193 protein-coding genes and 1 tRNA gene (1 of these 194 running past the window's edge) are annotated in these 230,686 nt (G+C 42.7%); 84 read left to right on the top strand and 110 right to left on the bottom strand.

The window, feature by feature from the left end:
- Positions 1-275 precede the first annotated feature (275 nt).
- Positions 276-1,433, bottom strand: a complete 1,158-nt coding sequence (locus tag ACSBL2_RS20325; protein ID WP_442588389.1) for a FecR family protein — start codon at positions 1,431-1,433, stop codon at positions 276-278.
- Positions 1,434-1,582: 149 nt separating this feature from the next.
- Here ACSBL2_RS20325 and ACSBL2_RS20330 point away from each other — a divergent pair, with 149 nt between their 5' ends.
- Positions 1,583-2,143 carry an RNA polymerase sigma-70 factor gene (locus tag ACSBL2_RS20330; RefSeq protein WP_442588390.1) on the top strand — a complete coding sequence of 187 codons (561 nt, stop codon included), beginning with the start codon at positions 1,583-1,585 and terminating at the stop codon, positions 2,141-2,143.
- A 73-nt stretch (positions 2,144-2,216) separates the two neighbouring features.
- Positions 2,217-2,444, top strand: coding sequence for a hypothetical protein (locus tag ACSBL2_RS20335; protein WP_442588391.1), 228 nt, complete (start codon positions 2,217-2,219; stop codon positions 2,442-2,444).
- A gap of 68 nt (positions 2,445-2,512) precedes the next feature.
- On the opposite strand, the gene ACSBL2_RS20340 is transcribed toward ACSBL2_RS20335, so the two are convergent.
- On the bottom strand, positions 2,513-3,499 hold the full coding sequence (locus tag ACSBL2_RS20340) for an MBL fold metallo-hydrolase (RefSeq protein ID WP_442588392.1): 987 nt from the start codon (positions 3,497-3,499) through the stop codon (positions 2,513-2,515).
- Positions 3,500-3,615: 116 nt separating this feature from the next.
- Between ACSBL2_RS20340 and ACSBL2_RS20345 the strand changes: the two genes are divergently transcribed.
- Positions 3,616-3,969 (top strand): winged helix-turn-helix transcriptional regulator, encoded by a 354-nt coding sequence (locus ACSBL2_RS20345; protein WP_442588393.1) that lies wholly within the window; start codon positions 3,616-3,618, stop codon positions 3,967-3,969.
- Between the two features lie 3 nt (positions 3,970-3,972).
- Here ACSBL2_RS20345 and ACSBL2_RS20350 read toward each other — a convergent pair whose 3' ends face one another.
- Positions 3,973-5,313: a sensor histidine kinase gene (locus ACSBL2_RS20350; protein WP_442588394.1), complete on the bottom strand. Its 1,341-nt coding sequence runs from the start codon at positions 5,311-5,313 to the stop codon at positions 3,973-3,975.
- A 526-nt stretch (positions 5,314-5,839) separates the two neighbouring features.
- Between ACSBL2_RS20350 and ACSBL2_RS20355 the strand changes: the two genes are divergently transcribed.
- Positions 5,840-6,661 (top strand): alpha/beta fold hydrolase, encoded by an 822-nt coding sequence (locus ACSBL2_RS20355; RefSeq protein WP_442588395.1) that lies wholly within the window; start codon positions 5,840-5,842, stop codon positions 6,659-6,661.
- A 42-nt stretch (positions 6,662-6,703) separates the two neighbouring features.
- On the opposite strand, the gene ACSBL2_RS20360 is transcribed toward ACSBL2_RS20355, so the two are convergent.
- The 4 genes from ACSBL2_RS20360 to ACSBL2_RS20375 form a co-directional block, all read right to left on the bottom strand.
- Positions 6,704-7,915, bottom strand: coding sequence for an AGE family epimerase/isomerase (locus ACSBL2_RS20360; protein ID WP_442588396.1), 1,212 nt, complete (start codon positions 7,913-7,915; stop codon positions 6,704-6,706).
- 8 nt (positions 7,916-7,923) lie between these two features.
- Positions 7,924-9,102, bottom strand: a complete 1,179-nt coding sequence (locus ACSBL2_RS20365; RefSeq protein ID WP_442588397.1) for a glycoside hydrolase family 130 protein — start codon at positions 9,100-9,102, stop codon at positions 7,924-7,926.
- A 72-nt stretch (positions 9,103-9,174) separates the two neighbouring features.
- Positions 9,175-11,001 carry a sodium:solute symporter family protein gene (locus tag ACSBL2_RS20370; RefSeq protein ID WP_442588398.1) on the bottom strand — a complete coding sequence of 609 codons (1,827 nt, stop codon included), beginning with the start codon at positions 10,999-11,001 and terminating at the stop codon, positions 9,175-9,177.
- Between the two features lie 125 nt (positions 11,002-11,126).
- Positions 11,127-12,251: a glycoside hydrolase family 26 protein gene (locus ACSBL2_RS20375; RefSeq protein ID WP_442588399.1), complete on the bottom strand. Its 1,125-nt coding sequence runs from the start codon at positions 12,249-12,251 to the stop codon at positions 11,127-11,129.
- A gap of 216 nt (positions 12,252-12,467) precedes the next feature.
- On the opposite strand from ACSBL2_RS20375, the gene ACSBL2_RS20380 reads away from it, so the two are divergent.
- On the top strand, positions 12,468-13,343 hold the full coding sequence (locus ACSBL2_RS20380; RefSeq protein WP_442588400.1) for a helix-turn-helix domain-containing protein: 876 nt from the start codon (positions 12,468-12,470) through the stop codon (positions 13,341-13,343).
- 20 nt (positions 13,344-13,363) lie between these two features.
- On the opposite strand, the gene ACSBL2_RS20385 is transcribed toward ACSBL2_RS20380, so the two are convergent.
- The 8 genes from ACSBL2_RS20385 to galA all read right to left on the bottom strand — a co-directional run bounded on the left by ACSBL2_RS20385 (position 13,364) and on the right by galA (position 28,605).
- Positions 13,364-14,608 carry a glycoside hydrolase family 27 protein gene (locus ACSBL2_RS20385; RefSeq protein ID WP_442588401.1) on the bottom strand — a complete coding sequence of 415 codons (1,245 nt, stop codon included), beginning with the start codon at positions 14,606-14,608 and terminating at the stop codon, positions 13,364-13,366.
- A gap of 2 nt (positions 14,609-14,610) precedes the next feature.
- Complete coding sequence (locus ACSBL2_RS20390; RefSeq protein ID WP_442588402.1) at positions 14,611-15,585, bottom strand: glycoside hydrolase family 5 protein; 975 nt, start codon at positions 15,583-15,585, stop codon at positions 14,611-14,613.
- A 63-nt stretch (positions 15,586-15,648) separates the two neighbouring features.
- A complete protein-coding gene (locus tag ACSBL2_RS20395; RefSeq protein ID WP_442588403.1) occupies positions 15,649-17,886 on the bottom strand; it encodes a glycoside hydrolase family 3 N-terminal domain-containing protein in 2,238 nt (745 codons plus the stop codon).
- A 32-nt stretch (positions 17,887-17,918) separates the two neighbouring features.
- Positions 17,919-19,202 carry a glycoside hydrolase 5 family protein gene (locus ACSBL2_RS20400; RefSeq protein WP_442588404.1) on the bottom strand — a complete coding sequence of 428 codons (1,284 nt, stop codon included), beginning with the start codon at positions 19,200-19,202 and terminating at the stop codon, positions 17,919-17,921.
- Positions 19,203-19,291: 89 nt separating this feature from the next.
- Positions 19,292-20,422 carry a hypothetical protein gene (locus ACSBL2_RS20405; protein WP_442588405.1) on the bottom strand — a complete coding sequence of 377 codons (1,131 nt, stop codon included), beginning with the start codon at positions 20,420-20,422 and terminating at the stop codon, positions 19,292-19,294.
- A gap of 6 nt (positions 20,423-20,428) precedes the next feature.
- The gene (locus tag ACSBL2_RS20410) at positions 20,429-22,081 is read right to left on the bottom strand and encodes a RagB/SusD family nutrient uptake outer membrane protein (RefSeq protein ID WP_442588406.1); all 1,653 of its coding nucleotides are present in this window, start codon (positions 22,079-22,081) and stop codon (positions 20,429-20,431) included.
- Positions 22,082-22,236: 155 nt separating this feature from the next.
- Complete coding sequence (locus ACSBL2_RS20415; RefSeq protein WP_442588407.1) at positions 22,237-25,398, bottom strand: SusC/RagA family TonB-linked outer membrane protein; 3,162 nt, start codon at positions 25,396-25,398, stop codon at positions 22,237-22,239.
- A gap of 357 nt (positions 25,399-25,755) precedes the next feature.
- The gene (gene galA, locus ACSBL2_RS20420) at positions 25,756-28,605 is read right to left on the bottom strand and encodes a beta-galactosidase GalA (protein ID WP_442588408.1); all 2,850 of its coding nucleotides are present in this window, start codon (positions 28,603-28,605) and stop codon (positions 25,756-25,758) included.
- A 279-nt stretch (positions 28,606-28,884) separates the two neighbouring features.
- Here galA and ACSBL2_RS20425 point away from each other — a divergent pair, with 279 nt between their 5' ends.
- The 3 genes from ACSBL2_RS20425 (at position 28,885) to ACSBL2_RS20435 (ending at position 30,795) form a co-directional block, all read left to right on the top strand.
- On the top strand, positions 28,885-29,667 hold the full coding sequence (locus ACSBL2_RS20425; protein ID WP_442588409.1) for an AraC family transcriptional regulator: 783 nt from the start codon (positions 28,885-28,887) through the stop codon (positions 29,665-29,667).
- Positions 29,668-29,734: 67 nt separating this feature from the next.
- On the top strand, positions 29,735-30,190 hold the full coding sequence (locus ACSBL2_RS20430; protein WP_442588410.1) for a VOC family protein: 456 nt from the start codon (positions 29,735-29,737) through the stop codon (positions 30,188-30,190).
- Positions 30,191-30,333: 143 nt separating this feature from the next.
- On the top strand, positions 30,334-30,795 hold the full coding sequence (locus ACSBL2_RS20435; protein WP_442588411.1) for an SRPBCC family protein: 462 nt from the start codon (positions 30,334-30,336) through the stop codon (positions 30,793-30,795).
- 92 nt (positions 30,796-30,887) lie between these two features.
- Here ACSBL2_RS20435 and ACSBL2_RS20440 read toward each other — a convergent pair whose 3' ends face one another.
- A complete protein-coding gene (locus ACSBL2_RS20440) occupies positions 30,888-31,244 on the bottom strand; it encodes a winged helix-turn-helix transcriptional regulator (RefSeq protein WP_442588412.1) in 357 nt (118 codons plus the stop codon).
- Positions 31,245-31,344: 100 nt separating this feature from the next.
- On the opposite strand from ACSBL2_RS20440, the gene ACSBL2_RS20445 reads away from it, so the two are divergent.
- Positions 31,345-31,875 (top strand): NAD(P)H-dependent oxidoreductase, encoded by a 531-nt coding sequence (locus ACSBL2_RS20445; RefSeq protein ID WP_442588413.1) that lies wholly within the window; start codon positions 31,345-31,347, stop codon positions 31,873-31,875.
- A gap of 100 nt (positions 31,876-31,975) precedes the next feature.
- On the opposite strand, the gene ACSBL2_RS20450 is transcribed toward ACSBL2_RS20445, so the two are convergent.
- Positions 31,976-32,389 (bottom strand): lysozyme inhibitor LprI family protein, encoded by a 414-nt coding sequence (locus tag ACSBL2_RS20450; RefSeq protein WP_442588414.1) that lies wholly within the window; start codon positions 32,387-32,389, stop codon positions 31,976-31,978.
- Positions 32,390-32,695: 306 nt separating this feature from the next.
- On the opposite strand from ACSBL2_RS20450, the gene ACSBL2_RS20455 reads away from it, so the two are divergent.
- The 6 genes from ACSBL2_RS20455 (at position 32,696) to ACSBL2_RS20480 (ending at position 47,136) form a co-directional block, all read left to right on the top strand.
- Positions 32,696-36,727 (top strand): hybrid sensor histidine kinase/response regulator transcription factor, encoded by a 4,032-nt coding sequence (locus ACSBL2_RS20455; RefSeq protein ID WP_442588415.1) that lies wholly within the window; start codon positions 32,696-32,698, stop codon positions 36,725-36,727.
- A gap of 249 nt (positions 36,728-36,976) precedes the next feature.
- Entirely contained in the window at positions 36,977-40,072 is a 3,096-nt protein-coding gene (locus ACSBL2_RS20460; RefSeq protein ID WP_442588416.1) for a SusC/RagA family TonB-linked outer membrane protein, read from the top strand.
- Between the two features lie 22 nt (positions 40,073-40,094).
- The gene (locus ACSBL2_RS20465; protein WP_442588417.1) at positions 40,095-41,927 is read left to right on the top strand and encodes a RagB/SusD family nutrient uptake outer membrane protein; all 1,833 of its coding nucleotides are present in this window, start codon (positions 40,095-40,097) and stop codon (positions 41,925-41,927) included.
- A gap of 11 nt (positions 41,928-41,938) precedes the next feature.
- Positions 41,939-42,616 carry a DUF3823 domain-containing protein gene (locus ACSBL2_RS20470; protein ID WP_442588418.1) on the top strand — a complete coding sequence of 226 codons (678 nt, stop codon included), beginning with the start codon at positions 41,939-41,941 and terminating at the stop codon, positions 42,614-42,616.
- A gap of 88 nt (positions 42,617-42,704) precedes the next feature.
- Positions 42,705-44,627: a family 43 glycosylhydrolase gene (locus ACSBL2_RS20475; protein ID WP_442588419.1), complete on the top strand. Its 1,923-nt coding sequence runs from the start codon at positions 42,705-42,707 to the stop codon at positions 44,625-44,627.
- Positions 44,628-44,637: 10 nt separating this feature from the next.
- On the top strand, positions 44,638-47,136 hold the full coding sequence (locus ACSBL2_RS20480) for a sugar-binding domain-containing protein (RefSeq protein ID WP_442588420.1): 2,499 nt from the start codon (positions 44,638-44,640) through the stop codon (positions 47,134-47,136).
- A gap of 63 nt (positions 47,137-47,199) precedes the next feature.
- Here ACSBL2_RS20480 and ACSBL2_RS20485 read toward each other — a convergent pair whose 3' ends face one another.
- The 8 genes from ACSBL2_RS20485 to ACSBL2_RS20520 all read right to left on the bottom strand — a co-directional run bounded on the left by ACSBL2_RS20485 (position 47,200) and on the right by ACSBL2_RS20520 (position 60,219).
- The gene (locus tag ACSBL2_RS20485) at positions 47,200-48,690 is read right to left on the bottom strand and encodes a peroxiredoxin family protein (RefSeq protein ID WP_442588421.1); all 1,491 of its coding nucleotides are present in this window, start codon (positions 48,688-48,690) and stop codon (positions 47,200-47,202) included.
- 47 nt (positions 48,691-48,737) lie between these two features.
- Positions 48,738-50,240, bottom strand: coding sequence for a PKD-like family lipoprotein (locus ACSBL2_RS20490; RefSeq protein ID WP_442588422.1), 1,503 nt, complete (start codon positions 50,238-50,240; stop codon positions 48,738-48,740).
- A 34-nt stretch (positions 50,241-50,274) separates the two neighbouring features.
- Positions 50,275-50,967: a DUF4843 domain-containing protein gene (locus tag ACSBL2_RS20495; RefSeq protein ID WP_442588423.1), complete on the bottom strand. Its 693-nt coding sequence runs from the start codon at positions 50,965-50,967 to the stop codon at positions 50,275-50,277.
- Positions 50,968-50,985: 18 nt separating this feature from the next.
- On the bottom strand, positions 50,986-52,458 hold the full coding sequence (locus tag ACSBL2_RS20500; protein ID WP_442588424.1) for a RagB/SusD family nutrient uptake outer membrane protein: 1,473 nt from the start codon (positions 52,456-52,458) through the stop codon (positions 50,986-50,988).
- Positions 52,459-52,478: 20 nt separating this feature from the next.
- Positions 52,479-55,892, bottom strand: a complete 3,414-nt coding sequence (locus tag ACSBL2_RS20505; protein ID WP_442588425.1) for a SusC/RagA family TonB-linked outer membrane protein — start codon at positions 55,890-55,892, stop codon at positions 52,479-52,481.
- 201 nt (positions 55,893-56,093) lie between these two features.
- Positions 56,094-57,236, bottom strand: coding sequence for a FecR family protein (locus tag ACSBL2_RS20510; RefSeq protein ID WP_442588426.1), 1,143 nt, complete (start codon positions 57,234-57,236; stop codon positions 56,094-56,096).
- 143 nt (positions 57,237-57,379) lie between these two features.
- Positions 57,380-57,958 carry an RNA polymerase sigma factor gene (locus tag ACSBL2_RS20515; RefSeq protein ID WP_442588427.1) on the bottom strand — a complete coding sequence of 193 codons (579 nt, stop codon included), beginning with the start codon at positions 57,956-57,958 and terminating at the stop codon, positions 57,380-57,382.
- Between the two features lie 368 nt (positions 57,959-58,326).
- Positions 58,327-60,219, bottom strand: a complete 1,893-nt coding sequence (locus tag ACSBL2_RS20520) for a TlpA family protein disulfide reductase (protein WP_442588428.1) — start codon at positions 60,217-60,219, stop codon at positions 58,327-58,329.
- Between the two features lie 424 nt (positions 60,220-60,643).
- Between ACSBL2_RS20520 and ACSBL2_RS20525 the strand changes: the two genes are divergently transcribed.
- From ACSBL2_RS20525 to arsB, 4 genes are all read left to right on the top strand, one after another.
- On the top strand, positions 60,644-60,973 hold the full coding sequence (locus ACSBL2_RS20525; RefSeq protein ID WP_442588429.1) for an ArsR/SmtB family transcription factor: 330 nt from the start codon (positions 60,644-60,646) through the stop codon (positions 60,971-60,973).
- A gap of 64 nt (positions 60,974-61,037) precedes the next feature.
- Positions 61,038-61,595: a DUF6428 family protein gene (locus ACSBL2_RS20530; RefSeq protein ID WP_442588430.1), complete on the top strand. Its 558-nt coding sequence runs from the start codon at positions 61,038-61,040 to the stop codon at positions 61,593-61,595.
- Between the two features lie 103 nt (positions 61,596-61,698).
- Entirely contained in the window at positions 61,699-62,112 is a 414-nt protein-coding gene (locus ACSBL2_RS20535) for an arsenate reductase ArsC (RefSeq protein WP_442588431.1), read from the top strand.
- A 15-nt stretch (positions 62,113-62,127) separates the two neighbouring features.
- Complete coding sequence (gene arsB, locus ACSBL2_RS20540) at positions 62,128-63,213, top strand: ACR3 family arsenite efflux transporter (protein ID WP_442588432.1); 1,086 nt, start codon at positions 62,128-62,130, stop codon at positions 63,211-63,213.
- A gap of 97 nt (positions 63,214-63,310) precedes the next feature.
- On the opposite strand, the gene ACSBL2_RS20545 is transcribed toward arsB, so the two are convergent.
- The 10 genes from ACSBL2_RS20545 to ACSBL2_RS20590 form a co-directional block, all read right to left on the bottom strand.
- Positions 63,311-64,651: an alkaline phosphatase family protein gene (locus tag ACSBL2_RS20545; protein WP_442588433.1), complete on the bottom strand. Its 1,341-nt coding sequence runs from the start codon at positions 64,649-64,651 to the stop codon at positions 63,311-63,313.
- 95 nt (positions 64,652-64,746) lie between these two features.
- Entirely contained in the window at positions 64,747-66,183 is a 1,437-nt protein-coding gene (locus ACSBL2_RS20550) for a hypothetical protein (protein ID WP_442588434.1), read from the bottom strand.
- A gap of 5 nt (positions 66,184-66,188) precedes the next feature.
- Complete coding sequence (locus tag ACSBL2_RS20555; protein WP_442588435.1) at positions 66,189-69,386, bottom strand: TonB-dependent receptor domain-containing protein; 3,198 nt, start codon at positions 69,384-69,386, stop codon at positions 66,189-66,191.
- Between the two features lie 126 nt (positions 69,387-69,512).
- Complete coding sequence (locus tag ACSBL2_RS20560; protein ID WP_442588436.1) at positions 69,513-70,421, bottom strand: FecR family protein; 909 nt, start codon at positions 70,419-70,421, stop codon at positions 69,513-69,515.
- A gap of 48 nt (positions 70,422-70,469) precedes the next feature.
- Complete coding sequence (locus ACSBL2_RS20565) at positions 70,470-71,093, bottom strand: RNA polymerase sigma factor (protein ID WP_442588437.1); 624 nt, start codon at positions 71,091-71,093, stop codon at positions 70,470-70,472.
- 205 nt (positions 71,094-71,298) lie between these two features.
- Positions 71,299-71,877: a TetR/AcrR family transcriptional regulator gene (locus ACSBL2_RS20570; protein WP_442588438.1), complete on the bottom strand. Its 579-nt coding sequence runs from the start codon at positions 71,875-71,877 to the stop codon at positions 71,299-71,301.
- A gap of 74 nt (positions 71,878-71,951) precedes the next feature.
- Complete coding sequence (locus ACSBL2_RS20575; RefSeq protein ID WP_442588439.1) at positions 71,952-72,701, bottom strand: SDR family NAD(P)-dependent oxidoreductase; 750 nt, start codon at positions 72,699-72,701, stop codon at positions 71,952-71,954.
- A 219-nt stretch (positions 72,702-72,920) separates the two neighbouring features.
- Complete coding sequence (locus ACSBL2_RS20580) at positions 72,921-74,381, bottom strand: S41 family peptidase (RefSeq protein ID WP_442588440.1); 1,461 nt, start codon at positions 74,379-74,381, stop codon at positions 72,921-72,923.
- Positions 74,382-74,417: 36 nt separating this feature from the next.
- Complete coding sequence (locus ACSBL2_RS20585; RefSeq protein WP_442588441.1) at positions 74,418-75,080, bottom strand: DUF6266 family protein; 663 nt, start codon at positions 75,078-75,080, stop codon at positions 74,418-74,420.
- Positions 75,081-75,087: 7 nt separating this feature from the next.
- The gene (locus tag ACSBL2_RS20590; protein WP_442588442.1) at positions 75,088-75,732 is read right to left on the bottom strand and encodes a DUF6266 family protein; all 645 of its coding nucleotides are present in this window, start codon (positions 75,730-75,732) and stop codon (positions 75,088-75,090) included.
- Between the two features lie 959 nt (positions 75,733-76,691).
- Here ACSBL2_RS20590 and ACSBL2_RS20595 point away from each other — a divergent pair.
- Positions 76,692-77,537, top strand: coding sequence for a hypothetical protein (locus ACSBL2_RS20595; RefSeq protein ID WP_442588443.1), 846 nt, complete (start codon positions 76,692-76,694; stop codon positions 77,535-77,537).
- Positions 77,538-77,540: 3 nt separating this feature from the next.
- On the top strand, positions 77,541-78,353 hold the full coding sequence (locus tag ACSBL2_RS20600) for a hypothetical protein (RefSeq protein ID WP_442588444.1): 813 nt from the start codon (positions 77,541-77,543) through the stop codon (positions 78,351-78,353).
- A gap of 101 nt (positions 78,354-78,454) precedes the next feature.
- Here ACSBL2_RS20600 and ACSBL2_RS20605 read toward each other — a convergent pair whose 3' ends face one another.
- Positions 78,455-79,645 carry an ATP-binding protein gene (locus tag ACSBL2_RS20605; RefSeq protein WP_442588445.1) on the bottom strand — a complete coding sequence of 397 codons (1,191 nt, stop codon included), beginning with the start codon at positions 79,643-79,645 and terminating at the stop codon, positions 78,455-78,457.
- A 623-nt stretch (positions 79,646-80,268) separates the two neighbouring features.
- Here ACSBL2_RS20605 and ACSBL2_RS20610 point away from each other — a divergent pair.
- Positions 80,269-80,481, top strand: a complete 213-nt coding sequence (locus ACSBL2_RS20610; protein ID WP_442588446.1) for a helix-turn-helix transcriptional regulator — start codon at positions 80,269-80,271, stop codon at positions 80,479-80,481.
- Positions 80,482-80,599: 118 nt separating this feature from the next.
- Here ACSBL2_RS20610 and ACSBL2_RS20615 read toward each other — a convergent pair whose 3' ends face one another.
- Together ACSBL2_RS20615 and ACSBL2_RS20620 are read right to left on the bottom strand one after the other, a co-directional pair.
- Complete coding sequence (locus tag ACSBL2_RS20615) at positions 80,600-80,965, bottom strand: helix-turn-helix domain-containing protein (RefSeq protein WP_442588447.1); 366 nt, start codon at positions 80,963-80,965, stop codon at positions 80,600-80,602.
- Positions 80,966-81,042: 77 nt separating this feature from the next.
- Positions 81,043-81,339, bottom strand: coding sequence for a type II toxin-antitoxin system HigB family toxin (locus ACSBL2_RS20620; protein ID WP_442588448.1), 297 nt, complete (start codon positions 81,337-81,339; stop codon positions 81,043-81,045).
- Between the two features lie 194 nt (positions 81,340-81,533).
- Here ACSBL2_RS20620 and ACSBL2_RS20625 point away from each other — a divergent pair, with 194 nt between their 5' ends.
- On the top strand, positions 81,534-81,674 hold the full coding sequence (locus ACSBL2_RS20625) for an AAA family ATPase (RefSeq protein WP_442588449.1): 141 nt from the start codon (positions 81,534-81,536) through the stop codon (positions 81,672-81,674).
- A gap of 136 nt (positions 81,675-81,810) precedes the next feature.
- Here ACSBL2_RS20625 and ACSBL2_RS20630 read toward each other — a convergent pair whose 3' ends face one another.
- Positions 81,811-82,356, bottom strand: a complete 546-nt coding sequence (locus ACSBL2_RS20630) for a hypothetical protein (protein ID WP_442588450.1) — start codon at positions 82,354-82,356, stop codon at positions 81,811-81,813.
- The gene (locus ACSBL2_RS20635) at positions 82,340-82,819 is read right to left on the bottom strand and encodes a hypothetical protein (RefSeq protein WP_442588451.1); all 480 of its coding nucleotides are present in this window, start codon (positions 82,817-82,819) and stop codon (positions 82,340-82,342) included. The genes ACSBL2_RS20630 and ACSBL2_RS20635 overlap by 17 nt, the downstream gene beginning before the upstream one ends.
- A 413-nt stretch (positions 82,820-83,232) precedes the next feature.
- Here ACSBL2_RS20635 and ACSBL2_RS20640 point away from each other — a divergent pair, with 413 nt between their 5' ends.
- From ACSBL2_RS20640 to rhuM, 10 genes are all read left to right on the top strand, one after another.
- Positions 83,233-83,811 (top strand): RNA polymerase sigma factor, encoded by a 579-nt coding sequence (locus ACSBL2_RS20640; RefSeq protein WP_442588452.1) that lies wholly within the window; start codon positions 83,233-83,235, stop codon positions 83,809-83,811.
- A 94-nt stretch (positions 83,812-83,905) separates the two neighbouring features.
- Positions 83,906-84,898 (top strand): FecR family protein, encoded by a 993-nt coding sequence (locus ACSBL2_RS20645; protein WP_442588453.1) that lies wholly within the window; start codon positions 83,906-83,908, stop codon positions 84,896-84,898.
- 266 nt (positions 84,899-85,164) lie between these two features.
- Positions 85,165-88,452 (top strand): TonB-dependent receptor domain-containing protein, encoded by a 3,288-nt coding sequence (locus tag ACSBL2_RS20650; protein WP_442588454.1) that lies wholly within the window; start codon positions 85,165-85,167, stop codon positions 88,450-88,452.
- A 10-nt stretch (positions 88,453-88,462) separates the two neighbouring features.
- Positions 88,463-89,278, top strand: a complete 816-nt coding sequence (locus tag ACSBL2_RS20655; RefSeq protein WP_442588455.1) for a hypothetical protein — start codon at positions 88,463-88,465, stop codon at positions 89,276-89,278.
- A gap of 316 nt (positions 89,279-89,594) precedes the next feature.
- Positions 89,595-90,173 (top strand): TetR/AcrR family transcriptional regulator, encoded by a 579-nt coding sequence (locus ACSBL2_RS20660; protein ID WP_442588456.1) that lies wholly within the window; start codon positions 89,595-89,597, stop codon positions 90,171-90,173.
- Between the two features lie 78 nt (positions 90,174-90,251).
- Entirely contained in the window at positions 90,252-90,992 is a 741-nt protein-coding gene (locus ACSBL2_RS20665) for an SDR family NAD(P)-dependent oxidoreductase (RefSeq protein WP_442588457.1), read from the top strand.
- 229 nt (positions 90,993-91,221) lie between these two features.
- Positions 91,222-92,409: a 4-hydroxybenzoate 3-monooxygenase gene (locus ACSBL2_RS20670; protein WP_442588458.1), complete on the top strand. Its 1,188-nt coding sequence runs from the start codon at positions 91,222-91,224 to the stop codon at positions 92,407-92,409.
- A 73-nt stretch (positions 92,410-92,482) separates the two neighbouring features.
- Positions 92,483-93,358, top strand: a complete 876-nt coding sequence (locus ACSBL2_RS20675) for an AraC family transcriptional regulator (protein WP_442588459.1) — start codon at positions 92,483-92,485, stop codon at positions 93,356-93,358.
- A 341-nt stretch (positions 93,359-93,699) separates the two neighbouring features.
- Positions 93,700-94,233, top strand: coding sequence for an ORF6N domain-containing protein (locus ACSBL2_RS20680; RefSeq protein WP_442588460.1), 534 nt, complete (start codon positions 93,700-93,702; stop codon positions 94,231-94,233).
- Positions 94,234-94,477: 244 nt separating this feature from the next.
- Positions 94,478-95,500 carry a RhuM family protein gene (gene rhuM, locus ACSBL2_RS20685; RefSeq protein WP_442588461.1) on the top strand — a complete coding sequence of 341 codons (1,023 nt, stop codon included), beginning with the start codon at positions 94,478-94,480 and terminating at the stop codon, positions 95,498-95,500.
- Here the strand turns inward: rhuM and ACSBL2_RS20690 are convergent.
- Positions 95,480-96,310 (bottom strand): ISAon1 family transposase, encoded by an 831-nt coding sequence (locus tag ACSBL2_RS20690; protein WP_442592246.1) that lies wholly within the window; start codon positions 96,308-96,310, stop codon positions 95,480-95,482. The genes rhuM and ACSBL2_RS20690 overlap by 21 nt on opposite strands.
- Here ACSBL2_RS20690 and ACSBL2_RS20695 point away from each other — a divergent pair.
- Positions 96,269-96,400 carry a hypothetical protein gene (locus tag ACSBL2_RS20695; protein ID WP_442588462.1) on the top strand — a complete coding sequence of 44 codons (132 nt, stop codon included), beginning with the start codon at positions 96,269-96,271 and terminating at the stop codon, positions 96,398-96,400. The genes ACSBL2_RS20690 and ACSBL2_RS20695 overlap by 42 nt on opposite strands.
- Before the next feature lie 43 nt (positions 96,401-96,443).
- On the opposite strand, the gene ACSBL2_RS20700 is transcribed toward ACSBL2_RS20695, so the two are convergent.
- The 4 genes from ACSBL2_RS20700 to ACSBL2_RS20715 form a co-directional block, all read right to left on the bottom strand.
- Positions 96,444-96,809: an ISAon1 family transposase N-terminal region protein gene (locus tag ACSBL2_RS20700; protein ID WP_442588463.1), complete on the bottom strand. Its 366-nt coding sequence runs from the start codon at positions 96,807-96,809 to the stop codon at positions 96,444-96,446.
- Between the two features lie 468 nt (positions 96,810-97,277).
- Positions 97,278-97,982: a hypothetical protein gene (locus tag ACSBL2_RS20705; RefSeq protein ID WP_442588464.1), complete on the bottom strand. Its 705-nt coding sequence runs from the start codon at positions 97,980-97,982 to the stop codon at positions 97,278-97,280.
- A 122-nt stretch (positions 97,983-98,104) separates the two neighbouring features.
- Positions 98,105-99,022 carry a hypothetical protein gene (locus ACSBL2_RS20710; protein WP_442588465.1) on the bottom strand — a complete coding sequence of 306 codons (918 nt, stop codon included), beginning with the start codon at positions 99,020-99,022 and terminating at the stop codon, positions 98,105-98,107.
- Positions 98,982-99,602 carry a hypothetical protein gene (locus ACSBL2_RS20715; protein WP_442588466.1) on the bottom strand — a complete coding sequence of 207 codons (621 nt, stop codon included), beginning with the start codon at positions 99,600-99,602 and terminating at the stop codon, positions 98,982-98,984. The genes ACSBL2_RS20710 and ACSBL2_RS20715 overlap by 41 nt, the downstream gene beginning before the upstream one ends.
- 656 nt (positions 99,603-100,258) lie before the next feature.
- Between ACSBL2_RS20715 and ACSBL2_RS20720 the strand changes: the two genes are divergently transcribed.
- The 6 genes from ACSBL2_RS20720 (at position 100,259) to ACSBL2_RS20745 (ending at position 110,582) form a co-directional block, all read left to right on the top strand.
- Positions 100,259-101,632, top strand: coding sequence for a TIR domain-containing protein (locus tag ACSBL2_RS20720; protein WP_442588467.1), 1,374 nt, complete (start codon positions 100,259-100,261; stop codon positions 101,630-101,632).
- A gap of 3 nt (positions 101,633-101,635) precedes the next feature.
- Positions 101,636-103,036, top strand: a complete 1,401-nt coding sequence (locus ACSBL2_RS20725; RefSeq protein WP_442588468.1) for a HEPN domain-containing protein — start codon at positions 101,636-101,638, stop codon at positions 103,034-103,036.
- 103 nt (positions 103,037-103,139) lie between these two features.
- On the top strand, positions 103,140-104,060 hold the full coding sequence (locus ACSBL2_RS20730; RefSeq protein WP_442588469.1) for a hypothetical protein: 921 nt from the start codon (positions 103,140-103,142) through the stop codon (positions 104,058-104,060).
- On the top strand, positions 104,053-107,775 hold the full coding sequence (locus ACSBL2_RS20735; RefSeq protein WP_442588470.1) for a hypothetical protein: 3,723 nt from the start codon (positions 104,053-104,055) through the stop codon (positions 107,773-107,775). Before ACSBL2_RS20730 ends, ACSBL2_RS20735 begins: the two co-directional genes overlap by 8 nt.
- A 408-nt stretch (positions 107,776-108,183) precedes the next feature.
- The gene (locus tag ACSBL2_RS20740) at positions 108,184-109,389 is read left to right on the top strand and encodes a restriction endonuclease (RefSeq protein WP_442588471.1); all 1,206 of its coding nucleotides are present in this window, start codon (positions 108,184-108,186) and stop codon (positions 109,387-109,389) included.
- Positions 109,390-109,496: 107 nt separating this feature from the next.
- Entirely contained in the window at positions 109,497-110,582 is a 1,086-nt protein-coding gene (locus tag ACSBL2_RS20745) for a DUF3800 domain-containing protein (RefSeq protein WP_442588472.1), read from the top strand.
- Between the two features lie 291 nt (positions 110,583-110,873).
- Here the strand turns inward: ACSBL2_RS20745 and ACSBL2_RS20750 are convergent.
- The 13 genes from ACSBL2_RS20750 to ACSBL2_RS20810 form a co-directional block, all read right to left on the bottom strand.
- Positions 110,874-110,953, bottom strand: a tRNA-Leu gene (locus ACSBL2_RS20750).
- Between the two features lie 90 nt (positions 110,954-111,043).
- Positions 111,044-111,346 carry a DUF3817 domain-containing protein gene (locus ACSBL2_RS20755; protein WP_442588473.1) on the bottom strand — a complete coding sequence of 101 codons (303 nt, stop codon included), beginning with the start codon at positions 111,344-111,346 and terminating at the stop codon, positions 111,044-111,046.
- Between the two features lie 181 nt (positions 111,347-111,527).
- Complete coding sequence (gene rseP / locus ACSBL2_RS20760; protein WP_442588474.1) at positions 111,528-112,856, bottom strand: RIP metalloprotease RseP; 1,329 nt, start codon at positions 112,854-112,856, stop codon at positions 111,528-111,530.
- 24 nt (positions 112,857-112,880) lie between these two features.
- Positions 112,881-114,047, bottom strand: a complete 1,167-nt coding sequence (locus tag ACSBL2_RS20765; RefSeq protein ID WP_442588475.1) for a 1-deoxy-D-xylulose-5-phosphate reductoisomerase — start codon at positions 114,045-114,047, stop codon at positions 112,881-112,883.
- Entirely contained in the window at positions 114,044-115,549 is a 1,506-nt protein-coding gene (locus tag ACSBL2_RS20770; RefSeq protein ID WP_442588476.1) for a GH3 auxin-responsive promoter family protein, read from the bottom strand. The genes ACSBL2_RS20765 and ACSBL2_RS20770 overlap by 4 nt, the downstream gene beginning before the upstream one ends.
- A gap of 9 nt (positions 115,550-115,558) precedes the next feature.
- Entirely contained in the window at positions 115,559-116,365 is an 807-nt protein-coding gene (locus tag ACSBL2_RS20775) for a hypothetical protein (protein WP_442588477.1), read from the bottom strand.
- 2 nt (positions 116,366-116,367) lie between these two features.
- The gene (locus tag ACSBL2_RS20780) at positions 116,368-117,330 is read right to left on the bottom strand and encodes a glycosyltransferase (RefSeq protein WP_442588478.1); all 963 of its coding nucleotides are present in this window, start codon (positions 117,328-117,330) and stop codon (positions 116,368-116,370) included.
- Positions 117,331-117,334: 4 nt separating this feature from the next.
- Complete coding sequence (locus ACSBL2_RS20785) at positions 117,335-118,288, bottom strand: glycosyltransferase family 2 protein (protein WP_442588479.1); 954 nt, start codon at positions 118,286-118,288, stop codon at positions 117,335-117,337.
- Positions 118,289-118,380: 92 nt separating this feature from the next.
- The gene (locus ACSBL2_RS20790) at positions 118,381-118,932 is read right to left on the bottom strand and encodes a DUF4199 domain-containing protein (protein WP_442588480.1); all 552 of its coding nucleotides are present in this window, start codon (positions 118,930-118,932) and stop codon (positions 118,381-118,383) included.
- Positions 118,933-118,950: 18 nt separating this feature from the next.
- Positions 118,951-119,625 (bottom strand): hypothetical protein, encoded by a 675-nt coding sequence (locus ACSBL2_RS20795; RefSeq protein WP_442588481.1) that lies wholly within the window; start codon positions 119,623-119,625, stop codon positions 118,951-118,953.
- A complete protein-coding gene (locus ACSBL2_RS20800) occupies positions 119,618-120,880 on the bottom strand; it encodes a dihydroorotase (protein ID WP_442588482.1) in 1,263 nt (420 codons plus the stop codon). The genes ACSBL2_RS20795 and ACSBL2_RS20800 overlap by 8 nt, the downstream gene beginning before the upstream one ends.
- Positions 120,877-122,922 carry a BatA domain-containing protein gene (locus ACSBL2_RS20805; RefSeq protein WP_442588483.1) on the bottom strand — a complete coding sequence of 682 codons (2,046 nt, stop codon included), beginning with the start codon at positions 122,920-122,922 and terminating at the stop codon, positions 120,877-120,879. Before ACSBL2_RS20805 ends, ACSBL2_RS20800 begins: the two co-directional genes overlap by 4 nt.
- A 74-nt stretch (positions 122,923-122,996) precedes the next feature.
- Positions 122,997-124,574, bottom strand: a complete 1,578-nt coding sequence (locus tag ACSBL2_RS20810) for a L,D-transpeptidase family protein (protein ID WP_442588484.1) — start codon at positions 124,572-124,574, stop codon at positions 122,997-122,999.
- A 284-nt stretch (positions 124,575-124,858) separates the two neighbouring features.
- On the opposite strand from ACSBL2_RS20810, the gene hisG reads away from it, so the two are divergent.
- From hisG to ACSBL2_RS20860, 10 genes are all read left to right on the top strand, one after another.
- Positions 124,859-125,710: an ATP phosphoribosyltransferase gene (hisG, locus tag ACSBL2_RS20815; RefSeq protein WP_442588485.1), complete on the top strand. Its 852-nt coding sequence runs from the start codon at positions 124,859-124,861 to the stop codon at positions 125,708-125,710.
- Between the two features lie 131 nt (positions 125,711-125,841).
- Complete coding sequence (gene hisD / locus ACSBL2_RS20820) at positions 125,842-127,140, top strand: histidinol dehydrogenase (protein WP_442588486.1); 1,299 nt, start codon at positions 125,842-125,844, stop codon at positions 127,138-127,140.
- Positions 127,130-128,179, top strand: coding sequence for a histidinol-phosphate transaminase (gene hisC / locus ACSBL2_RS20825; protein WP_442588487.1), 1,050 nt, complete (start codon positions 127,130-127,132; stop codon positions 128,177-128,179). Before hisD ends, hisC begins: the two co-directional genes overlap by 11 nt.
- Before the next feature lie 40 nt (positions 128,180-128,219).
- Positions 128,220-129,353 carry a bifunctional histidinol-phosphatase/imidazoleglycerol-phosphate dehydratase HisB gene (gene hisB / locus ACSBL2_RS20830; protein WP_442588488.1) on the top strand — a complete coding sequence of 378 codons (1,134 nt, stop codon included), beginning with the start codon at positions 128,220-128,222 and terminating at the stop codon, positions 129,351-129,353.
- Between the two features lie 2 nt (positions 129,354-129,355).
- Positions 129,356-129,946, top strand: a complete 591-nt coding sequence (gene hisH / locus ACSBL2_RS20835; RefSeq protein WP_442588489.1) for an imidazole glycerol phosphate synthase subunit HisH — start codon at positions 129,356-129,358, stop codon at positions 129,944-129,946.
- A 4-nt stretch (positions 129,947-129,950) separates the two neighbouring features.
- The gene (hisA, locus tag ACSBL2_RS20840; protein ID WP_442588490.1) at positions 129,951-130,700 is read left to right on the top strand and encodes a 1-(5-phosphoribosyl)-5-[(5-phosphoribosylamino)methylideneamino]imidazole-4-carboxamide isomerase; all 750 of its coding nucleotides are present in this window, start codon (positions 129,951-129,953) and stop codon (positions 130,698-130,700) included.
- A 3-nt stretch (positions 130,701-130,703) separates the two neighbouring features.
- Positions 130,704-131,459, top strand: coding sequence for an imidazole glycerol phosphate synthase subunit HisF (hisF, locus tag ACSBL2_RS20845; protein WP_442588491.1), 756 nt, complete (start codon positions 130,704-130,706; stop codon positions 131,457-131,459).
- Entirely contained in the window at positions 131,456-132,043 is a 588-nt protein-coding gene (hisIE, locus tag ACSBL2_RS20850) for a bifunctional phosphoribosyl-AMP cyclohydrolase/phosphoribosyl-ATP diphosphatase HisIE (RefSeq protein WP_442588492.1), read from the top strand. The genes hisF and hisIE overlap by 4 nt, the downstream gene beginning before the upstream one ends.
- Before the next feature lie 191 nt (positions 132,044-132,234).
- A complete protein-coding gene (locus tag ACSBL2_RS20855; RefSeq protein ID WP_442588493.1) occupies positions 132,235-133,131 on the top strand; it encodes a WD40 repeat domain-containing protein in 897 nt (298 codons plus the stop codon).
- On the top strand, positions 133,122-134,009 hold the full coding sequence (locus ACSBL2_RS20860; RefSeq protein ID WP_442588494.1) for a hypothetical protein: 888 nt from the start codon (positions 133,122-133,124) through the stop codon (positions 134,007-134,009). Before ACSBL2_RS20855 ends, ACSBL2_RS20860 begins: the two co-directional genes overlap by 10 nt.
- Before the next feature lie 77 nt (positions 134,010-134,086).
- On the opposite strand, the gene ACSBL2_RS20865 is transcribed toward ACSBL2_RS20860, so the two are convergent.
- A complete protein-coding gene (locus ACSBL2_RS20865) occupies positions 134,087-139,918 on the bottom strand; it encodes a carboxypeptidase-like regulatory domain-containing protein (RefSeq protein WP_442588495.1) in 5,832 nt (1,943 codons plus the stop codon).
- 95 nt (positions 139,919-140,013) lie between these two features.
- Entirely contained in the window at positions 140,014-140,796 is a 783-nt protein-coding gene (locus ACSBL2_RS20870) for a C40 family peptidase (protein WP_442588496.1), read from the bottom strand.
- A 261-nt stretch (positions 140,797-141,057) separates the two neighbouring features.
- Here ACSBL2_RS20870 and ACSBL2_RS20875 point away from each other — a divergent pair, with 261 nt between their 5' ends.
- Positions 141,058-141,507: a universal stress protein gene (locus ACSBL2_RS20875; protein ID WP_442588497.1), complete on the top strand. Its 450-nt coding sequence runs from the start codon at positions 141,058-141,060 to the stop codon at positions 141,505-141,507.
- Positions 141,508-141,593: 86 nt separating this feature from the next.
- Here the strand turns inward: ACSBL2_RS20875 and ACSBL2_RS20880 are convergent, their stop codons facing one another.
- Positions 141,594-141,944 (bottom strand): 4Fe-4S dicluster domain-containing protein, encoded by a 351-nt coding sequence (locus ACSBL2_RS20880; RefSeq protein ID WP_442588498.1) that lies wholly within the window; start codon positions 141,942-141,944, stop codon positions 141,594-141,596.
- A 76-nt stretch (positions 141,945-142,020) separates the two neighbouring features.
- On the opposite strand from ACSBL2_RS20880, the gene ACSBL2_RS20885 reads away from it, so the two are divergent.
- The 9 genes from ACSBL2_RS20885 (at position 142,021) to ACSBL2_RS20925 (ending at position 150,529) form a co-directional block, all read left to right on the top strand.
- A complete protein-coding gene (locus ACSBL2_RS20885; protein WP_442588499.1) occupies positions 142,021-143,043 on the top strand; it encodes an acyl-CoA reductase in 1,023 nt (340 codons plus the stop codon).
- 41 nt (positions 143,044-143,084) lie between these two features.
- On the top strand, positions 143,085-143,294 hold the full coding sequence (locus ACSBL2_RS20890; protein WP_442588500.1) for a fructose-6-phosphate aldolase: 210 nt from the start codon (positions 143,085-143,087) through the stop codon (positions 143,292-143,294).
- Positions 143,291-143,974 carry a cell division ATP-binding protein FtsE gene (locus ACSBL2_RS20895; protein WP_442588501.1) on the top strand — a complete coding sequence of 228 codons (684 nt, stop codon included), beginning with the start codon at positions 143,291-143,293 and terminating at the stop codon, positions 143,972-143,974. Before ACSBL2_RS20890 ends, ACSBL2_RS20895 begins: the two co-directional genes overlap by 4 nt.
- A gap of 122 nt (positions 143,975-144,096) precedes the next feature.
- On the top strand, positions 144,097-144,684 hold the full coding sequence (locus tag ACSBL2_RS20900; RefSeq protein ID WP_442588502.1) for a nucleotide exchange factor GrpE: 588 nt from the start codon (positions 144,097-144,099) through the stop codon (positions 144,682-144,684).
- Between the two features lie 2 nt (positions 144,685-144,686).
- On the top strand, positions 144,687-145,859 hold the full coding sequence (dnaJ, locus tag ACSBL2_RS20905) for a molecular chaperone DnaJ (protein WP_442588503.1): 1,173 nt from the start codon (positions 144,687-144,689) through the stop codon (positions 145,857-145,859).
- Between the two features lie 105 nt (positions 145,860-145,964).
- The gene (locus ACSBL2_RS20910) at positions 145,965-147,059 is read left to right on the top strand and encodes an AI-2E family transporter (protein ID WP_442588504.1); all 1,095 of its coding nucleotides are present in this window, start codon (positions 145,965-145,967) and stop codon (positions 147,057-147,059) included.
- Positions 147,060-147,251: 192 nt separating this feature from the next.
- Positions 147,252-148,157 carry an ABC transporter ATP-binding protein gene (locus ACSBL2_RS20915; protein WP_442588505.1) on the top strand — a complete coding sequence of 302 codons (906 nt, stop codon included), beginning with the start codon at positions 147,252-147,254 and terminating at the stop codon, positions 148,155-148,157.
- 4 nt (positions 148,158-148,161) lie between these two features.
- The gene (locus ACSBL2_RS20920; protein ID WP_442588506.1) at positions 148,162-149,535 is read left to right on the top strand and encodes an ABC transporter permease; all 1,374 of its coding nucleotides are present in this window, start codon (positions 148,162-148,164) and stop codon (positions 149,533-149,535) included.
- Positions 149,536-149,599: 64 nt separating this feature from the next.
- Positions 149,600-150,529, top strand: a complete 930-nt coding sequence (locus ACSBL2_RS20925) for a Ppx/GppA phosphatase family protein (RefSeq protein ID WP_442588507.1) — start codon at positions 149,600-149,602, stop codon at positions 150,527-150,529.
- On the opposite strand, the gene ACSBL2_RS20930 is transcribed toward ACSBL2_RS20925, so the two are convergent.
- The 15 genes from ACSBL2_RS20930 to ACSBL2_RS21000 form a co-directional block, all read right to left on the bottom strand.
- Positions 150,505-151,005, bottom strand: coding sequence for a Maf family protein (locus ACSBL2_RS20930; RefSeq protein ID WP_442588508.1), 501 nt, complete (start codon positions 151,003-151,005; stop codon positions 150,505-150,507). The two genes, ACSBL2_RS20925 and ACSBL2_RS20930, sit on opposite strands and share 25 nt — an antisense overlap.
- A gap of 152 nt (positions 151,006-151,157) precedes the next feature.
- Complete coding sequence (locus tag ACSBL2_RS20935; protein ID WP_442588509.1) at positions 151,158-151,553, bottom strand: DUF5969 family protein; 396 nt, start codon at positions 151,551-151,553, stop codon at positions 151,158-151,160.
- Between the two features lie 83 nt (positions 151,554-151,636).
- Positions 151,637-152,164: a KdsC family phosphatase gene (locus tag ACSBL2_RS20940; protein WP_442588510.1), complete on the bottom strand. Its 528-nt coding sequence runs from the start codon at positions 152,162-152,164 to the stop codon at positions 151,637-151,639.
- A 10-nt stretch (positions 152,165-152,174) separates the two neighbouring features.
- Positions 152,175-152,933: a Rossmann-like and DUF2520 domain-containing protein gene (locus tag ACSBL2_RS20945; RefSeq protein ID WP_442588511.1), complete on the bottom strand. Its 759-nt coding sequence runs from the start codon at positions 152,931-152,933 to the stop codon at positions 152,175-152,177.
- Complete coding sequence (locus ACSBL2_RS20950; RefSeq protein WP_442588512.1) at positions 152,934-155,405, bottom strand: heme lyase CcmF/NrfE family subunit; 2,472 nt, start codon at positions 155,403-155,405, stop codon at positions 152,934-152,936.
- Positions 155,406-155,410: 5 nt separating this feature from the next.
- A complete protein-coding gene (locus ACSBL2_RS20955) occupies positions 155,411-155,821 on the bottom strand; it encodes a cytochrome c maturation protein CcmE domain-containing protein (protein ID WP_442588513.1) in 411 nt (136 codons plus the stop codon).
- 168 nt (positions 155,822-155,989) lie between these two features.
- On the bottom strand, positions 155,990-156,736 hold the full coding sequence (gene msrA, locus ACSBL2_RS20960; RefSeq protein WP_442588514.1) for a peptide-methionine (S)-S-oxide reductase MsrA: 747 nt from the start codon (positions 156,734-156,736) through the stop codon (positions 155,990-155,992).
- A 64-nt stretch (positions 156,737-156,800) separates the two neighbouring features.
- Entirely contained in the window at positions 156,801-158,222 is a 1,422-nt protein-coding gene (locus tag ACSBL2_RS20965; protein ID WP_442588515.1) for a Glu/Leu/Phe/Val family dehydrogenase, read from the bottom strand.
- Positions 158,223-158,375: 153 nt separating this feature from the next.
- Entirely contained in the window at positions 158,376-158,594 is a 219-nt protein-coding gene (locus ACSBL2_RS20970; RefSeq protein WP_442588516.1) for a CcmD family protein, read from the bottom strand.
- Between the two features lie 42 nt (positions 158,595-158,636).
- Positions 158,637-159,290 (bottom strand): cytochrome c biogenesis protein CcsA, encoded by a 654-nt coding sequence (ccsA, locus tag ACSBL2_RS20975; protein WP_442588517.1) that lies wholly within the window; start codon positions 159,288-159,290, stop codon positions 158,637-158,639.
- 112 nt (positions 159,291-159,402) lie between these two features.
- A complete protein-coding gene (locus ACSBL2_RS20980) occupies positions 159,403-160,062 on the bottom strand; it encodes a heme exporter protein CcmB (protein ID WP_442588518.1) in 660 nt (219 codons plus the stop codon).
- Positions 160,063-160,074: 12 nt separating this feature from the next.
- Entirely contained in the window at positions 160,075-160,491 is a 417-nt protein-coding gene (locus tag ACSBL2_RS20985) for a hypothetical protein (RefSeq protein WP_442588519.1), read from the bottom strand.
- Positions 160,492-160,499: 8 nt separating this feature from the next.
- Positions 160,500-160,835: a gliding motility protein GldC gene (gene gldC / locus ACSBL2_RS20990; RefSeq protein WP_442588520.1), complete on the bottom strand. Its 336-nt coding sequence runs from the start codon at positions 160,833-160,835 to the stop codon at positions 160,500-160,502.
- Between the two features lie 100 nt (positions 160,836-160,935).
- Positions 160,936-161,253 (bottom strand): hypothetical protein, encoded by a 318-nt coding sequence (locus ACSBL2_RS20995; protein WP_442588521.1) that lies wholly within the window; start codon positions 161,251-161,253, stop codon positions 160,936-160,938.
- A gap of 59 nt (positions 161,254-161,312) precedes the next feature.
- On the bottom strand, positions 161,313-162,650 hold the full coding sequence (locus ACSBL2_RS21000) for a DEAD/DEAH box helicase (protein WP_442588522.1): 1,338 nt from the start codon (positions 162,648-162,650) through the stop codon (positions 161,313-161,315).
- Positions 162,651-162,707: 57 nt separating this feature from the next.
- On the opposite strand from ACSBL2_RS21000, the gene ACSBL2_RS21005 reads away from it, so the two are divergent.
- Genes ACSBL2_RS21005 through ACSBL2_RS21015 form a run of 3 tightly spaced genes read left to right on the top strand, consistent with a single transcriptional unit; the run spans position 162,708 to position 166,134 of the window.
- Entirely contained in the window at positions 162,708-164,042 is a 1,335-nt protein-coding gene (locus ACSBL2_RS21005) for a dihydroorotase (RefSeq protein ID WP_442588523.1), read from the top strand.
- Entirely contained in the window at positions 164,042-165,127 is a 1,086-nt protein-coding gene (locus ACSBL2_RS21010; RefSeq protein WP_442588524.1) for a DUF3810 domain-containing protein, read from the top strand. Before ACSBL2_RS21005 ends, ACSBL2_RS21010 begins: the two co-directional genes overlap by 1 nt.
- Before the next feature lie 38 nt (positions 165,128-165,165).
- Complete coding sequence (locus ACSBL2_RS21015) at positions 165,166-166,134, top strand: zinc dependent phospholipase C family protein (RefSeq protein ID WP_442588525.1); 969 nt, start codon at positions 165,166-165,168, stop codon at positions 166,132-166,134.
- On the opposite strand, the gene ACSBL2_RS21020 is transcribed toward ACSBL2_RS21015, so the two are convergent.
- The 7 genes from ACSBL2_RS21020 to ACSBL2_RS21050 form a co-directional block, all read right to left on the bottom strand.
- Complete coding sequence (locus tag ACSBL2_RS21020; RefSeq protein WP_442588526.1) at positions 166,131-166,811, bottom strand: VTT domain-containing protein; 681 nt, start codon at positions 166,809-166,811, stop codon at positions 166,131-166,133. The two genes, ACSBL2_RS21015 and ACSBL2_RS21020, sit on opposite strands and share 4 nt — an antisense overlap.
- Positions 166,812-166,890: 79 nt before the next feature.
- Positions 166,891-168,015 (bottom strand): DNA polymerase III subunit beta, encoded by a 1,125-nt coding sequence (dnaN, locus tag ACSBL2_RS21025; protein ID WP_442588527.1) that lies wholly within the window; start codon positions 168,013-168,015, stop codon positions 166,891-166,893.
- A gap of 34 nt (positions 168,016-168,049) precedes the next feature.
- Positions 168,050-169,732 carry a gliding motility-associated ABC transporter substrate-binding protein GldG gene (gldG, locus tag ACSBL2_RS21030; RefSeq protein ID WP_442588528.1) on the bottom strand — a complete coding sequence of 561 codons (1,683 nt, stop codon included), beginning with the start codon at positions 169,730-169,732 and terminating at the stop codon, positions 168,050-168,052.
- Positions 169,726-170,454, bottom strand: a complete 729-nt coding sequence (gene gldF / locus ACSBL2_RS21035; protein ID WP_442588529.1) for a gliding motility-associated ABC transporter permease subunit GldF — start codon at positions 170,452-170,454, stop codon at positions 169,726-169,728. Before gldF ends, gldG begins: the two co-directional genes overlap by 7 nt.
- 257 nt (positions 170,455-170,711) lie before the next feature.
- Positions 170,712-172,247: an IS1182 family transposase gene (locus tag ACSBL2_RS21040; protein WP_442587651.1), complete on the bottom strand. Its 1,536-nt coding sequence runs from the start codon at positions 172,245-172,247 to the stop codon at positions 170,712-170,714.
- A 162-nt stretch (positions 172,248-172,409) separates the two neighbouring features.
- Complete coding sequence (locus tag ACSBL2_RS21045; protein ID WP_442588530.1) at positions 172,410-172,928, bottom strand: outer membrane beta-barrel protein; 519 nt, start codon at positions 172,926-172,928, stop codon at positions 172,410-172,412.
- 97 nt (positions 172,929-173,025) lie between these two features.
- Entirely contained in the window at positions 173,026-173,733 is a 708-nt protein-coding gene (locus ACSBL2_RS21050; protein ID WP_442588531.1) for an ATP-binding cassette domain-containing protein, read from the bottom strand.
- Between the two features lie 84 nt (positions 173,734-173,817).
- On the opposite strand from ACSBL2_RS21050, the gene ACSBL2_RS21055 reads away from it, so the two are divergent.
- From ACSBL2_RS21055 to ACSBL2_RS21080, 6 genes are all read left to right on the top strand, one after another.
- Positions 173,818-175,299 (top strand): glycine--tRNA ligase, encoded by a 1,482-nt coding sequence (locus tag ACSBL2_RS21055; RefSeq protein WP_442588532.1) that lies wholly within the window; start codon positions 173,818-173,820, stop codon positions 175,297-175,299.
- 154 nt (positions 175,300-175,453) lie between these two features.
- A complete protein-coding gene (locus ACSBL2_RS21060; protein ID WP_442588533.1) occupies positions 175,454-176,146 on the top strand; it encodes a CAP domain-containing protein in 693 nt (230 codons plus the stop codon).
- 136 nt (positions 176,147-176,282) lie between these two features.
- On the top strand, positions 176,283-176,765 hold the full coding sequence (locus tag ACSBL2_RS21065) for a GtrA family protein (RefSeq protein ID WP_442588534.1): 483 nt from the start codon (positions 176,283-176,285) through the stop codon (positions 176,763-176,765).
- An 83-nt stretch (positions 176,766-176,848) separates the two neighbouring features.
- Positions 176,849-178,633: an aromatic amino acid hydroxylase gene (locus ACSBL2_RS21070; protein WP_442588535.1), complete on the top strand. Its 1,785-nt coding sequence runs from the start codon at positions 176,849-176,851 to the stop codon at positions 178,631-178,633.
- 2 nt (positions 178,634-178,635) lie between these two features.
- On the top strand, positions 178,636-179,337 hold the full coding sequence (locus ACSBL2_RS21075) for an SDR family NAD(P)-dependent oxidoreductase (protein WP_442588536.1): 702 nt from the start codon (positions 178,636-178,638) through the stop codon (positions 179,335-179,337).
- A gap of 51 nt (positions 179,338-179,388) precedes the next feature.
- Positions 179,389-179,904, top strand: a complete 516-nt coding sequence (locus ACSBL2_RS21080; RefSeq protein WP_442588537.1) for a C40 family peptidase — start codon at positions 179,389-179,391, stop codon at positions 179,902-179,904.
- A gap of 19 nt (positions 179,905-179,923) precedes the next feature.
- Here the strand turns inward: ACSBL2_RS21080 and ACSBL2_RS21085 are convergent, their stop codons facing one another.
- Both ACSBL2_RS21085 and ACSBL2_RS21090 read right to left on the bottom strand, forming a co-directional pair.
- Positions 179,924-180,820, bottom strand: coding sequence for a flavin reductase family protein (locus ACSBL2_RS21085; RefSeq protein WP_442588538.1), 897 nt, complete (start codon positions 180,818-180,820; stop codon positions 179,924-179,926).
- Positions 180,820-181,815 carry a fumarylacetoacetate hydrolase family protein gene (locus tag ACSBL2_RS21090; RefSeq protein ID WP_442588539.1) on the bottom strand — a complete coding sequence of 332 codons (996 nt, stop codon included), beginning with the start codon at positions 181,813-181,815 and terminating at the stop codon, positions 180,820-180,822. Before ACSBL2_RS21090 ends, ACSBL2_RS21085 begins: the two co-directional genes overlap by 1 nt.
- A 370-nt stretch (positions 181,816-182,185) precedes the next feature.
- On the opposite strand from ACSBL2_RS21090, the gene ACSBL2_RS21095 reads away from it, so the two are divergent.
- The 3 genes from ACSBL2_RS21095 to ACSBL2_RS21105 all read left to right on the top strand — a co-directional run bounded on the left by ACSBL2_RS21095 (position 182,186) and on the right by ACSBL2_RS21105 (position 185,631).
- Positions 182,186-183,352, top strand: coding sequence for a homogentisate 1,2-dioxygenase (locus ACSBL2_RS21095; protein WP_442588540.1), 1,167 nt, complete (start codon positions 182,186-182,188; stop codon positions 183,350-183,352).
- A gap of 106 nt (positions 183,353-183,458) precedes the next feature.
- Positions 183,459-184,586 (top strand): 4-hydroxyphenylpyruvate dioxygenase, encoded by a 1,128-nt coding sequence (hppD, locus tag ACSBL2_RS21100; protein WP_442588541.1) that lies wholly within the window; start codon positions 183,459-183,461, stop codon positions 184,584-184,586.
- A gap of 208 nt (positions 184,587-184,794) precedes the next feature.
- Positions 184,795-185,631, top strand: coding sequence for a YihY/virulence factor BrkB family protein (locus ACSBL2_RS21105; RefSeq protein ID WP_442588542.1), 837 nt, complete (start codon positions 184,795-184,797; stop codon positions 185,629-185,631).
- Positions 185,632-185,634: 3 nt separating this feature from the next.
- Here ACSBL2_RS21105 and ACSBL2_RS21110 read toward each other — a convergent pair whose 3' ends face one another.
- Positions 185,635-185,907, bottom strand: coding sequence for a hypothetical protein (locus ACSBL2_RS21110; protein WP_442588543.1), 273 nt, complete (start codon positions 185,905-185,907; stop codon positions 185,635-185,637).
- A gap of 110 nt (positions 185,908-186,017) precedes the next feature.
- The gene (locus ACSBL2_RS21115) at positions 186,018-186,605 is read right to left on the bottom strand and encodes a porin family protein (RefSeq protein WP_442588544.1); all 588 of its coding nucleotides are present in this window, start codon (positions 186,603-186,605) and stop codon (positions 186,018-186,020) included.
- A gap of 162 nt (positions 186,606-186,767) precedes the next feature.
- Between ACSBL2_RS21115 and ACSBL2_RS21120 the strand changes: the two genes are divergently transcribed.
- Positions 186,768-188,567: a histidine kinase N-terminal 7TM domain-containing protein gene (locus ACSBL2_RS21120; RefSeq protein WP_442588545.1), complete on the top strand. Its 1,800-nt coding sequence runs from the start codon at positions 186,768-186,770 to the stop codon at positions 188,565-188,567.
- Between the two features lie 4 nt (positions 188,568-188,571).
- Here the strand turns inward: ACSBL2_RS21120 and ACSBL2_RS21125 are convergent, their stop codons facing one another.
- From ACSBL2_RS21125 to ACSBL2_RS21135, 3 genes are all read right to left on the bottom strand, one after another.
- The gene (locus ACSBL2_RS21125; protein ID WP_442588546.1) at positions 188,572-188,871 is read right to left on the bottom strand and encodes a hypothetical protein; all 300 of its coding nucleotides are present in this window, start codon (positions 188,869-188,871) and stop codon (positions 188,572-188,574) included.
- 64 nt (positions 188,872-188,935) lie between these two features.
- On the bottom strand, positions 188,936-189,532 hold the full coding sequence (locus ACSBL2_RS21130; protein ID WP_442588547.1) for a riboflavin synthase: 597 nt from the start codon (positions 189,530-189,532) through the stop codon (positions 188,936-188,938).
- 105 nt (positions 189,533-189,637) lie between these two features.
- The gene (locus tag ACSBL2_RS21135) at positions 189,638-190,672 is read right to left on the bottom strand and encodes a threonine aldolase family protein (protein WP_442588548.1); all 1,035 of its coding nucleotides are present in this window, start codon (positions 190,670-190,672) and stop codon (positions 189,638-189,640) included.
- Between the two features lie 532 nt (positions 190,673-191,204).
- On the opposite strand from ACSBL2_RS21135, the gene ACSBL2_RS21140 reads away from it, so the two are divergent.
- Entirely contained in the window at positions 191,205-192,083 is an 879-nt protein-coding gene (locus ACSBL2_RS21140) for an N-acetylglucosamine kinase (RefSeq protein ID WP_442588549.1), read from the top strand.
- A gap of 152 nt (positions 192,084-192,235) precedes the next feature.
- Here the strand turns inward: ACSBL2_RS21140 and ACSBL2_RS21145 are convergent, their stop codons facing one another.
- The gene (locus ACSBL2_RS21145) at positions 192,236-192,925 is read right to left on the bottom strand and encodes an NUDIX hydrolase (RefSeq protein ID WP_442588550.1); all 690 of its coding nucleotides are present in this window, start codon (positions 192,923-192,925) and stop codon (positions 192,236-192,238) included.
- A 118-nt stretch (positions 192,926-193,043) separates the two neighbouring features.
- Here ACSBL2_RS21145 and pfkA point away from each other — a divergent pair, with 118 nt between their 5' ends.
- The 4 genes from pfkA to ACSBL2_RS21165 all read left to right on the top strand — a co-directional run bounded on the left by pfkA (position 193,044) and on the right by ACSBL2_RS21165 (position 196,599).
- Positions 193,044-194,030 (top strand): 6-phosphofructokinase, encoded by a 987-nt coding sequence (gene pfkA, locus ACSBL2_RS21150; RefSeq protein ID WP_442588551.1) that lies wholly within the window; start codon positions 193,044-193,046, stop codon positions 194,028-194,030.
- Positions 194,031-194,035: 5 nt separating this feature from the next.
- On the top strand, positions 194,036-194,878 hold the full coding sequence (locus tag ACSBL2_RS21155; protein ID WP_442588552.1) for a hypothetical protein: 843 nt from the start codon (positions 194,036-194,038) through the stop codon (positions 194,876-194,878).
- A 4-nt stretch (positions 194,879-194,882) separates the two neighbouring features.
- Positions 194,883-195,884 (top strand): type I glyceraldehyde-3-phosphate dehydrogenase, encoded by a 1,002-nt coding sequence (gene gap, locus ACSBL2_RS21160; protein WP_442588553.1) that lies wholly within the window; start codon positions 194,883-194,885, stop codon positions 195,882-195,884.
- Positions 195,885-196,014: 130 nt separating this feature from the next.
- Entirely contained in the window at positions 196,015-196,599 is a 585-nt protein-coding gene (locus ACSBL2_RS21165) for a Crp/Fnr family transcriptional regulator (RefSeq protein ID WP_442588554.1), read from the top strand.
- An 81-nt stretch (positions 196,600-196,680) separates the two neighbouring features.
- Here ACSBL2_RS21165 and ACSBL2_RS21170 read toward each other — a convergent pair whose 3' ends face one another.
- The 7 genes from ACSBL2_RS21170 to ACSBL2_RS21200 all read right to left on the bottom strand — a co-directional run bounded on the left by ACSBL2_RS21170 (position 196,681) and on the right by ACSBL2_RS21200 (position 207,475).
- Positions 196,681-197,511, bottom strand: coding sequence for a GNAT family N-acetyltransferase (locus ACSBL2_RS21170; RefSeq protein WP_442588555.1), 831 nt, complete (start codon positions 197,509-197,511; stop codon positions 196,681-196,683).
- A gap of 10 nt (positions 197,512-197,521) precedes the next feature.
- Positions 197,522-198,121 carry a hypothetical protein gene (locus ACSBL2_RS21175; protein WP_442588556.1) on the bottom strand — a complete coding sequence of 200 codons (600 nt, stop codon included), beginning with the start codon at positions 198,119-198,121 and terminating at the stop codon, positions 197,522-197,524.
- Positions 198,122-198,242: 121 nt separating this feature from the next.
- On the bottom strand, positions 198,243-199,238 hold the full coding sequence (locus ACSBL2_RS21180) for an alpha/beta hydrolase (RefSeq protein ID WP_442588557.1): 996 nt from the start codon (positions 199,236-199,238) through the stop codon (positions 198,243-198,245).
- A 3-nt stretch (positions 199,239-199,241) separates the two neighbouring features.
- The gene (locus ACSBL2_RS21185; RefSeq protein WP_442588558.1) at positions 199,242-200,102 is read right to left on the bottom strand and encodes a glycerophosphodiester phosphodiesterase; all 861 of its coding nucleotides are present in this window, start codon (positions 200,100-200,102) and stop codon (positions 199,242-199,244) included.
- A gap of 46 nt (positions 200,103-200,148) precedes the next feature.
- Complete coding sequence (locus ACSBL2_RS21190) at positions 200,149-202,782, bottom strand: TonB-dependent receptor (protein ID WP_442588559.1); 2,634 nt, start codon at positions 202,780-202,782, stop codon at positions 200,149-200,151.
- Positions 202,783-202,982: 200 nt separating this feature from the next.
- Positions 202,983-204,941, bottom strand: coding sequence for a 1,4-alpha-glucan branching protein GlgB (glgB, locus tag ACSBL2_RS21195; RefSeq protein WP_442588560.1), 1,959 nt, complete (start codon positions 204,939-204,941; stop codon positions 202,983-202,985).
- 62 nt (positions 204,942-205,003) lie between these two features.
- Entirely contained in the window at positions 205,004-207,475 is a 2,472-nt protein-coding gene (locus tag ACSBL2_RS21200) for a glycoside hydrolase family 31 protein (RefSeq protein WP_442588561.1), read from the bottom strand.
- Positions 207,476-207,829: 354 nt separating this feature from the next.
- On the opposite strand from ACSBL2_RS21200, the gene ACSBL2_RS21205 reads away from it, so the two are divergent.
- Genes ACSBL2_RS21205 through ACSBL2_RS21215 form a run of 3 tightly spaced genes read left to right on the top strand, consistent with a single transcriptional unit; the run spans position 207,830 to position 211,661 of the window.
- Entirely contained in the window at positions 207,830-210,295 is a 2,466-nt protein-coding gene (locus ACSBL2_RS21205; protein WP_442588562.1) for a penicillin acylase family protein, read from the top strand.
- 1 nt (position 210,296) lies between these two features.
- Positions 210,297-210,647, top strand: coding sequence for a hypothetical protein (locus ACSBL2_RS21210; protein ID WP_442588563.1), 351 nt, complete (start codon positions 210,297-210,299; stop codon positions 210,645-210,647).
- A gap of 30 nt (positions 210,648-210,677) precedes the next feature.
- On the top strand, positions 210,678-211,661 hold the full coding sequence (locus ACSBL2_RS21215; protein WP_442588564.1) for a LuxE/PaaK family acyltransferase: 984 nt from the start codon (positions 210,678-210,680) through the stop codon (positions 211,659-211,661).
- Positions 211,662-211,791: 130 nt separating this feature from the next.
- Here the strand turns inward: ACSBL2_RS21215 and tyrS are convergent, their stop codons facing one another.
- Entirely contained in the window at positions 211,792-213,078 is a 1,287-nt protein-coding gene (gene tyrS, locus ACSBL2_RS21220; RefSeq protein WP_442592247.1) for a tyrosine--tRNA ligase, read from the bottom strand.
- An 84-nt stretch (positions 213,079-213,162) separates the two neighbouring features.
- Here tyrS and ACSBL2_RS21225 point away from each other — a divergent pair, with 84 nt between their 5' ends.
- The 3 genes from ACSBL2_RS21225 to dapA are packed head-to-tail and all read left to right on the top strand — an operon-like array spanning position 213,163 to position 216,789.
- A complete protein-coding gene (locus ACSBL2_RS21225; RefSeq protein WP_442588565.1) occupies positions 213,163-213,861 on the top strand; it encodes an ACP phosphodiesterase in 699 nt (232 codons plus the stop codon).
- 25 nt (positions 213,862-213,886) lie between these two features.
- Positions 213,887-215,899 (top strand): NAD-dependent DNA ligase LigA, encoded by a 2,013-nt coding sequence (gene ligA, locus ACSBL2_RS21230; RefSeq protein WP_442588566.1) that lies wholly within the window; start codon positions 213,887-213,889, stop codon positions 215,897-215,899.
- A gap of 8 nt (positions 215,900-215,907) precedes the next feature.
- Positions 215,908-216,789 carry a 4-hydroxy-tetrahydrodipicolinate synthase gene (gene dapA / locus ACSBL2_RS21235; protein ID WP_442592248.1) on the top strand — a complete coding sequence of 294 codons (882 nt, stop codon included), beginning with the start codon at positions 215,908-215,910 and terminating at the stop codon, positions 216,787-216,789.
- Positions 216,790-217,026: 237 nt separating this feature from the next.
- Here the strand turns inward: dapA and ACSBL2_RS21240 are convergent, their stop codons facing one another.
- From ACSBL2_RS21240 to ACSBL2_RS21290, 11 genes are all read right to left on the bottom strand, one after another.
- Positions 217,027-217,206: a histone H1 gene (locus tag ACSBL2_RS21240; RefSeq protein ID WP_442588567.1), complete on the bottom strand. Its 180-nt coding sequence runs from the start codon at positions 217,204-217,206 to the stop codon at positions 217,027-217,029.
- A 262-nt stretch (positions 217,207-217,468) separates the two neighbouring features.
- Positions 217,469-218,710: an aminotransferase class I/II-fold pyridoxal phosphate-dependent enzyme gene (locus ACSBL2_RS21245; protein WP_442588568.1), complete on the bottom strand. Its 1,242-nt coding sequence runs from the start codon at positions 218,708-218,710 to the stop codon at positions 217,469-217,471.
- 131 nt (positions 218,711-218,841) lie between these two features.
- Positions 218,842-220,470 (bottom strand): cell division protein FtsZ, encoded by a 1,629-nt coding sequence (gene ftsZ / locus ACSBL2_RS21250; RefSeq protein ID WP_442588569.1) that lies wholly within the window; start codon positions 220,468-220,470, stop codon positions 218,842-218,844.
- A 128-nt stretch (positions 220,471-220,598) separates the two neighbouring features.
- A complete protein-coding gene (gene ftsA, locus ACSBL2_RS21255; RefSeq protein WP_442588570.1) occupies positions 220,599-221,960 on the bottom strand; it encodes a cell division protein FtsA in 1,362 nt (453 codons plus the stop codon).
- Positions 221,961-221,993: 33 nt separating this feature from the next.
- Positions 221,994-223,319, bottom strand: a complete 1,326-nt coding sequence (locus tag ACSBL2_RS21260) for a cell division protein FtsQ/DivIB (RefSeq protein WP_442588571.1) — start codon at positions 223,317-223,319, stop codon at positions 221,994-221,996.
- Positions 223,312-224,664, bottom strand: a complete 1,353-nt coding sequence (gene murC, locus ACSBL2_RS21265) for a UDP-N-acetylmuramate--L-alanine ligase (RefSeq protein WP_442588572.1) — start codon at positions 224,662-224,664, stop codon at positions 223,312-223,314. Before murC ends, ACSBL2_RS21260 begins: the two co-directional genes overlap by 8 nt.
- The gene (gene murG, locus ACSBL2_RS21270) at positions 224,665-225,774 is read right to left on the bottom strand and encodes an undecaprenyldiphospho-muramoylpentapeptide beta-N-acetylglucosaminyltransferase (protein ID WP_442588573.1); all 1,110 of its coding nucleotides are present in this window, start codon (positions 225,772-225,774) and stop codon (positions 224,665-224,667) included.
- 12 nt (positions 225,775-225,786) lie between these two features.
- The gene (locus ACSBL2_RS21275) at positions 225,787-226,980 is read right to left on the bottom strand and encodes an FtsW/RodA/SpoVE family cell cycle protein (RefSeq protein ID WP_442588575.1); all 1,194 of its coding nucleotides are present in this window, start codon (positions 226,978-226,980) and stop codon (positions 225,787-225,789) included.
- Positions 226,981-226,983: 3 nt separating this feature from the next.
- Entirely contained in the window at positions 226,984-228,327 is a 1,344-nt protein-coding gene (murD, locus tag ACSBL2_RS21280; protein WP_442588576.1) for a UDP-N-acetylmuramoyl-L-alanine--D-glutamate ligase, read from the bottom strand.
- Positions 228,327-229,574 (bottom strand): phospho-N-acetylmuramoyl-pentapeptide-transferase, encoded by a 1,248-nt coding sequence (gene mraY / locus ACSBL2_RS21285; RefSeq protein ID WP_442588577.1) that lies wholly within the window; start codon positions 229,572-229,574, stop codon positions 228,327-228,329. Before mraY ends, murD begins: the two co-directional genes overlap by 1 nt.
- A protein-coding gene (locus ACSBL2_RS21290; protein WP_442588578.1) for a UDP-N-acetylmuramoyl-L-alanyl-D-glutamate--2,6-diaminopimelate ligase crosses the window boundary here: on the bottom strand, positions 229,574-230,686 show its 3' portion. The gene runs 345 nt beyond the window's last position; only the last 1,113 of its 1,458 coding nucleotides appear in the window; its start codon lies beyond the right edge, outside the window; its stop codon occupies positions 229,574-229,576. The genes mraY and ACSBL2_RS21290 overlap by 1 nt, the downstream gene beginning before the upstream one ends.

Here is a 230,686-nt window from a genome sequence, read left to right on the forward strand (position 1 = left end):
AAATTTGAGCAATAGAGGGGCATTATCCCTGAAAATTAATTCAGAATATTTTTTATACATTTGGAAAAGGGTTTAATCAACGTTTATTGTTAGTTGCAATATTTGGTTCCCTAATTCAGTCCCCGGACTGACAAACAGGGAGCTGTGGGGGCTCCTTGTTTTTTTAAGGTTGTTTTTTTGATAAGATCTTACGCTACCCGTTCAGGCCTGCAGGATCAATACTGAAACCTGCTCAAGGCAATTTATATTTGGTTGTGTAAATTGGCAAAGTAAAATCAGTTCGAGACGGTTACCCTCCTTTCTTCTAGTTCAAAATGAATATCTCCTAACATTTCCATATTTTTCAGTAATTCCTTCAGGTTGGAAGAACGCGAAAAAGTACCTCCGAAACGTTCAGATTTTTTTAGGTGATAAATGACATCTACATCGTACCATCTGCTGACCAGTGTCATGATACTTTTGATATCCTGGTTATCGAAGATGAAATACCCATTTTTCCAGGCCATCACCTGATCAACATTGGCAGTGGACATACGGATTTCATCTGCAGAAAGATCAGCCTGTTTTCCGGGAACCAATAACATTGACTGATTGGAAAGGGTGTTTTTCACGGCTACACTCCCCTGAAGAAGTGTAGTAGAGATACGCTGATCTTCAGGATACCCTTTCACATTGAAATGTGTTCCCAGAACAGTTAAGGTTTGCCTGCCTGTGATTACCCTGAAAGGTGCTTTCCTGTTGTGGGCAACTTCAAAATACGCTTCCCCGGAAAGCTCTACCACACGTTCATTACCCGCAAATACTACCGGGTAACGTAAGGAAGAAGCAGCATTGAGCCATACCTTACTTCCATCTGGCAAAACGAGTTCGTATTTTCCTGCACGGGGGATTTCAATTTTATTAAAGGTTTTGGAGGCCTGGCCGGCATCTATTTTTGAACCATCTGCTTTTACGTAGATCAGCTTCCCTTCTGCAGTTTTACGGATACTGATACCGGCCTGGGTGGTCAAATTACCTTTCTGTGCCTCATCCAGGGGAATCTTCGATCCATCAGCCAGCGTAAGCATCGCAATATTTCTTGCCGGTTTAATGACCGGAACAGGTACCCTATTTTTAACCAGCTGCGGCACCTTCGGCCCGGCAGGCTTATGGATCAGCATCCCAACAGCAACAATGATTAAAATAGCGGCCGCCATCCGTAAAGTATTTTTTAACAATACTCTTCTTTTCTGCTGCTTAACTTTCTGAAGATAGGTGGTATACAAATGATCCGCAAGCTGACTTTCGCTCTCTGCTTCTGCCAGCCATGCCTGCATGTCCCCCTGGTCTTCATTTAACGAATGATACCAGTTGTCCAGTTCCGCAAGATCTCCCTCTGAATACTTGTTTTTATGCAAACGCTCGAATAAGGCTTTGATACGTTTATTATCCATACAGTTATTTGGTTAATTCAATCCCCTTCAGTACATCTCATGAATTTTAGAGGGCCGATTATTTATATGACGTTTAAGTCATGCCCAACCGTTATTCCTATGATATTTTTTTTTATCTTACCCCCAACCAAATATAAAACTGTATCTAAATGCCTGAACTACGTAGTGATTCCGAGTTGTTGTTGCTTTGGCAACAGGGTGACGAATCCGCATTTGAAGCATTATATAAGAAATACGCTGTCAAGCTTTTAGCTGTGGCCATGCAAAAAACTGGCGACCGTATTACAGCAGAAGAAATAGTACAGGATTCTTTTTTGTCCTTTTATAAAAATAAACAATCATTAACGGCTCTCAGCTCTGTATTGGCATTCCTGTATGTCATCCTGAAAAATAAAATTATGGACAAATACAGGCACGACTTTGTCCGTAGAAAGTATGAAGACCATCTTTTTGCCTATTACAATGAAGCAGATCATTCCACCACAGCTTTTATAGAAACCCGTGAACTGGAAAAATTACTCAATGAGGAAATTGAAAAACTGCCGCAGCAATGTCGCACGGTGTTTAATTTAAGCCGTAAACAATATTTCAGCAACAAAGAAATTGCGAATTCGTTGCAGATCTCTGAAAATACGGTGGAACAGCACATGAGGAAAGCTTTACGTATCCTGCGCGGTTCGATATTGAACCATATTAAAATGCTTTTCTGAAAAATGCCTTACCGGTATCTGCCACAAACCGGATCACTCAGGATGGGCATAGCTTTTGTATTTATCTTCAACTATGAAAACAAAAGATCTTTCAGCTAAACTTGTTGATTGTGCTATTCACGTTGCCCTGTACGCTGTTCCGGGAATGATGGAAAGCGATAAGGAGGTAAAAGAAGCCTATAAAGCTTTGGCAACAGACCTGCTATTGCTGAAACCCCGAAAATCACTACAACACCTGATCCCCTTCCGCATGCACCAGATCAGGTCGGAAAGACAAGCTGTCCAACCTGTTCAGGTGTAGCAAAACAGGATAAATGATAGCTGAATAGTATGGAAAAATATACAGTATCAGTTGATTACTTCCTCTTATCAATAAGGAAGTGCAAATGTTTTTTGTACCCACTCAAACCCAGATTTCTTTTTTCTGACATGCCCTAATCCCGGCCAGGGTAAATGATAAGAAAAAACCAGGGCTCTGCTTGCGGTGAGTTCTTCCAGCACCTTTCGGCGGGTGCTTACCGCGAGATTAAAGTCAGTATCCCCCTCAAAACCCCATTCCGGATGCTCAAATACCAGCACTTCCGAATGCACCAGATCAGCGACATGGTAAAGTTTCTCCGCTTCTGAAAATAGTTGTATAACCGTATGGCCAGGTGTATGTCCAGGGGCGAGCATTGTCTTTATACATCCCAATATTTCTTCCCCATCCCCAAAAAAATGCAGGCGTGACGAAGCGGCATCAATATTTTTTCTCGCCACATCCGTCACCATGCGCTTAAGGGCTTCATCTGTCAGTTTACTTTTTGAGAAATCAGGCGATGGGGACATCCAGAAATCATATTCAGTTTTTGAAAGATAGACCTCTGCATCAGGAAAAGCCAACTGCCCCCCGCCATCGGTTAAACCACCGATATGATCAGGATGGGCATGAGTGATCACTACATCGGTGACCTGTGCAGGAAGTATCCCGGCTTTGAGCAGGTTCTTTGTAAGCCATCCGGAATTTGTTCCGAAATGGGAACCGCATCCCGTATCGATTAGGATAACCCGCGCTTCAGATTTTATCACCAGAATATTAATGCCAAGGTCTACTGTAGATACAGATGCAAAATTGTCTTTGAGGACTTTTTCAACTTCCCGGCCGGGAACTCCTGGAGCAAAATTAGGTTGTACTGGGGTCATAAGAATATGTCCGTCACTGATCACAGTGATATCCAGTTTTCCAAGTTTAAATTGATGGAATCCATCGTTTTGATGTCTATCTGCAGCATTGACCTTCGCAAACAAACTTTTGATATCCACCAATCCCAACAATACAATACCTGCCGTCTGTTTCAATACCGTTCTTCTGTTCATGTTTTTTTCTTTCAAAACTAGGGTTATGGTATATTTGTATCAAGTATGTACTTTTAAGTAACCTACATACCTTTTATAATCTAATGCTGATTATCAGCAGATTAAATTTCAAATAAATGAAAACAGAAGAAGTTAAGGCCTATTGCGCAGTAGATTTTGTGTTCCAACGCATAGGCGGAAAGTACCGGGGACGAATATTATGGTATCTGAATGCACACCAGGTCCTGAGATATGGCGAACTGAAGCGCTTGCTGAAAGGCATTACAACAAAGATGCTTACACAAACACTCAGGGAACTCGAGCAGGATGGAATGGTGAACAGAAAAGTCTATCTGGAGGTTCCTCCCAAAGTAGAGTATTCACTTACCCCGGAATCAATGGAACTGATACCGCTCATCAATGGATTGAGGGAATGGGCCGACCGAAGAATAATTGAACTGCCGGGCGATCCTCAGAAGATTGACTGCTAATAATTAGGTGTCAAGGCTATTCTGCCGGTTCAATGGTACAAAAATGAAAAATCTGGATCCCAGTCCCAGGTCGCTTTCAAACCCTATAGTTCCACCCTGCCGCTCAATAAATTCCTTGCACAATACCAGTCCCAGACCAACACCTCTTTCGTTGTTCGTACCAAAGGATGGCTCTGCCTTCACGGAGAAAATATGTTGTTTCAGCTCCTGTGGAATACCGTTACCGGTATCACTAACCGTAATCTTACATTCTCCATGCAGCAGCTGTGCATCCACACTGATAGTTCCTCCATAGGGCGTAAACTTCACCGCATTGCTGATGAGATTACGTACGACCAACTGAAGCATATCAATATCTGCCCTCACCACCAATTCCGGCGGCACCTGGTAGTCAAGGTTAATTCCTTTCTTGGCGGCATGCAACTTTTCCATTTCCAATGTACTCAGCAGTACACTTAGTAGTTTTACTTCCATCAGATGCACTGAAGGGCCTTCCATTTGCGACTTCGACCAATGCAACAGGTTCGACAGTATCTCCATCGCATTATTGGTTGATTTCAGCAATGCCTTTTCCACCAAACGACGTTCCTTATCTTCTATATCCTGCTCATTCAGTAACTCCAGGTAATTCTGCACATTCTGTAGTGGTGTACGCAAATCATGCGAGATGATAGACATCAGCTTATTTTTTTCAATATTACTTTGTTCCAGCTGATCTTTTTGTAAGAGAATCTGCTCTTTACTTCGTTCTACGGCTATCGTCTTTTCTTCAGCGGCCTGCCTTTCTTTATCATAACTTTGCCTGATGAACCTGATGACGATAAAAATAGTCACCACCGGAATGGGAAATGCAGTCACACGGTCGATGAACTGTCCCCTTCCAGCGGTAAAAGGGTATTTTACCAGTAAAGGATATTGATATTCCAAAAGATGCAAGATCAAAAAGCCCAGCAAATACACCATCAGCCATTTAAAATGCTGATGATATGGGGAAATGGCAAAGACAAGCAACAGATAGGCAGGCCAGATCAGATCCGTAGAACCATTGATACCGGAGTTGGTAAAATAATTGACCCCGAAAATCAGGATTCCCATTACACCAAACATGGTACTGTTGTGTGGTATACCCAGGTACCTGGAATAATAATACCTGTTGCAAAAGAATAAACCCATCAGCAAAGCTGACAGAGAACCTACATATAGCCCTGCATAAAGGTTATAGGGTACGTATATGGCAGCAAGAACAATCAGCCCAACACTAATGGAATGAAATACCCTGCTCTCCAATGGAAATGCTGATGGGCTCCCTATTAGCTCAAACCAAAAATCGTATATTCTTTTCATTTATAAGTGTTGTTCTTTTTTGCCAGACTGCGCTCGTGGTAATTAAATAAGTAGCTTACCTACGAATAAATACTGTAGTTGAATTTCGGGATGAATAAATATAAAAAAGGATATTTGGCTTTGCAAAGAGACAAATAAATAACGATAACACCCAATAGATAAAACAATTTATCACATGCTGTGCGATCGGCACCTAAAATTAAATGATGCAGCCATGGATCTCCCCATCTTACACATAAATCTTTCTCCTTTATAGTGGAAGAATGTCTTCTATAAAAAACATCCTTTTCGTAAGCATGCCGTAAATTGACGATATAAAGCGAATCATCAACACAACATCTCAAGATTAAATTTTGATTTTCAGACACTTAAACTACCGGCATACTAATTGTAAGTTTTCAGAAGATAGGGATACATCAACAACAGTTCATCAAAATGAATCAACCTCGGTCTGAAGATCATCAACTGGGTATGATGTGGCCTCCATTTGTGTAACTAATTATTTTTTTATAAAAAGATCAACAGTATGAGTACGATTAAAGTAAAAGACGGAACTGAAATTTATTACAAAGACTGGGGAACGGGACAGCCTATTGTTTTTCATCATGGATGGCCATTATCCAGTGATGACTGGGATGCTCAGATGATGTTTTTCCTGCAACAGGGATACAGGGTGATTGCACATGACCGTCGTGGTCATGGAAGATCCAGCCAGACTTCAGAAGGCCATAACATGGACAATTATGTAGCTGACGTCGCAGAATTAACTGAAGCCCTCGACCTCAAAGACGCCATACATATTGGTCATTCCACAGGTGGTGGTGAGGTCATCCGTTATGTGGCAAAACATGGAAAAGGCAGGGTGGCAAAAGCAGTACTCATCAGTGCGGTGACGCCACTTATGGTACAAAATGACAGCAATCCTGAAGGGGTACCCTTGTCTGTTTTTGATGAGATACGGGAAGGTACAGGCTTTAACAGGCCACAATATTTTCACGATTTTACCACTGCATTTTACGGATATAACCGCGAAGGAGCGAAAGTAGCTGAGGGCATCAAAAATAACTGGTGGCGCCAGGGAATGATGGGATCTGTAAAAGCACATTATGAAGGGATCAAAGCCTTCTCAGAAACAGATTTCACAGAAGATCTTAAGAGTGTGGAAATTCCTGTACTGGTGATGCATGGTGAAGATGATCAGATTGTTCCCTATGCGATCACTGCACCTAAAGCGGCAGGCCTGTTGCCCAATGGTAAACTCATCTCTTACCCGGGTTTCCCGCATGGAATGCCAACTACTGAAGCAGCTACAATCAATAAAGACATTCTGGAATTCATCAGATCTTAACAACAGTCTGACCAGCGATCATTTAAAAAGGAGTCTGGTGTCCTAGCCGGCTCCTCTTTCAATGGAAGAGATCCTTTTGATGACTTCAATACAAGCCCTGCTGTTATGATAAGGACATTTCCAAATACCCACTTTATCCTCAGCCGACATGATTGCGCCGCTTTCTGTTAATCCCCAGAACCATTCTCCATGCTCCTTATTGAGGATATTTTTCTTTATGAAAGCCCAGTTCTCCAGGCTGGTATTTAAAAATGACTCTTTCCCCGATAGCTCCCAGGCATTAAAAAAACCAACCATAGCCTCTGCCTGTACCCACCAGTGTTTTTCTTTGACCACATGGTCTGTAGAAGGACTATACTCATACCGCAAACTTCCATCAGCATCCAGTCCCTCCAATGAACGTGTTGCCATTTTTACTGCCAATGATTTCATCTGTCCCAAAAGACGTTCATCACTAATCACCTCGGCAGCTTCAAGCAGCAGCCACGATGCTTCAATGTCATGACCATAGGAAATCATGTCCGATTTAGCCTTCCAGTTTTCATCAAAAAATAAAATCAGGTTTCCTGTTTCTTCAGCGATGATGTGGGCTGTAAAATCATGGATCAGTCCCTTAATCCTTTCTTTGAGCTGTTCATGCGGCCAGATTTTATAGAGTGTGGTAAAAGCCTCCAGCACATGCAAATGCGTATTCATGGTTTTCTTCTCATTTGCATCTTTATCACTGAGTCGTAAGTCAGCTAGAGTTTCCCATTCCCTGCTAAAAGCTTCAAAATAGCCACTGTTCCTGGAATCAAAACTATGGTCAATCAGACACCCGTATAATTCTATAGCTTTTTCTTTGGCCAGTTCATTATCACTGGCAAGATGGTATTCACTGAACGCATAAATGGTGAAGGCTATAGCGTATACCTGCTTCTTCGAATCCAGTGGATTTCCCTTTACATCCAGCAACCAGTATACCCCACCATATTGCTCATCTAAGAAATATCGGATGATATAATCAAATGCGCGATGGGCAAGATCCAGGTAATCTGCGTTGGGATGGTGGTTAAAGGCTGCTGAAAATGACCATAGGATCCTTGCATTTAACACACTTCCCTTGGCTGCAGAAAAATCGATATGGTTATCATTATCTACACGCCCAACAAAACCACCATTGACAGGATCGACAGTATAGTTCTTCCAATATTGAAGAATATTTTCCAGCTCCGAGCCCAGCTCTTCCCTGTATTTTAATAAATCTGCCCTCAAACCAATTTTTAGCTTATGGAGTTCACACTGTTCTTTTCAATATTATCCAGTATCGTCTGTACAGTTGCTGCAGAACGCATCCCATCTTCCGGGCTGTTCAGCACATAATCCATCAGTTTTTCCAGGGTACTGGTCGCCACATGCATCCGTGTATCTGATGAAGCATAATAGATAAATACGGTTCCGTCTTCATCCAGAATCCAGCCATTGCTGAAAACTACATTCGACACATCCCCTACGCGCTCCTCTCCTTCCGGTGCAAGGAAATAACCTGCAGGTTTATAAATTACTTTGGTCAGGTCGTTCAGGTCAGTCATAAACATATACAATACATACCGAAGGCCGGCAGCCGTATTCCTCACTCCATGCGCCAGAAACAACCAGCCTTTGTCCGTTTTGATCGGCTCCGGCCCCATTCCATTTTTGGCTTCATACACGGTATGGTATTGTTTAGGATCAACAATCAGTTCTTTCCCTATGACCGCATTTTCTATCGAAGCACTCAATCCGAAACCAATTCCACCACCGGTACCACTTTCAATGAAACTATCTTGCGGACGGGTATAAAAGGCATATTTTCCTTCCACAAATTCAGGATGCAATACCACATTTCTTTGCTGCGGGGAAGGCGTTTTTAAATCTGCCAGACGTTCCCAGGTTTTCAGGTCTCTGGTCCGTACAATTCCACATTGTGCTATGGCCATAGATTGATCATGGACAGGTGCTTTAGGATCTTTTCTTTCTGTACAGAATAACCCATACATCCAGCCATCCTCATGCGCCACAATACGCATATCATACACATTCACGTCTGGCTCCTCCGTTTCCGGAAGGGTAACCGGTTCATCCCAGAATTGAAAGTTATCTACTCCATTGTCACTCTCCGCGACAGCAAAAAAAGATTTGCGGTCTTTGCCTTCTACCCTGACTAGTAACACATACTTCCCCTTGTATTTTATGGCGCCGGCATTGAAGGTGGCATTAATTCCAATCCTTTCCAGCAAGAAAGGATTGGTCTTCTGATTAAAGTCGTACTTCCAGTTTAAGGGGGCATGGCCTGCCGTTAATACAGGATTTTCATACCTGTCGAAAATCCCGTTTCCCAGTAATACCTTTTTGTTTTTAAGAACAATCAGGTTGCTATGTGCTTCGCTTAGTTGTTGTTTTCGTTTTTCAAAATCTGTCATAAAATATACTATTGTCTGTTATTAGTTTCTGATCGCCGCTGCGTACTTTTATTCTCTTCTTCCGGTTCAATTTTAATCTTCCAGTTTATCCCACCAGGTCCTCTTCAGAATGAAAACAATCAAGACCAGAATAGCCATGGTGATGAATAAGGGACTATGCATACCCAGGATAAAATACATCGGCAAAATGGTGAGGCACAACTGGGCAATGATACCCAGCACCACATTAAACATATCGAGCCTGAATCTTTTGTTGGACTGAAAACCCGGATCCTCAGCAACAACCAGCTCATGGATTGGTCCCCAGAATCCCCATGGTCTCACTGTTTTGTAGAACGATTTTAGGGTAACTTCTTCAGTTGGGGGTACAGCATATGTTCCTGCAATGCATCCGATCAGCGAAAGCACAAATAGCAGGGGCCACCAGTACAGGGGCAAACCATGCGTCACATAAGGCATCACTAATGCAGCTGCAATTCCTACGGCCATTCCCCAGAAAAACCCGTTGGCATTAAAGCGCCACCAATACCATTTCAGGCAATTTGCAGCCACATATCCCCCATATAATCCACCCACAATCCATTGAAGGATGTCATTGACATTGTTTGCAAAAAGACCCAGGACAACACCTATGGTCACCACAGCAATTCCGACCAGGTAATTCATGTGCATGATCTTTTTCGTATTTGCCGCAGGATTGATATATTTCAGGTAAATATCATTTACAATATAGGCCTGGGCAGCATTTAATGTTCCACTAAAAGTTCCCATAAAGGCACCAAGAAGTCCCGTGAGCACTATCCCCAAAATACCCACAGGTAAAAAATTATTGATGGTAGCAGGCAGGATCCTTTCAAAATCTGTCACCCCATCCGGCCCTTTTAAATAAATCTGGTTGTAGTACAGGAGTGCCAGAACGGTGAGTCCAATGACCATTGAATAACGGATCGGCAATAAAATAATGCTGACAAAACCAGTCATTTTGCTGGCCTCTTTCGGACTGCGCGTGCTCAATACCTTTTGCATATCGTAATTTGGTGCAGGGCCGGCCAGGGAAGCAAACACACCTTTCAGCAACATCATCCCGAAGAAAATCCCAAATAAACTGAATCCGTCATCCGCAATCTTTCGGTTGGCATCCGCAGCAATCCTACTCCAGTCAAGATCGAGGTTCCAGCCGAAAAAAGGATTATCCCAGCCTTTGGGGACATTTAATTGCTGGCCCTGCAGGTGGGTCATCGCAATAATGGCAATCGCCACACAACCAACGGTCATGATCCCATATTTAATCATGTCCCCCAGCACAATACTGTGCATCCCTCCAAGAATGGAATAGAACATGGCAAAAAGTGTAAATACGATCCCATAGAAATGCGGAACATATTGAGCAGATATAGCAAAAGGCACTTTATCTTTAATCACTTCCCAGGGGATAAAAATTTCCATAAACTTCCCCAGGCCAATGAAACCATAGGCCAGGAATCCAAAGCAGCTGATCAGTGCAAAAGCAATAACGACAATATGTGAGCTGACAATTCCCTTTCCAACGGAACCAAAACGGGTCTGTAACCATTCGGCACCTGTATTGGCATTACTTCTGCGCAGCCATTTACTCAGGAACATCATCATGAACACCTGGTTGAATACGGGCCATAACCAGGGTATCCAAATGCTCTTCAGTCCATAAACGAAACATAAAGCCACCATCCACATCGTTCCGCTGATGTCAAACATGTCAGAGGCATCACTCAGGCCCAGTTTATACCAGGGGAGCGACTTCCCACCCATCATATAACTTTCTTTATTCTGCTTTGCTTTCTTCCGATACCAGAAGCCAATGAAAATCATGGTCGACAGGTATAGAATGATAATTGAAACATCAATTAATTGTAATTTCATCTATTGATTGCTTTTAATGGTTAGATGAAGCCTTTGATGATTAAAACAAGAATGATTGCCTTCTGCGTGCTTCATCCTTATTTTAATCCCATCAGGTTCATATTTGGTTATATTACTGTATAGGTTTATTTATAAATAAGCTGTTTCCTGATCCCCTGCTGAAGAAGAATAGTGTCATTCTTCAGCCAGTCCAGGAAATCAGGGGCAGAAGCATGACCCGGATACGGCGCATAGTAATGATTGTCCTTTTCTGTTTCACGGTAACCCGCATTGCGCCATAACAAAAGATAAGATGGCCTGTCCATTTTGATGGCCTCGGCAAGAACTTTGGTCCACCACTTGACATCCGGAATCTCCACAAAACCGGTTTCAGCAATAGCACTTAGCTTTTTGGTACGTATGGCAATTTTATGCTGAATAGCCAGGCTGCCGGCGATTTCCTTTTTAAATTGCTCTCCTTTTTCCGGTCCTGCCCCATACTGATAGGAATCGAAACTCAATATATCTGCATAGTCATCTCCAGGATACCTTTCCAGATACTGTTCTTCAGTTTTAAAATCGCAGGGATTAAACACATAAATCAGTTGATGCAATTGTTTACGGTCCCTTAGGTATTGTATTGTGAACACCCACAGCTCTTTGTATTCCTGCGGCGTACAGGAACCCGCACCCCACCAGAACCAGTGTCCTCCATTTTCATGGAAGGGTCTGAACAATATAGGAATACCTTTGCCATCACTCCCTTTCAGTGACCTGATGAAAACAGCAAATTTATCCAGCCAGCTCTTGTATAAGGTATGCTGGGTTCCCCCCGGAAGAATAGAGCGAACAGACAAAGCCGTCGTGTCCCAGGAATTCTTTCCATTCAGCGGGTTGTCCATATGCCAGCTCAGGGTATTCACTGCCCCCATGTCATAAGCATTCCTGATGTATTGCTTCATCTTTGAAAAGGGGATACCATCAATATTTTCCTTTTTATCCCCTTCCAAACCCGATACGTCCCAGCCAAAAACTGCCGGATATTCCCCCGTCAGGTCTTTGATATCGCTGCGCCCTTCCTTGTACTTCCACCCTACCCCATAAGCCATATCATCCTGGTGTCCGAAAAGGATTTCCTTACCCGAAATCCTGGTTAAATTTTTATACAAATTGACTGTTGCTGTTGTCGCCTTCTGGTCTGTCAGCTGTGCGGAGGCAGTACTGAAAAGCATGGAAAAACCCAGTGATATGGAAAATAACCGTGTAATCATTTGTTATATTTTGGCTAAAGGTTTGTCTCTTTTAAGAATGATCTAATGTAACCCTATTATGGAGGTACTTAGTAATACTATTTTAGCCAATCAACATAGAATATGTATATTTTTAACTTCCATAACCTCCACTCAAACATCAACAGACTAATATATTTTAATTACATTGCATCAATGATTTTTTATCTCAATTAGTCCATTCTGAACATCCAAGCCATGAATAACATTATCAAAGAAATCACCCCGCTTACTCCCAATGATTGTTTCACCATATTTTCAAGGGTAAAAAAAGACTTCGATTTCCCCTTGCATTTCCATGAAGAATTTGAGCTTAACTTAATCTTAAATGCTGAAGGGGCAAGACGGATTGTCGGGGATAGTATTGAAGAGATAACAGATATGGAACTGGTATTGATTGGTCCTAATCTTTCCCATGTATGGAGTACTCATAATTGCAAAAGCGAAAAGATTACAGAGGTGACCATCCAGTGGCATAAGGACCTCTTTGAAGATAAAATGTTAAAAAGAAACCAGCTGAGTTTTATCAGGAAATTGTTCGAGCGTTCCGGTCGCGGGATTTTATTCCCAAGGGAAACAATAACTGAGGTATACCAGAGGATCCTGGCGATTGACCAGTTACAGGGATTTGATTCTGTATTGGAACTGATGAGTATTTTGCATAAACTATCCACTTCTAAAAGTATGCGCATCTTATCGGATGCAACATTCGATAATGACCAGATATTAAACTACAACAGCCGCAGGATAGATAAGGCCTTCGAGTTTATGAATGCCAATTTTGATAAACAGATCAGCTTAAAAGACCTGTCCAAGCTGGTGAGCATGACAGAAGTATCATTCAGCCGCTTTATCAAAAAGCGGACAGGAAATACTTTCCTGGACAGCCTGAATGAAATCCGGCTCGGCCATGCTACCCGCATGCTGATTGAGACCACCCATTCTGTTGCAGAGATTTCCTACAACTGTGGTTTCAACAATATCTCCAATTTTAACCGCTTGTTCAAGAGAAAGAAACACTGTACCCCCAAGGAATTCAGACAAAACTTCTCCGGAACAAGGGTATTTATTTAATTGTGGCCATTACCATATGATTATTTTCCGCTTTTTTCCAGGATCAGGGTCAGTACATCATGTGGAGGGACTTCCGCTTTTAACACATTTTTTGTGCTGCCCAGCGATTTCCCTGTCCATGCATTTTTGATCCTGTACCATTGCTGAGCAGTATTCAGTTCCCTGTTAAAAATTTCATCCCTGACCTTCTCTCTTTGCCAGTTAAAGTTCAACGGCTTAGCTTCCGCTGAACGGTTCAAGAATGAAACAGCCCATTTTCCATCGCTCAAAGGTTTAAACCAGGTTTCAAAACCATCTTCTTTTGCATAGCAGAAGCCCTGGATTCCCAGTGAATCCTGATTAATGGCAATGATAGCCTGATGGGTTAAAATATCTTTTATTTCCTTATCCATAGTCCGCAAGTCATTTCCTGCAATCAAGGGGGCTGCCAGCATGGCCCACATGGCAAAATGGGCCCTGTCTTCTCCAGGCGTTAACTTTCCATTACCGATCTCCAGCATATCCGGATCATTCCAATGCCCGGGTCCCGCATACTGACGCAGTCCTTCCTGTTTGTCCAGAATCTGCATTACCCCAAAAGATTTCCAGGTTCCATGATCTTCCACACAGTCGAAACAATTATAAATGTCACCTGTACTGCGCCATAAATGCCCTACAGCCGGTCCCCAGACCCAGGGTTTGTCAGTTCCCCACTCACAAATACTTAACACCATGGGCCTGCCAGCTTTACGCAATGCAGCCGTAATTGTTTTATATGCCCCCTCTGCTTTCAATCCTTCCGTATTGCACCAATCATATTTCAGGTAGTCTACACCCCAGCCTGCATAAGTCATTGCATCCTGAAATTCATATCCCCTGCTTCCCGGCCTTCCACCACAGGTTTGAGATCCTGCATCGGAATATAAGCCCAGTTTCAATCCTTTACTGTGAATATAGTCCGCCAAGGCTTTCATTCCTGAAGGAAACCTTGTCGGATCAGGATGAATGAAGCCAAGGCTGTCACGGTCGCCATGCCAGCAATCGTCAATATTGATATACCTGTACCCGGCATCTTTCATTCCGGAGCTGACCATTGCATCTGCAATTTCCCGGATCAATTTTTCATCAACATTGCAGGCAAATTTATTCCAGCTGTTCCAACCCATTGGTGGAGTCAATGCCAGACCATCGAACTTGTTATAGTTTTGTTTATAATTATCTCCCTGCCCGAAAGACGTTAAGCTGATCAACAAGGTTATACATAGGATAGAGAATCTGAGTTTCATGGTTATTTGTTTAAAGTCCTGAGTTGGGTCCTGATATATTGACCTGCGGGAGAAAGCATCTCCAATGTCCATTTCCCATTTGTCGGGGCATTGGGTTCCAGCAAGGCTGTCGTTTCTTTTTTATCTGTCAGATTCCAGTTCGCCCAGCTCAGCTGATGTTTTTCCATCCAGGCCATCCATCGGGCCGTTTTTTCCCTGTCGAATTGGCCATCGCCATTTGCTTCACCTACTCCCCATTCCGTAACCATCACCGGAAGTCCCGCAGCAAGAGCCTCATCAGCCCTGCCCATCATGAACTCCTGATGCCCCGGATCAGACGCATAAAAATGAAAGGAGTAAGCAATATTGTCAAACCCCTGAATCGGGTCTTTCGCCACCACATCAATATCCTGGTCCCAATGTGGACTACCTACAATAATGATGTTGCTGGTATCGTACTTTCTGATGGCCCTAATCACAGCCACTGCATAATCTTTAACCGTTTTCCATGTGATCTGTTCAGGTTCATTAAATATTTCATAGATTACATTTGGCTTCCCTGCATAACGTTTCGCCATTTTGGAAAAGAAGGCAATAGCCTGTGCCTGGTGTTTATCGGCATGGTGGTCATGCCAGTCAATCAATACATAGATTCCTTTTTTTATGGCAGCATCTACCGTTTTCAGCACCAGCCGTTCCTGTTCATCGGGAAATTGCAGATAACCTCCATCAGGCTCTACACCCATGGAAACACGCAGCAGATTCATGTTAAAGTCGGTATACAGCCAATGAACTACATCAGGATTATAATACTTTTTTCCTTCCCAGATGCTCCAGGACAAGCTGATCCCGCGCAACTGCGGTGCTACACCATGGCTGTTCAGTATTTTTCCTCCGACAACCTTTAAAGCTCCGTTTCTCTCTACCCAGCTGGCCTGCTGGCCAAAACTGAAATTCCAGACCAGAACCATGATCAAGAATAAACCAAATCTTTTCATCTGTATAATTTTTATTTGTCTTCAAACTGCCGCTAAGGGCTTAGAAGGTGATGAAGCTTTTAATTATTTATATTGAAAATCTCCTGTTAAATCACCAACCATCACTTTAAAATCTCCAGCTTCTGTCACGGTTTTCAATTCATTGTTTACGAATGCCAGGTCGTTTTTATTCAGGCTGAAGCTGACAGTCTTACTTTCGCCCGCCTTCAGGTCAATTTTCTGGAATGCCCTTAATCTTCTCATATCCGGGCTCAGGCTTGCATACAGATCACGTGTATAAAGTTCCACGGTGTGTTTACCATCAACTTTACCCGTATTGGTTACCACGACAGACACCTGCATGGTACCATCCCCCTGCAGTACTCCAGTACTCAGTTTTAAATCACTGTAGCTGAATGTAGTGTAACTCAACCCTGCACCAAAAGCAAATAATGGATGATATCCGGTATGGATATCGTCATTAAAAACTTCCCTGATATCCTCTGCAGGCTTTCTGTCATACAACACTATCTCTCCACTGCTGCGCGGATAACTGAACGGAAGTCTGCCATTAGGGTTATAATCCCCAAACAACACATCGGCAATGGCTTCAGCTGATTTCCTGCCGCTCCAGTACGCCATTAGTATCCCATCCATTTTCGGTTCGATATTGGTGATAAACCTTGGCCTGCCTTCCGTTAAAACCAGAATAACAGGCTTACCTAAAGCAATTGCAGCCTTAGCAAGATCCTGTTGATTTTCATCCAATGCCAGGTCGCCAATATTTCCCGGACTTTCCGCATAGGCATTCTCCCCGAGGCAGAGGATCACCACATCAGCAGTTTTAGCTGCTGCAGCCAGTCCCCCGGTAGTAAAATTCTCCGGACTTTCAAAACCCTTAACCGTTGTCGTGGTCACATTTGCAGCTCCCACTTTATCGGTTATACATTGCAGGATCGTCTTGCTGTCTTTGGGATACCATTGCTCTTCCTTGCCCTGCCAGGTATAACTCCAGCAACCATTTAAGGTACTGATGCTTTGTGCTCCCGGGCCCAGGACCAGGTATTTTTTATGTTTATCCAATGGGAGGACACCATTCTGGTTTTTCAGCAGGGTCATGGCTTCACGTGCCGCATCGAGGGCAAGCACCTGATATTCCGCCTTGCCAAAATTTCCTTTTGCACTTTCTTCCGGATAAGGATTGTCAAAAAGGCCAAGGTTCATCTTCAGCAAAAGTATTCTTCTTGCCGCCTCATTAATCCTGGAAAGGGGAACTTCCTTCAGCTTAACCGCTTCAAGCAATAACTCATAAAAAGTAAAATCATATGGAACCATACTCATATCCACTCCAGCATTGACACACATGGCAACAGCTTCCCTTGGTGTAGCGGCCACATGATGCCAGGCGAAAACCCTCTTGATATCTTCCCAGTCGCTCACCGCAACCCCATTAAATCCCAATTCCTTACGCAGGATATCTGTCAGTAAATATTTGCTGGCATGTACAGGTACACCATTGATGATACTTGAATTGATCATGACGGAGGAGGCACCAGCCTTCACCGCTTCTTTAAACTGAGGAAGGTAATATTCCCTCATTTCAATTTCGGGAAGGTAGATCGGCGTCCTGTCTTTGCCATTCCTTGAGGCAGAATACCCCAGAAAATGCTTCATGCAACTGGCTACTGCAGTTGGCCGATCGAGTCCGTCTTCTTCATAGGCTTTTATAACTGCCGCACCCATGGTTTTACCCATATACACATCCTCACCATAAGTCTCCGGAAAACGGGACCACAATGGCTGACGGCCACAATCCAGTACCGTTGCGAAGTTCCAGCGTACTCCGCTCGCCCGTAATTCCTTCGCTGCTACTTTGGTAATTGCCTTTGCCAGTTCTATATTTCTGGTGGCAGCCATTCCTATATTCTGGGGAAAAAGGGTCGACTCCAGGGTATAGGTCTGCCCATGAATACCATCCAGCCCATACAGTACCGGGATTTTTAACCGTGTATTTTTGGCCTCATCGGCAATCTTAGTCAGCACCGAATGCCATTCTTCTACGGTCAGTGCATGGTTCGTCACATTCAATATAGACCCCACATTGTACTTCAGTACTGCATTCTTTAATGCTTCCGGATTAATCTCTCCATCCTTCTGTGTACCTACTACCCCTAACGTAATCTGGGTCATTTGCCCGACTTTCTCTTCCAGCGTCATTTTTGCCAGAAGTGCATCTACCTTCTTTTCATTGACGTTACCTTTTTGTGCTTTCAACCCTAGCGTAAGGCTGACCATAACGAACATTAATACATATTTCTTCATACTGATTGATATTTGTTCTTTCTCTTTTGCAGCTAATTCTTTAAAAAGGTCCTGATCATCTCCCAGGTAGATGTATCCGAATCGAAAATGGTATTCAGCCCTTGTTCCTCCTGCGGTGGATCTCCTGAGAAATCATCCCCGTCTTTCCAGAACAATTGCCCTTTCACTGGCCTGGCAAGCCCACCAAAAGCCCAGAAATTACAACCGGCAATTGCTCCTTTTGTAGTCCTGCTCTTTGCCCATATGGAAAAGATGCTCCTGAAATATTCGTCACGCAATGTTGTTGGGGCAGCAGGTTCAAAAGCATGGCCATCCCTTGGCAGGCCAAATTCTTCAATCACCAATGGTTTCTTTAGCTGTTGTGCAATAACTTCGTGTGCTGTAATGTAGGCAACAGTTTTTTCTATTACAGGTGGCAGGTTTTCTGCTGTCGGCACCTCCTCAAACCATCCCCAGTTTTTTGGCCAGATATGAATCGTCAGGTAGTCGATATGCTCATTACCATGTATCTCTTTGAATAAATCATAACTTTCCTCAGTTCCCATAAAGCCCTCCGTACCAATTGTGACCAGGTGATTTTTATCGACCGACTTAATATAAGCAGCAGTTAAAGATATCCAATTTTTGTAAGAATCAATAGCCTTAACCCGCATTGGCCGGGGTTCATTTGCAAGCTCCCAGGCCATAATTGCCGGTTCATGGGCATAGGTCTTTCCGGTATAGCTGCTTTTGTGGTTAAAAATATATTCCAGTTGTTTACGGTAATCGTTTTTACAGCTTTCACAACTGTAAAATCTGCTGGTATAATCGCGCTGTTCATCCCAGCTCAGTTTCCTTTTCAGCGTAGTATCGCTGATCTCTCCGTTCCAGTTCAGGTATTGAAGGAAACCTCCGCTCCATTCCCAGTTATTGCTGAGATAGAGGATAGCATACATCTGACGCTTAGACATTTCCATCAGCATGAAATCAAGTCCGTTAAGCACCTCCTCATTAAACACACCCTGTGCGGTTTGAAATGCAGGATCGACACGGTCTACCCCATTGATCTTCCCCGCTCCTTCTGCCCCTACCAACACCCTGAGATTGGTTACTCCCCTGGACTTCAGGAAATCCAGTTCTTTTTTCAAGCGCTCTTTACCATGAACAGGATCTGTTTTTAAAGCAAGCAAACTCCCATACCAGTAATTTGTACCGATATAGTAGTAAGGTTTTGCATCGACCATAAACTGCTGACCTTTCACTTTAACAAAAGACTGTTGCGCCTGCAGCAGGTAACTGCTCAGCAACAGCAAAAAGCACACTGGTATCTTCTTCATCAATATTGAATTATTCATTAGTTGAATTGAAACGATCATGATGTACTCCTTTGCTTATGCGTCCGTAGCCATCATGATCGTGTTGTTTTTTAAATAAACCCGATATCATCAACATAAATGGTCGTTGATACAGGAACACCTAAACTTTGCAATACAAATTCCGTAATGGTTGAAGGGGAGCCCAGTGCAGACAGGGGAACAGTGAAATCTGTATATTCTCCCTCTTTGAGTTCCAGCCGGACGGCATTGCCATAATTTCCATTGAGCAATAACTGAACAGCCTGCCCTGTTGTTCCGGGCCCACCATAAATAGAAAGCTTTACAGCAGTCAGTTTGGTTGCATCTATAGTTGCTCCGTTATAACCAATTTGAAGAGCACCCCAGGAATCTGTGAAAACAGTTTTTATCGCATACGTTCCGCGTTTCACCTGCTGGGTATTGGCATAATCGCGTGTACTGTTGTAGCCAAAATAAGAACCCCATCCATTGGCAAACTGGTCATCATAAAGCACTGCTCTAAACCCAAAAGATCCTGCCGACCTGCTGGTTCCACCCGGCGTTGTTACAAAAATATAGGCCTGTACAATACCTGCCGGAACCTTCACCTGTATCTGCGTTTTTGTAGGTATGCCCACAATTTCTGCAGGGGTATCATCAAAATTAACTGCTGTTACACCTTCAAAAATGGTTCCGGTAAGGGTTACAATTTCTCCTGCACCGGCTGCCACAGGAGAGAAACTGGTGATCGTTGCTGGGGGCTGCAAAATTGGGAAATCGAAACTCGCCGTACCGAATTTAGTCGTTACCATCAACTTGTCACTCTGCCCGGCACCATAAGGCACTTCTTCCGGAATGGAAATAATAATACTATGGTCGGTTAACAATGCCGGATTAAAATTCACCTTTACCCCGTTAAAAGACACCGATAAGGTCGTCATCAGATTTTCACCAATAATGGCATACTGATTATTTAGCCTGCCAGCAACTACGGTAGAGTCAAAGCTAACGACCCTGGTTTCATCATACACAAGATTAGAGTCCAGATCAATACGGTGATCCACATCTTTAATGGTGTCTGTCTTGCTGATGACCCTCACTTTACTGATGACCGGCATTCCACCGGCGCCTTCATTTTCTTTTTTGCATGAAGTATATCCCATCACCACCATGACAAGTAATACGAGCAGGGCGATTGTTGATTGTTTATTTATCTGTTTCATGGTCTTCTATTTAAAAACATAAGGTACCGGGGCCTGGATTAATTTAGGATTTGCAGCAACTTCGGTGGCCGGAAAAGGAAACAGGAACCTGCTGTTTGTCATCGTCACATATCCATTTCCATAACTATTTGGAGGAGTACTGTTATCTCCTGATCCACGGTCCTGCTGATTGATAATAATCGTGGCTTTTGGATGTGAAGTCACATTAAATCCATCCAGCCGACACAGATCAAACCAATAATCAAACTCGTAAGCAAATTCACGCCTGCGTTCTTCCAGGATATCGTCACGATAAAATTGTGCAGGAGCATTTGCTGGCTTGCCGGGAGTAGTATTCGGGGTGTAATACCCACGTTTAATTTCCACCAAGTTACCCAGACCAGCCCTGTTTCTAATTTTGTTGATCGCAGCCAGTGCCTGAGGATCGGAACTCGTTGTGGCATTTCCTACAATTGCTTCGGCAAGAATGAGGTATACTTCAGCATAACGCATCATGTAGGTGTTATTGGCAGCCGACTGGGCGGAACCGATTCCTCCGTTATCTGCTGGTGTTCCCACTACATATTTTTTCACAAAAGCACTTGTTCCCTGTCCCTGGTTTGCCGCATGGGTATAGCCACCTTTCGCCTGATTGATTTCAGGATAAAATGATCCGGTTACCATAATGGTAGGTTTAAACCTTTTGTCCTCCGTCTGGAAGGCATATAAGAGATCAAACGTCACTCCCAGAACGCCATATCCGTCTCCAGTCCCGGTAATGGTGGTATTGGCAGCCCATGAAGCCTGAAGGGGATTTCCTTTACCATAACCACCTGCTCCGGCCCATTGCAGGGCAATAACAGATTCTTCATTGTTATTATTCGCGGTCAGGAACAGGTCACTGAAAGTCTTACCGGCAACATCAACACCATACAGTTTAAATTCCCCGCTATTGATTACCTTCTGGGCATACGCCCTGGCATTTTCATAATCCTGCATGTATAAATATACTTTTGCCAGTAAGGCAGATGCAGATCCACTGGATACGCGGCCTTGCGCGACAGAATTACCATTTCTGACCTGGGCACTAAGGTTTGCCTCGGCAAACTTTAAATCATTCAGGATGAAGGTATATACATCTGTCACCGGATTCGTGTTGATCTGTACATTATCAATATGGTCTAAGGTATTTTCTATGATCGGCACATTTCCCAAAAGCCTTACCAGGTGAAAATAGGCAAGTGCCCTAAATAAATGGGCCTCCCCAAGTGCATGGTTGACGACCGCTTTATCTACCGTCTCCGGCACTTTAACCGGTAAATTGTTCAGGATACCATTTGCCTGTGCCACAACAATCCATAAAGAATTATAGGCATTCGCCAGTTCCGTATTTCCATCCGTCACGGAAAAGTTCCCGAAGTTGGCAACATCCGAAGAATAAGACCTCCCATTACCACTGGCCATCTCGGTGATTGCCCAACCTCCCTTTGCTACCCAGCCGAACCAGGCAGCACTATACAGGATATTGGTACTTGCCTTCACCTGATCTGCAGTCTTATAGAAATTGTCCAGCGTAATCGCACTTTGCGGCGGACGGTCAAAAAAATCTTTTTTACATCCTGTTACCGTACCAAGAGCGAGTACACCAAGTAAAAAGGAGAATTTAATATATGTTTTCATCAGTCTATCTTTTTTTAGGGTTTTGAAGCTATCATTGCTCTTTATAAGCGTTATGATTCCTTCATCTGATTTATTTTAAAGGTGATAAAACGAGCATGATTTAGGTATACAACTATATCTTTGAAAATCATGATAGTTTCATCATTTGGCTGCTTTTAAAATTCTGTATTGATACCAAAAGTGAGCGTACGCGGTGTAGGATACCTTCCACTGTCCACATTGGTTAAAAACACATTATAATTCTGGTTGCCGACTTCAGGATCCAATCCCTTATATTTTGTAAAGACGTATAAATTTTGTGCACTCACAAAAACTTTGAGCCTGGCGAGTTTCGCTTTCCTGATCAGACTTACCGGCAGATTGTAACTGAGGTTCACATTCTGGATACGCAGAAAAGATCCAGATTCCATAAATCGGTCAGAATTTTTAAGGTTTGGATTATCACCTCCTCTTGGGGCCGGGATATTTGAGCCAGGATTTGCAGGTGACCAGAAATCAATTGCTGAAGCCAGCTGATTCTGGTATAAGCCAGATAAGCCCTGCAATTGATAATTTAATGCATTCAAAACCTTCGCACCATAAGATCCATTCAGGAATACTGATAAGTCAAAAGATTTGTAAGAAAAGTTATTGGTAATACCATAGGTAAATTTCGGGTTTGGATTTCCAAGCGATGTCTGATCCAGTTCATCAATTTTGCCATCATTGTTTAAATCCTCATATTGAATATCACCCAGCCATGTTCCTGCACTGGTATTCTCGATATTGCGGCCAAACTGTACAGGTGCGTTCCGAAGCTGATCGTCCGTCCGGAAGATATCTTTAACCTTATAACCATAAAATTCACCAATCGCCCCCCCCTCTTTCGTTCTTGTTACCGTCATCTGTAAAAAGCTGACATTGATCTTTCCGTCAATAAAAGGCACACCATCGGCCAGGGAAATCACCTTATTTTTGTATTTAGAAAAGACAATAGTAGTATTCCATTTAAAGTCACCGGTGAGGTTTCTGGTATTGATGGAAAAATCAAAGCCCTTGTTACTTACTTTACCTCCGTTAATATAGGGAGGACTAATTACCCCTGTACCAGAATAAGCGGCAGTTTGTCCCACCAGATAAGCTGGTAATGGTTTTTGAAACAGGAAATCCTGCGATGTTTTATCAAAATAATCAAATGAAGCATTGATACGGTCTTTAAAAAGGGTAAAATCAACACCAATATTGGTTTGTACTGCAGTTTCCCAGGTTAAATTCGGATTTGAAACTTTATCAATTGCAAATCCTGTCCCTAAGCCTGTAACTACCGGATTCAGGGCTGAACCATACTGGTAATTGGGAACATTCTGATTCCCTACCTGTCCGTATCCCACACGCAGTTTGATATCGCTCGCCACATCCCTTAACCCCTCCATGAAGGCTTCGTCAGACAAACGCCATGATACGGCAAATGCAGGGAAATACCCGGTTTGCTTTCCCGCCGCGAATTTCGAAGAACGATCTGAACGTATGGTTGCCGTTAAGCTATACTTGTTGTTGAATGTGTAAATACCCCTGGCAAAATAAGATTCCAGAGCCTGACTATCTTTATACTCACCAATAATGGCAGTCTTTAAATCCCCAAGCCCTAAAGTCTGCAGGTCATTACTGAGAAAATTCTGGACTGAAGCATCTTTTCCTCCCCACTGTGATTCGTTCACTTCATACCCCAGCAAGGCCGTAACGTTATGCTTTTTATTAAAAGTATGCGTATAGGTCAGGTATTCCTTCCATCCCCAGTACGTGGTATTTGAATCATATTCCTGTAGTTTTGCCGTTTGATTGCCATAGATTCCATACTGATAAGTCGGTGTAAATATTCTGGCAGCAGAATAATTGAAATCACCATTCACTTCAGAACGCAGTGTCAGGTCTTTACTTAAAAGAATATCCGCATACAGGGCTCCATTTAAATTACTTCGGTTCAATGTATTGGTAATATCCAGTGCCTGGGCAACCGGGTTGATCTGGCCTCCCTGCTGATTGGAATTTGGAATAGGCCCTGCAAATGAACCATCCGGATTTCTTACGGCCTGGTCAGGAGCACTCAACAAGGCATTGTACACAACTCCCGTATTATTTGATAAGCCCTGATTTTCATTCGAACGGCTGCCTGACATAGACATTCCTACCTTCATCCAGGGTTTTACCTGGCTATTGACATTTGAACGGAAAGTATAACGCCGGTAATCACTTCCTAAAATTGTACCATCCTGTTTAAGGTATCCACCTGAAATATAATAATCAGTCCCCTCTTTACCCCCCGAAATTCCCAACTGGTGATTTTGCATCAATGCATTTCTGAACACTTCATCCTGCCAGTCGGTACCTTCACCAAGAAGGGCTGGGTCCGCGAATTCCGCACGACGTTGTACGCCGGTTACATCAGCAAGTGCATTTTGCAGAACCGCATACTGTTGTAAATTCATCACATCCAGAAACTTTCCCTGCTGCTGCATCGCTGCATAACCATCGTAGGTCACACGTGCCGAACCATTTTTACCACGTTTAGTGGTGATAATGATGACTCCATTTGAAGCCCGGCTACCATATATTGCAGTGGCGGAAGCATCTTTCAGAATATCTATAGATTCGATATCACTCGGGTTAATTGACGAAAGCGGACTCACTGCAGATTCTCCATTATTGGGTGACAAACCCACTGTACGGCCACTTGTCGACTGATTTGTGGCATCCCCGGAAATGGGTACCCCATCCACCACATACAGGGGTTCATTAGACAAACTCAATGACGTTATCCCACGAACCCGTACAGAAGTGGAACTTCCCGGAGCACCAGAATTCTGAGTGATGGTTAAACCTGAAGCCTTCCCCTGCAGCATCTGATCAAAACTTACCTGGGGAACATTCGCAATATCCGCCGCTTTCACGGAAGAAATCGCCCCGTTTACATCTCCTCTTTTCTGGTTACCATAACCGATAACCACTACATCTGACAGATCTGTTGCTGATGTTTTTAATACGACGTTGATGACGGCTCTGTTTCCTACGACAATCTCTTGTTTGGCGAGACCAATGAAAGTGAAAACCAGCACTGTAGGAGTTCCTGAAGGAACAGTGATGGTATATTTACCATCAGAATTCGTGGAAACCGCTGTTCTTGAATTTTTAACAGATACTCCTGCTCCCGGCAGGGTGACCCCTTTTTCATCTGAGACGGTTCCCGTAATTTGCCTGGTTGCAGTATTTTGAGCATAGGCCGAAAACAGCGAAGCCCAAAATAATACAAACAGCAAGGCTGCTCGTAAATTTGTACCCATAATAGTTTATATTTAGTTATTTGTTTATTAATTCAAATTTAATAGCATTGGTTAAGCTATTTGTAATATGATTTTAACTTAATATAAGCTAAAAAGCACAATGAAAATCAACAACAACACAATAAAGCAATCATTATCAATGCTTCCAGAAGAATCAGAATAATCAAAAACCTATACATTTTTAGCCCAACATATTCAATTAATGATATTTTTCAGCTAGAAATATTACGGCTGCCGAAATATAAGGCCAGATGAAATGAACTCAGCCGATTATTCTTTTGGTAGAGATGGAGTTGAAATAGGCCCCGGAAAACCTTGTCCAACCGGGGCATATGGAGCATTACTGGTATCTTTATATTAGAACTTTATTTTCAGTGCTGAAGTTTTTAAACCCGGAGATGAAGCCTTGAAAGTGATCTCCCCCGCCTCTCCTGTAGATTGAACAATAACCTGAGCCAAACCACTGAATAGCTTTCTTCTCCATTTTTCAGCAGGTTTTAACACCTGTACTGCTCCAGGATCAGCATTGACCACATCCCAGCTGTTTACTTTCAATAAGGGTGTAGCCAATATGGCTATGGAATTTTTACCCGGTTTGATGACAGACCTGTCCAGCACAAACACATGACCTGTTTTAGTGGCTGGCAGGTTGCCCGCAATTTTTTTTCCGTTGATATAAACCGACTGCTCCCTTCCCAGGCTCTTGTAAAAGAAGGTGATTTTTGTATCATTTGTCCAGTCCCTAAGATTGAAATCACCGCGGTAGATCAGGGCTTTCACCTTCTTCCCAAACTCCTGGTTCCGTTCAGTTTTGAAGGCATCATCCCAGTTGCCCGTTTCGGCAGAAAGTTCGCTAAGGTCATCAATAGCGGTGATCACCTTTTCTCTTAAATTTTCTATCTGCACCACATCGATCTGTTCAAGAAAACGGTCTGCTTCCAGGGAAGTAGGATTACCATTACCTACCCCAATAATTTTTGCAGGTCCGCTGACCTCAAAATTCAGTTCATTGGTAGCAGTAGGTATCCGCTGACCTGAGGCATCGCGCACATCAACGGTCAGCACCGCCACTTTTGATTTTTCCATAGGGACAGGTTCTTGTATTATGCCCAGCTTAACGGCCTCAGAAGTTGTTCTGACTACATCAGTCAGTATTTTCCTGCCATTCTTAAATCCGACAGCCTCCAAAGTTCCGGACACATAATTGACCTGCCAGCTCAGGTGTCCGTTCATTTCCATGCGCTTTTTACCCAAACTCTTTTTGTTCAGAAAAAGTTCCACCTCCTCACAATTGCTGTATGCCCTTACATCGATCGGCTGACCTTCCCTCCCCTCCCAGTTCCAATGCGGCAAAAGGTGTAATACCGGCTGATCGGTCCACCAGGATTTCAGGTACCATACATTGTCTTTCGGAAAACCGCACAAGTCCATCATTCCAAAATAGGAAAGTACCGAGGGCCAGCCAAATGGCGTAGGCTCGCCCCGGTAATCAAATCCTGTCCAGATAAACATTCCTGCCAAATATGGTCTTGCGGCATAATACTTCCAGCCATCTTCAAGGCTTAAAAAGTTTTCATTCTGCCGGATATCATAAGCAGCGAGCTCATTCTTCGCCCGGTTATCTACATATAACCCCCTGCTGGTTACAGTAGATCCTTCTTCTGTTCCCCAACTGAACTGCAGCGGATATTTTTTATGGTGTTCATCAGTATTCTTGTTCGCAATATAATTGTAGCCCAGCAAATCAATGGCAGTAGAAATCCCGTTTCCCACCCCACCGCTAATTGCAGCAGTGATAGCCCTGGTAGTGTCCAAAATTTTAGCGAAAGCCTGCATGGTACTGGCAATTCTTGCCCCGACAATATTGCCTTCGATCTGCCATTCCTCATTGCCTACCGACCAGCTGATGATACTGGGGTGGTTGCGGTCACGCAGGATCAACCTCCTGACCTCATTCAGGTGCTGATCTGTGATTCCCATCAGTCGGTTTTCATCGATCACCAGCATCCCCAACCGATCACAGGCATCCAGTAATTCCGGTGTAGGGGGATGATGTGAGCAACGGTAGGCATTGCTGCCCATTTCCTTTAGTTTAGCAATCCTGAAATACTGCATTTCATCGGGAAGTGCCACACCCAGTCCGGCATGGTCCTGGTGGTTATTGCTTCCTTTCAGCTCCACACGTTTACCATTTAAAAAGAATCCCTGCGCTGCATCAAAACGGATCGTCCTGACACCAAAAGTAGTCTTGTAGCTGTCGGTTATTTTTCCATTCCGGATAATGGTCGTGATCAGCTGATAGCAATATGGATTTTCCAGATCCCATAGAATGGGCTTGGAAAGTGGGATATCCAATGCAAATTCTTTCTCCTGTAATTGCATTAACCGGAGATTTTCGAGTATCCCGGAGGCTACAATCTCATTTTTTGAGTTCACAATGGTATGTTTGACCATGAACTGTCCTTGCGCTTCAGCATCATTTTTTAATGTTGCTTTGACATGAACCACTGCTTTTCCATCAGTAACTTCAGTCGTCACGAAAGTACCATTGGGAACAACATGAAGGGGATCAGTTTTATTGAGCCACACATGACGATATATCCCGGCGCCTTCGTAAAACCAGCCTTCTTCCATCGTCACGTCAACCCGCACAGCGATCACATTTTCAGCCCCATAGTTCAGGTAATCGGTAATATCGTAGTGAAAACTATCATATCCGCTAGGCTCTGTACCCAGATAGTGGCCGTTGATCCAGACGATAGAATTTCTGAACACACCATCAAAGGCAATACTGATTTTCCGACCCAGATCTCCTTCAGGTATAAAAACCGATTTCCGGTACCAGCCAACACTGCTTTCCGGAAACTGACGGCCCACAGCTTTGAAACCATGGCTGAAACTCGCTTTCTCATTGAAAGGCTGTTCCACGGCCCAATCGTGGGGCAGATTGAGTTTCCTCCAGGTACGATCGTCGAAACCTGCTTCCGCAGCCCCATCCCCATACCCCGTTTTTGCCAGGTAGGAGAAGTAACCCGTTCCATTGTTGAAATCCTTTTTTACCTCGTAAGGATGCCCAAAAGCAAACCGCCACCCCGTGTCTATTAAGATATGTTCACGTGCATTTCCAACAAAATCCTGGGCTGATAAAGAGAAAGGCTTACACAAGACGGCTAAGAAAAGCAGGGTGGCTAATTTGAAGGTTTTCATTCTATTTGGTTTTTCAATTCTGAATACTATTTTTTCGCATTACAAAACATAACAATATAAATACTTAAGTAAACATTTGCGAGATAAATACAGCAAAAAGACAAAATAGTATCAGTTTTTGATACGTTTGAAGAAGAAGAAGTAGTAGTAACAATGATAATTGTATATAGCTCAAGCTTATATATTCCAACTATACATCGTAACTTAGACCTCACACGATTTTCATACAGCTATCAAACTCAAATTTTGGACCTATCAGCTCACATCCGGCAATTATACATGCCTGTTCAACCAACAGTAAAGCAATCGGCTACTGGTGTGACCTATCATGAATTTCTGCCACATCCCGGTCTGCAAAATTTTATATATTGCTATTGGCAGCTGAAGACCACAGCGCCACTGGAACAACAATTCAATTATCAGGTGGTTGCTGATGGATGCATCGATATTTTTTTTGAGCTTGATCATCCATCGGAAAACTTTGTGATGGGCTTTTGTAAAAAATATACAGAATTCCCCCTGGACAATACCTTTAATTACGTTGGCCTCCGTTTCCTGCCCAGCATGTTTCCCAGTTTGTTCCAAATAGATGCCTCAACACTCAGTAACCGTTCCGAACAACTCCATGCGGTAATACCAGAAACAGCAGCTTTCATAACCGATAACTTCGGTCCCGGAATGAACATTTCACAGATCACTGCACTACTTGACACCTACTTTTTACAGGTCTTGTCAACAGCCAAAAATTCTACTGACGTCCGCCTCTATACTGCCATTTCCTTGATATTAAAGAATTATGGAGTGCTGAATGTAGAAAAGGATTTGGATACAGGTATCAGCTCAAGGCAGTTGAGGCGACTGTTTGAATTCTATATTGGTGATACCCCTAAAACGTTCAGTAAGATTGTACGCTTTCAAAATATCCTCAGGGCAAAGCCATCTGCTCAAAGCCTTCAACAAAATAAACTATTTTTTGATGCGGGATATTACGATCAGGCCCATTTCATAAAGGAATTTAAAAACTTTTATGGGGTAACGCCGGGTAAAGTATTTGGCAGGTGAATTTTGTCCGATTTTTACAATATCCGAATGGTTAAAATTGCCAGATTGCAGCACAAAACAACAAAGCATGAAAAAGCTATTGATAGTGTTCGTTATCCTTTGCAACATCATGGCGGTGAATGCACAAAAAACTAAAAAAGAAAATCCTATGAAATTAAACGCAGGCATTATTACGACTAAACTTGCAGAAAGCAAAACCTTTTACACCGGGATATTGGGCTTTGGGGTAACTTTTGAAAATGAGTTCTACCTTCTTCTGCATACCCCCGGTCACACTGCCGAGATCAGCTTTCTGCTCCCCGGTCATCCCTCGCAGCAACCGCTGTTTCATAAAGCATTTAAAGGGGAGGGCATGTATCTTACCCTTGAAGTTGATGACGTAGATACACTGTATCGGGAGATCAAAAAGAAAGGTATAGAAATAGCCATTGAACTGCGTGATGAACCCTGGGGCGACAGACATTTCGCCATTACAGATCCTAATGGTGTAGGCATTGACCTGGTCAAGTACCAAACCCCGTAAATATCACAGGATGCTTTATAAATTTAAGCATTCCCCTGCCAGATTGGAAGCTGAACCTTAAGTAAATCTACAGATAAATAAAGATTCATCATATTGATATTTACAGTGTAATCAAGTATTTTTAGTCATAAATTTTGGCGATAATGGCAACAGAAATTACCTCTACCATACCCGAATGCGAAATTGTATGCTCAAGAATTGTAAATGCGCCAAGGGAACTGGCGTACAAGGCCTGGGCCGATCCACTGTATCTTAAAAATTGGTGGGGACCTGCCGGCTTTACCAATACATTTAATGAGTTTGATTTCCGCGTAGGTGGGAAATGGAGTTTTGTCATGCACGGACCTGACAAAGGGCATTATCCCAATGAGTGCGAGTTCATAAAAATAGATAAACCAGCACTCATTGCCTGGAAACGTTATTCAAAACCACTGTTCCAGGTGCTTGTTACCTTTGATGAGGTCAATGCAGACCAGACTAAAATTGTTTTTAAACAACTGTTTGACTCGGAAAAGGAATGCAATAAGATAAAGCCATTTGTGCTGGATAAAAACGAGGAAAACTTCGACAGGCTTGAAAATGAACTCGCTAAAATGATGAAATAAAATAAGTTCCACTTTGGATCAGAAGATTTGTAGTTCCGTTAGACTTACAGTGGAGAATTATAGGAACACTAAATTTGATCCAATTCCTTCTTTTACTTTAAATGTTTATGTCGTTCTCCCCATTTTTCAAGTTGTTTGATGATCGGTTCCAGTTCATAACCGATGGGAGTCAATTCATATTCTACCCGCGGTGGCACTTCTGCATAAACCGTTCTTTTGACAATTTTATTGTCTTCCAGTTTCCGCAGCTGCAGGGTTAACATCCGTTCCGTTATATTCGGCAATAGCCTTTTCAATTCACCAAACCTGAGCTTTCCATTGATTAACCAGGAACAGATAACCAGCGCCCATTGTCCGCCAATAATAAAAGCTGCATACACTTCCGGACACTCATCGGCTAATGCTTGCCTGTTGGCAAAATTGGTTGATGTTTCTTTAACCTTAGACATTACTTACATTTTTTATAGTACATTACAATTGGTGGCTAATGTACAAAATCCCGGTTACGCCCTTTATTTTTGCAGCAGATAATTTTAAAATCCTGATAAAATGAAAACATTGATCATCGTTACCCATCCTGATATCGACCATTCGGTTGTGAACAAAAGATGGATTGAAGAGCTGAACAAATTTCCTGATAAATATGTAGTCCATCAATTGCATGAAGTTTATCCTGATGAGAAAATTGACGTACAGGCTGAACAAAAACTGATGGAGCAATATGATAAAATTGTATTTCAGTTTCCTTTTTACTGGTTCAGTAGTCCAGGATTCTTCAAGAAATGGCTGGACGAGGTGTTGACTCATGGATGGGCTTATGGAAGCAAAAGCGGATACAAGCTTTCAGGAAAGAAAGTAGCCCTGGCAATGTCAGTAGGCGTTGATGAAAAGGATTACCAATCTTCAGGAATTTATAAATACACCATGGAAGAATTAACCCGTCCATTTGAGCTTAGTTTTGACTATGTAAAAGTTGATTACAGGCCCTTTTTTGCCTATTATGGGATGGAATACAATTCTTCCCCCGAATGGATTGAAAAAAGTGTTCCCCTGTACCTGGATTTCCTGGATACTTTATAACGACTTCGTTTGATGTGGTAAAGAGAGATTACCGAAAAAAAGCAAAGAGAACTGGTTGATGAGACCAGTTCTTTGATTTGCATTAAGCCTACAACACTGACTACCGTTTTATTTTTACAGATCCGTTGCACACATCTCCCTCGGGAATACCATCAAGCCAAACCCGAAGTACCTTTGACCTCTCTTTTGTCAGGCTGGTCAACATACTTAAACGGCACATGGCCTCCGAAGTCCCGTAACTGCCCGCGTTGGGATATCTTGAGGCCACTTCCGCATCCCTGAACTGCATCCAGATCCGTTCAGCATTTTTGAATTTCTTGATGAAGACCTTTTGCGAAGCATATTGTTTGAGCACCTGATGATAAACTGTATTCAGCTCTTTATTGGCTACATTATATGCCTTTTGCGCCTGGACATTCATACTGCTTTGTGTCTGTCCGTACAATGCCGTGTTACCTAGTAAAACACAGCCCAACAGACATAGGATCATCCGAAACTTCATTAATTTTTTCATGGAACATAAATTAGTTTTTCTTCAACGTTATGCCGGACAAGGGCAAAAATAAAGCCAATCCCAGGATACGCCTTCATACCTTTCTCCTTAATCCTTTTTCTTTTTAACTACATTTACAGCGCCAATATGTACTATTTTTAAACGTCTTTCTTACATTTAAAAAATAATCTCTACCTTTTACCTGTCAAACAAAACCAAATTTATAAACAGCCAATTCCTACAGATAAGAATGAATTTTTCTACCACTCATGAACGGAAGGTGATCAGGTGATTTTTACCTCTTTAGTCGCTATTAAATACACCATAATGAGGTTAACGCTCTTCCTAATCTTATTTTTTTATACCGCATTGCTATTCGGACAACCGGACAAAGCAAGGTATCTCTCTTTGCAGGAAGGTTTATCCAGCCAGCAGGTGCTTGATGTTGCACATGATAAATATGGTTTTATCTGGGTGGCAACAGAATTGGGATTGAACCGATTCGCCAGCAATTCATTTAAACAGTACTATAAATCTGAAAAAGCAGATGGCCTTTCCGTCAACAGCAACGAGATCAATACACTTTTATACGACGATGATCAGCTCTATATCGGCACGCGTGCGAATGGACTGAATGTACTGGACATGAAAACCAACAAGTTTTCGTACTACCTGCATGATCCTGATGACCTGCACTCACTTGCAACAAATGACATTACAGATATCATCAAAAGTAAAGATGGCAGGTTATGGCTGTCCACCTATCATCAGGGAGTACAGCGCTTCGACCCGGTAAAGAAAAGGTTTGAACGGTTCAATAGAAAGCGTATTCCCTCTCTGCCCGAAAACAGTATATGGACACTATGTGAGGATCAGCAAGGACTGCTTTATATAGGACATGTCAATAAAGGACTTTCCATTTTCCATCCCGGAGACGGGAAAGTTGAACTGCTCGATGTACAGAACACGAAAGGAAGGTTACCTGATAATGAAGTGAAGGCACTCTTTCGCGACAGCAAAAACAATATCTGGATAGGGACGCGGAAAGGCCTGGCCGTTTACAACCCATTGAAGAAAAACATACAGCATATCAGCCTTGCCAGTAAGGCCAAGAACAAAGTTGAGCCCTTTGTGTATGCCATAAAGGAAATCGATGGTGCAATCTGGGTAGGCACCGAATCTTCGCAGTTATTCATCCTGGAACCAGATTATAACACAGATAGGGATATACAGCGGATCCGGACCATCGTTCCATATGAACTGAACAGAGGCAACAACTCCTCTGTGCAAAATATCGACCTGGATAACTTTGGCAACGTCTGGATGGCCATATATGGTGGAGGAATTGCTTTTTCCGGACATGAAAAGCCCTTTTTCTCCATTTTCCCCACTCCTGAAATGCTACCCGCTTTGGGTAAGCTGGCCACAGTAACAGCGATATTGCACGACAGGGACGAAAGTATGTGGCTGATTACCGCAGGAGATGGCATTTTGCAGGTACAACGGGATGGCAAAGTGATCAAAAGGACAACGCGCAACAGTGGTGTTGGTGATGACTTCCTGCTTTCTGGCTTCGAAGACAGCCAGAACAACAAATGGTTCGGCTTGCAAAATGGTGGGGTATCCATTTTTGAGGCAAAGACAAAAAGCTGGCGTAAGATAGATGCAGGTGAAAAAATGTCGGCCGTAAGAGCAATATTCGAAGATTCACAGCAAAATATATGGTTTGCAGCAGAGGAAGGCTTATTTATTCACCATCCCGGACGTCAAACATTTGAAAAAACAATCATTAATACCCCAATGCTTGGAGACTATGCACCACGTACACTCGTTGAAGACAGCCGGGGATTGATGTGGGTAGGAACTTATGGCCAGGGGCTTTACCTGTTCGACCGCAACCGGAAGCTGGTCCGGAAAATTTCCAAGGGCCAAGGGATTAACAGCAATACCATTAATCACCTGTTCCGCGACCGGAGAAATAATATCTGGATCGCTACAAACGAAGGTTTGGCACTCCAAAGTGTGAATAAGCCTATGGGCGAACTGGAACAGATCGTCCCCCCCGGATCAGGCACATCTTTAACCGTAAATGCAATCGCTGAAGACCGTAATGGAAACATTTGGTTTTCCACCAGATTGGGCTTACTGCGCTACCTGCCTGAAGAAAAACGGTTCCTGACTTACGACCATTCATTTGGTTTACCTTTAGGTGGCTTTACCAACAATAGTGTTGCCGCTGATGCAAAGGGACGTTTGTTTTTTGGAATGCCGGCCGGCATCTGCTATTTTGAACCCACTGAAATCCCGCTGAACCTCCCCGGATCACCCATCAGAATAAGCCGATTTATGGTTTTTAATACAGGCGAAACACATGCGTTAGCAGAGAAAAACCCCAATCCTTCCGAGGAGATCAGCCTCGAACATGACGAAAACAGTTTCCGCGTGGAACTTGCCGTGATGGATTATGCCCTGAACGACATGATCGAGTTGAGTTATCAATTGCATGGCCTGGATAATGACTGGATCTTTCTTGGCAATGAAAAGAGCCTGGATTTCCGGAATATTCCATATGGAAAGTACGAACTTCGGATACGCACCCGCCAGAAGAACCAGGACTGGCCTGGTGATTATAAGCAACTCTTTATCAACATCTCTCCACCATTCTACCTCAGTACCTATGCGCTGGCCCTGTATGTCATTCTGGTTGCAGCCATTGTCACCACCGTACTGTTCTTTTACATCAAAAAAATCAATGCCGAAGCAGAACTCCGTTTGAAGAAACTTCAGCTTGAGCAGGATGAACAGCTTCACCTGGAACGCCTGAATTTTTACACCAACATCACCCATGAACTCCGGACTCCTTTGACCCTTATTCTTGGGCCGCTGGAGGACTTACTCCAGGAAGAAAAGCTCTCTTCAAAGCATAAAGAATGGGTTACCAGAATCCAAAAGAATGCAAACCGGCTTTTTTCACTGGTCAATCAGCTCCTGGAATTCCGGAAAGTAGAGTCCCAGCATAAACCTCTGGTACTGGGAGAAGGTTATTTGGCTGAACTGGTACAGGAAACTGTCCTTAAATATGTAGAGGCCAACAACAGGAAAGAACTGAAGATCACCTGTCTGGTGGAAGAAAAAGATATCAAAACTACCTTCGATGCGGAGATTGTACAGCTGATCCTGGATAATTTACTGTCGAATGCCTGCAAATATACGTCCTCTGGTAGCGTGGATGTCCGTCTCAGCTACGAACAGGACAAAATGAGTACCTGTGCACTCATTTATGTAAAAGATACGGGTTGCGGTATTGCTCCTGAACACCTGAATAAGATATTTGATAAATTTTACCAGGTACCCCGTTCTACCGGTCAGGGTACAGGTGTTGGTCTGGCCCTGGTCAGGCAACTGGCAGCTATACATCATGGAAAAATTTCCGTAAAAAGTGAACTGGGAAAAGGCAGTGAATTTTGCGTTCGTCTGCTGACGAATGCTGTGGTATCTCCTGTGAAGGCAACAGACGTTAATCCGGATGCGGAGAGTGGGATGTCCTCTCCTGGTGACCAGCAGCGTCCGTTACTCTTACTGGTGGAAGACAACAGGGAGCTGCTGGATTACCTCAGCTCCCTCTTGTGCTTAAAGTACGATGTGATACAAGCCGAAAATGGGCAGGAAGGATTTGCACTTGCAAAGAGCCGCATTCCCGATATCATTTTAAGCGATATCATGATGCCCGATATGGACGGATTCCGTATGCTGCAAGAATTAAAACAGGAAAGGGAAACGAGCCATATCCCCATGATATTCTTAACAGCGAAGGACAGTGAGCGCGATAAAGAGCGTGGATATGAATTAGGGGTAGACTCCTACTTAACCAAGCCCATTAGTCCACAGCTCCTATACCGGCGAATTGAAAACCTGCTGCTCAAAAGAAAGGCCGTTTATGCTGAAGTATTGGGACAACTGTCCTCCCAAAATAAACCAGCCGCAGCTGAATCGGCAACAACGCCTACAGAATTATGGCGGGAGAATGCCTTCGTACAGGAATTTGTCAGCCTGGTGGAAGATTGTATACAGGATGAAGTGTTGGATGCCACGACACTGGCCGATAAGATGAACATGAGCCAGTCTACGCTCTATAGAAAACTGAAAGGCCTCACCGGTAAAAACATCAATCAGCTGGTCCGTAAAGTGAGGATTCAAAAGGCAGCACAGCTGTTACGCTCCGGTAAGTATAACGTCACGGAAGTATCGCTGATGGTGGGTATCAACAGCTCCATCTATTTCCGTCAGTGCTTTAAAGAAGAATTGGGACAGCTTCCCTCAGAATATCAAAAACAGGCCCTAAACAAAATAAAAGGCTGATTTGACGAAAAAACAAACCTTAATTGACGGATCTGTATATGTTCCTGCATAGCAGAATCTCCTAAGTTTGATTCCAGAAACCAATTATAAATCATGCGTAAGATGAGCGGCCCCTCCTCCCCGATAGGCTTTCTATTTGATGTCAAAAGCCGCTCAAATAACAAACGGAAATAATGCGTTTCATAGCTTCATTAAAACCAAAAACCAAATATTAACATGAAAATCCTGAAAATTTTTTTTCTCTACGTTATGATATGTGGAATACCCGCATTTTCATACGCTCAACGTAAGATCTCAGGGCGAGTACTTAACGAGAAAAGTGAACCTCTTGCCGGCGTCACCATTCAAGTCGAGGGCATGCCCAAAGAAATCACTAACACCAATGAAGAAGGTCGTTTCCAGATGCAGGCAACCAAGGGAATTTTACTGGTCCGCTACATTGGCTACAAAAATCAACGCGTCGAGATTGGCGACAAGACCGACATTAACATCTTCCTTGAAAGTGAGAAAAACGATCTGAACGAGGTTGTCGTTGTGGGGTATGGTAAACAAAACAAACGCAACATTACAGGTTCAGTAAGTAATATCAAGTCGGAAGATATCGTCCGCTCTTCCTCTACCACCGCTGCAGGCGCTCTGGCCGGAAAGGTACAGGGGGTTTCGGTAAGGGCTAAAGATGCCCGTCCGGGAAGAGGAGCAGACATACAAATCCGCAACATGGGAAATCCGCTGTATGTAATTGACGGCGTATCCTATGGGGGTGAAGGAGGAACGGACTGGGTGGGAACCCAAAATGCCTCCGGAGCTGATATTTTTAATGCGTTGAACCTGGAAGATATTGAAAGTATTTCCATCCTTAAAGATGCGGCAGCAGCAGTTTATGGTTTCCGGGCAGCCAAAGGCGTGGTACTGATTACGACGAAAAAAGGTAAACGTGACGGAACCGCGAAAGTAAATATCAATGGTTATCAGGGCTGGCAAAATCTGACACGCTTCCCTGAATTGGCCAATGCAGCACAATATACCAGGGGATTAGTCGAAGCTGCTCAAAATGAGAACCGGAATCCCCGTTCTGTATACACGCCAGAAGAACTCGCAAAATGGCAGGCAGGTACCGAACCTGGCTACCAGGGTTACGATTACTACGATATGATCATCAGGAAAAATATCCCTCAGAATTATCTCAATGCAAATGTAACAGGTGGGGCAAAAAACTCCAATTATTTCATTTCCGTGGGGCACCTGAACCAGGATGCCATGATTAAAGATTTCTCCTATGAACGTACCAACCTGCAGGCCAATATTGAGGCGACCATAACTGAAGGTTTCAATATCGGTGCACAAATCTCGGGCAGACAGGAAACAACTAAAGATGTAGGTTTACCTGGGGGAGATGGTTACTTTTCTTCTATTTTAGCTTTATTTAGGAACTGGCCGACAGTATCCCCTTATGCCAATAATAATCCGGAATATCCAAGTCGTGTCAATGATATGGCGTATAATCCAGCTTTGTTCAGCCGGGATATTGTGGGTTACAAGGACAATAAATACCTAAGTGGTAATGTAAACCTTTTTTCTTCTTATAAAACAAAATTTGGGTTATCCGCAAAGGCAACCGTATCTTATAACTATACCAACAACAAGTTCGACGGTTTCCAGTATACCTATGATGTTTACAGATATGAAAACGATATGTATGTACGTGATGGTGGCACAGAATCAGGATGGAGATATAAAACCAACCGTGAAGCCATATCCCGTTTCGGACAGTTTCAGTTAGATTATGCCAAACAACTTGGTGACCACAGTCTTTCAGCCATGGTAGGATATGAGCGATCTGACTGGGACAGGAACCTGACCGTACTTGGTTCCATTCCAACAAATAATTATATTCCCTTAATTAATGCTGTGGCAGATGTGAACGCTGTAGACGACATCTGGTCTTACGAAGCAAGGGCTGGTTATATTGGCCGTGTTAATTATAGTTTTAAAGGCAAATACCTTGTTGAGGTGCTGGGCCGTTATGACGGTTCTTATTTATACTATAAAGACAGTCGCTGGGGCTTTTTCCCAGGTGCATCCATAGGTTGGCGTATTTCAGATGAACCTTTTTTCAAACCACTTAAAGGTATCGTGAACGACTTAAAAATACGGGCTTCAATAGGGCAAACCGGATTAGAAGATGTTGTAAAAATGCATGATTACCTTGCAGGATATAACTTCGCACAAGGAAATGCAGTGCTGGATGGCAAGTATTATCCTGGTATTCAGCCAAGGCCTTTACCGATCAGGAACCTATCCTGGGTAAAGAATACAAATTACAATATCGGTATTGACCTGGCTATGCTGGACAACAAATTGACCCTGACAGCTGATGCCTTCAAGATTATACGTACCGGTGTACCTGCCGGACGTTATGATGTATTGCTGCCAAGTGAAGTAGGATATAATCTTCCCCTCGAAAATCTGAACAAAAACGGATACTATGGTGCAGAAGGTATTGTGACATATACCAGTAAGGTCGGCGATCTTAATTATGTAGTGAGCGGTAATATAACGTTCTCCCGATACAGAAGTTTAGAGTCCTATAAACCCCGTTTCGGCAATTCATGGAATGAATATAGAGACTCTGCAGAAGATCGCTGGGGTGGTGTTTGGTGGGGCTACCAGGTAGTTGGTCGTTTCCAGTCAGAAGAAGAGATACGTAACTATACCATCAATAATGATGGTTCTAACAATACCACTCAGTTGCCTGGTGATTTTATCTACAAGGATGTGAATGGTGACGGGATTATCAATGACATGGATCAGCGTCCTATTGGATACCCGACAGGATGGGCACCCATGATGAGTTTCGGTGGCCGTATCGGATTGAACTGGAAAGGTATAGATCTCAATATCGATTTAGCGGGCGGTGCAATGCAGTCCTGGAACCAGGATTATGAGTTAAGAAATGCATTTCACGCAGATGGGAATTCACCTGCTTACCTACTGGAAGACAGATGGCACCGGGCAGATCCATACGATTCAAACAGCGAATGGATCCCAGGTTATTATCCCGCAGTTCGTAAAGGTAACTCTGGGCCAAATCACAGGAATAGCGATTTCTGGCTGACCAACGTGAGGTATCTGAGAGTAAGAAACTTAGAACTGGCCTATAACCTGCCTAAGACCATCACACAAAAGTTTAAAACAGAAAAAATCCGCATTTATGCCAATGCATCCAATCTTATTTCCTTCGATAACGTAGGGAAATTCCAGATTGATCCTGAAATTGAGGCTGCAGCAGCGGTTGCATATCCTCAGCAGAAAGTTTTTATGTTAGGTTTCAATGTAACGTTTTAACCCCCCTTCAAAATTTAATACGATGAAAAAATTTTATATAGCTATCGCTTTGTTCACCTGCTTAAGCATGAACAGCTGTAAGCACGATGAATGGTTTGAACGTGATCCAAAATCAATGATCACCGATGATCAATTGTGGAATACACCAAACTTACTGAACTCATTACTGGCGAATTATTACAACAGGTTACCCACCTTACATGGCGTATTCAACACCGGCGGAATGACAGAGCTCGATGATGCGATGTGGTCCGGACACCGGGATCAGAACTGGAGAAATGATTATCAGTTTGCTGATGACTATGGACGCTTCTGGGATTACGGGTTTATCCGCGATCTTAATCTTTCCCTGGAAAATATCGAAAAACTGAGTGTACAGCTGACAGATGCTCAAAAAAGGTCATATATGGCTGAAATTCGCTTTATCCGTGCTTTCGTCTATTTCGAAATGGTGAAACGTATGGGTGGGGTACCGCTGGTCACCACACAATTGATTTACGACTTCAGTGGTGATCCAACCCCGCTTCAGACTCCCCGTTCGAAAGAATATGAAATCTATGATTTCATTTACCAGGAGTTAGAGGCCATTAAAGAAGACCTGGCACTTCATATCCAAAGTAAGACAAGAGCAAACAAATATGCTGTCCTCGCCCTGGAAAGCAGGGCCATGCTGTACGCTGCATCGATTGCCAAATACAATAACTTGATGTCGGCCCCTATTACAACCCCTGGTGCTGAAGTAGGCATTCCAGCTTCAATGGCCAATGATTACTACCAGAAATCCCTGGTGGCCTCGAAAGAGATTATCAGTGGTCCCTTTGCGCTTTACAATGAAAATCCTGATAAAGGCGCAAACTTCTACGACATGCTGAATAAGAAAACCGGAGCAGAAGTAATTTTTGCCAAAGACTTCGCCGCGAATGTAAAAACCCATGGTTTTACTTTCGACAATATCATCAGGAGCATGACGGAAGACAATCAGGGTACATCAATGGTATCACCTTCCCTGAGCTTTGTGGAGAGTTTTGACCATTTGGATGGAACCAAAGGAACGATTCGTGATAAAGATGCCTCCGGTAATTATATCGCCTATACCGGAATCGGAGATATTTTTGCCAATAGGGATGCGCGTTTATATGGTACGGTTATTTATCCGGGTACAACATTCAGAAACAATCCGGTAAGGATACAGGCGGGTGTAGCCGTATGGACGAACGGAAGTTACCAGCTGACCACAGCAGCAGAATTGGGGAAAAACTATGATGACAATCAGGTTTGGACTGGATTTGACGGCCCTCGAAATGATGCTACCGATGTCAGTAACACAGGATTCTATCTGCGAAAGTTTGTTAGTGATGCATCTGCAGCAAGTGCAAGGGGAACAGCTGCCGTAAATTGGTGGCCATGGTTCCGCCTTGGCGAGATCTACCTAAACGCCGCGGAGGCTTCCTATGAACTCGGACAGGGAGAAGGACTGGGATATATCAATTCGCTGCGTCAACGTGCAGGATTCCCTGCCAATAGCCTGCCTGCGCTGACCATGGATATCATCCGTAATGAACGTCGCGTTGAACTTGCTTTCGAGGACCACCGTTACTTCGATCTGAAGAGATGGCGTATAGCACACCTGGTATGGAATGGTTCAGAGAATGATGCCAATGCTGTAGTTGGTGGATTATTTGGGTACCGGGTAGTAAGACCAGGACATGCAGACAATGGCAAATTTATTTATGACCGCATGAGACCCACCCGATTCCGAAGGGCGCGTTTTTTCCGACTGGCGAACTATTATTCGTCTATTGAACAGAGAGTATTAGATAACAATCCTAAAATTGTTAGAAACCCATTCCATTAATCTTTTGTGCTATGAAATTTAATTTTTTAATGACACTTACCACAACTGCAGGCTTATTGCTTTCAGGTTGTGCTTATGATAATTTTGAAGCTCCTGAATCCACCCTGTCAGGCAGATTGGTCTATGAAGGAAATACTGTAGGCATGCGCAACAACGGCCCCCGCTTAGAATTGTGGCAGGATGGCTATGCCCTTAAATCTGTGATTCCATTATACCTTGATCAGGATGGAAAATTTTCGGCAAGCTTGTTCGACGGGCAGTATAAGTTGGTACGCAGGGGAGATTCCCCATGGCTGCAGCAAGCTGCTGATACGGTAATCGTAAATGTTAAAGGCAATACCGTGATTGATGTGCCGGTGACCCCCTATTTCACCATCACAAATGAGTCTTTCCAAAAATCCGGCAATACCATCACTGCACAATTTGTAGTCAATAAAGTGGTGCAATCGGCAAACGTAGATATTGTCCGTCTTTTCTTAGGAAAAACAATATTGCTTGATCACGTACAGAAGTTCACCGAGCAAAATGGCAACACAGGCAGTTTGGTACTGGGACAGTCCACTTCGATTGCAGCTGCCCTGCCCAATGAACTGAAAGACCTGGATTATGTATTTGCCCGGGTTGGCGTTAAGTCCAGCTCATCAAGTGAATACATCTACACTCCTGTACAAAAAATAGCTTTAAAGTAACCGAAAATAATTGTATGATTGTGCAGGTTTTCCAACCTGCACACCATTCTTAACGCTAAATAAACTTACCTAAAAAATCCAGAGCTTAATGATGAAAAAACTTCGATGTCAACGACTGGTCCTTCTGGCTATCTTAAAAATAGCTTTTATCGGAAATGTATTCAGCCAGGAATATAAATCAGGTCCCGCGAACAAGGATTTCGCAGGTTACCTGTTTACCTATTTTAAGGGGAATGCCATAAAAGATGAGGCTGTTTGTTATGCCATCAGCACCGATGGGTACAATTACCGCGCATTAAATCATAATGAGCCCGTTATCGATTCCAAAGTCATCAGTTCTACCGGTGGCATACGGGATCCGCATATTCTTCGTGGGGAAGATGGAAAGTCGTTCTACATGGTACTCACAGATATGACCTCCTCCAAAGGATGGGACTCAAACCGTGCCATGATTCTCCTGAAATCAGACGACCTGCTGACCTGGAAACATACGGTGATCAATATACAGCAACGTTTCAAGGGACATGATGACCTGAAACGTGTATGGGCACCGCAAACCATATTCGATCCGGCAAAAGGTAAGTATATGGTCTACTGGTCTATGCAACATGGCGCTGGCCCTGATATCATTTATTATGCTTACGCCAACAGTGATTTCACGGATTTTGAATCGGAGCCGGCAGTGCTGTTCCACCCAAAAAATGGCAAGTCCTGCATCGATGGCGACATCATCAATAAGAACGGATTATTTCACTTATTCTATAAAACCGAAGGCAATGGAAATGGTATCAGGTTAGCCATAACCGATTCCCTTACCTCTGGTAAATGGATTGAACAACCGGGGTATAAACAGCAGACCCGGGATGCCGTTGAGGGTTCAGGTGTATTTAAGCTGAACCAATCTGACAAGTATATACTCATGTATGATGTGTATGGCAAAGGAAAATACCAGTTTTGCGAAAGTTATGACCTGGATAAATTCAAAGTCATCGACCAGGATGTGAAAATGGATTTCCATCCGCGCCACGGAACCATTATCCCGGTTTCCCGTAAGGAGTTAAAAGACCTGACCGCCAAATGGGGCATACCCCAAGGTATGGAACTCCAATTAAAAACAAATCCTGTGCTCGACGGCTTTTATGCTGATCCGGATGTGTTGTACTCCAATAAAACCAAAAAATATTACATCTATCCAACCAGCGATGGTTTCGACGGTTGGGGCGGCTATTACTTTAAAACCTTCTCTTCGCCAGACCTGAAAAACTGGACCGATGAAGGCGTGATTTTAGACCTGAAAAAGGATGTTTCCTGGGCAGACCGCCATGCATGGGCACCTACCATCGCAGAGAAAAAGGTGAAGGGTGATTACAAATACTATTATTACTTTACAGCTGCACAAAAAATCGGGGTGGCAGTGTCAGACCTGCCGACTGGCCCATTCAAGGATTCGGGAAAACTACTGATTAATTTCAAACCCGAAGGGATAAACCGCGGACAGGAAATTGATCCTGCAGCATTCACGGATCCCAAAACAGGTAAAAGTTATCTGTACTGGGGAAATGGTTACCTCGCCGTAGCCGAACTGAATAAAGACATGGTCTCTCTGAAAAAGAACACCACAAAAGTCCTAAAGACCGATGAGACCTTCAGAGAGGGATGTTATGTATTTTACCGTAAGGGAACCTATTATTTCCTTTGGTCGGAAGACGATACGCGCAGTGAGAATTACCGCGTACGTTATGGAACCTCTACTTCGCCCCTTGGCCCGATAAAGATTTCCGAAAATAACCTTATCCTTCAGAAAGATCCTTCCCAGGGTATTTACGGTACAGGCCATAATTCTGTATTGCAGATTCCGGGAAAAGATGAATGGTATATCGTTTACCACAGGTTTAATGTTCCCGATGGCATCCACATGGGCGACGCAGCAGGCTTCAATCGTGAGGTTTGTATGGACCGCATGTATTTTGACGAAAATGGAAATATTATACCTGTAAAACCTACGCATTAATTACAATAGAATGATACGATTTATTAAATGCTCAATACTTGCTCTCGCTATTAACTTATTTAATCCCGCAGCTATTTTTGCCCAGCCCGGATTTGGTGAGGCAGAGAAAATTACAAGCGACTGGCGTTTCCACCTGGGTGAAGTTGATGGAAAAACAGCAGTAGACTATAACAACAGATCCTGGAGAAAAGTGCAGCTACCCCATGACTGGAGTGTGAAGCAAACTTATAGTCCGGGTTTTGCCAGTGCCACCGGATATCTACCTGGAGGAATAGGCTGGTACCATAAAAAACTTACCGTTCCCCAGGAAGACCAGGGAAAAAAAATATACCTCTATTTCGAAGGGGTGTATAACCGCAGTGAGGTTTTCGTGAATGGGCATTCCGTAGGCAAACGCCCCAACGGTTATATTTCCTTCAATTACGATATTACCCCTTACCTTAAATATGGACAGGAAAACCAGATCGCTGTGCGTGTAGACCATAGTCAGGATGCCGACTCCCGCTGGTATACCGGCTCAGGGATTTACCGTGATGTATGGCTGGTACGGGCAACCCCTGTCCACCTGGAGCAATGGGGAGTATATGCCTTTCCTGAAGTAAAAGGAAAGAAAGGAACCTTGCATATACAAACTGCATTAACGAATGAATCACTATCAGCTGCCAACCTTTCTGTACTCAGCGAACTTTTGGATAAAAACGGAGCAGTTGTGGCAAAGACAGTAAAAAAAGTTACGATAACGGCAGGCAGCAAGCAAGAGATCAAATCGGAACTGGCGGTCAGCAATCCAAAGTTATGGAGTGTAGAAACTCCTGTGACTTATACCCTGCGTACCACGGTGATGCAGGATAACAAAGTCATTGATAAATCTACTGTGGTAACGGGCTTCCGTACTTTTACCTTTAATGCTGACAAGGGTTTTGCATTGAACGGTAAGCAAATGAAAGTAAAGGGGGTATGTTTGCACCATGATTCAGGTGTACTGGGTGCCGAAATGTATCCTGCCGTATGGCGTCGTCGCCTGCTCACCCTGAAAGAATTGGGGGTCAATGCGATCAGAACCAGCCACAATCCTCAGGCTTCAGCTTTATATGAACTGTGTGATGAATTGGGGCTGCTGGTGATGGATGAAGCTTTTGACGAATGGGAGTTCCCTAAGCGCAAGTGGCTTCAGGGCTGGAATGTAGGTACCCCAGGATTCCAGGGTTCCTCTGATTTTTTCAAGGAATGGGGAGAAAAAGACCTTGGCGACATGGTTAAACGCGACCGTAACCACCTCTCTATATTCGCATGGAGCATAGGTAATGAAGTGGATTATCCAAATGACCCATACTCCCACCCTGTCCTTGCAGGTGCTAAGGAAAATGGCTTCACCCAGCCTATTTTTGGCGGTTATAAGAAAGATGCGCCTGATGCTATGCACCTGGGTGACATTGCAAAAAAACTGGCTGCGGTAGTGAGAAAATATGACACCAGCCGCCCGGTTACTGCGGGACTGGCAGGAGTTGCCATGTCTAATGAAACAGCCTATCCCGGTACATTGGATATCGCTGGATATAATTATACGGAGAGCCGTTATATGGAAGACCATAAACGCTATCCAAAGCGCGTAATTTTCGGCAGTGAAAACCGCCACGACTTTGATGCCTGGAAAGCAGTGACAGACCATGAACATATTTTCGGTCAGTTTCTCTGGACAGGAATAGATTATCTGGGCGAATCGGGCCGCTGGCCTTCACGCGGGTTCTATTCAGGATTGCTGGATTTCGCAGGATTTATCAAACCCCGCGGTTATTTCCGTCAGTCACTCTGGTCTGATCAGCCTATGGCCTATCTGGGGACCTACCCGCTTAAAGGTGGCGGTGCAGCAACAGATGTATGGTCGGTACTGGAAGCAGAACAGGGACAACAGGGAAATGATGCCCCTTCCATGGATGCCTGGCCAATCTGGAATTATCAGCAGGGTCAGTTGATCCGTGTAGTTTGTTATACAAATGCAGAAAAAGCAAGATTGGAATTGAACGGACAGGTGGTTGGACAAACCAAGGACTACGACCAGAAGCAAGGTATCATCTACTGGGACATCCCCTATGCTGAAGGTAAGTTAGAAGTTATCGGAACAGACAAAAATGGAAAAGAAACCACCCGGCACCAACTGCAATCCAGCAAACGTCAGCAGGCTATTGTAATTGCCCAGGGCGATCAGCTGCAGGTTGAAGCTAAGGGTGGCATTGCACAGATAGAACTGCAGATTGTTGACGAAAACGGTATTCCCGTACAGCTTGCTGATGATGAGATCACCTGCGACATTATCGGAAATGCAAGGTTACTGGGTATGGAAGCAGGAAACAATGCTGACAAGGGCGACTATACAGACAATGTACAACGTGTTTTCCACGGTAAGATGATCGTTTATATACAAACCAACGGTCAGCCTTCTGAGGAATTATCGGTCAGGTTTACCGCCCCCTGGTTAAAGACTGCATCAATAAAGATAAAGTTGTTGTAAGCTGAAATAAACAAAAAGAAGCCCTCTGATCATTGCTGGTCAGAGGGCTTCTTTTTGTGCTGTCTATTTGCCCAGTGGGGCTGTCTTTTTAGCCAGGTCGATCATTGCCGATATTTCTTCGACGGGATCATATTTACCACCATTTCCCATCAATTCGAAACGGATATTTCCTTGTTTATCTACTATAAATTTGGCCGGAATGCCTTTTACATTATAGTCAGTAACCACTGAATTGATTCCATTCTCATTTTTAAGATCCATCAATACTTCAAAAGGATAGTTATTCGACGTTATAAAATTCCTGGCACTGGCTGTTGCATTCTCCTCTTTTTCCCAGGTATGGATGAAAAGGAACTGCACCTCACCATCCTTTGCATATTTTTCGATAGCGCTTTTCATCCCTGGAAATGAGGCTTTGCAGGGTCCGCACCAGGTTGCCCAGAAGTCAAGCACCACCACCTTTCCCCTCAGGTCTTTTAAGGATACGGATTTCCCGTTTACGTCCTTTAATGTAAAAAGCGGGGCAGGTCTGCTGAGCGTCTTTGCCTTCAGTTCCTCCTGCATCTGGGCAATCAGGCCTTTATTTACTGAAGCAAGAAAGTCTCCATATCCGGCCTCAGCACCTTTCAGTTCCACCCATAATGTCTTAAAACGATCTTTCATCTCCTGGGAGGCCGTTCCTCCCTGAATGCTTTTTTGCAGTACATCAAAAGCCTCCGTTTTTTTACCCAGGCCCTGCAATACAGCTGCATACTGGCCAGCAAGTGAGGCTGCCATTGCAGGTACATGATCGTAGATCGGTTGAAGGTACTGCATGCTGCCCTGGTAGTCTTTTCTTTTCAGGTTCAGCTCAACCAGGCTACGCGTATAACCTGGCAAGCCCTGTGCAGTAAATCCCGCCCCATAATTATCCTTTTCAGTGGTTGCCGCGCGATAAGAAACGTCCCAGGCTTTCTTCAGCAAGTCTTCAGCTTCCTTTTCATGACCTGCTTTGAGTAAACGCATTGCCGGGCCGGCAAATCCTTCTCCCTTCCAGGCGGGGGTCTGTACCTGATTGGCATAATACACTGCTTTTTTTACATTGCCTGCTTCGGCGAAGGCTGTAGCAACGGAATTACTGGCATAATCATACTGGATACGGTCTGCCCCAAACTTCTCCGGCGCGAACTTTTTCAGCCAGACCAGATATTTTTGCTCTTTCTTTATCGGGTCTTTCTCCTCATAGATCGTTGTAATCGCTTCGTCTCTCACCCAGCGCCCCGCAGGGAATTTCTTCTTCCCCGCAGCAATGATAGAATCCTGGACCTTTGGTTTACCCAGCCGATTGAAGTACTGGGCTGCAGTTGCCCAATCTTCCTCTTTGCTGCTCTTCAGCAAAGTATATAACTCTGTTTGCAATTGCTCCTTTTCCGCAGGATTGGCTGACTGGGCCATTTTCCTGTAGCGCTGGGCAAGGGTATCCTGGGCAGCTCCGGCCGATTGGGCAAAAGAATGCTGTACGCCACAACCAAGAATGATTGCAGCTGCACAAAATGTGTGTGCTAATTTTTTCATGTTTTAATTTTTTAGGTATGCAGTTGGTAAATCCTGTATTTTTTGCTTTAGTATTTAATGGCCATATCGATAATTTTTCCAAAACCAGTCAGGCGATCGGTATACTCACCAATCACGCCGAAATTCCCGACGGTGAAAAAGTACAAGCGTCCTTCAGTCCCATCCCAGGTAGCCACGGCAAGTCGTGGGGCACGTTCAGTCCCCTGTAAAACCGACCTGTTAAATTTCATCGCGGTAATCTTTTCATTCGAAGGAAAACTAAAAGTTGCCTGGATATCATTGGTTCCAATAGCATAAGTGCGGAGCACATGGTCTACCCCATAATAAATATAATTGGCAGTAGTAGAATTGGCCGCTGCCGACATATTCAAGATATCCGGGGCGTTCATGGCCACCTTTTCCATAGAGAAATTCGGATTCGCAACGGATGTATTAATTGTTTTTACCTTCAGACGGTAAGGTAAATTATCTGCACTTTTCATAATGGCATTGTATTCATTTGGCGAACTGGCTGAATCCAGGTACAACATGGTCATCCCTACATTATCGAGGTCGAATGCCGCAGGATTGCTTGCCGATGCAGAGAAATTTTGCAGTTGCGTCCCACTGCTCGGCACCAGGTAAAATTTCCTGGCCATATTGTCATACACCATTGCACTTACATTCGGGCCACCGATGGCAAAAGGGGCAAGGTCATAATTTAAATTTCCCTCCGGACTCACCAGGCTTACTCCCCATTTCTTCTGACCGGGGAAGCCTCCGGAGAGATTGAGATGGACCTTACCATCACCAATAAAAATCCCTATAGAAGACAGCCATCGCATTACTGAAGGTTTTGCAGCATTTGGTGGCGTATAAAAAAGGGCATTATAATCCAGCTTTTTTATCAGATTGGTATACGTAATTTCCTGGCTGCCACTCTCCGCCAACAGATAAATTTTCTTTGATGCAGCCGTAATCCCGTCATCAATAGTTGAGGTCACAATTTCAAGTTTCCGGGGTTTGAGTACCGGGCTTGAATTGATGGAAGTATACACATTATGTTGCACCGTTTTATCCTGAAAGACATAAGACAAATCGCCTATCCCATTCTGGTCTACCAGTACCATTAAACCTGCACCGGAAAACCTGTTCCCGATCAGAATCCTATAATTAAAATAAGAGCTTACCCCCGATTCTTTGTCTTTTGCCTCAAACCTGATCATATAAGGCTCTCCAAGAATAAACAGTTCGGGTTTGAGCACATAGTCGAGCTCTTCTTCATTGGAGATCACAAACCTCAGGCTATTTCCACTCACTGAAGGATTGTTCTGATAGGCTATCCAGGTATATTCCAGGTCATTTCTTTTTTCCGGTAAACTTACCGTAATGTCTGGTTTGATATGAAGAACAGTATTTTGGAATACCGTCATGATTGCATCATCGCCATTGAGCTCAATCGTGTTGACCTGATGCGATGCTGCTGTGCTCTCATCTTTTTTACAGCCTGTAAACAGCAACACTGTCATAAAGCCTATCCACAGCGTGGTATGTATAAAGTTCAAATTCATTTCTTTAGTCGTTGAATATTTTGATAAATACCGATTATGGGAAGAAAACAAGGTTACCAAACTCATCCCTAAGCGGCAGGACATTGGATTCATTATATTGCAATAGTGCATATCTTGCCTGCCCATTCAGATAGGCCAGTTCGCCGGGAAGAGCGGATGAATTCCAGCTGGTTCTGCCCGTGGCCGAAATAAGGAACCGGAATTTAACTTCAGAATAGTCACCGAAATGATTCTTCCAGTAGGTCTCCCAATTGCTGGGCTTTCCAAGCTTGTCATCCAGAGTTATTTTATACCGCAACCTGTTCGGGTATCCTGCCTTTAGCTGATCATTGTCTTTAATGTCAAAGATCACTTGTAAAGTACTGTCCTTTAACCCTGCCCTGCGGTATACCACTACCGGTATTTCAGCAACAAAAGCATTGGCTTTAACTACTCCGGGAAGCAGTTTGTAATGGTAATTCGCTTTTGCTGTGGAGCTATCCCTGGCCACAAAGGTAATTGGACGGTCCTCTGCTGAAGAACTTCCCATAATGGTACAGGCTATCTTTACCGTATCGGCCATCAAGGAACTGGGACGTGTAGCGAAGGTATAGATTACACTGTCAGGTGAGCTCGTTACATAAACATTGGTAGCTGAATTGAAAAACAGTCCCTCATCTTCCTTACATGAAGCCATGAGGAAAAGGAGCCCCATGGCCAGGTATATTTTATTTATAGTCCATTTCATAATTTAGTGTGGTTAACGTTAATAATTGGTCGATCCGAATTCTATCTCAGCCTCTGGTAAAGGGAAGATATATTTGGCCTTCGTCATCGCAATAGTCCCTGTTCCGGAACCGCCGTTCCATATCGCAGCAAGGTTTTTTCTTTTATAATAGGACCATAACTGACCCTCCGCATAAAACTCCTTACGGTACTCGATCATCAATTCCGTGTCGAGCTGTGCGGTAGTGGTAAAGACAAGCGTCCCGGGAATTAACCTGGAATTTCGCACAAAATTAACATAGGTGCCGGCGGCAGTGAGGTCTGGTGCAGCTTCCGCAGCGATATAGTACATTTCTGCCAGTTTGATGACAGGAATCATTTTCTGGCGTACCCCTTTGCTTGCATCACTCCAGTACTTCTTCGAATAGACAATTGCCGTAGACACTTCATTCCACAAACTTTTCGGAGCCGAAGGGCAACGCACATCATCTGGAAATGCAGTAGGGTAAACAATCGCTAAAGCCGCTTTGGTCGACCATAAATCACTTGCTTCTCCCGTAGAGGAGGCATTCTTAAACACATCATCAGCAATGGTCTTTAAATTGGATTTGTACAGCGAAAAAACATGCTCGCTAAGGAAAGTAGGATCGGCATCCTCACTGGTTGGATCCACCACCAGTGAAGTTTGATTGACAAAATTGAATTTTGCGCTGCCAATCACTTCAGTTGCATACTTCAGCGCATTCACTTTATCCCCTTTTAACTGATATAATCTTGCCAGCGTAGCTTTCACTGCCCAGTAATTCATGCGGTTATGGCGGAATTGCAACAGCACATCAGGATTGGTGCCTGTACGGTCAAATACAGTACCTGCATCGACGGTTTGCGCCAACAATTGCTCCGCTGCCTTCAAATCGGCCTCACATAACTCCAATGCTTTACCCAGGTTCAGCCGGCCATTAACTCCTGTAGAAAATTCCTTCAGGTAAGCAATAGAAGGTGAAGAAGCATTAGCTCCGCCATCGTAGTTATCCGAAAAAAGACGGATAATATCCAGGTGCAAAAATCCACGTAAACCCAGGGCCTCCCCCTTTACGATTTTCTGGCTCGTTTCGTCGAGCACACCATTATCCACATGCTTCAGGACATAATTACTCTGGGCGATGGCCGCATAGGAATTACTGAACATACCATCCAGTACTGCCCTGACACTAACTTCTACATAATTATAGGTGGCTAACCTATTGTACAGCGTATTTGCGGTGGATTTATTCTCATACCGCTGGGCGAATATATCCATCGCCCCATAAGTGAATTCCCTGCCATATCCTGCAGGTCTGGCCATGACCTGGTAAACCCCTAACAATGCATCTACAAAACCTTGTCTGGTTTGAAACTGTACCGATTCTTCGACACTTGTTTTCGGTGTCACATCCAGGAATTTCTTGCAGGAGACAGTCAGCTGCGTGACAAAGCAAGCCACTGCTATAAAAATAATTTTATGGTGTTTCATATTTTCTGATTGGTCTTCGGTTAAAACGTAGTACTAAACTGTAAACTGACATTGTGGGCGAAAGGATAATCTAAACCACGTTCCCTTTTGATACTCGCGAAGCGGAAAGGCTGCATCACATTGAGCGTAATTTTTGTATTCTGCAGACTCAGTTTGCGGTTCAATTTATCGGTAAAACGGTAGTACAGCTGGGCACTCTGCGCCTCAATCCAGTTGTTCCGCTGGATGAACCTGGAAGTGGTATAGGTTATTGTGGTGGGCAGGATCACCAATTCCCCAAACTCATTTCTTGCATTGTTGGTGATTCCTGAATTGACAATAGCCCTGTAAAGTGAGATATCTCCCGGATTTCTCCAGCGTTCGGTCGCTACCCTCCTGTCCACATTGTACTGGTTCACATTTACATTTTCTACCCTGTCTACCAGTGTCTGGTTATAGGCCTGTCCGCCAACGCTAAAATTCACATAGATGTTGAAACCTATACCGTTAATCTCCACGTTGGTCCCGAAGCTGCCGGTAAGGTCGGGTGTCGAATCCCCAATGATCACCTGATCTGCCGGATTGTACACCGTGGTGTAAGTACCATCCCGTTTCACAAAGACTTCACTTCCGGTCGCGGGATCAATTCCCAGCGACTGTATACCCCATATTGCATTTCTGGATTGTCCTTCCGCATACCGGGGCAGTGGTGTGTTGGATAGTGTTGTGTTTCCCCGGTTATTCAGCGCCCTGATGGTAGAAGATATTTTTTCAATCTTATTGGTGACATGGAAGAAATTCGCATTCAATCTGATGAAATTCCTCCTCGCCGTATTTTTCAGCAAGGTAAACGAACTATAAATCTCATACCCCTTATTCACTACATCACCCATATTATCATAATATCCGCTAAAACCGCTGGATGGTGCTGTAGAAATAAAGGCATTGCTTCCCTTGGTCCGCTCCAGGAAATAACTGGCCTGCAGACTCAATCTGTCAAACAACAGGGTTTCGAAGGAAAGATTTTGCTTGAGGGTCTGGGACCAGGCCAGCAACGGATTTCCATATCCCAGGATATAGGTAGGAATAACCCCACGGTATTCCTGGTCTGTAAAATACTGGGAAGTCGTTAGTGCCTGTGAACTCGTAAAGCCCTGCGTACCTGTTGTTCCAACGGAATACTTCAGCACCAGCTGCTGAATATCCTTTGTGCCTTTCAGGAACTGCTCATTGTGCAAATTCCATCTTCCGCCTACCGACCAAAAGGGGGCAAAACGTTTATCGGAACCAATATTGGAAGCCCCGTCTACCCTCACCGTCGCATCTATAAAATATCTGTTATCGTAAGAATAGCTGCCAATTCCAACCGTTCCCAGAGACCTGATGATACTTTCTGTGCCGGAAGGCCGGCTATTTGGAAGAAAACCACTACCCAATGTCAGCTCATCCATGAACTGATTGGAAAATCCAACCACGGTAAAAGATTGAGAAGCCGTTGTCCTGTGGCTTCCGGTACCCCTTACCGTCAAATTTACCTGGTGTTTGTTAAAATTTTTGGCAAACCTGGCTGTAAGGTTCCCGATTATATTTTCACTCTGTCCATATCCTTTGGCATAAGAACCCCGCTGAAAGATAGGTAGGTTATTGAATGAGGTATGTGCTGAAGGCAGGAAGACATCTGATTCATCCTGCTGTGTCGTATAGGAAAAAGAGGTTTGAAACTGCAGCGCAGCTGAAGCATCATACGTAGCCTCAAAATTATTGGTGATGCTTCTGTAACTGGTCTGGTCCCTGAGGTTGAGCGTAGCATTGTACAGGGGGTTAGCCGCCCTGCCCACAGGGGTACCATTCAGGTTATCGTAGGCATCACCCACCGTAATCCTGTTCCCTGTTGCCGGATCGATAACGTTTTCAACGAAGGCCTTCACTTCTCCATTCTCATCATAGGGTGTCCAGTAGGGATTTAACCGAGAATACTGGCTGAACGTTCCATACGGTGAATTGTTCGCCTTATTGAAGGTCAGGGTAAGGTCATTCCTCACCCTCAGTCCCTTATAACGGTAACCGAGGTATGAATTTGCGGTGGTTGTATTGCGCCCGGACCCCTTCATGGCGGTTCCTTTCTGGTCATAGCTGAAGTTTATCCCATAATTGATAGCCTCTGCCCCACCTTCCACCAGCAGAGTATGTTTCTGTCCGAAACCATTTTGTAAAGGTTTGGCCAGCCAGTCGGTATTTACCCCTTCATTCACTGCCTTCAATCTTGCCGCACGCAACAGATTCAGTTCATTCTGCATTCCGTTCACCGGAAAAGTATATACGCCCGACCTGTCCTCCAGTTCAAACTTTTCGCGGGCATTCAGCAGGTCATATCCGCTGATATCCGGCGTTTCCAGGGAGGTCAGCAGGTTATAGGAAACGGTTAGCTTACCAGGTTTTGGCCTTTTCAATTCAATAACAATCACCCCATTGGCACCTTGGGAACCATACATGGCCGTGGCACTTGCATCCTTCAGGATCGTTACACTTTGGATACGGGTCATATCCAGATCATTCACACGTTGTAGTGTAGTCTCGAACCCATCTATAATAAACAGTGGTGCATTGGGAGAAGGCTCATAATTGAACCGGCTTTGTGCAGCTGCCTGCCGGGTATCCACCAAACTATTTCCACCACGGAGTACCACTTCAGGCAGGACATTCGGATTGGAACCCAGATTGATATTTTCCGGCAGCTGGAAAGAAGGATCCAGTGCGCGTAAGGCAGAAAGTACGTTATTATTGGTCACCTGCCCCAATTCCTGGTCGTTGAAACTCCGGGAGGTTCCGGTAAATGCTTTTTTATCGACATTCACGATCCCTGTAATTACCACGTCTTTCATTTCACTGACCGATTCCTGTAAAGAAATCGTGAGCACTGTGCCTGCCGATTTAATGGTAACCGACTTGCGCTCATAACCGAGATAGGAAAAACTGAGCAATGATCCCTTCTGGCCTTCTATCCGGAAGGTACCCTGCAGGTTGGTCTGAACCGAATTTTTGCCATTCCTGTTACTTACAGTCACACCGGATATCGGTTGTTTGGTCAGGGCGTCGATCACTTTCCCGGTAATTACAGAATCCTGTATCACCTCTGCCGGGTCGGCTGTAAAAGTGCCTGCTTTCCTTCTGATCACCACAATTCTGTTTTCAATACTGAAAGTCAGCGGTAAATTTCTGAAACAGGTTTCCAGTGCTTTTTCTACGGAAACGGCATTCAGGTTAAGATCAAGGTCATTAAATCCCTTCACGATATTCCTATTGTAGACCAGGTCATAATTGCTCTGGCTACTAATTTTGTTAAGGATAGTCTCCAGCGAAAGCCCCTTCTCTTTGATCGTGATGGTCTGTGCATTGCCTATACTTGCATTGGCTTGAAAAATGGTGGTCAGTAGAATAACAACGATTATCTTCATAATAATCAAAAATCTTAGGGCATAGCCGGGAGGCTTACCATAATCATTGGTAAAATTTTTATACATTTAGTTGTTGGTTTGACTGGAATATACTGTCCAGTTTTGGTTGATAATTTCCGCGAAAAGGTATTAGATAATCCTACCAATCTTCCGGGGGTGTTTGCACCACTCCCGGTTCATTCAGGATCACTTGAAAAGTATTTATTTAATCACGTGCACCCTCCTTCCCTCAATCTTAAAGTTCACATCCCCGGTTGCCTGAAGCACTTTCAGCACTTCAGTAATATTCCTTGAGCGTAACAAGGTTCCGCCGATTTCTAAATTAGCGGGCTCATAGTCATAAACGACCTCTATATCATACCATCTGGCGATGGCACGCATGGCACTTCTGAAATCCTGGCCGCCAAACACAAACCTTCCGTTTTTCCAGGCCACTTCCCTTTCCACGTCCACATCCAGCACTTTAATAGCGGTGCCATCGCAGGAACTTTGCTGGCCAGGTTTCAATAACAAAGATCCACCCTCTTTCGACTCTCGGTTAATCTTCACGCTGCCTTCCAGTAAAGTCGTTTTGACAAGAGGTTCTTCCTCATAGGCACTGACATTGAAATGTGTGCCCAGGACTTCAACTTCCTGTCCCCCGCCTGTCCGAACCACAAAAGGATGGGCTTTATCTTTGGCTATTTCAAAATAGGCCTCGCCAGATAAACTGACCACACGCTTCCCTCCCTCAGTCAATTTTGCAGAGTAGGTCAAACTTGAAGCGGCATTCAGCTGTACAAGGGAATTATCCGGCAAACGTACGTGGAATGTTTCCCCCCTTGCCGTACTTAAAGTATTCATCTGATCAAGGTCGGAAGCCGTACCCTTCACCTCATACACCAGCTCCCCGCTGGCTGTTTTTTTAATGGATACCCCAGCTTCAGTAGCCAGTTCACCCTGCCCCACATCATTCAGCCTGATTACCTTGCCATTGGCGAGTGTCAGCGTTGCGCCAGACTTCCCAGGCACAATTACGGCTGTCCTGCCAGCCGGGTTTGCCCCATCCTTTCTGGTAACCGAATTGAAATAAAAAAGCCCGGCCCCGAATACAATGACAGCGATAGCTGCAGCAGCCGAGATCAGGTATGCCGGCAGCTTTCTCGTCTTTTTAGGGCGACCGGTCTGCAGCACAATGCTTTTCCACATCTCCTCCTTCGCCTCGGCAAAGTCCGCCTCCTTCAGTCCGGAATCCCCTTCTTTATTAAAATCATGGATAAATGCACGAACATATTGCTCATCAGCCGCATTAAAGTCTCCCGATTGGAGTTTATCCAGTAATCTATCAATCTGCTTATTGTCCATTTTTGTAAATTGAGTACAATTATTGCCAATTATACCCCAAAGACGATTCAGAAAGGCGAATCAACCACAAGCGTTTTAAAAAAAATTGAAGAAAAGGAGAACAAAAAATGCAATACACTGAAATTCAGCAGGAAATAATTACATTATTTATTCAATACGTAGATAATAAAGACAATCAGTCCCAGTTTATTCTTAAGGTGTGCCGATGCACGCTGAAGTTGTGTGGCTACCGTATTTTCAGATATTCCTAAATCAGCTGCAATTTGTGTCGCGGAGTAAAAATGCCTGAATTTAAGCTCATAAACTTCGCGCATCCTGGGCGGCATTGCCGCAATTTCCTTCGTAATCAGGGCTGCGACTTCTTTTTCACGCACCAGAAAGTCAGTTTCCACCGAATCTACATCGATTTCCAGGGGCTGACTGAGCACATGTCTCCTCACTACTTTATTGTGTTTCCAGATGTCCAGAATTTTATTGAGCACCGATTTATATAAAAAACCAGCAAGATAGGTCTTGAGCACGAACACGGAACGTCTCTCCCAAAGATTAATAAAGACCTCCTGCACCACATCCTTTGCTTCTTCCTTTGATTGAAGCCGCCGGAATGCATAAGCATACAACAATTCATTGTACCGGTCATAAATCTCCCTGAAAGCGTCTTCATCGCCTTCCTGCATTCTTTTCAGCAGCACTAAATCGGTGTATATAATGGGTTCCTTCATGAGATCGGGTTCCGTAATTTAATCAAAACCAGAGCAATTCTGATCAAAAGCCTAAGGAACAACACGCAATGTTAAATAAGTTGGCGCTATAATTTTATAAAATCAAAATTCATGAGGGCTAATACCAAAATCCATATACAGATGAGCTGGTATTTCTCAATAATTGCAGATTCAATGGATAAATCTAATAAAAAATGGCAGATAATCTCAGGTCACTCAAAATTTTGATCAATATTTATCCACACCATCAGACAATGAAGCCCATAGGGGGAGAAATCCGGATGTGGCCATCCCGGTTGAGTGCAAAAAAAATGCAACGCATAGAGCTATGCGTTGCAACAACAATAAAAAGGAACTTAATACTTTTGTTAATTTTCTTTACGGGCCAATTCCACCATCATGCTGATTTCATCCAGCAGCTCAGAAGGACTTCCCATATAACCTACTTCTGAAAAACGCAATACACCATTTTTATCGATCACCATCTTATGCGGGATCGGGCCGACACCATAACTCTTTGAAATACTGGAACCGGTATCAAACAACACATTGAAATCGTAGTTATTATCTTTCAGGTATTTTTTAACATAGGCTTCATAGTCTTTTATTTTTTCCTGCGTATCCACAAAGAAAAATACCACATCCTTATCGTTCTTATATTTTTCCACTGCCATCTTCATTCCAGGGAATGCAGCTTTACAAGGCGCACACCAGGAAGCCCAGAAATCAAGTACCACAACTTTCCCCTTTTGGTCGCTCAGTTTCACCACTTTGCCACTATTATTTTTCACACTGAAATCAGGCACCTCTTTCTTTATCATCGCTTCCCTAACTTTATTCTCCAAAGCAGAGTCCAGTTTTACATCTTTCAGGGAAGCCAGATAAGCCGCATAACCATCCTCACTTTTCTGTAAGGAAACATATTGTTTCTTCAGCATGTTCATCATCAGCGGAGTCATCTGATTTTTTCTCATGCTCTGTTCCAGCACCTGTTTCAGTTCCGCCGTTTTGCCAGGGGTACGCTCAAGTAAGATCGCCTGTACCTCATTCAGGGTGGCAGTTCCATATGCATATTTTTGCTGTGCCGAAGTTGCAAAACCCAGTGCAGGTTCATCTTTCCCCAAATGCATCAGGATATTGGCATAAGTTGGGATGCTGCTGAAATAGACATCCATGAATCCCTCAGGTTTAACCTGGTTAAACTGCAGCAACCTGCTCATTACCGGCCGGGCGTACACATAGGCTTCCTGCGCGGTAAAGCTCTTTAAGGAAACATAAGGTACTTCCATGCATCTGTAGAAGATATCTGCCAAACTGCCGAAAGGTGCATTCGCTACATATTTTTTAAAGGTAACGGAATCTTTTTCCACCGAACTGACAATGGCGATACTGCTATAGAATTTTGAATAATTAATGAAGTTCTGCTGGTCAAAAGCACGGTCGGCCTTATCCATCGGAAAACGTTCAAGGAAATCGATCGTCATTGGCAGTAATTTTTTAATGTCGCGTTCATTTCTCAGTGCCTTTACTGCTTCGAGTTTCTCCGGGTTACGGCGCTTGATTGCGGCTGAATCTATTGAGGCAATCAGACGACCCACAGAATCTGCTGCCGCCGGACGCTCCAGAATTTCTGCGTAAACTTTTTTGATTGCCAGCAACTCCCGTTCGTTCACATTATCCAATAATTTCATATAGCTCAAATCCTCTTCCGCCTGCTTTCTGGCCTTCTCCGGATCCATTTTCTTCAGAACTTTCAGGGCCGGATAAAATATATGCCGCTTTGTAGATGGATTTTCCCTCACCTGAAGTTTCATCCAATAATCAACTACATCGTCACCGATCAGGAATTTATCCGTTGTAAAATCGGGAAATAATTCAGGCACAGATGCATTTCGCAGAAATGCCCAGCCTGCATAAGCACCCGGCAGTACTTTATCATCTTCTCCGCTGATTAGCCAACCGTAAGCCATTCCCTGGCCATTGTCTGTGATTTTTCCGCTTTTAAATTTGAAAGCCACTACAACAACATCTTCCGGTAATTTATAATCCAATACCCATGAGGTATCTTGCTGTACCAACTTTACCTCTACTTTGCGCCAGGTATAATCAGTAGTAAACTGATAGATCGTTGCGGTTACGTTCTTTTTGCCAAACAAAGGTGTTCCTTTGGGCTGGTAACTTGCTTTAATCACGTGTCCTGCTTTCGGACGAACCGGACTGATGGTAAAGTTTGACTGTGCATGAACCAAAAAGGTGTTCATGAACAATAGCATAAAGACGCTAACAATGAAGATTTTCTTAAACATATATTTATTTCAATAAAATTTTAGCAGAACAAGCATTGATTGGGATATTTCACAGACCGTTCTATGTATAAAAACAGTTGAATTACAGAAATCACCCCATTGAAAGCAGAATATTTTATTTTTATTTTCTTTTTATGCTCTTAAATGACACCAATAAAGGATAAAATTGAATATTGGGGTGTGGATGCCTGGGCAGGAACCCAACTGACGAAGATTCAGGTCAATTTAACAGAATTTCTTCCCCTCTTTGGAAATCATCGGAACCTCTACGGAGAGCAGATGATTTACGTTATACACCATGTGCAAATGCACCCTGGTAAAATAAGTACAAATTTATTTGGCATCCTACTTAATCAATCGTAATATTGCAATATATATTATGGGACTCACCAAAACAGAAATATTTACTGAAGAACAAAACAGATTAGCTGTTATGCTGAAGGCAATCGCCCATCCTGCGAGGATTGCGATTCTGCAACAGATCATCAAAACCAATGCTTGCATTTGCGGTGACTTAGTGGAAGAATTGGGATTGGCACAAGCTACAATTTCTCAACACCTGAAAGAACTCAAAACTGCAGGATTAATCCAGGGAACGATTGAAGGTGTTTCCGTTTGTTATTGCATCAATCCTATGGTATGGGACGACCTGCAAAAACAACTGTCAGGATTTTTCGGCACCTACAGTCTTAAAACTAATTGTTGTTAAAAAAAAATTTGAATCCAATCATCGTAATATTGCAATATACAATCTATCATAAACACATCAAATTATGAATAAACCAGAAGCGGTAAACTGGAAAAGTTTCAAAGAAACATTGGCCCAACATCCTGATCTGACCCTACAATTTCAATATGCGGAGAATCAATGGGTGGATCCTTCTTACCATATCACCGAAATCAAACAGGCACCTATTGTATCTGTAGATTGTGGCGGAGTGATGAACAGCTGGACGGAAATTATCGTTCAATTATGGGAACCTGAACCTGCAGAACAGGAAAGGGCGATGACAGTCAGTAAGGCCTTATCGATTGTAGACCTGGTAGAAAAGTCACTCCCTTTAAATCCCCTGGCAACCGTTAAGATTGAATTCGGAAATTCACAATTTGATACCCGGCAATTGTTTCCAAACGATTTTATCATTTCCGGAGGTAACCTGATTATTGATTTACGTCCAGGTGCTGTTCAATGTAAGGCAATGGAAAGGGGCGAAAGTTGTGGAACAAAAACTACCGGTGAAGAATGTTGCCCAGCAGAAAAACCGAAGGTGGAATTGATAAATTTTGCTGCAGGCGGGGATGTTTGTACTCCAGGTTCCGGCTGTTGCTGATAAAAAAGAAGGAGATGAACCCCTCATGTGCCTACCGCTTACTAACACCAATTAAACCGAGCTTGCGAGTTCTTGAATACAAATGAAAAACAATAAATAACTAATGAGAAATATATTAGTACTCTGTACAGGAAACAGCTGCCGCAGTCAGCTGGCAGAAGGATACCTTAAATCCTTTGCAGGAGATAAAGCAAAAATTTACAGTGCAGGAATAGAAACACATGGCGTAAATCCCAAGGCCATTCAGGTGATGGCAGAAGACCATATAGATATTTCCAGCCATACCTCAAACCACGTAGATGAATATTTATCTGTTCCATTCGATTACGTGATTACTGTTTGTGACCATGCAAATGAAGCCTGCCCGTTCATCCCCGGACAAGCAATCCGTTTCCACCAAAATTTCCCAGACCCGGCGAAAGCCTCAGGATCAGCAGAGGAGGTGATGGAAGAATTCAGGAGCGTACGGGATTTGATTAAAGTTTATGCAATGAATTTTGTTCAGGAACATCTTTAACACTAACCTCTTACCATGTCCATCAACAATTGCGCAGCAGCAAGTGAAAGAAAAAAACTGAGTTTTTTAGACCGTTACCTCACCCTATGGATTTTTATAGCCATGGGGGCAGGAATTGCCATAGGTTTCTTCATTCCCTCCTCAGCCGTTTATATCAATTCCTTTTCAAGCGGGACCACAAACATTCCACTCGCTATCGGTTTAATCCTCATGATGTATCCGCCCCTGCTGAAAGTAAAATATGAGAAAATGAGGGAAGTCTTTAAAGACATCAGGGTATTGTCTGTTTCCCTGATCCTGAACTGGGTTATCGGCCCGTTTCTCATGTTTTTCCTTGCCATTACCTTTCTCCGGGATTATCCTGACTATATGGTTGGCCTCATCCTAATTGGTCTTGCACGGTGTATTGCAATGGTAGTGGTATGGAATGAACTGGCAGAAGGGGACAGGGAGTATGCGGCCGGCCTTATCGCCTTAAATAGTATTTTCCAGGTACTATTCTACAGCCTATTTGCCTATGTCTTCATCACCGTACTTCCACCCTATTTTGGATTAAAGGGCTTAGCCGTCCACATTACCATTGGAGAAATTGCCAAAAGTGTTGGCCTGTATCTGGGGCTTCCTTTTGCCATGGGAATTGTAACCCGTTATAGCCTGATTGGCCTTAAAGGAGAAGAATGGTTCAAACGCCGGTTTATTCCCCTCATTTCACCCGTTACACTAATTGCCCTTTTATTTACCATTGTGGTAATGTTTAGTTTAAAAGGGGAACTGATTGTTCAAATTCCCTTTGATGTAATCAGAATTGCGATCCCGCTAATCATTTACTTTTCCATCATGTTTGTCTTCAGCTTTTTTGCAGGACGTTTTTTCGGCGCGGACTACTCCAAAAGTGCCTCTATAGCCTTTACTGCTACGGGAAACAATTTTGAACTGGCCATAGCAGTTGCTATAGGTGTATTTGGAATCCATTCAGGCCAGGCCTTTGCCGGGGTAATCGGTCCATTGGTAGAAGTCCCTGCACTGATTGCATTGGTAAATTTAGCTTTCTGGTTTCGAAAAAAGTACTTTAAAGCTATCCCAGGCAGCACTTCTTCATAAAAAGGTAAAGTCTTTTATTTTTAAAAACATCCTCACTACCCTAAGGATTCAAAGGGCAGTGAGGATGAATAATCAGTAGGGCATTTTTTTAATGCAGTTATTTCAGCAATGCCTTTATGGGCTTGCCGTCAGGTGCATTAAACTTAATGCCTAAAATCGCTGCAGCGGTTGGCGCAATATCTTCCAGGCCAATTCCTTCCACCAGCAATCCTTTATCTATCCCCGGACCAATGGCAATAAAACCCGTTTGAATTTCCGGAATATCAGGAAAAAATCCATGTGCACCACCTTTTTTAGGGGCAATTAGCGGTCCTGAATCACTGTCCTGGATGTATATGCCTTTAACCGGCGCCAGTGCAAAACTCGCATGCGGATCTGCCCCTATTTTATTCAGTTCTTCGCGCTCTACGATTCGGAAAAGCGATTTATACGTATCCGGAAGTTCAGCTAATTTTTTGCGCACCTTGGCCAGCAATTTCACATTCTTCTGATCTTTCAGGTGGAAAAAAGCGGCACCACCTGCAGATTGAAATTTAGCTACGGGTTCTTCTGCACCCACTTTACTGTCAATCCCCAGTTCTTTGAGCCATACATTCGGAGCAAGAACTTTATTGATATCCACAAAACCATGGTCACCGGTAACGATCACAGTAGTGCTGTCCTGGATGCCTGCTTTGATCAATGCATCCATGATGTTAGCTACCGCATGATCTGCCGAAGCCAGGGCTTTCAACACACCTTCACCAGAGCGTCCTTCTTTGTGCTGAGCACCATCTACACCAACAATGTGAATACTTAAAAATTCAGGCTTATACTTACGGATAATATAAGCTGCCATACGACTATTGTTCTCGTCCATGGTCAGGTACTGCAGATTCAGGTCATTGACCTCTGCTTTACCGATTGCATACTCCTCTATTTCTGAGAAAAATCCTTTTGGTGTAGCAAATTCAGCGATGGCAGATTTACGATCTGACATATTTGTAGCCGACCAGATTTCAGGGAGGTTGTAATCAATTTCAGCACCTACGGAAATCGGCCAGGAAACCGAAGCAGATTTCATTCCTGCTTTTCTGACTGCCTGCCATAACGTTTCTGATTTAATCTTACGGCTATCAGTCGTCCACTCGTACACCCGTTTGTCATTTGGCATCGTATTGTAAGTAATGCCATGGTGTGCAGGAAAAGCGCCTGTAATCAGCGTCGTGTGGGAAGGATAGGTAACACTTGGAAAAATACACCTCACTCCTTTTGCATGGGCTCCATTTTTAACCATTGCCTGTAAATTCGGTGCCGGCCAGCTTTTATCCAGGTAAAAATCTGGCCTGAAACCGTCAATACTGATCAGAATCACATGTTTCGAAGTCTGGGAAAATGCGGGTAAGCTCAGTGCAATGGTACCGACCAGCAGCAATTTTTTGATGATATTTGCTTTCATATAAATATTTTGTTTTAATCAGCTATCAGGCTATGATCAGTATTCTTCAAGGCGCTAATAGCTATATCTGAGTTTATATTTCGTATTTAATCCTCTTATTTCATAAATGGCATGATCCCGGTGGCAGTCTTGTTCTGTACCAGTACCTTGTTCATGTCATGTTTCATGGTAACCACACCTGTAGCCACATTCACCTCAAAATCATCCATTTCGCGATTTTTTGGAATAAAGGCAGGAAGGATGGCCTGGGTATGTTCAGGTTTTACATTGGTATTTCCAAGCTGTTCGCGTTGTGATACCGGGAATCGAATTCCCAGATCTGTCATGCGGCGGCCTTCGGCAATAAAAATTTCCTGTCTGAGCAGGTAGACCAGATATAAAAGACCATCCTGGGTATTCGCAGCGTCAATCTCCGCAGCTGTTACTTTAGTCCCTGAAACCAGATAAGCAGTAATGTTACCTGCCTGCCTGTTGTACACATATCCCGCTTTCTCGGGAGAAGTCGCATCAAATTTTACATTCACCGCTGTCAGTGGATAATCTTTTCTGTTACCACCATTACGCGTCTCTGCTTTATCGCTCAAACTTACCGTTGCCCTTTTCGAAACGCAGTCCGTTAACATGCTTTTCAATATTCCCTGAGCTGCGGTCAGCTCATTTGCTGAGACCATCGCCTCGGCAATAATCAGATAAGCTTCTTCTGCTTTCGCAATGGCGATTGGCTTTTGATCATTAGCCGCAACCTGATCAGTGTTAAAATATTTGGGATCCAGGAAATCTAGTCTTGGCAGCGGTGCAAAAGGATTGGTTCCGCTGGTCGTGAAGATATTCCCCTGGAAGTTATTGTTCAGACCGGAATTCTGGCCATACTTCACCTGTCTCAACAGCAGCGGGTTTTGCAGGGCAGTATTTGCCTCCGACCGGGCTTGCTGTGCATTTCCCAAACCATAATACGCACGGGCCCGCAATAACGCGCAAACCAAACGATCATCTGCTGCGGTAAACAATGGTTGCGCTTCGTTCAATAAGGCAATCGCTGCATTACGGTGAGCCTCCGGTGAAAGAACCTCTCCCAGGGGTGTAGCTGGCATACCCACAAAAAGATCAGCACTCAGCAAGTGTCCATAGGCCTTGTACATCATCACCTCTGCCTTTTGCAGTGGGGTAGATTGTGCATCAGCAGGAAAAACTTTCGTCAGTCCATATTCACACATCTCCATCAGCCGGTTAATACCTGCCTGTAAATTGGCTACATCCTGATCAAAATAATTGATTTGAGGAATATCGAATACTTTACTGCTGGAGGTATAATTATTAAAATAGTTATCAGATACTAACTCTGTAAACTCTGTGTTGGAACCTACCACCACACTCATCTGGCGACGCATTCCATCTGTCCACTCAACAGCTGAATTACCTGCACCCAGAAAACGATCTTCAATCAGGTTAGGATTTTCCACCTCAACCAACTCACAACTGCCCAGCATCAGCACCATTGCCAATGCAGGATAAATAATATATCTTTTTATCATAATGATTAGAAATTAACTTTAACAGAACCCAAAAATTGACGTGGTGCAGAATAGGTAGCATAAGAAATACCACCCGTTGTTGCTCCACCCTGCCCCTGTGCACTTCCACTTGTGGTGGCTTCAGGATCGAAAGAAGAGCTGGCAAAATTCAAAGGATTCACTACACTAAAACCGATAGTTAAATTTTTGATCGCTTTACCCAATTTAGGGCCGTGGAACAAATAGCTGGCCCCAATGGTCCTTACTTTGATAAAGTCTGTTTTTTCTACAAACATATTGCTAAAATTAAGCCAGTTGGTCCGTTTGTTCTTATCAATTTCCCCCTGTGGTATTCCCTCATTACTTACACCATAATTATAGCGGAACTGCTTATCCCAGTTGCTGGCATAGGCGCCTGATTGGTAATCTGCATTGGCAAAGAAATTAAAATCCTTATACTGGAAATTAATGCCCATGCTACCGAATAAATCGGGGATCGTTGATCCCAGGTATTGCAATGGTGTCGTAGAATTCATCACCCCATCTTCACCAAAGGTACCATAACCACCACGCAGAAAACCTACCGGATAACCTTCCTGTACCACTGTTTGTATGGTCCGTTCACTGAAGCCGTTCAGGTTAAAAGCTGCACTTCCATTGGAACTTACCACCCTGTTGTATGAAGTATTTGCGGAAACATTGACAGACAGGGAAACATCTGTAGTTTTAATCGGTGTGACATTGATACTGAACTCAAATCCCCTGTTCAGTAATTCGCCAACGTTTCTTACAGCCGCAACTTCACCAGTGGATGGTACTGAAGGGACATTAAACAAGGCATCATTCGTGGTTGCATGGTAATATACTGCTGTAAGCACAATACGGTCACTCAGTATCCCGAGATCCATTCCACCCTCAAAAGTAGTCGTCTTCTCAGGCCTCAAATCCACCTCCGGTGTACCAAAAGATGCGCCGAGCGTACCCAGGTAAGAGGCAAAACCAATTGTTTTACGGTTCCTGAATGCTGGTGGAAAATTTCCGGCCAGACCATAACTTGCCCTGATCTTGGCCGATGAAATTACAGGAACAGCATCTCTGAACCAGGATTCCGCAGTAGGAATATAAGCAAAACCTACCTTCGGATAATATTGAACGCCTATATCCTTACCAAAGGCACTGTTCCCATCACCACGTAAACCAAGATCAATGAAAAACTTATTTTTAAACCCAAGGTTTTCCTGTACATACACACCATAGTTAACCACCTCTGTAAATACTTCATTGGCGGTAGTTGCCCCAACCGTTCTGATATCTCTCATACCATCCCTTACGTTCGTTCCATTATACGCTACCTGACGGTCCTCATTCCTGAACAGCTGTCCGCCAAAAGTAGTTACAAAAGAAAAATCACCCAGTTCGGCTTTGTGCTGACCGTTCAGTTCCATGGTTAAGCCCCAGTACTTTCTGTCTGCATTGCTGATACTGCCACCCGCTGTACTTGGATTACCTGTAGTATGCGCAATGTATTCATTCGTCGTGATGACCTTATTTCTCATGTTACGGTAATCAATACCTCCTACAGCCTTGAAAACCAGGTTTTCTGTCGGACGGTAATTAAAAGTCTGTGAGGTCTGGAAGCGGTTGACCACAATCTCATTATCCTGCAGGCGTTCTGCTTCTCTCACATAAGCCTTCATTTTTTCGAAATCCTCCTCACTCAGCTCATCTATCTGTGGTTTAAAATTAGGCTTCGGACCGGTAACGGCAGAAGCACCGCTTTCTAAGAACCACAGACCAGTATAACCACCCTGGTTACCATTTCTACTACGTTTGTAACTATTATTTACAAAAGTAAAACTGCTTTCATAAGTAATTTTATCACCAATATTCGCTTTAAAACCAGAACGCATATCGATACGCTTATTCGAGTTCTGGTTCTCAATCTGCACCCCTGTACTGTTCAGGTAACCTCCTGTAAAACTATAGCCGATACCATTTTTACTTCCACTCACTGCGACATTGTATTTCTGGAAAGTTCCGGTTTCGAAAAGCATGTCTTTCGTTCTTTTAAAATTCAGGAAATCATTGGTAGAAACTTCCGGACCAGCTTCGACATTCAGTGTAATCGCTGTACGATCTCCACCGCCTTTCTTTGTAATGATCTGGATGACACCATTGGCTGCATCAGAACCATACAGGGTTGTCGCCGCACCACCATTGATATATTCGATTTTTTCGATATTGTCCATCGGGATATCTGCCAGGGAACTCACTGCAGCACCGGAAGCAGCACCTCCACCCAATGTTGAAGCTGTATTCAGGTTATCCATACGTACACCATCCACATAAATCACCGGGGAAGAATTCAGGTAAGCAGAAATCACCCCCCTTGCCCTGATAATAGAAGTGGCTCCTGCCTGCCCACCCGTCATACGGATCTGAGCATTTGGCAATTTAGCCTGTAAAAGCTGATCCAAACGTGTACCTGGTGTCTTCTCTATGTCTGCACCACTGATGCTCACCACATTGGTAGAAAGACGGCGTTTACTCACATCAATCCCCTGACCGGTGACCACCACTTCGTCAAGCCCAAGCAGGTCTTCTTCCAGCTGCACATTCTGGGTAACAAGTGCAGCAGAACGTGTGATGTTAAACTCCTGCGACTTATAGCCGATATAGGAAACCACCAGCGTAAAATTGGCTTTGTCTTCCCTAACAGAAAGCGTATAATTACCATTGATATCTGTTTGTGTACCTACAACGGTACCTTTCACCTTGATACTGACACCAGGAAGGGTCTGCCCTGTTCTTTTGTCCTTCACCACTCCTGAAATTACGGTGGGGGCAAGATTACTTTTTGGATTAATAATAATGTAGGTATCACTGATCTGGGTAATCTCCATACTGGATGGCGCCATAACCTCATTTAAGATGGCGGCAACAGATTTTCCCTGTGCGTGGATAGTCACTTTTTTATTTTTCAGGGCATCCATGTTTTTGTAGCCTATCACAAAGTGACTTTGTTTTTCAATCAGGCCGATGACTTCCTGAACCGGCATTTTGCTGGCCGACAGATTGATCTTTACCTCATACATCGACTGTCCGGCGATAGGACCTGCATAAATAAGCAGGTTAGAAAAAAAGAGAAGGGCTATCGTTAACTTCATTTTTAAATTAAATAATGACCATAGCGGGTATTTGCAACCCGGGTAAAATTTTTGCATATTTGTTTTGTTTTTAATGTTTTACGAACTCATTGGAAATAGCGGAGACCTGCTTCAGGACTCCGTCGGAAACCGGAAATGTTGGCGCATATCCGGTTTTTTTTATTCTTGCTTTTACATGGCTGGTTATTTAATGGTGATTTGATTATTCCTATACTCGAATTCCCTTTTTGTAAGTAGTGTCAATATCTCCAGCACCCCTTTTAAAGATTCCCTGTTAAAACGGATGGTATACCGGTCTGTCTGACTTGCCTTACTCAGGTCTTTTACGTCCAGGTGATAGAAACCTTTAAGCTGCGCTGCGATGTCAGCGATGGAGGCATTATCGATATAAAGTTTATTGTCTTTCCAAGACGTGATCATCAGGGCATCTTCAGTATTCATTTCAAATTCCCCGGTTTTCCTGAAGAAGCTGATCGTCTGGTTGGTGCTCATCTGACCGGCCAGTATCCGCTTGGATTTCCCTGTTGTCCGGGATACGCGTACGCGGCCAGTCAGCACAGAGATCTTAATCCTTTCCCTGTCAGGATAAGCATTGATATTAAAAGAAGTCCCCAGCACCCTCGTGCTCAGCTCCCCGGATTGAATGATAAAAGGCTTGTTACGATCTTTAGCCACTTTGAAGTAAGCTTCACCCTTCAGGATCACCCGCCGCTCTTCTTCTCCGAATTTACCGGAAACCAGCAATTCCGTTCCTGTGTTCAGCCATACGACAGATCCATCTGCCAGCTTAATTTCCTTACGTTCACTGGAAGCTGTAAGAATCAGCCTATCTGCTGGCCGGGTAGTTTCAGGCATGATGTAAAACCAGGCTGCGAAAGCTGCCACCAGGCAGAGACATGCAGCAGATGCCCAGAAATATAATGGTATTGATTTTGGCTTTTTATATTCGCTTAAAAGCTGCATTTCCGCATCGGAAACTTCGAGTGTATCGTACCAGTGATCAACAGCTTCCACTTCGGAGGGGGAAGCCTGATGACTGATATATTTTTTTAAGATTTCCTTGAGTTCTTCTTCTCTTTTATTTTCTGACATCCTATACTACACATCACAGAAGACGCCTGATAGTACTTTAAGATAAGATTAAGAAAACATTAATTCGTAATTACTCAACACTGAAAGCGATGCAATGATAAAAATGATGTTTGGATCGGAATTGTATTTCCCCAGCCTGAACCTGATCCTGTTCAGGACATCCGTGATATTGTTCTTTACGGTTTGTTCAGAAACAGAAAGACGGGCAGCGATTTCCCTGATCGATAAATGCTGTTCCCTGCTGAGTCTGTATGGCAATTGCAGGCGGTCTGGCAGCTCATTCAATTCAGCATCTACAATACGGTGTAATTCTTTGACCAGTAAATCCTGATCAGATTTTCCGGCAGCAGGATAGGCCAGCATCTCTTCCAGCACTTCAGCACCTCTGATGGCAACCCCCGGCCTGGTAAAATAATTGATTGATGCATACTTCGCCGATTTATACAGGTATGAAGATAAACGTCCCAGGTGATCACACTGGATGTCAGCGCGGTTCTTCCAGACGCCCAAAAAGATTTCCTGTACAATATCCTGTGCTTCTTCAGCATTTTTAATCTTTATACACACATGTTTAAAAAGATCCTGCCAGTATCTTCGGCTCAATTCTGCGAAAGCCCGGTGATCATCCAGGTGGAGCAGCGCAATTAAATCCCTATCGCTTAATTCTCTCATAATTGGTCACAAAAATACTTACCGATTATAAACTGCACATTAAGGACGTTTAATATTAAAATTACATGAGACGCTCCCTGTGTATTTCAATAGGCAGCAAATCCATTTTCCAAGTCATATACCTGAAAATAAGCCATTAAACAAAGAGAAGCTACGGCGTTATTGAAGGTAGCGCAACAGGTGATGCACTGGAGCTTCCATTTGGTTATGCGATGACGGACAGCGCGGTCTTTGAAATATCTTCGAAAAATTGACGTTCGATCCTGAATTTCGCATAGACCCGCATTCCGGTCACTGTGTTGCAGAAAAAGCGGGCAAGTGCCAAAGGATCTTTTGAAGAATTGATTTCACCATTTTGCTGCCCTTTTTTAAATGCGCTATGTAGCGCATCTTCTATCAGCAAATCATCACCATATACAAGCTTACGGATAATTTCATCCTGTGCTGCCACCTCCACTTCGGAATTGACTTTGAAGCAACCTTTCGGGCAGCTCTCATGGAGTACATCATTCACCACTGCACTCAACAATGATTCCAGGCCACTTTTTAGAGAAGGTGCATTGTCGATAATGCTGATGATTTTTGCCGTACCTTCTGATTGGTAAAGTTCAAGAGCTTTTACAAAAAGTTTATGTTTGTCCCCGAATGCATGATATATGCTTGAACGGCCAATCCCGAGTCCGTCAATCAGGTCATGTATCGATGTCGCATTGTAACCCTTTTCCCAGAAAATATGGATGGCTTTCCTCAGTATCTCTTCCTCATCAAAATCTTTACTTCTCATAATTACTCAATAGCTTTGCCCCTGAAGACAAAGCTATTGATTTTATTCGGGTTTCAGCCCCGAATGCTCAGTGACTAGCGGAGACCACCGCTTGCCGAGATGATTTCACCTGTTAACCAACGGGCCTCTTCTGAAGCCAGGAATGAAGCGATCAATGCAACATCTTCGGGTAGGCCTACCCGAAGTAGTGGCGTCATGCTGACAAACAATTTTTCTGTATCACTGCCAATAAATCCTCCTGCCCGAGATCCTTCGGTATCGACTATTCCCGGGTTGATAGAATTCACGCGGATGTTCTTAGGGCCAAGTTCTTTTGAAAGCACCCTTGTTATGGAATCAACGGCACTTTTTGTTGCGGTATAAAGCACACTCCCAGCGGGCTGGGCAGTTGACACCGAAGAGCCGATATTAATAATGTTTCCTCCATTGTCAGCAAAATAGCTTACAGCAGTCTGAGAAGCGAGAAGCAGGCCAAGCACATTGATATTGAACTGGCGGTGGAATCCTTCTTCAGTCACAGATTCCAGCGGTCCCCATTCATAAATACCTGCATTATTTACCAGAATATCAATTTTTCCATATTGCTGAACCGTTTCTGCCAGAATTCTTTTGACATCACCTTCAATGGCAACGTTTCCTTGTATAGCTGTTGCCCTGCCGCCACTTTGAAGAATCGACTCTACCACTTTTTCAGCATCTGCTGCTGAGGAAACATAATTGACAACTACTGCGGCACCATCTTCGGCTAGTTGTTTTGCGATAGCGGCACCTATGCCTTTGGAGGCACCTGTGACCAACGCGACTTTGTTTTCTAATTTTTTCATCAGTATATAATTGATTTTTAAAGGTGATGAAGCTCTCATACACCCATTGATTGCTGTTAGCAAGCGGTGGGCTTATGATAGCTCCCTATATTGTACCAATTGGTACACAAACATAACAACCTAATTAGAACGATCAGTACAATACTTTAAATTTGAATAAGCTGTGACAAATTGGGAGGGGATAAAATTGGCAGGCATCGCTACTAACGGATACCCCTATCACTTATTTTTCTTTTCTAGGATAAGCTTATTTGCCAGTTCCAGCCCGGGATCCAGCCCATCAATGAATCCATGGAACGTTTCTACCGGAGTATAATCGGGTATTACCCCATGTCCGAAGGGATAAGGGCTGCCAGGTACGTCGAGAACAAATTTAAGCAGGGGAATTTTCAGCTCCAATCCCGAAACCGGCAGGGTAAGTTTCATCCCGAAGCCGCTTGTATTTCCGTAAAGTCCTCCACCTGTTTCTTCACCAATAAAGACCGCTTTCCGGTGCACCCTGATCAGCGCTGCAAATTCGGAACCACCGGAATAGGTATCTCCGCTAATGAGTACATAAATATTTCCAGTGAAGGCGTCCTTCCGGGGCTTTTCCGGGGTTAAAATGCCGGGTTTTCTCAAAATTCGTCCATCAGACTCCAGTTGATGCTCCTCCTTCAGACTTTTTTCAAGGGCCTGCTGTTTTTCCGGTGTGCGGTAGTCACTGAAACGGTAGAAAGAATACGAAAATGCAGAGGCCTGTACATAACTATATTTTTTGTATGGCTTGGCCGAGAGGTGTGCGAATACATAGTCCTCATACCCCTCTGCCCCTCCGGTATTTCCGCGCAGATCGATAATAAGGTCTGTTACTTTCGCTTCTGCAATAGTCCTGAAATAGCCATCGGTAGTCTTTCTGAAGTCAGCATACTTATCTGCCCTAAAGGTATGATAGGCCAGCACGGCAGTTGTTCCTTTCAGCATCAGACCAGAGGCCTCCTTACGATTGTTGAAGTACTGGTTCCTGATGGCTATCCAGTTTTTTTCCAGCCACTGGCTATCTGCTGCATCTACCGTATATTTTTTCTTCTCTCCATTGGCAGGGTTCTTCAGTTCCAGTTCATATCGCTGGTTCTGGTCGAAGACATCGAGGTAGTAATAGGCGAAATCCTGGCCCTGCAGGGTCGCATATTTTTTGCTAAGATTGAATCCGTCTGAGGGAATTGTCGCAAATATAGAATCGCGTAATTTTTCCCAGGGTATCCCGTTAATGGCTGTTAGTTCCATTCCCGATGTACGGAGTCCCTGGATATCGTTGATCAATAAGGGTTTTCCTGAGATAAACTTTAGGAAAACAGGCGGATAGCGCCCATTGCGAGAAAGGAAATCATCTATTTCAGCAGAAAGTGCGATCTTACAGTGGCCTTCTCTGCCTGCGGAAATAACCGGAGCCAGTATGCGGTAGAACTGCTGGGCATTGAGTCCATCGGAGATCATCATTCTCCGGCTGCGGACAAGAGAATCCATCTGGGCGCGGGAAGTATACCAGTCAAACCCCGGATGGGCCTCCTTCAGGCTGGATACCGCCAGGTCAAAATCAGCCAGCATCCCATCCTTGTCTAGTGTGCTGAGGGATGGCTGTACCTGGGCTACAGACCGGAGCGTAAACACCAGTAGCAATAATAGGATATTCTTTTTCATGTATGATCTAATATACAAACATTAAGATCAAATGTGCTACGCCAAAAGAATACCACTACCCAGGTAATGGCTATCTGAAACCTCCTTGCCATCCGGTGAGACAAAAAATATCCAGCCATGGATGATTTGGCCAACTCCAGCTTTACGTGGAACAGTATATACATATTCCAAATCTGCCCGGATAGCCTTCCCCAGCACCCTATCAATCCAACCCGATTCTACCTGATAAATAATCATATAGGCCTGGTCATTGCCAAACAGTTTTTGGTCCACAGTATCCGGCATATCCCAGCTGATCCTGACTTTCCTGCCTTTTTCAAATGTGATATCCTCTGACCATGCCGGCTCCCTTTTCCCCTCACTCAATTTCACCTCAGCAAAATTAATTTCATATCCTCCCTCGGTTGTTTTCACTGCATGTTTCAGGTTAAACTTCATGGCGTACGAAATCGGTGCAGCCTTGGCCTTGGCCCGGGCGAAACCCATTTCGATCTCGCCCTTTAAACGCTTTAAAAAAGAAGACATCAGCGCCAGCTTTTCCTGCTGGGCAGAATTCCCTTTATTCTGGTACTTCTTATTGCCTTTCTTCCTCTTTTTAGGTTTGCTGGACATGATGTTCTTACCTTTTACATCCCTGCCTACTACCGTACCTACCTTTCCAGAAAAACCACCCAATATTCCAAATGGTGATATCGCCATAACCCTGTTATTTATCCCAGACCAGCTGGCCTATGTGAACTGAATCTGACACGGTCTCACGGTCATCACTGATAAAGGCGATGTATACTTCAATCACCCTTCTCTTTCTGAACCTCGGCAGTGTCATTACCTCTTTTTCTTCTGACCTCCTGGCGCCACTCAGCAATATGGAAGCCGTCATCGTTTCCGGAAAATAAGCCACCAGCATCACCTGGTCGCGCGAAAGGGTGCCTTCGCTTTCCAGGTCAGCATCCCAGGTAAATTCCAGTTTATTTTTATTCAGTACAACCTGTGCATTCAAAGGAGCGGGCATATCGCCGATGCTGAACTTTAGCTTCTCAAAATCGATTTCCTGGTTTGGATACCTCCCTTTTATTGCATTTTTCTTGTTGTAAGAACTGGCATAGTTATAATAATGCCAGTGTTTGCCCGCAGGCGGATGTTGAAACCCGACCTTTATGATCGGTTGTACAGGTTTCAAAACTTTGGTAATTAATGCTGTTGCATCTTGGTTCGCAAATTCCTCCCCTTTAGAGCCGTTCTTTATCCCTATTGTACGGACCACCAATGTACCCCATTTGTTGGTATAGTACACCAAATTCCGTATACGGCCTCTCGCCTTCCCATTGAACCCATCTGGTAATGTTGCCATAAGATCTTCAATATTAGTAAGTAAAACATTATGACCAAGATAGTACAATGATCGGAATAAAACAATAGTGAAATTAAAATATAGTCATAGTGAAACTATGTTTAAAAAGTGGCTGACAAGTTGCTGACAGGTAGTTGACAAGGACTAAAACCCTGTCAGCACCTTGCCAGCACCTTGTCAACACCTTGTCAGCACCTTGTCAACTATAGTAACACCATTGGTTCACAATAGCTTAGAGATGGCTTCATGACGAGCCTATCCATACGTTAACCCAACGTTGTTCCGCTGTGTGGTTCCCTATACCTATTTTTCCTGAATAGTTGGTAATTTCTTTTTGGAGTTTTAAAAATAATTATTAATAAAATATTTTACTTTTATGGGAATTTTAAAACGGTTTATGCTTATATTTACCATACGGTAACTGAGCTATGAGATTCAGTGCCGGATTAAATTGTAAACTGCATTTGATCAAAGAAACTTTGCCAATACAGACCTAGGAATCTATAAGGACGCAAAGTTACGGATGAAAAGAATGCCCGGTTTCTGTATCTTTGCTGGTACAGCAAACATGGGCGCTCTCCGTACTGCGTGCTTAGGGGAACTTGTTCCCTTCCCATCCTAGGGGGTGTATTGGCGTACGGGGAGCCTCCATGTTTTATAGACCCCTTCCCGGGTTTCCTTTGTTTTAATGCCTTAAAGATTAAAGCAATGGAAACCTTTTCAACACCCGTTTATTTCCTTCTCCTGCTTTCGGATTCCTGCAATGGGCATTCTGCATCCCTATTCGTTAGGTTATGTGGCCTGTCCCCACCTTTTCTTCTATTTTGTACTGATGGCTGACCTTGACCCCTGATCTTGACAGGCTTTAGCCTGATTGCCCAGCCTTTTTCCAATTAACTTCTACACTTAACATAAGGATTTGATCCCCATGGGATCGCTATGCCAAAAAAATTACGACAATGGATAAATATAAAAATGCAGAGATGGAGCTTGCCGCTACCATTATAAAGGAAAAAATGAATGCCGAGTCAGTTTTCTGCTTCGGCGAGGCCACAAACCATAAAACCTCCTGCTCATTCTTCAGCAGCCAGCAGCGGAGGTATTTCAGCTCCATGCACTATGATTTCCTGGTGGTTACCTCAGCTAAAACAGAGCTGAAGCCCGGGAAGAGGATTAAGATAAAGGAACTGATGGTGCAGGAAGAGGTGGCCTGCACACTGGTTGTGCACACCCTGGAGGAAGTAGAGCAGGGATTGAAGGATAACAACCGCTTTTTCCATACCGTGATCAATACCGTGGAACATGTACCTGGGCATGATAAATTATTGGCTGGGCTATTCACCATCCCCTTTGATAAGGAGGCAGACCAGGAAGATGTACTGCAACGCAGCCAGGCCTTTTATGCGGACATTGAAGCGTATGAACAGCTCCGCTATTCCAGCCAAAAACCCCATATCTGTGTTCCGCTGATCAGCCGGCAGCTGGAGAAAGTCTGCCTGTGGCTTATCTACGTGATGATGGGCTATGAACCACAGGGCTATACCCTGAAAGGGCTGGTCAACCTCTGCACCGGCATTGACCGCCGTTTCGAAAAGGTTATCCCCAGGATTACCGAGGCCGACTGTTACCATTATAAAGTGCTCATGCAGGGAGTATGGAAGGGAAAATATGGCCGGGACAGGGAGCCGATCATGGAATACCTGCATAAGGCGGTCGATGATTTCAGCAGCCTTGCCGAAGAAATATGTGGCGCCAGATTAATGGTGGTATCCAATCCTGTTAAAAAAACAATGCATAAAAATTAAATCATGAATATTCAAACTGAACTGATGGCCATGGCCATCAACTACATCACTGAAGTGATGGAAGCCGAACACATCTACTGTTTTGGCTCGAGGCACCTGCAGCAGCAAACCGAGTCTGTTTTTGGAGACCGGAAAGGATTGAAGAGGGCTGTCCACTTCGACCTGCTGGTGGTGACAGACAACCTTTGTCCACGCCCCGATTTTATTGGCAGGCTGGAAAATATTGAAGGAATGGAGGTTACCGTCTGCCTTATGGTGTGTACCCGGGCGGCACTGGATGGTGGCTTGCTGAACAATAACCGTTTTTACCATACGGTGATCAGCAAGGGCAGGCTGGTGTATGGCAAAATAGGAACCGCACCTCTCCTGCCTGTAGTTTTTGACGGAGAACGTGACCTTGGGGCCATAAGGGCTTACAGGGAGAATTGTGCGGCCAGGGGAGCAAAAAGTGTTTTTTCTACAATGAACTATAAAAACATCTTCAATTTTTCTGCCATCCCGCTGTATACAAAAAGCTTGGTGGAGGTTTGCAGGGAGGTGGTTTATGTGTGTATGGGTTATGAACCGGAGGGATATTCCCTGGAGCAGCTGCTGGATCTGTGTGACAGCATTGACCCAAGGTTCAATGAATTGATCCCAAGGTTTACCCAAAGGGATATTTTCCATTACAAGGTGCTGTTGAAGGGATCCTGGAGGAAAGGCAAAGTGAATATGATGGAGCCACGTATGTTGGATCTGTACGATTGCTGCGAGAGGTTTATTGGCCATGCAGAAGCAGTATGTGCCCGGAAACTAGAGCAGACGGTTGAAGGATGAGGCTGTTGATGGCAACCTGGAATAGGCGGCGTGGTGATGGCCGGCCTGTTCCAGGTTTGAGGTATGATGTCTTATAAATGAGGTATGGTGTCTTATGAATTTTAGTATAAGAATCCAAAAAGCCATAAGGGAATTTTATGCTGATGTCCAATTTCTATTTCATCTGCTGCAACAAAAGATTGCACCAGGTGCTTTACCTGCTTATTGGTTTTATTCTTTCCGCCTACTTCAAATGTAATTCCTTTAAATACAAAATCACCATCCTGAGCATAGGCGACAGGCCCAAGAGAGCCGATTTGGTTAATGAAAAAGCTTTCCCTGCTATTGCCTATATTGCTTTGCTCATGGGCAAGCGCATACTGTAAATTTGGATGATGCAAATATATCTTCTCTGGTTTCTGCAATAAGCCAAATCCCCTGGTATCGGAATATAGCCCTTTAATGATTCTCATTTCTTCTAAGTATTTTAGAAACATGATCAGATTGTTGCGGCTGATGCCGATGCGCTCGCTAAGTTTAGAGATGTTCGGTTTGAATGGCACAGATTCCGCAACAATTTGTAATAGCAAGCGAATTTTTTCAATGCTCCTGTAGTTAATTTCATGAAAGGCAGGAAGATCTATACTTAATGCAAGACCGATGGTTTCTGCCAGTTTCTGTGGGTATAACTTTGTGTTTTCTATAAAATAAGGGTAATGTCCATATTCCAGATAATTCCCAAAATATTCCAGGGGATGCATGGTTTGAACTATATCCATAGCAATTGTTGTATGGTGCTGAAGTAATTGCTCAAAGCCAACAGGCTCAAGTTCAATTTTTAACGTGAAATTCAAATATTCCCTGAATGAAAGACCGGAAAGTTCATACATCATTGCGCGTCGACTAAGGTCGCCCTTTGCCTGGTTAAGATGCATAATGGAAGATCCGGTAAAGATAATCTGAAGATCTGGCTGATCGTCATAAATGTTTTTAATCTCCTGAGGCCAATTCGCATATCGGTGTACCTCGTCCAGCAATAAATATTTTCCACCTTGTTTCACAAATTGATCGGCCACATCTACCAGCGCATTCGTTGTAAAATACAAACTATCCAAACTCGTATAAAGTGTTTCTTTCCCAGATGGAAGATTCAATTTTGCATGCTGTAGCATTAATGTAGTCTTCCCCACACCTCTGGCTCCTTTGATCCCTATAAGGCGACTGCTCCAGTCTATCTCCTGTGCAAGATATCGCTTAAATGATGTGGGTACCCGTATTAATTTTTGGTATGATTTCTCAAACAGTCCTTTCATTTTGCTTTCCCTATTTAACAAAAAAAGTAATTATTGCTCTTTACAAAAAGCAATTTATAGTAAAAATGCTTTTTGTAAAGAGCAATATGGGACGATCTTTTTTGACGTTTATGTGGTTGGGCCTTTGCCCGGGAATACTTTTATGCAAAATAAGGTGAACTTATTTATAAAGAAGAGGATTGGGATTGTGCAATAATCTTAAACTTTATGAATGTTTATTAATAATTTTTGCCTGTTTATCTATCACATATAGAACTTTAAGAGTTTAGTTCCCTCTAAAATTACCGTCTTCTTCATCAATAAATTTTTTCGGCATAAATATCATGGGGCAAATAATATAGATATTATGTACAATTAAATAGGTTTCTCTCCACATCTCATCATTATTCTGGTTAGTTGTGTTTCATTCAAGATCTTAAATATACCTCTATTGGAAACGCTTCGAAATACGGTTGATCTATATGCTTTCTCCTATCAACATCATCTCCATACTGCCTGAAAAGAATAAATAATACATCAAGTCGTACCCCATAGGGTATAAAAAATTCAGCCATATATAAAACATACCCTATCGGGTACTATTTAAAATAATTTCGTTAAATTAGTACCCTAAAGGGTATAAAATGACTCAAATTAAAACATTCATCAAAGAAAAAAGAAAAGCTTTAAAGCTTTCCCAAGCCGATCTTGCATTTAAATCTGGTGTGGGGCTTCGCTTCGTTCGTGAATTAGAACGAGGTAAAACCACACTTCGTTTAGATAAAGTCAATGAGGTATTGGCTCTTTTTGGCAAACAAGTAGGGATTGCTGATCTTGATTACGTAGAAGAGGAGTAAAAGTAATGATTAATAGAGCAAAGGTATAAGAAGATGTTGAAAAAGCACATTATTATTTGTCAGTTATATGTTGCCGCTCAATACCAATTGTTTAATCGACAAAGTTGTTAGTTTAAGTTTAGGCATGCTCCAAAATAAACTTCGCGTCAACATTGAGTTCGGAATGAACTGCTTTTAGGAAATCTACATCTGCCTTCTGCTTCCCATTTAGTATTAATGAAAGCTTTGCAGGGCTCACCCTAAGCTTTTTTGCCAAGTCAACTTGTCGAAGTTTCATCTCAAACATGCGCATCTCAATCATACCTAAGAGCGTTGAAGGTGCATCGACCACATAGAATTCCTGTTCATAGGCCTGCGCAGAAAGCGCCAGACGACGAATTTCAGCCAGTTCTTCGGCAGAAACGTTTTTGCTTCCTTTAGCCATCAGGTCATCGATCCTTGACATCACCGATTGGTAGTTAGCTTCAGTATTAATCTTGTTCATCCGTCCCATGCTGAAAAGATATTATTAGTAATAAAACGGCTATTTATACCCAAGCCTTAAAAGGGGTTAGACTGAGGCTAAACCGCTGAACAGTCCTTTAACTTATCATACTCCGCATGCGTTCCAACAAAGCGTACATAAACCGTCCTTACATCAAAAAATATCATGGCGATCAGTCTATAGCTATTCCCCCTGATATTAAAAACGTACCGGTCTTCGCCCACCGTGTCAACACTACCGAACATTCGCTTCATTTCATGAAAGTTTGACCAGTCAGCCATTTCAACTGCTCGATACCAGTTATTTAGCGAATCCTTTGCGCTCGCATGAACATCAAAAAACCTTTTAAGCTTTCCATAACTGATAACTACCATCGTAAGATAAATTACTAAAACAAATATACATATAATTTAGATTTCCTAAAGAATATTTAGAATAACATACCCAGTTAGCATTGTATTGTTGTATCAAACACTTTCTTATAATACCTCAGCATATTCTTAGTCAGATCATTCCGTCACAAAGCCAAAATATAGCTAATAAGAACCAAAGGCTAAAAAGAGATGCATTGAAATTATTACCATATCTAGCTTCTTATGCCCTTATTGTATCAGGCATAAGAAGATGTGGAAAAAGCACGTTATTATTTCAATTATTAAATAGCAGATATCCTAATGCACTATACCTCCATTTTGAAGATCCCAGATGATATGAATTTAAAAACAAGGATTTCCTGAGGTTAGATGAGTTGATCCGGGAACAAAAGCTCTTAATGTTTGATGAGATCCAAATTATACCAGAATGGGAAAGATATGTACGGCAGAAATTAGACGAAGGCTTAAAAATCAATATACCAACTCCAGACGATTTTTCACATGCTTACTTTCCTCCTGCCTCAAATGCAGATTAGTCATGATGTCATGTTCCTTGTCCTTTTGAATCAGTTTAAACCAGTAGATTGCAGGAATCATCCCATTGGAGTGAAGTTCCAGCCTAATTACAAATTGCTCTGTCGGTTTACGGTGATTATTAATATACTGGCTCAACACAGCAGGTTTGATATCTACTTCAAAGGCAAATTGCTTGTCTTTCTTCTCCTGCCGTGAAACATACTCATTCAGAAAATAGCCAAAATTCAAAGCCTCTTTGTACTGGTTTCCACCAATATAATCTTCCAGTTGAAATTTAAGTTGAAGCAATTTCGCAAATATCTTTTGCTCAGGCGTTCTATTGTGAAACTGTTTTCTCCGCTCTGTCCAAAAGTCTGCTTCATCTTGTTTGTCTTCAGGTGTGCTAACTGATGCTTTCGGAAAAACAAAAGCATCTGACAATTCCTGGTCACTAAACTTTGAAATATCGACTACCTGATAATTTTTATTTTTCTTCTCCATCTTGATAATATTCTTTAATTAAATCCAGTGAATTTTTGCCTTCGGAAACTAAAAATAGCTTCGTTGATTGCAAATTATATTTTTCTTTATAGTGATCACTGATCAACGTTTTAGGCTTTAAGCAGATATAGCCATCATAACCAGCTGCAAAAGCTTCCTTACATGCAAACGCAATCATGTTTCCCGCAATCCGCTCATATTTTCGTTGCTTACCTTTGTTGTCTCTTGAAACAGCAATCAAGTGAATTTCAATGGCGAAATCCTCCGGCCGTTCCACTAATGACATTAATCCTAAAGGTTCACTAACACCTTCAGCAATGAGCTGGTATACATTATTGAGTTTTTCTGCATTCCAATTGAAATCAAACCGCTTGGTTCTATTAATCGAAGCGATTTCTTTCGCATCAATCTTACTGATCTTTGCCTGGATTTTATCTTCTGTTGTCGTATCTTTTATATACATCGCCTATTCAAATATACAAAAAGTTTACCAAAAAAGTAAACTAAATCACTTCCATGATCAAGTTTCCCTCCCTCCCATCACCGAAAGAAAAAAAACTAATCCAATATAACAATAGAATGATCGATTCCCCATAAATCCAGCATTTCAACAGCATCAACTTCTTCAAATTCAGATCGAATGGTTATTCCAGACTAATCGAAAAACGGCTTTTAGGCAGTGTTACATGATGGTTATGACCCCATAGAGATTACCAATCATCACCATACATTCAAAAATTTCATTTGGTCTGGTGGTTCGGGTGAAATACACAAAACTATTTTCTTGTGCCTAACTCCGCCTAAGTACATCAACATCATTGAGCTTAATTTAATATAGGCATAACAAATTTGGATTACCTTTGCTTTCAGAAGGGCATGAATTTAGCAACGTTATCAGATACAGGTTTAATTGACAAGGTCAAAAATAACCATACCTCAGCTTTTGAGGAAATTTTTAAACGATACTGGGAACCCTTATATGTATTCGCATTCAAAAAACTTAAAGATGAAGACGATGCAAAAGATGTGGTTCAAAATGTCTTCATTAATTTTTGGCAAAGATCTGCCACGCTGGAAATTACAGATACCTTAGAAAAATACCTTTTTAGTGCTGTACGCTACGAGCTCCTTCATAAAATATCGCAATCGATTAAGCAGCAAAAAAAAATAACGCATTATTACAACGAAGTGATTCCAAATTTTATGGCTGCGTTAGATCCTTTGCAACAAAAAGAATTGATGGCCGCCATTGAACAGCAGATAGCCGCACTGCCCGATCGTTTAAAAGAAATTTATCGACTCAGTAAAGAAGAAAACCTAAGTATTAAAGAAATTGCAATGCGGCTAAATATTTCTGAGCAAACTGTTAAAAATCAGTTGAGCACGGCCTTAAAAAAGCTGCGTGTTGGTTTAAAAGAGGCTTTCATCCTTATCTTAATTTCATCGACAAGCTAAAAACCCTGAATTTACAATAGCTTAATATAAACATAACACACCGCCACTAGTACGATTTGCCTTTTCCGAACGCATATAGGTAAAAAGGCATACTATGGAGGTGATACAATTTAAGCGGCTGATAGATCGTTACCTTGCCGGTAAAGCAACGGCAATTGAAATTGCAGCAATTGACCAATGGTTAGATCAGGTTGAAGAACATGCTGATACCATACCCGCGCAGGACCGTATCCGTCTGCAGACAGAAATGTTAGCACAGATCAAACTCGCACAGCCAAGGCCATTACCTGATAAAAACACCCATATTCTATCGCTTTTTAAACCTTATTTGCAGGTAGCTGCGATATTAGGTATGGTAAGTGGCTTATGGGTATTGTACGGTAAATTTTATAACGTAGATCAACCAGTCGTTAATACCAATGCAGTGGTGTCTTATGAAAGTTATACTACTCCAAAAGGAAGAAAAGCCACACTTACTTTAGCAGATCAAACGGTTATCCAGCTTAATTCGGCCACAACCATCAGATATCCTAAACAATTTGCAGGACCACAACGGGAAGTGTTTTTAGATGAAGGTGAAGCTTTTTTTAAAGTTACTCCGGATGCAAAGCACGCTTTTGTTGTTCATTCGCCTAATGATATAGATACAAAAGTGCTGGGCACATCTTTTAATATCAAAAATTATAAAGCCATTGGAGAATTGGCACTATCTGTAAATACAGGTAAAGTTCAGGTAAATAATGGTAAAAAAACGCAGCAAAAAGTGTTGGGCATATTTACTTCCGGGCAGGGATTAACCTATCATACCAAAACCCAGGAAGCTATTTATACCCATGTAGACGCAACAGCTGCCGCAGCCTGGAAAGACAATGTGTTAGTTCTTAAAGATGCGGACTTTAAAGAATTGAAACACACGCTCGAAAACTGGTACGGTATAGAAATCAGCTTAAAGATGCCACAAGATCCATCGCAGCTATTTACAGGAAAATTTGAAAACCCATCCTTGCAGGAAGTCTTACGATCATTACAACAAATCAATCCATTTAATTACCAGCTAAAAGGAAATCAATTGTCAATCAGCAATTGATTTTCAAATTGACCACCAATCACCAGAAAGGAAGCCTATGTAAACATATCGCCAAAAAAACAGCAAAAAAAAACCGGAATTGTTGACAGCAATCCCGGCAATACTTCTTAACAAGCGTCTTAATCTTATTAAAAAACTATCCAAAAGTAGCGAAAACCTTTAAGGTTTTATCATCTGGTTGAATAAACTGGGGGTGGCTGCTATGGAACAAATTTGAACAAATGAAAAAAACATTAAATGGGTTGCTATTTAATTTATATCAAATAATGAAACTTTCGGTACTAACGTTTACGGTAATTGCTATTTTAGGTGGCAGTCTGTGGGCAAAACGTGGTCATACACAAAGCATCAGTGAGGTAAAAACTTCTTTAGAGCTGAAATCTGTAAGCTTAGATATGGCTTTGCAGGAACTTCAGAGGTCATCAGGATTTAGCCTGATGTACAATAATGTGGCCATAGGTGGCCACAAAATCATCAGTATCGATGTTAAAGACCAATCAGTAAAATCAATTTTAGATCGTCTTTTTGACCATAGCCATATTGGCTACAGGCAAGTCAATGAAAAGGTATACCTGTATCAAAAACCTGTTCCGCAGCAACCCGGCCGCATCAGTGGAAAAGTGGTGGATGACAGAGGAGAACCATTGCCCGGTGCTTCCATAAAAGTTGTACAAACGGGCCAGTTTGTACAGAGCAGCATAGATGGTACCTATAACGTCAGCCTCAAACCCGGGATTTATACCTTAGAGGTTAGCTTTATCTCTTTTCAAACTAAACAAATTACGTCAATAGAAGTAAAAGCCGCCCTAAGTACCACCTTAACGGTGGTGCTAAATCCCGCTACCAATGCCTTAAAACAAGTTGTCGTGACAGGAAGTTTCAAAAAAGAAAGCATCGCCGGATTATATGTAGAGCAGAAAAATAGGATTGCACTTTCTGATGGCATTAGTGCGGAACAAATTAGTGCTACACCAGACAAACATATTGGCGAAACATTGAAACGAATTACCGGGGTAAGTACAACGGATAATAGAAAAGTAGTGGTACGTGGTATTTCAGAACGCTATAATGTTTCGCTTTTAAATGGGAGTACCTTACCGAGTACAAATGTACAGGAACGCGATTTTGAGTTTAACCTGATTCCTACCAACCTGGTGGAGAATGTAGTGGTAGCCAAATCAATTACCGCAGATATGCCTTATGGCTTTGCCGGCGGATTGGTACAGATTACCACCAAATCGGTTCCAAGCAGTAATTTTTTATCTGTCAGTTTAGGTACTTCATATAACTCCCAAACTACTGGTAAAGATTTTATGGGTTATGGAAGGGGGAAATATGATTACTTAGGTTTTGATGATGGTGTAAGGGACCATTTCCCCGAAGGAATATTTAATCTGGGGGGATATAATCCCAGGCTAACAGATGCCCAAAATAAGATTAAAAATGCCGAAGTTGCTGAGCAGAACAAAAGAATTGGCGGAACTGAAAGGCTCGGTACAAGAATTTATGAGGCCAGGCCGTCGCAGAATTACCAGTTGAGCATAGGCAGAACATACAATTTAGATAGCAACAGCAGACGAAGAATTGGATTTGTAGGTTCGATAAGTTACCGTAACACGCAATCTAACGATTTGATTTCAAGTATGCGCAGAGGTAGCTGGAGCCAACAGCCCGCCAGGGGAAATGATCCCGATGATGTAAATACAGGTAATTTGTATGGCTTTAATACAACCTGGGGTGTGCTTTTAAACGGCGGTTTTAGAACCCAAAATCACCAGATTAATACCTACAACATATACACCCGCATCTTCGACAATAGGTTTAGCAGAATTTCGGGTTGGAGCCATGAAAATCCAAAGGATGAGGCAGAGCAAAAATTCCCGCGTATTGAAGAAGACGAACGTCCGAAATTTACAGACTTGCTGCAAAACAAACTAGCAGGTATGCACAAATTTGGAAATTTCACAGTAGAATGGAGTGCAGCCAGAACAGTGTTGAAATCTATAGAAAAAGATGCCGTATCTGCTCTTGCTGTGGGAAGAGAATTTGGAAATAAAGCGCCACTTTTTTACTACATGCCAAATAGTTCAACAGATCCTGGTTTTGGCTTTCTGCACCGTGATCAGTATACCTATAAAGAGGGAAATTTTGATGCAACGGTAAACGGGACCTATGATTTTAAACTTGGCAAAACAGCAAATGCACTTAAAATAGGTGTGAATTATCTGAAAAAACATGCCAACTATAACTGGGGGATATTGCCCATCAGTATCGGCCCCAACTCCACTATACCTATTGCCCAGATTGCTATACAAGATTGGGGTAATTATATGAGCATGGAAGGAAAAGGAAACAACATTTTCTACTTCCCAGCCAGCTATTCATTAAATGCATTTGAAGCCAAAAGCGTAAATAAAGGTGCTTTTGCCATGATGGACCATAAATTGTTCTCTAATTTGAGGGTGGTTTACGGTTTGAGGGCAGATTATTTCAGGTTGGACACCATACAAAATGCAGCCAGTTTATTGAGGGATAAAAATAGCAGGCTGATATTTGAAGAGAAGAAAGATTGGTATTTCATGCCTTCTGCCAATATCACCTATAGCCCAATTAAAGACCTTAATCTCAGGACATCCTATGCAAAATCTGCGGTAAGGCCTGGTTTAATGGAAAATTCAAGGTTCTCTCGTTTTGACCCTAACTACGGTTCGCAGGTAAAAAGCAGTGGTGTTTCCAGTACCATTATAGATAATTATGATGCTAAAATTGAGTTATTCCCAGGAGCAGGAGAATTGCTTTCTGTAGGTTATTTCTATAAATATTTTGATAAACCGGCAGAATTTTACAGGGTAGACAGGGAAAATAACGGCGTAGGGTACATCCTCATTACCAACTCAGATTGGGCTAAGGTAAAAGGCTGGGAGTTTGAGATGCGTAAGAACCTTAGTTTTGTCTCTGAGAAATTACCTTTTTTAGCCAATGTTTACCTGAGTGGGAATTTAACCTTGCAAAAATCAACCGTGAGGGCCAGAGAATTGCATGTTAAAGTATTGGCAGATAAAACAGACTCCCTGTATTATACTTACATGAAGCATCCCAGGGCGCTTTATGGCCAGGTGCCATTGCTCTACAATGCAGGGGTTCAATATGTGGGTAAAAAACTAGGACTAAACCTGACTTTTAATCATGCGGGATACAAAACCTTCATTACAGCCAGCGAGCCGAACCTGGTTGAATATGAAAGACCAAGGTCACAACTGGATGCCCAAATCAGCTTCAGGTTCCTAAAAGGTAAGATGGAATCCAAGCTGAATATGGGTAATCTACTCAATGCCCCATTCAGACATTTTATTAATGACGGAAGTACCTATGAAATCATTGAAGGTGGACAAGGTGAAGAGTGGCAAGACAGGTATAAATATAAAGATGGCTTTACAGAAAAATATGAGGAGGGTTATATAGATCCTACAACCAACAGACGTGTCGGGGACAGAGAAAGTTCTACACGGTATTTAGGCCGCACATTCAGTCTATCTTTCTCTTATAATTTTTAATCTATTCATCATGAAAACTTACAGCATATATTATATTATCATCCTCTTCTCTTTGCTATTATTAGGCAGTTGTAAAAAAGATGGAGAATTTGTCTTAAAACCAATCAAAGCCGTTAAACCTTTTGAGATGAGCGGATACGTAGTTGCCGATACTTTAGAACAGTACTTCGATGGCGTAAAAGTACGGGATCTTTATGGCCGGGTTTCGCTTGGTTATGTCACACCACAACTCGCTTTTGAAAACGACATTATTGTCATGCAGTTAAAGAAGAAGAGCACAGGCGGAATCATCTATGAGCAAAAATTCAATATTAATGATGATAACAATGTAATCCCCAAATTTTACTTTGATGGAACTCAGGTAACAAGCAGCTATCAGTATCCAAAACCGCAAGGACGTGAGTATTTAGTTAATTTTTATCTTGATGCACCCAAAGGAACACCACCAATTGATATTTCTCTGGAAGTGCTGGAATATTATATGGATAATGATAACAAGATCATTGTGGTGAATACGACGAGTTTTCCTATTACCACAAATCTGCAAATAGGAAAGTGGACGAATTATCTCACCATTGAACCTCCAACTGAAGTTGTTCCGACCCAGGAAGGTACAGAAATCTATCCGGTGGTCGCAATCAAAGACGCTAAAACAAAGAAATATCTAATTAATGGCGATGTTGTGGAAAGTTCGATCCAGGTGGAAATTCCTGACCAGTGGACTTCTCAAGGAAAAACACAAAGTATACATCTTGTGGCTAAGGTTGGGCCTACGGGTTCTTTATATTTTAGAGTTAACGACCTGGTTCAGTTTTTTCCACAATAATTTGATAGTGTCACTTAAAAAATGATATAAAAGCAGGGCATCAATAAAGCTAAACATGTGCGTCTGTTAAATGCACTGCTTCTTTAGAAAAAAGTATTGGAAGCTAATCCTTTCCCAATTCCACTAAGGCCTCTGATATAATGTCAGAGGCCTTTTTTATCTTGATTTAAGTTAGTAAATCTATGCTGTAAATGATAAAATATGTATTGGTAAGCATCAGATTTTTAAACCTTTTACCCATTCTTATACTTGAATAAGTATTCAGCTACCAGATATTTGATTTGGAACAATCGGTTTAATATAATACATTTGTTGCATGCCCCGCATTAAGGAATTTGATTATGACCAAAAACTAGAAATAGCCAGGAATCTTTTTTGGGAAAAAGGATACCATGCTACTTCTATGAATGACCTGGTAGATACCCTTAAATTAAATCGCAGCAGTATTTACGATACCTACGGAAACAAACACAGTCTTTTTATCAAATGTCTGAACAGCTACATCCTGAAAAAGGAAGAGGAGTATAAAGCAGCGGGTAGAAAAGGTAACTCTCCCCTTGAAGCGGTCAGGTTAATTATCAAAAGTGTGGTTAAAAATATGGTACTGGAAGCAAAGACCTGCATGTCTGTAAAAACAACTTTTGAATTGGGAAAAACAGATGAAGAAACCCAAGGATTACTCAACCAGCAGGCTAAGAATTCTGTTGATTTATTTTCGTCGCTGCTACAGCAGGCCCAAGAAAAGGGTGAGTTACCAGAAAATAAAGATCCAGAAATGATTGCCCATTTTATTGTGGCTTCTTTCAGCTCACTATGGAATGCAGATATCCTGTTCAAGGATAAAAAACTAACACAAAAACTGACAGATCATTTAATCAGCACCATCAGTACCTAATATTTTTTTACCCTATTCAAGAACGATCGGTTTAAATTAAAACACTCATTACAAACATAATAACTAATACAAATTAAAATGACAGGATTAACAAACAAAGTAGTATTCATTACCGGCGCAAGTCGTGGTATTGGCGCAGCCATAGCAAACAGGTTCGCAGCTGAAGGTGCAAATGTAATTTTCACCTACGCGAACTCGACCCTTCGTGCTAAAGAACAGGAAGAAAAATTAAAAGCTCTTGGAGTTAAGGCTATGGCTCTTCAGGTAGACAGTGCCGATGCAGTGGCATTGCAAGCTGCTATTTCAAACACGATCGATCAGTTTGGCCCCATAGACATTCTGGTTAATAATGCTGGAATCTGCCCGTCCGGAGATTTTTCGGATATTACCCTGACTGATTTTGAGGAGATTATGGACATCAATGTAAAAGCAGTGTTTGCCGCCAGCCATGCTGTGGTTAAACATATGGTGGAGGGCGGACGGATTATATCCATAGGAAGTAATCTGGCAGATATAGCCGTATCTGGTGATACCATACTTTATTCCATGAGTAAATCTGCATTGCAAGGTTTTACAAAAGGTTTAGCCAGGGCAATGGGTCCTAGAAAGATCACCGTTAACCTGGTGCAACCCGGCCCTATTGACACAGACATGAATCCTGCAGATGCACCATTAGCAGACTTTTTAAGAAGCAGGATGGCTTTGCCTGAGTATGGCACTGGTGATGATATTGCGGGTTTGGTTGCATTTTTAGCAACTAGCGAAGGAAAATATATTACGGGTTCTACCTTAACAATAGACGGAGGAATGAATGCATAACCCCTTTTTTTTATCAAATAACGGAACGAATGGTTTAATATAAATACAACTAATTGTGGAGAGGCACGCTAAAGAATAGGCTATTTCTTATCTAGTCTGACAAATACGCGATTAGTCCAATTAAAACCGTGAACAATCAACTAATTGCATATCATCTTCCACGAACTTTGTCATGTATTTATTAAAAGGCATAAGCAGTAGCTTAAGCAAACTTAAACATCAAAATTACATGAAAATAGCTCAAAATAATACTGAAGAAACTACAGTTGTCATTATTGGAGCCGGGGCATCAGGTTTGACCTTGGCAACTTTCTTGCAGATGGCTGGTATAGCCTGCATTGTATTGGAAAGACGCAATCGTTCTTACATCGAAATGCGGCAACGCGCCGGGGTTGTTGATGCACGTGCAGTTCGGATGTTTGAACAATGGGACCTGACAGACAAGCTTCTTGCTGGACCTGTGGCAACCACAATTGATTATCGCCTCAATGGTATTGGCCGAATTTTTAAAATTACAGAAGAAGATGGTATCTCCAGTCGTTTCTGCACGCAGCAGATGCTTGTAGGCAATCTGATGCGGGAACTTCTTGATAACATGTCTGGTGACGTACGTTTTGATGTTTCTGACATTGGCATCCACAATGAAGAAGGACATCGTCCTAAAGTAACCTATACGGATGCAAGCGGTTCGCATGAATTGGTTTGCGACTATATTGCTGGTTGCGATGCTGATCGTGGTATTACCAGGTCTTCAATTCCTGAGGGTGTATTAACCAAGTATACTCATGAATTTGGCTATGCATGGCTTGCAGCACTGGTTGAAGCACCGGTAACCGGAAATCCTATTATGGCGATAAGTGATCACGGCTGTGTTGCACAGCTTCCACGAGGACCACATAGAAGTCGGTATTATCTGCAATGCCCACTGAGAGATGGTGCGGAAGAATGGACAGATGATAGGGTTTGGAATGAGATCCGCTTACGACTAAACGATGAAAGCATCCAGAATGCCATTGTACATGACAAATTCTTCGTTCCTTTGCGATCAGTGGTTTATGCCCCAATGCAATATCGTAATCTTTTTCTAGTGGGTGATGCCGCACACCTTGTGCCACCTACCAGTGCCAAAGGAATGAATCTTGCACTTTATGATGTAGACATTCTGTCTCAGGCAATACTGAAAGCTGTGCGCGACAAAGATACCTCTGCCCTGGAAAACTATTCCGAGACTGTACTTCCTCACATCTGGAACTATCAGGATTTCGCAGTATGGATGACAGACATGATGCACGATGCCGGTGATCCTACTCAGAATGGAACATTTCGCCAACAGATTGCGCGTGCGCGACTCGACAATCTGTTCAATTCGGAAACGGCTGCACACCTGCACAGCGAATATCAGCGGGGAACGAATTGATAATTCACATAATCATTGCTTTTTGCTGATCTTTGTTAGTCAATTATAATTTATTTGAAATTAAATCATGCCGATGAGGAAAAAAGAAAAAATACCTGTTCATAGTATGGATGACTGGTTCTCTGGTATCTACATCAAGCCTTTCGGCACTGAGACGCTGCCCGGCCATACTTATGAGATTTCCAAGCCTCATCGACATGATTTCTACTATTGCGTATTATCTGCAAAAGGTGAAATGGAACTTGAGGTTGACTTCGAAAAAGTTGTACTAACTGACCAAACGTTATTTCTATCCTATCCCGGACAAATCCATCAGATCAATTCTGCCCGGACGGAAAAAGGTTGGTTTTTGGCTTTCGATCCAGCTATAATTGATGAGCAACTGAAAAACATTCTGGATCAATGCCTCTCGCAAGTGATTCTTGTAACGCTATCCTCTGAACAAATTTCAGTTTTTTCCTCATTTATAAAGCATTTATATGCAGTTTATACTAACCAGGAACAGTTGTTCCGCCAGACCATCACACAATCAATTGTTACTGCTTTAGTCTATCAACTTGCATCCGCGTACCTTTCTGCAGAGCAGTTGAATCTTGTAAAGAACTCCGCTCGCAGTATTGAAATTACAAAGACCTTCAAACAAATGCTTCGCCGTAATTTCAAATCAATGAAAAGGCCATCCGCTTTTGCTGCCAAAATGAATATTTCAGTTAGCCATTTGAATGATACAGTCAGATCTGTGACCGGATTTCCTGTAACCTATTACATTCAACAAGAAATAATGAGGGAGGCAAAACGGCTATTATGCTATTCAGCGCTTACAGTAAAAGAAATCGCTCATATTCTGGGTTTTGAAGACTCGCAATACTTCAATCGATTATTTAGCAAACTCATGGGCATTTCCCCGGGAGAATTTAGAAAAAAAAGTGAGACATCTTATCATTTATAATGTAATTAATTCATCTCTACTCAAAGCTTAATGAAGCAATTCAATACTTATTCACCTCCAAACTATTGTTCCTGAGTATTTCTAGAAATTCATAACACGTTGTTATCGAAGTATTATGTACCCCTTACCAGACAAGAGTCGAACCGTTTCAATAAATATTTGGATCAAATCGCTTTATTACAGCAAAATAGCACAGAATTTTGGAAGTCCTTCCAAAACAAATTTTACCACCATATGTAGTAATAGGTCTAATTTTGCGCTTGTTAAAAAATGAGAGAAGTTCAGGTTCAATTTATAGATTGACATTCCGTTAAATTAATATTGGTAAAATGGATGACTTAATGAAAGGCACACTAATACCCGAGGAAATAGTGATGAATAAAATATTCCTTATTCGAGGGATGAAAGTGATGATTGATAAAGATCTTGCAGAACTATATCAGGTACAAACACGTAATCTAAATCAAGCGGTGAATAGAAATTTAAAGCGATTTCCAGGGGAAGATTTTATGTTTCAGCTAACAGAAAATGAATCAAAAAACTTGAAGTTCCAAATTGGAACTTCAAGTTGGGGTGGAACGCGTAAACTACCGTACGTATTTACCGAACAAGGTGTAGCGATGTTGTCTGGTATTTTAAACAGCGACATAGCGATAGCAGTGAATGTGCAGATTATGCGAGTTTTTACGCGTATACGCCAAATGTTGGTAGAGACTACTGATTTAAGATTAGAAATTGAAAAAATAAAAGACAAGCTAAATAACCAGGATAAGAACATGGAAATTGTATTTAAATATCTTGACGAATTAGTTGAAAAACAAAATGCTCCGAATCCCCCTAGAACCAGAATAGGTTTTAAACCCGATGCCTACTAAATTACTGAAACTTGATATCACAAAATGTGATATCAAGTTTCAGTAAACCAAAAAAGCCTTAGATTTCTCTAAGGCTTTTAGGCGTACTCCTTACCGGACTAGAGTCGAACCGCTTCAAGCATGATTTGAATCAAATCGCTTTTTTACAGCAAAATAGCACAGAATTTTATAATTCCTTCCAAAACAAATTTTACCACCTTATGTAGAATTAGACATAAGTTTGCCTGTACTAAATATAGACAACATGCAGAATGATCAGATAATAATTTATGAAACCGAAAGCGGGGAGACGGCGATTGATGTTAGACTGGAAAATGAAACTATTTGGCTTACCCAAAAGCAAATCATTGAGCTTTTTCAGTCAAGTAAATCCAATATTAGCGAACATATCAAACACATATTTCAAGCTAACGAATTAACTCAGGAATCAACTGTTCGGAAATTCCGAACAGTTCAAAAGGAAGGAAAAAGAGAAGTAGAAAGAGATTTGGAGTATTATAACCTTGATATTATTATATCGATTGGCTATCGTGTAAATTCCTTGAGGGGGACACAATTCCGTATTTGGGCAAGCAATGTTCTAAAAGATCATCTTGTTAAAGGCTACTCTATCAATGAAACCCGTCTGAAAGAGCAAAATGAACAATTAAAATCCCTAAAAAACACAGTAACATTGTTAAGTAATGTGCTTGAAAACAAATCATTAAATAATGATGAAGCCACCGGATTATTGAAAGTAGTCACTGATTATGCGTATGCCCTGGAAATTCTTGATAAATATGACCATCAGGAACTAACCATTGAAGGAACAACTATTGATGAATTATTTGTTATAGATTATACAGAGGCCAAGCGGGCAATATATGATCTTAAAGAAAAATTCGGTGGCAGTTCATTATTTGGAAATGAAAAGGATGAATCTTTTAAGGGATCTATTGCCGCAATTTATCAAACATTTGGTGGTTTGGATCTTTATCCAAGCGTAGAAGAAAAAGCAGCTAACCTTTTATATTTTGTGGTCAAAAATCACTCATTCTCAGATGGAAATAAACGTATTGCCGCATATCTTTTCGTTTGGTTTATGGAGAAGAATGGAATTCTTTATCGGGGAGATGGTTCTAAACGAATCGCAGATAATGCATTAGTTGCATTAACACTAATGATTGCGGAAAGTAAATCTGATGAAAAAGAAATGATGGTCAAGGTAATGGGGATCAAGACCAAATGTTGTGGGGACAAGGTTTTATTAGGCATAAATTTGAGTTAGTCTGTATAAGAAGAATTCGATATTTCTGACCCCTCTAAATTGGCTTCTGAAAGCTTTGAGTTTGGCATTAAAAGATTCAGCCGAAGCATTTGTAGACCTGTTGTCGAAGTAGTTTAGGATGGTTGGATAGTGATTCTCGATGGTTCTGGATATGGTATTGAAAGCTTTGAACCCGGCTTGTCTTACCTTTTCATGCCACCTGGCCAGTCTGGCCAGACCGTAGATTTTATCAGTTGTTTTTTCAAAGATATTGCTTAAGCCTATGCTCAGTTCATAGGCTTGCTTTAAATCGGGGTACCGTTCGAATAACAGGTCTGCTCTTTGTTTTTGGTTTTCTGTCCAGTGCTCAGCCCGTTTATACAGTACATATCTGCTTCTTGCCAGCAATTGTTTGAGCGTGTCCCCATTCTCCAGGAAGCTGGACTGGAACACCTCATCTTGCTTTTTAGCCTTTTCTATCGCTTCATTCTCTTCATCCAAAGCTGCCCAGCGGTGTTTGATGCGAATCTCCTGCAGGGCCTCGGTAGCCAGCTGTTGCACATGGAACCTGTCTGTCACCCTAACGGCAAGGGGGAAAGATCTTTTTGCAATCAATTCCATGTTTCCAGCCATGTCAAGGGTGATCTCAGTTACTTTTCGCCGTTTCTTCTCTGGTATTTTCCGCAGGACCTCAATCACATTTTCTGCTTTTACCCCAGCAATAATGGCCACAATGGAACCCTTCCTGCCTTTGGCGGCTTTGTTGGTCACGATGGTATAAAGTTCGCCATGGGAAACACTGGTCTCATCGATGGAAAGCTGTGTGCCCAGATTTTACGGATAAAGCAGCCATTTACCGGCATGAGTTTTCTGATCCCAGCTCTTAAATCCACTCAGGAAATCCCGGTACTGACGACCTAGTTTTTTGCCCTTTACCCCATAGAAATTCCCAATGGTATGGATATCATTCGGGGCGGTACTGACTGATCTGTTTTAAAAAAGCCGCGAATTCCTCTGTCATTCGCGTTCCTTTGGCTACAAGGCTCCAGTCTCGGTACGCCACTTTTCCTGTGCTATGGTTCAGCCATCGGCGGCGTTTGATGTGAAAAAATACCTGATGTCCCCGGATAGGAAAATCCTGTACCGTAATGGTAGCAAAGAAGCCTTTGGACTCCAGTTTGTCATTCTCAAATACCTTGGGAACAGAATTCAGCTCTTCCAGATCGATGTGTAAAATATCCTCCTGTTTGCGGGCGGATTTCAACTCAAAATTTTCTAATATAAATTCAGGTAATAATAAACGTAAAAGGTCTTCGTAACTCGATAGCATCTAGGTAATTCAAAACCCAAATTTACAGAAATTTTTAAGCTTCCCCACAACATTTGGTCTTGATCCGGTAATGGTCAACCTGATCAATACAAATAATTAACAACCAAAAAAGCCTCCGATTTACATCGAAGGCTTTCAGGCGTACCCATGAGCGGGAATACTTTGAACATTTAGATCGCTTCTTAGGGCTCATAGAGCGTATTATTGATGATCTCAAAAGAAAGGGTTTTATAAAATGACATAAAATTCTCTGGATTTATAGACTATTTTTTCTATTAAAATTACCTTGACCGGTCTTGAATTGAACCGAAAACTTGACATTATCAGAAAAACAATTTTCTGATTTCCATTGACGACAAACCGAATTATAGAAGCTAGCCGGCAAAATAAAAACGGGATAATCCGTCTCCTTTCCATATATTCTAAAGTTTTCTAATTCAAATTATTCCAGTCAGCTTTGATGTTATTTCAGGCCCGGGCAAAAATAAACTTATCTTGGATTGCGGTGCTATCTACAAACGATTTTTGGATCTTTATGGTGAAATTGCGTTTAACATTTAGAGTGTCCATTTTCTTGGTGTTCAGTACAGGTTTATAATCATCAATTAAAACACTTTCAGCGTCATCTAAAATATCTTCGGCTAGCGCTTTGTCGCCTAAAAATTCCAAAGGGAGATACTCGTCACTAGTACAGTTCAGCATTATCTGACAGAGGTATATCCATTTTAGTTTTCCATCATACTTTGGGTCTAGCAGTTTGATTGCTGTAGTGTGTCCCCCCTTGAATCTGGAGTGGTTTGAAGACGATTTTCCTACATAAACGATTTCTTCTGATGTTCCGTCATCAACGGTAATGATATAAAGAGGATGAGATACATCAGGTGGGTCACCCAATGTATCGATAATTTCCAGGCCTTCTTCGTGGTCTAAGGCCATATAAGGTGAATATTCCACTACAAGATTAATTGCATTCCGGTAGTATTCCCGGCATTTTGTCCAAGCTTCGTCCAGTCCTAAAATTTTGTGGTGAAGTATTTTATGGAAGGGTATCTTGTGATTGACGGCAACCCAAATTAGAAAATCTAGGTCTGGCTGAAACGTTTTAAAGTCATCCAGATCAGGCATGCGGTATTTTCCTCTAAGCCACTGTTTAAAAAAAGCTGATTCTTCCATAAACAAATATAAAAGATAAAATTTGCTGGCATTTAAGAAACATATTCAAGCTGGGCTACTTCAGTGCAACACCTTTCGTTAATATCTGAATTTCAATGAAATATGGAAATTCAATATTTATTTTATACTTCCTCTGAATGATCATAATTTGCCTTGGCTAATTCGTAGTCAAAAACTCTCCTAAGTTCATAGATATTAATTTTTTTAGTTTCTTTAATATCCTTTTGCAGTTGTGTCTCCACATATCCTTTGAGCTGATAGTAGCCCGGATGTTCCTCAAGGTGTTTACTAAGCGTAGAAGTATATATCGCCGTAACCATCCAGTAAGGCTGGCTTTTGTCCTTCGGATCGTCAATGATAACCAGGTCACGACTATTCAAAGCCTGATATTTTCCGTCGACGCTATATAATGCAGGGACGGAATTTGACTGCTTATATTGCATCACTAAAGAAGGATCTAGTTCGATTTTAAGATCATTATGAATTCTTCCAAAAAGCAGTTTACCGAACGATTCAGGAAAGATTTTTATACGCTGATATTCCGACAGTCTAAAGAGTTCATGCTGTTGTTCACCAAAAAGGTGCTCATTATCAAAGGGCCCGTTTCTGCCGTTATAATCTAAAAATATATGTGGCATTTCATTATAGTTGTCGCCTTTTGGATCTACCAACAGAATATCCCTGAATCTTAAAAGTCCTTTGATTTTCACATAGCCCTGCTGATGTTTTGCCAAAAGCTCCCAGCGATTCCTGATTCGCATCTGTTGTCGATGCCGCTTATTTTCCTGGATGTAATCCAGAACTTTATTGAGTGCAAAATCATGAGCAGCTATAAAATCATAGTGCTTTTTGTCTTTGTCTATATAAGCAAAATATTCATGAATATCACAGACGATGCCCTTAGGGTGAGCTTCGCCAACCTTAACACGCTCCCAACTGGGTCTTAGTTCAAAACCAGGAATCTGATCGGAATTGGGGTATAATTCATCGTTAATATCTCTAACTAATATTTCTCCGGAAATTGAATTTACAGTCCCCAATAAGTTTATTTTTCACCGCTATAGTCGAACGTACTTCTGTGGTCTTTCTTTGACGCTTGTTAACTAAGGATATACCAAAGAAGGTAAATAAAATTCTGTCATTTTTTGGGAGAACCAATTGGTCTTCAAGTTCAGCCTTTCCCCATAAGTAAAATTCCATCACGCCCGCAGCCCTTAGTTCATCTCGGAATGTGTCGTAAGTTTTTTTTGAAATATTTGCAGATGCCGCTAAAATGTAGCCATAAGGTGGATCGGCAAGATTCACACCATCAGTAATGATCTTTTTCACTTTCGCTGAGGCAATTTCTTTTTCTCTTTTACACTGTATCATCCAGCGTCTACCGTCCATTGGAGGAACTGGCCCAGAAGTATCTTCGTCAGTTTCCTGTGATACAATTGCATTCTTCTCATAAGCCCGTATATCATAACCGTCATCTGCACCACCCCTCCCAGTAGCTTCAATTGACTGCCAGTCTTTATAATCATAAATCAACTGTCTAACAAGATCCTCAAACCTGTGAGGTTCCAGATCTTCAAAATGAATTTGTCCCAACGTGTGTGTAATTCTTGGTTTTTGCATGTCCAGTTGATTAAGGCGAGCAATAAAAGTAACCAAATCTGCAAGATATTAATACATAATTATTTCCCTTGCAATACAGACATTCCTTCTGGAATTTGCAAATGGAATCTGCTATTTACTGTTCCCGGATTTGATGGAAATTCCGTTGAATTACTTCTCCGTAATATGCACTCTGCTCGAGTAAGAGCGGAGAAACTTATTACACCGCCCCCCGCTTATCATTTTCAGAAATTTAACTAGTGCTTAGAAACAACCCTCGACGTACAGTATATTTGAGACAATGAGTTTACCACTTCCGATTACATTTGACACCAAAGACTACACCTATATCATACTGACAAGATTGATAAATAAGGACACCAACGAGATTAAAATTCGCCTGGATGATGAGGAGCCAATGCTTTTCAAAAATCACAAAAACGAATGGGATGCATTAGAACGAACTATAAGTGACGAGCTTGGTTTGCTCAAAGCTATAGCAAGAAACGTCGCATTACTTTACCGGATTTATCCCCCTATAATAAATCATTGATATGTCTTTCGTTTCCTAATTCGCTAAAGGAAGACTGTAGAAGAAGCTTAATATACTTCATCGATATTAAACCTCAGTTTAAATTGTGATTAAAAACTACCTTTAGAAACTATTTTTAATTAATATGGAATACGATGTTTTTATTTGCCATGCGAGCGAGGACAAGGATGATTTTGTCCGTCCATTGGCGAAGCTGTTGGAACAGCAACATCTGGCAGTTTGGTATGATGAGTTTTCGCTAAAGGTTGGCGACAGTCTTTCCAGCAAAATAGATGAAGGTCTTTCCAAATCTAAGTTCGGAATCGTTGTACTGAGCAAAAACTTTTTTGCTAAACCATGGACGCAAAGAGAACTCAGGGGGCTTGTCACCAGAGAAATGGTAGAACAGCAGGACATTATTCTTCCAATCTGGCACCGGGTAACAGTTAAGGAAGTTGCTGGTTTCTCCCTACCCCTTGCTGATAAACGAGCGATATTATCCGATAAAGGAATCAACGCGGTGTTGCGTGAGCTTACTGAAAAGATTGCTCCGGACCAAAGTCCACTCGTTGTTGCAATCGAATATCTGGATAAATTAGGGTTCAACCCACCGTCAATATCAGATGAGTGGTGGCTGGATATGGTTGAATATAAAGAATTTTTGAAATACCCTGACCTGAATGCCAATCAGACCTGGATTTTTCCCCTGCCCTATCCTAATGACCGCGGATTTGAAAGAGGGATGAATATCGCTTCGACCGCTCTTCAGGTAGACTGGTCTTTCGAGGGAGAGGAATTGGGCATCGGCCCAACAACTCATCCGGATCTTGTACATGAATATTTAAAAAGATGGCCAGGACTTTATGAGACAGCACTTGCTAACCCAAGTATCCTGGCACTTTATGTACCTCAGCTTACCATACCCGGGTTTGATAGCGGATTCGAAGAACAATTCGACAATTTGCTACAACAAGATGCCGAAAAGGGAAGCTTTTTTCATTCATACAGCTGGCTGAGCACAGAAGATGGTACATTGCCATTGTGCCCAGACATCATGGCATTACGCCATCCAACTTTTGGTAATTATAGTGATGAAGAATTAGCCTATAGATATTTTAATGGTCATGACACAAATTACTATAGGTACAATGGAAGCACCTTCGACGGTCTGATCTGGCTGTTAAGTGATGATTCAAGTTGGCTGCCTGAGAGACTCCGAAAGGTATTAATTAATGGTACAAAACAGCGGGACACCTGGATTCAACAGATAAAACCGAGGGACAATTCATTTTACACAGCAATATACCACGCTCATGAAAATGAGTTCCAGTTTTCAATCGAGGTACAAGAAGGGCTTTTTGAACTGATCGTAAAAGCTATTGAAAATCTGTCCATAAAAGATCGTCCGGAAAGGATCTTACAAAGGATACTGGAGGAAAAAATGATCGAAAGCTATCTTGCCTATCTTCAGGAAACAGAAGCACGCAGAATAAGCAGATCAAAGAAAAAGGAAAACTAACCCATGGAAGAAAGTTTAAAAGGTTACTTCTGGACGGCCGAGGATGAAAACCTCAAACATTTTGGTGAGATCGTCGTTTCAACCAAAGAAAAAAAACAACAAATAACGATATATGGTAGTTTTCCAGAATTTGAAAGGCAACACTTAGATATCAATTTCCATGATGACATTCCATGTCTCTACGGTTTTACCAAGGAAAGAAGATATATCACGCTGATCGGGCTACGGATAGAGTATGCCAGTGGCAGTTTTGGAAACGATACCGAGAAATCATCTTTCAAAGCTGAGTATAAACTCTCGTTCAGACAGCTGATAGCAGGCCCGGCAAAATTCGAAGCGGATAAAAAATTTAATAAGGTATCTATATCAGCTCAATTTCTTGGGGGATGGACAAAATCAAATCCCATTCGTCAAAAACCAATATCGACAAAACCTGCTAAGAAAATTCCTTCAGAGATCTATGAACTTCATCGTACAGATCCCATCTCGTTCTCCTTTGAAAGTGGTACTTGTTTGTTCTACGATTACATTTCCAGCCAGCATCGCTTTGACACCAATCATCTTGACATCCAACAAAAAACTTGCTTTGATTTCCAGTTCAATCAGGCAATATCCGTCGAAGAACTGTACCTCTTTCTGCAAAAATTCAGGGAATTCTATACTTTGCTGACCGGAGTGAATCTCGGTCTCGGCCCGATAACATTAAGGGATGGCATCGGTCTTGATTTTCATTACGAATATGACCGTAATATTTTCAACACCAACTATACGTCTATTAGTTCAGATATGCGGATCATGAGCCTGAAAACTTTAGCTGCTAGCGATTACCTTGATCGGTTTTTCTATTCTTACGATCACTTCAGACTTCCGTTGTCCCATCTGATGACTTACCTGAACAGTGACCGGTCGGACTATATCGGTTACATCCAACCTTTTGTCTCGGCTATGGAAACTATCTATAACAAGTCTTTCAGGAATATTGATGAAAATGCTAGGGCAATAAATCCAACACTTGTGGAAATTCTGGATAAATACCAGCTTTTGCCCAAGCACAGGCAATTCCTGACCAATGCAAAACTAGCCAAACCTTACCGCGACCTTCATCTCAAGGACAAGCTTGTCAGGATCATCAATCACAGTCCAAAACTCATCGAGTTAGTGGAAAATCCGGAAGTCTTCGTCCGAAAAATCCTTGATCTTCGTCACTATTTGGTACATGAAGTGGACAAAGCACATACCGACCTTTCTCTGCTTAACAACAGGATTTTGCTTGGCAAGCATATCGTTAAAATGAAAGTAGTCATCGAATACCATCTTCTTCTGCTCATGGGAATAGACCCGGTGATTGTTGAAGAAAAGATTGACCGTACCTTTCCAAATTTCGTCCACTTCAAAAGATTTTGAAAATATAATCGGCTTCAGCACCAATAAAAGAGTACTAATTCAAATCTGAAATGCGAGAATTGTTGCTTTAGCATTTTTAGGCTATTTTTACATTTTGTTGAATATGCTCGAAACCAAAACAGACCAATCCCAGCCAAACCTTGAAATAGTCATTGATAAATTTATTGACCTAATTCAGGCCATGCTGAACAGAACAAGCAACCGCCGGCAACTCTATAAGTTGATCTTGAAATCCTTTGAGCCAAATGACTCAGACCAGCTCATCGCCAGGGTACGTGAACTTTCTTACCATACCAAGGGCACACTTCAACTACACTGGTCATTTGGTGATCTTTATAATGCGGCAAGCCTCAGTGAAAACGAAAAACAAATATTTTTTGATCGTATCAAAGAAATTGTAAGCGTAAAAGATGATTTTCTGCCTAAGAATGGCTTAAGGGATTGGGAAACACTTGACAATGATGAAAAGACCATCGTCTATAACCTGCTTGTAGAAGAACAGAAGCATATTGCCAGAGTCTATATCGATGGCGAATGGGACATGTATGACCTTCAGTCTTTTTTATTGAAACTGGGCACTATTTACGGTCAGTTTCTCGAACTCCATATTCTAGAGCACTATCGCCTGACCTATGACAGTCCGCATCTACAGGTGATGATCGGAAATGAATATGATCTTGGCGATTTCAGCAATCTTCAGATCCTGCAAATGCAGTATGCCTCTCCCGGTTATTTCGATTTTCTGGGCATAGGTAAGATTTTTGAGCAGCTGATTGAAATCGTCAATAAAATTATCCACTGGAAACAGGAATATAACCTGGCTAAACTGCAACGGACAAAACAACAATTTGATCTGGTCAAAGAAATGAAGCTGGATCTGGATAAGCTGAATCTGGATGTTCAGACCAAGAGAGAACTTGAAGAAAAGCTTAATAAAACAGCTAGAGGAATCTTTAACTGGATAAAGCCTGAGCAAATCAGGAAAATTGGCTGGAGGCCAGAAGAAACAAACCGCAATGATTAAAGACCAGCAAATTGAGTCAGAAGTGTACCTGATGGAGCCAGGACGTTTCCAGACACTTAGTGGCAGATATTTAAAGCACGAATATGGCGGGGAACTCCATCAAACTGGAAGTACTGAAGGAAGCGGGAAATCAAGGAAGGGAAAACCAGACCTCTGGTTAGTACTGAAAAATGGCCAGTTTTTCCTTGCCGAGGTTACGACTAAGGATAGTGCTGACAGCAGGAAATTTTACAGGAAACTGGAAAAGGATTTAAAAGACCTTTTAAATTTTGAAAAATTAGGTATCAATCCATCCAAAGTGGACTATGTGGCCTTAATTTGTAACAGTTCAGTTGAACCGGAAATCAGGATAAAGCTAGACAAATTAGCACAAGATGCAGGCAAACTATTGATCATTGTCACGCTTGGAGACCTCGTGCATTTTTTGACAAATAATGGGAGATTATTAGCGCGAGATTTTTTGTCTATTCCCCTAGATACCGGTCAGATTCTGACAAAAACCGCTTTCCTGGAACGTTCAAGGAAAGGCCGGGGTTTAGCAACGCCCCTTGATAATGCGTTGATCGCCAGGGAACGGGAGCTTGGAGAACTCATTTCACTGATGCAGAAGCATCAAACCGTTCTGGTCGCTGGCAAAGCTGGCATTGGTAAATCAAGAATCGCACTTGAAGCGATCGACCAGTTCCTATTAGCCCAACCTGAGTATACCGCTTATTGTATTGTCAATAAAAGCGGCGAAGCGATTACCCACGATTTGAACTCCTATATATTACCCGGAGGCTATTATCTTGTTTTTATCGACGATGTGAACAGACAGCTCGAAAATCTCTCGTCAGTTCACTGCCGCCTGTTAGAACCGGGTGTCAATATTAAGATCATCGCCACGGTTCGCGATTATGCGCGGGCAGACGTCCAGCCGCTGATCCGTGACCTGGATTATGTCAGGTACCCCCTTCGGATTTTGGAAGACCAAATCATCCATAGAATAGTTTCAGGCATTCCCTGGGCACTAGCCAACCATCGGATCATCACCAGGATCGCTGAGGTTAGCAAAGGAAATCCCAGGCTGGCGATTATGGCCGCGGAGGTAGTTATGGACACTGAGGATATCGAATTACTCAGAGATGTAAGCGTTATTTACGATACCTATTTCGAATCAATTGCCGATGAAGCCCATATTTTCACGGACGAGGTTGCCTTGAAAGTTCTCGGACTGATTTCGTTTTTTCAAACTTTAGAGAAAGGAAACGGCTTTGACCTTACCATACTCAAAAATTTCGGAATCACCGAGGATCAGTTTGCAAAGGTAGCCGAAGAACTTGAAGCCATAGAGGTTGTAGAAATCTATGAAAAGATCGTAGTCCGGATTACTGAACAGACTTTAGGAGCCTATCTTTTTTACCAGGCATTTGTAGTCAAGCGCGTATTAGCGCTGGAATCATTGTTACGTTTCTATTTAGAGACACATCATTGGCGTTTTAAAGACACGCTGCTCACAGCGATTTCCACTTTTGGGCCTGAAATTTTCCTGAAATACAATTATTCATTTCTGATTTCATACTGGAAAGAAATTGAGCAGGTACCGGTGCTTAATATCCGTTTTCTAAATTTGATGGGTGAATTCGTGCCTGATCAGGTTCTGGAATTTGTCTATAGTTATATAATCGCCCTTCCGGAGAAAGAAAACATCGAAACGGCAATCATCCGCAAATTTAAAGGCAATTCACAGAACACCGACGGAACGATTGCATTGCTCACGACCTTCCTTGAAAAAGAAAATAAGTATTTTAAAGTGGCGGCTGAACTTCTGCTGCAATTCGCGATTAAACGTCCCCAGGCAACCGACATGGTGACCGACATATTTAAGAAAGCAACTTATCTTTCGATAGGCGATTTTGAAAGCCAGTTCAGAAAAATTGAAATCCTTTGGTCTATTTTTACTGAGCAAATGGACAATCAAACCACTAAGTATGTGTTTTACTATCAAATGGAACATACGCTTTTAGGTGGTATGCATCATGACACATACTACTTAAATTTAAACGAAAGGACTAAATTTGAAAATACCTATACAGAACTAAGAGTCAGATTTTGGAATTTTATCATAACGAACTTTACCCGTGACCAACACCTGGCCTACGACATTCTGATCAATCATATTGACAGACTGTATCACGTGGACCAATGGGAAGTTCAGCTCGATTCTCCGCTACTACAACATCTGATATCGAAGTTGTTTACTGCAAAGGACTTCGCTCAGAGTTATTTTGTTCATCGATACGCAAATACAGCGAAAAAGCGGGGATTTGTTTTGGACCCATCCTGGGAAGGACTTAAAGAAGAGTTCCGTACAGACATATTCAAACTATATCAAGTACTTACTGTTGACGAAGATCGGTACGAGCAAATTTTAGGTAGAGAACTTAGCTGGCATGAAGTTGCTGATCTTGCAACTGAAGAAATACGAAACTGTTATCCCATAAACGATCTGGCAGCTTTCAAGATTATTTACCAGAAGATAATACTATTTCACAGGTTTGCTTATTCATACCGGTTACACTTCTCAAATGGTGTAGGCCGTTTGCTTGAAAGTGTTTTCAACGATTTTGACCTGGGGTATGAAATCATCTGCTACTGCCTGAAAGAAAACAATGAACTTTTGCTCAATCCTTCAATCAGGATTTTTCAGAAGATTTACGAACAGGGTCTTGTGAAAACTCAACAGTTTTATAATTTCCTAGAAGAAAATAATTTTGAAAATAAGAACGCCTGGCTGCAGCGCTACTTTGAAAACTGGCCTACGGCATACATAACACCCCAAATTGTCAGCCAGCTACTCGCCTATTACAGTAAACTAAATTCCCGCACAGACTTCTACCCGCAACATTTTTTAAATTTTGAAACTGCTTTTCCAAATACAGTTGCTGAGATCATGGAGATCCTAACGTCGAAATACAGCAGGAAAAAGAAGAATGAATATAAAGTTGGTTACCATTTTTTCAAAGAAAGCCCGTTTTTGATAAGAAACAACTTCAAACTCTGCAAAAAGATTTATTACCAGCAAGAAAGAATTCAAGGACAATTTGACCATGATGGAGATGAACTCTTTATACTGTTTAGTCACGACAAAAAATTCTTCTTTGAATATTGCCGGCAATATTACCAAAAGACCAGTTTTCACCTTTCTTCAAAAATGCTTTCAAAAATCTGGGAATGGCCCGAAGGTGAGCAAATGGTACATCAGGCTATTGCTTTAATTTCCTCACTTGATGGCAAATACGTGAAAGAGCATATGTGTTCCTTTTTATTCTACAATATTACTGAGGAAACAAAAGTGATCGCCGCACAATTACTTACGCGAATCATTACCACATACCGTGGACATACTAGGATGCTAAACATTGCATTGGACATTGCAAGAAATCACCTCGCTGCTGAGCAGGTTGAAGAGCTGATCAAGCATTTGCTGAACGAAAATGACAGCTATGAATTGTTTGCTAAATTACATTTTTACAACCATCATTACAGTTATCAAAATGGTGTATTGTGGTCTGAGTTCAAATCCGCAAAGTTCAGCCAGATACTGAAACTGACATTGGAGTTGCCTCGTAGTTTTCGGTTTGCTAAACATCGGGTAGAATTAGCAAACACTATCGCTCAATACGACCGACATACAGAAGAGGAGCGAAAATGGTATTATAGGGGTATGAGGTAAGACCGGATTGAGACGAAGATATTGATGTGGCAAGTAAACAGTATCAAAAAAAAATAAGTCTCTTTAATCTTGATTAGCACCAAGATGAATAGTATTGATGAAACCTATACCTTGGCATATCTATCTAAAAGTCTTTTTTCTTAACAACTTTAATGTACAGCAAAGGTGTACCTATCTGCTTTCTCATGTTTATCCAGTACAACAAATCATCACCGAAGTCTATAAAAACCGGGGCATTGCTATTCAACCATGACCGGTGCTTATATTTCCAGTTGAAGAGATGGTATAGATCTCCTTAAAACAGAGCCTTCCCTTTTATCATGAATAAACACAGAAGGGAGGCAACCTCTTACTTATTCTTTCAGTAAATTTGATTATAATCAAATAATTAATTTTCAATTTAGCTAAATGATATACCTCTCAGACAGCCAACTCAAAAACAAGATCCATGATCTGGAAAATGGCATTCAGCAATGGGCAGAACAACGTGACCTTTGGACTGATAGCCGTTTCACTAGTTATTTAGAAAAGCACAATGATGAGCCAGATGAATTTACTGCGTGCATAACTGTGCTGTGCTCAGACGGCGGCATTTGGGGAATGTTTAGTGGGTTCTATGATTTAGATGATGAACTCACCGAATTTGAGAATTTTTTATCCGCCATGGGCTTCTATTGTGAAGTTCACGACAACACCACATTTCACATTTGTTCTAAGGATGAAACTCTAAATGAACAATACCTAAAATATTTTGAATGGCAATGGATACAGCACTTAGTCAAACCCAACTACACCAATCTTTATGAAGAATTATTTGAATATTTCAGGAAAGATCCTTCAAAGATGCACCAATTGCATCATAGAAAATTTGAAATACTCATCAGCGAGGTCTTTAGAAACCAAGGCTACCGCACAGAGCTTGGCAGTGGTGTTGGTGATGGAGGTATCGATGTTAAACTATACAAAAAGGATGAAATTGATGAGATAGTAACATTAGTGCAAGTTAAGAAGTATAATAGCAACAATCCTATTCAACTAGAAGCTGTTAGTGCGCTTTCTGGTATTGTAAACCAGGAACGGGCAAATCGAGGGTTGTTTGTAACCACTTCCCGTTATCTCCCGGGAGTAAAGGAGTTTGCTGTTCGAGAAAATTCGCTACTCACTTTGGCCGATTCAAGTGATGTTCAACGTTGGTGTGATCTTGCAAAAAACGTGATTGTTAGAGATAAAAGTTACTCTATCAGTGATGAATACTTGCGAATCCTGATCTCCAAACAAGAAAATAAAGAAGGCTTGGAAGGCAAAATTGTATATTGTACTACTTACCACGGAATGATGCTCAATCACTTCTGCCTTATAATCAAAGATTCAGATCATGTGGTTTTATTAATGAAAATTGCAAATAAAATAAGAGAATATTCAGATCCTCCTTACAATAGTACTGGCACTGAACAACCGGAGCTTAACGAACATATCATCCAGCATAAAAATAAAGAAGATGTGTTCCGCGCACAAAAGATGCCTTATGAAAATAATAAAATCGGATTTTGGGGCAGGCACAATCTCTACTTTCTTTGGGATGGGAGTCCTAAACAATTCGACTGCAATGATTAGTAACTTTAACACATGGAAAATCTGACTATTGCTGATCACGACCGAAAATTACCCTAAGATATATCCCAGCCCTTTTCACTATATTAATCTAATAACTTAATGATACTATGATCTATTTTGATGAAGCTGGAAATACCGGGGGTAATTTGCTTGACAACAATCAGCCTACATATTTATTACTTTCACACAATTTCTCCTTGGATGAAACAGAGGAAGTACTTAAACCTCTTAGTGAAGTCACCAAAGCACAGGAACTGCACTTCAGTAAAGTGAAAAAGTATCATAATCATCGCAAGGAACTCATTAAATGCTTAAATCATCCCCTAATTCAACCCAATCGGGTTTGTTATTATGTCGCTGACAAGAAGTTTATGATTGCAATTCAAATGGTAGACCAACTAATGGAACCCGTATTGTATGCGGGTGGTGTTGATATTTACCAGTATGGGTCAAATCTTTCAACTGCAAATATGCTGCATATCTCGGGAACAGTGATTTGGGATAAAAAAAGCTATTCAGAAATGGGAGAGCTATTTGTAAAATTTTTAAGGGCACCAACAAAAGAAAATTGTATACCGTTTTACCGGTCTGTCTATAAACTTCGATCAAGTCTATCTAGGGAAAACGGGATGTTGCTCGATTTTATATTAATGAGTGAGCATCATCTAGGTACTATCGTTCCTGCTCTTACAAAATATACACTTGACCCCACTCTTAGTTGCTTTAATGCCCATTGCCAATTCTGGGCGAAATTGTATAAAAAACCATTTGATATTACCTTTGATCAGTCGAAGCAAATTGATTATTGGCGAGACTTAATTGACTTTTTGACCTTGCATTTACCTGAGGGTGAGGTTGGTTTCGGTTCTAGGAAATATAAATATCCCTTGCTGATCGAATCATTGCAACTTGACGACAGCAAAAACAGTAAACAACTACAGTTGGCTGATCTTTTTGCCTCATCGCTAAACTACATGTTTGGTGGATGGACAAAGCAATCTGAGGACGAATTCAGCATCGAGATCAATAAATCTTTATTACACAAAAATGGATATGAACTTAAGATGTGGCCTACTACAGATGTTACACCTGAAGCATTGGATATGACCGATGGTTCCGGAATTAACCCATTGGATTTTATTGCCGAAGCAGCAACAAAAAAACCTTCCGAATATAAAAAATCATTTAAGTGAATCGGTTTGCGACATTAGCAGACCTAAATCTGCTTAAATCATAGCTACTATTGCCAGTATCAGACAAACCTAAACACTGTCACTTCAAAAAACAATACTTTTATAGTAAACCAGAATTTAATGGTCTAAGTGTTTTATATTAAACATCCAAGAATTTGGTTCAAAGATAGCCCGCTTACAACGTCAAAATAGAATAGGGTTCACCAGAAATACTTTGAACACTGTTTGAAGCATCGTAAATCTCAGAATAGTCATAAAAAAACCGGAATCGATGTGTTCGATTCCGGTTAGTACCCAGTGCCGGAGTCGAACCGGCACGGTTTCCCACAGGTGTTTGAGACCAGCGCGTCTACCAATTCCGCCAACTGGGCATTTCCTTATTAAGCGGGATGCAAATGTATACAATCACCCCTATATATCCAAGGTTTCTTAAAGAATTATTTCAAAAAAAAACACTCAAATTAGGCTTTAGCCTGATCATCAGCATCTTCGTGCAAACGTTTTTCTACAATAAACGGAGCGAAAGGCAACAACGAAGCCAGGAATACCAATATCACCTTCCCAAATTTCCATTTATACTCCATCCAGCACATCACTACAAAGGCAGCATACAGCACAAATAACAATCCGTGGGCCCATCCGGTATACTTAACCGCCAGTGGCATTCCTGCGAAATATTTAAGTGGCATAGCAATAAGTAACAAAGCCAGGTAAGAAATACCTTCAGCAACGGCTACCTTTTTAAAAATAGATAAAGTGCTCATATGATGTAATTGGTTTATTTGTAATCTGTCCAAAAATAGAAAAACCGGAACAGTAACGTCCGGTTTTCTTTATTTTTTACATTGAATAAACACCTTCAGGAGATTCATCTGAAATTGAACACCAGTATAGCATCAACGATCAGATACACCACACCATAGGCAATGATATCAATAAGTTAGGCTAGAAAAAGGCTTTTAACACGTCATTACCGATCACAAAAACCATCAGGCATAACAACATCACAAAACCTACCATCTGCGCACCTTCCATAAACTTATCCCCAAGTGGTTTTCCTTTAATCATCTCAATCAAAAGGAACACCACATGTCCGCCATCCAATGCAGGAATAGGCAACAGGTTCATAAAGGCAAGGGCAATTGAAATCAGCGCCGTAGAAGCCCAGAAATGCGACCATACCCATACTCCACCATAAACCTTCTGCGCAATAGCGACAGGGCCTGAGAACGCTTTATTTGGCTTAATTTTGCCAGTCAGTACTTTCCAGATCCCTTTTCCATTATCACTGAAAGATATCCATGCCTGGTTCACCCCGATAGGCAATGCCTGGAAAAATCCGTAATGGATGGTCTCCTCCTTGATCTCATTCGGATTAAACCCGATCCCTACAGTTCCGGCAGTATCAGTAGTCACATTCAATTTCAGCAACTCACCGCCACGGTCAACCTGAATAGCTACATTCTTATTCTTGTAGTTCTTCATTGCCTTCATCACATCCACACTGTACTTTACCGGTACAGAATCTACCGCAACAATCCGGTCACCTTTCTGGAAACCTGCTTTTACCGCCGGCCTACCTGCAACTACTGTGTCAATGGTTGCCGTAAATAATGGGGTGCGACTGATAAACTCTTCAATCCCCAGGTCAGACACTTCATTTAAAATATTATCCGGAACCTTGATATCACTTGTTCTGCCCTGTCTTTCAATCGTAAGTGTAGTATTGCCCAACAATACTTTTGAACTTAACAGTTCCTCAAAGCGGATAATCTTCTTACCATTCACGGCAATCACACGGTCACCCTGCTTTAATCCAATCTCTTTACCGATTACCCCCGGATTGATTCCATTTTTTACAGAACTGTTCGCGATATACGTTTCACCGAATTTGAAAGTAAGCATCCAGAAGATAAAAATACCGACAACAATGTTTACGAATACACCGCCCAACATCACGATTAAACGCTGCCATGCCGGTTTAGACCGGAATTCCCAGGGTTTAGGTGGCAAAGCCATTTGTTCCTTGTCCATCGACTCATCGATCATTCCCGCTATCTTCACATAACCACCCAATGGTAGCCAGCCGATACCGTATTCTACCCCACCGCGTGTAATACTGAAGAGTTTCACTCCCCATGCATCAAAGAACAGGTAAAACTTCTCTACTTTAATACCAAAGGCACGGGCAGCTAAAAAATGTCCCAATTCGTGCAAGATCACTAATATTGATAGTCCCAATAACAATTGGGCAACCATAATTAATCCGTTCATATATTGTTTTAGTGTGTTTAAAAATTAGATAGATAAATATTTTTTTGTTACAAGTTCCTTCGCAAATATACGTGTATGCAGGTCTGTTTCTAAATAATTATTCAGGGCAGGCTCTTCCATGAAGGTGACATCCGACATACATTGTTCAATTACATCGCTCATCTCAAGGAAACCAATTTCTTTATTCAGGAATGCCTCCACCACCACCTCATTGGCGGCATTGATAATACAAGGCATATTTCCTCCCCTCTTTAACGCAGTATAGGCAAAATCAAGATTACGGAAAGTAAGCAGATCTGGCTTGGCAAAGGTGAGTTCAGGATAGTCCATAAAATTAAAACGCGGAAACTTGCTGTTTACCCGCGCAGGATAAGCCATGGCATAATGGATTGGCAGTTTCATATCAGGAACCCCCATCTGCGCTTTCATTGACCCATCATTGAACTGAACTATGGAATGTATAATGGATTGCGGATGTACAATCACATCGATCTGGGAGATATCCAGGTTAAATAGCCATTTCGCTTCAATAACCTCCAGTCCTTTGTTCATTAAGGAAGCAGAATCTATGGTGATCTTCGCCCCCATGACCCAATTGGGGTGTTTTAAGGCTTGTTCTTTGGTCACCGTCGCCAAAAATTCACGGTCGCGTCCACGGAAAGGCCCCCCGGATGCGGTGATGTAAATTTTTTCTATCGCTCCATAGTCCTCTCCTACCAGGCATTGGTAAATCGCAGAATGTTCTGAATCTACCGGAACAATCTGAACCCCATATTCTGCCGCAAGTTTTGTCACGAGTTCACCGGCAACCACCAGCGTTTCCTTATTGGCCAGGCCAATGGTCTTCCTCGATTTAATTGCCGCAATGGTGGGCCTTAATCCTACCGACCCAACCAGGGCGGTTAATACAAAATCTGCCTCCGGCAAAGCCGCTGCTTCACACAGGGCATCTTCCCCTGCCAGGACGGTAATCCCCGTGCCCGATAAACCATTTTTCACTGCAGCATAATGGCGCTCATCTCCAATCACAACCAATAATGGTTTGAATTCGAGCGACTGGCTGATCAGCAGCTCAGTATTTGCATGGGCGGTTAATGCAACAACGGTGTACAGGGATGGATTTGCCCTGATGACATCAAGGGCCTGGGTGCCGATAGAGCCTGTGGAGCCCAGTATAGATATATTTTTCAATTCAGATCAATCAAATTAGTCAGGCGCTCTGCAATCTTTCTGTCGTTGGATAAACGGGGAACTTTATTCTGTCCGCCCAGCTTACCTTCCGCACGCATATAGGTCACAAACGCATCCTTTTGCAGCGGCCGGATGATCAGCGGCTGCAGGATTTTACCTTCAATGAGGTCAAAGTAGTAAATATTTTTCTTTTGTAAGGCCTTATCCACTTTTTTACTAAAATCGGAAAGGTTCGCCGGCATACCGGAAAACTCTACAAACCATTCATGGTAAGGTAATTCTCCCGAAGCAGGATTCACCTGGGGCGCTACGGTAAATTCTGTGATCCCCACGCCTTCTTCATTTGCTACCGACAATAGGGCCTGCTCTACTTCTTCGCCGATCACATGCTCGCCAAAGGCAGAAATAAAGTGTTTGATCCGCCCGGTGACCAGTATTTTGTAGGGATTTTTAGAAACGAACTTTAGCGTATCTCCTATGCTGTAGCCCCAGAGTCCTGCATTGGTATTTAAGATCAATGCATAGTTTTTGTTCAGTTCTACCTGTTCCAGGCTTAACCTGGTCGGATTTTCAGTGTAATATTCTTCCGATGGGATAAACTCATAAAACATGCCGGCCTTCACCAGCAGCAACAGGCTTTTATCCTGCTGACTATCCTGATAGGCAATAAAGCCTTCTGAAGCAGGGTAAGTTTCTATGGCAGCTATCTTCCTGCCGATACTCGCTTCAATCTTTGCACGGTAAGGTTCATAATTCACTCCCCCGTAAACAAAAAGCTGGAAGTTCTTAAAGATATCTTTAATCTGTTTTCCGCCCGACTTTAGTATCAGCCGGTCAAAATACATTTGTACCCATGGGGGTATCCCTGAAATCAGGGTCATATCCTCATGTAATGTTTCCTCTACAATGGCATCTACTTTTTCTTCCCAGTCTTCAATACAGTTCGTCGCGTAAGAAGGAAGCCTGTTTTTCTGCAAATATTTAGGAACAAGATTGGCGACAATACCCGACAAACGGCCCAGTTTAACACCGTTCTTTTCCGTCATCACGGGACTTCCCTGGAGAAAAATCATCTTGCCGTTGACAAAATTTGCATTACCTGTTTCATGGACATAGGTCAGCAGCGCATTACGCGCCGCCTTGATGTGTTCCGGCATCGATTCTTTTGAAATAGGGATATATTTGGCACCCGAAGTCGTTCCTGAGGTCTTGGCGAAATAAGCAGGTTTGCCTTTCCACATCACATCTTGTTCTCCCGCGACTACCCTATCGATATAAGGTCTCAATTCTTCATAATCCCTTACCGGTACCTGCCGCTTAAAATCCTCATAATTTCTGATGTCAGCAAAATGGTGGTCTTTGCCAAAGGCAGTATCTTTTGCAGCGTCTAATAACTGGACAAGGGTTTCTTTCTGTACTGCCACTGCATTTTTTTTCCATTTCTCGATGCCCTTAACTACAATGGCTGCAAATGGTTTACTTAATGCCGCTTTTAATCCCATATAAAGATGTTATACAATATTGTGAATAATATCCGGTTCCTGATCTGAATTGTATTCACCCATCATTTTCCTGTAGGCAATAGTCAGCGCTACGCTCGACAAAGGCACAACCAGAAATGAACTCAGGATATTAATAAAAAATGCTGTTACCGGCCATTGCAGGAAACTCACCAGTAAATTTACAATATAAAAACCTCCAAGGACCAACAGCAAAAGTAAGATTTTGGTAAAGTTACCCTTGGTGATCGCCAGACTGAATTTCAGGGAACCAAAGGGACGCTGGTTTTTGTCGATAATAAAAAACGGGAAAAATGAGATCCTCACCCAGGTAATAAAAATAGCTACTACACCAATCGCAATGGCGATATTGGTCGCCAGTGTAGGCGTTTGCAATACCCCCGTTTTCATCCCCGTATACACAAAAGGAAAGGCCACAAGGATCACGACCAGGTATACGCCTATAATCACCAGCATGAAATATACCATACCGACCACAAAACGTATAATCTGCTCCCGGGTAGGCAAAGTACTGACAATGCTTACATCATTCTCTTCATCATCCAGCAAATGAAAGATGTACTTCAGCAGCGAAAGATTGAGCGTGAAATAGAGAAAAGCAAATAACAATGCCATCAAAGCCCTCAGGGCCATGTTCACATCCTTTAAGAAAAAAGCCATTAAACCTGAAGCATTCGAGGTAATGAACATGAGGAAACATAAGGTGGCAATGGAAAAATAATTCCTTTTCGTCACCAACCAGGCTTTGCCAATTACTTCATTTACAGTAAATGTGCTTTCCTTTAAAAAATTAATCATCGTCATTTGAGTAGTATTCTCTTGATAAAATCCTGCATAAACCCTAAACCATAAGCAGTAAGCTGGATAAATGAGGAAATAATACTCAAAAATGCAACTTTTAATGATTTATTAACTGTCCAGGAATGAAAAAATATCAACATAAAATATGCCAGAAGAATGGCGTTACCAAGGTAAGCCAGAGGACTATAAAAGATGTTGAACAGTAGGGTAAAAAAGACCCCCAGGGTAAATACAGCCGGAAAAAAATGGACCAGCTTTAATTCTGAGGGGAAATGTTTATAAATATTGATCCTGGCACGGCCGAAGAAATGGATCTGTTTGTAAAACTGCATCATGCTGGTCCTCCGCTTATGGAAGACCCTGGCCCCGGGAATCAGCCCGATCTTAAATCCACTTTCATGGATACGGATACTGTATTCAATGTCTTCACCGAGGCGCGTGAGCTTAAAACCACCAACTTTCTCCCACACTTCCCTGGATACGCCCATGTTGAAGCTGCGCGGATGAAACTGTCCGACATGGTTTTTATTCCCGCGGATCCCCCCTGTGGTAAAGGGCGAGGTCATGCCATAACTGATGGCTTTCTGTACCGCCGTAAAGCTATGGTGCGCCGCATCCGGTCCGCCATAGGCATCAAGATGGTGATCGAATAAATAGTCCTTCACCGTTTCCAGGTAATCTTCCGGGATGAGGCAGTCGGAGTCGAAGATCACGAAGTAATCTCCTTTGGCCCGTTCAAAGCCATAGTTCCTTGCAAAACCCTGACCCGCATTTTCCTTGTAAAAATAACTGATGTCGAGACGGTCGCTGTAACGCTGCACAATTTCTTTCGCATCTTTTACAGAACCATCTTCAATGACCAGCACTTCAAACTGCATATAGGTCTGCACACAGAGTGTTTCCAGCAGTTCATCGATCTCCTGCGGCCGGTTATATAAAGGGATAATGATAGAAAAAAACATAATTTTAAAGGATTTCCCTTTCTATGAGGTATTGGTTACGTTCTGAAGCATTACGTGTCACCAATTCCGCGACAAAGCCGGTAAGGAACAATTGTGAACCCAGGACAATCGCGACCAGTGCAATGTAAAAGCCCGGCTGATCGGTAATTTCACGTTTGTAAGGAATACTCATCGAAATATGGTACAGCTTTTCCCCAATGATCCATAGGGCCATGATGGTACCGATCAGGAAGCTTAACACACCCAATGATCCGAAAAAGTGCATGGGACGTTTGCCAAACTTTCCGACAAAAAATATAGACAGCAAATCCAGGAAACCATTGATGAAACGGCTTAAGCCAAACTTGGTTACGCCATATTTCCTGGCCCGGTGTTCTACGACCTGCTCAGAAATTTCCTTGAAGCCTGCCCATTTTGCAATTACTGGGATATAGCGGTGCATCTCCCCGTATACTTCAATTGTTTTGATGACCTCACTGCGGTAAGCCTTCAGTCCGCAATTGAAATCGTTCAGCTGTATGCCCGACATTTTCCGTGTGGCGGCATTGAACAGTTTGGTTGGAATCGTCTTGGTTATCGGATCATAACGTTTCTTTTTCCAGCCGGAAATAATATCCAGCTTCTCCGTTTTGATCCTGCGGTACAATTCAGGGATCTCATCTGGACTGTCCTGAAGATCTGCATCCATCGTAATAATCACCTCCCCCTGCGCTGCCTCAAAGGCTACATTCAGCGCGGCAGATTTCCCATAATTCCGACGGAATTTAATACCTTTTACTGCGGGAAACGTTAGTTTCAATGCTGTGATCACCTGCCATGAAGAATCGGTACTCCCATCATCTACAAAAAGCAGTTCATAGGAGAAATTATTTTCCACCATCACCTTGTGTATCCATTCAGTTAATTCGGGTAATGACTCTTCTTCATTAAGTAAGGGAACGACAATAGAAATATCCATGCAGGTATAAAATTGTGATAAAAAAATAACGTGCAAATTTTATCAATTAAAATGATAAAACATGCACGTTCTTAAATTTATGTGAATAAAGATTATACAGCGTCACTATGCAGTGCTGAATCCTTTTTCAGGAAGGCCGCAGCAACAAGGCTAACGATCAGGCCAAACAAAGTATAAGTAATGGCAAGTCCGAAAGCTGTGAACAAGGCCATATAAGGCCCCATCATTCTTACCGCTTTCACTTTTGCTTCATCATCACCTACCTGTTCCGCTGCCACATCCATCATGTGCGACATCGCCGCAGGATCAAGTACTTTATAGTATAAAAGCATAATGATAAAAAGGAACAAACCTGCATAAGCGCTGGTCCTGAATCCCGCAGAAAATCCCCTTCCGAAACTCATATACCCACCAAGCTCTGCTTTATGCCTCAGTTCCACAAAGATGACTGCCAGTACAAAAGGTACATAAGATAAAATAGACACGATAATTTTCGTAGCGGTGTCCAGATCCGGCTGTGCCGTATCAATATTCAGCAATTTCAGCAGGTACGTTAATACCAGGTAATATACGGCAAAGCTTATTGCCGCCTGGAAGGCCAGCTTGTTGGGCTTCAGTTCCAATTCTTTCAGTTGTTGTTCCATAGTATAAAATCAGGTTAACTATTTATTTTCGTTGAAAGTAGTGATCAATGCATATACAGCCGTATCGAATTCTTTAGCTGTGCTAAACTCTTCCAGTTCTTTATATGCTTCTGCTGTTGCTTTCGGCTGGTTAAAGAAAGCCATGAAAGGCACGAACAGCTCTTCAATTTCTTCTCCAAGATCAACCATGTTTTTGTGGTTGATGATATCCTCAATACTGCTTTCTGCCAATTGCTGATTGCTGATGAGGTCTTCATAGATGTGAAACTCATCCTGGAACTCATCTTCTTCTACCAACAGGAATTCTGTCAGGAAATCACCAAGTTCAGGTCTGATGTGCTCATCATGACATTCATTGATATACAATAATAAGTTCAGCAGCTCCGTTCCACGGTCAATGGTGTCTTCTTCTATGTTGGCCCACTCCTCGGTATCGAGGTAGTCTTCTTCCAGTTTCTTTACATCACTGGCAAAGAAGTTGATCATCAGCAAATCAAAAAATACTTCCCTTAATTCTTCAAAATCCGGATGTGCATCCAATACCTCATCAAACTCAGCCACCTTTTCCAGAAAGCCGGTTTCTTTAACGAATACAGATACCAGTTCCTCTCCCAATCCAGCGGTATCCTGACCAGAAACTGCTGCGAATTTATCCAGTGACGCTAGTAGCGCCAGTTTTACATTATTATCCATATACTTGAAATTTGTTGTTGTTATAGACCAATTGAACCTGACCGGTTAAAGTCTGGCCCAACAATGGGGTATTTCTTGATTTTGAGTAGTTATTGTCTGCCTGGTATACCCATTTTGTAGTCAGGTTGAACAGCGTGAAATTCGCCTTTTGTCCTTCTGCAATGACAGGCACTTCCAGTTGAAGGAGTTTACGTGGATTTACGGCCAGTTTTTCTGCAATCTGCGAAGCATCAAGGCCAGCTTTTACCAGCAATGGCAATACAGTCTGCAAAGCAATAATCCCGTAGGAAGCGATTTCAAATTCCACATTCTTGAACTCAGGTTCATGTGGCCTGTGCTGAGAGGCGATAACATCTATCGTTCCGTCCTTCAGCCCCGCAAGTAATGCTTTGATATCGGCCTTACCCCGCAGCGGAGGTTTCACTTTATAATTGCTGTCGAAGTCATTCAATAACTCTTCCGTGAACACCAGATGGTGTGCCGCTACATCACAGGTGATTTTAACACCGTCTTTTTTTGCTCTTTTGATTAATGCGACAGATCCGGCAGTGGAGATATTGCTGATGTGTACGGGTGCAGCATGGTAGGTGGCCAGAAAAATATCCCTGGAAATCTGCATCTCCTCGGCTAATGCCGGAATACCTTTCATGCCCAGTAACACACTGGTTTTACTTTCGTTGACCTGCGATTTACCCGCTATCGATTTATTCTCAGGATGTACGATCAGCAAAGCACCAATTCCGTTTGCATATTGAAGCGCACGGCTCATAAACCCATCATCTGTTACCGGCTTCGTCCCATCAGAGAAAGCTACGGCACCCGCTTTTTTCATGTCGAACATTTCAGCAAGTTCTTTGCCTTCCAGGTCATGACTGATCGCCCCTATAGGATGTACATCCACCAGGTTGTCTTTCGCCTGGTTGATAATATACTGCACCTCTCCCTTGGTATGCACTACCGGTTTGGTATGCGGCAATACCGCCAGGCCTGTAAATCCTCCGGCCTGTGCTGCCGATGTCGCCGTCAGGATATCTTCCTTGGTCTCAAACCCAGGATCTCCGATCGAACAGTTCAGGTCGAAGAAACCCGGGGACAGAAAAGCACCTTTTCCTTCAATGATCTGCTCATCTTTCTGCCCTGTTAAATGTTCAGCAATGGTAACGATCTTCCCCTGCGTTACACGTACATCACGAACTTGATGGTTAAACTGACTGTTGGAATCGGCTATGGTTACGCCTTTGAGGAGAAGGTTCATGTTCTGAGTATGTTTTTTGGGTTGTTAAAAAATTGGGTCAATATAACTTCCAGGGCTAAAAAAACAGCACACAAAACTATACAAAGTTTCCATAACTCTGTGTGGTTATTTTTTATACCGCCGGCAACAATACTGGCCCCTGAATTATTTATAGTGATATTCTTCTTTGTCAATAGCGCTTCCAGGCTGGAAGAAGCCATATAGTGCATGTCTGATTCCAGCCGGTTATCATTGAAAGCATACACAGCTAACAAGGAGTCTGCTTTTTTTAATTCATAAAATCCGGTCGACTTCAGCTGATCGGCAATATACAGCAGGGTTTTTCCCGGCTGCTGCCTCAGTTCGGGTATCACCTCCAGCCGGGCTGATGATAATTTTACCGGCTGGTCGGGCTTCAACTGCAATGGTTTGCTGCTGAGTTGCAGGTTACTGCCCAGGGTGTAATACAAGGGCTGTTCCTGAACACTTAAGAAGGCTACTTTATACATAAGCGGCACAAATACCGCATGTAATGGTAAATTACTGTCCCTGCTCTCCAGGGAGGTGGAAGAAAGATAAATCTGTCCTGCCCCCAGGTGATAACGCGAGAAGAACAGCTGCCGGAAAGGCAATCCCATGATGTCCTCCCTGCTGCTTTTATTGTTTTGCGTATAGACGAAATGACGGTTTACACGGGGCAGGTCCAGCTGCGCAGGAAGCTGCTCAAAAACATCGCTGAAGAGATTACTCTTTAAATCGATGGAATTTACAGTCAGTGTATCCTGACTTAACCGCTCTACGCCTGGCAGTGATAGACTGTTTAAGAAAGTAGTGTATACTGCCGGAGAAGCATCCAGGTCGGGGAAGATGGCTACAGCGCCCCCATTTTTCACATGGTTTCTCAGCTGACCAGCCAGTCCGCTTGAAGGTGATTTTAATCCGGAGACAATAATCAGCGGATAAGCAGAAAAAGCGGAATAGGTAATATTCGATTCCGGCATGGTGGTCAGGCGGAAATACGGATCGGCAGAGAAAAGAGAACTGATGTAGCGGGTGGAGGAGGCCTTTGTTGCGCCGCCGGCTACAGCACTGATGTGCAACACGGGTAATTCAGCATTCACCTTAAAGCTGAAGTTCAGCGTATCATCGAAAGTAATGGGAAAATCCTTGATACTTACGATTCCTTTTTGCCAGCCTGCAGCCAGTCCACTGAAGCTTAACGTATCCCGAACAGATTTACCAGCAGGAATATTTACCGTTGTCAGCCCTTTCTGCTGATGGTTAACGGTCAATTTCAGGGCAACCTTGCCGCTGTTCTCTTCCCCATAATTGTGCAGCTGTACCACAAAACGTTCCTGATCATTCGGACGGTGGGCAGGTGAAAGTGACCAGATACTGTCAACTGCCACATTGGGTTGTGCATTGGCGCTCAGCCTGACCAGTGAAACTGAGGTATTGCTGTCTGATTTCAGCTTTCCGTTATTCAGGCCCCTGCCTGCAAAATGCTGCTGAAAATCTGACAGGATATAACTATAGGAATTGTAGTTTGCGGTAGCCCCTGTTTCTCCTGCCTGCTGACGGTTAAGCACCTGTTGCAGGCTGCGCTGTGCCGGGGAAATCTTTACCTCATCTATCTGCTGTATAAGTTCTTCCACGTTCAGTTTACGCTGATGTTTCCCTTCAAAATCATTTGTCGTCAGCTGAAAGCGGTCGTTGGGAGAAAAACCCTTAGCAATTTCTTTCGCCCTGCGTTTGGCCTCATCCAGCAGACTTCCTTCCTTGTTCTGGTTCTCCATACTGTAAGAATTGTCAATATAGATATTTACCATATTCGTCAGGCCAGGCTTGTGGTCTGTACCGGAAGAAAAATAGGGTCTTGCGAAGGCAAGGACAAGAAAAACTATGGCGAGGATACGGGCAAAAAGGATCAGCAGATTTTTGAGCTTTTCCCTGGAAGAGTGCTGTTCTTTAACGGCCTTCAGAAACTGTACATTACTGAAATAGACAACCTTGAATTTCCTGAAATTAAATAAATGAATAAGGACAGGAATAATTACTGCCATCAATGAAAAAAGAAAACCTGGGTAGAGGAAATTCATTAAAAACCAAAGGTAGAAATTATTTGAACTATTTCATTCTATTTGAACTTTTTCATTGCATTATACAAGGCATCATCCAAACCATAAACATCATTCCGGTATTGAATGGCGCCACGATCTGCCCAGGCAGTTTTGTAATTGATGAAAATAGCTACATTTTTCTTCGTTCCAAACCATTTTGGCTTCAGCTGAAAGACATTCAGCGTATCTGCTTTCTTCGCCATTCTCTTCCGGAAGACCTCCATTTTAGTGGTATCAACTGGCGGAAGGTTCACTTCCATCCGCAGCTGGTCATACTGATAGGCATTATCCACCAGCTTTTCGGCGAATTCCAGCGGTTTTTCCACGCGCACACAACCATGGCTTATTGCCCTTTGTTCGCGGTTAAATGCAGCTTTATTATTGGTATCATGCAGGTAGATGCTGGATCCATTGTCAAAGATAAACTTGAATTTCCCCAGGGCATTGCCTGCACCTGAGCCCTGTTTAAACTGGAAGGGTAACTTTTCACGGGAATAATTCCGCCATTGGATCGTATCCGGATCATTCACCAGCTGTCCTTTGTAATACACTTTCATATTGTTATTGGAAAGGTAATAGGGATCGCGCAATGCCTGAAAATAGATTTCGCTTTTGGCAATGCTGACCGGAATATTCCATATCGGGTTGACCTGTATGGAACTGAACTTACTGATCAGAATGGGTGTCTGGTGGTTCTTCGGCTTATCATCCAGACGCTGCGTTTTCAGAAAGGTCTTCATTTTTTCCTCGTAATCCTGTTCTCTTCTGCCACCTACACACACCTTCATGTGGGTTACCGTGTCTTCCTTATGAAACCAGGTAAGGGAAAAGTCGGGAATATTGACTTCTACATACTCCTCTCCCAGATCGGGCAGCTTCCAGCGCAGACGCTCCATATTGACCTCTATCGCTTTGATCGCGGCTTCATTCCGTGCTGCATTTTTCTTCAGTACACGAAGGTTTTGCTGCAGGGTCTTGTAATTTTCAGACGAAGGTTGTATTTTCCTGAGCAGGCCAGGCAGGTCATCTGTTCCCAAAACACGATTAATGCTGGTGCTGTCGGGTCTTTTTACGGTCACATAATAACGGTTCAGGGTATTCCGGGGATTTACACTGCCATAGCTGAGGAATATCTCATATTTCAGCAGCGATGAGGCAGCTACAAGTTCCAGATCGGCAACGACAGGATAAACTTCGGCAATCGACCTGAACTTATTCTGTCCCAGTTTACCCAGCAGCTCTTCCAGTTCCTGGTGTCCGAAAATGCGCGGATTAAAACCGTGTTCTTCTGCCCTGCCAATGTAATCTTTAAGTGTATCTATTGCTCCGCTGGCATAAAAACGTATCACAAATTCCGCTTTGCGTTCATCATTGGCATAAAACTTACTCAACGTAAGCGGATTACTCAATTTATCTTTTAATGAGTCAAGATGGCGGTTAAAGACAAGATGATAAGCTGCCGTGTCAAATTCTTTGTAGAGTTTATTATGGAAGTGTTCAGATAAGACGACTCCCGCTTCCGGTATGGTTTTAAACCAGTTACAGGAAGAAACAGACAGACAAACGGGGATAATCAGGTAAATAATTCTTTTCAAAATGAGCGTTATTAAGCCAACAGCGGCATATTTTCTATGCTATCTATGCTTATGATCAAATAAAATGCCATATATTTTTTGATTTGTGATTTCAATCTATATATTTGCATACCCTCATAGTGCGACGCATTATTGAATATGGGATTAAGCTATTTATGAACAAACACTTGAACCATCACTTACATCTGCACCATCGCCTGTTGGCGATGTATATGTAATGTTTTGTACTTCAAAACTTGTTTCCGAAATAATAATTTCCTGTCTTATTCAATAATTTCAATCCATTGAAAACACTTAAAATAGCTATCCAGAAATCTGGTAGATTAAACGAAAAATCTGTAGAGATACTTAAAAATTGCGGCTTATCTTTTGAGAATTATAAAAGCTCCCTTATATCCACTGTGACCAATTTCCCGCTGGAAATCCTCTTTTTAAGGGATGATGATATTCCTGAATACGTACAGGATGGCATTGCCGATCTGGGCATTGTCGGTGAAAACGTGATCACTGAGGTCGATGCCGATGTGACTTACCTGCAAAAACTGGGTTTCGGAAAATGTACGTTGAAGATCGCTATTCCCAATGAAAGTGAAATTACTGATGTTGCCGGACTGGAAGGAAAGGCAATTGCGACGTCCTACCCGGTGATCTTAGAAAAATACCTGAAAGATAACAACGTGAATGCCGTGGTGCGTACCATCTCCGGATCGGTAGAGATTGGTCCCGGACTGGGGCTGAGCGATGCCATCTGCGATATCGTTTCCACCGGTGGAACATTGAAAAGCAATGGTTTAAAGCCATTTGCCGAGGTCATGAAATCGGAAGCTGTACTGATTGGTAACAAAGGTATTGAGCTGAACGAAGACGTTCAGGAACTCCTGCAGAGAATACGTTCCGTACTGCGTGCCAAGGAAACCAAATACGTAGTGCTTAACGTAGCCAAATCCAACCTGGAAAAAGTAGTGAGCCTGTTACCGGGTGTAAAAAGCCCTACCATTGTCCCGCTTTTTGAACCGGACTGGGTTGCTGTACATTCTGTTATTGCTGAGCAGGACTTCTGGGAAAAAATCAACAGCCTTAAAGCTGCCGGAGCAGAAGGAATTGTTGTGATGCCGATTGAGAAAATTATTGCTTAATCCGCAGAAAGCATCAGCACGTTAGCAAAAACGGCCTGAACCATTTTTTAAAACATTAAATTGAAACTATCCTGATTCCTGTACCCTGAGGTTCATTAACCGGGATAGCTTCATCACATTAATATATTCTGATGAAGACCTACACGTATACTGATTTATCCAGCCAGCAAAAAGAAGAGCTTTGCTTACGGCAACTGGCAGATGATCATACCATCACCGAAAGGGTAAAGTCAATCATTGAAACCGTAAAAGCTGAGGGTGACAAAGCATTATTTGATTATGCACTGGCATTTGACCAGGTAAAACTGACACAGCTATTTATCGATAAAACGGAAATTGAGGCTATTGCCGCGACGATACCTGAAGAAGCAAAAGAAGCAATAGACACCGCGTATGCCAACATCAGGGCTTTTCATGCCGCACAGCTTTCCAAAGAAGCCAAGGTAGAAACCATGGCGGGTGTCAGCTGCTGGCGTGAGGCCAGGGCTATTGAAAAAGTGGGCCTCTATATACCGGGAGGAACTGCCGTCCTTCCAAGTACCTTCCTTATGCTGGGTATTCCGGCCGTCCTTTCCGGATGTCAGCAGATTATCGTTTGCTCCCCTCCGCAGAAAGATGGAAAAACCAACTGTTACCTTGCCTATTGTGCCCTGCTGCTGGGGATAGAGAAAATCTACCTCGTGGGGGGTGCACAAGCTGTTGCCGCTATGGCCTTCGGCACACCGACCATCCCTAAAGTCTACAAGATTTTTGGTCCCGGCAACAGGTATGTCACGCAGGCAAAACAACTCGTTCTCGCTTCCGGAATAACGGCTATTGATATGCCGGCAGGCCCTTCAGAGGTACTTGTCATTGCCGACGAAACCGCCAGTCCTGCCTTTGTTGCAGCTGACCTCCTGGCGCAGGCGGAGCACGGTACGGACAGTCAGGCGATACTGGTTTCCACCTCTTCTGCGATGATTGAACAAACCCTGGCGGAAATCGAATCCCAGTTGAAAGAGCTGCCAAGAAAAGACATCGCAGCAAAAGCCATAGCAAACTCCTATGCGGTACTGGTTGAAAATACCGGACAGGCCATGGACTTCAGCAACCAGTATGCACCGGAACACCTGATCCTGGCTACAGAAAACTTTGAGGCCCTTACTCCTTTGATCATCAATGCAGGCTCGGTATTCCTGGGTAACCTGACACCGGAAAGTGCGGGTGATTATGCTTCAGGAACGAACCATACCCTGCCCACCAGTGGCTTTGCCAAAGCCTATTCAGGAGTCTCTACCGATTCCTTTATCAAAAAAATAACTTTTCAGCATATCAATCCTGCCGGTTTAACCGCAATCGGACCAACAGTTGAAATCTTAGCTGCTGCAGAAGGTCTGCAGGCACACAAAAATGCAATCACTATTCGTTTAAAATCAACAGATGGATATTAAGAATTTACAGCGCGAAAACATTAAAAACCTGCGTCCTTACTCTACCGCAAGGGATGAATACAAAGGACAGGCAAGTGTATACCTGGATGCCAATGAAAATAGTTTCGGTTCTCCCCTGCCGGAAAACTTTAACCGTTATCCTGATCCTTTACAGCTGGAACTGAAAGAGGCGATCAGCAAAATCAAGGGCGTACCCGTAGAACATACTTTCCTTGGCAATGGCAGCGACGAGGCCATCGACCTTTTGTACAGGGCATTCTGCAATCCCGGAAAAGACAATGTGATCATTCTGCCACCTACGTATGGCATGTATGAAGTATCTGCCAATATCAATGATGTGGAAGTCCGCAAAGTCAACCTGCTCCCAAATTTCCAGTTAGACCTGGAAGGAATTGCAGAAGCTATAGACGAAAATACAAAAATCATTTTCATCTGCTCCCCGAATAATCCTACCGGAAACTCGATTATCCGAACCGATATAGAAACCGTACTGGCGAACTTCAAAGGACTGGTGGTTATTGACGAGGCATATATCAACTTCGCCAAGCAACGGACCTTTATTCAGGAATTAACAGAATATCCGCACCTGGTCATCCTGCAAACGTTTTCCAAAGCCTGGGGACTAGCCGGGTTACGCCTTGGGATGGCCTTTGCCTCCACCGTGGTGATCGGCATCATGAATAAAGTAAAGGCGCCGTACAACATCAGTCAGTCGACGCAGGACCTGGCACTGGAAGCGCTCAAAAATATCAGTGTGGTCAACGAATGGATCAAACTTACGGTGGCCGACCGCGAGCAGCTAATCGTGGATCTGCAATCCCTACCTTTTGTCAGGAAAGTATACCCTTCCGATGCCAACTTCATCCTTGCAGAAGTTGATGATGCAACAGGAACCTATAACAACCTCGTTGCGCAGGGCATTATCATCAGGGACCGTTCAAAAGTAACACTCTGTGAAGGCTGCCTCAGAATTACCGTGGGTACACCCCAGGAAAATGAGATCCTGTTAACCACGCTTAAATCATTTACAAACTCCTGAAACCGTCATTAGCATATCGATTAAACATAACGATAAAAACATGAAAAAGATTCTTTTTATTGACCGCGATGGTACCCTGATTACCGAGCCGGAGGATGAACAAATTGATTCCTTTGCGAAGCTGAAATTTTACCCTAAATCCTTACACTACCTGAGTAAAATTGCGGCAGAACTGGATTTTGAATTGGTGATGGTCACCAACCAGGATGGTCTGGGAACCGATTCACATCCGGAACTGAACTTCTGGCCGGTACACCATTTCATCCTAGACACCTTTGCCGGTGAGGGGGTTACGTTCAGTGAGGTCATCATCGATAAAACATTTGCCCATGAAAATGCAGTGACCCGTAAGCCAAACACAGGATTACTGCTGCATTTCTTTAAAGGCGATTACGACCTTGCCAATTCATTTGTCATCGGCGACCGTCTGAACGACGTTATCCTGGCAAAAAACCTGGGTGCCAAAGCAATTTGGCTGCGTAACAACGACCTGCTGGGACAAAATGAGATGATGGAGAAAGTGGAAACACTGACCGACCACATTGCCCTGCAAACACAAAGCTGGGTAGACATTTATACCTTCCTGAAAGCGGGAAGCAGGCAGGTAAGCCACCTGAGAAAAACAAATGAAACAGACATCCTGATCAACATCGACCTGGATGGCACGGGCAAAGGGGACATAGAAACAGGATTAAACTTCTTCAACCATATGCTGGACCAGATCGCAAGACATGGGTCGGTAGATCTGAAAATCATTGCCAAAGGAGACCTTCATATCGATGAACACCATACGGTTGAAGACACCGGTATTGCTTTAGGTGAAGCCTTTGCCAAAGCGATAGGCAATAAACTGGGGCTGGAGAGATATGGTTTCTGCCTGCCTATGGACGATTGCCTGGCGCAGGTAGCGATAGATTTCGGCGGCCGCAGCTGGATTGTATGGGATGCGGAATTTAAACGGGAGCGCGTAGGTGATGTGCCTACGGAAATGTTTTACCACTTCTTTAAATCGTTCAGCGATGCGGCGAAATGCAACCTGAATATTAAAGCTGAAGGCGACAATGAGCACCACAAAATTGAAGCTATCTTTAAAGCCTTTGCAAAAGCAATAAAAATGGCCATCAAAAGAGATCCGGAAAAGTTAGTTTTACCGAGTACTAAAGGGTTATTATAGCCATGATTGGAATCGTAAATTACGGAGCAGGGAACATTTTCTCCCTCACTTCAGCCTTATCACGCCTGGGTATCGGCTATGGCATGATCAATAAAGCGGAAGAATTTGAACAATATTCACATATTATTATCCCCGGTGTAGGTCACGCCGGGGCTGCCATGGCGAAACTGCAACAGACCGGGTTGGTGGATACCATTAAGGCACTCAAAAAACCTGTATTGGGTATTTGTGTGGGTATGCAGCTGCTCACTGCACATTCTGAAGAAGGAGATGCCGAGATGATGAACATCTTTCCCCTGCAGACAAAGCTGTTTGACAAGGCGCTGCATATTAAAATTCCCCACATGGGATGGAATAATATTGAAACAAAAAACAATCCGCTGTTTGAAGGTGTTGAAAATCAGACACAATTTTATTTCGTGCATTCGTACTTTATTGAATATAACGTTACTTTTGACATCGCAAGGGTAGACTATGGTTTAGTCTATTCTGCAGCCATACAGAAAGACAACTTCTATGGGGTGCAGTTTCACCCTGAGAAATCCGGTGCTGCCGGAGAACGCTTATTAATGAATTTTTCAAACTTAAAATAATACAATGTACATTATTCCTGCAATTGATATTTTAGATGGCAAGGTAGTCCGGTTAAGAGAAGGTGACTACAACCAGAAAACAGTATATGAAGTTTCTATCGCCGATATGATTGAAACTTATCGGTCTAACGGTACAGAATTCATACATATTATTGACCTCAATGGTGCCAAAGGAGACTTCAGCAATCAGGCAGAACTTTTTGACATCATTAAAAAAACAGACATGCGCGTGCAGTACGGAGGCGGGATCCGCACTATTGAGCAGGTGACAAAATTGCTTGATGCAGGTATTCACCGCGTGATTGTCGGCACACAAGCCATTACCAACCCCGATTTCCTGTCCGACCTGAGCAAAGAGGTAGGTAAAAAATACGATTATGCCAACCGCATTGTGATTGCGATTGATGTACTCGATGAAGTGATCAAGTATTCGGGATGGATGGAAAGCTCACCCATTAAACTCATGGATTATGTTGACAAATGCCTGCAGTTGGGGTTCTTCCGCTTCCTGTGTACAGATATCAACAAAGATGGCAAACTGGGCGGCGCAGCAGTAGATCTGTATAAGAAACTATTGGAACACTCTCCGTTTATCAAACTGATCGCTTCCGGCGGGGTAAGTTCAATGGAAGATATCAAAGAACTGGCAAAGCTTGACGTAAGGTCTGTAGTGGTAGGAAAGGCGATCTATGAGAACCGTATCACTATTGAGGAAATCAAGGAATGGAACCTCAAAGCGTTGAGCACCCTTTAATTTATGCTGAGTAAACGTATTATTCCCTGCCTGGATGTCAAAGACGGACGCACCGTTAAAGGCGTTAATTTCGTAGACCTTAAAGATGCAGGAGACCCGGTAGAACTGGCCTGGCAATATGCACAGCAGGGTGCAGATGAATTGGTATTCCTGGATATCACGGCTACGCATGAGCGTCGGAAAACGATGATCGAAATGGTCAAATCGGTTGCCCGGCAACTGAACATCCCCTTCACTATAGGTGGCGGGATCACTGAAATTGCAGATGCTGAAGCCTTACTGAATGGAGGGGCCGATAAGATCAGCATCAACTCTGCCGCAGTTAAAAATCCTCAGCTGATCGCAGACCTGGCTAAAGTTTTCGGTGTACAGTTTGTGGTGGTAGCCGTAGATACCAAACTGGTCGACGGCAAGAACATGGTGCATTTAAACGGGGGGCGACTGATCACTGAAATCGAAACGGAAACCTGGATCAAGCAGACGGAAGACCTGGGTGCAGGAGAGATCCTCCTCACCTCAATGGACCATGATGGTACCAAACAAGGATTTGACTGCAAGCTGTTAAACCATATCAGTCAGCTGATCAACATTCCTGTCATTGCTTCCGGCGGTGCGGGAAAAATTGAACATTTTACAGACGTTTTTACACAGACGGGGGTGGATGCCGCACTGGCAGCCTCAGTATTCCACTTCGGTGAGATCCCTATCCCCCACCTTAAAAACGAATTAAAAAAACACAACATACCAGTAAGGTTATGAATATAGATTTTGAAAAAACCGATGGCTTGGTTCCTGTAATTATTCAGGATGTACAAACATTGGAAGTGCTGATGCTGGGTTATATGAACCAGGAGGCATGGACTAAAACACAGCAGGAAGGAAAAGTTACTTTTTACTCCCGCTCTAAAAGCCGCCTTTGGACTAAAGGAGAAGAAAGCGGTAACTTCCTTTTTGTTAAGGAAACACATATTGACTGCGACAGGGATACGATCCTGATCAAGGCAAGTCCGGTGGGGCCTACATGCCATACCGGTAGCAGAAGCTGCTTTAAGACCAACTTCAACCAGAATTTCATCTTTGAACTGGAGAAAATTATTGGTGACAGGTATGACAATCCTACAGCAGATTCTTATGTCAATAAACTGCGCAACAAAGGCCTGAATAAAATAGCACAGAAAGTTGGTGAGGAAGGTGTGGAAACTGTTATTGCTGCATTGAATGAGACGGATGTGGATTTTGTGAATGAAAGTTCCGACCTGATTTTCCATTTACTGGTGTTATTGAGGGAAAAAGGTAAAACCCTCGCTGATATTGGGATGAATCTGGAAGGAAGACACCGTTAAATCAGCTATTCAGCCTTACACATCAGCTATTCCTGATGGATTAAAAACATACCATTACCCGGATATTACGTATTCAAAGACATCATTAAAGAAGTCAGCATTAAAATTAAAGTCTTTCTTCTTTAATGATTAAATAGCTTAACCAGCTTTAATGATTAACAGCTTAACCGGCCTCCTATTCAGACAGTATTATGCTTAAACATTCGAAATCACTAAGCGGTCACCAAAATCCCGTTTATGCTTTAGCGAACTCTTCCAGGCCTGGGATCTTCTTTACTGGCGGGAATGATAAGGGTATTGTGGAATGGTCGCTGGAAAAGATGTCATTCTCAAAAGTACTGATGCCTGTAAAAACATCAGTTTATAGTCTTCACTGTTACAATGGACAGCTATTTGCAGGTTTACGCAGTGGTGAAATCAGCATCTATGATTTCGATGAGCAGAGAGTGACGACTACATTTAAGGCACATGAAAAACCTGTTTTTGACCTGTTGACTGTTCCTTCCAAGCAGGAATTGCTGACGGCAAGTGAGGACGGAACGGTCGCCGTCTGGTCACTCAAAGACCTGTCCTTACTTTACCGGATTCAAGTATCAAATGATACTGTCCGCGTCATTGCGACCAGTCCGGAAACCAACCAGGTCGCATTTGGCTGTAAAGATGGAATAGTGCGCATCTACGACCTTAACGACTACAGTCTGGTACAGGAACTCGAAAAACATACTTTACCCGTGACGTCGCTTCAATACGCGCCGGATGGCAAATACCTGATCAGTGGTGGAAGGGATGCGCAGCTGAACTTCTGGTCTATGCCGGATTATGAATTAAAAGAAACTATTACCGCACATATGTTCAGTGTGTACGGAATTGCCTTTCATCCTACCCTGCCTTTCTTCGCTACGGCAAGTCAGGACAAGAGCATCAAATTATGGGGAAGTGATAACCTGAAACTGTATAAGATCCTGAGCATTGATAAGAATACACATGGCCATACCCATTCGATAAATAAACTGGTATGGAGTCCTGATGGGAAATACCTGATCAGTACCGGGGATGATAAAATGGTGATTGCCTGGGAGTGGGAATAAGGTTCTTTTATCCTAATGCCTATAAGATACTTGATCCTGAAAGACAGCCGGAATTTCTGAACACTGAATTTAATCAGCCTGGTGCTGCCATGGAAACGGATGTGACGACTAAGATAGCTGATGTCCTGATCAAGTTCTACACCAGGAAAATCAAAGGTGACTGGTTAATCTTTCATTTTGAAATTCAGGACAAGTATAGCTCAAACTTTAATTCCAGAATGATCACCTATAATCTTCGGGGAAGGGATATTTTCGGTAAACTGGTCATCAGCTGTGTCATTCTTACAGAAGTTACCCTTAAAAAAAGACCTGACTTTTTTAAGTCCTCCGGACTGGGAAATCTGTTGTATTACAAATACAATACGTACAAAGTGTCGACCCAATCAGATAAAAATCTCCTCGCTGATCCAAATCCTTTTGCAATCATTATTCTCAGCTCCAGAATAGTAAATATGGGCAGAGCTATTCAGGAGGAGATAAAGAGGGATGAAATGCTCATGAAAAAGAAACTGGAACTTTTTAAAATAGTTCAATCCAGAAAAGATTTGAATTATAAAAATAAGAACAAATTACTTAATTTTATTTATTGGTACATAATTATCAAATCGAAAGAAATAAAAGCTATATTTGAAAAAGAGCTGTATAAAATCAATATAAAAATAACTCGTATGGGAATTGAACAGGTTGTATTGGAGGGAATGCTGGAAGAAGCCAGATATGAAGGTGAATTAAGAAAACAAAATGAGATTATTACCGAGATGTTAAAAGTAAATTTACCTGATGAGATCATTGCTTTGACTACCAAACTTCCAATCGAAAAAGTAAGATCATTAGCGATTACAGTTAAGAATAACTCATCTATAAATACACCCAATTAAAGGCTTGAGCCGATATTACCAGGAATAACCGGCTCAAGCCTTTAAATTGGGTGTATTGCAGCAAATACTGTAAATCTTTACTTGACCCCTATCCGCTTCATTCCTTCCCTGCCATAAAAAACAGGGAAATACATCATTTCCGCTTTGGCAGGATTAAGTGTGTAATTACCTGAATATCTCGGCATCAGTGTGACTTCAAAATTGTACTTTCCAGCTTTCATTTTGGTACAGAAAATAGAAGTTTTGTGCTTAAAATATTCCCTGTGTGTCTCTACCCCCCAATAACTTTGTGGTTTACTGTCATATGAACATCCGGCAGGAACAGGAATCTCGATCATCACATACTCCGCATCTGCCCTTACTTCTACTTCGACCTTAAGTTTGGTTTGTACACCGGCCTTGAGTGACGTTAACGCAGCTCCATTCTGGAAGAAGGAGGTTTTAACCTTGAAGTCCTTACCCACCTTTTCCGGTGCAGGATTCATGAATTGCTGATAAGCGGTAAAATAGACCGGAAGCCCCCCTTTTTTACTAATTGTCAACCCTGTTGCAGCATCCATTTCCCTGGTAAACGGAAAATCTTTCACCGTCTCCTGCTGGTTAATCACCAGAGATGCCGGTTCCGGTTTTACCTTCTCTATCAGCAGATCCGGAAGGATAGTCTCCAGGATCAGGGCCGACTCATAGGTATTTCTCCACTGCCCATCCTTACGCTGCTCTAAAAAGTAACGCCTGATCAGTTCGAGTTCCTTTGCATGTTTACCTTCAGCCTTTAAAATCTGGTAGGCCAACAAGGTATTCTGTATGCTATTGTCCCAGAACCGGTAGCTTTCTTCACCCCAGTACAGGGCACCAAACAGGGTACTTTTATGCAGGTCCAGTAACGATTGGATGCTCACCTCCATCCCCGCCAGTTGTTTTAACCTTATCAACTGCAATTCTTCATTTAAGGAAGGTTTAGCAGGAATATAATTGTCTCCGGGATTTATCTTTTTAACACTACTGCTTTCCTTCCTGCGGGCAACATCTTTGCGGTAGGCCTCCATCCGTAGGTCCAACTGTTTTTCAACTGTCCCAACCCAGTCCTTAATAAAGAAATTCGGATTCAGCAGATGAATGAGCTTTATGGCAAAAACGCGCTCGTAATCATGCTGATTGGCCAGTTTGCCCACCAGATAATTATACAACAGGTCTTTATTTAACTGGATGGGATACCCTGCTTTTTCCGCCTTCAATAAAGCCTCAGACACATGAAGACTGATCCACATTTGTTCTGCGCTATCCTGCCACCAGCCCCAGGTTCCTTCGGGTCTTTTATTGGATTGTAATTTTTTAATAATGTCTTTGATATCTTTTTCATATTTAAAAGGCATTTGCAGGTACTGCTTGACACTTTTTTCCAGCAACAGTGATTTCAGCTTCGAGGCCAGCTGTTCATTGCACAGATATTCATACTTGCGAACCCTGTCCATTTCGTCCAGCAAGGCAGGAAAAACAGAGGCTTCGGCGCGTAAAGTAACCTTACCCGCATCCGGCAGAAAATGATAACTGACAGTTGTATCGGCAGAAAGCACATCAAAATACCCCTTTGTTTCGGTCAGCCCTACGGGCAACACCGGAATTTTTCTCAGTTCCCCATCAAAGTATCCATTGCCCTGCTCCAGCGTGTAGGTAAAGGATAAGCTGTCTTTTCCTGCTGCTAAGATGGCGATAGTATCCAGATGCGAATTTTTAAACTGAATGGTGTTATTCCTCAATTCCTGTCCGTTATAACTGAACTTCCTCTTTACAGTTTCCTCCAAAGGGGTATAATTCATTAGCTTGCCAATAACCCTGATCGAATCTCCCGACAACGCAAACTGTGGAGAAACAAAGTTGGCACTGAGTGATTTGAAGGATTTGATAGAAGTGCTGAACTGGCCCGATTGTTTGTTTCCGTTGATGGCGATCAGTGAGGTCGACCAATTGGTAATGTCATCAGGAAATTTCACTTTCCATCTCGCAATACCTTCTGCATCTGTCAGGAGTGAAGGTTGCCAGAAAGCATAATCGGAAAAATTAGTCCGCATGGTCTGCTGCTGGGGAACCAATTCTCCTGTAGCATTCTGCACCTGGTTACCCTTCTTTGTTTTGATGATGATTACCCCTGAAGCTGCCCTGCTCCCATATAATGCGGTAGCAGCAGCATCTTTAAGTATGTCTACAGCGGCAATGTCCTCCGGTTTAAAATCATTCATTTCACCATTGTAAGGTAATCCGTCGACAATCATCATCGGTTTTAAGGCATTATCCTGAGCAGATGCGGCCCCTCTGATCATTACACCAGGCAAAGAACCGGCTAAGCTATTGGTTACGCTCATTACAGCACCTGTAACTTCTGTCCTCTTCTGTGCTCCATAACCGACAACAGCGACCTCATCCAAAGAACTTGTACTTATATCCATAACGATCATTCCCATATCATTTGATTTCACCACCCTGAGCAGACTGTTATAGCCAATATAATTAAAGCTCAATGTGGCTTTCTTGGGAATACGTATCTTGAACTCGCCTCTGGTATTGGTAGTTACGCCAGATTTTAAACCCTCTACACGAACGGTTACACCTGCCAAAGGATTTTTTTTCTCGTCTACTACTTTTCCTTTCACTTCATCAGATAACAAATTGGTATCAAAATACTCCGCATTGAATATTTCTGATACCCTTGTTTCGATCAGTTCATTGTCTGTATGGTAAAAGTAATCAGACTTAGCAGATTTAATGTATTTATCGATGCTGATGCTCAGGGAATCTGCCGCTAATACCTTTTTACCATTCCAGGTAAAATAGTTTTTCCCTTTGGGTTTGATTTCAGCTTCTTCAATGAAATAGCGGTTGTCCTTAAAGAGGTACATCATCCGGTATTTTCCCGCTTCCATAGCGCTGTACCAGGAAGTGTTCCCCGGAAGTATCTTTCTATATCCGGGATGATCCTTTTTATAAATCAGGATATTTTTAACATAAGGCATCGTCTTTGCAAATGCAGTATCCAGTTTCATGTACAACTGCCCCGTATTTTTCAGCCCATAGTTATCCTGTTGAAACAAGTTGGTGGTATGGCTTCTCAGATCAAGGTAATCATTCCAGATACTGTCGATCTCTTTGCCTGATATAGCGTATTCCTTGTAATCATCACTTGCTTTTTTCACTCCAGCCCATAAATCAGTACTGAACCCATATTCCGAGGAAAAAGATTTTTGTTTAATCAGGTTTTTACTGAAGGTATACGCATAGCCAGGTTCTTTGACAAAGGTATGCTGTACCGTACCAGAAGAATAACCAAGATAATTCTCAGCAACAGGGCCGATTAACCTGTGGTCTCTATTCCTTGAAAAAGGCTGGGGATTAACGAGGTAACGCTCTCCGCCAGCACTGAGCACTGTTTTCTCTTCATTAAAGTTATCTGTAATACTCAACAGATATTTACTCAATAAACCAGCTTCATAAGCTGTGAGTTCATGTGGAGCCTCCTGGACAGTAGCTTTTGTATTTTTCAGCACTGCATTCACACTGATCACTGTTTTTTTCCCTTTTACAACTGGCCCGACTGGCAGTATAATCATCTGATCTGCAGTTCTTAAACGAATCTGGTGCTGCACACCGGGTTTAATCTTAAAGGAATAGCCCTGTAACTGGTCAGTTTTACTAAAAAAGACAGGGACTTCATCAATATAAACAACGTGAACAGGTACAATATTTCCGTTTTTCATTACAAATGGAGCGATCTGTGCCGAGGCCGTATCGGGAAGGACTTCTTCATTTACAAATACTTCCTCCGGATGGGTAAATTGATAGTAAGTGATGGTATCCAGTCCCAGTGCTTTACCCCATTTTAACCAGTTCAACACCAAATTGCCATCCGCCCTAAGCTTCAATTCCCTTAATGCAGGCAGTTGTTTCCTCAGCTGGTAAGCTTTACCAAAATAAGGCAGGGCAACGCCATTCCCTCCACCAAATTTAGAAGTGACGGCGTAGGCTGTAAGGTCTGTAAAAGGAACAGCCTGCTGATTTACATCTGTAACTTTCACCTGCATATCCACCAACTGCCCCGGATAAATTAGCTCAGGGGCCGCAAACTGGAGGTTAAGGGTATGGTTTGAATAAACTGACGATACTTCCTGAGAAACTTCATTTCCTGCCCACAGGTAATTGACCCTTACATGGGCCGTCTTTTTACCGGAATGTTTGAGCGTGCTGTCCAGTCGTTCTGTGTAGCCTTTTCCTATAATTTTATTGTCGGAAAACAGGGTATACCAGAACTTCAGCTTTTGCGGATTGCTGACCTTCAGCCGCAAAGAATCTGCAGTATGTACCGCATCAATCTGAAGGGAAGGCCGTAACTGCGTCAGCAGAATATCTTCCTTATGCCCATCAGCAGTTATTAAAGTATATTTCAGCATTTTCGGATCCAATTTGATCAATCCCGGCAATACCATAGTTGTGGAATCCCCCTTTTTATCATTTTCATCAAATGAAGTTACCTTAGCCTTTCCAGCCCTGGCTTTCCCATTAACCAGGTAATCAAAACTAAGACTATCATTTTTTAAGGAAGCCTTTATCCTGGCCGATTGATAGCTGTACTGAAGGTATTTATTGTCTTCCTGGCTTTCATTATTGCTGTTCAGGAAGGTAAATCTCAAAGAGAAATTGAGATCAGCCTTCGGAAAAATGCTATCCGGCAACACAAATTTGGTTTCCCCTAAAGGATCCATTTTTATTTCGGTCTCCCACAAAGAATCGGGTATAAAAACATGGCTGCTCTGGTAGTTTCTAATATTATTTGCATATGCTTTGATCACTACCCTTCCGTCTGGAACAGCCAGGTCGTTTTCATCCCTTGCAGAGAGATAAACTGTAACCGGGTTACCCGGATTGAATTCCTCCTGATCTGTCCTCACCGAGAAATTGACAGCTTTCAGTTCATAATCCTCATAACGGAAATTCCCCCGGTAAACCAACTTCCACTTGTCACCTTTTAATTCTTTCAGGACCACACTGTAATTTTCATCCAGGTCAAGGTCAAGACTATCTGTAAGGACGAAATCGAAGACATAGCCTCCATCACGGTAAGGCTTGATCATTTTCAGGATCTTTCCCTCTTGTTCATCATTCTCCTGTTGATTGTAGGTATAATAACCAGCATTTTCAACAATTTCCAGCCGTAGCGGCTTATTCTTTAATAACGAACCATCATTGTTCAGCACATAGGTTTTCACCTTTACTGTATCCAGTGGTTTATATTTGGGTTTGTTAAAAACCATATAACCTTTATAAGCAGATTTATCCGCTTCCTGAGGTTGAACAGGCCGGCGGTAATAATTTTCATTATACCTGCCATATAAAGGAGTGTTGTCAAAATTGAAATAATTGTTTACTCCTTTATAATTTACCGTAATGACTTTCTCTTTCGGAACCGATTTGCTAAGATAGGAATGGGCTTCCTCATTGTATTTAACCTGCTTACGCTTTCCTATTTTCACTGTGGCATCAGTTATTTCCCTGCCCTCTGTATCAGATATGGAAAACTGCACATTTTTAAGATCATTGATGAAATTCAGGCCCACATTCTGGACAGGAACCAGGTGATACAAAAGCTGGTTCTTTAAAACACTGACATATAAATAATTTCCATAAGCCAGTTTTCCCTGGTACACCACCTTGTTATCGTAATAAAAAGAGTCGACCAGCGTATGAAAAAAGCTATCCTTAATCACCGATTGCGATTTCACAGCGATATCAAAAGTCTCCTGATCGGTAAGCCGGTAAATGCGGGTGTACTTTCCCGACTGCGGGCTATCGGCTAATTTTCCCTGTGCATAGCCCTGATGGATGGCTATCAGCAACATAAGTATCAGTAATGGCTGTTTCATGAGATGTCTTTTTGGTATGGATGCAGTTTGTATCGGTATTTCACAAATTCAGGAGCTTTATTTGTCCTCTTTAATCGGCAGGGAGATAGGAAGATCTAAATAAACCGCTTGATAATTCTCAGGCGGTGACTGTATCTTCCCAGCTCTGCGTTGTAGATCCCCTGGTCATCTATCCTGTCAATCCTTACCCTGCCGGAAGCGTGTATAATTTCATGGGCATTCAGCATGATCCCCACATGTATAATCCTGCCTTCTGCATTATCAAAAAAAGCGAGATCCCCGGGTTGTACTTGTTGTAAAAAGTTAACAAGCGTCCCCTGTTCTGCCTGCTGTGCGGCATCTCTTTTGATGACAATACCGGCTAGTTTTAATACGGCCTGAGAAAATCCCGAACAATCTATTCCAAATAATGTACGTCCACCCCATAAATAAGGCGCATTCAGGAAAAACAGGGCAAATGTGACCACATCATCCGTCGGACTGGCAGCCGATGCGAGGTGCGGTTCAAATGAAAGTTTAAATTTCTCTTCCCCAATGGTGCAATATCCGTTCGCATATTCCGGAAGACTGCTTGAAGGTGCCAGGTAATATTTGCTTCCGTCCGATGCAATGGCTGTATTATCTACTCCCAATGGAACCAGCTCATCACAGGTATCGTAATGGTGATATTGCTGTTCCGTAAGGACAGCCAGCTGTTTAAAATCCATCCAGCCTTCATAATCATCAAATCCGGTACGGATACGGTACCAGGGCTCTGCTCTTTCCAGCACTTCCACATGGTCGCCAAACAATAATTGAGTTGTAATTTCTGCTTTATCTGAAGCTGCTGCCCTGAGCGGAGCAACAGCTACCCTGCAAATCGCGTATTTTTGTTCCATCAATCAAAAAAATATGCGCTAAATTAATGATAATTAACAATCAATTTATATTTGATTTAACCAAATTCTGCACCCATCCGGGCAACTGCGGGTATAGTCAAAGCCCGGCAAAAACCATATCAAAGCCATAGAAATCTGGCTTTGCCAGTACCAGGTTTCCTTCAACCTGCCTCCAACTACCTCACATTTTCCGGAATACTTGTCCCGAAACATTTCACCATATCATTTGTTGTTCATTTTATTGGAATTAATACTATAGTTATGAATCTCAGGAAGATATTAATCGCAGTAGACAATAGCACATGTGCTGAAAAAGCTGCAAAAACAGGTTACGAAATTGCAAGAACTTTTGAGGCAGAGGTTGCCCTTGTGAATGTGATCGAACCTGTTCCGGCTACCATCAGCCAGGATCTGACACTGGCTCCGGTATTTATGGAGACCTACGACAACAGTGAAGAAAATAGCCATATCCTGTTACAGGGAATACAGGATGCTTACGGAACCGGGGTGAAAACCACGTTCCTGAGTGTGCTTGACAGCGCAGCACACGGAATCATTAAACAATCCGATGAATGGGGATCGGACCTGATTGTGATCGGTACCTATGGACGAACAGGACTTTACCATTTCCTGATGGGCAGTGTTGCAGAACATGTCGCAAGAAAATCCGCCTGTCCGGTATTGATCATTCCCAATAAGGCGGATATATAAACTCATCCGTCCCTTAAATTATACACATCATAAAAAAGCCTTCTTCCTGCAACAGAAAGAAGGCTTTTCAATATGTATAAAGGAGATTAACCTTCCTGGTGTAACCAGGCTTTTTTCTTCAATAATTCTTCTTCAGTTTCACGGATATCTTCATCATCCACACAACAATCTACCGGACAAACCGCAGCACACTGAGGTTCATCATGAAATCCTTTACATTCTGTACACTTGTCAGAAACAATATAATACACCTCATCAGAAACCGCATCCTGAGATGCACCGGCATCAATTTCCTGATCGCCGAAATCGATAATACCATCTAAATTGGTACCATCAGAAAATCGCCAGGCTGTGCCTGCATCATAAATCGCATTATTAGGGCATTCAGGCTCACATGCTCCACAATTAATACATTCGTCTGTTATTTTAATAGCCATGTCTTCGTATAAATCTATTGCTAAAGTTACCTTTGCAGTGCAAATATAACACTTTATACTTAAAATTGCCCCAACTATGCCAATCCTAAGCGCCGAAAAATTAAATATTGCATTCCATAAACTAAATGTTTTTCTGGATCAGCCCAGTGCTGAATTTAATAATTTAATTCAATCGGCCCCAAATCACAATGCCTGGTTTACGGTAGACGAGGTGAAAAGATCACTATCGGCATTACAGGAAATGCTTGATCCGGATGCTTTAAAAAAATGGTTTGAAAACATAAATATTTCTGAAACACCCAAAAAAGTGGGGTTAATATTAGCAGGAAATATTCCCCTGGTAGGCTTTCACGATGTACTGTCTGTATTGGCTACAGGCAATATTGCCCTGATCAAGGTCTCTTCATCAGACGCACAATTGATCCCCGCCCTGCTGAAAGAACTGGTCGCCATTGAACCGCTTTTGGCCGACAGGATCATCTATGCGGAACAGCTAAAAGATTTTGAAGCCATCATCGCTACCGGCAGTAACAATACTTCCAGGTATTTCGACTATTATTTTGGTAAAGTGCCGAATATCATCAGAAAAAACAGGAACAGTGTGGCTGTACTGGATGGCCAGGAGACGGAAGAAGAAATCAGGCAGCTTGGCCACGACATATTCGATTACTTCGGCCTTGGCTGCAGGAATGTGTCTAAACTTTACCTGCCGGAAGGATACCAGATTGAAAAGTTCTTCCAACCTATTCAGGAGCAGTTTAACCATGTATTTAACCACTTCAAATACAACAATAACTACGACTATAACAAATCCATTTACCTGGTGAATATGGTCACACATTTTGATAATGGATTTGTCCTGTTAAAAGAAGATAAAGGGCTGTCATCGCCGCTGGCTGTGGTGTTTTTTGAATACTATAGCAGTCTGGGCGACCTCAATGAAACTTTAAAGGCAGATCAGGATCTCATCCAGTGTATTGTTAGCCATGCGGCTCTGGATGCCGGAAACGGAACCGTAGCATTCGGACAGAGCCAGCACCCTACCCTATCCGACTATGCGGATAACGTGAATACGATAGCCTTTTTAAATACCCTTTAAACTACTCTTATTTATCATTCTGAAACACTATTTTTGAAGAAATGTATGTAATCAAAGTAAAAGGCATCGCTAAAATCCCTGACTATGTTCAGCTGAGGGACGAAAAATTCACCTTGCTGGCCTATTTCAGGGTCGACAGGCCCGATAAGTCGCTCGATAAATTGGGTCTCGGAGAGCAGTTGCCTTATATTATGGATATTGTTAAAGACCTTCCATTTGGTCAGATTGCAAAATTAGATTTAGAGAAATGACAGGAAACGCAGTTATCAATTTAAAGAATGTTGATGTTTTTCAGCAAAAACACCTGGTTTTATCAGATGTTAACCTGAGTATAGATAAGGGAGAATTTGTATTTTTAATTGGCCAGACCGGATCAGGAAAAAGCAGTTTATTAAAAATTATCTATGGTGAACTCCATATCGGTAATGGGGAGGGACAGATTGCAGGTTTTGATTTGAAGAAACTTGCAGAAAAGGATGTTCCATTTTTACGGCGGAAACTGGGTATTGTTTTTCAGGACTTCCAGTTATTGTCTGACCGTACCGTGGAGAAAAACCTGGAATTTGTCCTAAAAGCTACCGGATGGAATGACAAAAACCTGATCGACGAACGGATCAAGGACGTACTGGAAAAAGTAGGCCTGCGTTCTAAAATCAGAAAAATGCCGCATGAACTCTCCGGTGGAGAACAGCAACGTGTGGTGATTGCCCGCTCCCTGCTGAACAACCCGGAAATTATACTTGCCGATGAGCCTACAGGAAACCTTGATCCTGATACCTCAGAAGAGATTGTATTGCTGCTGAAACAGATCAGCTACAACGGTACCGCCGTATTGATGGCCACACATGATTACCAGATTATCCGTTCCCTGCCTTCAAGAATCATCAAATGCGAAAGTGGCATTGTTCATGATGATGCCACCATCAGCTAACGCTGACAAAACAAATATTTTTCAGCCATTCTGTACAGTCTTTTTCAAACAAAGCTGACAGCATGGCTGATATCTTTCATTGGCAAAACTTTTGAGTTTATATCCAAAAATTCTACTATAGCATGTTTAGCAAGAAGAAAACAAACGACACTGAAAATACGACGACGGGAAATGCTGCAGAAGAGCAGTTAAATACCGAAAACACTGCTGAAGAAACGGCAGCTACTGAAGAAACTGCAGCAGAGCCTGTTGTAGAGATCTCAGCTGAAGAGAAACTAACGCTGGAAAATGCAGCATTAAATGATAAATATTTACGCTTATTCGCCGAGTTTGATAATTTTAAACGCCGTACCCAAAAGGAACGTGTGGAATTGCTGCAAACTGCAGGTAAAGATGTGATTATTTCTATGCTTCCTGTACTGGATGATTTTGACCGCGCCAATAAGGCAACGGAAAATGCGACTGATATTGCGGCTATCCGTGAAGGGATACAGCTGGTACATTCGAAGCTTAAAAGTATCTTAAGTCAGAAAGGCTTGAAAGAAATGGAAAGTATCAATACTGTTTTTGATACCGATAACCATGAGGCCATCACTAAAATCCCTGCTCCGAATGAGGAACTGAAAGGGAAAGTTATAGATGAATTAGAAAAAGGTTATACTTTAAATGATAAAGTTATACGCTTTGCAAAAGTTGTAGTGGGTAGTTAATTATGAGCAAGAGAGATTATTACGATGTACTTGGCATAGCTAAGAATTCTTCTCCGGAAGAGATCAAAAAGGCATATAGAAAACTGGCGATTAAATATCACCCGGATAAAAACCCCAATGATCACACCGCAGAAGATAAATTCAAGGAGGCTGCTGAAGCTTACGAGATTCTGAGCAATCCTGAGAAAAAACAACGTTATGACCATTATGGTCATGCGGGTGTTGGTGGTGCATCTGGCGGCGGCGGATATGGCGGCGGTGGAATGAATATGGAAGACATATTCAGCCAGTTTGGCGATATTTTTGGCGGCGGCGGTGGCGGCGGCAGTCCTTTCGACAGTTTCTTCGGAGGTCAGCAACGTGGCGGCGGCGGCAGAAGAGTAGCCAAGGGTTCTAATCTCCGCATTAAAGTAAAACTTACTTTAGAAGAGATTGCACATGGCGCGGAAAAGAAAATCAAGGTGAACAAGCAGGTATCCTGCAAAACCTGTGACGGCTCCGGTGCCAAGGATAAATCTTCAATCAGCACCTGTCAGACCTGTGGCGGTAGTGGTGCAGTACGCAGGGTGACCAATACCATCCTGGGACAAATGCAAACCACAGCTACCTGCCCTACCTGTAACGGTTCCGGCAGCCAGATTACGTCTAAATGTAATGTATGTCATGGTGAAGGTACCGTTCGCGGTGAGGAGACTATCGACATTAACATTCCTGCAGGTGTAAGTGACGGTATGCAACTGAGCATGAGCGGAAAAGGTAATGCTGCCCCTAATGGTGGTATTCCGGGAGACCTGATCATCCTGATCGAGGAAATCGCACATGAAACCCTGAAACGTGAAGGGAATAATGTGGTATATGATTTGCATTTGAGCATTATTGATGCTGCTTTAGGCTTTAGTGCCGAAGTACCGACAATTGATGGTAAAGCTAAAATCAAGATCGAACCAGGTACCCAAAGCGGTAAATTGCTTCGCCTGAAAGGTAAAGGTATTCCAGAAGTGAATTCTTATCACCGCGGAGACCAGATTATTCATGTAAATATCTGGACACCAAAAGCATTGAGCAGTGAAGAACGCAGTATGCTGGAGAAATTAAGAGAATCGCCTAACTTCAAACCTCAGCCAGGTAAGAATGATAAAAGCTTCTTTGAAAAAATGAAAGAATATTTCGAATAGAAATGAGCTAACGCTAAAAACCGCCTTATCTTCATTGATAAGGCGGTTTTTTTATGCCCAAACTTTAACCATGTAAATTTGTTGTGTTTCATGTAAACTACGCTCATGGACAAACTTCAACAAAGCATTTATACCCTTTTATTTTTCTTTCTCAGCTTTGCAGGACTGTACTTTGCGGCAGCATTCCTTATTCCTGTGGCCCTGGCAGCTGTATTTGCCATGCTGTTCATCCGTTTGTGCAATTGGTTCGAAAATAAAGGCCTCAGCAGGACGCTCTCTTCCTTATTGTGCATGCTGATCTTTATCGCAGCAATAGCACTGATTGTAACACTGCTTTCCTGGCAGCTGAGCGGACTGGCTGAAAATATGGATGCAATGAAACAAAGGGTGGTGAATTTATTGACCAACTTGCAAAACTGGCTTCACGAGCAGGTAGGAATCACGATGCGACAGCAGAAGGAACTGGTGAAACAACAAAGTGAAGGTGCAGGAAGTGGTGCAGGGAGTATGCTGGCTAATTTTGCCGGCAGCATCATGGGAATTATGGTTAATACCATATTGGTTTTGGTGTATATGTTCCTCTTCCTCGCCAACCGTTCCCATATCAAAAAGTTTATTCTTAAGCTGGTTCCGGTAGATGAGAAGAACACAGCGGCAAATATTGTACATCAGGCAGGGAAAGTAGCCCAGCAATATCTGAGTGGATTAGGCGCAATGATCGTCATGCTCTGGATCATGTATGGCATCGGCTTTAGCATCTCAGGGATTGAAAGTGCCATATTCTTTGCCGTACTCTGCGGAATCCTGGAAATTATTCCTTTTATCGGGAATTTAACGGGAACATCGATCACCGTCCTTGCTGCAATTGCACAGGGTGGGGATAGCAAAATGATTATTGGTGTGGTGGTGACTTACGCCCTGGTGCAATTTATACAGACTTATATCCTGGAACCCCTGGTGGTTGGAGAACAGGTGAATATCAATCCGCTGTTTACCATTCTGGTGATCGTTCTCGGAGAGATGGTCTGGGGAATTGCCGGAATGATTCTAGCCATTCCCCTGCTGGGTATTGTTAAAATTATATGTGACCATGTACCGGAATTGCAGCCTTATGGCTTCCTGATAGGTACAGAAAAACAACGCGGAAAAAAAACAGGCGTGATCGATAAGATCAAAGGGCTGTTCAATAAAAAACCTTAGCCCCCCAATCTCCGCTAAAAGCTCTTTATCATGCTCATTTGCTCGACTCCTATCTACTTTACCCCCTTGCCAAATGATCTCACGATGTATTGAGAAGGAAGCAATTCTCTATTAGCTTTGTTATACTGTAACATTTTGAGCGCTCTACGCTCTAAATTTCAGCTAACTATTCAACTCAACTAAAACTTAAGAATGCTAAGCGTTAAACACATTGTAAAACAATATGCTGCGCACCGTGCGCTGGATGATGTCAGTCTGGAAATTGAAAAAGGCAAGATCTTCGGCCTTTTAGGGCCGAATGGAGCAGGTAAAACTTCCCTGATCAGGATTATCACACAAATCACGGCACCGGATAGCGGTGAAGTCATCTTTGATGGCGAGCGGCTGAATGCTAACCATATCTCCCGGATCGGGTACCTCCCTGAAGAACGCGGACTCTATAAAAAGATGGAGATCGGTGAACAGGTGCTCTATCTGGCCAGATTAAAAGGTTTAAGTACAGCTGAAGCCAGTAAAAGGGTAAAATTCTGGTTCGAAAAACTGGAAATGGGCAGCTGGTGGAACAAGAAAGTGGAAGACCTGAGTAAAGGAATGCAGCAAAAAGTACAGTTTGTGGCTACGGTATTGCACCAGCCGGAGCTGATTATCCTCGATGAACCCTTTTCCGGATTCGATCCTGTGAATGCAGATATCATTAAAAATGAGATCCTGGAACTGAATAAACAGGGAGCAACATTTATCTTCTCTACACACCGAATGGAATCCGTTGAGGAATTGTGTGACAGTATTGCCCTGATCCACCGCTCTAAGAAAATCCTTGATGGTTCTGTCGATAGCATAAAACAGCAATACAGGAACAATACCTACTGGGTAGAGTATGAAGGCAGTTATGACAGCAGTCTTTCGGCAGACATCTTTACCGTGCTTCAGGAAGAAGAACTGAAAGGAAAAACCTTGCTGAAGGTACAACTGCAACCGGAAAAAAATGCCAATCAGCTGTTATCGGCCTTACTTCCCCAGGTTTCCATTCACCGGCTGGATGAAGTGATTCCGACCATGAATGATATTTTTATTGACCAGGTAAAACAAAAAGACTAAGGACATGAACAAAATCTTACTCATTATACAAAGAGAATACCTGTCGCGCGTAAAAAAGAAATCCTTTATTGTGATGACCTTACTAACGCCTTTAATTATTGCAGGTTTTTACGGACTGGTGATCTATTTCTCTATCCAGGGCCTATCCGGAACTTTCAATAAGTTTGCTGTAGTCAATGAAAACAAGACACTTACAGAAAAACTGAGTGCGACTAAAAATGCAAGTTATACCTATGTAAACAAGTCGCTTTCAGAGATGAAGGCCAGCTTGAAAAATACAGATTACGACTATATCCTGTATATCCCGGAATTTCCTTTAAATGCCCCTGCCGGAGTGCAGATTTTGGGAACCAAACAGGCGGGAATGTCATTAAATTCAAAAGTTTCCGGTGCACTTGAAGACCTTATCCGTAACCAGAAGCTCCGCGAAAGCGGTATTGAACAGAAAGACCTGGATAAGCTGAGTGCAGCAGTTGACATTGACACCAAAAAAATCGGAGAGAGCGGAGAAGAAGAAGATTCCAGTGCCGGTGCGAGTACGGTGATTGCCTATGTCGCCGGAATCATGATGTTTATGTTCATCATGCTCTATGGAATCCAGGTAATGCGTGGTGTCATAGAAGAAAAAACAAACCGTATTATTGAGGTCATGATTTCCTCCGTAAAACCTTTCCAGCTAATGATGGGCAAGATTATAGGTATCGCCCTGGTCGGCCTTACGCAGTTTGTGCTGTGGATTGTACTTACCGCTGCAATCTCTACTGTAGTGGTCAAGGTGTTTGTTGACAAGAAAGACCTCCAGGAAATGTCGGCCTCAACAAAGGGAGTGGATACGACGGCTCGCAAAGACATCAATACAACAGATAAAACCGGGACAAGCAATAGTTCAGCCATTAAAAAGGCAATGGAGAATAATCCGGTGATGAATGTACAGAAGAGTCTGGCTAACCTGAATATTCCGAAAATCGTGACCATATTTCTCTTCTTCTTTATCGGGGGGTACCTGTTTTACAGCGCCCTGTATGCAGCCATTGGGTCGGCGGTGGATAATGAGACGGAAACCCAGCAGTTCATGTTTCCGGTCATGATGCCCCTATTGCTCGGTTATACACTCTCGCTGAGTGTGGTGACCAATGATCCTTATGGGGATATTGCCTTCTGGTTATCCGTTATCCCCTTCACTTCTCCCATTGCAATGATGGTGAGGTTACCCTATGGGGTGCCCGACTGGCAGCTTGCCTTATCCATGGCATTGCTGATCCTGGGTTTTGTCGGAACCGTATGGATGGCCTCCAGAATATACCGTGTAGGGATCTTAATGTATGGCAAAAAAGCCAGTTTCAAAGAAATGATCAAGTGGTTTACCTATAAAAATTAATAGCTTTACAGGGTGATATGGATAGATAGTATAATTTATATCACCCCGTAATCCTTTAAGATCTATGAAAGCAGCTGTTATCGACCTGGGCACGAATACCTTCCATTTAATTATTGCAGAGATTACCGGATTGGGTGTGGAAGTTCTTTTCAAGACCAATGTACCCGTACGCCTGGGTGAAGGCCGTATCAATGACCATGTGATTATTCCTGAAGCTTTTGCCAGGGGAATACAGACCCTCAAGGATTTTAAAGGGCTAATTGATGAACATCAGGTAAGTCTTGTTAGGGCGACAGCGACCTCTGCCGTCCGCAGTGCGAAGAATGGGCCTGACTTTGTAAAATCGGCTGCTGAAGATGCCGGAATTGACATTGAAGTCATTACAGGAGAGCAGGAAGCGGCCTATATTTTTCGCGGCGTAAAGGCAACAGGTGTCATCACACAAACCTCACTGATCATGGATATTGGTGGGGGAAGTACTGAATTTATTATTTGTACGCCTGAAAAGTTTCTCTGGAAGAAGAGTTACAACATCGGTGCAGCCCGGTTAATGCAGGCCTATTTTCATACTGATCCGATCTCTGCAGAAGAGAAAGAGGCCATTCTGAACCTCCTTCAGCAGGAATTGCCGGATCTTAAAGCTGCCTGTCAAAAATACCAGCCGAAAGTATTGGTGGGCTCTGCAGGAGCTTTTGAAACCTTTGCAGCTATGCTGCTTAAAGAGTCGGATGTTAAACACCTCCGCTCAGCAGAACTGGATATTGAGGCTTACCGGAACCTTTCTGTACAACTGATCGGCTCCACCCATGAGGAAAGGACACAGATGCCAGATCTGATCTCCCTGCGGGTAGACATGATTGTGATCGCCGCACTGATCACCAGTTTTATCATTGAAGAGACAAAACCGGATCACCTCAGCTTATCTACATACGACCTGAAAATGGGTGTGCTTTACAGCCTCTGGGATAATCAGAAAGACGATAAAGCCGTGTAGAGTTTCTCTGTCGGCAGTCCCATGATATTGGTATAGGATCCAACAATTTTCTCTACAGCAATAAGGCCAATCCAATCCTGTACACCATAACTTCCTGCTTTATCATAAGGGTTATAGTGTTTGATATAATAATCGATCTGTTCCGTGGTAATGTTTCTGAAATACACTTCAGTCCTGTCAAAGAAGGAGAGCTGTTTATCACCATGCGCCAAAGTCACGCCGGTATACACTTCATGTTTACTGCCCGATAATTTACTGAGTGTTTCCCTGGCTTCACGGGGACTGGCAGGTTTTCCCAAAATTTCGTCATTATAAGATACGATGGTATCAGCAGTAATCACAAGATGCGTTTTTCTCTCCTGTACAAAAGCATTGGCTTTTTTTTCTGAAATATAAACGGCTATTTGAGCTGGATCAAGCTTTTTAGGGTAACTTTCATCAACATCTTTCAGTAGCACATCAAACTCCAGATTCATAGCGGCTAATAATTCTTGTCTACGAGGCGATTTAGATGCTAAAATGAGTGAATATGTATGCATAAGTAAAATTTGCGCTAAAATAATAAAAGCGACCCATATAGTCGCTTCTATTTCAGAAAATTATTGTACTGGTATTCACAGGGATGCGACTATTCAGCAATTTTTCTGCCACCTCTGTCTCCTCTGTTTTTCATTTCAGACTTTCTTTCTTCTTTGTAGGCTTCGTAAGATTTTTTCTGTTCTTCCGTTAATACGGCATTAATTTTACTGTCACTTTCCTTCATCATCTCCATCATTTTTCCGCGCATGGCCGACCTGTCCTGAGTCTGCTCTGCCCTGGTTTTTTCCATCTGTGCCTGCTGATCTAAAAATACCGCCTTAATTTTTGTCTGCTGATCAGCCGTTAGACTCAATTTTTCAGTTAAACGTGCTGTCATTTTAGCCGCTCTTTCTTCAGGCGTGCCCATATTTCTTTTACCACCCTGTGCGTTGGCAAATGTTATTACACTGAATAACAATCCGCAGATCATTGCTAATTTCTTCATCTTTAATTGATTTTATATTTCTCTCATAGAGAGTAAAAACAAAAAAAGGTTTAAAAAGAAAGGAATAAATTGGACGAAAAGAATTATTTTCCGGAATCTGAAGCCAGTGGATTTTCATCAAACCATTTCCCCTGCAATTTCATGACTTTTTCAATCACATCGCGGACAGCAGTTTTTCCTCCGTTAAATGGGGAAATATAAGTGGAGATCGCCTTGATGTCATTGCTTGCATCGGCTGGACAGGTGGGAATGCCAACCAGTTGCATGACTTTGAGGTCAGGAATATCGTCTCCCATATACAGGACATCTTCCGCTTGTATGCCATATTTTTCCAGATAACGCTCAAAGACTTCCACTTTATCGCCCACCCCCAGGTGCACATCAGGAATCCCCAATCCGGCGAAACGGGATGCCATGGCCTGCCCATGCCCCCCGGAAATAATACAGACATGATAACCGCGCTTTACCGCCAGCTGTAAGGCATACCCGTCTTTAATGTTGAAGGTACGCAGCAATTCCCCTGTAGAAGAAGCAATAACATCTCCGGTGGTCAGTACCCCATCAACATCAAATATGAGTGTGGTTACTGTCTTAAGTCGCTGTAAAAACATGAATGCTACGTTATGTATTTTTAATACTGTTACTCAATAGGGTATAGATTTCCTGCAGTGCAGGTTTATCCTGCAACAAAGATAAATGCTTTTTCATCGTATCCACATCATTCCTGATGGCAGGGCCAGTCTGTACATCGGCAGGATTGGAGTTCTGGATTTTCTTCGCCGTCTCCATAATCAGCGGCTTCAGCAAATCGAACTCCAGTTGATGTGCAGCCAGGATCTCTGCGCTTAAATGATACAAATGGTTACTGAAATTACAGGCAAAAACAGCCGCAACATGCAGGATGGTACGTTGTGCGCTATCTACTTCAGACACCAGCGGACTGATCAGGTGTGCAATAGCAGAAATACGTTCCAGACTCTCCGGACTATCTCCTTCAATACATAAAGGGACTTTCTTGAGGTCAACCGCCTTTGTCCTGGAGAAGGTCTGAAGTGGGTACAATACCCCATAACCTTTACCCAAAAGGGATAAAGACGACAGGGAAGTTGCACCGGAAGTATGGACCACAAGGCCCTTCAGCCCTATCAATTGTGCAGCAACGCTGGCAATCACCTCATCTTTCACCGCAATCAGGTAACAATCGGCCTGACGGTTAAGGTCTTCCCAGCGGCTAATGGCTTTTGCACGTGTCAGTGCAGCCAGAATCTCAGCATTCTGATGATTGCGGCTATATACCTGTATAATCTCAGCACCCACCTCTTTCAAGGCGATGGCCATATGTGTGGCGACATTTCCTGAGCCTATACAAACAATCTTCATCTAAGCTGATTTAATTTCTTTCTGTCTCCTGAAAATAGAAATCAGGAATCCGATAACCATGACAACTAAACCTACCCAGTACAGGTTAATGTAAGGGAACTCAATAGATTTGAATACCACCCAGTCTTTGGCTTGCTGAGGTTTTTCAAACACCTGCAGTTCTACTTTTTTCTGGTCCGGAAGTATTTTTGTGAAACGTACCCTCAAGCCCAGGTCATCAATATTCCTGGCAAAATCGAACGTGTTATTTCCCTTCACCAGGAATATAGGTTCAGTTTTATAAATCTTACCATTCAGGTTGATTTCCAGTGGAAGTCCCACGGCAAGATCTCCCTCGGCCAAAGCCAGACTTTTTGCCGTAGGTTTGAAATTCAGGTCTTTCACCGTAATGATCCCACTGCTGGTATGCAGAGTATCTCCGGTACTCACATTCACTACCCTTGGTTTTTTATAGTTCTCTTCGTCGCTTTTTGCTTCACTTTCAATATCATGAGCATCCTTCGCTTCTGGTGCACTGGTAATATGGGTATAGATGTCGAAAGTAAGGTAATGTTTCGTATCCGGGGAAGCAATCAGTCCCATTTTCGGATTCGATTGCACGTGTGGATTTAAGTCGAAATCTTCTTTGATCTTTCCGCTTTCTTCATCAATCACCTTGAAATTCAGGGTATAAAAAGTATTCGGTGCAATCGTTGTATCATTCGTATACGTCACCGTAAAACGGCCCATTTTCTTAGGCTCATTTTTGTACAGGACCATATTCTCTCCTGGTTTCTCTACTTTTTCAAAGTCCTTTACAGGAATAAAGTTCGTGGCATTCAGGGAAACAGGTTTACTTGTCGCCGCAGCAACCAAAGCACCAACCAATAACAGTGCAAAACCGATATGTGCCACTGCTGCACCGATAAGCTTGCTTTTTCCGCCAAATGCCTGCGAAAGAATCCGTGCATTGGAAAGAATCGCGAACATACAACTGAAAGAAAGCAGGATATATATCAGGTTATGGTAAACATCTGTTAGGTATACAAAACCTGCAGTAACCAGCAACGCAACAACCAAGGTCGCAATTAAACTGCTGTAGAACTTACGGGAATCGGTCCGCTTATATTTTAAGAACTGTGAGAATCCGGAGATCAGGGTAATCAGGATGGCAAACGGTGCCTGCCACTGATTGTAATATTTGATCGCATCTATTGGTGGTGCGAAATTCGTTCCGAATGCCTTGTTGAATACCGGAACAGAGGTAGAGAAAATCACCTGGATACAGGCTACCGTCACTACAAGGGCACCGATAAACAACCAGAATTCCCTTGAATACGTTTCTTCATCCTTATTGGTAATCGGCAGCTCTTTCCAGCGCAGCACAATCAGGACAACCGGAATCGCAAGGAACACTACATTGTATAAAACAAGGTGACCAAACATGCCCAGGTCGGTAAAAGAGTGTACAGAAGTTTCTCCCAGAATACCGCTCCTGGTCAGGAAGGAAGCATACAGTACCAACACAAAACTGATCAGTACCAGTACAATTGAAGTAAAAAAAGCATGACCGGTATTTTTGAACGCGATCACCACGTGTACAGCCCCGATAAGGGTCAGCCATGGAATCAATGAAGCATTCTCCACAGGGTCCCATGCCCAGAAACCACCGAAGTTCAGCGCTTCATAAGCCCAGAAAGAACCCATGATAATTCCGGTTCCCAGTACCATCACGGCAAATAAAGCCCATGGCAACACTGGTTTTACCCATTCTTTATATCTTTTCTGCCATAAAGCCGTAATGACATAGGCAAAAGGAACGATCATACTGGCGAAACCCAGGAACAAAGTTGGCGGGTGAATCACCATCCAATAGTTTTGCAACAGGGGGTTCAACCCTCTTCCGTCAGTAATAAATTTCAGGTAATTTTTATAGTTTTCAGCATCAGCAAATACAACCGGTGCCATATCTTTAAGGTCCACCGCCTCTCTCAGCAGGATAAACGGAGAGCTTCCGATACGCTCGCCGAAGATTTCCACCCCCAATAACATGGAAGTAAGAAAGACCTGCGACAATGCAACGATAGTCAGTACCCCGTTCTCCCAGCTTTTTGCCCTCCAGATCAGGATCAGTCCCAGCAAAGCCTGCCAGAATGCCCAAAGCCAGAAACTTCCTTCCTGTCCTTCCCAGAAAGCAGAAACAATATAATATACCGGAAGAGCTGTGGAAGAATGTGAATAAACGTAGTAATATTCGTTAAAATGATTAAGGATCAGATAGAATAATGTAACACCTACACCAACAATACTGATTCCGTTGATATAGAAGGAAATCCTTCCTATTTTCTGCCATGAACGGTCTGATTCATCTTTATTTTTCGTCGCGAAAAAATAAGCAATGGTAGAAAGAAGTGAAGCGGCAAATGCCAAAACAATAAAGAACTGCCCAACTTTGCCGGGAAGGAGGGTCTCTCCTGTAAATTGTATATCCATTAAAACTATTTGTATTTTTTAACCTTGCCGTCCTGCTGTATCTCTACCAGGTCATTGTTGTATTTTGAAGGACATTTCATCAAAATTTTCGATGCATAGAAAACATCGCGGTTCATCTTTCCGATGAGGACCAGTTTCTCTGAACGCTCAAAATCCTGTGGTTTGGTTCCACTATAGATTACTTTTTTAACAATCCCCTTCTCATCTTTCATGTAAAAAGAAAAATGATTGGCATCTTTTAAGGCGTCATAATAAGTACCTTTCTCTTTATCCCAATGCCCCATTACGTGAAATTCCCTGGAATCTTTCGCAGCTTCAGTAAAGGTTGAATAGTTACTGGTATCTGCATTTAAGCTCACCAGAAAACACACACAGATGGCAATTGTAATCAGACCAATAATTGCACTTTTTCTCATAGGTATCACAAATTAAAAGATTAGCCAAAGATAAAGAATATAAGTACCTGTAGGTGAAGAAGAGCTTCCCTATATATTTAGATGACAAATTGCTGATAGTTATCTGACAAAAAAACAACAGAGAAATAGATTTAGATACAAAAATTGCAGCAAGCCCCCTTATTGGAATTATTTGAGATAGGCTGCCTTAATCAATCCAGGTAGTTTCTCCCGAACATGCACTACTTTGGGCCTTGAAATCCTCCTGATGTAAGGATCCCAGGTATTGCGTTTATAATAATCCTGATGTTCCATTTCAGCAGGATAAAACACGGTAAAAGGTTCACGTTCGGTGACAATGGCTGCCTTTGGATAATCGCTGTGCCTGATGCTTTTAATCACTTCCCCGATGGTCTTCAACTCCTCCTTATTCCGGTAAAAAGCAATAGAACGGTAATCGGACCCAACATCCGGTCCCTGCCGGTTGAGTTGTGTCGGATCATGCGCATAAAAAAAAGCTGTACTGAGTTGACGGAAGCTCAGGACTGAAGGATCATAATAGACCTGCACAGCTTCCGCATGCCCGGTATTCTTGCCCAATACTGCTGCATAACTTGGATTTTCAGTATGGCCTCCGGCATAACCGCTCAACACCATCCGCACACCTTTCAGCTGCAACAGGCTTTCCTGCATGGCCCAGAAACATCCACCGGCAAATGTCGCCACCGCTTCTCCCCGCTCTGGTTTCGGCACTATTGCATAGCCGTTAAGCTGCGCGATCTGCTGATCATGACCGGAACAACTGAAAAAGAAAAGCAATACCAAGCATAAAGCTCCTATCACATTGGGGCGTTTTTTAGGGAGACTGGTGATATTCGTGCTGATTGCTAAGCCCATATGACAAGATACAAAAAATCCGCCATGTATTTTATACATGGCGGATCTGATAAAATTGGTACAGTCCTGAAGACAATAAGAGGTTACAAAACCAGTTTATCGCTTATGGCCAGATACCTAAATTCATGTAAGAAACGGCGATCTTATCGATTGAACCGACAAAAGCTGCTGTCCTTAAGGTTTGAATACCCGGTTTTGACAACATGGTTTCACGGATTTCATGGTAAGAATGGATCATGGTATCTTCCAGACCAGAGTTCACCAATTCCAGTTCTGAAGCACCTTTAACGATCATCAGACGATGTTCTGCAGGAATACTCTGACCTGTTAAGCTTTCCAGTGTATTAATCAGGTTGGCGTTTGAGTTCTCAGCGTAACGTTTTTCCATACGGCCAAAAGCTACGTGTGAAAGGTTTTTCAACCATTCGAAATAAGAAACCGTTACACCACCAGCATTACAATACATATCAGGGATAATGATACCGCCCATTTCAGTAAAGATTTCCTCCGCACCCGGAGTAACTGGTCCGTTAGCTGCTTCAGCAATAATCTTCGCTTTAACATTTCTGATATTCTGTACCGTAAGTACGTTTTCCAGTGCTGCCGGAACCAGGATATCACATGGCTGTTCCAAACCTTCTGCAGAATTTTTGAATTCTTTAGCACCCGGAAAACCAAGGATAGATCCGGTCAGCTTGCGGTGAGCGAAAACCTCGTCTACATTCAGTCCGTTTTCATTGTAAATGGCACCTTCGTATTCACAAAGACCTACTACCGTAGCGCCAAACTCTGTCAGGAATTTTGCCGTGTGGTAACCCACATTACCCAATCCCTGTACGATTACTTTTTTATCACCCAAACCAGCTGTAAAGCCAATTTTCTGCATATCTTCCGCAATTCTCACACATTCCCTGATGGCGTATGCCACTCCGCGTCCTGTTGCTTCTTTTCTGCCACGGATACCGTGTAAAGCGATGGGTTTACCGGTTACACAACCCAGTGCATCCAGCTGACCAGGGTTCATGGTCATGTACGTATCAGCAATCCAGCTCATTTCACGTTCACCTGATCCATAATCAGGAGCAGGAACGTCGATACCGGGACCGATAAAGTTCTTTTTAATTAATTCTGTCGTGTAACGACGGGTGATATTTTCCAGCTCTGCTGTGGTATAATTTTTTGGGGTAATTTTAATTCCACCTTTAGCGCCGCCAAAAGGAACATTAACAATGGCACACTTGTAAGTCATTAAAGCTGCAAGTGCCATTACTTCATCTTCATTGACCATTTCACTGTAACGAATCCCTCCTTTGGTTGGACTCATATGGTGAGAGTGCTCCACACGCCATGCGTCTATCACTTCGAAACCATTTCCTCTGCGGATAGGGAACTGGAAACGATATACACTGTTGCATGCCTTAATCTGGGATAATAATCCCTCTGGGTGACCGGTGAATTGTGCTGCGTTATCAAAGTTTTTACAAACATCTGTAAAAAAATTTGTCTCGTTTGCTGTATTAGCCATTTTATGATTGTTATGAAATTTAATTATTCTAAATGCCTTTCAAGGCTGCAAAATTGCATTAAAAAAAGTGATTTATGCAAATAGTATTAGGCATAGTGTATGGGAAACACCACGAGAGGGGCCGCAGAAAAACCTAGTTTAAACGATTTAAACTTAGTTTTTTGAACCTGATTTTTTTTCTAATTTTTTTAATCTTTTATCAATAGAGAAGAGAAAAAACAACAATCCGAACAGGATTAATGCTACACAAACGACAACAACATAGATTCTTTCTGAGCTGTAAAGGGTTTCTACAAGGGCAGAATCCTGATTCTGGGCAAACAATTGCGAGGTCATCAGTAACATCAGAACCGTTGTGATTAATGTTTTCATAGCAGATTTTATTAGTATTTTTTGTATTCGTTTTTCTAAAGATTAAGCTTGTTTTTCCAGTTGGCTGACCCGGAATAGAAGGGTATAAATCCAATACCCGATCAGGATCCATCCCAAACATGCGGGATAGAAAATCATACGCATCCGGCTATCCAGGTCATAGGAATTGAAACCTGGGTTCCCCCCATTTCCAGGGTGCAGGGAATCCGATAAACGTGGCAGCACAAAAAGGAGGACCACCATCATAGGAAAGGCAAAAACATTGTATATCGCAGAGATTTTCGCCCGCTTCTGCTCTTCATCAATTGCATTTCTTAAGACCAGGTAGGCAAAATACAGCAGAAGTGCTATGGCAGCGAAATTCTGCTTCACATCGAAACTCCATGCCTGTCCCCAGGTGAAACGCGCCCAGACCGCACCAGTGATAATCCCCAGAATCCCGAAAATAATACCGGTGTTCACACTTTGAACAGCTTTAAGGTCATGCTCCTGGTTACTGTTGCTTAAATACCTGATGCTCTGTACCACAGAAATGGTAAAAAGGACAATCATGCCAAACCACATCGGTACATGGAAATACAGATTCCTGATACTCTGATGTAATATCGGTAAAGCAGGAACAGGGGCTAAAAACCCAAAGATGGTAGAGTATATCACCAATACTGAACCTAAAATTTTCCACCAGGACTTATACATGTAATTCAATTTTTTTAAGCGATTTAAAGCACCGGTAGCCGGGCAGCTTTAAATTTGCGTGTTCAAAGTTAGTAAAGCTTTATGTATTTATATTAATTTCTTGTAATTCCTGTTAATCCCGCCACAAATAAGGGAACAATAACAGGGAAACCGCCATTACAAGGACATTGATGATCAGTAGAATCCCTATTTCATCCAGACTGACACTCCTGTCCAGCCCGTCCACCGCATTTTTTGTGAGCTTGATCAATACCGTAATGACCGGAATGATCACCGGAAAGCTGAGAATAGCCATCAGCATCCCTCCGTTTCCTGCTTTAGAAGCGATAGCGGAAATCATGGTGAAGATCGTGGAGAAACTTAAACTGCCCAGGATCGTCGCCAGAAAATACATGCCCATATCTTCCGGCACATAGTCAAACACCAGGGTATAAAAAGCCAGTGCCACCAGCGTGACCAGTAGCATCAGGAATACATTGTAAATAGTTTTGGAAATAATCAGTGCAATCGGACTAGCGACAGTATAGATGTAGAGCTGCCTGCCCCTGCTCTCCTGAAGGAAACTTTTAGAGACCGTATTGATGGAGGCAAACAACATGATAATCCAGAAAAGTGCATTCCAGGTAATGCCCCTTAAGGAGACAAAAGAGAGAAAACACACAAATACGGTCGATACCACATACAGCACCACACCATTTAGGGCATATTTCGATCGCCATTCCAGCAGTATCTCTTTTCTGATTAAATGTTTGACTTCCTGTAGGAGCTGCATGAACAAATCGTATTAAATAACCGGGCTGCTCGGATCTACAGGAAACAGCTTTTTATCGCGTTTAATGGTAATCATCAGCAATGCACCGGCAAGAATAACAAACCATCCCCATTTAAACTTCACCATTCCTGAAGCGAGGTTGATCAGTTTTTTGAAATGGAAAAAGCCAAATGCATCCTGTGTTTTAAACCATACTGCAAGTAAGGTCAGGATCACCAGCACAACCGATGCCCAACCGGTAAAACGCATTAGGCCTGTTTTACCCGTAAAAGCCCCCAGCAAAGCCAGCACAACAAAGGCATAGAAAATTCCTCCCAGATAAGGGTCTATCCCAAAATAATTCCAGTTTCCTATAATCGGTACGTGAACCAGCGGACACATCCCTCCTGCAGCCATGACAATGCCGCCTGTAACACCCTGAATTTTCATTTTTAAATTTATTTACCTGGATCAATACCCATTTTATCCGCGAAATGTGCACAGTAATCACGCAAATCTTCAATGATCAGTTTCTCTCCTGTTGCTTTCAGGAAGCTGTCGCCCATAGTTTGCAGGGTTTCATAGAAAAAACGCTTCATTTCATCAACCGGCATATCTTTAGTCCACAGATCAATGCGCATCGAGTTTTTATAATTATGGTCCCATAAGGCAAGCATCATTGATTTTACAGGAACCTTCTCCTGGCTCTGTGCATCTGTTGATTCCCATAACAGGTTTTCCGGCACATTGTTGTCGTCTAATTCAACGGTTATTTTAATTTCTGCTGTTTTCATTTTATTCTTATCGTTTCTATATACGCTGCACATCCAGTTCTGCAGCGTCTTGTCATTTATCTTTAATGTTTGTTGTCATCCTTTGCCATCAGTCCCTAAATCAGGCGATGGCACTTTTCAGGATAAGTAGCAGTGCTACAGTGAAAAATATCAACACTCCCTCCACAATCCATAATTTGCCCAGCAAAGGTATAAACTTCCTCAACAGGAGATCTGAAATGAAAGCAATTATTGCAGTTAAAATACAGAAACCGGCCAGCAGCCCATTCACTTGCTGCTGTACCCCCAGTATAGCAGCAGGTTTAATAAACAGCATCATCCCCGTCACCAGGGCAATAGAACTGACAATATTTAGTGGAGTGAGTTTCAAAATAGTAAGGTATTCAATTTCTACAGCACAGTTTTCTATCGTTTCCATTTTGGAAAGCCATTGCACAACAGCTGGCCTTGATTTTCCTGGCCAACACTACAGCGGGCTTATGTTTTCTTGAATTTCTTTTTCTTCCAGGCTGGGGTTTTGTTCATATTTTTCTTCGCCTTGGCAGCTGCTGCAGCAGCGATGGCTACCGCATGCTTCTTCTCATGGAAGGCTCCTTTAAAATCAGGATCATCCTTTCTTTTCTGCATATCGATCTCTTTTGCAATATGCTGGCGCTCTTCATAAGGGGTTTCTTCCACGAAAACTTCTGCTGGAATAGGTTCCACAGGGATCGTCTGACGGATTAACTTCTCAATTTTACGGATATAATATTTTTCTCCTTCCGTACAGAAGGTAAGTGCATCACCTTTCTGGTAGGCCCTTCCTGTACGTCCGATACGGTGTACGTAGTCTTCAATGATGATCGGAACGTCGAAATTGATCACATGGCTAACCTCCGATACATCTATTCCCCTTGAAGCCACATCCGTAGCCACCAGCACACGGATATTCCCTTCCTTGAAACTATTAATGGAATTGATACGCGTATTTTGTCCTTTATTCGCATGGATCACCCGAACAGCATCTTCCCCAAAACGGCGTACGATAAAACTGAAAATATTATCGGCAACAGTTTTCGTCTTACAGAAAATGATCAGTCGTTTATAGGCATCCACATCTTTAAGCAGGTGCTGCAGCAGGTTGATCTTCGTTTTAAAGTTGGGTACCTCATACAATACCTGCGTTACCGTAGCAGCAGGTGTAGCCTGTTCAGCTACTTCCAGTACAGTTGGATTCTTCAGAAAATCACCCGCAATTTTCTGTACCAGATCGCTCATGGTAGCCGAGAAAAGCAGGTTTTGCCGCCTGCGCGGCACGATCTCCAGAATCCGGTGTATAGAGCCGATAAAGCCCATATCCATCATTTTATCTGCTTCGTCCAGCACCAGGAATTTCAGGTACTGCGTATTGATATGTCCCGCTAAATAGATATCAAGGAAACGGCCGGGTGTAGCAATAATGATATCCACACCGGCTTTGATCTGTTCAATTTGTGTCTTAGGCCCTATTCCTCCAAATACCACTACCGTACGTAAATCAGTATAAGTGGAAAACATTTTCACATGTTCAGCAATCTGCATGGCCAGCTCACGTGTCGGCGCCAAAATTAACGCGCGTGCGGCATCGCCCTGTGCATATTTAAGTTGCATCAGTATCGGCAATACATAGGCGGCAGTTTTTCCTGTTCCTGTTTGGGCGATACCAAAAATATCCTGACCGGATAAAACCGGGGCAATTGCTTTTTCTTGTATGGGAGTCGCAACCGTAAATCCTGCGTCAGCTACAGCATTTAGGATCTGTCGGTTGAGGTTAAACTCTTCGAATGTTTTGGGCATTTGGCAAATATACTATAATTTATAGGATCAATAATTACATTTTGTAGATTTGACACCATGAACACCATCCTTATTAAAGCCGCAACCCTCGTGAATGAGGGAAAAATATATGTTGCAGATGTCTATATCAAAGACGGATTTATTCATGAAATAGGTCCGGATATCGATAAACCTGCCGGTCAGGTGATCAATGCTGAAGGGCTACACCTGTTGCCGGGCATGATTGACGACCAGGTACACTTCCGGGAACCGGGATTGACACACAAAGCAGATATCTTCTCTGAAAGTATGGCTGCCGTTGCCGGAGGGATCACTTCTTTCATGGAAATGCCAAATACGGTACCCAATACACTGACCCAGGAGTTGCTGGCTGATAAATACACTATTGCCTCAGAGATGTCGCTGGCCAACTATTCCTTTTTCATGGGCGCATCCAACAATAACCTGGAGGAAGTCTTGAAAACTGATCCGGCGAAGGTATGTGGAATAAAAGTATTTATGGGCTCTTCCACAGGCAATATGCTGGTGGACAATGAGCAGGTGCTGGAGAATATCTTCAAGGAAGCGCCAATACTTGTGGCTACACATTGTGAAGATGAAATGACGATCCAGCGCAACATGGCGGCTTACAAGGAGAAATATGGTGACCACATCACGATCGACATGCACCCGCTGATCCGTTCTGCAGAAGCCTGTTACCTGTCTTCTTCGATGGCTGTTGCCCTGGCGAAAAAACACCATACACGTCTGCATATCCTCCATATCTCTACTGCAAAAGAAGTGGCACTGTTTGATGCCATTACCCCATTGGCCGAGAAAAGGATTACGGCGGAAGCCTGTGTACACCACCTTTGGTTTGACGACCGCGATTATGCAACAAAAGGAAACCTGATCAAATGGAATCCTGCTGTGAAAACAGAAGCGGATAAAGATGCGATCCTGAAAGGGGTGCTTGACGGACATATCGACGTGATCGCGACCGACCATGCCCCGCATACCATGGAAGAAAAAGCACAACCCTATTTGCAGGCACCTTCAGGTGGACCGCTCGTGCAGCATGCCCTATCTGCCCTGCTGGAAATGTACCATGATGGCAAAATTTCACTGGAGAAGATTGTGGAGAAAACATCGCATAACCTGGCAACCTGCTTCCAGATAGACCGAAGAGGATTTATCAGGGAAGGATACTGGGCAGATCTGGTGCTGGTTGACTTAAATGATCCGGTGAAAGTAACCAAGAATAATATCTTATATAAATGCGGATGGTCACCTTTTGAGGGACAAACATTCAAGGCTGATATTACCCATACCTTTATCTCAGGAAACCTGGCTTATTATAAGGGTAAATTCATGACCAATGAAACCGGAAAAAGATTAGCTTTTAACAGGTAATGGGATTGGCAAACCGAAGTATACGACCACGCTCCCTGGTCTTACCAGGCATTGCGTTACTGATTTTCCTGTTCGGAATGAATGCAGCGCTCGTGTTGCGCTATTATACGAACGGTATCTATCCGTATACTTCGGTTGTCCAACGCTGGATCAGTTCCCTCTTTCCTTTTGCCATTGGTGATTTCCTCTATGTGGTCTTTATCCTTTACTGTATCTGGTCGGCAGTGAAAACCCTAAAGAAACTGTGGGCCAGAGAAAGCAGAAAAGAAGCTTTGAAAAGGATTCCCCTGCAGCTCTTCCGCTTTATCCTTGTCCTCTACATTGTATTTAAAGTCTGCTGGGGACTCAATTATTCCCGTCCATCGGTCTCCACACAGCTGGGAATCAGTGATGATAAATATACGGTGAAAGAACTGGTGGCCTTAGCTGAGTTTATGATCGGTAAAGTCAACACCATTAATGCTGCATTGGGCAACCCAAAAACGGAGAAATCCTATACCATTACAGAACTGGAGACAAAAGCAAAGCAGGGCTATGATCTGCTGGCCAAAAAGAATTCATTTTTCAGGTATCCGGTACCGGCCGTTAAAGCGGTATTATTCGATTGGGCGGTGACGAAAATCGGGCTGGAAGGTTATTACAATCCTCTTTCGGGTGAAGCCAATGTCAATATGCGTCTGCCTGCCATGATCCTTCCTTTCGTGACCTGCCATGAGATCTCACACGAGATGAGCATTGCCAGGGAGGATGAAGCCAACCTGATTGGCTATCTGGCGAGTATCAATAGCCCGGACCTAAACTTCCAGTATTCCGGGTATTACAATATCCTTAGAAATGTACTGTTTGAAATCCGTATGAAGTCGCCCGACGATTACCAGCGCCTGTTTAAAAAAATCAACCCATCCACCCTGGCAGATTTCGAAACGGAGCGCAATTTCTGGATGAGTTACAACAGTGACATGTATGGTTACATGAATGTGGCGCTCGACAGCTTCCTGAAAATCAATAACCAGCGCAAAGGTGTGGACAGTTACCAGGATATCGTACTATGGGTTTATAACCTGCATAAAAAAGAATTGAAATAAATTACCTGACTCTGCCCACTTGTGGATAGCTTTCAGCAATGAAACGGCTATTTTTTTCCATAGGTCTTCTCTGTCTTTCTCTCAGCTTATGCTCCTGGGGATTCTTTGCACATGTACGGATAAACCGGCTTGCCGTTTTTACGCTGCATGAGGGAATGATTAGGTTTTACAAGTCAAACATTACTTATATCTCCGATCATGCCGTAGATCCCGATAAACGGAGATATGCAGACACGGCAGAAGCTGCAAGGCATTACCTGGATACAGAAGCGTACGAAGAACAGATAGACAGCATTCCCAGGACCTGGGAGGATGCGCTGCTGAAGTATGGTGCAGTAAAACTGAACGACAACGGAATCCTGCCCTGGCAGATCCAGCGCAGCTATTACAAACTGGTCAATGCCTTTAAGGAGCGTGATTCTGCAAGGATACTGATCTATTCTGCATATCTGGGTCATTATATTGCAGATGCACATGTCCCCCTCCACACCACGCAGAACCATAACGGACAGCTGACCAATCAGACGGGTATCCACGGATTCTGGGAAAGCCGTCTTCCTGAACTGTTCGCGGAGCGATACAGCTTTCTGGTTGGAGAAGCCCATTATGTAGAAAATCCGCTTCAGGAAGCCTGGAAGATCATTTCGCACACCCACCTGTTGGTGGATACGGTATTGTCCTCAGAAGCGATGTTAAACAAATACTTTCCTGCCGATAAAAAGTACAGTTATTCCAGGCGGAATACACAGGTTATGCGGCAATACTCTTATGCATATTCCAAAGTATGGCATCAACAAATGAACCATATGGTAGAGCGGCAGATGAGACTGTCCATTTTAAGTATTGGCGCTTACTGGTTTTCCGCCTGGGTAGATGCGGGACAGCCGGAGCTGGAAAATATGCAAAAAAAAGAATCCTCCTATGCAGAGAAAAAAGCAGAGGAGGATATCAATAAAAAGATAATAAAAGCCCTTAAAATGGGGCAAAAACTTAAAAGGGAAGACTAAAGTATGTTGTCATCAGCCGGAAGGTCTTCAATCACCTTTTTTGTAAATCTCGATTTAATCGCAGCAAAAATTACAGGGACGAAGGTGACGATAGCAATGAAAGCAATAACGATAGAAAAGTTATTCTTTACTACCGGAATTTGTCCCAGCAAAAATCCTGCAAACAGTAAACTGGAAATCCATGCCAGTCCTCCAACAATATTAAAGCTGGTAAACCTGCCGAAAGGCATTTTAGCTACACCTGCCACAAATGGGGCAATGGTTCTGAAGATGGGTAAAAAGCGGCTGAAGATAATTGCTTTCCCACCATGTTTTTCGAAAAACAGGTGCGATTTGGTGTAATACTCAAGTTTTAAAATCTTATTGCCTTCTTTGAACACAGCGACACCAAGGGTTCTGCCCAGACGATAGTTTAAACTGTTTCCTAAAATGGCGGCAGCAGTTAAGATCAGGAACATAAGCCAGATATCCAATCCGGTATCACCTTTAGCGATAAGCGCACCTACAGCAAAAAGCATAGAGTCGCCAGGCAGGAAAGGGGTAACAACAAATCCGGTTTCGGCAAAAATAATCATGAACAGAATCAGGTACGTCCATGTCTGGTAGTTGCTCACCAATTTCACGAGCTCCACATCGGTGTGCAGAATAAATTGTATTAACTGATCGATAATCTCCATAGGATCTGAATAAAAAACGTCATTACGACAGACTTATTTTAGTCGTACATAATGACGTTCAAAGATAGGTCTTTTTAACTTAGTTATAATTATTTAGCATCACCGGCATCACCAGCATCAATACATCTTCGTTTTCATCGTTGGTCTGAGGGATCAGCAGTCCTGCACGGTTTGGTGTAGACAGCTCTAAAGTTACCTCTTCACCAGTCAGGTTGCTTAACATCTCAATTAAGAAACGTGCATTGAAACCGATCTCAAGGTCTTCCCCCTGGTACTGGCAGCTCAGGCGCTCATGTGCTTCATTAGCGAAATCAAGATCTTCAGATGAAATGTTCAGTTCTGAGCCATTGATTTTTAGTCTTACCTGGTGGGTGGTTTTATTCGCGAAAATAACTACCCTGCGTAAAGTATTCAGGAACAATGCGCGGTCGATAATGAGTTTATTCGGATTATTCGCCGGAATTACCGCTTCATAATCAGGATAACGCTCATCGATTAAGCGGCATACCAGGTTGATATTCTCAAACTTAAAGAAGGCACTGGTAGCGTTATAATCTACAGATACACTGCTATCTGTTGAAGGCAACGCATTTTTCAGTAAGGTCAGGGCTTTTTTAGGCAGGATAAATGAGGCTGTTTTATCAGCTTTACTGTCCATGCGTCTGTATCTTACCAGTTTGTGTGCATCTGTTGCAACAAAAGTAATGTGCTGATCAGAAAGCTGGCAGAAAACACCTGTCATTGCCGGACGAAGCTCATCATTACTTACCGCAAAAATAGTTTTTGTAATGGCTTCCGTTAATACGGAAGCAGGTAAGTTTACCGATGAAGCATTTTCAACAACCGGAATTTTAGGGAAGTCATCGCCGTTTTCACCGCTCAGTTTATACTTTCCGTCACCTGCACTGATTTCAATGGAAAAAGTGCTGTCATCAATATTGAATGATATGGGTTGATCTGGCAGCGTTTTCAAAGTATCTAGTAAGATTCTGGCGGGTACAGCTACTTTTCCTCCTTCTTTCGATTCTACAGGCAGCGAAGTCGTCATACTGGTCTGTAAATCTGTGGCAGATATGGTTAAACTTCCTTCTTTGATCTCAAAAAGGAAATTTTCCAGTATAGGCAAAACTGTACTGCTGCTGGAAGCACCATTAACTGTTTGTAAATGTTTTAAAAGCGTAGATGTGGATACAATAAATCTCATAATATGATCTTGTCAGTTCTCAAAAATATAAAAATTACCTCGTATACTTATATCTGCGGTAATAATGTTGAAAAATTGCAAACGATATTAACACTAATAATGGCAAAGCAAGGTTAATCAGTTGCCACATTATTTTTTCCTGCCTGATCAGCTGTTTATCCAACAACCTGATCTTAACCTCTTTATTTCTCAGATCGATTAAATTCTCCTCAGAAGACAGGTCATCTGCTATGTTTAATAACAAAGCTTTGTTTCCAAAATTTCTTTGGGTATAGCGGTCAAAGCCCAGCGGAAATCCTGATCCATCGGTATTGCTGACCTGGTTCAGGAAGATATCCCCGTCTCCCAGTACCACCATTTTGGTATTTTTACTAATTGCTGCTGAAGGGTAATTTTCAGTTATTCCTGCCGGAACTGCCCTGTTGGCAAAAACGGAAGTGAATGTCCCTTCCAGCAGCACACCAGCATGTTGCGGAGGATGCGTATAGGCACGCTGATCCGGACTTTCTGCAATAGTCTGCAGCGACAAAACCTTCGGTACAGTGAACACCTGGTTATACCCTGAACTGTTTAAGATAAAGGTCTTTTTTATTCCCTTAACGCCTATCGTGTCTACGGTACTCACAAATTCAGTACGGATACCATCTATATTTTTTACCAGACTGCTGGAAGTATCCGGAATCAACACCGGATAATATACCCATGGGGCCATCTGTATGTCGCGCTGTCCCGTTCCGCCCATGGCAACAGGGATTTCAGCACAATTCAGGTCGGCGATCAGGTTATAATTGATCCTCGATCCGTAGACAAAAAGCATATCATCCAGGTTCAGCTTATTGTTAAAAGCAAGCTGTTCGCCAGATCCCTGTAAGCTGTCCAGGTCGGCACTCACCTGATCCAGGCTCCAAACCACCCGGCCACCATGCATGACAAAGTAATTGATCTTATATTTTACGGCCTCCGATAATTCCTTCTGCGGCTTGATGACAAAAAGAATTTTCAGCTTATCCAGTCCTTTTTTGTCAATGACATTCAAATCGACCCTGCCTACTTCATAACTATCTGACAGGGAACGCAGAGCATCACCCAGATACAGGTCGGAAGGTTCCCCGTTTCCTTCGGTGAATCCAATACGCGGATTCTCCCCGGTACTTACTTTTTTAATAGCCGAGGTGAAAACATATTCCAGGTTCTGTATAGAATTGTTGATATTTTCCTCGTAATTCCCCGCAGCATCAAGGTTCTGTAATAATTTCACTGGAAGCTGCCTGCCTGACGATTGTACCATGGCCATTGGAAAGATCGTTTTCTGAGAGAAACCGGCATCATTCTTAATATTCAGGTTGGTAGGTTCGATGCCTACACTATACAGGTCGCTCAGCACAGTTTCCTGTTCTTTCTGCGAAAGGCCGTCAATAGGATCGGTAAAAATCACTTTGATTTTTACGCTTGAACTGGCTTTATAATCTTCCAGTAAATCTGCCGTGGCATTTCTTAGCCGTTTAAACGCTGAGGGTAATGTACCATCCAGAAATACGGTAATGGTAATTTCTTCCGGTGCTTTATCCAGCACACTTTTTGTTTTCTGGTTCAGGGTGAACCTTTTTTCTTTGGTGAAATCAAATCGTGCATATATATATTGTGCAGCAATGTTCAATATGGCCAGAAACAGCATAAATGCCAAAGGTTTCAACCATTTATTTGCAGACTTTACCATTTCCTGCCTCCGATCACCAAACGGGTTATACCCAGGAACAACAGATTAAAGCTGATGAAATACACCAGGTCGCGCGTATCCAGTACCCCCCTGCTCATGGATTGGAAATGCTGGTTGATACTGAGCCAGGCAAATACAGTTTCCCACATATTCAGGGCAAAGAGTTTGCTCAGCGCATCAAATCCACTGTACACGATAAAGGAAAGAAATACAGCTACCGCAAAAGCAATCACCTGATTACGGGTAATGGAAGATGAAAATATACCTATCGCTACAAATGCACTGCCGAGCAGCAATAAGCCGATATACGATCCTGCAACGGCTCCTCCATCGATATTTCCTTTGGGAAGTCCCAGTTGCACAATGGTATAATAATAAATGAGGGTAGGTAACAAGGCAAAAAAAACCAGGGCAAAACAGGCGAAATATTTCGCCATTATAATCTGCCAGTCGGACAAAGGCCTGCTTGCCAAAAGAATATAAGTACCTTCCCTGCGCTCTTCGGCGAAAGAACGCATCGTGATTGCAGGGATTAAAAACATAAAGAGAAATGGTGCCAGACTGAAAAAACCGCTGAGTTCAGCATAACCATAGTCAAGAATCGAAGTATCCGGGAAAAACCAAAGCAAAAGTCCGGAAACCAATAAAAAAACACCAATGGTGATATAAGCCATCAATGAGTTTAATAAACTGAACAATTCGCGTTTAAAGACTGCGTACATATATATATTAAGGTATGCCGAAGTTATGTAAATATCTTGAAATGGAAACAGTCATTCTTGAAATCAAGAGGTATGGTGGTGTGAGGTACAGCCGAATAGGTAGAAAGAATACTATTAAAAAAATAAAAGAGGCTGTATCAAATTAGATGATGCAGCCTTTTTTTATGATGGGTAAGTTTTGTACCATCTCTGGACACCAACGCGTTCATTTGCATTTTAGTCATCTGATTTTGAAAAAGGTCAATGAAACAGCTCTTTTAGGCTGCTTTTTTTCTGATATTTTGTGCAATTGCGAGTAAGCCCCATTCGATGGCCACTTTTTCCTTTCCACGGAGCCTAAAGCGGCGGAACCCGTGGTTCTGTTTGATATTTCCGAAGACAGGTTCTACATCATAACATCGTTTCTTTCGCCGCTGTATTCCTTCTTCGCTGTTCAGCTTTTCGAATGCGTTTTGCTTAAGCCTGTTCAGGTTTTCATTGATTTCAATGATGCGGTTCTCTTTTGATTTATGGCAAACTGCTCTCATAGGACAGTTTTCACAATTCCTTGCCTGGTATCTTTTAAGGGTTTGCTTAAAGCCTGTTGTCGTCTTTTTTGTGTAAGACCCGATTGACAGCATTTGCTGGCCCATTGGGCAGATATAACAATCCTGCTGCTGGTTATAAAAAAGTTTGTCTGCCCCAAAAGGAGATTTGCTGTTGTACTTACCCTTCTGCTGTTTATCGAACATGCCATATTTCACAAAAGCCTCAACTTTCTGATCTTCCAGCAGTTGGTAGTTTTCCTCAGAACCATAGCCTGCATCTGCTGTAAGTTTCTTTGGTGCTTTTCCAAAGCTGCTTACGTGTTGTTCCAGGTGGATCTTCAGGGTAGTCGTGTCGGTTGGGTTGGGATGTATCGTGTAATTGACGATAAACTGGTTAGAGGTAGATATCTGTACATTATAGCCGGGCTTCAGCTGTCCGTTTTTCATGTGGTCTTCTTTCATCCGCATGAAAGTAGCATCTGTATCTGTCTTACTATAACTGTTTCTCTCGCCCAAAATAGCCTCCTGAGCTTCATATCTGGCTATATTCTGCGGATAATTTTTAGTTACATACTTTAGCTTATCCTTCACTTTCTTGTCTATATCTTTCTGCCCGGCAAGCTTTTCATTCAGCTGCTCTACAGCTTGCTTTACCTTCTCACTATCAATCTGTTTAAAATCAGGCGGCTCAGGCATCTTGTCTTCATCACTGGCCACCTGTTGCGCATATTCCCAAATGTGGGTCAGCTGCTTTTTCATTTTTTCCTTATTGGTCTGAATGGATTTCTTCCAGACAAAAGTGTACTTGTTGGCACTGGCTTCGATCTTAGTCCCGTCGGTATTGATTTCCTCAATACTTAATAAGCCTTCAGCGGCAAGTAGTTTTACCACATCCTCAAATACACTGCGAAGGGCATGTTTCAGGCGTACACCCCGGAAACGGTTGATGGTATTGTGATCTGGGTAGCTCATGGAGCTCAGCCACATAAAGTAGATGCTTTCACGGCAAGCGGCAGCCAGCTTACGGCTCGAATAGATATTGGTGAGATAACCATAAACCAGAACTTTAAGCAAAAGTTGGGGATGATAGCTGGAACTGCCTTTAATGTGGTAGGCTTTTAGAAGAGGTTCTATACTAATCTTATTAATCACCTCATTTACAACTCTAACAGGATGGGAATCAGGAATTAATTCATCAAGAGTGGGCGGAATGGCAAGAATCTGCTGTTGGTTATAGGGCTTAAATACGGGTTCTCTGATTGCCATATCTAGTGTGTTTTAATACATTAAATATATGAAAATCAAATAATTGTGTCAATAGTGCTGCGAAAAAATGTTATAAAAAATAAGCAGAGACAGAAGCTATAAATAAAAAAAGAGGCTGATCATGATTTATGATACAGCCTCTTCATATTCTATGGCTGAGGACTACAAGCCGAAATTATAGGCTAATCTTAAACCTACAAATCTTCTAGTTCCATCATTTGACCAAGCTTCATACCTTGCACCAAGATCAATAGAACTTTTATCCGCTACAGGAAATTCAACGCCTATATGTGGTGTATAAACAAATGAGGTATTGGAATTATCTCCTGTTCCAAAAGCAGCTCCCAGTTCACCCCCTATGTAAAAATTTTCTGCAAGGAAATAGTTAACACCGGCTTTAACAGGAATATTACCAAAGCTACCACCTCCGAATTCATCTTTATACTTAAAATTCAAATATCCAGCGGAAGCCGTAAAATTCAGTTTTTCAACGATTGGTGTTTGGAACTGCAATGAACCTCCATAACCAAAGTCAGTAAAATCTCCAAAATCTCCTGTTGGAAAGGCAAATTCTGCACCTATACCCAATTTAGATCCTCCCATTGCAGGATCAGTTTGTGCGGAAACATTTGAGAAAGCAAACATTCCTGCAATTGCTGTTAGTAAAAATAACTTTTTCATAATTGTTTAGTTTAATCTACAGGTTGGTTTAAAACCTTGTACAGGATTAAACAAAAAGTTGGCCAAAACCGAAAAAACATATTCAATAAACTAATTATCAATTGGTTAAAATCCTGAATATATCTTCTAAAGAGTCAGTTTTATGTTGGTTTTTAAGCACAGTTAAGGAGGAATCAGCGACAATTACGCCTTTATTGATAATCACAATATCATCACACAAGGCGTCCACCTCCTGCATGATATGGGTAGAAAGGACAACAGTTTTATTGGCACCCAGTTGTTTAATCAGCTCGCGGATATCAGCCAGCTGATTGGGGTCAAGACCAGAGGTCGGTTCATCCAGAATCAGGATTTCCGGATCATGGATAATGGCCTGCGCCAGTCCCACACGTTGTTTGTACCCCTTGCTCAGCATACTGATCTTCTTGTGCTGCTCCTCCCCCAATCCTACACGTGCAATGACCTCACGCATTTTGACTTCCGGATGCGACAGCTGGTAGGCATTGGCCACAAAGGTCAAAAACTCCCTGACATACATATCGGCATACAGGGGGGTATTTTCCGGAAGGTAGCCCATGATACGCCTCATTTCAAGACTTTGCTCCTGCACATCAAAATTGCCCAGTATGGCTTTTCCTGAACTTGGCTTCAGATAGCCCGTAAGCATTTTCATGGTGGTAGACTTTCCGGCACCATTGGGTCCGAGGAAACCCAGGATTTTACCTGGTTTTGCCCTGAAACTGATCCCGTCTACTGCCTTTTGCTGCCCGTAAGTTTTGGACAATTTTTCTACTTGTATACTCATGCTGAAAAGCTAACCTGCCCAAAAGTAATAATTAGCCGTTAATATAGATTAATATTACCCCCCAAATTCTATCTTTGCAGTATTATGGCCAAAACAAATAACGACGAACAATTTAAAAATGTGATCTCACACGCTAAGGAGTACGGTTTTGTATTTCAAAGCAGCGAAATTTATGATGGATTAAGTGCCGTATATGATTACGGTCAGTTAGGTGCAGAATTAAAAAACAACATAAAAACCTATTGGTGGAAATCAATGGTTCAGATGCATGAAAATATTGTAGGGATAGACTCTGCGATCTTTATGCACCCTAAAGTATGGAAAGCAAGCGGGCACGTAGATGGTTTCAGCGACCCGATGATCGATAATAAGGACTCGAAAAAACGTTACCGCGCAGACCAGCTGTTAGAAGATAAAATTGCCCGTTACGAGAAAGACGGAAAAACAGACAAGGCTGCAAAGCTGCAGGCTGATATGGATGAGGCCTTGAAAGCGGAAAACCTGCAACAACTGAAGGTCTTGATTGAAGAGCATGAAATTGCCTGCCCGGTAAGCGGCACAAAAAACTGGACCGATGTACGCCAATTTAACCTGATGTTCAGCACCCAGTTTGGTGCAATGGCCGAAGGTGCTGAAGAGGTATACCTTCGTCCGGAAACTGCACAGGGAATTTTTGTGAACTTCCTTAATGTACAGAAATCAGGAAGGATGAAAATCCCTTTCGGAATTGCACAGATTGGTAAAGCTTTCAGAAATGAAGTAATCGCCCGCCAGTTCATCATGCGTATGCGTGAATTCGAACAAATGGAGATGCAATTCTTTGTACGTCCCGGTGAGGAAATGAAATGGTATGTTTACTGGAAAGAAGCCCGTTTGAAATGGCATACTGCCCTGGGTACCGATCCTGCAAAATACCGCTACCATGACCATGCTAAATTAGCGCATTATGCCAATGCTGCAGTAGATATTGAATTTGAATTCCCATTCGGATTTAAAGAAGTGGAAGGTATCCATAGCCGTACAGATTTCGATTTAACGCAACACCAGGAATACTCCGGCAAGAAAATGCAGTATTTCGACAATGACCTGAATGAAGAAGGCAAGCCATACGGAAATTATATCCCTTATGTGATTGAAACTTCTATCGGGTTAGACCGTATGTTTCTGCTGACCATGATCAATGCTTTCGAGCAGCAGGATTTAAGTGAAGGGGAGAAACAGGATAGCCGTGCAGTGTTACATTTACACCCTGCCCTGGCACCTATAAAAGCAGCTATTCTTCCACTGACTAAAAAAGACGGTCTGCCGGAAAAAGCAAGGGAAATTATGGATAACCTGAAACTGGATTATAATGTGGTTTACGAAGAGAAAGACTCTATTGGAAAACGCTACCGCAGACAGGATGCTATTGGTACACCTTTCTGTATCACTATTGATCACCAGACCCTGGAAGATGATACGGTGACCATCCGTCACCGTGATAGCATGGAGCAGCAGCGCATTGAAATCAAAGAGCTGGATAACTTAATCGCCAGCAGGGTAAGCTGGAAGAATATCTTAAGATAAGACCAATCCGATAAATGATATAAAAGACCTGTCAGTTCAATCTGCAGGTCTTTTTGCTTGAACGGGATTTTGTTTCCAATGCTTTTTTTAAACCTTTTATCCTTTTTTTTGTCTTTTAGGATATAAAAACAGCACACCTTACCTGAATACCTACATGAAATTCATCCCCATCACCTTGTTGTTATTTTTATTTTTCCAGCCTGCCGTTCAGGCACAGGCTACGGGTTCACGTTACATATGGACGCCACAGGAACTTGAAAATGCCAATACAGCAAAAAACACTTCTTACCTGAATGAAGAAGAAAAGAAGATTGTCTTTTATATGAACCTGGCACGCACGGACGGGGAAAAGTTCTTCAATACCTTCTTCCAGGATTTTGTCAATGCTTACAATGCGGAAATGCAGCAGTATAGCAATTATGAAGAATTAAGAGTGAACAGAAAGGATAAATATTACCGCGGACTGCAGCAGGATCTCAAAGGAGTGAAAGGACTGCCCTTATTCAGTCCCGATGAAACCCTCACCTGGATTGCACAGCAACATACCAAAGACATGAATAAGAACAATATTGCGGGACACCATTCCAGCGATGGAAGATCACCTCAGGACAGGATCTCAAAATACTATGCAGGCCGTGCCATGGCTGAGACACTCGCTTTCGGCTTTTCCAAAGGACTGGCAAACGTAAGTATGTTATTGCTGGACAAGGGTGTACCAGACCTGGGTCACCGGAGAACCATCCTGGGTACCAGCTATAAGTTAAGGCTGGTTGGCGTCAATATCAGGCAGCACCCCGAATATAAGTACTGTGCGGCCGTAGATTTCATTTCTTCCCCTCCACAGTAATCACTTCTGTATTTCCTTTTCAGCCTGACAACTCCTGCCACACTTTTTCTTCCTTAAATACGTTGCTACACTATATCATCCTTTAAATAACAATATCAATCCTTAAATTGCGCAATTATTTGGATCTCATCTTCACATGCGAAAAGCCCTTCTTCAGATTATAGACTTTTTTTATCCCCCTTTTTCCCGCTGGTTATCAATTCATACGTTCCGGTACATTGCTTCCGGAGGAACGACTGCCGCCAGTGGAATTGTAGTATTCTACATCGTCTATAACTTTATCCTGCACCAGAAAGATGTGGTTCTCCCATTTGCTCCCGGAATGATCACTGCTCCTGTTGCCGCGCTGATTATTGAGTCTGCCATTACTTTTATTATAGGTTTCGGACTGAACAAATACCTGGTGTTTACAAAATCTGAATTGAAGGGAAGAATACAGCTCTTCCGTTACGGTACGGTTGTGGCCACCAATATCCTCCTCAACTTTGCCATGCTGAAACTGATGGTGGAAACCTTCCATTTCTATCCTACCATTGCCAAATTTATCTGTACAGCCATTCTTGCCGTGTTCAGCTATTTCAGCCAGAAACACTTTTCTTTCAAGGTAAAAAAGAAATAAAAGGCTGGCTTAGGCGAAATTCCGTTATTCCATAAAAATCATCCTGATCTGCTTATATTTGTGGTACCCAAATATAAAATGTGATGAGTGATTTTAATGATTTCAACAATCCGCAGGTGCGGAATTTGCCCAAACATTTGAGGCAATTTATTGTAGAACAGCACTATGAAAAATACACACCGGTAGATCAGGCCGTATGGCGTTATGTGATGCGCCAGAATTACAGCTACCTGAAAGATGTAGCCTATTATCCCTATATCAAAGGATTACAACGTGCAGGTTTAAGTATAGAATACATCCCTGATCTGCAAACGATGAATGACAATCTCGGCAAACTGGGCTGGGGAGCAGTAACGGTCGATGGCTTTATCCCGCCTGCAGCATTTATGGAATACCAGGCATACCGTGTGCTCGTGATTGCAGCAGATATCCGCCAGATTAACCACATTGCCTATACCCCCGCACCAGATATCATCCATGAATCTGCCGGCCATGCCCCTATCATTGCAGATATGGATTATAACAATTATCTGAGTTATTTTGGTTCTATAGGTGCAAAAGCCATGTTTTCAGCGAAAGATTTCGAGCTGTATGAAGCCATCCGCACACTGTCTATCTTGAAAGAAGCTGTGGATGTCCCTGAATATGAAATTATAAAAGCAGAGCAACACCTGCAATATATCTCAGACAACCTTGGTGAACCTTCTGAAATGGCATTGCTTAGCCGGCTGCACTGGTGGACAGTGGAATATGGATTAATCGGCAGTCTTGATGACCCGAAAATATATGGGGCAGGACTCCTTTCTTCCATCGGTGAAAGTGCCAGCTGTATGATGGATACGGTGGAAAAAATCCCTTATACCATAGATACCCTGAATTATGCTTACGATATTACCAAAACACAACCACAACTTTTTGTTACGGAAACTTTCCAGAACCTGATCCATGTACTGGAACAGTATGCAGATACGATGGCTTTCAGAAAGGGTGGACAGGAAAGTATCATGAAAGCGATTGAATGCAACAATACGGCTACAGCGGTGTACAGCTCAGGCCTGCAGGTAACAGGGGTATTCAGTGATATGGGTATTGATACAGATGATGAACTGACTTTCATTAAAACCACGGGGCCTTCGGCACTGGCAGTAGAAGGCAGGCAGTTAAAAGGCCACGGTAAGCTGTATCATAAGGATGGCTTCTCTTCACCGGTAGGTAAATTGAAAGGCTGTGCCCTGCCACTGGAAGATTTCATCCCTGATCTTTTAAAAGATCATGATATAGAAGAGGGACATATTGCCCGATTGCAATTTGAAAGTGGTATTTTTGTGACCGGAAAAGTGAGAAAAATCGGCTATCATGGGGATAAGCTTATCCTGATTGCATTTGAGAATTGTACAGTGAAAGAAAGTAATGGCAATATCCTGTTCCAGCCGGAATGGGGAACATATGATATGGCTATAGGGGAAAAAATTGTATCTGTCTTTAACGGAGCGGCCGATAAAGAAGCTTATGAGGAAATTCCACCAATGAGCACCAAGACAACGGAAAGGATGACCTATGACCAGAAGACCGAGGCCCTGCACCAGGTGTATCAGACTGTTCGCCAGATTAGGGAAAGTGGAGAAGGATATGCAGCATTACCGGATCTCTTTGATGTTTTAAGAACCAGTTACCGTCAGGATTGGCTGGCTGCGATGGAAATACTCGAAATCGTTAACCATACCCAACAAAATCCGGCACTTGAAAAAGAAATAAGAATTTATCTGGAGATGAAAACAGCAAATGAGCCAGAACATAAAAAACTGATTGAGGACGGATTGCATGTCATTGCCAACCCCGTTTCACAGTTGATGACAACAGAAGATTAAATATGAATATTGTACTTACAGGAGCAAGCAGTGGAATCGGTTTTGAAGCCGCATTGGAATTTACATTACACACTGAAAATAAAGTCGTTTGTATCGCCAGATCGGCAGACAAGCTGAGAAAACTACTGGAGATTGCCCGGGGCATTAATCCGGACTGTACCCTGCTCCCTGTGGAGTTCGATATTGTGAATGATGATTATGCGGCATTGGTGCCCTTCCTGCAGCAAAGATTAGGATTTGTCGATATCCTGATCAATAATGCCGGCACACTGATCAATAAACCTTTTCTGGAAACCACAGCGGCCGACCTGGCTCAAATGCTGGAAAGCAATGTGGTGGGACACTTTAATATGATACAACATTTACTGCCGCTGATGAACAGCGGCAGTCATATTGTGAATATCGGCAGCATGGGTGGTTTTCAGGGAAGTGTGAAATTCCCGGGTCTTGCTGCCTATTCCTCCAGCAAAGCCGCCCTGCATACGTTAACCGAATGCCTGGCTTTTGAATTGTCTGCCACAGGAATCAAGGTGAATTGCCTTGCCCTGGGTTCTGCACAGACAGAAATGCTGGAACAGGCATTTCCAGGTTACCAATCGCCTGTTATGGCTTTTGAAATGGGAAAATATGTGGCCGACTTCGCCCGTACCGGACATAAATATTTTAATGGAAAAATAATTCCTGTGGCAGTTACTACGCCATAATAATATTTTTTTATACCTTGCTAATTATATTGTGTACCCTTAAGACTGTATATGAAGAAATCACTGCTTTTATGCTGCTTTACCCTCCTGTTTTTTTCCACTGTAAAATCACAGACCGTACCACAGAAATACAAGGACCTGCTTCAAAAACTCTCAAAAGATATCTCTGAGAAAGATCCCGGCACAAATCTGATCAGCTTCGCCAAGACCATGATCGGCATTCCTTACCGCTATGCAAGCAGTAACCCCTCTATAGGATTTGATTGCTCGGGTTTTGTAAGTTATGTTTTTAAAAATTTCGGCATCTCAGCTCCCCGTTCTTCTTCAGAATTTATTGTATCAGGTACACCAGTGAAACTGGAAAATGTTAAAATAGGCGACGTGCTTGTTTTTACAGGATCCAACAGGAGAGTCCGCAGAGCAGGACATGTGGGTATTGTTGCCGCCATTAAAGGGGACACGATTCAGTTTATCCATTCTTCTTCAGGTAAAGCCAATGGCGTTACCTTAACCACATTAAACCCCTACTACAAGAGCCGTTTCATGAAAGCGGTGAGTATGCTGTAAATCAGGAGTAAACTATAAATCAATAGGTTTCCAGCAGTACAACCTTCAACGCTTCAATAACCAATCCGCGGCTCAGCATGTCTTTTGCCAGCTCATGTAATTCACGCTGCCTGTTGTTCGCATCTCCAATAGTGGCATCGAAAACTTCTTTGACCAATGCATGACCTCTCATCAGGTCAATTTCTTCTTCACTAGGCATACGTTCTATATTTCCGAGCATGCCCAGATCATTACCGCTCAGGACATAGGAGTTTCTCACATCTCTTGGCAATGCATCCACGCCGATACCCATGGTCACTAAAGGCTTGGCCACCTTAAACAGACTTTCAGGTGTTACCCTGCAATACCAGTCGCCCCCCAGACGGGCAACCAGATCTATCTTTTCCTGGTCGATCTTTCCCTCTTCATCAAGAATATCTTCCCTGATATGGATCAGTTTTATTTCAGCAAGAATAAGATTTCCTGCACCGGGATTTTCTCCCAGATGGATCACCTCTGTCACCAAACATTCCAGCTGTACCGGTGCTTCGGCCACACGTGGTGGCTTGACCAGCACTGAAGGCAGCATGGTAAATCCTGCTTTATCAAATTCATTGATCCCTTTTGCATATTCTGTACTGGCCAGGCTGGTTTGCTGCACCATGTCGTAATTCACGATGTTGATGACACATTCCTTCACTTCCAGTATATTTTCCAGGGTATGTTTAGTGGTATTATCGCGTACCCTCCTTGCTGGTGAAAAGATGCACAGCGGCGGATTGGTACTAAACATATTGAAAAAGCTGAAAGGGCTTAAATTGATGTTCCCGGCCTGATCAATGGTCGTGGCGAAACATATTGGCCGCGGCGCAATGGCATACTGTAAATAGTTCTGCAATTGCGCCGGACTCAAATCTGAAGTTTTTATAGTCAGCATTATTTTTTCAGCGCTAAAATGGAAAATTGCGTATCCGCCTTACGAATGGTATTGCTCAGGCGTCCCAATCCCGTGATTTCCATCTCCACCACATCCCCATCCTGAAGCCACTGCGGCTGATAATGAGCATCATGAAGTAAACCTGTGCCATTTAATTCAAGGAAGCAGCCGGTACCTACTGTACCAGACCCGATCACATCACCGGGAAGGATATCAGCTCCATAAGCACAACGCTCAACAATTTCAGCAAATGTCCAGTCCATATCTGCCATATTCCCTGAAGAGACTTCCAGCCCGTTTACGGAACAGGTCATTTTCAGGTTATAGGTATTACCCGTATGTCCGGCTTTAGGTGCTATCCTGTATTCTTCCAGCTCATCTGGTGTCACCAGCCAGGGACCAATGACAGTAGAAAAATCCTTTCCTTTTGCCGGACCAAGGTTCAGCAGCATTTCTTCCATCTGTAAGGTCCTTGCACTCATATCGTTCATGATCATGTATCCGGCGATATAGGCATCGGCTTCCGCAGCAGTAATGTTTCTTCCTTTTTTACCGATCACAATAGCCACTTCCAGCTCAAAATCAAGTTTTTCAAAATGATCGGGCATACATTCAATTTCTCCGGGTCCCTGAATGGCATTGTGGTTTGTGAAATAGAAAATAGGGTACTGATCGAATTCAGCAATCATCTCTACCTTTCTGTTACGTCTTGCTGCAGCCACATGCTGGCGGAAAGCGTAACCATCCCGGCATGAGCTCGGATGCGGAACAGGGGCAATCACTTCATAAAAGGCTTCTTCTTTTGGCATCATCTCTCCCGCTTTTATTTTGGCATCGATGGCCAGGGCCCGTTCCATGAATACTTCTGCATCTTCCAGAAAGGATTTCATGTCATTCGGCAACAGCTTGTCACAGGAATGCAGGTTATAGATATGTCCGTTTACGAAAACACCCAAATGTTCTCTATCTTCTGTTTTGTAGGAAACTAGCTTCATTGGTTGATCTGGTTTATATTTGGTGATAAGATTGGTTATTTGCTTAACCTGACAAATCTAGAAAATTTAAACAATATAGTGCGTGCTTGTTCTTTAAAGCCTAGATCACCAAAGAATATATGGTCAAAATTTGAAAACCTGTAATAATATCCTTAGATTAGTCGCTGCAACAATGACAAACAGCAAAGTAAAATATCAGTCCCTTATTGCAAGCCAGGTTTTGGCTTCCTTCCGGTATGCGATGCTCTCCAAGCTCATTTTTGCACAATATTCCTTCGTATAAGCCTTATCCTTTAAGCTGATTAAGAAACGTGTCCCGTTTTCTAACTTGTACCACTGCCCTTTTCTAACCAAATATAATTCAACAGTTATGCCTATTTATCACAAATTAGGAACTGTTCCCGCAAAAAGACATACGGTTTTCAGAAAACCTGATGGTGAACTTTATGCTGAGGAACTTGTCTCTACGGAAGGCTTTTCAAGTCTGTATTCTCTTGTCTACCACTGCCACCCGCCAACTATTGTTAAATCCCTTGGAGAGCCCTATAGTGTAGAGCCAAAAATTGCCAGGGAGAAACACCTGCGGCATACCTCTTTGATCGGATTTAAGATTGCCCCGGAGGATGATTACCTGGAAAGCAGGAAACCTGTGCTGGTAAACAGCGATTTGCACATTTCACTTGCTGCCCCAGGCCAGTCCATGACCGGCTATTTCTATAAGAACAGCCAGGCAGATGAAGTGATTTTTATCCATGAAGGCTCCGGTACATTAAAAACCGGATTCGGAAAAATAAAGTTCGCCTATGGGGATTACCTCGTGATTCCACGAGGTACCATTTACCAGCTGGAATTCAATAATGAGCAGAACAGGCTTTTTATCGTGGAAAGCTTCAGCCCTATCCGCAGCCCTAAACGGTACCGCAATGAATACGGGCAGCTGATGGAACACTCCCCTTATTGTGAACGTGATATCAGGCGTCCCGAAGACCTGGAAACGATAGATGAGTTCGGCGATTTCAAGGTCCTGATTAAGAAACAAGGATTAATTTATCCGTATACCTACGGCACACATCCATTCGATTTTATTGGCTGGGACGGCTTCCACTATCCATGGGCATTCTCTATCCACGACTTTGAGCCCATTACGGGACGTCTACACCAACCACCTCCGGTACATCAGACTTTTGAAGGCCACAATTTTGTGATCTGTTCTTTTGTACCGCGGAAATATGATTACCATCCGCTATCCATTCCTGCGCCTTATAACCACAGCAATGTAGATAGTGACGAAGTGCTTTATTATGTGGATGGCGATTTCATGAGCAGAAAAAGTGTGGTCAAAGGACAGATCACCCTGCATCCTGGTGGGATACCCCATGGACCACACCCCGGTACGGTAGAGAAATCAATCGGCAAAGAAGAGACTGCCGAACTGGCCGTGATGATAGATCCCTTCCGTCCGCTGATGCTTACGGATTATGCGGTGGGCATTGAAGATGAAAGTTACCATAAAAGCTGGCAGATCAATATTGAATAAGCCCATATCATGTCCATTCCTCTAAACTGCAAAATCCTGCAGCCTATATCTATTGAAAATCAGGTAATCATAAAAGAATATTCTAACCAAATAAAATAAAAAACACATGCAAACATCATTCGTAGAAAAAGACACCGCAATAAAGGATTTCCTTCCTTTAAATGGTACAGACCACGTTGAATTCTATGTAGGCAATGCCAAACAATCCGCTCATTTTTATAAAACTGCCTTTGGCTTCAGGACTGTAGCCTATGCCGGGCCGGAGACCGGTTTGAGGGACCGTGCTTCCTATGTACTGCAACAGGGAAAGATAAGGCTGATCCTGACCAGTCCGCTGAAGTCTGACAGCCCGATCATGGAACATATCAAAAAACATGGCGATGGCGTAAAAATCCTGGCCTTATGGGTGGACGATGCCTATATTTCCTATGAAGAAACCCTGAAACGCGGTGCGCGTTCTTATCAGGAACCACAAACCCTCACCGATGAATTTGGGGAAGTGCGTACAGCGGGTATTTACACCTATGGCGAAACCGTTCATCTTTTTGTAGAGCGAAAAAACTATTCCGGCGCATTTATGCCTGGATATATTGCCGTGGAAGGTGGTTATGAACCGGAAAGTACAGGCCTTTTGTATATTGACCACTGTGTGGGCAATGTGGGCTGGAACAGGATGAATGAAGCTGTACAATGGTATGAAGAGGTGATGGGCTTCAGGAACATCCTTTCTTTTGATGACAAACAAATCAATACCGAATACTCTGCTTTGATGAGCAAGGTAATGAGCAATAAAAACGGTTATGTAAAATTTCCCATCAATGAGCCTGCAGAAGGAAAGAAGAAATCGCAGATTGAAGAGTACCTGGAATTTTACGAAGGGGAAGGGGTACAACACATCGCCGTGGCCACACATGATATTATAGCCACAGTAACCGCGATGAAAGCGCGTGGCGTAGAATTCCTGAGTGCACCGCCAAAGGCATATTATGAGACCTTGCTGGACCGGGTAGGTAAGATTGATGAAGATATTGCTCCACTGGAACAGTTGGGGATTCTGGTAGATTATGATGAAGAAGGATATTTGCTGCAGATTTTTACCAAACCGGTACAGGACAGGCCTACTTTATTTTTTGAAATTATCCAGCGCAAAGGCGCACAATCTTTTGGTGCAGGAAATTTCAAAGCCTTATTTGAGTCGCTCGAACGTGAGCAGGAATTAAGGGGCAATTTATAAAACTGCTCCATATACAACCCTAACTCCGGAAAGCCGGCCTCCCCAAAAGCGGCCGGCTTTTCAACAGATGACTTCAGATTGATTTTTTTTAAGTACTTTCGTTGTGATCTGCAATCAGAAAAGCATGCTGGGTACCATAGGAAAGAACGTTTTTATATTTTCAAGACATTTTAGAAAGGCTTTCAGGCTTTTTAAAAAAAATGATCCATTGAGACTCGCAGGAGCGACGGCTTTCTTTACCAATTTCGCCTTACCACCAATTTTATTGATACTGATCAGGCTATTTGGCTTTTTTGTAGACAGAAAAATCATTGTAACTGGCATATTCGAACGCTTGTCTGGTATTCTGGACGACAGCAGTACACAACAAATCAGGCAAACCTTAAGGAATATCCGTGGGATGGACCATCAGTGGTATGCAACCTTAATCAGTTTTGTCTTCTTTATTTTTGTAGCCACTACCCTATTTACCGTAATCAAGAATTCCATGGATCAGATCTGGTCCATTGGCATAAAAGAACACTCCACTTTTCTGTTTAAATTAAAGATCAGGGCCAGATCAATGGTCATTATCCTGCTGGCTGGTTTATTATTTTTTGTGGGACTGCTGACAGACAGTATCCAAGCCTTTATCAGTACCTACCTGAATACAGCCGCACCTACATTTGGAAGAGTATTTTTAAGTATCCTGAACCAGATTTTATTTATCCTGATCGTCACCACCTGGTTCAGCGTATTGTTCAGATTCCTTACCAATGGCAGACCAACATGGAAAGCTTCGGTGAGGGGAGGAATATTGACAGGGGTATTGTTCACCCTGGGAAAATATATTCTCCGTATCGCCTTACCCTTAAGCAATATCGGGAATATATATGGCGCATCAGGCTCCATTGTTTTAATTATGCTTTTTGTATTTTATTCTTCCTTTATCTTTTACTTTGGTGCCTGCTTCGTAAAAGTGCTGAGTGATGCCAAAGAAACGCCAATACGCCCAATTAAGGGCGCATTCACGTATGAGATAAAAGAAATACTGAAAACGACATAACCGTTAGTTGACTACGGCAGTCTGCTCAAAACCCTGCACTTCAAATACAGCAAGTTTATTGAGAAGGTTGTAATGAAGGGTACCAAAAAAGTTGATGTTTCCATCTTTATTTTTTCCTTCGATACAGATACTTTCCTTTGAAACCTGCGGGTGTTGTAAAAACTGGTCAACAATCAGTTCCTCATCTTTAATTTTTACATCAGCAATGTCTACTGCATACTGTTTCAATAGCGTTAAGAAGCTATTTCCGTTCAATAACAATTCTTTTACATTCATAATCATACAGTTTGGGGTTAGGAAGACTAATATATCAAATATAAAGCCAAAATAAAAGGGGTAAACTACTTAAAGTTACCCCTTTATTGATTTTTTTTTGAAATAAAATGCTAAAACAGTTTAAATGCCAATCCAAGCGTGAACAGGTTTAATTTGGTATCATTGTAGCCATCTTTACCAATTTTTGAAAGCCCTCTTTCATAACGCAGGTCAATCCCTACACTACCGACATCAAGTCCGGCACCAAACTGCCATGCATATACCTGGTCCTTAAATCTTCCACGAACGGCATTACCGGCTGCATCTCCGATAGATTGTTCTTTATCCAGCAGGAAAGAGACAACCGGACCTGTATTGAATCTCACACCAATCCCTGCAGCTCCAATTTTGGTTCCAATCAATAATGGCACATCAAGACTGGTGAATTTTACATCGTCAATACCACCCTCTCTCGATTCCAGGGAAGTATTTTTACCGGAAAGGTAAAGCTCCGGTTGAAAGTGTACACCGGCACCACCAATCCTTGCCCAAAGACCAGCATAGTAACCTGCTTTATTCTCACTGCTAAAGGTATTCTCTGTACTGAATTTAGAAAGGTTAGCCCCTCCTTTGATACCCAACTGAAAAGTTGGAAGAATCTGGCCAAATGCCGTGACACACAGACACATAAAAGCTATTGACAGAATTATTTTTTTCATAGTTGTTTTATTAAGTTTGTTTTATATTTGTCCCTGTTTATATATTTTCTTGATAAAAATAAACATAATTTTGATCTGTATCATGCCAACATCAGCCTAAATTCGTCAACCACAATCCATTAATTTTACTTTGCACAATAATCAGGCCTTTCAGCTATCCAAATGAACTTTGTTTTTAATATTTATGCACTCTCGCTAGTATTCTTTGGCAGTATTGCCATGTTGTTGTCTTTTTATATTCTGAAGAATGAAAAAGGCTCGGTACGCTGGGTGGGTTTTATGATGCTGTCGACCGCGATCTGGTCACTTGCTTACGGAGCTGAACTGGCAAGCACCCAGCTACCGCAGATGAAACTCTTTGTTATCCTCCAATATGCAGGAATCAGCGCTCTGCCAGTCGCCTGGTTCCGGTTTTGTCTGGATGTGGTAGAAAAAAGAGACTGGTTCCAGAAGCTTAACCACAAGTTGCTTATCATTGCCGTACCTGTGGTTACCTTTCTGCTGGTCTGTACAAATGATCTGCACCATATCTATTATAAAAACCTGAGTGTAGACGATGGTGGTGTTTTCCCCATGCTGGCAATTACCCCTGCCCTGACCTTCCATGTGTTTACGGTATATTTTTACGTCATTTATGCGATTGGCAGCTATTTGCTGATTATAAAATTTAAAAACTCTGATGCGACCTACAGGAGACAGAATTATATCATTCTCATAGCAGCTTTCATTCCCTGGATAGCTAATTTTTGCTATAAGATTGGCCTGAAACCCCTCGATCATCTAGACCTCACTCCCTTCGCTTTCCTGCTGACGACCACACTGGTATTCATAGCGATATACAGGTTTAAACTTTTTGACATTCTTCCTGTAGCCAGAAAAAAGATTCTCGAACTCATGCAGGATGGGTTTATTGTGCTCGACTACCATCACCGGATTATAGACTTTAACAGTGCCTTTATAAAATACAATGCCCATGTATTTTCCGATAAAATCATTGGCAAAAAACTGGATGAGGTATTTCCAGACCAACCTGTACTTCTTCAGCTGGTAGAGAAACACTATAGCGGCAAACATATTTTATTTGTCCGCACCAAAGACGGGTTATGCGAACTGGAGGCAGATATCAGGCTGATTAGCCCAAAACTACCCAATCGCAGCGCAACCATTATTAAACTTCAGGATTTAACGGACCTGAAAAAAGAAGCGGTCAAATCAAAACAACAGGCAGATGAACTGCAAAAACTGAATGCTTTAAAGGACAGGATTTTTTCTATCATGGCACATGACCTGAGAGGTCCCCTGCTGAATATTTCTGAGGTATTGAAAATGATTAACAGCAATATGATCACCCTGGATGAGTTTAAGGCCTTGTCACCTACCTTAACCAAGGACATTGCTTATACCACCGACCTGCTTGAAAATATCCTGCACTGGTCCCGGAGCCAGCTCAATGGCTACAGCATAAATAAGGAGATCTTTGACCTAAAAACACTGATCACCAATGAAGTCAACTATCATTTACCTGCCGCTGTACTTAAAAAAATAGAAGTCGTGCAGGACATCCCTACACATTTACCTGCTTTTGCAGATATGCTCATGATGCAGATTGTCATACGGAACCTCATTACAAACGCCATTAAATTCTGTAGTGAAGGATGCCGGATAGATATTTTTATTCATGGAGTTACGAAAGACTATGTAGATATCTGTATCAAAGATAATGGCGTAGGTATCGCCGACGAAATGGTCAGGAGGCTGTTTAAAGGAGAACATATTTCCAGCCGGGGTACACAGAATGAAAAAGGTACAGGCCTGGGTTTAATGGTCTGCAGGGATTTTATGGAAAGAAACCATGGAAATATTCAGGTAGAGAGCAGAGTCGGTGCCGGCACAAAGTTTTGTTTAAAGATACCGTCAAGGGAAATAGAAGAGGCTCCTTTAACAGGAGGCTCTTCAAAATAAAAAACTAGTGTGCTTTAGCTTCATTTATGATTTGTTGTTCCTTTAGGGAATCAACATTATTTTTATTACCAAAATTCTGCGTCTTATCAGCAAAATATTCAAGTATACCCACAATCGTATCCAGGTTGTCTGCTACCCTCTGGTGCATATCAGGCAAGTCTTTGTCTAATTTTTTATCGCTCAGTTCAATATTATCTACTTCAATTTTTCCTATCTTCTGAATAATTGCCTGCTGTGAGTGTTGTAAGTCTTCTAATTCTCTTACAATCTTTTCCATCAATTCAAACTTCTTTAAAGTATCCATATTATTGATTTTTAATTTTTTAAAATGATATTCAATAATAAAGAACCAATTACCTTGCCAAAAATTAGCCGGTATAACCGGTAGATACGAGGCGTGCCACATACTTTCCGATGATATCAAACTCCAGGTTCACCGCGTCGCCTTCATCCACATCCTTCAGGTTGGTATGCTCATGGGTATAAGGAATGATAAATACCGAGAACTCGTCCGCAGCAGAATTCACTACGGTCAGACTGATGCCATTGACACAAACCGAGCCTTTTTCTACCGTAACATTTCCTTTCGATCCGTCGTATTTAAACCTGTATTCCCAGCTGCCATCCAATTCTTTTTTCAGTACACATACCGCCGTCTGGTCCACATGCCCCTGAACAATATGGCCATCCAGACGTCCGTTCATCTGCATACACCTCTCCAGATTAATGTTAGCGCCGACGGTTAAATACTGAAGGTTGGTTTTTTGCAATGTTTCTTCAATGGCCGTAACCGTATAGGAATCCTCATTGAGGGAGACTACCGTTAAACACACACCATTATGTGCAATACTCTGATCAATTTTCAACTCAGCTGTTAAACTGGAAGCAATTGTAATGTGAAGGTTTGTCCCTTCTTCTTTAAGCTGGGAAACAGTTCCCATGGTCTCAATAATACCTGTAAACATATAAATCTAATGCTATTTTTTTTCGGTTTTTAAAGCAGTTCGTTGTACTCGCGGAGCAATACTGATATTGCTGCCGGCATCAGTTTTTTAGAAAACGCCGTCAAATTACGCTTTTTTTACGGGCTTAAGATTTTTTATGGTTTCAATAGCCTGATCAATCTGTGCAGAGGACACATTTAAATGGGTAACAAACCTTACCGTATCCGGGCCTGTCGCCCCGCATAGGATACCTGCTTCGGCTAAATTGCTGATGATCCCTGCGGCACTATATTCGGGAGCCACCTTAAAGATCACAATATTCGTTTCCACAGGCATCACGGAAGCCACATAGATCACATTATTCAGCGCAATGGCCAGTGCCATTGCATGTGCATGATCTTCAGCCAGCCTGATGACATGGTTATCCAGTGCATATATACCTGCAGCAGCAAGAAAACCTGCCTGCCTCATTCCACCCCCAAAGGCTTTCCTGATTTTCCGGGCTTTCTTTATCGTAGCTGTTGATCCAAGCAATACAGATCCTACAGGAGCGCCCAATCCTTTCGACAGACAGATCGATATGCCATCGAAATAATGACCATAGGCGGCCGCCGAATCTCCTGTTGCGATCAGGGCATTAAATAACCTGGCGCCATCAAGATGAAGTTTCAATCCGTTTTTACTGCAGAGTTCCGCAATGGGTACAATCTGGTCCAGGGTATAACAGGCCCCGCCTCCTTTATTTACGGTATTCTCCAGCACGACAAGACTGGAATTCGGATAGTGGATATTATCCTCATTAATTTCAGGTGCAATCAGTTCAGGGCTAAGTATACCACGGCTGCCATTCAACAAACGCACGGATGCCAGTGAGTGGTAGGCAATACCTCCACCCTCATAACAATACACATGGGCGGTACGGTCACAGATCACCTCATCCATCGGCTGGGTAAAACATTTGATTGCTATCTGGTTGGTCATTGTTCCGGAGGGACAAAACAATGCGTCCTCCATATTAAATAAACGGGAGAGTTTATTTTCCAGCGCAATGACAGTTTCGTCTTCTCCGTAAACATCATCTCCGACTTTTGCAGCCATCATTGCTGCTAACATTCCTGCTGTTGGGGTGGTTACGGTATCGCTTCTTAAGTCTGTTTTCATGGAATGGATTTAATTTTCTTAAAAGTATAAACAGCAGGTTTTACCGATTCCGCGGTAAATTCTGAAATACCTGCCTTAAATTAACATATCTACAATTTACAAATGAAGGCCGACAATTATCGGATTTTTCTACTTCAATTGTCTTTTGAATGAAATTATTACAATAATGATAAATGTCACATATTTTTTTCAATTGCTTAAAAATTTTGCAAAAACACCTTTAATCCTTAGCTACAAGCCTTTTAACCGGATATTATTTTATAATTTAAAAGAATACAATAAGATTTACACCGATACTAAACTCATAAAAATTTGGAATTTAAAATAACAAATGTAATTTTAGCTTAGTGTTATTTTTACAATATCCCCTTTGGCCTCAAATCACCAAATATTATTGTGCGGCAACACCATTAAACAGCAAAACTAAATACTAAACAATAAATATAACCTTGTATAAATTAAATTATTATGAAAAAAAACAGTAGGAAAGTGTCAGGAATATTTACATTTACTCCCCAAAAAACAAATTAAGATGATAGTTATTGCAGATGGTGGTTCAACCAAAACCAATTGGTGTTTAATTAATGAAGCGGGTAGAAAAATTCACTTTAATACAGAGGGTTACAATCCTTACTTTGTAACTCAGGAGTACATAATTGAGTCCTTAAAAAAGGGTCTTCCTGATCACCTGGAAGTTGATAAATTAAGAGAAGTCTATTATTATGGGGCAGGATGCTCTACGGATGCAAACAAGAAAAAAGTTGGTGACGCAATGAGCCAGGTTTTCGTCAATGCAGAGGTGAACATCGGCCATGATTTAATGGCTTCATGCAGGGCTCTACTGGGTGATGAACCTGGTTTTGCAGCTATCCTGGGTACAGGTACCAATTCATGTCTTTATGATGGTTCAGATATTACCCTGAATATTGACTCACTGGGTTACTTTTTAGGCGATGAAGGAAGCGGTTGTTTTATTGGCAAGCGTATCCTGAGTGACTATATGAAAGGTTACATGCCAAAAGGATTAAGAGAAAGCTTTTATGATACCTATGGTTTAACCAACGAGGATATTTTCGACAATATCTACAACAAACCTTTACCTAACCGTTTTTGTGCAAGCTTCAGTAAGTTCATCTATGATTTCAAAGATACTTATGAAGACTACACGTTTTCAACCGTAGAATACGCATTTACAGCATTTTTCGAGAATCTGGTTATTCATTACCCTAACTACAAAGATTACGCATTAAACTGTGTAGGTTCTGTAGGATACAGCTTCAGGGATATCCTGAGTATTGTTGCTGACAGGTATGAAATGGGCGTAGGTAAGATCATCCGTTCTCCTATAGATGACCTGGTTGATTACCATGTACAGTCTGCTGCCAAGGCAAAACTTAAAGCAAACATGTAGTCCTTCGGATCAGCACAGATAAAGTTATTTTCTACAGCAAAATAACAGGACAAAAAGCCCCGGTAATCTTATGGTTACCGGGGCTTTTTTATATGCTGAAAATGACCTCAACCGAAAGAAAAAAATATCTCGCTGCAGGCTTATTCAGTTTGTTAAAATGCGATCTCTTTTCCAAATAATTTGCCATACTTCCGTTTATCAAAACGATAAAGTGTGGCCGCACGGAAGGATACGCCCTTTTGCTTTTCATTCAGGTCACGCAACACCCCGAAGCTCAGCATTTTCTTCCTGAAATTCCTCTTATCCAGCTTCTTACCAAGAATCACTTCATATACATTCTGCAATTGGGTAAGGGTAAATTTTTCAGGTAAAAGTTCAAATGCGATAGGCTGATGTTTGATCCTTCTCTTGATTTTTTCCAGACCCTGATCGAAGATTTTCTGGTGGTCAAATGCAAGCGGAGGCAGGTCATTCACATTTCTCCAGTGTGCCTGTTTGGCGTAGGTACTCAGCGGCTTTAAAGCCTTATCGCCACCCAATCTCAGCAAGGCATAATAAGCCACGGAGATAATCCTTCCCTGTGGGTGACGACCGATATCACCAAAGGTATAGAACTGCTCCATAAAGACATTGTCCAGTCCCGTAAGTTCGTGCAGGATCCTGGAGGCCGACTGGTCAAGACTTTCGCTTTCGCTCACGATATTCCCCGGAAGTGCCCACCAGTCTTTAAAAGGCTCTTCATTTCTTTCTATCAATAGTACTTTCAATTCTCCTTCATCGAATCCAAAAAGGATACAGTCAATTGAGAAGGTCGAATTAAAATGTGGCAAGAGTTCTTCCAAAACGTTTTAAAATTAATAATTTAAGCAAAATAAAGGAGTTACAGGCGATTTACACAAAAAAAATTAAAATAAATTACTTAGTGTAATAATTACACTGTATATTCGTTTCATAAAGACAATGAAACCAAATATCAAAAATATCGCGGTATTGACATCTGGAGGAGACGCTCCGGGAATGAATGCCTGCATCAGAGCAGTAGTCCGGACTGGCATATACAATGGTATAAACATGTTCGGCGTTTTACAAGGGTATCAGGGACTGATCAACAACAATATCATCCCAATGAACGCCCGTTCCGTAAGTAATATTATCCATCTTGGCGGAACAATACTTAAGACAGCACGTTGTTTAGAATTCAAGACAGACGAAGGTATGGACCTTGCGTATGAAAACTTGAAAGCGCATGACATCGATGCCCTTGTCGTTATCGGAGGTGATGGTACTTTTACAGGTGCACGCCGTTTTGCTGAGCGGCATGGAGTTAAAGTCATAGGTATTCCCGGAACAATTGATAATGATCTTTATGGGTCTGACTTTACACTGGGTTATGACACAGCGATCAATACGGTAATTGCAGCTGTAGATAAAATCAGGGATACGGCAGATGCGCATGACCGGTTATTTTTCATTGAGGTAATGGGACGTGATTCAGGTTGTATTGCCCTTAGGGCATCAATTGCCACAGGATCTGAAGCCGTATTGCTGCCGGAACAGCCGACCAGCATTGAGGACCTGATCAAGCAGCTGGAAACTGGTGCCGCTACGAAAAAATCATCCAGTATTGTGATTGTTTCAGAAGGACATAAACAAGGCGGAGCCTATGACATTGCGAAACTGGTTAAAGAAAAGTTCAATCACTATGATACGAAAGTGACCATTCTCGGCCACCTGCAACGTGGTGGTAGTCCAAGCAGCTTTGACCGTATTTTAGCAAGTAGATTGGGTTTTGCAGCTGTTAACGAACTATTGAAAGGCAGCACGAAACAAATGGTGGGCTTAAGGGGAAATGAAATTGCATTGACGAGTCTTGATGAAGCCCTGGCAGCGCATAATTTCAAACTGGAAAGCGACCTGCTGGAAATGACAAAAGTATTATCTATATAAATGATATGATAGCCGTTGTATATAGTGGATCTAAAACTGCCGTCTGGAGAATTGCCAGAGAGGGTAAAGCTGTAGCCGAATGCAGTATGCCCGGTATCAATCCATGTTTTGTGGACCAGAAAACACTATTGCAGCAGCTGAATAAAAAAAGTATACTCATTAACCATGCAGAACAGATAAAGAGAATTTATGTGTTCGCCGCTGGTGCCACCTCAGCAGACCGGAAGGAAGAACTGGCCACCTCTCTCGGCTTATTTTTTAAACACAGTAAGATTACTGTGGAGAATGATCTGTATGGTGCAGCAAAAGCAGCATGTTACAATGAAAAGGGAATTGTCGGCATATTGGGCAGCGGTGCAAACTGTGCCTTCTTTGATGGCAACCACCTGGAAGAAAATAATTACGGACTTGGATTTATTCTGGGAGATGAGGGATCCGCAAATTATCTTGGTAAAAGTATTTTGAGGAATTTTCTTCAGGAAAAGTTACCTTTGGACTTAGAAAAGAAATTCAGTAAAAAGTATGACCTGAGCAGAACTGAAATCCTGGAGAGAGTATATAAGAAAACGCTGGCACAGCAGTTCCTGAGCTCATTCCTGGAATTCTTTATCGAACACCGGTCACATGAGTATATTCAACAGTTAATAGACAGTGCCTTTGAAGATTATTTTGACACCTACCTGTTACCTACTATAAAAGTATATCCTGGAGTACAAATACATTTTGTGGGAATAGTAGCAGGAAACTTTCAGGACCGTTTACGTTTGGTAGCACAAAAACACGGACTGGAGATAACAACGATTACCAAAGAACCAATATATAACTTACTTAATTACTATTCAAATTAATACAATGACAAAGATTGGAATAAACGGTTTCGGCCGTATCGGCAGATTAGTTTTTAGAGCCGCATTAAAAAGAGGATTAGACGTAGTTGCAATTAATGATTTAGTTGAGCCAGCTTACATGGCTTACATGTTAAAATACGATTCTACACACGGTCGTTTTGACGGTACAATTGAAGTAGTTGACGGAAACCTTGTAGTGAATGGAAAAACGATCCGTATTACTGCAGAAAGAGATCCGGCAAATTTAAAATGGAATGAAGTTGGTGTTGAAACAGTTATTGAATCAACAGGTTTATTCCTTACTCAGGTTGATGCTGAGAAACACATTACTGCAGGCGCAAAAAGAGTAGTTCTTTCTGCACCAGCAAAAGATGATGCTATCCCTACATATGTAATGGGTGTGAATCACAAAGATTTAACAGCAGATCAGACTGTTGTTTCCAATGCTTCATGTACAACTAACTGTTTAGCTCCTATTGCTAAAGTATTACACGATAACTGGGGTATTGCTGAAGGTTTAATGAGCACAGTTCACGCAGTAACTGCTACTCAAAAAACTGTTGACAGCCCTTCTGCTAAAGACTGGAGAGGTGGCCGTGGTGGTTATTCTAACATCATCCCTTCATCTACAGGTGCTGCAAAAGCAGTAACTAAAGTAATTCCTGCATTGAAAGGTAAATTAACAGGTATGGCTTTCCGTGTACCGGTATCTGATGTATCTGTTGTAGATTTAACAGTTCGTTTAGAAAAACCAGCTACTTACCAGGAAATTAAAGATGCCATGAAAGCTGCTTCTGAAGGCGAATTGAAAGGTGTTCTTGGTTATACTGAAGATGCAGTGGTTTCATCTGACTTCATCGGTGATGATCACGCTTCTATCTTTGATGCTGATGCAGGTATCGCACTGAATGATAACTTTGTAAAAGTGGTTTCATGGTATGACAATGAGTGGGGTTATTCAAACGCTCTTGCTAAATTTGTAGAGTACTACGGAAACGTAAAATAATACTGGTTATCCAGGTTTATATTAAATCAGAAAAGGCTGTATCAAACGATGCAGCCTTTTTTTGTTTCCAGTATCCACAGCAGATGAAGCCCGATTTCCTGTATCTTTATGCATAACTTATCGTTAAAACATGTCGGCAAAAGAAGGATTAAAAGCGCATGTACTCAGCCTTTGCCATCTGGATGAAGCAGAATGGGAAATACTTTATACCTGCTTTGAATATAAAGAACTCAGCACCGGAACCTATTTACTGCAACAGGATCGTCACTGCGACTTTGTAGCTTACGTACAATCCGGCGTATTCGTCTATTTCCGCTCCCTTGATAGTGGTGATCATTTTACAACCGATTTCGCATTTGCCGGCGATTGGGCGGGTGATATGTATAGCCGCCTAAACAATTCCCCGTCATTTCTGAATATTAAAGCCCTGACAAATTCAGCTGTATATATTTTAAATCAACAAAAGATGGAAAGTTTATACCTCAATTTTCCAAAAATGGAACGAATCGGAAGATTGCTTATAGAAAAGGCTTTTGTCCGTATTGTCAGACAAACACTGGATCTTCAAATTACCGATGCCAAAGACCGCTACATCAAACTGATAGCGGAATCCCCTGAAATACTGCAAAAGGTTCCTTTGTATCATATCGCAAATTATCTGGGTATTGCACCTAAATCACTGAGCAGGATCCGCAGCGAAATTACCAGAAAATAATGCTGCGGGTATCCTTCGATTAGTCAGCAGGTATTCCTGCCACCTGTTTACACATCGGTGTTCACACGCATGACTCGTCTATTATTTAGCCAGTCTGTAATACGGAACCTGTGCCTTCACCTCAAATCCGATTTGCTGCGCCAGTGCATATGAACCGGTATTCTCTAAGCGACAGGCCCATACCGGCTCATCACCATGTGCAATGCAATATGCTATCAGCGCACGGCAGACTCTCGCCGCCAATCCCTTCCTCCGGAATTTTTCAACTGTTTCAATCCCAAATTCTACCTTTCGGCCCTGAATAAAAGCCGAATAAGCCGTCGCGGCCAATTCTCCATGGTACAGTAAGCTAAAGCCCAGTCCATTCTCCCAAAAATCATCTTCATCTTTCCAGAAATAAGACGGAACTACACTGCCCTTCATTGCCCTGAACAACTGTTTATCTGTTCTCACTATACTGATTTCAGGGACCTCAGGTAATTCCTCCAAAGCCAGGTACCTGGCTTTACTGAACTGAAAATTTACCCTGGTATTTAACTCAATGACACTGGTGTCAGCTTGTTCATTTTCAGCAGAATTTACCATCACATCTTTGAATAATCCCTCCAGCACCCCATCCCAGGCTCTTGGAAAAGTTTGCATCCATTCGTGGCCAGTCCTTTTTTTATCACTGTTTAAAGCATGTGCCTTAAAATCTTTGTTAAATTCAGCATTGCTACAGTCACCCATTAAAAGGCTCATCCCATAAGGATGTACCACATAAAATACCGCAGGCGCATCAACCTGGTCTACGAATACCTGGCCTTTTACTTTCCTTTCAACAACTGCGCAGGCAAACAAGTTATTGATGGTTACTTCATTTAGTAACGGAGTTAATATACTGTAGTGCTCTTCATTTAATAGTTCCATCATAAACCATATTTTATTTCTCCCATAACCTTATCCCCACACGAACCACCGGTGACAGATCAATGTTAGGGAGCTGGTACTGCTGGCCATTGAAATCGGCATTTTTATCACTTCTCCAATAGAGATGCAGACCAGGCTGCAAATAGATTTTCTTTCCAAAAAAGAATTGGTAGCTCATTCCCCCACCGAAGTCATCACTATGGATATCTTTCCTGATACCGGTACGCTTTTGCTCAATAGCAAAAGTATGCATTTCTACAAAGGTATAAATCTCCATATTCTTCCAAAAATTGTAACCCATAAAAATGCCGGGGGACAGTTTATAAAAACGCTTGAATTCATCTTTATTGTTCTTGAGCCCTGCAGGCTCGGTATTGTAATTTCCACCATCAATAACACTTGCACGGATACGGAATCTTTGGTACCTGTAGCCCAGGGCTACATGGTAACCTTTGCTGAAAAATAGGGGAAAAAGCGATTCTGCTTCAAATGCCTGCCTGGCTTCATAGCGATGGAGGACAAGCTCCGACCCCACTCTTTTTAAGGAGTCCTGCGCAAATAAAAAGGTGTGGATAAGGCAAATCAGTATTCCTGAAAGGATGTATTTATTCATTTTTGTATGGTTTAAAATTCCCATATCAAAATTGAGGAGTTCCTTTCAAATCATTGCTCCACATTTGTTACCAAACTTTGAGGCAACAGCAAAAAATGACAGATGAAGATGTTGAATTGCCTTACTGTTCTAAGCGGAGTATATCAGCTGCAAATTGTATTGTTGCACGTTCTACACCCGCAACATCTTTAGAGCGCATAGCAGATCCGATGACATGATTTTCCGCATTTGAAATAGCCAGCTTCCGCTTCAGGCCTTCAGGTGTTCCCAGCTGATCAAACATATCCAGCATCGCCTTTACACTGACCACCTCATCCTGGTGATGGTCATCTTTATAATAATAAAGGAGAAGCAGGGGTTGTTTTACCTGTTGAAAAGTTGCAGCAGTCATGGTCGTTTCCAGGAGTTCCTGAAGCTGTACTGCAGCTTCCAGCCGGTAATAAGGATACCAGAATTTCGCATACTCCGGTGTTTTGTTCTTAGACTTCACATAATTGCCCCCAGCAAAAACACGGGCCAGCTGTAGTCCCCATGGATTGTTCAGCAGACTGGATTGCTCATTTCGAATGGCGATGTTTGGGGAATAGAGAATGAGGCTGTTAATTTCAGGAAATTCAGCAGCCAGTTTTAAAGACAGGGTACCTCCGGTAGAAGTACTCATCAGGATCACTTTTTTTCCCAACTTGCGGCCTATGGCGTAGGCCTCTACTGCCGATCTCCACAGATTCTCCGGATTCAGGTATAACATTGGCTCTTTGCTTTTCAAGCCATGTTCTGCAAGACGGGATAAATACAGGTTGAAATGGTACTTCCTGGCAAAATCGCGGGCGCTGGGATAGCCCTCCTCATGGCTGGCGCCAAAACCGTGTAAATAAACAACAGCATAGCTGGTCTGCCTTTTATGGAGAGAATCTGCCCAGATGATCTGCGCTTCATTTCCAGGTTTCACAGGCAGCTTCCCCTCTGCTGCTGAAATCTGCGCTTCCAGTTGTGGTAATGAAGCGGGTAATTCAGGGATCTTCGTATCATATACAGGTTCCTTTGGTGCCGGCCCAAGGACGTAAACCAGGACAAGGACCAGCACCATTGCCGCCAGTATTTTAAATGCCGTTTTCAATTCCTATTTATCCTTTTTTGTCAATAAATCGGGATAATCGGTAATGATACCGTCTACCCCCATTTTAATTAAATCATCTATTGCCGACGCTGAATTCACCGTCCATGGAAGGATCTTCAATCCTTTTTTATGACATTCCTCTACCAGCTCTTTTTTGACAAACGTAAAATAAGGACTGTAAATAGTGGGCTGAAAAGTAAGCTTTCCAAGGTTATGCTGCAGATCATTAGCATTTTCAAAGGTCAACAACGCCGTAGTTATTCCAGGGTAATCCCGGTGTACAATCTCCAATGTCCTGGGATCAAAAGATTGTATGGTTACCCGCTGCTCGATTCCTTTACTGGTAATCACTGACATCAGCACTTTAACAAATTCCTCTGGTGCCGGGTGATAAATACCATCCCCCTCCACTGAAGTTTTGGTCTCTATATTATAAAGTGGTGCAGGCTTATTTTCTGCTTTGGCATAGGCTTCAACCGCATCAATCATGTCCTTTAGCAATGGTTTGTAAGCTGCCATTTTTTTCTGCCTGGGGAAATTGGCAAAATACCGTTTCCCCACATCAAACTTCCTGATCTCCTCATAACTGAGCGCATAAATCTTAAGGTTTTTGGACTCAGCAGAAGTTACCGGCTGCCCGTCCGGTTTGGTTACAAAATCAGGCGACATGTACGGGTCGTGCGACAGGACCGCCTGTTTATCTTTACTGATCGCAATATCCAGTTCCAGGGTGCTTACCCCAAGATCAATGGCATTTTTCATTGCAGGGATTGTATTTTCAGGCATCAATCCCCTTCCGCCACGATGTGCCTGTACATCCAGTTTTTCCTGCGCAGCAGCGGTATAACTTATACAGGTAAACACTGCGCACAGGGCTATGTATATATTTTTTGCCGACATCATTTATTTCTTAAAATCCAAATTTTAACATCACTCCATACAATACACGCTGTCCGCCAATGAACGTCGGCAAGCCGATCGCATCACCAGAGTTACCCGCATCTATAATGTACTTTTTATCAAAAATATTCTTACCGAATACCGCTATTTCATATTTATTTTTACCGTCAATACGGTAACCCAGGGTAGAGTTTACGATACCGAATCCTGGCTGACTTAAATCTTCCCTGTTGGTATCTTCAAAATATACCTTTGATTTATACGAATAGCTTGGCCTGAAGAATACAGCAGTTGTTTTTCCGGTGCTGAAGTTCAAGTCTAGACCGACAGAAAAAGTATGTTTCGGTGTCAGACGGAAAGTATTTCCGGCATATTCCTGCTCAACACCTTCCGAATCACGGTCGTTGAACTGTGCATCGATAAATCCATAGTTGGTAAACACACTCATCTCTTTAAGGAAGCTGTAACGCAGACTCGTCTCCAAACCAAAACTATGTGCTTTACCGGCATCATCTGGTACAGACCTTAATGCACCCGTCTCCGTCAGCTCCCAGGTACTGGTCTGGAAATTATCCCAGTCATAATAATAGGCCGTGAAATCATAGTTCAGTTTTCCTTCTACGACGCTACCTTTGATTCCACCTTCATAACTCCACACCACCTCAGGTTTCAAAAATCTTGTCTCCTCTGGTGTAATGTCAATTACTCCCGGACGTCTTCCGCGGGAAACCGTAGCATAAATGTTATTGCGCTCAAACATATAGTTTGCAGCAAAACGGCCCACGTAAGAAAAATAATCTTTTGCAGCAGCTATTTTACCATTGGAAATAGTCGATAAGATATTCGGACTGCCGGTTAACAACATCCCCACCACACTATTTCCCGCAGCCGGATCAGACCGGTAGGCACCGGTAAGTTTTTCATAGGTTCCCCTTATTCCTGCAGTGAGTGAAAACTGAGGCGTTACTTTGTAAGTACCGTCAGCAAATATTTCTGCAGCACTGGTTTTACCATAGTTTGTACTTTCTTCCTCATGTCTTGGATTGAGTGGTGCATTGGACAATAAGGCCACCAGTTGCGCATATTGTGCCGGCAAAGGCAATGCGGATAAAGCACTCAGGTCGGGCAATTTATCCACCAGTGTCGGCCGACCATTCACCAATAAAGGCTGGGGGGCGAAAAGATTCAGGAGGCCTTGTTTCATGGCATCAGGTATAGTGGGGAAATTTCCCAGTAAGGCACTGAATTGTGAATACAACTGTGGCTGCACCGCAGCAACATATAAACTTCTCTCATCCGTACGCAAAGGAACACGCTGAGATCCGTCTTCATAAAAATAGTTACCGCCAACAAATCCGGAGAATTTATTGCCTGTATAATTTAACCTTAACTCCTGACTCACCTGATCTCCCGTAGAGATTTCTGAAAGCCATAGTACTGGTGCCGCTGTTCCGTCAGCATCAAAAGACTCATTTGCCTTGAAATGTCTGTAAGCAGTGGTAGAGCTCAGCGACAGGTTATCGGAGAAGGTATGATTGACCAATAATGTCGGACCAAAAACATCACGTTTGATATACAGGTTTTCCCCCTGTTCCAGATCAGCGAAAGAATTGGGATCCGTATCCCCTCCAGCAGGTGCATAGGTCTTGCTCTTGAAGCTGGTACCCGGATAATCATCATGCTGATAATTTAGGATCAGGTCTGCCGTTGTATTTTTTCCCGGAGTATAACGGATAATATCACGGAAAGCGATGGTATTCTTCCCATTGAGTCTACCACCGGATAAATTTTTGATGAAACCATCACGTTCATTGTAGGCCAGTGAAAAGCGGTTCAGCAATTTCCCTTTCACGATCGGGGTATTGATAAAACCGTTTGCAATTTTCTGATTGTAATTTCCGTATCCCAGGTTGATTTCTCCCTTAACTTCATCAGTTGGTTTATTCTGGATCAGGTTGACTGCACCGATCTGTGCTCCCCTGCCGAAAAGTGTTCCCTGGGGACCTTTCACGACTTCAATACGTTCCATATCAAAAAGTTCTACGACTGCTCCGCGTGACCTGGAAATCGAAACACCATCCTGAAAGATGGAAACACGTGGCTGGGTACGCGAATCACCATCATCAGAGGTAATTCCCCTGATCACAAATCCCGGATTATTCGGACTTTGCAGCTGCATCTGTAATCCCGGAATATATTGTGCCAATGCATCAAATTCCGTGATATTCAGCTTCTGCAGGGCAGTTCCGCTTAAAGCAGACACCGCTATCGGTACCTCAATACTGGTCTGTCTTCTTTTCTGTGTACTGATGACCACCTCACCGAGTTCATTATCCTGGCTAACCAGGGAGATACTTAGATTTTCCGTGGTTCCGGCTTTCACCGTTAATTTTGTAGTATAGGTCTTAAACCCCTGATGACTCACCCTGATCGTCTGCACACCCGGTTTAACATTTGACAACGTAAAAGCCCCCTGGGTATTGGAAGACGTGCTGATCGCACCTGCAGAAATTGTCGCACCAGTAACAGGAGAACCATCAGAATTGGTAATTACTCCTTTAACGGAGCCGGTTTGTGCATTCACCTCATTGGAAGAGATCAATAACATCATCATAAAAATCGCGCCGAGTATATATTTTTTCATACGAATGAATTAGAACTACGGCAAATATATATAGAGAGTTTTAAGTTAATATTAATTCGTTACTACTATAATAGCATTTTTTTAGCCCCCTAACTGTAATGTATTAACAGGAAAGTAGTTTCAGAAACAAAATGTCCCCAAAAAGCCAAAGCTTAATGGGGACATCTCATGGAGGAGGAATAGGATCATCCCTGATAGACTTACCTGGATTTTAGGATCATGGCACCGAGTGGCGCAATATGAATGGAAATGGAATATTCCCTGCCATCTGCCCCGATCTCCTCAGGTTGAAAAACTTCAGTATTCAGCTTACCACTGCCGAAAAACTCTTCCGCATCACTGTTAAAGATCTCTTTCCAGCTTGCTTTAAACGGTAATCCCACCCTGTAATTCTGCCTGTACACAGGCGTCATGTTCAGGATCACAATCAAGGTATCTTTCGCTTTATACCCTTTACGGGTGTAGATATATATAGAATGATCGGCATCATCGGCTCTGACCCATTCAAAACCTTCTCCTGAGAAATTAAAATCATGTAAACCATGCTCTTTCCTGTACAGGTGATTGAGGGCCTTCACATAGGTCTGCATACCTTTATGCGAAGCATACTGCAATAAGTCCCAGTCCAGGGATTTGGTGAAATTCCATTCTCCGTTCTGCGCAATTTCATTGCCCATGAACAGAAGTTTCGTCCCGGGCTGCGTGAACATATACGCATATAAAAGACGCAGGTTGGCATGTTTACGCCATTCATCGCCCGGCATTTTATAAATCATAGACGACTTCCCATGCACCACTTCATCATGTGAAAATGGAAGCATGAACTTCTCTGTAAAGGCATAGGTGGTACTAAAAGTCAGATCGTGGTGGTGGTGTTTTCTGCCCAAAGGATCTATTTTAAAATACTTCAGGGAATCATTCATCCAGCCCATCATCCATTTCATGCCAAAACCTAATCCGCCTTCCGCGACGGACCGGGTGACACCGGGATGGGTGCTACTTTCCTCAGCAATGGTATGCACACCTTCAAAATTGCTATAGATGGATTCATTCAGGTCTTTCAGGAACTGTATCGCCCCAAGATTTTCTGAGCCTCCATATTCATTTGTTGCGGCTTCTTCCGCTTTTCTGGAGAAATCATAATACAACATGGAAGCCACAGCATCTACCCGAAGTCCATCGGCATGGAATTTATCCAGCCAGTACATCGCATTGCTGATCAGGAAAGAACGGACCTCATTTCTGTCATAATTAAAGATGTACGACTTCCAGTCGGGATGAAACCCTTTGCGCATATCCGCATGTTCATATAAATGGGTACCATCAAAATGAAAAAGGCCATGTGCATCTCCAGGAAAATGCGAAGGAACCCAGTCCAGTATCACGCCAATATTCTTCTCATGCAAAACTTCTATGAGATACATCAGTTCCTGCGGTGTGCCATGTCTTGAACTTGCAGCATAATATCCTGTAATCTGATATCCCCAGGATGGAAGATAAGGATATTCCATCACAGGCATTAGCTCCACATGGGTAAAGCCCATTTCTACCACATAGGGCACAAGCGCATTCGCAATTTCTTTATAAGTCAATATTCTGGATGGCTCAGCAGGATCCCTTTGCCAGGAGGCCAGGTGGACTTCATATACAGACATCGGCTGATCCAGTGCGGTTAGCTTAGGTCTTTTGCGCAGCCAGCTTTTATCCTTCCAGGTATATTCGGTATCCCAGATGATAGAAGCCGTATGCGGCGGATGTTCCCAGCGGGTACCAAAGGGATCTCCTTTTTCGTACAGCTTCCCATCGAAACCATTGATGAAGTATTTGTACACCTCCCCTTTGCCCAGGGCGGGAATAAATCCTTCCCAGATACCGGAAGTATCCAGCCGCCGGTATAAACGATGCGATTGCTCCCATTGATTGAAATCCCCTGCCACATATACATCCTGTGCATTAGGTGCCCATACGGCAAAATAGGTACCTTCAGTCTCCCCGACTTTCAGTGGGTGTGCCCCCATTTTTTCATACAGGCGGAAATGTTTACCCGTAACAAATAAGGAAATGTCAAAATCTGTTAGCAGGCTGTAAATCCAGACCGGGGCATTTGTTTTTTCAGTAACTCGTTCCTTTGTAGAAGTTTTCCGACCTCGTGTAGCCATTATTATAATTCGGTTAGTTTGTTCAATCGTGCTCTTTAACCAGATAAAATAATACCTGGGTATTAGGCGCCCAATATTTGTATTTCGGAGAACGTCTTATTGGATTTAAATCGTAAACAATTGTGCTCGTCAATGGTGTAATCTTTAATTTCCCGTCCGTCTATAGTTATCTTTCTTACTCCAAAAGGAATGCCAATTAAATTATAATTATACAATTCATAATTAGGTGTATACAAACCTTCCATATTTTGCTGAATAATCAAATGACGTTCAGCACCTTTTACAACAAATTTCTTTTCTGAATAGATATCCTGCTCATAAGCAAAGGTATCTCCGTGGTCTTCAAAGAAAAACGAGTTCACTTCGTAGTTGGCATAATAGATATTCAGCAACACTTCTTCTATATTCTTCTCACCGGTATACTGCATAACAGGGTATTCCGGAATAACAGCTCCTGCTTTAATAAAGATAGGCATTTCTTCCAGGGGAGCCTGTATCAGCTGTTCAGACCCGCCGGAAAGGACTTCATGTGTCCAGTAATTATACCACTGTCCTTTCGGCAGGTAAACCGTTCTCGAACTTGCTCCCGGTTCAAGCACCGGACAAACAAGGATTTTATCGCCATAAGCAAATTCATCCTGCCGGTAATGATTGCCAACAATTTCCTGCTCCAGCATCACCAGTGGACGCAGGATCGGGAACCCATAGCGGTGGTGTTCCCAGAATACAGAGTAGAAATAAGGCATCAGTCGGTAACGCAGTTCAATGAATTTCCTATTGATACTGGTATAGGGTTCGCCGAAACTCCATGGCTCTCTTTCTGCGGTATCACCGGCAGAGTGGGCACGCATAAACGGAGAGAAAGTTCCCATCTGTATCCAGCGGGTGAACAGTTCCCCGTCAGGTTCTCCACTAAATCCACCAATATCGGTACCACAAAAAGGGACACCGGAAACAGACATCCGCTGACACTGGATATTACCGATCTTCAGGTGTTCCCAGCTGGCCACGTTATCCCCGGTCCACACAGAACCGTAACGCTGCATGCCCGAATACCCCGCCCGGGTAATGGTAAAGGGACGTTTATTGCGCATCAGTTTTTTTAATCCGTCATATGTAGAACGGACCATCTGCATCCCATACACATTATGGGCTTTACGATGTGATCCCCTGAAACCATCATAATTATGGCGTACATCGTTCGGGAATGTCCCTGCACCAAATACTGCAGGCTCATTCATATCATTCCATACACCGGCAACACCAAGGTCGACCAGTTCTTTATATAATCCGCCCCACCATTCCCTAACAGTAGGATTAGTGAAATCAGGAAACTGACACCTTCCAGGCCATACATGGCCTTCCATAAAGTAATCATCACTCCTTCGGCAGAAATAGTTATTTTCTTTTCCTTCTTTAAATACCCAGTAGTTATCATCTACCTTAATTCCGGGATCGATCATGACCACCGTTTTAAAGCCGTCATCTGCCAGCTCCTTGATCATTCTCCGCGGATCAGGAAAATGTTTCTTGTTCCAGGTGAAACAACGGTAACCATCCATGTAGTCGATATCAAAATAGATCGCATCACATGGGATATCCCTCGACCGGAAGCCATTGGCAACTTCCTTCACCTTTGTTTCCGGATAATAACTCCAGCGGCACTGGTGGTAACCCATAGCCCATTTCGGTGGCATAGGATGTGTTCCTGTAATGCTCTGGTAACGTTTAATCACGTCCATCATATGCGGGCCGTGGATATAATAATATTGCAGCTCTCCTCCGTCAGCCCAGAAGCTGGTTTTTCCATTGTCTTCACGCCCAAAATCGAAATAAGAACGGAAAGTATTGTCGAAGAAAATCCCGTACGCGGCGTTCTGGTGTATTCCTGTATAAAAAGGAATGGTACGGTATAAAGGATCCTGGTCCCAGTTAAAGGAATAGGCATCGGTATTCCAGTTTTGGAAATGGCGTCCGCGCAGGTTCAGGTTGCCCGATTTATCCCCTAAACCGAAGAAATTCTCTTCAGGGAAACACTTTTTAGTGGCAAACACATAGTATCCGCCAAATTCAGCATTTTCCTCCCAGTGCATTGGCGAGGAATCTTCACTCATTACCCGCTGGGTAAGGTTCTCTATAAAAGAGACATGAAAATCACTTTTCCTCAGCTTGCAGGTAATGGTATTCGTAGCGATTGCGTAATACTCTTCCTGTTCTTCAAGACGGAAAGTGCTCACCTTCTGGTCGACTACCGGTACCGCATAGGAGAAATCATCAAGAAAAACACCATGCGGTGCCAGTCTGACCCTGATAATTTCATCACTAACCACCCTCACTTCCACCCTGGCTTCTCCATCAGAAAAGAAAAACCTGTTCCCTTCTGTCTGTACTTTCTGTATTTGTGTAAGATATTTTTTAACAATCGGCTTTAAGTCCAGTACCGGATTATTCAAATGCTGAATAGTTTCCTCTACGATCTCCTCAATATTCTCGTTGTTCTTTATTTCGTTTCCTTGTTCTTCCAATTCTTCCATATAGATGGTTTTGTAAAAGCATTATACCCTAAAGCCTGGTGGTTTCATTAGCTAAAGTGTTAAATATTATGGCAAATGGCAAGGTTATTTGTATAATAATTCAAAATATAAAGGTTTATAAATTATTATTACAGAGATTATAATTTGGCTTAAATGCACAAGATTGCTGATTTTTTTTCACGTAAAACCGGATCCCTGCTGACCATTGGTCCAAAGCCATATGGCAAATAATCTCCCAACAAAATCTGATTAAGGTTAAAAGGCATCAATTTTATATTAAATTGCAATACGAATATAGAGGACCAGGAAAACTGCTCAATGCTTGTCCTGGTTAACCGCAAGAGAAAGAAAAATATGAGGAACAAGATAAAAGCATTCATTTGTGTGATTATACCGATTCTGCTGGCTTATGTACTGAATACCAAATTTGGAGATCTGCCACCACTGCTTAAATTTTTAGATCCCTTTACCGGATTCTGGCAAAATGCAGAGTCATTTCGCCTGAGTAAGCAGAATAAACTGGCCATGAAGGGGACACAGCAAACGGTAGATGTTTTATTTGATGACAGGATGATCCCCCACATTTTCGCACAAAACGACCATGATGTATATTTTGCACAGGGTTATGTGACTGCCATGCACCGCTTATGGCAAATGGACTTCCAGACGCGTTACGCGGCAGGACGCCTGTCTGAAGTCGTGGGCAAAAAAGCAATAGAACTCGACAGGTATCAACGCCGCATGGGCATGGTATATGGTGCTGAAAATTCGCTTAAGGGCATGATGGCGGATCCAAAATCCCGTGAAATGATCCTTGCCTATACAGATGGCATCAATGCCTATATCCACTCTTTGTCAAAATCAGAATATCCGCTGGAATATAAACTGCTCGATTTTAAACCGGAAGACTGGTCGCCCATCAAATGTGCCCTGTTACTGAAACAGATGTCGGCCGTCCTTGCCATGGGATCAGACGAGTTTTACATGACCAATATCAGGAAGAAATTTGGCCCCGAGGTAACGGCTGATCTGTTCCCTGATTATCCGTTTAAGGAAGATCCCATTATCCCTGTGGGAACAAAATGGGATTTCAACCCCTTACCTGTCCCTGAAGTACCGGCGGCTGTCAAAGAAATGATGACCGCTAAAGTCAAAACAAAACAACTGGAAGATGGAATCGGCAGCAATAACTGGGCAATATCCGGGTCTAAGACAGTTTCAGGATATCCTATACTGGCCAATGACCCTCACCTGAACCTCACCCTTCCTTCTATCTGGTACCAGATACAGCTGCATGCACCGGGCCTGAATGCCTATGGGGTATCACTGCCGGGCGCTCCGGGAATTACCATTGGTTTCAATGAACGCATTGCCTGGGGAGTGACCAATGTGGCAGCAGATGTACTCGACTTTTACCAAATCAAATTTAAGGATGGTACCCATAAACAGTATCAATACAATAACAGCTGGAAAAATACAAAAGAAAGAGTGGAGGTGATCAAAATCAGGGGAGAGAAAACAGTGAAGGATACCGTATTCTATACCCACCAGGGTCCTGTTGTGTACTTTCAACAGCCTGAGACAAAGGATAAAAACGGAAAACCGGTTAAGTTTAAGATGGCAGACAATATCCCTACCGGAAATGCACTGAGGTGGATAGCACATGAAGAATCCAATGAACTGATGACTTTCTATTACCTGAACAGGGGTAAAAACTATGCCGACTACCGCAAAGCATTAACCTATTATACGGCTCCGGCACAAAACTTTGTATTCGCATCGGCCGATAATGATATTGCCATTACCGCTAACGGAAAGTTCCCTTTGAAATGGAAAGATCAGGGAAAATTCATTCTGGATGGTGCTGAACCTTCAAACGACTGGCAGGGATGGATACCGGCAGCACAAAACCCTACCGTGAAAAATCCGGAACGTGAATTTGTCAGCTCCGCCAACCAGTCGTCGACCGACCCTACATACCCCTATTATATCAACTGGTCTTTTGGATCTTATGAACGTGGAAAACGGATCAATGATAAGTTAAAAGTGATGACCAATGCAACGGCAGACAGTATCAGGCTCATGCAGAGTGACAGCTACAGTATTCTTGCACAGGATATTTTACCGGAATTACTGTCGAAGATTGATCCTGCCAACCTCAATGCCACGCAAAAAGAAGCTTTCAACATAACCAATACCTGGAACAGGTTTTACGATGCCAGAGAGATTGGTGCCAGTATCTTTGAGTTATGGAATAAACGCCTGTCATTTGATATATGGGATGATGAATTCACGATAGCTGATGTCCCTATGCGTTATCCTTCAAGAGACCGTACCGTACAGCTGATCCTTAAAGAACCTGGATCCAAATGGTTCGACAATATCCATACCCCTGCCGTAGAAACACTGAACGATTTAATCAATGAATCATTCAAGTATGCCTGCGACAGCCTGGAACGCAGATACGGGCCTATTGGCAAACGCTGGGAATGGGCAAATGTGAAGAAGACACATGTGCCGCACCTGGCAAACATCCCGGGATTCGGATCGGAAAACCTGGTGATGGGTGGGGCAAAAAGCACCATCAATGCCCTGAGTGAAACCAACGGCCCTTCCTGGAGAATGGTGGTTGAACTAGGTAAAAGTCCGGCAGGCCACGGTGTTTATCCTGGGGGACAGTCGGGGAATCCGGGCAGTCCCTTCTATGATAACATGATTGATACCTGGGCACATGGGGAACTGTACGACCTCCTGCTTTTGAAATCGTCCACGGACCAGTCTGATAAAATTCTTACCCGTTTAAAAATATCAAAAAAATAATATGGTTTTCCTAGTCATACTTATCGCTTCCTTTTTACTCCAGCTGATTCTTCCCTGGTATATCATTGTCATCATCGCCTTTGCTACCTGTGGACTGATCGGTAAAACCGGAAAAATTGCCTTATGGCATCCTTTTTTTGCAATCCTCCTGCTGTGGACAGGCATGGCATTATTCAAATCCCTGCCGAATCACCACCTGCTGGTCACGCGCGTAGCAGAGATGTTTGGTCTCCACAGCTGGTGGCTTATCCTGATACTCAGCGCTGTACTGGGTGGCTTTGTTGCAGCGATCAGCGGATACTGCGGCTATCATTTCAGGAAAGCTGTCCTGCTGAAGAAATCAAATACCTGATTTCAGACATTTGTTGCGTATTTTTGAGCTGTGAAAATTTCAATCCCTCAAATCTTTTCTATCCAAAGCGAAGCGCAGTTTAATGAAACTGCCATTCATATTTTCAGGCACCAGGCTGAACACTGTCAGGTGTATAAAGAGTTCATCAGTCATCTGGCGGTAAATCCGCTGGCTGTGACTACCGTAAATGAGATCCCTTTTTTACCCATCAGTTTTTTTAAAACACACCGGGTGGTTAGCAATAAGCTGCCGGAAGAAATCATTTTCAGCAGTTCAGGAACTACAGGAATGGTGCAGAGTCAACATTACGTCACCGATGTCAGTGTGTATGAGGATAGCTTCAATAAAGCTTTCGAACAATTTTATGGTGCAGCAAAAGATACCTGTATACTGGCATTGCTTCCTTCCTATCTGGAAAGGGATGGTTCTTCGTTGATTTACATGGTAGATGCCCTGCTTCGTCAGAGTGAACATCCGCAAAGCGGATATTTTCTCCATAACCATGAGGAATTATATGAACGCCTGAAAGCCAGGCAACACAGCAAGGAAAAGACTATCCTCATCGGAGTTACTTATGCGCTGCTGGATTTCCTGGAATCTTACACCATTGATTTTCCGGAGCTGATTGTCATGGAAACGGGTGGAATGAAAGGGAAAAGAAAAGAAATGGTCAGAGAAGAGCTGCACGACATTCTCAGGAAAGGTTTTGCCGTAGATGCGATCCATAGTGAATATGGGATGACAGAACTGCTTTCACAGGCCTATTCCGCAGGTGAGGGCATCTTCGACTGCCCCAACTGGATGAAGATCCTGTTAAGGGACACCAATGATCCGCTTACGATCCTTCATTCTAAACAGACAGGTGGCATCAATGTCATAGACCTGGCCAATATCAATTCCTGTTCTTTTATTGCGACACAGGATCTGGGCCGTTTATTGCCAAATGGATCGTTTGAAGTACTCGGCAGGTTTGACAATGCCGATATCAGGGGATGCAACCTTCTCGTGCAATAAATAAACACTAACTCCTGACACCCTCTATCCATGTGATGCAGCATGTCAGGAGCTTCTGTATTTTAATTATATATTGAACACATCACCGCTATATCAGTGGATAACAGGTAATGGATCAGGGTCAAAAAGGCTATTCTGCAATCAGCAGGAAATAGTTCTTTTTCCCTTTCTGAACAATAATATATTTATCATTGATCAGGTTAGCCTCGGTATATTGCGTGGCAATATCCGTTACTTTTTCCTTGTTGATACTCAATCCGCCACCTTGCACTGTTTTCTTCACCTCTCCTTTGGAAGGGAAAGCTGTAGTTTTTTCAGCAAGTATTGTTGCCGCATCCAATCCTTCAGCCAATTCTGTCCTGCTGACCACAAACTGCGGTACACCTTCAAAAATCTCCAGCACGTGTTCATGGCTCAATGTTTCCAGGAAGGATAAAGCCCCGTTACCGAACAGGAATTCTGAGGTTTTAAGTGCTGTTTCCAGGGCTTCTTCAGAATGTGTACGGATGGTGATATCTGTTGCCAGTGCTTTTTGCAGGATTCTCAAATGCGGTGCGGCATCATGTTCAGCCTCCAGTTTTTCGATTTCTTCCTGTGTGAACAAGGTAAATATCCTGATCCACATTTTCACATCCGTATCGGTAGCGTTCAGCCAGAACTGATAAAATTTATAAGGAGAAGTCTTCTCCGGGTTTAACCAGATCGCTCCGCTTTCTGTCTTTCCGAATTTGGTACCGTCACTTTTTTTAATCAGCTGTGTGGTCACTCCATAGGCAGTCCCCGCATCTTTTCTACGGATCAGCTCTGTACCTGTAAGAATATTCCCCCACTGGTCGGACCCACCCATTTGTATACTGCAGTTATGGTTTTTCCACAAATAATAGAAATCGTATCCCTGCACCAGCTGGTAACTAAATTCAGTAAATGACATCCCTGTTTCACCTTCCAGACGTTTTTTCACGCTATCCTTAGCCATCATATAATTCACCGTGATGTGTTTACCCACATCCCTGATGAAGTCTAAAAAGCTGAAACTTTTGAACCAGTCGGCATTGTTAACCATCATTGCGCCATTGCCTTCGTCACTGAATTTCAGGAACTGTGCCAGTTGTTTTTCAATTCCGGCGAGGTTAATGGCAAGTGTTTCATCATTCAGCAGATTTCTTTCCGCAGATTTTCCGGAAGGATCACCCACCATTCCCGTAGCTCCGCCAACCAGTGCATAAGGCTTATGGCCTGCACGCTGAAAGTGGATCAGGGTCATGATTTGAGTGAGATGGCCAACATGAAGCGAATCTGCCGTAGGATCAAAACCGATATAACCAGAACACATCCCTTCATTTAATTTATCTTCTGCATTGGGCATGATATCATGCAACATGCCTCTCCATCTTAATTCGTCAACAAAATTGGTCATCATTCTATACTTTTCGCCAAATATAAGAAAAGCCTTGTTAAAAAATTTCTACTTTTAAAGACACGAAATCCTATCCCGGCAACCATGAACTTCCTGTCCCATTTTTATTTCGAGCGTAAAAACACAAATGATGATATCGTGATGGGTGTGGTATTGCCCGATTTTATCAAAAATGCACATAAAGACTGGAACCTGAATCCGCAGAAAAAGGAAGAATTATTTGTGGACAACCCAGCGCTGTTTTCGCTGCTGACAGGATGGAAAAAACACCTGGAAGTAGACAGGTTATTCCATTCCTCTCTGTTTTTTAAAGAAAAGACGGCCCTGTTGAAGCAGCTGATCCTTCCCGTACTGGACAGCGGACCAGTTAAGCCCTTTTTTCTAGCCCATATCGGACTGGAGTTAATCCTCGATCATTTACTGCTGAACCAGGGAAAAGTGAATGTCAATACCTTTTACACACAGCTGAATACGGCAAAATCCCCCGCACTGGATCAGTTCCTGTCCCTTTCCGGTATCCCGGATGGATTGTTATTTGATCAATTTCTCAGCAGTTTCCTGTCAAGCCGTTACCTGCTCAGCTACCAGAAAATAGAGAACATCACCTATGCCCTCAACCGGATCTGTATGCGCTTATGGAACAATCCATTTACGGAACAGCAACTGGCTGAGCTCACGCTTCAACTCGGGGAATTCAGCAGACAGCTGGAGCCGGAATACCTTAGTATTTTTAAGGAGATCGAACAGGACTTAAAACATCTGGACGATCAGCAGGAAAAATAATCAGCCGAATCACTACCTTCGCCTTATGTCGCAATCTTCTATCAAAGACACTATTGATGCATTGGTTAATGAACTTAACCAGCATACCTATAATTATTATGTATTGGCCATGCCTACTATCGGGGATTACGAGTTTGACAAGAAACTTGAAGAACTCTCCCGTCTGGAAAAAGAATATCCTGAATTTGCTGATCCCAACTCCCCTACCTTAAGGGTTGGTGGGGATATCACCAAAAACTTTGTCACCGTTAAGCACAAATGGCCCATGCTTTCGTTAGGAAATACCTATAACGAACAGGACCTCCGTGATTTTGACGAACGTATCAAGAAATCCATTGGTGACCATTTTGAATATGTGTGTGAACTGAAATTCGATGGCTTATCGATCAGCCTCAGTTATGAAGACAACAAGCTGGTCCGTGCAGTAACACGTGGTGATGGCACCAAAGGGGACGATGTCACAGCGAATGTCAAAACGATCAATAATATCCCCCATCACCTGAAAGCTGCCCATGCACCGGCTTTATTTGAAGTGCGTGGTGAAATCTTCATGCACAGGGCAGCCTTTGAAAAATTAAATAAAGAACGGGAAGAGCTTGGGGAAATATCTTATGCCAATCCCCGGAACTTTGCTTCCGGAACGGTAAAAATGCAGGATCCCAAAGAAGTAGCCAAAAGGCCGCTCGATGCGTTCTTTTATTCCCTGAATACAGAAAAAGAACACTTTAAAACCCATAGCGAGAGCCTTCAGGCACTGAAAGACTGGGGTTTCCATGTTTCTTCACATACCCGCAGCAGTAAAACTATTGAAGAGGTACTGGAATTTATTAAATACTGGGAACTGGAAAGGTTTAACCTGGGCTACGACATCGACGGCATCGTCATTAAAGTGAACAGTTATACCCAGCAACAGGAACTCGGGTATACTGTGAAATCACCAAGATGGGCCATCTCCTATAAATACAAAGCTGAGGAAGTAGAAACCATCCTGGAAAAAGTAAGCTACCAGGTCGGCCGTACCGGTGCCGTTACCCCTGTAGCAAACCTTAAACCCGTATTGCTTGCTGGGACAACCGTGAAACGCGCCACACTCCACAATGCCAATGAAATTGAGCGCCTGGACCTCCATGAGGGCGATAGTGTTTTCGTGGAAAAAGGTGGTGAAATTATTCCGAAGATCATCAATGTCAACCTGGACAAAAGAAAAGAAGGTGCCCAGCCTATTGTTTACCTCAGCGATTGCCCTGAATGTGGAACACCACTGATCCGGAAGGAAGGTGAAGTCGCCTTTTATTGTCCGAATGATGAAGCCTGTCCCCCGCAGATTGTCGGGAAGATACAGCATTTCATCAGCAGGAAGGCCATGAACATTGACGGACTTGGTGATGAAACCATAGCGTCATTTTACCAGCGTGGCCTGGTGAAACATATCAGTGATTTGTACACCCTTAGGGACCGGGCCGATGAACTGAAAAACATAGAAAGGTTTGGCGAAAAATCGATAGATAATATGCTCAAGGGCATAGAGCTCTCCAAACAAATGCCTTTTGAAAAAGTGCTTTTTGGTCTTGGAATAAGGTATGTAGGTGAAACTGTAGCACGTAAACTTGCTGCAGGAACAAAAAATATTGATCAGCTTTCCAAAGCTACGGCGGAAGAACTGGTGGCTATCAATGAAATCGGGCAAAGAATTGCAGAAAGTATCATTGAATACTTTGGTAAAGCAGAGCATCTGGAGCAAATCAGCCTGCTCAAATCGTACGGACTGCAGTTGGAGACTGAGGATATTACAATTACACTGGAAAGTGACAAATTAACTGGAAAAACATTCGTAATTTCGGGAGTTTTTGAATTGCATAGCCGGGAAGAACTGAAGGGAATGATAGAAAGCAATGGCGGAAAAATAGTAAGCAGTATATCTGCAAAATTGAATTACCTGCTTGCAGGTGATAACATGGGACCTTCAAAATTAGAAAAAGCCCAGAAACTGAACGTTCCTCTGCTTTCGGAGAACGAGTTATTAGAGATGTTGAAATAATAAAAATGATGAACAAATTTTATGGAACGGGTGTAGCATTGGTTACTCCATTTAATGCAGACGGGTCGGTAGATTTTGACGGTTTAGAGAAACTGATCAACTATCAGATCGAGGGAAAGGTAGAATATCTGGTATCACTGGGTACTACAGGTGAATCATCAACACTCAATAAGGACGAAAAGAAGAAGATCTGGGCATTTACAGCAGAAATAAACAATGGCAGGGTACCACTTATTGCCGGTATTGGCGGAAATGATACCGCGGAAGTGATCTCAACGATCAAAAGTTTTGACAGCACCGGGTATGACGCCATACTTTCTGCAAGCCCATATTACAATAAACCCACCCAGGAAGGGATTTACCAGCATTATAAAGCCATTAGCGAGTCTACAGCGCTGTCATTACTGCTCTACAATGTTCCAGGGCGTACAGCAAGCAATGTAAGCGCAGAAACAACTTGTCGCCTGGCAGCAGACTTTAAAAATATCATTGGTACCAAAGAGGCCTCTGGCAACTTTGACCAGTTTAACCAGATCATGCGCGACAAACCGGAAGATTTCCTGTTGATCTCAGGAGATGATCCTGTTGCATTTCCCATGATTGCGCTTGGTGCAAAAGGAGTGATTTCTGTGATTGGTAATGCCTTACCCCTACAACTTTCAGAAATGATCAGGTTATGCCTCAAAGGAGATTTCCAGACCGCATTGCCACTGCATTTGCGTTTGATAGAATTCACGCGACTGGCCTTTGCAGAAGGCAATCCTGCAGGCATTAAAGCGGCACTAAAGTATTTTGAGGTATGTGGTGACCAGGTACGCCTGCCACTGGTTCCGGCTTCAGCAGGACTAACTGCACAAATTGCAAAACAGCTTCAGCTACTGGGCCTGTAAGGCTAACTATAACAAGAACCATCACAAGAAATGGGATACTGCTTTATTTAAGCATTGCGTATTCCCGGATTGGACAGTTCAAAAAAGCAAAGACGGATCGCATGGTCCGTCTTTGCTTTTTTGAACCATTTGCTAAGACAAAAGTGATTGCTTAAAACAGGGCTTAAAAAAAAGAGACTATCCCAAAAGCTACAACATAGCTTTCCAGACAGTCTCCCCTTTAAAACTTAAAGTTGGTTAGTCTTCTTTGTTTTTAGTTTCCTGAATTTCCAGACGAATAACCTGAGCTAAGTTTTTTAAGTCCTGCATGCCTTTACGCACACGTGTTCCTGCAGCGCTATTGGCTTTGTTGTAAAATTTGTCTGCATCAACTTCTAATGCCGTAACAAGTTCTTTTAATTCATTAAATTTTTTCATTTCTTTTTTTATTATAAGGTTTAGGTTTGGGCTTGAGTATTCTCAAACACTAATGTAAGCGGTTTGTTTAAATAAAAAAAGAATTTACAGCAATAAATAAATCGCTAAAAACCATCTTTTTATCCACAAAAAAGCAGATTAATTCTTCGAATTTCACTAAACAATGAAAATATAACCACAAAGAAATCAATTTAGGATACCAAAAAAAACGCCTTTCTGAACAATTCAGAAAGGCGCTTCAAATGATATGATGCCCAAAGGCCTATTGAGGGACAAATTGATTTTCTTTGTAATAACCACTCTTCAGCTTATCAGCCACTTCACTGAACGCTTCCAGTGTACGGTCAACATCTTCCATCGTATGCATCGCCGTAGGAATCAGGCGCAATTCGATGAGTCCTTTAGGGATTACCGGATAAACTACAATAGAGCAGAATATACCATAGTTCTCACGCAGGTCCATCGTCAGGGCAGTAGCTTCCAGCAATTCGCCTTTTAAGAACACAGGGGTAACCATGGTATTGGTAATCCCCAGGTCGAATCCACGCGCTCTCAGACCTTTCTGCAGGGTAGTCGCTACATTCCAGAGTTTTTCTCTTAATCCGGTATTATTTTTTAACAGTTCCAGGCGCTTCAGTAAACCTACCACCATCGGCATAGGCAAAGCTTTAGCGAAAGTCTGGGAACGCATATTATAGCGGAAGAAATTCGTCATTTCTTCAGAAGAAGCGACAAAAGCACCAATACCAGCCATAGATTTCGCAAAAGTGGCGAAATAGATATCCACACCATCAATACAGTTCTGCTCTTCATGAGTTCCTGCACCTGTAGGGCCCATGGTACCGAAACCATGTGCATCATCGATCAGGATACGGAAATCGAATTCTTTCTTCAGGTCAATCAGCTCTTTAATTTTACCTTGCGCACCCGACATGCCGAATACACCTTCAGTAATTAAAAGAATACCGCCGCCACTTTGTTCTGTAAGTTTTGTGGCACGTTCCAGTTGTTTTCTGGCACTTTCGATATCATTGTGTTTGTACACGAAACGTTTACCCATGTGCAGGCGTAAACCATCAATGATACAAGCGTGAGATTCACCGTCATAAACAATAACATCGTTTCTGTCTACCAGACAGTCTATAATAGACACCATTCCCTGATAGCCAAAGTTCAGCAAAAATGCATCGGGCTTACCTACAAAATCTGCAAGTTCACGCTCCAGTTGCTCATGATATTTAGAATTTCCAGACATCATCCTTGCACCCATAGGGTACGCCATCCCGAACTCTGCTGCTGCCTTTGCATCTGCTTCCCTTACTTCAGGGTGATTTGCAAGGCCCAGGTAATTATTTAAACTCCATACTAAATGCTCTTTACCACGAAAATTCATATGGGGCGCTATTTCTCCTTCCAATTTTGGGAAAGAAAAATATCCATGAGACCATTTCTGGTGTTGCCCGATAGGGCCCATATGTTTTGCTATCTTTTCAAAAATATCCAATGTTATATGTCTTTAAGTTATCTCTTATTTTGCACAAATTTAAGCTTTCTACGGATGATATACAAAGTTATATTATACAGGAAAGCCTTAACGTTTTTAGGATTAAGGCTTTTCTGTTATAATATTTCTGGTTAATCTACGTTGTCGTGCAGAAAGGAATTGTTCGGTCTGATCTCGGTTGTCCCCTCTTCATCATTGCTCAGTGTGAACCTCGAAACCTGTGATTCTGAGGAATGCGGAACCTGCTGCAACTGCATTTGTTTGCGTTTATAAGCGGGTTCATTTTCCATTTCCTGTAAACCATTGGTGGTACGAAGTTTCATACTCAGGTCTTTTAACCTTAAGATCCTTTCTTTGGATTTTTTCAGCTGATCTTCGATAGATTCATCATTTTTATCATCATCAAGACCCGGTACCGGCTCCGGCTGAGGTTCAGCAACAGGTTCTGTATAAGCCGACTTAGGCGTTTCAAAGACAAAATCGGTCTCGGCCACTTTAAGTTCAAAATCAATACCTGCTTCCTGCTGGGTTTCAGCAACAGGCTTTTCTTCTTCCACAAGACTGTGTCTCACAATGCCATTGTCAGATTCTTCAGCCCTTCTCGCTTTACTTCCGTTATAAATATCACCAAATAAGTCCGATTGTTTAATATCTTCTTTCACCTTCATCACCGGCTCATTGGAATAAGCAGGTTTAGGTTCAATGAATGAATTCACAGGTTCCAGAGGTTTAACCAGGGGAGCCTCTTCAGGAGTTAACAGGGAGATTTTTTTCACGTTTTTCTTATCGTGTGCACGTTGCTCCGTGGTTTGAAATCCTGTCGCAATAATGGTAACCGATAATTTATCGCCAAGGTTCTCATCAATACAATTACCCCAGATCAAATCGGCCGATAAGCCTGCTTTATCCTGAATATAATCGGTAATGATAGCCACCTCATCCATCGTTACTTCACGTAAACCAGAGCTGATATTCAGCAGGATATATCTGGCGCCTTCAATCTCATTATCTTTAAGCAAAGGAGAAGCCAGTGCGCCTTCAACAGCAGCCAAAGCCCTGTTGTCGCCTTCACAGGCGAAACTGCCCATAATGGATACACCACTGTCTTTCATCACCGTGCGCACATCCTTGAAATCCACGTTGATATAACCAGGTACTGTAATGATCTCTGCAATACCTTTTGCAGCGGTGGTTAAAATATCATCAGCCTGTGCGAAGGCAGAACCTAAAGTAAGGTTACCAAAAATTTCGCGCAACCTGTCGTTTGAGATCACCAGGTAAGAATCTACATATTTCTTCAGTTCATCCAGACCATCTTCTGCCTGCATCTTACGTCTCTTTCCCTCAAAAGAGAAAGGGGTAGTAATAATCGCTACGGTAAGAATATCCAGCTCTTTTGCGGCCTGCGCAATGATAGGACTGGCACCGGTTCCGGTACCACCACCCATACCAGCAGTGATGAACAACATTTTAGTAGTGCTGCCCAACATGGCTTTAATATCGTCTATATTTTCAATAGCCGAATTTTTACCCACCTCAGGAATAGAGCCTGCACCCATTCCTTCAGTTAAACTGGCACCTAATTGTACTTTATTGGGGATAGGGCTAAATTCCAATGCCTGCGCGTCAGTATTACAGATGATAAAATCTACCCCTGCTATTCCCTGACGGTACATATGGTTCACCGCATTACCACCACCGCCACCAACACCAATTACCTTGATGATTGATGACTTATCTTTTAACATTTCAAAATACATATATTTATGAATCAGTTATTTAAAAATTGGTTTTACCTGTTCATCTCGCAATGTAATAATACCAATTTTCCACATTAGTTTTCCACATCTGTTTATAATGTGGAAAACTAATTTATTGTTGATAATTATTACGGTTTAATATAATCCTCGTCACTCACGTTCATGTCATCCTTGATAAAGTCCTTGGTTTTGGCCAGTAACTTATCAAACAATCCACCGCCGCTGCGCTTCGCTTTTTCTTTTACTGCTGCCGTTTTTTCTACATAAACGCCTGGCTGTTTCAGTTCTTCCATCAGCTCTTCCGCTTTCTGGATACCTTTAATCAGCAGTCCCACACTTGTCGCATACATCGGGCTTTTCAGGTCGTCATAAATGGTTTTCGGCATATCCTCATATTTCGACAAATGTTCATTCGGATAACCTACGCGGCAGTCTAATCCGGTGACATACTCTACCAGCTGGGCAAGGTGTTTCAACAATGCTCCCCCTCCTGTAATGACTACACCACCGATTAACTTCTTCTCGTAGCCTGAAGATTTAATTTCATAATAAACGTGCTCTATGATTTCTTCCATACGGGCCTGGATGACATAGGCGAGGTTCTTTACTGAAATTTCTTTAGGTTCCCTACCCCTCAGGCCAGGTACACAAATGATCTCATTTTCTTTATTTTCTTCCGCAAGTGCTGAACCAAAACGGGTCTTTAATAACTCAGCCTGATTTCTCATGACAGAACATCCTTCACGGATATCTTCCGTTACACTGTTACCTCCGAAAGGGATCACAGCGGTGTGGCGGATAATTCCTTCGTGGAAGATGGCAATATCAGTTGTACCTCCACCGATATCTACCAGGGCAATACCTGCCTCTTTTTCTTCATCGCTTAATACAGCTTCTGAAGAAGCCAAAGGCTCCAATATCAACTCCTGCGTCTGTAAGCCGGCATTACTCACACACCTCATGATATTTTTCACGGCAGTTACCTGTCCGGAAATGATATGAAAATTAGCTTCAAGACGAACACCGGCCATACCAATCGGATCTTTTACACCCGGCTCGTTGTCTACCGTAAATTCCTGTGGCAGTACATGGATGATTTCTTCTCCCGGGGGCATAACCAGTTTGAACATATCATCAATTAACTTATCCAGGTCTTTTTTGCTGATCTCATTATTGAGCTCCCTCCTGGTCAGGATACCACGGTGCTGCAGACTCTTAATGTGCTGTCCCGCAATACCCACATTCACTACACGTACTTCCACATTGGACTGTCCGCTTGCCAGCTCAACAGCCTGTGAAATACCCTGTACAGTTTTTTGGATGTTGGACACTACCCCACGGGTTACCCCCGCAGATTCGGCTTTGCCAATACCTAAAACCTCGACTTTGCCATGCTGTGTTCTGCGACCAACTATCACACAGATTTTGGTGGTACCGATGTCTAATCCCACCACTATAGGAGACTGAACGGTAGTTTTTTCTTTGCCCATAACTATATTTATTTGTCTTGTCGGATTATTATATTATTTGTTTTTCTTGGTGTCTTTAGTTGTTGAAGCTGTTGCCGGCTTCTTTGCTGTTTCAGTATCCTTGGCATGTGGAGGCCAGCTTTTCCTTGGGGTTTGCCCCTCAGGCAGCTTCGGTTTTACCGTTTCCTTTACCACTTCTTTTGGTTTCACTGTTTCTTTTTTTACTGGTACCGTTACCTTTTTTGCCGGCTCAGTTTTCTTTGGTTCGGCCACTTTTGCCGGTGTTTTTTTAACTACTACAGGTTCTGTTTTCTTTTTTACAGGCGCTGCATTTTTTACCGTTTCCGTCTTTTTTACAGGTTCCGCTTTCTTTGGCGGTTCAACTTTCTTCGCAACTGCTGCTGCTGTTTTCTTAACCTCTGTTTTTTTTACAGGAACAGCCGCTACCCTTACTTCCGGCTCCTTTTCCTTCTCCGCTGATGATCCATTATTTTTCAACTCCTCCGCAATCTGTGCACTCACCAGGGAATCGATTACCTTCTTCGACTTTGCCGCATTATATTCCACTGTAGCAGCCTTTACCGGCACGCCATTTACTGAATCTATCTTGTTCCGTTCGCAAACAATCTGATTGGTATATTTAATGTTAATGGATTTATAAGTATCCCAGCCAACCTGAGGCATAGCTTTCTTATAGAAAATAAGCAGGTTTGTCATTTTCTTCTCCAGAGAGTCGGCACTACCTAAAATTATACGTTGATTGCCCACTCTTGGTACCAGTTCAATATCATCCTTATCAGTAACAAATATCTGCTCGATTTGTGAGTCCCATAACGTATCTTTTTTCAAAAATAGTGCCGTCTTATATAAATCTGAGGCCATTTTGGTAATCAGGGTATCTACTTTACCCCCGAAATGTTCCATGATCTTCCCGTTGGCAACCACCACATCAGCCGTAAAGTTCGGAGACACAGGCATTTTCAATCCGTCATAGTCAATATAATAATCCTGCCCGCCAGAATTAATAATTCTTAAAATAGGCTGGCGCTGACTGATTTCAATATGGATGACACCGTCCATGTCTGCAAAAACCTTCGCATTTGCGATATAAGGATTCGCTATAATGCGACGCTCCATAGCCTGCAGGTTAATATTTTCGAGGTTTCTTCCTTTCAAAGTTCCTTCACTTTGCTTAAGAATAGCATCAATCTCTTCTCTTTCGATAAAATTATCGGCACCGGGAATCAGGATTTTAACATTGGTACAGGTCACGGTATGTTTTTTCACCTCCACAAAACTCATGAGGGTGATGATTCCGCCCAGACCTATCATCCATGCAAAACATTTAAATACCAATTTCCAGTTTACTCTCTTAAGCATTTGTTAAAATATCTTTTAATGGTGCTATTAAAGTATCAATATCACCGGCACCCACTGTTAACAGCAAGGCAGGTTTATCTTGTTTTATTTTCTCCAGTACGCCATCTTTAGAGAGCACTTTACTGTTCTTCAATGTCATTTTACCCAGTAGAAATGCGGAATCAATACCTTCCAGCGGCAACTCCCTTGCAGGATAGATATCCAGTAAAAGCAATTCATCCGCAGTACTCAGTACAGCGGCAAAATCATCTGCAAAATCTCTCGTCCGCGTAAATAAATGCGGCTGAAAGATCACCGTTAACTGATGCCCGGGGTACAGCTGACGCACAGCATCGAAACATGCCCTTAATTCTTCCGGATGATGTGCATAATCGTCGATATAAATATGCTTCTCTTCCTTGACAATATATTCAAAACGTCTCTTTACACCTGTAAAGCTGGCCACAGCCCGTTTGATCAATTCCTTATCAATCCCCAGCTTCAGGGCAACAGCTATAGCTACCGTGGCATTCTCCACATTATGTTTACCGGGCAGCAGCAGATGAATATCATTAATCTGCTGGTCGCCCTTATAATCGAATACAAACTCCGATCCTTCCACCCTTATGTTTTCTGCCCTGACAGTTGAATCCAGGTCCACACTATAGGTAATTCCCTTTTCAATCGGCAAGCCTTTTTTCACAAAGAGCGTTCCCTCTTCTTTCAGCTGAGCAGCAAAAAGCCTGAACGATTCGGTTAACTGTGCTGCATCGCCATATATATCCAGGTGATCTGCATCCATAGAAGTAATCACCGCAATATCCGGGTGCAGCGTTAAAAAAGAACGGTCATACTCATCGGCTTCCACCACGACCACGTCATTGTCCCCGATCAGGAAATTACTCTGGTAATTGGTTGCAATACCACCTAAAAAGGCCGTACACCCATATCCTGTATCCTTTAACAGGTGTGCGATGATCGAAGAAGTCGTCGTTTTACCATGTGTTCCGGCAACAGCAATACAAAACTGGCCCTTACTGATAATCCCCAAAACCTGGGAGCGTTTCTTCAGATCAAAACCATTATCCCTGAAATAATTCAACAATTTGGAATCCTTGGGAATAGCAGGCGTATACACAATCAGGGTAGCTGCAGCGGGCGATAAAAACTGTCCGGCTAAAGATGATGGTTCATCGGTATAGCTCACTAGCATTCCTTCTTCTTCCAATGCCATCGTCAGTAAGGTACGTGTCTTGTCATAACCACTCACCTGGCAACCGCGTTTATGGAAATAACGCGCAATGGCACTCATCCCGATCCCGCCGATCCCTACAAAATAAACCTGTTTTATAGCTTCCAGTTCCATCTAGTTCCTCCACCCTGCTAATTTCATCACTTCCCTTGCAATCAGGTCATCTGCCTCCGGCAGTGCCATCTTACCTATATTTTCCGACAGCTCTTCACTGCGTTTTTCATCTTTCAGCAACTGCAAAGCCTCCCTGACCAGGGTATCTTCCGCAGAGCGGTCGTTGATCAGTAGTGCTGCATTATTCTTCACCAATGCCATCGCATTTTTCGTCTGGTGATCTTCAGCCACATTCGGTGAAGGCACCAGGATAACCGGTTTTTTAATCAAGCATAACTCTGCAATCGTTCCTGCCCCAGCCCTTGAAATAATGACATCAGCAGCAGCATAGGCCAGGTCCATTTTATTCAGGAATTCCAGTACACGGATATTCGGATGAAGATTATACCCCAGGCGTTCCATGATTCCTTCATAATAATACTTACCGGTTTGCCAGATCAGCTGTACATCATTGTCAATAAATTCCTGCAGGTGTTTCTCCATGCTTTTATTCAGGGTACCGGCACCGAGGCTGCCTCCTGTAACCAGGATCGTCTTTTTCAGTGGATCCAGCTTCAGCAGTTCAGCTCCTTCAAAATGTTTGTTGGTAATATTCACCACCTCTTTCCTCACCGGGTTTCCTGTCTTCAGGATCTTATCCACCGGGAAAAACTGTCCCATATCATCAAAGGCAACGCATATTTTTGATGCTTTTCTACCCAGGTTTTTATTCGTTATTCCCGCATAAGAATTCTGTTCCTGGATCAGGTAAGGTACCTTTTTCCAGGAAGCAGCAATCAGGAGCGGACCAGAGGCATATCCCCCAACACCCACCACCACATCGGGCCTGAAGTCGGATATGACTTTTAAGGCCTTCTGTAAGCTTCCAATCACTTTAAATGGCAGCGCCAGGTTCTTCACAATTGAACCCCGCTGCATCCCACTAATATTCAGTCCCACAATCTTATAACCGGCTGCAGGAACCTTTTCCATCTCCATTCTGCCGTTGGCACCTACAAATAGTATTTCACACCCCGGCTCCATCCGCCTGAGTGCATTGGCAATCGCTATTGCGGGAAAAATATGTCCGCCCGTACCGCCACCTGAAATAATTACTCTTGTTGGTTCCATCTTATATCTTATTTATGCCATTGCAGGAATTTCTCCCACCACAACTTTTCTATTTCCTTTTTCATCGACCGATTTCCTGACATTCTCCTCTACATCCCTGCTTACGCTCAGGATAATTCCAAATGCAATACTGGTAAAAATCATTGATGTTCCCCCCATACTGACCAATGGAAGCGGCACCCCTGTTACGGGGCCCAATCCTACCGCTACAGCCATATTTGCAAAGGCCTGTATCGTTAAGCTAAAACTTAGTCCGGCGGCCAGCAGCGCGCCAAATGCCTTGGGACTCTGTGTGACAATCCGGACACAGCGGTACAGCAATACCAGGTATAAAACAATAATGATCATTGCACCAAACAAACCATATTCCTCCACAATAATGGCAAAAATAAAATCTGAATAGGGATGGGGCAAAAAATTACGCTGCGTACTGTTTCCCGGTCCCTTCCCGAAAAACCCTCCTGTTGCCAGGGCAATTTTAGACTGGTCGGCCTGGAAGGTTTTATCAGAATGCTGAAGTTCCGGATGCAGGTAAGAATTGATACGCGACTTATACGTCTCCCTCCTTGGCCCCAGAAAAAATACAAACATCAGCAATACAAAACCACCGGCACAGACAATCATAATCTGTTTGATACTGATACGGCCAATGATCAGCAATAAAATACTTACGCCGAACAACATCAGGGCAGTAGATAAGTTGGCCAGTGCAATCAGCACAAAAACCACACACACCGACCCCATAATGGGAATAAATGCCGATTTAACATCCTTAATATTCTCCTGTTTCTTCGTCAGCATGCGTGCCAGGAAAGTAATCAGGGCCAGTTTCGCCAAATCGGAGGTTTGAAATGTCAACCCGATGATCGGGATTTTCACCCAGCGGGAAGCATCATTCAAACTTGCACCAAAAATCAGCGTATAAAACAACAGGGGAATCGTAATGATCATCAGGATCTTGGAGATCCCTGCATAATATTTATAATCCAGTAAGTGTGCAATATAGATCATACCAATCCCCATCACAACGAAGATCAGGTGCTTGGTCAGCAACAGTTTCTCCACTGTTTTCCCTTGTTTATAGGCAAGCGTACCCGTTGCACTATAAACGGCAAGAATAGAAATCAGCGACAACAGGATAATGATCAGCCATATCCAGCGGTCCCCCTTGGTCTTCTCTAAAAGCAACTGAATTACTGCACCCATAATTTATAACTCTTTAACGGCCATCTTAAACTGATTGCCGCGGTCTTCATAATTTTTGAACAAATCAAAACTCGCACAGGCCGGTGACAACAATACGGTATCTCCTTTTTTTGCCAAATGGTAGGAAACCTGTACGGCTTCATTTGCCGAAAACGTATTCACAATAATATCTACATCGTCTTCAAAAGCCTCATGGATCCTTTTGTTATCCTTGCCCAGGCATACAATCGCCTTCACCTTTTTCTTCACCAGGTCTTTCAGCATATCATAATCATTCCCTTTATCCACACCACCCAAAATCAGGATCACCTGAGCGCTTACACTTTCCAGTGCATACCAGGTAGAATTTACATTTGTCGCTTTTGAATCGTTGATGTAATCCACCCCCGAAATTTTAGCGACATGCTCCAGCCTGTGTTCAATATTTTTAATGTCCCCCATACTTTCGCGAATCGTCTGATTGCGGATATCAAGAACTTTAGAAATAATGCCCGAAGCCATAGAGTTGTATATGTTGTGCTTACCTTGTAAGGCTAACTCTGTAATTGACATGGTTAATTGGTCTATTTGGTTTATATTGATGTGTATGTTATTGCCTTCAAGGTAAGCCCCCCGGTCTATCCGTTTCCGGATGGAAAAAGGGTAGGTTGTAGCATTCACCTTTGCACCTTTCAGTATTTTTATGGTTTCTTCATCATCAGCACAGTAAATAAAACTGTCATTGGCGGTCTGGTTCTGTGTGATGCGCAGTTTTGAGGCTGCATAATTCGACATCTTATAATCATACCTGTCCAGATGGTCGGGCGTGATATTCAGCAGCACTGCAATATCTGCCCTGAACTCATGCATATCATCCAGCATAAAGCTTGAAATCTCCAGCACATACCAGTCGAACGATGCTGTCGCCACCTGTGCCGCAAAACTGTGCCCGATATTACCCGCCAGTCCTACATTCAGCCCTGCCTTTTTCAGGATATGGTAAGTCAGCATTGTCGTAGTCGTTTTTCCATTGGAACCGGTAATACAAATCGTTTTTGCACTTGTATATCTTTTGGCAAATTCGATCTCGGAAATTACAGGAATAGCCCTCTTTTTCAGTGCGACAATAATCGGGGCTGTATCAGGGATTCCAGGGCTTTTAATCACCTCTGTGGCATTCAATATCGCTGCAGCAGTATGTTGCTTCTCCTCAAAAGTAATATTCATATCCAGCAATGACTGTTTGTAACGTTCGGCTATGGCACCAAAATCTGATACAAACACATCAAACCCTTCCTTCTGCGCCAGCATTGCTGCACCTACACCGCTTTCTCCGGCTCCCAATATGACAACTCTTCCCTTTTGCATTATCTCAGTTTTAAAGTAATGATCGTGATGATAGCCAATAATATGCTGATGATCCAGAAGCGGGTAACAATCTTCGCTTCATGGTATCCTTTTTTCTGGTAATGGTGGTGCAAAGGGGACATCAGGAAGATTCTCCTGCCCTCTCCAAACCTTTTTTTCGTGTATTTAAAGTAAGAAACCTGCATCATGACCGAGAGAATCTCGATCAGGAATACCCCACATAAAATAGGGATCAGCAATTCCTTTCTGATCATGATGGCCAGTGCTGCGATAATCCCACCGATGGCCAAACTTCCAGTATCTCCCATAAACACCTGTGCAGGATAGGAATTATACCATAAAAATCCGACACAGGCCCCTACAAAGGCGCCGGCAAAAATCATCAGCTCCCCGGAGTTAGGGATATACAGGATATTCAGGTACTCCGCAATCACCGTATTACCCGATACATAAGCCAGCAAGGCAAGCGTAAGCCCGATCACCGCCGATGTACCTGTAGCCAGTCCGTCAATACCATCCGTAATATTCGCCCCGTTGGACACCGCAGTAATGATCACCACCACAAACAGGATGAATACAAAGACAGCATACTTCTCATATCCAGGCCCTAAAAACTTCAGGACTTTAGAATAATCAAACTCATTGTTCTTATAAAAAGGAATATTGGTAATGGTAGATTTTACATCCTGGGTATAGTAAAACTTCTCCCCCTTTTGGCGCAGCACCATCGGTGCCGTATTTTTGGTCACAGCGGTTTCATCCACCGTTTGCCGCACCACAATATTAGGGTTGAAGTACATCGTCCAGCCAATAATCAATGCCAGCCCCACCTGTCCTACAATCTTAAACCTACCGGCCAGTCCTTCTTTGTTCTTCTTAAATACTTTGATATAATCATCCACAAAACCTACCGTCCCCATCCATACCGTCGTCACGATCATCAGTAAGACATATACATTCGTCAGGTTGGCCAGTAACAATGTAGGCACCAGGATCCCCAGCAAAATCATGATACCACCCATTGTTGGGGTTCCTTGTTTTTGCATCTGCCCTTCCAGGCCCAGGTTTCTTACGGTTTCCCCCACCTGCATCCTGCGTAAAAACTTAATGATCCTGCTTCCATAAACGGTAGTGATAAACAGGGAAATAATAATCGCAAGGGAAGTCCTGAAAGTGATGTACTGAAACAATCTCAATCCAGGGAAATCATAATGTTCATTAAGATATTCGAATAAAAAATATAACATTAGCTGATTAAGTTTAATTGTTCCGTCAACACCTCTTTATCATCAAAATGATACCTTACCCCATTAATTTCCTGATATTTCTCATGTCCCTTACCTGCGATAAGGATAATATCCCCTGGCTTTGCCAGATGGCAGGCCGTTTTTATAGCTTCTCTACGATCCAGTATAGTCAATGTCTTTCTCTTATTTGTCGGCGATACGCCTGCTTCCATCTCTTCAACAATAGTCTGCGGATTTTCTGTTCTCGGGTTATCTGAAGTCAGGATCACCTTATCACTCCAGTCGCATGCCACCTGCGCCATCACCGGACGTTTCGTTTTATCCCTGTCGCCTCCGCATCCGATCACCGTAATCACCTGTTCCGTTCCTTTACGTATATTCTGTATGGTACTCAGCACATTCTGCACAGCATCCGGCGTATGTGCATAATCCACAATACCAATAATCTGTTTGGCATTCGTGACATAGTCGAACCGGCCTTCAGCACCAGTCAGGTCACTCAGAATAGTCAATACCTTCAGCTTATCCTGTTCCAGCAACATCGCTGTACCATAAACGGCCAGCAGGTTATAGGCATTAAATGAACCCACCAGCTTAAAAAAGACATCAACATGGTCAATATCCAGGTTCAGTCCGCTAAACCTGTTTTCAATAATACTGGCTTTAAAATCTGCCAGTTGTTTCAGTGCATAGGTTTTCTTCGCCGCCTTTGTATTCTGCAGCATCACCATCCCATTGCGGTCATCGCCATTGGTCAGTGCAAAAGCAGATTTCGGCAGGGCGTCAAAAAATCCTTTTTTGGCCTTGATATAATTATCGAAGGTTTTATGAAAATCCAGGTGGTCGTGCGTAATATTTGAAAATATCCCGCCGGCAAAAATAAGGCCTTCTATACGGTGCTGAACAACCGCATGGGAGCTCACTTCCATAAAACAATATTCACAGCCTTCATCCACCATCCGCTGTAAAAGTTCATTCAGGGCGATAGGATTTGGCGTGGTATGTGTTGCCGGAATAATCTCCTCATTAATCTGGTTCTGCACGGTGGAAATCATCCCCACGCTATATTTCAGCGCACTAAACAATTTAAATAACAGGGTGGCAATGGTAGT

It is taken from the genome of Pedobacter sp. AW31-3R (genome assembly GCF_052180285.1).
Classification (GTDB): Bacteria; Bacteroidota; Bacteroidia; order Sphingobacteriales; family Sphingobacteriaceae; genus Pedobacter.

What these genes read in the sequence shown, in the direction of transcription:
- ACSBL2_RS21155 (WP_442588552.1), top strand. Translation starts at nt 194,036, where the DNA reads ATGATAGCCGTTGTATATAGTGGATCTAAAACTGCCGTCTGGAGAATT.
- ACSBL2_RS21110 (WP_442588543.1), bottom strand. Translation starts at nt 185,907, where the DNA reads ATGAATGTAAAAGAATTGTTATTGAACGGAAATAGCTTCTTAACGCTA.
- ACSBL2_RS20550 (WP_442588434.1), bottom strand. Translation starts at nt 66,183, where the DNA reads ATGATAAAAAGATATATTATTTATCCTGCATTGGCAATGGTGCTGATG.
- rseP (WP_442588474.1), bottom strand. Translation starts at nt 112,856, where the DNA reads ATGAACGGATTAATTATGGTTGCCCAATTGTTATTGGGACTATCAATA.
- ACSBL2_RS21055 (WP_442588532.1), top strand. Translation starts at nt 173,818, where the DNA reads ATGGCCAAAACAAATAACGACGAACAATTTAAAAATGTGATCTCACAC.
- murC (WP_442588572.1), bottom strand. Translation starts at nt 224,664, where the DNA reads ATGGAACTGGAAGCTATAAAACAGGTTTATTTTGTAGGGATCGGCGGG.
- ACSBL2_RS20680 (WP_442588460.1), top strand. Translation starts at nt 93,700, where the DNA reads ATGAAAGGCACACTAATACCCGAGGAAATAGTGATGAATAAAATATTC.
- ACSBL2_RS21190 (WP_442588559.1), bottom strand. Translation starts at nt 202,782, where the DNA reads ATGAAAAAATATATACTCGGCGCGATTTTTATGATGATGTTATTGATC.
- ACSBL2_RS20785 (WP_442588479.1), bottom strand. Translation starts at nt 118,288, where the DNA reads ATGGATATTTCTATTGTCGTTCCCTTACTTAATGAAGAAGAGTCATTA.
- ACSBL2_RS20390 (WP_442588402.1), bottom strand. Translation starts at nt 15,585, where the DNA reads ATGAAAAGATTTGGTTTATTCTTGATCATGGTTCTGGTCTGGAATTTC.
- tyrS (WP_442592247.1), bottom strand. Translation starts at nt 213,078, where the DNA reads ATGACCAATTTTGTTGACGAATTAAGATGGAGAGGCATGTTGCATGAT.
- gldC (WP_442588520.1), bottom strand. Translation starts at nt 160,835, where the DNA reads ATGAAAACAGCAGAAATTAAAATAACCGTTGAATTAGACGACAACAAT.
- ACSBL2_RS20965 (WP_442588515.1), bottom strand. Translation starts at nt 158,222, where the DNA reads ATGGCTAATACAGCAAACGAGACAAATTTTTTTACAGATGTTTGTAAA.
- hisIE (WP_442588492.1), top strand. Translation starts at nt 131,456, where the DNA reads ATGAATATAGATTTTGAAAAAACCGATGGCTTGGTTCCTGTAATTATT.
- ACSBL2_RS20500 (WP_442588424.1), bottom strand. Translation starts at nt 52,458, where the DNA reads ATGAAACACCATAAAATTATTTTTATAGCAGTGGCTTGCTTTGTCACG.
- ACSBL2_RS20570 (WP_442588438.1), bottom strand. Translation starts at nt 71,877, where the DNA reads ATGAGAAGTAAAGATTTTGATGAGGAAGAGATACTGAGGAAAGCCATC.
- ACSBL2_RS21130 (WP_442588547.1), bottom strand. Translation starts at nt 189,532, where the DNA reads ATGTTTACAGGTATTATTGAGACCATGGGAACTGTTTCCCAGCTTAAA.
- ACSBL2_RS20970 (WP_442588516.1), bottom strand. Translation starts at nt 158,594, where the DNA reads ATGAAAACATTAATCACAACGGTTCTGATGTTACTGATGACCTCGCAA.
- ACSBL2_RS21205 (WP_442588562.1), top strand. Translation starts at nt 207,830, where the DNA reads ATGAGGAACAAGATAAAAGCATTCATTTGTGTGATTATACCGATTCTG.
- ACSBL2_RS20695 (WP_442588462.1), top strand. Translation starts at nt 96,269, where the DNA reads ATGGGAAACACTGGTCTCATCGATGGAAAGCTGTGTGCCCAGATTTTA.
- hisD (WP_442588486.1), top strand. Translation starts at nt 125,842, where the DNA reads ATGAAGACCTACACGTATACTGATTTATCCAGCCAGCAAAAAGAAGAG.
- mraY (WP_442588577.1), bottom strand. Translation starts at nt 229,574, where the DNA reads ATGTTATATTTTTTATTCGAATATCTTAATGAACATTATGATTTCCCT.
- ACSBL2_RS20875 (WP_442588497.1), top strand. Translation starts at nt 141,058, where the DNA reads ATGAATCTCAGGAAGATATTAATCGCAGTAGACAATAGCACATGTGCT.
- ACSBL2_RS21045 (WP_442588530.1), bottom strand. Translation starts at nt 172,928, where the DNA reads ATGAAAAAGTTATTTTTACTAACAGCAATTGCAGGAATGTTTGCTTTC.
- ACSBL2_RS20885 (WP_442588499.1), top strand. Translation starts at nt 142,021, where the DNA reads ATGCCAATCCTAAGCGCCGAAAAATTAAATATTGCATTCCATAAACTA.
- ACSBL2_RS20370 (WP_442588398.1), bottom strand. Translation starts at nt 11,001, where the DNA reads ATGAAATTACAATTAATTGATGTTTCAATTATCATTCTATACCTGTCG.
- ACSBL2_RS21015 (WP_442588525.1), top strand. Translation starts at nt 165,166, where the DNA reads ATGAAACGGCTATTTTTTTCCATAGGTCTTCTCTGTCTTTCTCTCAGC.
- ACSBL2_RS20925 (WP_442588507.1), top strand. Translation starts at nt 149,600, where the DNA reads ATGAAAGCAGCTGTTATCGACCTGGGCACGAATACCTTCCATTTAATT.
- ACSBL2_RS20435 (WP_442588411.1), top strand. Translation starts at nt 30,334, where the DNA reads ATGGCAACAGAAATTACCTCTACCATACCCGAATGCGAAATTGTATGC.
- ACSBL2_RS20790 (WP_442588480.1), bottom strand. Translation starts at nt 118,932, where the DNA reads ATGGAACAACAACTGAAAGAATTGGAACTGAAGCCCAACAAGCTGGCC.
- msrA (WP_442588514.1), bottom strand. Translation starts at nt 156,736, where the DNA reads ATGTATAAAATACATGGCGGATTTTTTGTATCTTGTCATATGGGCTTA.
- ACSBL2_RS20805 (WP_442588483.1), bottom strand. Translation starts at nt 122,922, where the DNA reads ATGGCAGTAATTATTCCTGTCCTTATTCATTTATTTAATTTCAGGAAA.
- ACSBL2_RS20655 (WP_442588455.1), top strand. Translation starts at nt 88,463, where the DNA reads ATGAAAACTTACAGCATATATTATATTATCATCCTCTTCTCTTTGCTA.
- ACSBL2_RS20470 (WP_442588418.1), top strand. Translation starts at nt 41,939, where the DNA reads ATGAAATTTAATTTTTTAATGACACTTACCACAACTGCAGGCTTATTG.
- ACSBL2_RS20795 (WP_442588481.1), bottom strand. Translation starts at nt 119,625, where the DNA reads ATGGATAATAATGTAAAACTGGCGCTACTAGCGTCACTGGATAAATTC.
- ACSBL2_RS20950 (WP_442588512.1), bottom strand. Translation starts at nt 155,405, where the DNA reads ATGGATATACAATTTACAGGAGAGACCCTCCTTCCCGGCAAAGTTGGG.
- ACSBL2_RS20405 (WP_442588405.1), bottom strand. Translation starts at nt 20,422, where the DNA reads ATGAAACAGATAAATAAACAATCAACAATCGCCCTGCTCGTATTACTT.
- ACSBL2_RS20620 (WP_442588448.1), bottom strand. Translation starts at nt 81,339, where the DNA reads ATGGTAGTTATCAGTTATGGAAAGCTTAAAAGGTTTTTTGATGTTCAT.
- ACSBL2_RS20345 (WP_442588393.1), top strand. Translation starts at nt 3,616, where the DNA reads ATGAAAACAGAAGAAGTTAAGGCCTATTGCGCAGTAGATTTTGTGTTC.
- ACSBL2_RS20480 (WP_442588420.1), top strand. Translation starts at nt 44,638, where the DNA reads ATGATACGATTTATTAAATGCTCAATACTTGCTCTCGCTATTAACTTA.
- ACSBL2_RS20665 (WP_442588457.1), top strand. Translation starts at nt 90,252, where the DNA reads ATGACAGGATTAACAAACAAAGTAGTATTCATTACCGGCGCAAGTCGT.
- ACSBL2_RS21200 (WP_442588561.1), bottom strand. Translation starts at nt 207,475, where the DNA reads ATGGAAGAATTGGAAGAACAAGGAAACGAAATAAAGAACAACGAGAAT.
- ACSBL2_RS21090 (WP_442588539.1), bottom strand. Translation starts at nt 181,815, where the DNA reads ATGAAGCTAGTTTCCTACAAAACAGAAGATAGAGAACATTTGGGTGTT.
- ACSBL2_RS20530 (WP_442588430.1), top strand. Translation starts at nt 61,038, where the DNA reads ATGAATAAACCAGAAGCGGTAAACTGGAAAAGTTTCAAAGAAACATTG.
- ACSBL2_RS21170 (WP_442588555.1), bottom strand. Translation starts at nt 197,511, where the DNA reads ATGATGGAACTATTAAATGAAGAGCACTACAGTATATTAACTCCGTTA.
- ACSBL2_RS20525 (WP_442588429.1), top strand. Translation starts at nt 60,644, where the DNA reads ATGGGACTCACCAAAACAGAAATATTTACTGAAGAACAAAACAGATTA.
- ACSBL2_RS20605 (WP_442588445.1), bottom strand. Translation starts at nt 79,645, where the DNA reads ATGAAAGGACTGTTTGAGAAATCATACCAAAAATTAATACGGGTACCC.
- ACSBL2_RS21075 (WP_442588536.1), top strand. Translation starts at nt 178,636, where the DNA reads ATGAATATTGTACTTACAGGAGCAAGCAGTGGAATCGGTTTTGAAGCC.
- ACSBL2_RS21210 (WP_442588563.1), top strand. Translation starts at nt 210,297, where the DNA reads ATGGTTTTCCTAGTCATACTTATCGCTTCCTTTTTACTCCAGCTGATT.
- ACSBL2_RS20630 (WP_442588450.1), bottom strand. Translation starts at nt 82,356, where the DNA reads ATGGAGAAGAAAAATAAAAATTATCAGGTAGTCGATATTTCAAAGTTT.
- ACSBL2_RS20425 (WP_442588409.1), top strand. Translation starts at nt 28,885, where the DNA reads ATGCCTGTTCAACCAACAGTAAAGCAATCGGCTACTGGTGTGACCTAT.
- ACSBL2_RS20565 (WP_442588437.1), bottom strand. Translation starts at nt 71,093, where the DNA reads ATGAGAGAATTAAGCGATAGGGATTTAATTGCGCTGCTCCACCTGGAT.
- ACSBL2_RS20410 (WP_442588406.1), bottom strand. Translation starts at nt 22,081, where the DNA reads ATGAAAACATATATTAAATTCTCCTTTTTACTTGGTGTACTCGCTCTT.
- hisF (WP_442588491.1), top strand. Translation starts at nt 130,704, where the DNA reads ATGCTGAGTAAACGTATTATTCCCTGCCTGGATGTCAAAGACGGACGC.
- ACSBL2_RS20595 (WP_442588443.1), top strand. Translation starts at nt 76,692, where the DNA reads ATGGATAAATATAAAAATGCAGAGATGGAGCTTGCCGCTACCATTATA.
- ACSBL2_RS20505 (WP_442588425.1), bottom strand. Translation starts at nt 55,892, where the DNA reads ATGAAGATAATCGTTGTTATTCTACTGACCACCATTTTTCAAGCCAAT.
- ACSBL2_RS21120 (WP_442588545.1), top strand. Translation starts at nt 186,768, where the DNA reads ATGAACTTTGTTTTTAATATTTATGCACTCTCGCTAGTATTCTTTGGC.
- ACSBL2_RS20735 (WP_442588470.1), top strand. Translation starts at nt 104,053, where the DNA reads ATGATTAAAGACCAGCAAATTGAGTCAGAAGTGTACCTGATGGAGCCA.
- ACSBL2_RS21260 (WP_442588571.1), bottom strand. Translation starts at nt 223,319, where the DNA reads ATGCTTAAGAGAGTAAACTGGAAATTGGTATTTAAATGTTTTGCATGG.
- ACSBL2_RS20780 (WP_442588478.1), bottom strand. Translation starts at nt 117,330, where the DNA reads ATGTTTTTTTCTATCATTATCCCTTTATATAACCGGCCGCAGGAGATC.
- ACSBL2_RS21070 (WP_442588535.1), top strand. Translation starts at nt 176,849, where the DNA reads ATGAGTGATTTTAATGATTTCAACAATCCGCAGGTGCGGAATTTGCCC.
- ACSBL2_RS21240 (WP_442588567.1), bottom strand. Translation starts at nt 217,206, where the DNA reads ATGAAAAAATTTAATGAATTAAAAGAACTTGTTACGGCATTAGAAGTT.
- ligA (WP_442588566.1), top strand. Translation starts at nt 213,887, where the DNA reads ATGTCGCAATCTTCTATCAAAGACACTATTGATGCATTGGTTAATGAA.
- ACSBL2_RS20800 (WP_442588482.1), bottom strand. Translation starts at nt 120,880, where the DNA reads ATGAACCTTCTCCTCAAAGGCGTAACCATAGCCGATTCCAACAGTCAG.
- ACSBL2_RS20610 (WP_442588446.1), top strand. Translation starts at nt 80,269, where the DNA reads ATGACTCAAATTAAAACATTCATCAAAGAAAAAAGAAAAGCTTTAAAG.
- ACSBL2_RS20895 (WP_442588501.1), top strand. Translation starts at nt 143,291, where the DNA reads ATGACAGGAAACGCAGTTATCAATTTAAAGAATGTTGATGTTTTTCAG.
- ACSBL2_RS20600 (WP_442588444.1), top strand. Translation starts at nt 77,541, where the DNA reads ATGAATATTCAAACTGAACTGATGGCCATGGCCATCAACTACATCACT.
- ACSBL2_RS21115 (WP_442588544.1), bottom strand. Translation starts at nt 186,605, where the DNA reads ATGAAAAAAATAATTCTGTCAATAGCTTTTATGTGTCTGTGTGTCACG.
- ACSBL2_RS20535 (WP_442588431.1), top strand. Translation starts at nt 61,699, where the DNA reads ATGAGAAATATATTAGTACTCTGTACAGGAAACAGCTGCCGCAGTCAG.
- ACSBL2_RS20900 (WP_442588502.1), top strand. Translation starts at nt 144,097, where the DNA reads ATGTTTAGCAAGAAGAAAACAAACGACACTGAAAATACGACGACGGGA.
- ACSBL2_RS20335 (WP_442588391.1), top strand. Translation starts at nt 2,217, where the DNA reads ATGAAAACAAAAGATCTTTCAGCTAAACTTGTTGATTGTGCTATTCAC.
- hisB (WP_442588488.1), top strand. Translation starts at nt 128,220, where the DNA reads ATGAAAAAGATTCTTTTTATTGACCGCGATGGTACCCTGATTACCGAG.
- ACSBL2_RS21095 (WP_442588540.1), top strand. Translation starts at nt 182,186, where the DNA reads ATGCCTATTTATCACAAATTAGGAACTGTTCCCGCAAAAAGACATACG.
- ACSBL2_RS21225 (WP_442588565.1), top strand. Translation starts at nt 213,163, where the DNA reads ATGAACTTCCTGTCCCATTTTTATTTCGAGCGTAAAAACACAAATGAT.
- ACSBL2_RS21050 (WP_442588531.1), bottom strand. Translation starts at nt 173,733, where the DNA reads ATGAGTATACAAGTAGAAAAATTGTCCAAAACTTACGGGCAGCAAAAG.
- ACSBL2_RS20880 (WP_442588498.1), bottom strand. Translation starts at nt 141,944, where the DNA reads ATGGCTATTAAAATAACAGACGAATGTATTAATTGTGGAGCATGTGAG.
- hppD (WP_442588541.1), top strand. Translation starts at nt 183,459, where the DNA reads ATGCAAACATCATTCGTAGAAAAAGACACCGCAATAAAGGATTTCCTT.
- ACSBL2_RS20415 (WP_442588407.1), bottom strand. Translation starts at nt 25,398, where the DNA reads ATGGGTACAAATTTACGAGCAGCCTTGCTGTTTGTATTATTTTGGGCT.
- ACSBL2_RS20575 (WP_442588439.1), bottom strand. Translation starts at nt 72,701, where the DNA reads ATGAAAAAATTAGAAAACAAAGTCGCGTTGGTCACAGGTGCCTCCAAA.
- rhuM (WP_442588461.1), top strand. Translation starts at nt 94,478, where the DNA reads ATGCAGAATGATCAGATAATAATTTATGAAACCGAAAGCGGGGAGACG.
- dapA (WP_442592248.1), top strand. Translation starts at nt 215,908, where the DNA reads ATGAACAAATTTTATGGAACGGGTGTAGCATTGGTTACTCCATTTAAT.
- ACSBL2_RS20650 (WP_442588454.1), top strand. Translation starts at nt 85,165, where the DNA reads ATGAAACTTTCGGTACTAACGTTTACGGTAATTGCTATTTTAGGTGGC.
- dnaN (WP_442588527.1), bottom strand. Translation starts at nt 168,015, where the DNA reads ATGAGATTTATTGTATCCACATCTACGCTTTTAAAACATTTACAAACA.
- ACSBL2_RS20430 (WP_442588410.1), top strand. Translation starts at nt 29,735, where the DNA reads ATGAAAAAGCTATTGATAGTGTTCGTTATCCTTTGCAACATCATGGCG.
- ACSBL2_RS20330 (WP_442588390.1), top strand. Translation starts at nt 1,583, where the DNA reads ATGCCTGAACTACGTAGTGATTCCGAGTTGTTGTTGCTTTGGCAACAG.
- ACSBL2_RS20945 (WP_442588511.1), bottom strand. Translation starts at nt 152,933, where the DNA reads ATGAAGATTGTTTGTATAGGCTCAGGAAATGTCGCCACACATATGGCC.
- gap (WP_442588553.1), top strand. Translation starts at nt 194,883, where the DNA reads ATGACAAAGATTGGAATAAACGGTTTCGGCCGTATCGGCAGATTAGTT.
- murG (WP_442588573.1), bottom strand. Translation starts at nt 225,774, where the DNA reads ATGGAACCAACAAGAGTAATTATTTCAGGTGGCGGTACGGGCGGACAT.
- ACSBL2_RS20890 (WP_442588500.1), top strand. Translation starts at nt 143,085, where the DNA reads ATGTATGTAATCAAAGTAAAAGGCATCGCTAAAATCCCTGACTATGTT.
- pfkA (WP_442588551.1), top strand. Translation starts at nt 193,044, where the DNA reads ATGAAACCAAATATCAAAAATATCGCGGTATTGACATCTGGAGGAGAC.
- ACSBL2_RS21020 (WP_442588526.1), bottom strand. Translation starts at nt 166,811, where the DNA reads ATGGAGATTATCGATCAGTTAATACAATTTATTCTGCACACCGATGTG.
- ACSBL2_RS20865 (WP_442588495.1), bottom strand. Translation starts at nt 139,918, where the DNA reads ATGAAACAGCCATTACTGATACTTATGTTGCTGATAGCCATCCATCAG.
- ACSBL2_RS20580 (WP_442588440.1), bottom strand. Translation starts at nt 74,381, where the DNA reads ATGAAAAAGAATATCCTATTATTGCTACTGGTGTTTACGCTCCGGTCT.
- ACSBL2_RS21175 (WP_442588556.1), bottom strand. Translation starts at nt 198,121, where the DNA reads ATGAATAAATACATCCTTTCAGGAATACTGATTTGCCTTATCCACACC.
- ACSBL2_RS20375 (WP_442588399.1), bottom strand. Translation starts at nt 12,251, where the DNA reads ATGATTACACGGTTATTTTCCATATCACTGGGTTTTTCCATGCTTTTC.
- ACSBL2_RS20590 (WP_442588442.1), bottom strand. Translation starts at nt 75,732, where the DNA reads ATGGCAACATTACCAGATGGGTTCAATGGGAAGGCGAGAGGCCGTATA.
- ACSBL2_RS21000 (WP_442588522.1), bottom strand. Translation starts at nt 162,650, where the DNA reads ATGCCCAAAACATTCGAAGAGTTTAACCTCAACCGACAGATCCTAAAT.
- ACSBL2_RS20675 (WP_442588459.1), top strand. Translation starts at nt 92,483, where the DNA reads ATGAGGAAAAAAGAAAAAATACCTGTTCATAGTATGGATGACTGGTTC.
- ACSBL2_RS20870 (WP_442588496.1), bottom strand. Translation starts at nt 140,796, where the DNA reads ATGGAACAAAAATACGCGATTTGCAGGGTAGCTGTTGCTCCGCTCAGG.
- ACSBL2_RS20985 (WP_442588519.1), bottom strand. Translation starts at nt 160,491, where the DNA reads ATGAAAATTCAGGGTGTTACAGGCGGCATTGTCATGGCTGCAGGAGGG.
- ACSBL2_RS20495 (WP_442588423.1), bottom strand. Translation starts at nt 50,967, where the DNA reads ATGAAATGGACTATAAATAAAATATACCTGGCCATGGGGCTCCTTTTC.
- ACSBL2_RS21010 (WP_442588524.1), top strand. Translation starts at nt 164,042, where the DNA reads ATGGGATTGGCAAACCGAAGTATACGACCACGCTCCCTGGTCTTACCA.
- ACSBL2_RS20770 (WP_442588476.1), bottom strand. Translation starts at nt 115,549, where the DNA reads ATGGGATTAAAAGCGGCATTAAGTAAACCATTTGCAGCCATTGTAGTT.
- ACSBL2_RS20350 (WP_442588394.1), bottom strand. Translation starts at nt 5,313, where the DNA reads ATGAAAAGAATATACGATTTTTGGTTTGAGCTAATAGGGAGCCCATCA.
- ACSBL2_RS20365 (WP_442588397.1), bottom strand. Translation starts at nt 9,102, where the DNA reads ATGACAGATTTTGAAAAACGAAAACAACAACTAAGCGAAGCACATAGC.
- ACSBL2_RS20670 (WP_442588458.1), top strand. Translation starts at nt 91,222, where the DNA reads ATGAAAATAGCTCAAAATAATACTGAAGAAACTACAGTTGTCATTATT.
- ACSBL2_RS20515 (WP_442588427.1), bottom strand. Translation starts at nt 57,958, where the DNA reads ATGAAGGAACCCATTATATACACCGATTTAGTGCTGCTGAAAAGAATG.
- hisH (WP_442588489.1), top strand. Translation starts at nt 129,356, where the DNA reads ATGATTGGAATCGTAAATTACGGAGCAGGGAACATTTTCTCCCTCACT.
- ACSBL2_RS21125 (WP_442588546.1), bottom strand. Translation starts at nt 188,871, where the DNA reads ATGGATACTTTAAAGAAGTTTGAATTGATGGAAAAGATTGTAAGAGAA.
- ACSBL2_RS20520 (WP_442588428.1), bottom strand. Translation starts at nt 60,219, where the DNA reads ATGAACACCTTTTTGGTTCATGCACAGTCAAACTTTACCATCAGTCCG.
- ACSBL2_RS21275 (WP_442588575.1), bottom strand. Translation starts at nt 226,980, where the DNA reads ATGGGTGCAGTAATTCAGTTGCTTTTAGAGAAGACCAAGGGGGACCGC.
- ACSBL2_RS20395 (WP_442588403.1), bottom strand. Translation starts at nt 17,886, where the DNA reads ATGAAGAAATATGTATTAATGTTCGTTATGGTCAGCCTTACGCTAGGG.
- ACSBL2_RS20465 (WP_442588417.1), top strand. Translation starts at nt 40,095, where the DNA reads ATGAAAAAATTTTATATAGCTATCGCTTTGTTCACCTGCTTAAGCATG.
- ACSBL2_RS21165 (WP_442588554.1), top strand. Translation starts at nt 196,015, where the DNA reads ATGTCGGCAAAAGAAGGATTAAAAGCGCATGTACTCAGCCTTTGCCAT.
- ACSBL2_RS20705 (WP_442588464.1), bottom strand. Translation starts at nt 97,982, where the DNA reads ATGGAAGAATCAGCTTTTTTTAAACAGTGGCTTAGAGGAAAATACCGC.
- ACSBL2_RS20385 (WP_442588401.1), bottom strand. Translation starts at nt 14,608, where the DNA reads ATGAAACTCAGATTCTCTATCCTATGTATAACCTTGTTGATCAGCTTA.
- ACSBL2_RS20915 (WP_442588505.1), top strand. Translation starts at nt 147,252, where the DNA reads ATGCTAAGCGTTAAACACATTGTAAAACAATATGCTGCGCACCGTGCG.
- gldG (WP_442588528.1), bottom strand. Translation starts at nt 169,732, where the DNA reads ATGGTAAAGTCTGCAAATAAATGGTTGAAACCTTTGGCATTTATGCTG.
- ACSBL2_RS21140 (WP_442588549.1), top strand. Translation starts at nt 191,205, where the DNA reads ATGATAGTTATTGCAGATGGTGGTTCAACCAAAACCAATTGGTGTTTA.
- ccsA (WP_442588517.1), bottom strand. Translation starts at nt 159,290, where the DNA reads ATGTATAAGTCCTGGTGGAAAATTTTAGGTTCAGTATTGGTGATATAC.
- ACSBL2_RS20440 (WP_442588412.1), bottom strand. Translation starts at nt 31,244, where the DNA reads ATGTCTAAGGTTAAAGAAACATCAACCAATTTTGCCAACAGGCAAGCA.
- hisA (WP_442588490.1), top strand. Translation starts at nt 129,951, where the DNA reads ATGTACATTATTCCTGCAATTGATATTTTAGATGGCAAGGTAGTCCGG.
- ACSBL2_RS21040 (WP_442587651.1), bottom strand. Translation starts at nt 172,247, where the DNA reads ATGGCAATCAGAGAACCCGTATTTAAGCCCTATAACCAACAGCAGATT.
- ACSBL2_RS20380 (WP_442588400.1), top strand. Translation starts at nt 12,468, where the DNA reads ATGAATAACATTATCAAAGAAATCACCCCGCTTACTCCCAATGATTGT.
- ACSBL2_RS20715 (WP_442588466.1), bottom strand. Translation starts at nt 99,602, where the DNA reads ATGCAAAAACCAAGAATTACACACACGTTGGGACAAATTCATTTTGAA.
- ACSBL2_RS20930 (WP_442588508.1), bottom strand. Translation starts at nt 151,005, where the DNA reads ATGAATCTGGAGTTTGATGTGCTACTGAAAGATGTTGATGAAAGTTAC.
- ACSBL2_RS20940 (WP_442588510.1), bottom strand. Translation starts at nt 152,164, where the DNA reads ATGTTTTTACAGCGACTTAAGACAGTAACCACACTCATATTTGATGTT.
- ACSBL2_RS20935 (WP_442588509.1), bottom strand. Translation starts at nt 151,553, where the DNA reads ATGAAGAAATTAGCAATGATCTGCGGATTGTTATTCAGTGTAATAACA.
- ACSBL2_RS20745 (WP_442588472.1), top strand. Translation starts at nt 109,497, where the DNA reads ATGATCTATTTTGATGAAGCTGGAAATACCGGGGGTAATTTGCTTGAC.
- ACSBL2_RS20455 (WP_442588415.1), top strand. Translation starts at nt 32,696, where the DNA reads ATGAGGTTAACGCTCTTCCTAATCTTATTTTTTTATACCGCATTGCTA.
- ACSBL2_RS20450 (WP_442588414.1), bottom strand. Translation starts at nt 32,389, where the DNA reads ATGAAAAAATTAATGAAGTTTCGGATGATCCTATGTCTGTTGGGCTGT.
- ACSBL2_RS20955 (WP_442588513.1), bottom strand. Translation starts at nt 155,821, where the DNA reads ATGAGAAAAAGTGCAATTATTGGTCTGATTACAATTGCCATCTGTGTG.
- ACSBL2_RS20980 (WP_442588518.1), bottom strand. Translation starts at nt 160,062, where the DNA reads ATGCAGCTCCTACAGGAAGTCAAACATTTAATCAGAAAAGAGATACTG.
- ACSBL2_RS21080 (WP_442588537.1), top strand. Translation starts at nt 179,389, where the DNA reads ATGAAGAAATCACTGCTTTTATGCTGCTTTACCCTCCTGTTTTTTTCC.
- ACSBL2_RS20340 (WP_442588392.1), bottom strand. Translation starts at nt 3,499, where the DNA reads ATGAACAGAAGAACGGTATTGAAACAGACGGCAGGTATTGTATTGTTG.
- ACSBL2_RS20700 (WP_442588463.1), bottom strand. Translation starts at nt 96,809, where the DNA reads ATGCTATCGAGTTACGAAGACCTTTTACGTTTATTATTACCTGAATTT.
- ACSBL2_RS20775 (WP_442588477.1), bottom strand. Translation starts at nt 116,365, where the DNA reads ATGATTAATTTTTTAAAGGAAAGCACATTTACTGTAAATGAAGTAATT.
- ACSBL2_RS20615 (WP_442588447.1), bottom strand. Translation starts at nt 80,965, where the DNA reads ATGAACAAGATTAATACTGAAGCTAACTACCAATCGGTGATGTCAAGG.
- ACSBL2_RS21085 (WP_442588538.1), bottom strand. Translation starts at nt 180,820, where the DNA reads ATGCTGACTATAAAAACTTCAGATTTGAGTCCGGCGCAATTGCAGAAC.
- ACSBL2_RS20355 (WP_442588395.1), top strand. Translation starts at nt 5,840, where the DNA reads ATGAGTACGATTAAAGTAAAAGACGGAACTGAAATTTATTACAAAGAC.
- ACSBL2_RS21065 (WP_442588534.1), top strand. Translation starts at nt 176,283, where the DNA reads ATGCGAAAAGCCCTTCTTCAGATTATAGACTTTTTTTATCCCCCTTTT.
- ACSBL2_RS20995 (WP_442588521.1), bottom strand. Translation starts at nt 161,253, where the DNA reads ATGGAAACGATAGAAAACTGTGCTGTAGAAATTGAATACCTTACTATT.
- murD (WP_442588576.1), bottom strand. Translation starts at nt 228,327, where the DNA reads ATGCAAAAGGGAAGAGTTGTCATATTGGGAGCCGGAGAAAGCGGTGTA.
- ACSBL2_RS20730 (WP_442588469.1), top strand. Translation starts at nt 103,140, where the DNA reads ATGCTCGAAACCAAAACAGACCAATCCCAGCCAAACCTTGAAATAGTC.
- ACSBL2_RS20445 (WP_442588413.1), top strand. Translation starts at nt 31,345, where the DNA reads ATGAAAACATTGATCATCGTTACCCATCCTGATATCGACCATTCGGTT.
- ACSBL2_RS21135 (WP_442588548.1), bottom strand. Translation starts at nt 190,672, where the DNA reads ATGAAAACAGACTTAAGAAGCGATACCGTAACCACCCCAACAGCAGGA.
- ACSBL2_RS20475 (WP_442588419.1), top strand. Translation starts at nt 42,705, where the DNA reads ATGATGAAAAAACTTCGATGTCAACGACTGGTCCTTCTGGCTATCTTA.
- ftsZ (WP_442588569.1), bottom strand. Translation starts at nt 220,470, where the DNA reads ATGTATTTTGAAATGTTAAAAGATAAGTCATCAATCATCAAGGTAATT.
- ACSBL2_RS20920 (WP_442588506.1), top strand. Translation starts at nt 148,162, where the DNA reads ATGAACAAAATCTTACTCATTATACAAAGAGAATACCTGTCGCGCGTA.
- ACSBL2_RS20490 (WP_442588422.1), bottom strand. Translation starts at nt 50,240, where the DNA reads ATGAATTTGAACTTTATACATACCACGCTGTGGATAGGCTTTATGACA.
- ACSBL2_RS20545 (WP_442588433.1), bottom strand. Translation starts at nt 64,651, where the DNA reads ATGAAAGCAAATATCATCAAAAAATTGCTGCTGGTCGGTACCATTGCA.
- dnaJ (WP_442588503.1), top strand. Translation starts at nt 144,687, where the DNA reads ATGAGCAAGAGAGATTATTACGATGTACTTGGCATAGCTAAGAATTCT.
- ACSBL2_RS20645 (WP_442588453.1), top strand. Translation starts at nt 83,906, where the DNA reads ATGGAGGTGATACAATTTAAGCGGCTGATAGATCGTTACCTTGCCGGT.
- ACSBL2_RS20585 (WP_442588441.1), bottom strand. Translation starts at nt 75,080, where the DNA reads ATGGCGATATCACCATTTGGAATATTGGGTGGTTTTTCTGGAAAGGTA.
- ACSBL2_RS20910 (WP_442588504.1), top strand. Translation starts at nt 145,965, where the DNA reads ATGGACAAACTTCAACAAAGCATTTATACCCTTTTATTTTTCTTTCTC.
- ACSBL2_RS20325 (WP_442588389.1), bottom strand. Translation starts at nt 1,433, where the DNA reads ATGGATAATAAACGTATCAAAGCCTTATTCGAGCGTTTGCATAAAAAC.
- ACSBL2_RS20740 (WP_442588471.1), top strand. Translation starts at nt 108,184, where the DNA reads ATGATATACCTCTCAGACAGCCAACTCAAAAACAAGATCCATGATCTG.
- ACSBL2_RS21060 (WP_442588533.1), top strand. Translation starts at nt 175,454, where the DNA reads ATGAAATTCATCCCCATCACCTTGTTGTTATTTTTATTTTTCCAGCCT.
- ACSBL2_RS20555 (WP_442588435.1), bottom strand. Translation starts at nt 69,386, where the DNA reads ATGCAAAAATTTTACCCGGGTTGCAAATACCCGCTATGGTCATTATTT.
- ACSBL2_RS21005 (WP_442588523.1), top strand. Translation starts at nt 162,708, where the DNA reads ATGAACACCATCCTTATTAAAGCCGCAACCCTCGTGAATGAGGGAAAA.
- ftsA (WP_442588570.1), bottom strand. Translation starts at nt 221,960, where the DNA reads ATGGGCAAAGAAAAAACTACCGTTCAGTCTCCTATAGTGGTGGGATTA.
- ACSBL2_RS20640 (WP_442588452.1), top strand. Translation starts at nt 83,233, where the DNA reads ATGAATTTAGCAACGTTATCAGATACAGGTTTAATTGACAAGGTCAAA.
- gldF (WP_442588529.1), bottom strand. Translation starts at nt 170,454, where the DNA reads ATGTACGCAGTCTTTAAACGCGAATTGTTCAGTTTATTAAACTCATTG.
- ACSBL2_RS20755 (WP_442588473.1), bottom strand. Translation starts at nt 111,346, where the DNA reads ATGAGCACTTTATCTATTTTTAAAAAGGTAGCCGTTGCTGAAGGTATT.
- galA (WP_442588408.1), bottom strand. Translation starts at nt 28,605, where the DNA reads ATGAAAACCTTCAAATTAGCCACCCTGCTTTTCTTAGCCGTCTTGTGT.
- ACSBL2_RS20635 (WP_442588451.1), bottom strand. Translation starts at nt 82,819, where the DNA reads ATGTATATAAAAGATACGACAACAGAAGATAAAATCCAGGCAAAGATC.
- ACSBL2_RS20460 (WP_442588416.1), top strand. Translation starts at nt 36,977, where the DNA reads ATGATATGTGGAATACCCGCATTTTCATACGCTCAACGTAAGATCTCA.
- ACSBL2_RS20725 (WP_442588468.1), top strand. Translation starts at nt 101,636, where the DNA reads ATGGAAGAAAGTTTAAAAGGTTACTTCTGGACGGCCGAGGATGAAAAC.
- hisC (WP_442588487.1), top strand. Translation starts at nt 127,130, where the DNA reads ATGGATATTAAGAATTTACAGCGCGAAAACATTAAAAACCTGCGTCCT.
- ACSBL2_RS20560 (WP_442588436.1), bottom strand. Translation starts at nt 70,421, where the DNA reads ATGTCAGAAAATAAAAGAGAAGAAGAACTCAAGGAAATCTTAAAAAAA.
- ACSBL2_RS20510 (WP_442588426.1), bottom strand. Translation starts at nt 57,236, where the DNA reads ATGGACAATAAGCAGATTGATAGATTACTGGATAAACTCCAATCGGGA.
- glgB (WP_442588560.1), bottom strand. Translation starts at nt 204,941, where the DNA reads ATGGCTACACGAGGTCGGAAAACTTCTACAAAGGAACGAGTTACTGAA.
- ACSBL2_RS20660 (WP_442588456.1), top strand. Translation starts at nt 89,595, where the DNA reads ATGCCCCGCATTAAGGAATTTGATTATGACCAAAAACTAGAAATAGCC.
- ACSBL2_RS20720 (WP_442588467.1), top strand. Translation starts at nt 100,259, where the DNA reads ATGGAATACGATGTTTTTATTTGCCATGCGAGCGAGGACAAGGATGAT.
- ACSBL2_RS20400 (WP_442588404.1), bottom strand. Translation starts at nt 19,202, where the DNA reads ATGAAGAAGATACCAGTGTGCTTTTTGCTGTTGCTGAGCAGTTACCTG.
- arsB (WP_442588432.1), top strand. Translation starts at nt 62,128, where the DNA reads ATGTCCATCAACAATTGCGCAGCAGCAAGTGAAAGAAAAAAACTGAGT.
- ACSBL2_RS20855 (WP_442588493.1), top strand. Translation starts at nt 132,235, where the DNA reads ATGCTTAAACATTCGAAATCACTAAGCGGTCACCAAAATCCCGTTTAT.
- ACSBL2_RS20485 (WP_442588421.1), bottom strand. Translation starts at nt 48,690, where the DNA reads ATGAAAAAATTAGCACACACATTTTGTGCAGCTGCAATCATTCTTGGT.